The 225,196-nt window shown below is 72.2% G+C and carries 225 protein-coding genes, 4 tRNA genes, 1 other RNA gene, 2 pseudogenes and 1 riboswitch (2 of these 233 running past the window's edge); of the genes and pseudogenes, 92 read left to right on the top strand and 140 right to left on the bottom strand.

Going from position 1 to position 225,196, the window contains the following annotated elements:
- From KM427_RS08185 to KM427_RS08175, 3 genes are all read right to left on the bottom strand, one after another.
- Window positions 1-2,237 carry the 5' portion of a S8 family peptidase gene (locus KM427_RS08185; protein WP_215526887.1) on the bottom strand. 202 nt of this gene lie to the left of the window's left edge, so the window shows 2,237 of its 2,439 coding nt (coding positions 1-2,237); the start codon lies at window positions 2,235-2,237; the stop codon falls past the left edge of the window.
- A gap of 9 nt (window positions 2,238-2,246) precedes the next feature.
- Window positions 2,247-3,260, bottom strand: coding sequence for an AAA family ATPase (locus tag KM427_RS08180; protein ID WP_215526886.1), 1,014 nt, complete (start codon window positions 3,258-3,260; stop codon window positions 2,247-2,249).
- A gap of 408 nt (window positions 3,261-3,668) precedes the next feature.
- Entirely contained in the window at window positions 3,669-4,841 is a 1,173-nt protein-coding gene (locus tag KM427_RS08175) for an acyl-CoA dehydrogenase family protein (RefSeq protein ID WP_183590894.1), read from the bottom strand.
- Window positions 4,842-4,924: 83 nt separating this feature from the next.
- Here KM427_RS08175 and KM427_RS08170 point away from each other — a divergent pair, with 83 nt between their 5' ends.
- Window positions 4,925-5,593 carry a TetR/AcrR family transcriptional regulator gene (locus KM427_RS08170; protein WP_215526885.1) on the top strand — a complete coding sequence of 223 codons (669 nt, stop codon included), beginning with the start codon at window positions 4,925-4,927 and terminating at the stop codon, window positions 5,591-5,593.
- 85 nt (window positions 5,594-5,678) lie between these two features.
- Here the strand turns inward: KM427_RS08170 and KM427_RS08165 are convergent, their stop codons facing one another.
- Complete coding sequence (locus KM427_RS08165) at window positions 5,679-6,527, bottom strand: hypothetical protein (protein ID WP_215526884.1); 849 nt, start codon at window positions 6,525-6,527, stop codon at window positions 5,679-5,681.
- Between the two features lie 159 nt (window positions 6,528-6,686).
- On the opposite strand from KM427_RS08165, the gene KM427_RS08160 reads away from it, so the two are divergent.
- Genes KM427_RS08160 through arfB form a run of 3 tightly spaced genes read left to right on the top strand, consistent with a single transcriptional unit; the run spans window position 6,687 to window position 7,890 of the window.
- Window positions 6,687-7,094, top strand: coding sequence for a CoA-binding protein (locus KM427_RS08160; RefSeq protein WP_215526883.1), 408 nt, complete (start codon window positions 6,687-6,689; stop codon window positions 7,092-7,094).
- Window positions 7,094-7,462, top strand: coding sequence for a YrdB family protein (locus KM427_RS08155; RefSeq protein ID WP_183590897.1), 369 nt, complete (start codon window positions 7,094-7,096; stop codon window positions 7,460-7,462). The genes KM427_RS08160 and KM427_RS08155 overlap by 1 nt, the downstream gene beginning before the upstream one ends.
- The gene (gene arfB / locus KM427_RS08150) at window positions 7,462-7,890 is read left to right on the top strand and encodes an alternative ribosome rescue aminoacyl-tRNA hydrolase ArfB (RefSeq protein WP_215527557.1); all 429 of its coding nucleotides are present in this window, start codon (window positions 7,462-7,464) and stop codon (window positions 7,888-7,890) included. The genes KM427_RS08155 and arfB overlap by 1 nt, the downstream gene beginning before the upstream one ends.
- Before the next feature lie 124 nt (window positions 7,891-8,014).
- Here the strand turns inward: arfB and metG are convergent, their stop codons facing one another.
- Together metG and KM427_RS08140 are read right to left on the bottom strand one after the other, a co-directional pair.
- On the bottom strand, window positions 8,015-9,808 hold the full coding sequence (metG, locus tag KM427_RS08145) for a methionine--tRNA ligase (RefSeq protein ID WP_215526882.1): 1,794 nt from the start codon (window positions 9,806-9,808) through the stop codon (window positions 8,015-8,017).
- A gap of 127 nt (window positions 9,809-9,935) precedes the next feature.
- Complete coding sequence (locus KM427_RS08140) at window positions 9,936-10,478, bottom strand: TIGR03086 family metal-binding protein (protein ID WP_215526881.1); 543 nt, start codon at window positions 10,476-10,478, stop codon at window positions 9,936-9,938.
- Window positions 10,479-10,500: 22 nt separating this feature from the next.
- On the opposite strand from KM427_RS08140, the gene KM427_RS08135 reads away from it, so the two are divergent.
- A complete protein-coding gene (locus KM427_RS08135; protein WP_183590901.1) occupies window positions 10,501-11,175 on the top strand; it encodes a GOLPH3/VPS74 family protein in 675 nt (224 codons plus the stop codon).
- A gap of 3 nt (window positions 11,176-11,178) precedes the next feature.
- Here KM427_RS08135 and KM427_RS08130 read toward each other — a convergent pair whose 3' ends face one another.
- On the bottom strand, window positions 11,179-11,793 hold the full coding sequence (locus tag KM427_RS08130; RefSeq protein ID WP_215526880.1) for a mycothiol-dependent nitroreductase Rv2466c family protein: 615 nt from the start codon (window positions 11,791-11,793) through the stop codon (window positions 11,179-11,181).
- 2 nt (window positions 11,794-11,795) lie between these two features.
- Entirely contained in the window at window positions 11,796-12,899 is a 1,104-nt protein-coding gene (gene chrA / locus KM427_RS08125) for a chromate efflux transporter (RefSeq protein WP_252275174.1), read from the bottom strand.
- A 48-nt stretch (window positions 12,900-12,947) separates the two neighbouring features.
- Between chrA and pepN the strand changes: the two genes are divergently transcribed.
- Window positions 12,948-15,518 (top strand): aminopeptidase N, encoded by a 2,571-nt coding sequence (gene pepN / locus KM427_RS08120; protein WP_215526878.1) that lies wholly within the window; start codon window positions 12,948-12,950, stop codon window positions 15,516-15,518.
- Between the two features lie 63 nt (window positions 15,519-15,581).
- On the opposite strand, the gene KM427_RS08115 is transcribed toward pepN, so the two are convergent.
- Window positions 15,582-15,965: a DUF5130 family protein gene (locus KM427_RS08115; RefSeq protein WP_215526877.1), complete on the bottom strand. Its 384-nt coding sequence runs from the start codon at window positions 15,963-15,965 to the stop codon at window positions 15,582-15,584.
- On the bottom strand, window positions 15,952-16,305 hold the full coding sequence (locus KM427_RS08110) for a hypothetical protein (protein ID WP_215526876.1): 354 nt from the start codon (window positions 16,303-16,305) through the stop codon (window positions 15,952-15,954). The genes KM427_RS08115 and KM427_RS08110 overlap by 14 nt, the downstream gene beginning before the upstream one ends.
- A 120-nt stretch (window positions 16,306-16,425) precedes the next feature.
- Here KM427_RS08110 and KM427_RS08105 point away from each other — a divergent pair, with 120 nt between their 5' ends.
- A complete protein-coding gene (locus tag KM427_RS08105) occupies window positions 16,426-17,478 on the top strand; it encodes a mechanosensitive ion channel family protein (RefSeq protein ID WP_252275172.1) in 1,053 nt (350 codons plus the stop codon).
- Between the two features lie 14 nt (window positions 17,479-17,492).
- Here the strand turns inward: KM427_RS08105 and KM427_RS08100 are convergent, their stop codons facing one another.
- The gene (locus KM427_RS08100; RefSeq protein ID WP_183592177.1) at window positions 17,493-17,918 is read right to left on the bottom strand and encodes an OsmC family peroxiredoxin; all 426 of its coding nucleotides are present in this window, start codon (window positions 17,916-17,918) and stop codon (window positions 17,493-17,495) included.
- A gap of 99 nt (window positions 17,919-18,017) precedes the next feature.
- On the opposite strand from KM427_RS08100, the gene KM427_RS08095 reads away from it, so the two are divergent.
- Complete coding sequence (locus KM427_RS08095; RefSeq protein WP_215526874.1) at window positions 18,018-18,392, top strand: globin; 375 nt, start codon at window positions 18,018-18,020, stop codon at window positions 18,390-18,392.
- 104 nt (window positions 18,393-18,496) lie between these two features.
- Entirely contained in the window at window positions 18,497-18,694 is a 198-nt protein-coding gene (locus KM427_RS08090; protein ID WP_183590909.1) for a hypothetical protein, read from the top strand.
- Here the strand turns inward: KM427_RS08090 and KM427_RS08085 are convergent.
- Complete coding sequence (locus tag KM427_RS08085; RefSeq protein ID WP_215526873.1) at window positions 18,691-19,563, bottom strand: acyl-CoA thioesterase; 873 nt, start codon at window positions 19,561-19,563, stop codon at window positions 18,691-18,693. The two genes, KM427_RS08090 and KM427_RS08085, sit on opposite strands and share 4 nt — an antisense overlap.
- Before the next feature lie 55 nt (window positions 19,564-19,618).
- Window positions 19,619-19,798, bottom strand: coding sequence for a hypothetical protein (locus tag KM427_RS08080; RefSeq protein ID WP_183590910.1), 180 nt, complete (start codon window positions 19,796-19,798; stop codon window positions 19,619-19,621).
- 115 nt (window positions 19,799-19,913) lie between these two features.
- Between KM427_RS08080 and KM427_RS08075 the strand changes: the two genes are divergently transcribed.
- Window positions 19,914-20,531, top strand: coding sequence for a TetR/AcrR family transcriptional regulator (locus KM427_RS08075; RefSeq protein WP_215526872.1), 618 nt, complete (start codon window positions 19,914-19,916; stop codon window positions 20,529-20,531).
- An 85-nt stretch (window positions 20,532-20,616) separates the two neighbouring features.
- The gene (locus tag KM427_RS08070) at window positions 20,617-21,831 is read left to right on the top strand and encodes an acetyl-CoA C-acetyltransferase (protein ID WP_183590912.1); all 1,215 of its coding nucleotides are present in this window, start codon (window positions 20,617-20,619) and stop codon (window positions 21,829-21,831) included.
- Window positions 21,832-21,847: 16 nt separating this feature from the next.
- Here the strand turns inward: KM427_RS08070 and KM427_RS08065 are convergent, their stop codons facing one another.
- Window positions 21,848-22,939, bottom strand: a complete 1,092-nt coding sequence (locus tag KM427_RS08065; RefSeq protein ID WP_252275170.1) for a DNA glycosylase AlkZ-like family protein — start codon at window positions 22,937-22,939, stop codon at window positions 21,848-21,850.
- Between the two features lie 47 nt (window positions 22,940-22,986).
- On the opposite strand from KM427_RS08065, the gene KM427_RS08060 reads away from it, so the two are divergent.
- Window positions 22,987-23,487, top strand: coding sequence for a MarR family winged helix-turn-helix transcriptional regulator (locus KM427_RS08060; RefSeq protein WP_252275167.1), 501 nt, complete (start codon window positions 22,987-22,989; stop codon window positions 23,485-23,487).
- Window positions 23,488-23,657: 170 nt separating this feature from the next.
- On the opposite strand, the gene ettA is transcribed toward KM427_RS08060, so the two are convergent.
- Window positions 23,658-25,340: an energy-dependent translational throttle protein EttA gene (gene ettA, locus KM427_RS08055; RefSeq protein ID WP_215526871.1), complete on the bottom strand. Its 1,683-nt coding sequence runs from the start codon at window positions 25,338-25,340 to the stop codon at window positions 23,658-23,660.
- A 107-nt stretch (window positions 25,341-25,447) separates the two neighbouring features.
- Between ettA and KM427_RS08050 the strand changes: the two genes are divergently transcribed.
- Window positions 25,448-25,963, top strand: coding sequence for a SigE family RNA polymerase sigma factor (locus KM427_RS08050; protein ID WP_215526870.1), 516 nt, complete (start codon window positions 25,448-25,450; stop codon window positions 25,961-25,963).
- Window positions 25,960-26,793 carry a hypothetical protein gene (locus tag KM427_RS08045; protein WP_215526869.1) on the top strand — a complete coding sequence of 278 codons (834 nt, stop codon included), beginning with the start codon at window positions 25,960-25,962 and terminating at the stop codon, window positions 26,791-26,793. The genes KM427_RS08050 and KM427_RS08045 overlap by 4 nt, the downstream gene beginning before the upstream one ends.
- 10 nt (window positions 26,794-26,803) lie before the next feature.
- On the opposite strand, the gene ssb is transcribed toward KM427_RS08045, so the two are convergent.
- The 4 genes from ssb to KM427_RS08025 form a co-directional block, all read right to left on the bottom strand.
- Entirely contained in the window at window positions 26,804-27,244 is a 441-nt protein-coding gene (gene ssb, locus KM427_RS08040; protein WP_215526868.1) for a single-stranded DNA-binding protein, read from the bottom strand.
- Window positions 27,245-27,623: 379 nt separating this feature from the next.
- Window positions 27,624-29,279, bottom strand: a complete 1,656-nt coding sequence (locus KM427_RS08035) for a GTPase (RefSeq protein ID WP_215526867.1) — start codon at window positions 29,277-29,279, stop codon at window positions 27,624-27,626.
- A 108-nt stretch (window positions 29,280-29,387) separates the two neighbouring features.
- Window positions 29,388-31,103 carry a dynamin family protein gene (locus KM427_RS08030; protein ID WP_252275165.1) on the bottom strand — a complete coding sequence of 572 codons (1,716 nt, stop codon included), beginning with the start codon at window positions 31,101-31,103 and terminating at the stop codon, window positions 29,388-29,390.
- A complete protein-coding gene (locus tag KM427_RS08025; protein WP_183590919.1) occupies window positions 31,100-32,233 on the bottom strand; it encodes a PrsW family intramembrane metalloprotease in 1,134 nt (377 codons plus the stop codon). Before KM427_RS08025 ends, KM427_RS08030 begins: the two co-directional genes overlap by 4 nt.
- An 81-nt stretch (window positions 32,234-32,314) precedes the next feature.
- Here KM427_RS08025 and KM427_RS08020 point away from each other — a divergent pair, with 81 nt between their 5' ends.
- Window positions 32,315-33,739, top strand: a complete 1,425-nt coding sequence (locus KM427_RS08020) for an aminopeptidase P family protein (protein ID WP_252275163.1) — start codon at window positions 32,315-32,317, stop codon at window positions 33,737-33,739.
- A gap of 33 nt (window positions 33,740-33,772) precedes the next feature.
- Here the strand turns inward: KM427_RS08020 and KM427_RS08015 are convergent, their stop codons facing one another.
- Window positions 33,773-34,111, bottom strand: coding sequence for a transglycosylase family protein (locus tag KM427_RS08015; protein WP_215526866.1), 339 nt, complete (start codon window positions 34,109-34,111; stop codon window positions 33,773-33,775).
- Window positions 34,112-34,483: 372 nt separating this feature from the next.
- Between KM427_RS08015 and KM427_RS08010 the strand changes: the two genes are divergently transcribed.
- The 3 genes from KM427_RS08010 (at window position 34,484) to KM427_RS08000 (ending at window position 36,530) form a co-directional block, all read left to right on the top strand.
- On the top strand, window positions 34,484-34,882 hold the full coding sequence (locus KM427_RS08010; protein ID WP_215526865.1) for a PGPGW domain-containing protein: 399 nt from the start codon (window positions 34,484-34,486) through the stop codon (window positions 34,880-34,882).
- An 84-nt stretch (window positions 34,883-34,966) separates the two neighbouring features.
- Entirely contained in the window at window positions 34,967-35,899 is a 933-nt protein-coding gene (locus KM427_RS08005; RefSeq protein WP_215526864.1) for an HAD family hydrolase, read from the top strand.
- A gap of 554 nt (window positions 35,900-36,453) precedes the next feature.
- A tRNA-Arg gene (locus tag KM427_RS08000) sits at window positions 36,454-36,530 on the top strand.
- A 39-nt stretch (window positions 36,531-36,569) separates the two neighbouring features.
- On the opposite strand, the gene KM427_RS07995 is transcribed toward KM427_RS08000, so the two are convergent.
- Both KM427_RS07995 and KM427_RS07990 read right to left on the bottom strand, forming a co-directional pair.
- Window positions 36,570-37,262 (bottom strand): GntR family transcriptional regulator, encoded by a 693-nt coding sequence (locus KM427_RS07995; RefSeq protein WP_183590923.1) that lies wholly within the window; start codon window positions 37,260-37,262, stop codon window positions 36,570-36,572.
- A gap of 28 nt (window positions 37,263-37,290) precedes the next feature.
- Complete coding sequence (locus tag KM427_RS07990; RefSeq protein WP_215526863.1) at window positions 37,291-38,238, bottom strand: carbamate kinase; 948 nt, start codon at window positions 38,236-38,238, stop codon at window positions 37,291-37,293.
- A 130-nt stretch (window positions 38,239-38,368) separates the two neighbouring features.
- Between KM427_RS07990 and KM427_RS07985 the strand changes: the two genes are divergently transcribed.
- From KM427_RS07985 to KM427_RS07960, 6 genes are read left to right on the top strand one after another with little or no spacing between them, the layout of a single operon-like run.
- A complete protein-coding gene (locus KM427_RS07985; RefSeq protein ID WP_215526862.1) occupies window positions 38,369-39,373 on the top strand; it encodes an oxamate carbamoyltransferase subunit AllH family protein in 1,005 nt (334 codons plus the stop codon).
- Window positions 39,370-39,975, top strand: coding sequence for an ankyrin repeat domain-containing protein (locus KM427_RS07980; protein ID WP_215526861.1), 606 nt, complete (start codon window positions 39,370-39,372; stop codon window positions 39,973-39,975). Before KM427_RS07985 ends, KM427_RS07980 begins: the two co-directional genes overlap by 4 nt.
- A gap of 11 nt (window positions 39,976-39,986) precedes the next feature.
- Window positions 39,987-41,537 carry an acyl-CoA synthetase FdrA gene (gene fdrA, locus KM427_RS07975; protein ID WP_215526860.1) on the top strand — a complete coding sequence of 517 codons (1,551 nt, stop codon included), beginning with the start codon at window positions 39,987-39,989 and terminating at the stop codon, window positions 41,535-41,537.
- Window positions 41,534-42,961 (top strand): YlbE family protein, encoded by a 1,428-nt coding sequence (locus KM427_RS07970; RefSeq protein ID WP_215526859.1) that lies wholly within the window; start codon window positions 41,534-41,536, stop codon window positions 42,959-42,961. Before fdrA ends, KM427_RS07970 begins: the two co-directional genes overlap by 4 nt.
- Window positions 42,962-42,975: 14 nt before the next feature.
- Window positions 42,976-44,454, top strand: a complete 1,479-nt coding sequence (locus KM427_RS07965; protein ID WP_215526858.1) for a cytosine permease — start codon at window positions 42,976-42,978, stop codon at window positions 44,452-44,454.
- Entirely contained in the window at window positions 44,451-44,936 is a 486-nt protein-coding gene (locus tag KM427_RS07960) for a nucleoside deaminase (protein ID WP_215526857.1), read from the top strand. The genes KM427_RS07965 and KM427_RS07960 overlap by 4 nt, the downstream gene beginning before the upstream one ends.
- A gap of 24 nt (window positions 44,937-44,960) precedes the next feature.
- Here KM427_RS07960 and KM427_RS07955 read toward each other — a convergent pair whose 3' ends face one another.
- The 4 genes from KM427_RS07955 to KM427_RS07940 form a co-directional block, all read right to left on the bottom strand.
- Window positions 44,961-45,620, bottom strand: coding sequence for a response regulator transcription factor (locus KM427_RS07955; RefSeq protein WP_183590931.1), 660 nt, complete (start codon window positions 45,618-45,620; stop codon window positions 44,961-44,963).
- 146 nt (window positions 45,621-45,766) lie between these two features.
- Window positions 45,767-46,822 carry an adenosine deaminase gene (locus KM427_RS07950; RefSeq protein WP_215526856.1) on the bottom strand — a complete coding sequence of 352 codons (1,056 nt, stop codon included), beginning with the start codon at window positions 46,820-46,822 and terminating at the stop codon, window positions 45,767-45,769.
- 40 nt (window positions 46,823-46,862) lie between these two features.
- Window positions 46,863-47,594 (bottom strand): DsbA family protein, encoded by a 732-nt coding sequence (locus KM427_RS07945; RefSeq protein ID WP_215526855.1) that lies wholly within the window; start codon window positions 47,592-47,594, stop codon window positions 46,863-46,865.
- A complete protein-coding gene (locus KM427_RS07940) occupies window positions 47,594-48,067 on the bottom strand; it encodes a MauE/DoxX family redox-associated membrane protein (protein WP_252275161.1) in 474 nt (157 codons plus the stop codon). The genes KM427_RS07945 and KM427_RS07940 overlap by 1 nt, the downstream gene beginning before the upstream one ends.
- 123 nt (window positions 48,068-48,190) lie before the next feature.
- Here KM427_RS07940 and orn point away from each other — a divergent pair, with 123 nt between their 5' ends.
- The 3 genes from orn to KM427_RS07925 all read left to right on the top strand — a co-directional run bounded on the left by orn (window position 48,191) and on the right by KM427_RS07925 (window position 50,011).
- Entirely contained in the window at window positions 48,191-48,847 is a 657-nt protein-coding gene (gene orn, locus KM427_RS07935; protein WP_215526854.1) for an oligoribonuclease, read from the top strand.
- Between the two features lie 42 nt (window positions 48,848-48,889).
- Window positions 48,890-48,965: transfer RNA gene (locus KM427_RS07930), tRNA-His, on the top strand.
- Between the two features lie 167 nt (window positions 48,966-49,132).
- Window positions 49,133-50,011, top strand: a complete 879-nt coding sequence (locus tag KM427_RS07925; RefSeq protein WP_215526853.1) for a bifunctional helix-turn-helix transcriptional regulator/GNAT family N-acetyltransferase — start codon at window positions 49,133-49,135, stop codon at window positions 50,009-50,011.
- On the opposite strand, the gene KM427_RS07920 is transcribed toward KM427_RS07925, so the two are convergent.
- A complete protein-coding gene (locus tag KM427_RS07920; RefSeq protein WP_183590999.1) occupies window positions 49,998-52,025 on the bottom strand; it encodes an ATP-binding protein in 2,028 nt (675 codons plus the stop codon). The two genes, KM427_RS07925 and KM427_RS07920, sit on opposite strands and share 14 nt — an antisense overlap.
- A gap of 126 nt (window positions 52,026-52,151) precedes the next feature.
- Between KM427_RS07920 and KM427_RS07915 the strand changes: the two genes are divergently transcribed.
- Together KM427_RS07915 and KM427_RS07910 are read left to right on the top strand one after the other, a co-directional pair.
- Window positions 52,152-53,723, top strand: a complete 1,572-nt coding sequence (locus KM427_RS07915) for a phytoene desaturase family protein (RefSeq protein WP_215526852.1) — start codon at window positions 52,152-52,154, stop codon at window positions 53,721-53,723.
- A gap of 85 nt (window positions 53,724-53,808) precedes the next feature.
- Window positions 53,809-53,884 (top strand) — tRNA-Lys (locus tag KM427_RS07910).
- A 139-nt stretch (window positions 53,885-54,023) separates the two neighbouring features.
- Here the strand turns inward: KM427_RS07910 and KM427_RS07905 are convergent.
- From KM427_RS07905 to KM427_RS07890, 4 genes are all read right to left on the bottom strand, one after another.
- Complete coding sequence (locus tag KM427_RS07905; RefSeq protein ID WP_215526851.1) at window positions 54,024-56,627, bottom strand: AMP-binding protein; 2,604 nt, start codon at window positions 56,625-56,627, stop codon at window positions 54,024-54,026.
- Window positions 56,624-57,685, bottom strand: a complete 1,062-nt coding sequence (locus tag KM427_RS07900; protein WP_215526850.1) for an ABC transporter ATP-binding protein — start codon at window positions 57,683-57,685, stop codon at window positions 56,624-56,626. The genes KM427_RS07905 and KM427_RS07900 overlap by 4 nt, the downstream gene beginning before the upstream one ends.
- Window positions 57,682-59,193, bottom strand: a complete 1,512-nt coding sequence (locus tag KM427_RS07895; RefSeq protein ID WP_252275159.1) for an ABC transporter permease — start codon at window positions 59,191-59,193, stop codon at window positions 57,682-57,684. The genes KM427_RS07900 and KM427_RS07895 overlap by 4 nt, the downstream gene beginning before the upstream one ends.
- A 68-nt stretch (window positions 59,194-59,261) precedes the next feature.
- Complete coding sequence (locus KM427_RS07890; RefSeq protein ID WP_252275157.1) at window positions 59,262-60,269, bottom strand: iron ABC transporter substrate-binding protein; 1,008 nt, start codon at window positions 60,267-60,269, stop codon at window positions 59,262-59,264.
- Window positions 60,270-60,392: 123 nt separating this feature from the next.
- Between KM427_RS07890 and KM427_RS07885 the strand changes: the two genes are divergently transcribed.
- The 3 genes from KM427_RS07885 (at window position 60,393) to KM427_RS07875 (ending at window position 63,753) form a co-directional block, all read left to right on the top strand.
- A complete protein-coding gene (locus tag KM427_RS07885; protein ID WP_215526849.1) occupies window positions 60,393-60,746 on the top strand; it encodes a hypothetical protein in 354 nt (117 codons plus the stop codon).
- A 49-nt stretch (window positions 60,747-60,795) separates the two neighbouring features.
- Entirely contained in the window at window positions 60,796-62,286 is a 1,491-nt protein-coding gene (locus KM427_RS07880) for an FAD-dependent oxidoreductase (RefSeq protein ID WP_215526848.1), read from the top strand.
- Between the two features lie 171 nt (window positions 62,287-62,457).
- A complete protein-coding gene (locus KM427_RS07875) occupies window positions 62,458-63,753 on the top strand; it encodes a hypothetical protein (RefSeq protein ID WP_215526847.1) in 1,296 nt (431 codons plus the stop codon).
- A 40-nt stretch (window positions 63,754-63,793) separates the two neighbouring features.
- On the opposite strand, the gene KM427_RS07870 is transcribed toward KM427_RS07875, so the two are convergent.
- From KM427_RS07870 to KM427_RS07845, 6 genes are all read right to left on the bottom strand, one after another.
- On the bottom strand, window positions 63,794-64,093 hold the full coding sequence (locus KM427_RS07870) for a GroES family chaperonin (RefSeq protein ID WP_183592186.1): 300 nt from the start codon (window positions 64,091-64,093) through the stop codon (window positions 63,794-63,796).
- A 28-nt stretch (window positions 64,094-64,121) separates the two neighbouring features.
- Entirely contained in the window at window positions 64,122-64,376 is a 255-nt protein-coding gene (locus tag KM427_RS07865; protein ID WP_183591005.1) for a DUF3618 domain-containing protein, read from the bottom strand.
- Window positions 64,377-64,452: 76 nt separating this feature from the next.
- Window positions 64,453-65,202 carry an energy-coupling factor ABC transporter ATP-binding protein gene (locus KM427_RS07860; protein ID WP_183591006.1) on the bottom strand — a complete coding sequence of 250 codons (750 nt, stop codon included), beginning with the start codon at window positions 65,200-65,202 and terminating at the stop codon, window positions 64,453-64,455.
- Window positions 65,199-65,870 (bottom strand): cobalt ECF transporter T component CbiQ, encoded by a 672-nt coding sequence (gene cbiQ / locus KM427_RS07855; RefSeq protein WP_183591007.1) that lies wholly within the window; start codon window positions 65,868-65,870, stop codon window positions 65,199-65,201. Before cbiQ ends, KM427_RS07860 begins: the two co-directional genes overlap by 4 nt.
- Complete coding sequence (locus KM427_RS07850) at window positions 65,870-66,217, bottom strand: PDGLE domain-containing protein (RefSeq protein ID WP_183591008.1); 348 nt, start codon at window positions 66,215-66,217, stop codon at window positions 65,870-65,872. The genes cbiQ and KM427_RS07850 overlap by 1 nt, the downstream gene beginning before the upstream one ends.
- Entirely contained in the window at window positions 66,214-66,915 is a 702-nt protein-coding gene (locus KM427_RS07845) for an energy-coupling factor ABC transporter permease (RefSeq protein WP_215526846.1), read from the bottom strand. Before KM427_RS07845 ends, KM427_RS07850 begins: the two co-directional genes overlap by 4 nt.
- Window positions 66,916-67,020: 105 nt before the next feature.
- On the opposite strand from KM427_RS07845, the gene bcp reads away from it, so the two are divergent.
- The 4 genes and pseudogenes from bcp (at window position 67,021) to KM427_RS25455 (ending at window position 68,788) form a co-directional block, all read left to right on the top strand.
- On the top strand, window positions 67,021-67,512 hold the full coding sequence (bcp, locus tag KM427_RS07840; protein WP_183591010.1) for a thioredoxin-dependent thiol peroxidase: 492 nt from the start codon (window positions 67,021-67,023) through the stop codon (window positions 67,510-67,512).
- Window positions 67,513-67,626: 114 nt separating this feature from the next.
- Window positions 67,627-67,700, top strand: a tRNA-Leu gene (locus KM427_RS07835).
- A gap of 219 nt (window positions 67,701-67,919) precedes the next feature.
- Window positions 67,920-68,510 (top strand): annotated as a pseudogene (locus KM427_RS25460) (bile acid:sodium symporter family protein); the annotation flags it as partial.
- Window positions 68,511-68,626: 116 nt separating this feature from the next.
- On the top strand, window positions 68,627-68,788 hold the full coding sequence (locus KM427_RS25455; RefSeq protein WP_252275465.1) for a hypothetical protein: 162 nt from the start codon (window positions 68,627-68,629) through the stop codon (window positions 68,786-68,788).
- A 131-nt stretch (window positions 68,789-68,919) separates the two neighbouring features.
- On the opposite strand, the gene rdgB is transcribed toward KM427_RS25455, so the two are convergent.
- From rdgB to KM427_RS07805, 6 genes are read right to left on the bottom strand one after another with little or no spacing between them, the layout of a single operon-like run.
- Window positions 68,920-69,528: an RdgB/HAM1 family non-canonical purine NTP pyrophosphatase gene (rdgB, locus tag KM427_RS07825; RefSeq protein WP_215526845.1), complete on the bottom strand. Its 609-nt coding sequence runs from the start codon at window positions 69,526-69,528 to the stop codon at window positions 68,920-68,922.
- The gene (rph, locus tag KM427_RS07820; protein WP_183591013.1) at window positions 69,525-70,253 is read right to left on the bottom strand and encodes a ribonuclease PH; all 729 of its coding nucleotides are present in this window, start codon (window positions 70,251-70,253) and stop codon (window positions 69,525-69,527) included. The genes rdgB and rph overlap by 4 nt, the downstream gene beginning before the upstream one ends.
- Before the next feature lie 29 nt (window positions 70,254-70,282).
- Window positions 70,283-70,780 carry a hypothetical protein gene (locus KM427_RS25450; protein WP_252275155.1) on the bottom strand — a complete coding sequence of 166 codons (498 nt, stop codon included), beginning with the start codon at window positions 70,778-70,780 and terminating at the stop codon, window positions 70,283-70,285.
- A complete protein-coding gene (locus KM427_RS25445) occupies window positions 70,774-71,067 on the bottom strand; it encodes a hypothetical protein (RefSeq protein WP_252275152.1) in 294 nt (97 codons plus the stop codon). The genes KM427_RS25450 and KM427_RS25445 overlap by 7 nt, the downstream gene beginning before the upstream one ends.
- A gap of 1 nt (window position 71,068) precedes the next feature.
- On the bottom strand, window positions 71,069-71,878 hold the full coding sequence (locus KM427_RS07810) for an ABC transporter permease (RefSeq protein ID WP_215526844.1): 810 nt from the start codon (window positions 71,876-71,878) through the stop codon (window positions 71,069-71,071).
- A 2-nt stretch (window positions 71,879-71,880) separates the two neighbouring features.
- A complete protein-coding gene (locus KM427_RS07805) occupies window positions 71,881-72,786 on the bottom strand; it encodes an ABC transporter ATP-binding protein (protein ID WP_215526843.1) in 906 nt (301 codons plus the stop codon).
- Window positions 72,787-72,916: 130 nt separating this feature from the next.
- Here KM427_RS07805 and KM427_RS07800 point away from each other — a divergent pair, with 130 nt between their 5' ends.
- Together KM427_RS07800 and KM427_RS07795 are read left to right on the top strand one after the other, a co-directional pair.
- Window positions 72,917-74,077, top strand: a complete 1,161-nt coding sequence (locus KM427_RS07800) for a histidine kinase (RefSeq protein WP_215526842.1) — start codon at window positions 72,917-72,919, stop codon at window positions 74,075-74,077.
- Window positions 74,078-74,154: 77 nt separating this feature from the next.
- Window positions 74,155-74,766, top strand: a complete 612-nt coding sequence (locus KM427_RS07795) for a response regulator transcription factor (protein ID WP_246390210.1) — start codon at window positions 74,155-74,157, stop codon at window positions 74,764-74,766.
- Window positions 74,767-75,135: 369 nt separating this feature from the next.
- Here KM427_RS07795 and KM427_RS07790 read toward each other — a convergent pair whose 3' ends face one another.
- Entirely contained in the window at window positions 75,136-75,915 is a 780-nt protein-coding gene (locus tag KM427_RS07790; protein WP_252275150.1) for an MBL fold metallo-hydrolase, read from the bottom strand.
- Window positions 75,912-76,751: a glutamate racemase gene (gene murI / locus KM427_RS07785; RefSeq protein WP_252275148.1), complete on the bottom strand. Its 840-nt coding sequence runs from the start codon at window positions 76,749-76,751 to the stop codon at window positions 75,912-75,914. Before murI ends, KM427_RS07790 begins: the two co-directional genes overlap by 4 nt.
- Before the next feature lie 100 nt (window positions 76,752-76,851).
- On the opposite strand from murI, the gene KM427_RS07780 reads away from it, so the two are divergent.
- Window positions 76,852-77,901, top strand: coding sequence for an alkaline phosphatase family protein (locus tag KM427_RS07780; protein WP_215526841.1), 1,050 nt, complete (start codon window positions 76,852-76,854; stop codon window positions 77,899-77,901).
- A gap of 383 nt (window positions 77,902-78,284) precedes the next feature.
- Here the strand turns inward: KM427_RS07780 and KM427_RS07775 are convergent, their stop codons facing one another.
- The 6 genes from KM427_RS07775 to clpS are packed head-to-tail and all read right to left on the bottom strand — an operon-like array spanning window position 78,285 to window position 81,359.
- Entirely contained in the window at window positions 78,285-79,250 is a 966-nt protein-coding gene (locus KM427_RS07775) for a PLP-dependent cysteine synthase family protein (protein ID WP_183591019.1), read from the bottom strand.
- Window positions 79,251-79,253: 3 nt separating this feature from the next.
- Window positions 79,254-79,532: a MoaD family protein gene (locus tag KM427_RS07770; RefSeq protein ID WP_183591020.1), complete on the bottom strand. Its 279-nt coding sequence runs from the start codon at window positions 79,530-79,532 to the stop codon at window positions 79,254-79,256.
- Window positions 79,533-79,544: 12 nt separating this feature from the next.
- Complete coding sequence (locus KM427_RS07765; protein ID WP_183591021.1) at window positions 79,545-79,976, bottom strand: M67 family metallopeptidase; 432 nt, start codon at window positions 79,974-79,976, stop codon at window positions 79,545-79,547.
- A 10-nt stretch (window positions 79,977-79,986) separates the two neighbouring features.
- A complete protein-coding gene (locus tag KM427_RS07760) occupies window positions 79,987-80,463 on the bottom strand; it encodes an NUDIX hydrolase (protein ID WP_183591022.1) in 477 nt (158 codons plus the stop codon).
- The gene (locus KM427_RS07755) at window positions 80,463-81,047 is read right to left on the bottom strand and encodes a DUF2017 domain-containing protein (protein WP_215526840.1); all 585 of its coding nucleotides are present in this window, start codon (window positions 81,045-81,047) and stop codon (window positions 80,463-80,465) included. The genes KM427_RS07760 and KM427_RS07755 overlap by 1 nt, the downstream gene beginning before the upstream one ends.
- A 9-nt stretch (window positions 81,048-81,056) precedes the next feature.
- Entirely contained in the window at window positions 81,057-81,359 is a 303-nt protein-coding gene (gene clpS / locus KM427_RS07750; protein ID WP_252275146.1) for an ATP-dependent Clp protease adapter ClpS, read from the bottom strand.
- A 108-nt stretch (window positions 81,360-81,467) separates the two neighbouring features.
- On the opposite strand from clpS, the gene KM427_RS07745 reads away from it, so the two are divergent.
- Both KM427_RS07745 and KM427_RS07740 read left to right on the top strand, forming a co-directional pair.
- Window positions 81,468-82,706 (top strand): nicotinate phosphoribosyltransferase, encoded by a 1,239-nt coding sequence (locus KM427_RS07745; protein WP_252275375.1) that lies wholly within the window; start codon window positions 81,468-81,470, stop codon window positions 82,704-82,706.
- 18 nt (window positions 82,707-82,724) lie between these two features.
- Entirely contained in the window at window positions 82,725-83,300 is a 576-nt protein-coding gene (locus KM427_RS07740) for an isochorismatase family protein (RefSeq protein ID WP_183591025.1), read from the top strand.
- Window positions 83,301-83,398: 98 nt separating this feature from the next.
- Here KM427_RS07740 and KM427_RS07735 read toward each other — a convergent pair whose 3' ends face one another.
- Window positions 83,399-83,941: a DUF1697 domain-containing protein gene (locus KM427_RS07735; RefSeq protein WP_183591026.1), complete on the bottom strand. Its 543-nt coding sequence runs from the start codon at window positions 83,939-83,941 to the stop codon at window positions 83,399-83,401.
- A 13-nt stretch (window positions 83,942-83,954) separates the two neighbouring features.
- The gene (locus KM427_RS07730) at window positions 83,955-84,860 is read right to left on the bottom strand and encodes an AurF N-oxygenase family protein (RefSeq protein ID WP_252275144.1); all 906 of its coding nucleotides are present in this window, start codon (window positions 84,858-84,860) and stop codon (window positions 83,955-83,957) included.
- A gap of 57 nt (window positions 84,861-84,917) precedes the next feature.
- On the opposite strand from KM427_RS07730, the gene KM427_RS07725 reads away from it, so the two are divergent.
- From KM427_RS07725 to KM427_RS07710, 4 genes are all read left to right on the top strand, one after another.
- The gene (locus KM427_RS07725) at window positions 84,918-85,604 is read left to right on the top strand and encodes a TetR/AcrR family transcriptional regulator (protein WP_183591027.1); all 687 of its coding nucleotides are present in this window, start codon (window positions 84,918-84,920) and stop codon (window positions 85,602-85,604) included.
- On the top strand, window positions 85,601-85,894 hold the full coding sequence (locus KM427_RS07720) for a DUF4873 domain-containing protein (protein WP_183591028.1): 294 nt from the start codon (window positions 85,601-85,603) through the stop codon (window positions 85,892-85,894). Before KM427_RS07725 ends, KM427_RS07720 begins: the two co-directional genes overlap by 4 nt.
- A 65-nt stretch (window positions 85,895-85,959) precedes the next feature.
- A complete protein-coding gene (locus tag KM427_RS07715; protein ID WP_252275142.1) occupies window positions 85,960-86,376 on the top strand; it encodes a MarR family winged helix-turn-helix transcriptional regulator in 417 nt (138 codons plus the stop codon).
- Window positions 86,373-87,593 (top strand): MFS transporter, encoded by a 1,221-nt coding sequence (locus tag KM427_RS07710; protein WP_183591029.1) that lies wholly within the window; start codon window positions 86,373-86,375, stop codon window positions 87,591-87,593. The genes KM427_RS07715 and KM427_RS07710 overlap by 4 nt, the downstream gene beginning before the upstream one ends.
- 381 nt (window positions 87,594-87,974) lie before the next feature.
- Here the strand turns inward: KM427_RS07710 and hppD are convergent, their stop codons facing one another.
- Window positions 87,975-89,168 carry a 4-hydroxyphenylpyruvate dioxygenase gene (gene hppD, locus KM427_RS07705; RefSeq protein WP_215526838.1) on the bottom strand — a complete coding sequence of 398 codons (1,194 nt, stop codon included), beginning with the start codon at window positions 89,166-89,168 and terminating at the stop codon, window positions 87,975-87,977.
- 81 nt (window positions 89,169-89,249) lie between these two features.
- Here hppD and KM427_RS07700 point away from each other — a divergent pair, with 81 nt between their 5' ends.
- Together KM427_RS07700 and gad are read left to right on the top strand one after the other, a co-directional pair.
- Window positions 89,250-89,741 (top strand): Lrp/AsnC family transcriptional regulator, encoded by a 492-nt coding sequence (locus KM427_RS07700; protein WP_252275140.1) that lies wholly within the window; start codon window positions 89,250-89,252, stop codon window positions 89,739-89,741.
- A gap of 53 nt (window positions 89,742-89,794) precedes the next feature.
- Window positions 89,795-91,165 (top strand): glutamate decarboxylase, encoded by a 1,371-nt coding sequence (gene gad, locus KM427_RS07695; protein WP_215526837.1) that lies wholly within the window; start codon window positions 89,795-89,797, stop codon window positions 91,163-91,165.
- Window positions 91,166-91,211: 46 nt separating this feature from the next.
- On the opposite strand, the gene KM427_RS07690 is transcribed toward gad, so the two are convergent.
- Window positions 91,212-91,859 carry a hypothetical protein gene (locus KM427_RS07690; RefSeq protein WP_215526836.1) on the bottom strand — a complete coding sequence of 216 codons (648 nt, stop codon included), beginning with the start codon at window positions 91,857-91,859 and terminating at the stop codon, window positions 91,212-91,214.
- Window positions 91,843-92,667: a bestrophin-like domain gene (locus tag KM427_RS07685; protein WP_215526835.1), complete on the bottom strand. Its 825-nt coding sequence runs from the start codon at window positions 92,665-92,667 to the stop codon at window positions 91,843-91,845. Before KM427_RS07685 ends, KM427_RS07690 begins: the two co-directional genes overlap by 17 nt.
- A 116-nt stretch (window positions 92,668-92,783) precedes the next feature.
- Here KM427_RS07685 and KM427_RS07680 point away from each other — a divergent pair, with 116 nt between their 5' ends.
- The gene (locus KM427_RS07680; RefSeq protein WP_215526834.1) at window positions 92,784-95,108 is read left to right on the top strand and encodes an arylsulfatase; all 2,325 of its coding nucleotides are present in this window, start codon (window positions 92,784-92,786) and stop codon (window positions 95,106-95,108) included.
- A 127-nt stretch (window positions 95,109-95,235) separates the two neighbouring features.
- On the opposite strand, the gene KM427_RS07675 is transcribed toward KM427_RS07680, so the two are convergent.
- The 4 genes from KM427_RS07675 to KM427_RS07660 all read right to left on the bottom strand — a co-directional run bounded on the left by KM427_RS07675 (window position 95,236) and on the right by KM427_RS07660 (window position 98,699).
- Window positions 95,236-95,877: an IclR family transcriptional regulator gene (locus KM427_RS07675; RefSeq protein WP_215526833.1), complete on the bottom strand. Its 642-nt coding sequence runs from the start codon at window positions 95,875-95,877 to the stop codon at window positions 95,236-95,238.
- A gap of 127 nt (window positions 95,878-96,004) precedes the next feature.
- Window positions 96,005-97,687 (bottom strand): DEAD/DEAH box helicase, encoded by a 1,683-nt coding sequence (locus KM427_RS07670; protein ID WP_246389940.1) that lies wholly within the window; start codon window positions 97,685-97,687, stop codon window positions 96,005-96,007.
- Window positions 97,688-97,809: 122 nt separating this feature from the next.
- On the bottom strand, window positions 97,810-98,073 hold the full coding sequence (locus KM427_RS07665) for a DUF3039 domain-containing protein (RefSeq protein WP_215527546.1): 264 nt from the start codon (window positions 98,071-98,073) through the stop codon (window positions 97,810-97,812).
- 68 nt (window positions 98,074-98,141) lie between these two features.
- A complete protein-coding gene (locus KM427_RS07660; protein ID WP_183591037.1) occupies window positions 98,142-98,699 on the bottom strand; it encodes a YqgE/AlgH family protein in 558 nt (185 codons plus the stop codon).
- Window positions 98,700-98,798: 99 nt separating this feature from the next.
- Between KM427_RS07660 and KM427_RS07655 the strand changes: the two genes are divergently transcribed.
- Window positions 98,799-100,034, top strand: coding sequence for a PucR family transcriptional regulator (locus KM427_RS07655; protein ID WP_183591038.1), 1,236 nt, complete (start codon window positions 98,799-98,801; stop codon window positions 100,032-100,034).
- A gap of 21 nt (window positions 100,035-100,055) precedes the next feature.
- Here KM427_RS07655 and KM427_RS07650 read toward each other — a convergent pair whose 3' ends face one another.
- The 9 genes from KM427_RS07650 to KM427_RS07610 all read right to left on the bottom strand — a co-directional run bounded on the left by KM427_RS07650 (window position 100,056) and on the right by KM427_RS07610 (window position 109,671).
- Window positions 100,056-101,021, bottom strand: a complete 966-nt coding sequence (locus KM427_RS07650; RefSeq protein ID WP_215526832.1) for an LLM class flavin-dependent oxidoreductase — start codon at window positions 101,019-101,021, stop codon at window positions 100,056-100,058.
- Entirely contained in the window at window positions 101,018-102,250 is a 1,233-nt protein-coding gene (locus KM427_RS07645; protein WP_215526831.1) for a threonine synthase, read from the bottom strand. Before KM427_RS07645 ends, KM427_RS07650 begins: the two co-directional genes overlap by 4 nt.
- Window positions 102,247-103,437: a M24 family metallopeptidase gene (locus KM427_RS07640; protein ID WP_215526830.1), complete on the bottom strand. Its 1,191-nt coding sequence runs from the start codon at window positions 103,435-103,437 to the stop codon at window positions 102,247-102,249. The genes KM427_RS07645 and KM427_RS07640 overlap by 4 nt, the downstream gene beginning before the upstream one ends.
- Window positions 103,434-104,429 (bottom strand): TIGR03619 family F420-dependent LLM class oxidoreductase, encoded by a 996-nt coding sequence (locus tag KM427_RS07635; protein WP_252275138.1) that lies wholly within the window; start codon window positions 104,427-104,429, stop codon window positions 103,434-103,436. Before KM427_RS07635 ends, KM427_RS07640 begins: the two co-directional genes overlap by 4 nt.
- A gap of 41 nt (window positions 104,430-104,470) precedes the next feature.
- Complete coding sequence (locus KM427_RS07630) at window positions 104,471-105,343, bottom strand: ABC transporter ATP-binding protein (protein WP_252275373.1); 873 nt, start codon at window positions 105,341-105,343, stop codon at window positions 104,471-104,473.
- Window positions 105,344-105,345: 2 nt separating this feature from the next.
- Window positions 105,346-106,119, bottom strand: coding sequence for an ABC transporter ATP-binding protein (locus tag KM427_RS07625; protein ID WP_183591042.1), 774 nt, complete (start codon window positions 106,117-106,119; stop codon window positions 105,346-105,348).
- Entirely contained in the window at window positions 106,116-106,943 is an 828-nt protein-coding gene (locus KM427_RS07620; RefSeq protein WP_183591043.1) for an ABC transporter permease, read from the bottom strand. The genes KM427_RS07625 and KM427_RS07620 overlap by 4 nt, the downstream gene beginning before the upstream one ends.
- Window positions 106,940-107,962 (bottom strand): ABC transporter permease, encoded by a 1,023-nt coding sequence (locus KM427_RS07615; protein WP_183591044.1) that lies wholly within the window; start codon window positions 107,960-107,962, stop codon window positions 106,940-106,942. The genes KM427_RS07620 and KM427_RS07615 overlap by 4 nt, the downstream gene beginning before the upstream one ends.
- A 95-nt stretch (window positions 107,963-108,057) precedes the next feature.
- Window positions 108,058-109,671: an ABC transporter substrate-binding protein gene (locus tag KM427_RS07610; RefSeq protein ID WP_215526827.1), complete on the bottom strand. Its 1,614-nt coding sequence runs from the start codon at window positions 109,669-109,671 to the stop codon at window positions 108,058-108,060.
- A gap of 548 nt (window positions 109,672-110,219) precedes the next feature.
- Between KM427_RS07610 and KM427_RS07605 the strand changes: the two genes are divergently transcribed.
- Window positions 110,220-110,906 carry a TetR/AcrR family transcriptional regulator gene (locus tag KM427_RS07605; RefSeq protein ID WP_183591046.1) on the top strand — a complete coding sequence of 229 codons (687 nt, stop codon included), beginning with the start codon at window positions 110,220-110,222 and terminating at the stop codon, window positions 110,904-110,906.
- Between the two features lie 64 nt (window positions 110,907-110,970).
- Here the strand turns inward: KM427_RS07605 and KM427_RS07600 are convergent, their stop codons facing one another.
- From KM427_RS07600 to KM427_RS07580, 5 genes are all read right to left on the bottom strand, one after another.
- The gene (locus KM427_RS07600; RefSeq protein WP_183591047.1) at window positions 110,971-111,981 is read right to left on the bottom strand and encodes a DUF3048 domain-containing protein; all 1,011 of its coding nucleotides are present in this window, start codon (window positions 111,979-111,981) and stop codon (window positions 110,971-110,973) included.
- A gap of 129 nt (window positions 111,982-112,110) precedes the next feature.
- Window positions 112,111-112,878, bottom strand: coding sequence for an SDR family NAD(P)-dependent oxidoreductase (locus KM427_RS07595; protein WP_183591048.1), 768 nt, complete (start codon window positions 112,876-112,878; stop codon window positions 112,111-112,113).
- Between the two features lie 62 nt (window positions 112,879-112,940).
- Window positions 112,941-114,038, bottom strand: a complete 1,098-nt coding sequence (locus tag KM427_RS07590; protein WP_215526826.1) for an SMP-30/gluconolactonase/LRE family protein — start codon at window positions 114,036-114,038, stop codon at window positions 112,941-112,943.
- Between the two features lie 102 nt (window positions 114,039-114,140).
- A complete protein-coding gene (locus KM427_RS07585; protein WP_215526825.1) occupies window positions 114,141-116,339 on the bottom strand; it encodes a carboxypeptidase-like regulatory domain-containing protein in 2,199 nt (732 codons plus the stop codon).
- Window positions 116,340-116,433: 94 nt separating this feature from the next.
- Entirely contained in the window at window positions 116,434-116,853 is a 420-nt protein-coding gene (locus KM427_RS07580) for an HIT family protein (protein WP_215526824.1), read from the bottom strand.
- Window positions 116,854-116,907: 54 nt separating this feature from the next.
- Here KM427_RS07580 and KM427_RS07575 point away from each other — a divergent pair, with 54 nt between their 5' ends.
- From KM427_RS07575 to KM427_RS07565, 3 genes are all read left to right on the top strand, one after another.
- Window positions 116,908-118,635 carry a cation:proton antiporter gene (locus KM427_RS07575; protein ID WP_215526823.1) on the top strand — a complete coding sequence of 576 codons (1,728 nt, stop codon included), beginning with the start codon at window positions 116,908-116,910 and terminating at the stop codon, window positions 118,633-118,635.
- 89 nt (window positions 118,636-118,724) lie between these two features.
- Window positions 118,725-119,294 (top strand): TetR/AcrR family transcriptional regulator, encoded by a 570-nt coding sequence (locus KM427_RS07570; RefSeq protein WP_215526822.1) that lies wholly within the window; start codon window positions 118,725-118,727, stop codon window positions 119,292-119,294.
- Entirely contained in the window at window positions 119,291-120,847 is a 1,557-nt protein-coding gene (locus tag KM427_RS07565) for an MFS transporter (RefSeq protein ID WP_252275136.1), read from the top strand. Before KM427_RS07570 ends, KM427_RS07565 begins: the two co-directional genes overlap by 4 nt.
- A 215-nt stretch (window positions 120,848-121,062) precedes the next feature.
- On the opposite strand, the gene KM427_RS07560 is transcribed toward KM427_RS07565, so the two are convergent.
- From KM427_RS07560 to ssrA, 6 genes are all read right to left on the bottom strand, one after another.
- Window positions 121,063-122,097: a LuxR C-terminal-related transcriptional regulator gene (locus tag KM427_RS07560; RefSeq protein WP_183591054.1), complete on the bottom strand. Its 1,035-nt coding sequence runs from the start codon at window positions 122,095-122,097 to the stop codon at window positions 121,063-121,065.
- A 66-nt stretch (window positions 122,098-122,163) separates the two neighbouring features.
- Window positions 122,164-122,703, bottom strand: coding sequence for a flavin reductase family protein (locus KM427_RS07555; protein ID WP_183591055.1), 540 nt, complete (start codon window positions 122,701-122,703; stop codon window positions 122,164-122,166).
- Window positions 122,700-123,908, bottom strand: a complete 1,209-nt coding sequence (locus KM427_RS07550) for an acyl-CoA dehydrogenase family protein (protein WP_183591056.1) — start codon at window positions 123,906-123,908, stop codon at window positions 122,700-122,702. The genes KM427_RS07555 and KM427_RS07550 overlap by 4 nt, the downstream gene beginning before the upstream one ends.
- A 213-nt stretch (window positions 123,909-124,121) precedes the next feature.
- Entirely contained in the window at window positions 124,122-125,618 is a 1,497-nt protein-coding gene (locus tag KM427_RS07545) for an aldehyde dehydrogenase family protein (RefSeq protein WP_215526821.1), read from the bottom strand.
- Between the two features lies 1 nt (window position 125,619).
- Entirely contained in the window at window positions 125,620-126,012 is a 393-nt protein-coding gene (locus KM427_RS07540) for a YybH family protein (protein WP_183591058.1), read from the bottom strand.
- Between the two features lie 210 nt (window positions 126,013-126,222).
- Window positions 126,223-126,593: a transfer-messenger RNA gene (ssrA, locus tag KM427_RS07535) on the bottom strand.
- A gap of 197 nt (window positions 126,594-126,790) precedes the next feature.
- On the opposite strand from ssrA, the gene KM427_RS07530 reads away from it, so the two are divergent.
- The gene (locus KM427_RS07530; protein ID WP_215526820.1) at window positions 126,791-127,174 is read left to right on the top strand and encodes a type II toxin-antitoxin system PemK/MazF family toxin; all 384 of its coding nucleotides are present in this window, start codon (window positions 126,791-126,793) and stop codon (window positions 127,172-127,174) included.
- Window positions 127,175-127,182: 8 nt separating this feature from the next.
- On the opposite strand, the gene KM427_RS07525 is transcribed toward KM427_RS07530, so the two are convergent.
- From KM427_RS07525 to ftsE, 6 genes are all read right to left on the bottom strand, one after another.
- Window positions 127,183-127,758, bottom strand: coding sequence for a DNA polymerase ligase N-terminal domain-containing protein (locus KM427_RS07525; protein ID WP_215526819.1), 576 nt, complete (start codon window positions 127,756-127,758; stop codon window positions 127,183-127,185).
- 22 nt (window positions 127,759-127,780) lie between these two features.
- The gene (locus KM427_RS07520) at window positions 127,781-128,704 is read right to left on the bottom strand and encodes an amidohydrolase family protein (protein WP_215526818.1); all 924 of its coding nucleotides are present in this window, start codon (window positions 128,702-128,704) and stop codon (window positions 127,781-127,783) included.
- Window positions 128,697-129,176: an SsrA-binding protein SmpB gene (smpB, locus tag KM427_RS07515; protein ID WP_183591061.1), complete on the bottom strand. Its 480-nt coding sequence runs from the start codon at window positions 129,174-129,176 to the stop codon at window positions 128,697-128,699. Before smpB ends, KM427_RS07520 begins: the two co-directional genes overlap by 8 nt.
- A gap of 110 nt (window positions 129,177-129,286) precedes the next feature.
- On the bottom strand, window positions 129,287-130,549 hold the full coding sequence (locus KM427_RS07510; protein WP_215526817.1) for a peptidoglycan DD-metalloendopeptidase family protein: 1,263 nt from the start codon (window positions 130,547-130,549) through the stop codon (window positions 129,287-129,289).
- 55 nt (window positions 130,550-130,604) lie between these two features.
- Window positions 130,605-131,516: a permease-like cell division protein FtsX gene (gene ftsX / locus KM427_RS07505; protein WP_183591063.1), complete on the bottom strand. Its 912-nt coding sequence runs from the start codon at window positions 131,514-131,516 to the stop codon at window positions 130,605-130,607.
- 58 nt (window positions 131,517-131,574) lie between these two features.
- Window positions 131,575-132,264, bottom strand: a complete 690-nt coding sequence (gene ftsE, locus KM427_RS07500; RefSeq protein ID WP_183591064.1) for a cell division ATP-binding protein FtsE — start codon at window positions 132,262-132,264, stop codon at window positions 131,575-131,577.
- 85 nt (window positions 132,265-132,349) lie between these two features.
- Between ftsE and KM427_RS07495 the strand changes: the two genes are divergently transcribed.
- Together KM427_RS07495 and KM427_RS07490 are read left to right on the top strand one after the other, a co-directional pair.
- A complete protein-coding gene (locus KM427_RS07495) occupies window positions 132,350-132,955 on the top strand; it encodes a hypothetical protein (protein ID WP_215526816.1) in 606 nt (201 codons plus the stop codon).
- Window positions 132,956-132,965: 10 nt separating this feature from the next.
- Window positions 132,966-133,592 (top strand): hypothetical protein, encoded by a 627-nt coding sequence (locus KM427_RS07490; protein WP_215526815.1) that lies wholly within the window; start codon window positions 132,966-132,968, stop codon window positions 133,590-133,592.
- A gap of 24 nt (window positions 133,593-133,616) precedes the next feature.
- On the opposite strand, the gene KM427_RS07485 is transcribed toward KM427_RS07490, so the two are convergent.
- From KM427_RS07485 to KM427_RS07460, 6 genes are all read right to left on the bottom strand, one after another.
- Window positions 133,617-134,525, bottom strand: coding sequence for an oxygenase MpaB family protein (locus tag KM427_RS07485; protein WP_215526814.1), 909 nt, complete (start codon window positions 134,523-134,525; stop codon window positions 133,617-133,619).
- Window positions 134,526-134,652: 127 nt separating this feature from the next.
- Window positions 134,653-135,300 carry a DUF6518 family protein gene (locus tag KM427_RS07480; protein WP_215526813.1) on the bottom strand — a complete coding sequence of 216 codons (648 nt, stop codon included), beginning with the start codon at window positions 135,298-135,300 and terminating at the stop codon, window positions 134,653-134,655.
- Window positions 135,264-136,382: a peptide chain release factor 2 gene (gene prfB / locus KM427_RS07475; protein WP_183591069.1), complete on the bottom strand. Its 1,119-nt coding sequence runs from the start codon at window positions 136,380-136,382 to the stop codon at window positions 135,264-135,266. Before prfB ends, KM427_RS07480 begins: the two co-directional genes overlap by 37 nt.
- Window positions 136,383-136,430: 48 nt before the next feature.
- Window positions 136,431-137,183 (bottom strand): response regulator, encoded by a 753-nt coding sequence (locus KM427_RS07470; protein WP_183591070.1) that lies wholly within the window; start codon window positions 137,181-137,183, stop codon window positions 136,431-136,433.
- A 46-nt stretch (window positions 137,184-137,229) separates the two neighbouring features.
- The gene (locus tag KM427_RS07465; protein WP_215526812.1) at window positions 137,230-139,179 is read right to left on the bottom strand and encodes a PAS domain S-box protein; all 1,950 of its coding nucleotides are present in this window, start codon (window positions 139,177-139,179) and stop codon (window positions 137,230-137,232) included.
- Between the two features lie 26 nt (window positions 139,180-139,205).
- Complete coding sequence (locus KM427_RS07460; protein WP_215526811.1) at window positions 139,206-139,670, bottom strand: CAP domain-containing protein; 465 nt, start codon at window positions 139,668-139,670, stop codon at window positions 139,206-139,208.
- Window positions 139,671-139,870: 200 nt separating this feature from the next.
- On the opposite strand from KM427_RS07460, the gene KM427_RS07455 reads away from it, so the two are divergent.
- The 7 genes from KM427_RS07455 to KM427_RS07425 are packed head-to-tail and all read left to right on the top strand — an operon-like array spanning window position 139,871 to window position 144,418.
- The gene (locus KM427_RS07455) at window positions 139,871-141,142 is read left to right on the top strand and encodes a TadA family conjugal transfer-associated ATPase (protein WP_215526810.1); all 1,272 of its coding nucleotides are present in this window, start codon (window positions 139,871-139,873) and stop codon (window positions 141,140-141,142) included.
- The gene (locus KM427_RS07450; protein WP_215526809.1) at window positions 141,142-141,993 is read left to right on the top strand and encodes a type II secretion system F family protein; all 852 of its coding nucleotides are present in this window, start codon (window positions 141,142-141,144) and stop codon (window positions 141,991-141,993) included. Before KM427_RS07455 ends, KM427_RS07450 begins: the two co-directional genes overlap by 1 nt.
- On the top strand, window positions 141,990-142,937 hold the full coding sequence (locus KM427_RS07445; protein WP_215526808.1) for a type II secretion system F family protein: 948 nt from the start codon (window positions 141,990-141,992) through the stop codon (window positions 142,935-142,937). The genes KM427_RS07450 and KM427_RS07445 overlap by 4 nt, the downstream gene beginning before the upstream one ends.
- A 21-nt stretch (window positions 142,938-142,958) precedes the next feature.
- Complete coding sequence (locus KM427_RS07440) at window positions 142,959-143,141, top strand: hypothetical protein (RefSeq protein WP_215526807.1); 183 nt, start codon at window positions 142,959-142,961, stop codon at window positions 143,139-143,141.
- The gene (locus KM427_RS07435; protein ID WP_215526806.1) at window positions 143,141-143,530 is read left to right on the top strand and encodes a TadE family protein; all 390 of its coding nucleotides are present in this window, start codon (window positions 143,141-143,143) and stop codon (window positions 143,528-143,530) included. Before KM427_RS07440 ends, KM427_RS07435 begins: the two co-directional genes overlap by 1 nt.
- The gene (locus KM427_RS07430) at window positions 143,527-143,976 is read left to right on the top strand and encodes a hypothetical protein (RefSeq protein WP_183591171.1); all 450 of its coding nucleotides are present in this window, start codon (window positions 143,527-143,529) and stop codon (window positions 143,974-143,976) included. Before KM427_RS07435 ends, KM427_RS07430 begins: the two co-directional genes overlap by 4 nt.
- On the top strand, window positions 143,963-144,418 hold the full coding sequence (locus KM427_RS07425) for a pilus assembly protein TadG-related protein (RefSeq protein ID WP_215526805.1): 456 nt from the start codon (window positions 143,963-143,965) through the stop codon (window positions 144,416-144,418). The genes KM427_RS07430 and KM427_RS07425 overlap by 14 nt, the downstream gene beginning before the upstream one ends.
- Window positions 144,419-144,439: 21 nt before the next feature.
- On the opposite strand, the gene KM427_RS07420 is transcribed toward KM427_RS07425, so the two are convergent.
- The 9 genes from KM427_RS07420 to ligD (KM427_RS07380) form a co-directional block, all read right to left on the bottom strand.
- Window positions 144,440-145,015, bottom strand: a complete 576-nt coding sequence (locus tag KM427_RS07420) for a C40 family peptidase (RefSeq protein ID WP_183591173.1) — start codon at window positions 145,013-145,015, stop codon at window positions 144,440-144,442.
- Between the two features lie 3 nt (window positions 145,016-145,018).
- Window positions 145,019-145,165: riboswitch (cyclic di-AMP (ydaO/yuaA leader) on the bottom strand.
- Between the two features lie 192 nt (window positions 145,166-145,357).
- Window positions 145,358-146,146 (bottom strand): HAD-IIA family hydrolase, encoded by a 789-nt coding sequence (locus tag KM427_RS07415; protein ID WP_215526804.1) that lies wholly within the window; start codon window positions 146,144-146,146, stop codon window positions 145,358-145,360.
- A 50-nt stretch (window positions 146,147-146,196) separates the two neighbouring features.
- Window positions 146,197-147,420, bottom strand: a complete 1,224-nt coding sequence (locus KM427_RS07410) for a histidine kinase dimerization/phospho-acceptor domain-containing protein (RefSeq protein WP_183591175.1) — start codon at window positions 147,418-147,420, stop codon at window positions 146,197-146,199.
- Window positions 147,413-148,102, bottom strand: a complete 690-nt coding sequence (locus tag KM427_RS07405) for a response regulator transcription factor (protein WP_246389948.1) — start codon at window positions 148,100-148,102, stop codon at window positions 147,413-147,415. Before KM427_RS07405 ends, KM427_RS07410 begins: the two co-directional genes overlap by 8 nt.
- A 44-nt stretch (window positions 148,103-148,146) precedes the next feature.
- On the bottom strand, window positions 148,147-148,800 hold the full coding sequence (locus KM427_RS07400; RefSeq protein ID WP_215526803.1) for a S24/S26 family peptidase: 654 nt from the start codon (window positions 148,798-148,800) through the stop codon (window positions 148,147-148,149).
- Between the two features lie 285 nt (window positions 148,801-149,085).
- A complete protein-coding gene (locus KM427_RS07395) occupies window positions 149,086-149,613 on the bottom strand; it encodes a COG1361 family protein (protein WP_183591178.1) in 528 nt (175 codons plus the stop codon).
- Window positions 149,614-149,774: 161 nt separating this feature from the next.
- The gene (gene ligD, locus KM427_RS07390) at window positions 149,775-150,686 is read right to left on the bottom strand and encodes a non-homologous end-joining DNA ligase (RefSeq protein WP_215526802.1); all 912 of its coding nucleotides are present in this window, start codon (window positions 150,684-150,686) and stop codon (window positions 149,775-149,777) included.
- Entirely contained in the window at window positions 150,686-151,381 is a 696-nt protein-coding gene (locus tag KM427_RS07385) for a L,D-transpeptidase family protein (protein ID WP_215526801.1), read from the bottom strand. The genes ligD (KM427_RS07390) and KM427_RS07385 overlap by 1 nt, the downstream gene beginning before the upstream one ends.
- Window positions 151,378-152,307, bottom strand: coding sequence for a non-homologous end-joining DNA ligase (gene ligD, locus KM427_RS07380; RefSeq protein ID WP_215526800.1), 930 nt, complete (start codon window positions 152,305-152,307; stop codon window positions 151,378-151,380). Before ligD (KM427_RS07380) ends, KM427_RS07385 begins: the two co-directional genes overlap by 4 nt.
- A gap of 76 nt (window positions 152,308-152,383) precedes the next feature.
- On the opposite strand from ligD (KM427_RS07380), the gene ku reads away from it, so the two are divergent.
- From ku to KM427_RS07360, 4 genes are all read left to right on the top strand, one after another.
- Window positions 152,384-153,307, top strand: a complete 924-nt coding sequence (ku, locus tag KM427_RS07375) for a non-homologous end joining protein Ku (RefSeq protein ID WP_215526799.1) — start codon at window positions 152,384-152,386, stop codon at window positions 153,305-153,307.
- Window positions 153,308-153,762: 455 nt separating this feature from the next.
- Window positions 153,763-154,857, top strand: coding sequence for a DUF222 domain-containing protein (locus KM427_RS07370; protein WP_252275131.1), 1,095 nt, complete (start codon window positions 153,763-153,765; stop codon window positions 154,855-154,857).
- Between the two features lie 264 nt (window positions 154,858-155,121).
- On the top strand, window positions 155,122-155,496 hold the full coding sequence (locus KM427_RS07365) for a YciI family protein (RefSeq protein ID WP_183591184.1): 375 nt from the start codon (window positions 155,122-155,124) through the stop codon (window positions 155,494-155,496).
- Complete coding sequence (locus KM427_RS07360) at window positions 155,493-156,770, top strand: RNA polymerase sigma factor (RefSeq protein WP_215526798.1); 1,278 nt, start codon at window positions 155,493-155,495, stop codon at window positions 156,768-156,770. Before KM427_RS07365 ends, KM427_RS07360 begins: the two co-directional genes overlap by 4 nt.
- A 19-nt stretch (window positions 156,771-156,789) precedes the next feature.
- Here KM427_RS07360 and KM427_RS07355 read toward each other — a convergent pair whose 3' ends face one another.
- The 8 genes from KM427_RS07355 to KM427_RS07320 all read right to left on the bottom strand — a co-directional run bounded on the left by KM427_RS07355 (window position 156,790) and on the right by KM427_RS07320 (window position 169,603).
- Window positions 156,790-158,364, bottom strand: coding sequence for an alpha/beta hydrolase (locus KM427_RS07355; protein WP_215526797.1), 1,575 nt, complete (start codon window positions 158,362-158,364; stop codon window positions 156,790-156,792).
- 39 nt (window positions 158,365-158,403) lie between these two features.
- Window positions 158,404-158,970: an OsmC family protein gene (locus tag KM427_RS07350; protein WP_183591187.1), complete on the bottom strand. Its 567-nt coding sequence runs from the start codon at window positions 158,968-158,970 to the stop codon at window positions 158,404-158,406.
- Window positions 158,971-159,001: 31 nt separating this feature from the next.
- Window positions 159,002-160,198: an NAD(P)/FAD-dependent oxidoreductase gene (locus tag KM427_RS07345; protein WP_215526796.1), complete on the bottom strand. Its 1,197-nt coding sequence runs from the start codon at window positions 160,196-160,198 to the stop codon at window positions 159,002-159,004.
- Window positions 160,199-160,405: 207 nt separating this feature from the next.
- A complete protein-coding gene (locus tag KM427_RS07340; RefSeq protein WP_215526795.1) occupies window positions 160,406-161,491 on the bottom strand; it encodes an ABC transporter permease in 1,086 nt (361 codons plus the stop codon).
- Between the two features lie 58 nt (window positions 161,492-161,549).
- Entirely contained in the window at window positions 161,550-162,386 is an 837-nt protein-coding gene (locus KM427_RS07335) for an ABC transporter ATP-binding protein (RefSeq protein WP_183591190.1), read from the bottom strand.
- Between the two features lie 7 nt (window positions 162,387-162,393).
- Window positions 162,394-163,797 (bottom strand): amidase, encoded by a 1,404-nt coding sequence (locus KM427_RS07330; protein ID WP_215526794.1) that lies wholly within the window; start codon window positions 163,795-163,797, stop codon window positions 162,394-162,396.
- Between the two features lie 27 nt (window positions 163,798-163,824).
- Window positions 163,825-168,732 carry an NAD-glutamate dehydrogenase gene (locus KM427_RS07325; protein ID WP_215526793.1) on the bottom strand — a complete coding sequence of 1,636 codons (4,908 nt, stop codon included), beginning with the start codon at window positions 168,730-168,732 and terminating at the stop codon, window positions 163,825-163,827.
- A 46-nt stretch (window positions 168,733-168,778) separates the two neighbouring features.
- Window positions 168,779-169,603 carry a tryptophan 2,3-dioxygenase gene (locus tag KM427_RS07320; protein WP_183591193.1) on the bottom strand — a complete coding sequence of 275 codons (825 nt, stop codon included), beginning with the start codon at window positions 169,601-169,603 and terminating at the stop codon, window positions 168,779-168,781.
- Between the two features lie 244 nt (window positions 169,604-169,847).
- Between KM427_RS07320 and KM427_RS07315 the strand changes: the two genes are divergently transcribed.
- Window positions 169,848-170,324: a DUF2505 domain-containing protein gene (locus tag KM427_RS07315; protein WP_215526792.1), complete on the top strand. Its 477-nt coding sequence runs from the start codon at window positions 169,848-169,850 to the stop codon at window positions 170,322-170,324.
- Here KM427_RS07315 and KM427_RS07310 read toward each other — a convergent pair.
- The 5 genes from KM427_RS07310 to KM427_RS07290 all read right to left on the bottom strand — a co-directional run bounded on the left by KM427_RS07310 (window position 170,309) and on the right by KM427_RS07290 (window position 174,630).
- Window positions 170,309-170,455 carry a hypothetical protein gene (locus tag KM427_RS07310; RefSeq protein ID WP_183591195.1) on the bottom strand — a complete coding sequence of 49 codons (147 nt, stop codon included), beginning with the start codon at window positions 170,453-170,455 and terminating at the stop codon, window positions 170,309-170,311. The two genes, KM427_RS07315 and KM427_RS07310, sit on opposite strands and share 16 nt — an antisense overlap.
- 10 nt (window positions 170,456-170,465) lie before the next feature.
- On the bottom strand, window positions 170,466-172,118 hold the full coding sequence (gene pruA, locus KM427_RS07305) for an L-glutamate gamma-semialdehyde dehydrogenase (RefSeq protein ID WP_183591196.1): 1,653 nt from the start codon (window positions 172,116-172,118) through the stop codon (window positions 170,466-170,468).
- A 50-nt stretch (window positions 172,119-172,168) separates the two neighbouring features.
- Window positions 172,169-172,732: an apolipoprotein A1/A4/E family protein gene (locus KM427_RS07300; protein WP_215526791.1), complete on the bottom strand. Its 564-nt coding sequence runs from the start codon at window positions 172,730-172,732 to the stop codon at window positions 172,169-172,171.
- 105 nt (window positions 172,733-172,837) lie between these two features.
- Entirely contained in the window at window positions 172,838-173,185 is a 348-nt protein-coding gene (locus KM427_RS07295) for a DUF6912 family protein (RefSeq protein ID WP_183591198.1), read from the bottom strand.
- Window positions 173,182-174,630: a WS/DGAT/MGAT family O-acyltransferase gene (locus KM427_RS07290; protein ID WP_215526790.1), complete on the bottom strand. Its 1,449-nt coding sequence runs from the start codon at window positions 174,628-174,630 to the stop codon at window positions 173,182-173,184. Before KM427_RS07290 ends, KM427_RS07295 begins: the two co-directional genes overlap by 4 nt.
- A gap of 123 nt (window positions 174,631-174,753) precedes the next feature.
- On the opposite strand from KM427_RS07290, the gene KM427_RS07285 reads away from it, so the two are divergent.
- Together KM427_RS07285 and KM427_RS07280 are read left to right on the top strand one after the other, a co-directional pair.
- A complete protein-coding gene (locus KM427_RS07285; RefSeq protein WP_183591200.1) occupies window positions 174,754-175,116 on the top strand; it encodes a cupredoxin domain-containing protein in 363 nt (120 codons plus the stop codon).
- 9 nt (window positions 175,117-175,125) lie between these two features.
- Window positions 175,126-176,454: a hypothetical protein gene (locus tag KM427_RS07280; protein WP_183591201.1), complete on the top strand. Its 1,329-nt coding sequence runs from the start codon at window positions 175,126-175,128 to the stop codon at window positions 176,452-176,454.
- 13 nt (window positions 176,455-176,467) lie between these two features.
- Here the strand turns inward: KM427_RS07280 and KM427_RS07275 are convergent, their stop codons facing one another.
- The 3 genes from KM427_RS07275 to KM427_RS07265 form a co-directional block, all read right to left on the bottom strand.
- Window positions 176,468-177,244: a hypothetical protein gene (locus KM427_RS07275; protein WP_183591202.1), complete on the bottom strand. Its 777-nt coding sequence runs from the start codon at window positions 177,242-177,244 to the stop codon at window positions 176,468-176,470.
- Between the two features lie 77 nt (window positions 177,245-177,321).
- Window positions 177,322-178,542: a CpaE/TadZ family protein gene (locus tag KM427_RS07270; RefSeq protein ID WP_215526789.1), complete on the bottom strand. Its 1,221-nt coding sequence runs from the start codon at window positions 178,540-178,542 to the stop codon at window positions 177,322-177,324.
- A gap of 3 nt (window positions 178,543-178,545) precedes the next feature.
- A complete protein-coding gene (locus tag KM427_RS07265; RefSeq protein ID WP_215526788.1) occupies window positions 178,546-179,253 on the bottom strand; it encodes a hypothetical protein in 708 nt (235 codons plus the stop codon).
- A gap of 99 nt (window positions 179,254-179,352) precedes the next feature.
- Between KM427_RS07265 and KM427_RS07260 the strand changes: the two genes are divergently transcribed.
- The 3 genes from KM427_RS07260 (at window position 179,353) to KM427_RS07250 (ending at window position 180,479) form a co-directional block, all read left to right on the top strand.
- The gene (locus tag KM427_RS07260; protein ID WP_215526787.1) at window positions 179,353-179,598 is read left to right on the top strand and encodes a helix-turn-helix domain-containing protein; all 246 of its coding nucleotides are present in this window, start codon (window positions 179,353-179,355) and stop codon (window positions 179,596-179,598) included.
- A 105-nt stretch (window positions 179,599-179,703) separates the two neighbouring features.
- On the top strand, window positions 179,704-180,210 hold the full coding sequence (locus KM427_RS07255; protein ID WP_215526786.1) for a DUF2975 domain-containing protein: 507 nt from the start codon (window positions 179,704-179,706) through the stop codon (window positions 180,208-180,210).
- Entirely contained in the window at window positions 180,210-180,479 is a 270-nt protein-coding gene (locus tag KM427_RS07250) for a helix-turn-helix domain-containing protein (RefSeq protein ID WP_215526785.1), read from the top strand. Before KM427_RS07255 ends, KM427_RS07250 begins: the two co-directional genes overlap by 1 nt.
- Here the strand turns inward: KM427_RS07250 and KM427_RS07245 are convergent.
- From KM427_RS07245 to sigE, 3 genes are read right to left on the bottom strand one after another with little or no spacing between them, the layout of a single operon-like run.
- Window positions 180,454-181,728, bottom strand: a complete 1,275-nt coding sequence (locus tag KM427_RS07245) for a S1C family serine protease (RefSeq protein ID WP_215526784.1) — start codon at window positions 181,726-181,728, stop codon at window positions 180,454-180,456. The two genes, KM427_RS07250 and KM427_RS07245, sit on opposite strands and share 26 nt — an antisense overlap.
- A gap of 49 nt (window positions 181,729-181,777) precedes the next feature.
- The gene (locus tag KM427_RS07240) at window positions 181,778-182,266 is read right to left on the bottom strand and encodes an anti-sigma factor (protein WP_215526783.1); all 489 of its coding nucleotides are present in this window, start codon (window positions 182,264-182,266) and stop codon (window positions 181,778-181,780) included.
- Complete coding sequence (gene sigE / locus KM427_RS07235; RefSeq protein WP_343057731.1) at window positions 182,263-182,853, bottom strand: RNA polymerase sigma factor SigE; 591 nt, start codon at window positions 182,851-182,853, stop codon at window positions 182,263-182,265. Before sigE ends, KM427_RS07240 begins: the two co-directional genes overlap by 4 nt.
- Window positions 182,854-183,050: 197 nt before the next feature.
- Here sigE and KM427_RS07230 point away from each other — a divergent pair, with 197 nt between their 5' ends.
- Window positions 183,051-183,692, top strand: coding sequence for an O-methyltransferase (locus KM427_RS07230; RefSeq protein WP_183591211.1), 642 nt, complete (start codon window positions 183,051-183,053; stop codon window positions 183,690-183,692).
- Between the two features lie 284 nt (window positions 183,693-183,976).
- Here the strand turns inward: KM427_RS07230 and KM427_RS07225 are convergent, their stop codons facing one another.
- A complete protein-coding gene (locus tag KM427_RS07225) occupies window positions 183,977-185,521 on the bottom strand; it encodes a leucyl aminopeptidase family protein (RefSeq protein WP_252275127.1) in 1,545 nt (514 codons plus the stop codon).
- A 1-nt stretch (window position 185,522) separates the two neighbouring features.
- Window positions 185,523-185,690: a DUF3117 domain-containing protein gene (locus KM427_RS07220; protein WP_082574674.1), complete on the bottom strand. Its 168-nt coding sequence runs from the start codon at window positions 185,688-185,690 to the stop codon at window positions 185,523-185,525.
- A 161-nt stretch (window positions 185,691-185,851) separates the two neighbouring features.
- Between KM427_RS07220 and KM427_RS07215 the strand changes: the two genes are divergently transcribed.
- Together KM427_RS07215 and KM427_RS07210 are read left to right on the top strand one after the other, a co-directional pair.
- Complete coding sequence (locus tag KM427_RS07215; protein WP_183591213.1) at window positions 185,852-186,628, top strand: PaaX family transcriptional regulator; 777 nt, start codon at window positions 185,852-185,854, stop codon at window positions 186,626-186,628.
- A 64-nt stretch (window positions 186,629-186,692) separates the two neighbouring features.
- Entirely contained in the window at window positions 186,693-187,487 is a 795-nt protein-coding gene (locus KM427_RS07210; RefSeq protein WP_215526781.1) for an enoyl-CoA hydratase/isomerase family protein, read from the top strand.
- Between the two features lie 426 nt (window positions 187,488-187,913).
- On the opposite strand, the gene KM427_RS07205 is transcribed toward KM427_RS07210, so the two are convergent.
- The 5 genes from KM427_RS07205 to dapE are packed head-to-tail and all read right to left on the bottom strand — an operon-like array spanning window position 187,914 to window position 191,276.
- Window positions 187,914-188,714, bottom strand: coding sequence for a M14 family zinc carboxypeptidase (locus KM427_RS07205; RefSeq protein ID WP_215526780.1), 801 nt, complete (start codon window positions 188,712-188,714; stop codon window positions 187,914-187,916).
- Window positions 188,715-188,743: 29 nt separating this feature from the next.
- On the bottom strand, window positions 188,744-189,163 hold the full coding sequence (locus KM427_RS07200; RefSeq protein WP_215526779.1) for a hypothetical protein: 420 nt from the start codon (window positions 189,161-189,163) through the stop codon (window positions 188,744-188,746).
- 15 nt (window positions 189,164-189,178) lie between these two features.
- The gene (locus KM427_RS07195; protein WP_252275124.1) at window positions 189,179-189,484 is read right to left on the bottom strand and encodes a DivIVA domain-containing protein; all 306 of its coding nucleotides are present in this window, start codon (window positions 189,482-189,484) and stop codon (window positions 189,179-189,181) included.
- The gene (locus KM427_RS07190; protein WP_183591217.1) at window positions 189,481-190,212 is read right to left on the bottom strand and encodes an LOG family protein; all 732 of its coding nucleotides are present in this window, start codon (window positions 190,210-190,212) and stop codon (window positions 189,481-189,483) included. The genes KM427_RS07195 and KM427_RS07190 overlap by 4 nt, the downstream gene beginning before the upstream one ends.
- Window positions 190,209-191,276 (bottom strand): succinyl-diaminopimelate desuccinylase, encoded by a 1,068-nt coding sequence (gene dapE / locus KM427_RS07185; RefSeq protein WP_215526778.1) that lies wholly within the window; start codon window positions 191,274-191,276, stop codon window positions 190,209-190,211. The genes KM427_RS07190 and dapE overlap by 4 nt, the downstream gene beginning before the upstream one ends.
- A gap of 112 nt (window positions 191,277-191,388) precedes the next feature.
- Between dapE and KM427_RS07180 the strand changes: the two genes are divergently transcribed.
- Window positions 191,389-192,237, top strand: a complete 849-nt coding sequence (locus KM427_RS07180; protein WP_215526777.1) for an LLM class F420-dependent oxidoreductase — start codon at window positions 191,389-191,391, stop codon at window positions 192,235-192,237.
- A gap of 97 nt (window positions 192,238-192,334) precedes the next feature.
- On the opposite strand, the gene KM427_RS07175 is transcribed toward KM427_RS07180, so the two are convergent.
- Window positions 192,335-193,084 (bottom strand): TetR/AcrR family transcriptional regulator, encoded by a 750-nt coding sequence (locus tag KM427_RS07175; protein WP_215526776.1) that lies wholly within the window; start codon window positions 193,082-193,084, stop codon window positions 192,335-192,337.
- Window positions 193,085-193,176: 92 nt separating this feature from the next.
- On the opposite strand from KM427_RS07175, the gene KM427_RS07170 reads away from it, so the two are divergent.
- The 3 genes from KM427_RS07170 (at window position 193,177) to KM427_RS07160 (ending at window position 196,034) form a co-directional block, all read left to right on the top strand.
- Window positions 193,177-194,103, top strand: a complete 927-nt coding sequence (locus KM427_RS07170) for an ABC transporter ATP-binding protein (protein WP_215526775.1) — start codon at window positions 193,177-193,179, stop codon at window positions 194,101-194,103.
- Window positions 194,100-194,879 (top strand): ABC transporter permease, encoded by a 780-nt coding sequence (locus tag KM427_RS07165; protein ID WP_215526774.1) that lies wholly within the window; start codon window positions 194,100-194,102, stop codon window positions 194,877-194,879. The genes KM427_RS07170 and KM427_RS07165 overlap by 4 nt, the downstream gene beginning before the upstream one ends.
- A 117-nt stretch (window positions 194,880-194,996) precedes the next feature.
- Window positions 194,997-196,034 carry a CARDB domain-containing protein gene (locus tag KM427_RS07160; RefSeq protein ID WP_215526773.1) on the top strand — a complete coding sequence of 346 codons (1,038 nt, stop codon included), beginning with the start codon at window positions 194,997-194,999 and terminating at the stop codon, window positions 196,032-196,034.
- Between the two features lie 195 nt (window positions 196,035-196,229).
- Here KM427_RS07160 and ileS read toward each other — a convergent pair whose 3' ends face one another.
- Window positions 196,230-199,436 (bottom strand): isoleucine--tRNA ligase, encoded by a 3,207-nt coding sequence (gene ileS / locus KM427_RS07155; RefSeq protein WP_215526772.1) that lies wholly within the window; start codon window positions 199,434-199,436, stop codon window positions 196,230-196,232.
- A gap of 312 nt (window positions 199,437-199,748) precedes the next feature.
- Between ileS and KM427_RS07150 the strand changes: the two are divergent.
- Window positions 199,749-200,272 (top strand): annotated as a pseudogene (locus KM427_RS07150) (DinB family protein).
- A gap of 1 nt (window position 200,273) precedes the next feature.
- Here the strand turns inward: KM427_RS07150 and KM427_RS07145 are convergent.
- Window positions 200,274-201,254: an ABC transporter substrate-binding protein gene (locus KM427_RS07145; protein WP_215526771.1), complete on the bottom strand. Its 981-nt coding sequence runs from the start codon at window positions 201,252-201,254 to the stop codon at window positions 200,274-200,276.
- Window positions 201,255-201,340: 86 nt separating this feature from the next.
- Between KM427_RS07145 and dapD the strand changes: the two genes are divergently transcribed.
- From dapD to KM427_RS07130, 3 genes are all read left to right on the top strand, one after another.
- Window positions 201,341-202,324 carry a 2,3,4,5-tetrahydropyridine-2,6-dicarboxylate N-succinyltransferase gene (gene dapD / locus KM427_RS07140; RefSeq protein ID WP_215526770.1) on the top strand — a complete coding sequence of 328 codons (984 nt, stop codon included), beginning with the start codon at window positions 201,341-201,343 and terminating at the stop codon, window positions 202,322-202,324.
- 88 nt (window positions 202,325-202,412) lie between these two features.
- The gene (locus tag KM427_RS07135) at window positions 202,413-203,375 is read left to right on the top strand and encodes a VldE C-terminal domain-containing protein (RefSeq protein WP_215526769.1); all 963 of its coding nucleotides are present in this window, start codon (window positions 202,413-202,415) and stop codon (window positions 203,373-203,375) included.
- A 105-nt stretch (window positions 203,376-203,480) separates the two neighbouring features.
- Window positions 203,481-204,659 (top strand): glycoside hydrolase family 5 protein, encoded by a 1,179-nt coding sequence (locus KM427_RS07130; RefSeq protein WP_215526768.1) that lies wholly within the window; start codon window positions 203,481-203,483, stop codon window positions 204,657-204,659.
- Window positions 204,660-204,672: 13 nt separating this feature from the next.
- Here KM427_RS07130 and dapC read toward each other — a convergent pair whose 3' ends face one another.
- Together dapC and fdxA are read right to left on the bottom strand one after the other, a co-directional pair.
- Window positions 204,673-205,785 (bottom strand): succinyldiaminopimelate transaminase, encoded by a 1,113-nt coding sequence (gene dapC, locus KM427_RS07125; protein WP_215526767.1) that lies wholly within the window; start codon window positions 205,783-205,785, stop codon window positions 204,673-204,675.
- Between the two features lie 7 nt (window positions 205,786-205,792).
- A complete protein-coding gene (fdxA, locus tag KM427_RS07120; protein ID WP_181645430.1) occupies window positions 205,793-206,119 on the bottom strand; it encodes a ferredoxin in 327 nt (108 codons plus the stop codon).
- Window positions 206,120-206,176: 57 nt separating this feature from the next.
- On the opposite strand from fdxA, the gene KM427_RS07115 reads away from it, so the two are divergent.
- Window positions 206,177-207,151, top strand: a complete 975-nt coding sequence (locus KM427_RS07115) for a GNAT family N-acetyltransferase (protein WP_215526766.1) — start codon at window positions 206,177-206,179, stop codon at window positions 207,149-207,151.
- A 223-nt stretch (window positions 207,152-207,374) separates the two neighbouring features.
- Here KM427_RS07115 and KM427_RS07110 read toward each other — a convergent pair whose 3' ends face one another.
- The 5 genes from KM427_RS07110 to KM427_RS07090 are packed head-to-tail and all read right to left on the bottom strand — an operon-like array spanning window position 207,375 to window position 211,113.
- A complete protein-coding gene (locus KM427_RS07110) occupies window positions 207,375-209,114 on the bottom strand; it encodes a VanW family protein (RefSeq protein ID WP_215526765.1) in 1,740 nt (579 codons plus the stop codon).
- A 10-nt stretch (window positions 209,115-209,124) separates the two neighbouring features.
- Complete coding sequence (locus KM427_RS07105; RefSeq protein ID WP_183591234.1) at window positions 209,125-209,457, bottom strand: DUF6113 family protein; 333 nt, start codon at window positions 209,455-209,457, stop codon at window positions 209,125-209,127.
- 6 nt (window positions 209,458-209,463) lie between these two features.
- A complete protein-coding gene (mshB, locus tag KM427_RS07100) occupies window positions 209,464-210,396 on the bottom strand; it encodes an N-acetyl-1-D-myo-inositol-2-amino-2-deoxy-alpha-D-glucopyranoside deacetylase (RefSeq protein ID WP_215526764.1) in 933 nt (310 codons plus the stop codon).
- Between the two features lie 35 nt (window positions 210,397-210,431).
- The gene (locus tag KM427_RS07095) at window positions 210,432-210,710 is read right to left on the bottom strand and encodes a hypothetical protein (protein WP_183591236.1); all 279 of its coding nucleotides are present in this window, start codon (window positions 210,708-210,710) and stop codon (window positions 210,432-210,434) included.
- 4 nt (window positions 210,711-210,714) lie between these two features.
- On the bottom strand, window positions 210,715-211,113 hold the full coding sequence (locus tag KM427_RS07090) for a (deoxy)nucleoside triphosphate pyrophosphohydrolase (RefSeq protein ID WP_183591237.1): 399 nt from the start codon (window positions 211,111-211,113) through the stop codon (window positions 210,715-210,717).
- 23 nt (window positions 211,114-211,136) lie between these two features.
- Here KM427_RS07090 and KM427_RS07085 point away from each other — a divergent pair, with 23 nt between their 5' ends.
- Complete coding sequence (locus KM427_RS07085; RefSeq protein ID WP_215526763.1) at window positions 211,137-212,021, top strand: SMP-30/gluconolactonase/LRE family protein; 885 nt, start codon at window positions 211,137-211,139, stop codon at window positions 212,019-212,021.
- A 241-nt stretch (window positions 212,022-212,262) separates the two neighbouring features.
- On the opposite strand, the gene KM427_RS07080 is transcribed toward KM427_RS07085, so the two are convergent.
- The gene (locus KM427_RS07080; protein ID WP_252275121.1) at window positions 212,263-213,096 is read right to left on the bottom strand and encodes a thioesterase family protein; all 834 of its coding nucleotides are present in this window, start codon (window positions 213,094-213,096) and stop codon (window positions 212,263-212,265) included.
- Window positions 213,097-213,139: 43 nt separating this feature from the next.
- Between KM427_RS07080 and KM427_RS07075 the strand changes: the two genes are divergently transcribed.
- From KM427_RS07075 to KM427_RS07060, 4 genes are all read left to right on the top strand, one after another.
- A complete protein-coding gene (locus KM427_RS07075; RefSeq protein WP_246389951.1) occupies window positions 213,140-213,493 on the top strand; it encodes a YidH family protein in 354 nt (117 codons plus the stop codon).
- Window positions 213,490-214,908 carry a hypothetical protein gene (locus KM427_RS07070; protein WP_215526762.1) on the top strand — a complete coding sequence of 473 codons (1,419 nt, stop codon included), beginning with the start codon at window positions 213,490-213,492 and terminating at the stop codon, window positions 214,906-214,908. Before KM427_RS07075 ends, KM427_RS07070 begins: the two co-directional genes overlap by 4 nt.
- Window positions 214,905-215,780: a phosphatase PAP2 family protein gene (locus tag KM427_RS07065; RefSeq protein WP_215526761.1), complete on the top strand. Its 876-nt coding sequence runs from the start codon at window positions 214,905-214,907 to the stop codon at window positions 215,778-215,780. Before KM427_RS07070 ends, KM427_RS07065 begins: the two co-directional genes overlap by 4 nt.
- 255 nt (window positions 215,781-216,035) lie before the next feature.
- A complete protein-coding gene (locus KM427_RS07060) occupies window positions 216,036-218,198 on the top strand; it encodes an MMPL family transporter (RefSeq protein WP_183591243.1) in 2,163 nt (720 codons plus the stop codon).
- A 17-nt stretch (window positions 218,199-218,215) separates the two neighbouring features.
- Here KM427_RS07060 and KM427_RS07055 read toward each other — a convergent pair whose 3' ends face one another.
- A complete protein-coding gene (locus tag KM427_RS07055) occupies window positions 218,216-219,196 on the bottom strand; it encodes a hypothetical protein (protein WP_215526760.1) in 981 nt (326 codons plus the stop codon).
- A gap of 182 nt (window positions 219,197-219,378) precedes the next feature.
- Between KM427_RS07055 and KM427_RS07050 the strand changes: the two genes are divergently transcribed.
- Both KM427_RS07050 and KM427_RS07045 read left to right on the top strand, forming a co-directional pair.
- Window positions 219,379-221,463 carry a fibronectin type III domain-containing protein gene (locus KM427_RS07050; RefSeq protein ID WP_215526759.1) on the top strand — a complete coding sequence of 695 codons (2,085 nt, stop codon included), beginning with the start codon at window positions 219,379-219,381 and terminating at the stop codon, window positions 221,461-221,463.
- A 113-nt stretch (window positions 221,464-221,576) separates the two neighbouring features.
- The gene (locus KM427_RS07045; protein ID WP_215526758.1) at window positions 221,577-224,159 is read left to right on the top strand and encodes a bifunctional FO biosynthesis protein CofGH; all 2,583 of its coding nucleotides are present in this window, start codon (window positions 221,577-221,579) and stop codon (window positions 224,157-224,159) included.
- A 289-nt stretch (window positions 224,160-224,448) separates the two neighbouring features.
- Here the strand turns inward: KM427_RS07045 and KM427_RS07040 are convergent, their stop codons facing one another.
- A protein-coding gene (locus tag KM427_RS07040) for an acetate/propionate family kinase (RefSeq protein ID WP_215526757.1) crosses the window boundary here: on the bottom strand, window positions 224,449-225,196 show its 3' portion. Its footprint extends 281 nt past the window's final position; the window shows 748 of its 1,029 coding nt (coding positions 282-1,029); its start codon lies off the right edge, out of view — the gene reads right to left on this strand; the stop codon is at window positions 224,449-224,451.

Genomic DNA, 225,196 nt, shown 5'->3' with positions numbered 1-225,196 from the left:
TGATGGCGGACGTAGCGCCCGAGCTGGTTCGCTCCGCGGCTCCGCTCGGTATCCGCCGGCTGAAGGTCGAGCCGGCCGCGCAAGCCGGACGGGGTCAGGGCGACGTCGTCCTCCAGGTCTTCTTCGGTTGCTGCCTTGACGTACGCGAGCCGGACCTCCTCGAGAGAGGGACCGTGGAAGGCCTGGAAGCTCATCTTGCTCGCCAGATAGTCCAACCGGGTGACTCGAACAGGCGGGTCGAACGCCAATGCGACTGATAGGTCGATACGACCGCCGGCGACGCGGAAGCTGCTCGGTATGGCGACACGGTAGAAGTGCGCTTGGTTCACTCGGATTGTGTGTTGGCTCAGGAGCACAACTCGATGATCGTCGGACATCTCGGACCGTTCGGGCGACACCCGTCCGTACCCGGTGAGGCGTCGCTCATCTTGACGAGCGGGAGCGCCGGAGTCGAGGTAGGTCGGGATCTGGTCGGCGCCAACGAGCAGGAGCGCGCGGACGCTGTTGCCGTTCAGCTCCGGGTACTGGCCGAGCACACGCAGCGCGCCGTGACTGACAAGCGGCGCCGCGTAGCTCGTTCCTCGCCCGGCCGCGAGTAGCCGGTCGGGCGCGTTGCCTCCGGCCCCGACGACCTTGCCGAGCGTGCTGCCTCGGTCCTCCCGTCCCACTACGGTGTCCACAACGGCGCTCCCCGACGGTGCGCTCAGCTCGGGCTTGATCGCGCCCATCGGGCCCGGCCCAACCCGAGTATGCGGGCTCGGAAGGTTTGGTCCGCCGACCACGACCTTGTCGGCGGAGGCCCGCACGAACACGCCTTGATGATGGCCGCCGCCTAGGCCGCCAACGGTCAGGGACAGGGCGGCAGTGCCCGGATCGAGGATGCCGGGTTCGGGCAGCGTGAGAAGGTCGGCGACGTAGTCGTTCGACCGCAGGCGGCCCAAGTCGTGCTGCCCAGAGTCGTAGTTGCCGGCGCAGGTCACGACAACGACGTCTTGGTGGTAGCGGATGAACTGGTCGACCATCGCGGCGATGGGCGTCGGGCGCGGTCCGGCGTAGGGACGCCGGCTGTCTCCCAGGGACAGGTTGATCACTCGCGCCCCTGCCTCGGCTGCGACAGTCATCGCCTCCAGGAGGAGGTCCGGCCAGGCTTGGTCGTCGGGGAACCGATCGTTGCGATCAAGGACTCGCACACTCAGCAGCCGCCCGGCAGGGACGACGGGACTCCGGGTGGCAAGCGGCTCCTCCAGAGAGCCGTAGAGCCCGAGGCTCGCGACGAGCGTTCCGTGTCCGCTCTCGTCGCCGCCGTCGGCGATTCCCTCTCCCACAGCCTCGGCCGCGATCACGGCCGGAGCGAGAAGCGGATGCGCTGACCGGATTCCGCTGTCGATGACGGCCAGGATCGGAGCCGTTGAGCTCGGGGCTACGGCGAGCGGGAGCGACTCGGGCGTCGCGGAGAGAAACTCGGGCGCGTCCAGCATCGGGCTCGGCATGAGGTCGACCCAGCTGATCCGGTCGGTCGCCAGTACCTCCTCGAGCATGCCCACCGGCAGGTCGCAGCAGACCACGGACCAACCCGCAGTGGCGCGGACCGAGGTGGCATGAACCGTACCGCCGGCACGTCCGACGGCGGCAGCCACGTCGGCGTTGCGACGTTGCGCCTCTCCAGCGTCCTCGGAGCACCAGCAGTTGATCTCGAGGCGCACAACCTCACCCGGGTCCGGTCCTTCGTCCAGGTGGCGGGCCAGCTCGACACCGATCAGGTCGCGCGAGCCAATCGGGCGAAGAGCGTCGATCTTGTCGAACAGCGTCTCGTACTCGGCGGCCCGCTCGTATCCCTTGTCGGTGAATCCGCGAGTGCCCTGCATGTAGAGGTCATTGCGGCGCACGAACTCGGTGAGTTCCGGGTCCTGCGCGAAAGCCACCAGCGCGCGGTCCGAGCGCAGTTCCAGAACACGGAGCCCGGCCCGCTCGACGTCCGCCGGGTCGAGCGGCCCGTTGATCTCCAGAACCAGGATCAGCTCGGGATCGACGCCCAAGACCTCGGAGCGGCGGCGATGCTCATCGGCGATGGTGCTGACCTGACGGCCCAGGTCTTCAGCATGGCGTTCACGATCTGTGTAGGCGGGAGCGCCGCCACGACCGGGCGTGCGCGTTCGGCGCGGGCCAGGGTCGGTGGCTGCAGCGAGTCGAAGGTGGGTGTGCCGTTGGGGCTCGATGAGCGACAACTGCTCGGACACCCCGGCATGCTACGAACGATTTGCCTTCTTGGTCGGCGGATTCGGAATTTGCGCGGTCGGCGTGGCGCGCTGCCGCCGCTCGAACGCGGCCGAGAGGTGCTCGTCGGCGAGCAGCTTCGCGCCTGAGAGGACCCACCGCCGTTGCGCGTCGAGAGCGATCAGCTCGACCTCGGCTGGCGTGAACTCCTTCAACTTCGTGGCCCACTTGCGCAGTCCCAGCCGGTGCGGCGCACCTTGGAGGCGCAGCCGGAGGAGCGCTTCGATGCCCGTGATGTTGAGCGGCGAGAAGGAGATCACGTCGTCGAAGCGACGCCAGATGGCGCTGTCTAGCAAGCCGGGATGGTTGGAAGTCGCAACCACTACCGATTCGCCGCCGATCTCCTCGATCAACTGCAGAACCGTCGCCATGACCCGTCGCAGCTCGGCGTGGTCGTTCCCCACCCCGCGTTCCGCCGCTACGGACTCGAACTCGTCGAAGACAAGCACGCACGGCGTGAGTTCGGCGAACTGTACGACCGACTCGACGTTCTTGGCCGTCTCGCCGAGATAGGACGACACGAGCGCAGCCAGGGCCACACTCGCCACGGGGAGGCTGAGCTCAGCTGCGATCGCGTGAGCCGATGCGGTCTTGCCCGTTCCTGGGTCGCCGATGAAGAGGAGCCGCCGCCGTGGCAGAAGGCGGAAGCTCGCAAGAAGGGACCTGCTCCGGTTCTCCTCGACGATCTCACCGATCGCCGTCACGGTATCGGCGGCCAGCACCAGGTCGCCCAGTTCGTGCGCCGGCTTGGCCAGCGTCAGAAGCGGGCGGTCGTCGCGGTCCTTGGGCAACGGCCGCAGCGAGAGTGCACCCTCGGTCATCGATAGCGCATCGCGATTCAGGGCGTGCTCGAGGTCGCTCGCGAGGAGCCGATGGCCGCGACGGCGCTCGTCCGAAATGATCCGGCCAGCAACCTCCCGAAACGATCCGTCGTCGGCCCGCGAGTACGCCGCGAAGAGTTCCTTGAGCTGGTCGCTTCTCGCCATCTCCTCGCCTCCTCCACCTTCGACTGCCGGATCCGTCCGCGGAGCGGTGACGCGCCTGAGTGTAGTTGCCTCACCCGGCTCCGGCGCTACTTCCGATGACGACGGAGCGCCGCCTGACGACCGTCGTCGACGACATCGTCTCGCTGTCCACCGACAGCGTGCCGTGGGCGTCGGTCGAGCGCCCCGCACCTCGTCGCGGAGACGCGCCCGCTCTTCGCCGGCAGCGGCCCAACTGGCCCGCTCCATAGGCCCCTGCTGCGGCACACAAGCGTCACACAACCCCATTCTGGCGAGTGCCTAACCATGCCGACAGGTGCCCTCGACGGCGTGGCCTGCTAGGACTAGCGTTAGGAGAGCCACGGTGCCACCGTGTGCTCGGATCCCTTACAGGGTTGGTGATTCTCGTGCCTACAGCTGCGACTGCACCCCGGAGAGCAACTGGCGGGCCATCACGATCCGCTGCACCTGGTTGGTGCCCTCGTAGATCTGGGTGATCTTGGCGTCGCGCATCATCCGCTCGACCGGGTAGTCGCGGGTGAAGCCGTAGCCGCCGAGCACCTGGACGGCGTTGGTGGTGACCTCCATGGCGACATCGGAGGCGAAGCACTTCGCGGCCGCCCCGAAGAAGGTGAGGTCGGAGTCGCCGCGCTCGGACTTGCCGGCGGCGGCGTAGGTCATCTGCCGAGCGGTCTCGACCTTCATGCCCATGTCGGCGAGCAGGAACTGCAGGCCCTGGAAGTCGGCGATCGGCTTGCCGAACTGCTGGCGCTCCTGGGCGTAGCCCAGCGCATAGTCGAGCGCGCCCTGGGCGATGCCGACGGCCTGCGCGGCGATCGTGACGCGCGTGTGGTCCAGGGTGCGCATGGCGATCTCGAAGCCGGTGCCCTCCGCCCCGATCATCCGGTCGGCGGGGATCCGCACGTTGTCGAGGTAGACCTCCCGGGTCGGGCTGCCCTTGATGCCGAGCTTCCTCTCCGGCGCACCGAAGGAGACGCCGGCGTCGGACTTCTCGACGACGAACGCCGAGATCCCCCGCGACCGCCTCTCGGGGTCGGTCACGGCCATCACGGTGTAGTACTCCGAGACGCCGGCGTTGGTGATCCACCGCTTGACGCCGTTGAGCACGAAGTCGTCGCCGTCGCGGACCGCGCGGGTCTTCATGCCCGCGGCGTCCGAGCCGGCGTCCGGCTCGGAGAGGCAGTAGGAGAAGCCGCCCTCGCCCGCGGCGAGGCGGGTCAGGTAGCGCTGCTTGAGCCCCTCGGAGCCGGCCAGCTGCACCGGCAGTGAGCCGAGCTTGTTCACCGCGGGGATCAGGCTGCTGCTGGCGCAGGCCCGGGCGACCTCCTCGATGACGATCACGGTCGCGAGCGCGTCGGCCCCGGCGCCGCCGTACTGCTCCGGCACGTGCGGGGCGTGGAAGTCGGCCGCCAGCAGCGCGTCGGCCGCCTCCTGGGGGTAGCGAGCGTGCTCGTCGACGTCGGCGGCGTACGGCGCGACCTTGGCGTCACACAGGTCGCGGACCGCCGCGCGGACGGCCTGGTGCTCCTCGGAGAGGGCGAACATCGGGAACTCGGCGCTCATGGCCGTGACCTCCGGGTCGAGATGACGAACGGTACTCCGTACCATATATCCAGGACTTGATCCCGCCAACGTAAGGTCCCGCCATGGCCGCCTCCACCAACCGCCGACTCGTCGACGCCGCGATGACGCTCTTCGCCGAGCAGGGGTTCGAGAGCACCAGCGTCGAGGACATCGCGGCGCGCGCCGGCGTGGGCCGGACGACGTTCTTCCGGCGCTTCCCGACCAAGGAGGACGTGGTCTTCCCCGACCACGACGGCCTGCTGGAGAAGGTCGGCGCCCGGCTCGCCACCGGGACCGCCGCCACCGCACGTACCGCGCTCGAGGAGGCCTCCGGCATCGTGCTCGCGCACTACCTCGCCGAGGGCGAGACCGCGCGCCAGCGCTACCGGCTCACCCGGACCGTCGCCCCGCTGCGGCACCGCGAGCTTGCCAGCGTGCACCGCTACTTCCGGCTGTTCAGCCACCACCTCCGCGCCTGGCTGGGCGACGCTCCGGAGGCCGCGCTGCGGGCCGAGCTGACCGCCTCGTCGGTGATCACCGCCCACAACCACGTGCTCCGGTCCTGGCTGCGGGGCGAGACCGAGGATCCCGAGGCGGCGCTGAGCGCCGCGCTCGACCTGGCCCTGACCGGCCTGGAGCCCCGACGGGCGGACCTCCCCGGCCCGGTCACGGTCGTGGTCACCACCGGGACGACCGACGTGGACGCCGTCGTCGGCGAGGTACGACGGGCGCTGCTGACCCCGGGGGGCTGACCCGGCCGCGGCGTACCCGAGACGCGCGAACGCCCGGCCGGGTGATCCGGCCGGGCGTTCGACGTGGTGCGTCAGTGACGAGAGGTCACTTCTTCGCCTTCTTGATCTTCACCGAGGTCTTGCTCTTGGCGACGTAGTCGTCACCGCTGTAGGAGATCTTGACCTTCTTGCCGGCGGCGGCCTTCGGCAGCTTGATGGTCGCCTTGCCGTTGGCGACCTTCTTGGTGACCTTCTTCTTGCCGTACTTCGCGGTCACCTTGCCGGTCGCCGGGTCGCCCTGCTCGTCGAGACGGGTGACCTTGACGGTGACCTGGTACTTCTTGCCGGCCTTCTTGACCTTGGCCTTCAGCGCCGAGTCGGCCTTGGTGATCTCGACCGAGCCGAGGTCGCCCGGGGCCGCGCTGGTGCAGGCGACGGTGACCGGGAAGTCGCCGGCGGCGGTCGTCGGAGTGAACACGAACGACGACGGCAGCTGCACCTTGTAGGTACCGGACGCCGGCAGCGTGAAGGCCTCGTTGGCGCCGGTGCCCGTCATGGTGACGCTGCCGTCGGGGTTCGGGGCGGGTGCACCGAACTTGAGCGGCGCCTTGATGGTGGTGGTGCCGAGCGTCGCGGCGTAGTCGTCGACGCGGCCACCGTTGACACCCGCGCCGCCCAGCGTGGGCGCCAGGGTCGCGGGGATCGTCACGGCCGCGTCGAGGCTGAGCAGACCCGGCGGGAAGCTCTGCCCGGCGGTCGCGGTCGGCGGGACCACCGGGGTGGAGACCTTGAGCGCGAAGTCGCCGACCGGCGAGCCGGCAGCGGTGCAGGCGTAGGTCGTCGTGTTCTCGACGGCGTTCGCAGCGGTAGCGCTGATGCCGACGAGGGCGCCGGCGGCGACCGCGGTGGCGACGCCCGCGACGGCGGTGCGGGCGGTGAGGCGACGAAGGTTCATGAAGTGTGCTCCCTCCGAGCAACTCGTTTCGCTACCGGTTGGTAGCAGAGACGGGCGTCACACTAACCCGTGAATCCGCCCGGGGACATACACCCCTGGGTTTTCTTTCGACCGATGTCCGGAATCCCGACTCCTGGCGATGCGGCCTAGGCTCGGATCATGGCGGATTGGCGGGACCCGGAGTGGGTCAGGTTCATGCTCGACGACTGCCAGACCTGGGCCGTCGTCGGCCTCTCGGGCAACCCCGCGCGCACGGCGTACTCGATCGCCTCGCTGCTCCAGGACCGCGGCAAGCGGATAGTGCCGATCCATCCCTCGGCCGCGACCGTGCTCGGCGAGCAGGGCTACGCGTCGCTGGCCGACGTCCCCTTCCCGATCGACGTCGTCGACGTCTTCCGGCGCTCGGAGGCCGCGGGCGACGTCGCCGACCAGGCGGTCGCGATCGGCGCCCGCGGGGTCTGGTTCCAGCTGGGCGTCGTCGACGAGGAGGCCTTCGTGCGCACGGTCGCCGCCGGCGTGCCGATGGTGATGGACACCTGCCCCGCGATCGAGTGGGCCCGCCGCTGATGGTGGCGTTCGGCTGGTGCGTGCTGCTGCTCGTCTTCGTCGACGAGATCCTCGCCGTCGCCGCCTTCGGGGCGTGGGGATGGCAGCAGTCACCACAGTGGCTGCTCGTCTGGCTGCTGCCGCTGGTGGCGATGACCGTCTGGTTCGCCTTCGCCTCGCCGCGGGCGCGGTACGGCGGGTCGCTGCGCCGGCCGGTCGTCAAGATCGTGGTGTTCGGGCTCGCGTCGCTCGCGCTCTGGGACATCGGTCGGCACGAGCTGGCGATCGGTCTGCTCGTCTTCTCGGTCGTCGTCAACGCGCTGGCGCAGGTCCCGGCGATCGCCCGGCTCCCGGAGCAGGCGCGGTCAATGCGCGAGCCCGCGGCGTGATGGACCTGCGGGTGGCGCCGGGGCCGGGCATCCCCGACGGTCTGGTGATCCCGGCGGCAGAGCTCGTCGAGCGCTTCAGCCGCTCACCCGGCCCGGGCGGGCAGTCGGTCAACACCACCGACAGCCGCGTCGAGCTCGAGTGGGACGGCGGTGCCTCCGCGGTGCTCAGCGACCACCAGCGCAGCCGACTCCTGAGTCGGTTGCCGGCGCAGCCGCTGCGGATCGTCGCCGCTGAGCACCGTTCGCAGCACCGCAACCGGGTCGCGGCCCGCGAGCGCCTCGCCGAGCAGGTCCGCACCGCCCTCGCCCCGCCACCCCCGAAGCGACGACCGACCAAGCCCACCCGCGGCTCGCAACAGCGCCGCCTCGACGCCAAGCGCCAGCGCGGCGAGACCAAGTCGCTGCGCGGCCGGGTGCGCGACACCTGACCTGCCAGATCGGTCACACCGGTCACTCAACCTCCCACCTGGCAGGCGCAACCCGCACGACACGCCGCGCCGTGCCCGCGTGTCGTGCGGGTTGCGGCTGCCAGCAGCCGAAACCCGGCAGGGCTCAGCCGCCCAGCCGCGCGAGCTCCTCGTCCACGATCGTCGGGTCCAGCTTGGTGAAGATCGGCGTCGGCTTGGCGATCGGCGTGCCGGGCACGATCTGCCGCCGCCCCCAGGTGGGGAAGCCGGAGTACTCCCCGGTGATGATCGGGTACGGCGCACCGCCGTCGAGGTCGTCGACCTCCTCGATGCGCGGCATCGGCGCGACGTCGCCCGGGCCGCCGAGCGCCCGGTCGACCTCGTTGGCCGCGAACGGCAGGAACGGGCTGAGCACCAGGTTGAGGTCCGCGACGCACTGAGCGACGACGTGCAGGATCGTGCCGAGCCGCTCGCGCTCGTCGTCGCCCTTCAGCTTCCACGGCGTGGTGTCCGAGACGTACTTGTTGACCTCCGCCACGGCGCGCATCGCCTCGCCGATCGCCTGCTTCTGCCGGTGGCGCGCGATCAGCTCGCCGACGGTCCCGAACGCCGCCTCGGTCGCGTCGAGGAGGGCCTGATCCGCCGGCGTGAGCTCGCCGGCCTTCGGGATCTCGCCGAAGCTCTTCGCGATCATCGTCGCCGTGCGGTTGACCAGGTTGCCCCAGCCGGCCACCAGCTCGTCATTGGTGCGGCGCACGAACTCCGCCCAGGTGAAGTCGGAGTCCTGGCTCTCCGGGCCGGCGGCGGCCACGAAGTAGCGGAACGCGTCGGGCTGGTAGCGGCTGAGCAGGTCGCGCACGTAGATCACCACGCGCTTGGAGGAGGAGAACTTCCTGCCCTCCATCGTCAGGAACTCCGACGACACCACCTCGGTCGGCAGGTTGAGCTCGCCGTACTGCCGCGGCGTGCCGCCCTTCGCGCCCTTGCCGGAGTAGGCCAGCAGCTCGGCCGGCCAGATCTGGCTGTGGAAGGTGATGTTGTCCTTGCCCATGAAGTAGTACGACAGCGCGTCGGGGTCGTTCCACCACTCGCGCCAGCGCTGGTCGTCGCCGAGCCGGCGGGCCCACTCGATCGAGGCGGACAGGTAGCCGATGACGGCGTCGAACCAGACGTAGAGCTTCTTCGTCGGATTCTCGCGCCAGCCCTCGAGCGGCACGGCGATGCCCCAGTCGATGTCGCGGGTCATCGCCCGCGGCCTGATCTCCTGGAGGATGTTCTGGCTGAAGCGGATCACGTTCGGCCGCCACAGCCCGGTCGCCTCTCGACCGTCGAGCCACTCCCCCAGCGCCTCGGCCAGCGCGGGCAGGTCGAGGAAGAAGTGCTGGGTCTCGATGAACTCCGGCGTCTCGCCGTTGATCTTCGACCGCGGGTCGATCAGGTCGTGCGGGTCGAGCTGGTTGCCGCAGTTGTCGCACTGGTCGCCGCGCGCGCCGTCGTACCCGCAGATCGGGCAGGTGCCCTCGATGTAGCGGTCGGGCAGCGTGCGGCCCGTGGACGGCGAGATCGCGCCGTACGTCGTCTGCTCGACGAAGTAGCCGTTCTCGTAGACGCCGAGGAACAGCTCCTGCACCACCGCGTGGTGGTTGCGGGTCGTGGTGCGGGTGTAGAGGTCGTAGGTCAGGCCGAGGGACGCGAGGTCCTCGGCGATGATCCGGTGGTTCCGGTCGGCGAGCTGCTGCGGGGTCAGCCCGGCCTCGTCGGCGGCGATCAGGATCGGCGTGCCGTGCTCGTCGGAGCCGGAGACCATGAGCACGTCGTGGCCGGCCATCCGCATGTACCGACTGAAGACGTCGGAGGGCACGCCGAAACCGGCCACGTGGCCGATGTGGCGCGGGCCGTTCGCGTACGGCCAGGCGACTGCGGACAGGACTCTGCTCATGGGGCAATCCTAGGGATCGGGCGCCAGCCGATTCCGGCCGCGTCCGGCGGTGGGCGGCCGGGCCCGCCGCGGGACGTCATACGGACAGTGTGTCCGCTTGCTCGGAACGTATGACGTCCGCGCGCGCTCACCGGACCTGACGGCCGGCGAACGACGCGAGCTGCTGGTAGGGCCCGGCGTCGTCGGGCGTCGACTGCTCGGGGCCGAACGCCGGGGCGCGGTTGTCGGCGGTGAGGTGGGCGCGCAGGAACGCGAGCCCCCGCGCGGCGACCTCGGGCTCGAGCCGGTCGACCGGTACGCCGATCGCGGTCGCGAGGTCCCAGGTGTGGACGGCGATCTCGGCGGTCTGCCAGTCGGCGCTCACCGGAGCGGCGGCGACACCCTCGTGCCATGCGTGGATCAGGTCGTCCCCGGCCACCCGGAAGGCCGGGCCCCAGCCCTCTGCGACGTGGGCGGGCGGCGCCGCCCAGTCGGGCTGACCGCCCCGCATCATCGTCAGGAACCGACCCGGTGCCGCGATCAGGTGATCGGCGAGTGCGGCCACGTCCCAGTCGCCGCACGGCGTGGGCCGCGAGAGCGCGTCGGGGTGCACCTGGTCGAGGACGTCGCCGGCCTGGTCGAGTGCCTTCGCGAGCACCCGTACCTCGTCGCCCCAGTCGGCGTCGGCCATGGCCTTATCGTAGCGTCGGAGCATGACCACGCTGATCGCGGAGGACCTGCTGCTGCTCGTGCTCGACGACGACAAGGGCACGGTCACCACCGCCTATCCGCAGACCGCGCTCGGCGGCGCCGTGCTCGTCGAGCTCGCGCTCGACGGCGCGGTGGAGGTCGAGGAGAAGACCAGCGTCTGGCGCTCGGCGAAGGTGTCCCCGGTCGCGGCGCACCGGCCGGACGACGACATCCTCGGCGCGGCGTACGACGTCGTCGCGGAGAAGCCGCGCACCGCGCAGGACCTCGTCGACCGGCTCGGCAAGGGACTCAAGGAGCGGCTGGCGGACCGGCTCGTCGAGCGGGGCGTCCTCGAGCGGCAGGAGGGCCGGGTGCTGGGCCTCTTCCCGCGCACCCGCTGGCCGGCGGTCGACTCCGGCCACGAGGAGCAGGTACGCCGGGCGCTCACCGGTGCGCTCGTACAGGGGCTGACCCCGGACCAGCGCACCGGGGCGCTGGTCGCGCTGCTGAGCGCGATCGACAAGGCGCACAAGGTCGTCGACCATGACGGGCTGCCCACCAAGGAGGTCCGCAAGCGGGCCAAGGAGATCAGCGAGGGCGCCTGGGCGGCCAAGGCGGTCCGCGACGCGATCAGCGCGTCGACGGCCGCGATCGCGATGATCGCCGCCGGCGGCGCGGTCGCCGCCGGCTCCTCGTGATCGTCAGCTGAAGTCGAGGTCGCCGGTGCGGCTGCGCTTGAGCTCGTAGAAGTGGTCGTAGCGCGAGAGCGTCACGAACGCGTCCCACATCCGGCCGGCGTCCTCGCCGCGCGGCGCCTTGCTGAGCACCGGCCCGAAGAACGCGCGCCCGTCGAAGGCGATCGTCGGCGTGCCGACCTCGTTGCCGACCTGGTCCATCCCGCGCCGGTGGGAGGCCGCGATGGCCTCGTCGTACGACGCGTCGTCCATCGCGTCGGCGAGGGAGAGGTCGAGGCCGGCCTCCTCGAGGGCCGCCTCGATCATCGCGCGATCGCGGTCCTGCTTCTCGAGGTGGATGCGATTGCCCATCGCGGTGTAGAGGGGCAGCAGCACCTCCTTGCCGTACTTCTCCTCGGCGGCCATCAGCACCCGCACCGGCTCCCACGCGGTGGCGAGGAACTCGCGGTACTCGTCGGGGATGTCCTTGTCCTGGTTGAGGTACGCCAGGCTCATGATGTGCCAGGTGACCTCGATGTCGCGGACCTTCTCGACCTCGAGGATCCACCGCGAGGTGATCCAGGCGAAGGGGCAGGCGGGGTCGAACCAGAAGTCCGCTCCGCGGGTGGGCTGCGTGGTCATACTCAGTTCAATCCGGACAGTCCGAGACCTATTCCCACCAGCGCACCGCCGGCGACGTACCAGGCGCTGTTGAGCCGGGTCCGCCACAGCAGCACGAGGGCCACCGCGAAGATCGCCACCGCCCAGCCGTCGACGATCACCGCCCGGCCGAGCTGCCACGACACCCCGGCCATCAGCGCGAGCGACGCCGCGTTCACGCCGTCGAGGATCGCCGACGTCCACGGCGAGGACCGGAGCCGGTCGGTGATCCGGGTGAGCAGCCCGACGAAGAGGAACGACGGCAGGAAGATCCCGACCGTCGCGACCAGCGCCCCCGGCAGGCCCGCGACCACGTAGCCGAGGAACGTTGCCGTCGTGAAGACCGGCCCTGGGGTCACCTGTCCGATCGAGATCGCGTCGAGCAGCTGCTGCTGTGTCACCCAGCCGAGGCGGTCGACCAGGTCGCCCTCGAGGAAGGCCAGCAGCACGTAGCCGCTGCCGTAGAGCACCGACCCGATCTTGAGGAAGGTGAGGAAGAGCTGGGTCAGCTGACCCGCCGTCGGGTCGGGGAAGAGCACGGTCAACGGCGCCAGCAGCATGCCGTGGCCCGGCCGCCGCGTGGCGAGCAGCCGAGCGCCGGCGGCGATCGCACCGGCGGCAAGCAGCACGACCAGCTCGTTGACGCCGACGAGGTACGCCGCCAGCGCGGCGGCGGCCAGCAGGCCCAGCCACCGGCTCTTCACGGCGACCGGAAGCAGCCCCACGAGCGCCCACGCGACGATCGCCAGCACCGCCGGCACGACGCCGCGCAGCACCCACTCCGCGCCCGGGGTGTCGCCGTGCTCGACGTACAGCCAGGCCAGGAAGGTGACGATCACCGCCGCCGGCAGGATGAAGCAGACACCGGCCGCGACCAGGCCGCGCCAGCGGGCCCGGTCCCAGCCGAGGTGGATCGCGAGCTCGGTCGAGTTCGGGCCGGGGATCAGGTTGGTCGCGCTCATCAGGTCGACGAACCGCTCGTCGGTGACCCACCCGCGGCGGCGCACCAGCTCCTCGCGCATCATCGCGATGTGCGCCACCGGGCCGCCGAACGCGATCGTGCCGAGACGCAGGAAGACCAGAGCCACCTCACGGCCTTTTCCGGTCGGGGGAAGCACAGTGCAAGGATGACGCACATGCCTGGAACCAACCTCACCCGGGACGAAGCCGCCACCCGCGCCGCCCTCCTGGACGTCACGTCGTACTCCATCGACCTGGACCTCACGACGGCCACGAATGGGCAGAGCACGACCTTCGGCTCGACCACCACCATCCGGTTCACCTGCGCCGAGCCCGGTGCCGAGACGTTCGCCGACCTCGTCGACGCGACGGTCCACGAGATCACGCTGAACGGCGAGTCGCTCGACCCCGCCACGGCGTACGCCGACAGCCGGATCGCGCTTCCGGGCCTGCAGGCCGACAACGAGCTGGTGGTCCGGGCGGACTGCACCTACTCGCGCACGGGCGAGGGCCTGCACCGCTTCGTCGACCCCGCCGACGACCGCGTCTACCTCTACTCGCAGTTCGAGGTGCCGGACGCCCGCCGCGTCTACACGACGTTCGAGCAGCCCGACCTCAAGGCGCCGTTCACCTTCACCGTGACCGCGCCCGACCACTGGAAGGTCGTCTCCAACTCCCCCACGCCGGCGCCGGAGCCAGCGGCCGAGGGCACGGCGGTCTGGCGGTTCGCGCCGACCAAGCCGATCTCGACGTACATCACCGCGATCGTGGCCGGCGAGTACCACGAGGTCCAGCACGTCTACCGGGGCAAGCACGGCGACATCCCGCTCGGCCACTACTGCCGCCAGTCGCTGGTCGAGCACCTCGACGTCGACGAGCTCGTGAAGCTGACCGAGCAGGGCTTCGCGTTCTTCGAGGACGCCTTCGACTACCCGTACCCCTTCGGCAAGTACGACCAGCTCTACGTGCCGGAGTACAACATGGGCGCGATGGAGAACGCCGGCTGCGTGACGCTGCGCGACGAGTACCTCCCCCGCAGCCGCCAGCCGCGCTCGTTCTACGAGTTCCGCTGCTCGGTGATCCTGCACGAGATGGCGCACATGTGGTTCGGCGACCTGGTGACCATGAAGTGGTGGGACGACCTCTGGCTCAACGAGTCGTTCGCCGAGTGGGCCTGCTACCACGCCGAGGTCGAGGCCACCGAGTTCGTCGACTCCTGGACCGGCTTCGCCAACGCCCGCAAGCAGACCGGCTACCGCCAGGACCAGCTGCCGAGCACCCACCCGATCGCCGCGGACAACTACGACCTGCGCGCGGTCGAGGTCAACTTCGACATGATCACCTACGCCAAGGGCGCGTCGGTGCTCAAGCAGCTGGTCGCCTGGGTCGGCCTCGAGCCGTTCCTCCAGGGCCTGCGGCAGTACTTCAAGGACTTCGAGTACGCCAACTCCGAGTTCAGCGACCTGCTCGCCGCGCTCGAGAAGGCGTCGGGCCGCGAGCTCACCGGCTGGGCGGGCGAGTGGCTGCAGACCGCCGGCGTGAACACGCTGGCGCCGGAGTTCGAGCTGGCCGGCGACGGCAGCTACGCGACCTTCGCGGTGCGGCAGAGCGCGCACCCCGACTGGCCGACGCTGCGCCGACACCGGATCGGCATCGGCCTGTACGACGAGGTGGGAGGCCGCCTGGTGCGCCGCACGTCCGTCGAGATCGACGTCGAGGGCGCGCACACCGAGGTCGCCGAGCTGGTCGGCCAGCGGCAGCCCGACCTGCTGCTGCTCAACGACGGCGACCTGACCTACGCGAAGATCCGCCTCGACGAGCGCTCCCTCGCCACCGTCGTCGCCGGGCTGTCGAAGCTCGACGACTCGCTGGCCCGGGCGCTGGTCTGGGGCGCCACATGGGACATGACCCGCGACGCGGAGATGTCGGCCACCGACTACGTCGCGCTGGTGCTCGCGAACATCGGCGAGGAGACCGACGCCTGGGGCGTCAGCCGGATCCCGACGTACGCCCTGCAGGCGGTGAACCAGTTCGCCGCGCCGGACAACCGGGTCGCGCTGCGCGCCCGCTTCGAGAGCGGCCTGCGCGAGCTGCTGCTCGTGGCAGCGCCGGGCAGCGACCAGCAGCTCACCTTCGTCCGCACCTACGCCTCCGTCGCGCACAGCGACCAGGCGATCGCGGACCTGGAGGCGCTGCTCGACGGCGGCCTCGTCGTCGAGGGCCTCGCGGTCGACCAGGACCTGCGCTGGTCGCTGATCACCGGCCTCGCCGTCAACGGCCGCGAGGGCAACCGCATCGAGACCGAGGCGGCCGCCGACAACACGATCTCCGGCCAGGAGCACGCGGCCGCGGCCCGTGCCTCGCGTCCGACCGCCGAGGCCAAGGCCGAGGCGTGGGACCTCGCGATGGTGCGCGACGACGTCGCCAACGAGACCCAGCGCAGCGTCGTGCTCGCCTTCCAGCGGGTCGGCCAGGACGACGTGCTCGCGCCGTACGTCGAGAAGTACCTCGCGGCCGCCGACACCATGTGGGAGGAGAAGGGCACCCAGCGGGCGTCGACCGCGCTGGAGTTCATCTTCCCGCGCCAGCTCGCCAGCCAGGAGCTGCTCGACCGGGTCGACGCCTGGCTCGAGTCGTCCTCGGCCAACCCCGCAGCGAAGCGGTACGTCAACGAGGGCCGTGCCGACGTCGCCCGCGCACTGGCCGCCCAGGCCAAGGACGCCGAGTCGGCGCCAGTTTCCCGCTGACGCACGTCGAGTCGGCGCTAGTTTCCGGAAACTGGCGCCGACTCGGCCATCAGGACCGAGCGCTCAGGACTCGGTGTGGAGGGCCTCCGGGGCGCGGGCGTGGTCGGCCAGCATCTGGATGCCGCGGCGCAGGCCGCCGACCAGATCGCCGTCGGCGAACGACGTCCGCATCTGCAGCGCGGCGAGCTCGACCTCCTGGTCGGTCAGCGAGCGGCGGACGACGGCGCCGGTGACGATCTCGAGCACCCGGGCCGCCGGGTCGAGCATGATCATCACGCTGCGCTCGGGCGCGACGAGCGCGCCGTGCAGCTGGGTGGCGAAGCCACGGGAGTCCGGACCCGAGCGACCGACGAAGACGCTGAACTCGAAGCGCGAGACCTGCTCGGCCGCGCGGATCGCCTCGTCGATCTGGAAGCGCTCGGCGCCGTTGAACTCACCAACGCCCACTTGCGCCTCCGGCCTGCGACTCCGTGGCGTCGGGAGCGGGCAGCTCGGCGGTGCCGGAGCGCGGGCCGCCGAACCACTGGTCCTCGGTGGCCTGGCCGCCCGGCGTGAACCGCTCGCCCTTCACGACACCGGGGATCACCACGAGCGCCGTGATGACCAAGAACATCAGCAGCGGGATGCCTGCGAACACGAGGGCCGCCTCGACCGGGTCGACCGGCGCCGGGTCGCTCCAGCCGACGGGCACGTCGGCGCCCGCCGGAGCACCGGCGGCGAGGACGAGCGCCCCGGCGAGGAGCACGACGGAGGTACGACGGACGCGGCGGGCGAGCTTGGTGGTCACGATGAGAAGGGTATCCGGTGACGGCCGTCACCCGCCCCTCGGGCACAGCACCCCGACCCGGCGTCCGAGCGTCGCACCGGACCTGCCGCACCCTTGGTCGGTGCGGTAGACATGGTGGCCATGTTCGGCTTCGAGATGAGCGACCAGTGCGCCGCCGGTGAGCAGCTGTGCAACGTGGTGGAGGACTGGACCGGCAACCAGACCCTGGCCAACATCTCCGACGTCGTGATCGGCAAGCCCCTCGCGCTGCTGTGGCTGCTGATCCTCTTCCTCGTGGTGCGCTGGGTACTGCACCGTCTCGTCGACCGGCTCGTGTCCCGGGCCGAGGACGGGATGCTGCCGGACAAGATGAGCAGGTTCGGCCTGCGCGGCAAGGCCGCGCGGAGCGCGGAGGCCCGCGACCTGGCCACCCAGACCCGCCGGGTACAGCGCGCCAAGACGATGGGCGACCTGCTCAAGAGCGTGATCACCGGCCTGCTGATCGCGATCTTCGGCACGATGGCGCTCAGCGAGCTGGGCGTGAACATCGCCCCGATCATCGCCTCCGCGGGCATCCTGGGCCTCGCGCTGGGCTTCGGCGCGCAGTCGCTGGTCAAGGACTTCCTGTCCGGCATCTTCATGATCTTCGAGGACCAGTACGGCGTGGGCGACGTCGTCGACCTCGGCGAGGCCAGCGGCACCATCGAGGCGGTCAGCCTGCGGGTCACCCGGCTGCGCGATCTCAACGGCACGGTCTGGTACGTGCCGAACGGCGAGATCCTGCGGGTCGGGAACATGAGCCAGAACTGGTCCCGGGCCGTCGTCGACGTCAACGTCGGCTACCACGAGGACCTGGCCCGCGTGGAGCGCGTGCTCCGCGAGGTCGCGCACGACCTGTGGCAGGACGACGACTTCCGCGGCATCGTCATCGAGGAGCCGGAGGTCACGGGAGTCGAGATGTTCACCCCCGACGGCGTCACGCTGCGGGTGTTGCTGAAGACCGCGCCGATGGAGCAGTGGGGCGTCGCGCGGGCGCTGCGGCAGCGGATCAAGTCCCGGTTCGATCACGAGGGCATCGAGATCGCGCTCCCCCAGCGGGTGGTCTGGCAGCGCGAGGCGCCGACGCCCGACGAGCCCGAGACGACGACGGCGGGCTCCTCCCCCGCAGGGGAGCAGCCCGCCGTCGATGGCTGAGCAGGCGCGCAGCGCTACGCCAGCGACGCCTCCAGCGTGATGGTGGTGCCGGTCAGCGCCTTGCTCACCGGGCAGCCCTCCTTGGCGGCCTCGGCGGCGGCCACGAAGTCGTCGTTGCTCATGCCCTCGACCACAGCCTTGACCGTCAGCTTGATGCCGGTGATGCCGGTGCCGGGGGTGAACTCGACCGCCGCCTGGGTGTCCAGCGACGTGGCGGGGGTGCCGGCCTTCGCGAGGCCGTTGGACAGCGCCATCGAGAAGCACGACGAGTGCGCGGCCGCGATCAGCTCCTCGGGGCTGGTCTTGCCGTTCGCCTCCTCGGCTCGCGACGGCCAGGAGACGTCGTAGGTGCCGATGCCGGAGGACTCCAGCGTGACCTGGCCGGCGCCCTCGAACAGGGTGCCCTCCCAGTGCGTGGTGGCGATGCGGGTCGTGGGCATGGTGCTCATCACTCCTCGTGCGGTTGCTCGGACGACTGGCTGCCGCGAGTCTTGCACGCCGGTGTCGGCACCTCATCGGCTCCCTTGCAGAATGGACGCGTGACGACGTACTACGAGGAGATCGGCGGCTTCGAGACGTTCCGGCGCATCGTGGCGAAGTTCTACGAAGGCGTCGCCGACGACCCGGTGCTGCGGCCGATGTACCCCGAGGAGGACCTCGGCCCCGCCGAAGAGCGGTTCCTGCTCTTCCTGGTGCAGTACTGGGGTGGCCCCACGACCTACTCCGACACCCGCGGCCACCCGCGGCTGCGGATGCGGCACGCACCGTTCGCGGTCACGCCGGACGCGAAGGACCGCTGGCTCACGCACTTCCGCGCGGGCCTCGACGAGGTGGGCCTGACACCCGAGCAGGACCAGCAGTTCTGGGACTACGTCACCCACGCCGCGCAGTTCATGGTCAACACCTTCGAGTGAGGGCCGGGCGGCGACGCCGTCGAGTGCAAGATTCCCGCAAGAGACTGGACCCCACGCGGCCGGCGATGCTCAATGGAAGGTGCACGCACCATCCGGGGGACAGTATGGGCATCATCGATCTCGTCGACCAGTCGGCAGCGACCGCGCTCGAACACGCGGCGGAGCTCCAGGACCACCTCAAGACAGCGGGCAGCGGCGCCACGATGGCCGAGTGTCGCGCCGAGATGCACCGCCTCGTCGGAGACATCGTCTCGTTGCGCAACGCCGCCGAGCTGCTCAAGCGCGCGCAGCACGCGGCCTAGGCCGGCGCCGCCTCGGGGGCAGGCAGGAGCGCGCGCAGCCGCTCGAGGTAGACCTCGTCCGGCGCCACGGAGCGCTGGGTGTGCCGGTCGAAGAACACGATCGTCACCCGGGCCCGGGAGAGGATCGTGTCGCCGTCGCAGATGACCGACTCGAGCGTCGCGGAGCGCTGACCGACCCGGGTGGCCCAGGTCCACGCGTCGTACTCCTCAGCCCGGAACAGGATCGGCACCCGGTAGTCGACGTCGGTCTGCGCGACGACCAGGGTCACCGGGGCGAGACCCTCCCACATCCGGGCCATGCCGGAGATCCGGGCCTCCTGGAAGTACTCGAAGTACTTGACGTTGTTGACGTGGCCGTAGACGTCGACGTCGGAGAAGCGGACCTGGACCGGGTAGCGCAGCGCGTGGTCGGGTCGGACGACCGGGATCGGCGGCCGGGGCGCCGGCGCCTCGGGCTCGAGGAAGGTCCGCAGCGACTCGCGCTCCTCGTCACGGAGCCGTCGAGGCCGCTCGGTCGCGAAGACGTACGGCGTGAGCACGGTCGTGGCGCGCAGGTAGACCTGCCGATCGCCGGCGGCGTCCTCGTGGAAGATCTCGTAGGCGAGCGTGAAGGACGCCGCCCGGATCTGGGTCACCCACGACTCGATGCTGACCGGCCGGTCGCCGAAGTGCAGCGGGGAGACGTAGGTGACCTCGTGCCGGACGACCACGGTCCCCTCGGCGAGCTCGCCGGTGCTGGCGGCCGGCCCGTGGGTCCGGAGCATGTCCACGCGGGCCTCCTGGAGGTAGTCCACGTAGACGACGTTGTTGATGTGCCCGAGGGGATCCAGGTCGGCCCACCGCATCGGGCACTCGTAGCGATGCCGCACGTCCCCGATGCTGCCAGACGCCGACCGGATGCTCCCGCCGGTGTCCGGCTATGGGTCAGTGGCCGAGCGCGAGGTCGCGGTAGTAGGTGCCGATCGACTCCTGACGCATCAGGCGGGCCCGGCGGTTCGTGACGACGACGTGCGCGATGACGCCGACCGAGAGCAGCGCGGCGAGGGCTGCGATGACCACGAAGGCGACCGCGAGGGCGACGACGGCGGAGCTGACCAGGGTCATGGCGAGTACCTTCTCTACATCTGTATTTTCTACTGATGTAGAAGGTACGTCGCTGACACTGACCGGACAAGTTCGCGGGATAGTGTCACCAGTCACAGCCCCACCGAAGGTCCCCATGCCGAGCACCAGCCCCGACACCTCCACCGCTGCCGCCCCGCTCTCCCCGCGACGCCGCCAGTTGCTCGACGCGGCGCTGCGCGTGATCGCCGACGAGGGACTGAAGGGCCTCACCCACCGCGCCGTCGATCGGCGCGCCGGCCTGCCCGAGGGCAGCTGCTCGGCGTACTGGCGCACCCGCCACGCACTCCAGGCCGCGCTCACCGAGTACGTCGCGAGCGCGCTGCTCGGCGACGTCGACCGGCTCGCCGAGCAGATGCGCGACTGCGAGCCCGACGAGCAGGCCGGCATGGAGCGCGCGGTCGAGCTCTTCCTGCGCTGGCTGGACCAGCGCGAGCTGCTGGTCGCGCGCCTCGAGCTCACCATGGCCGCCAGCCGCGACCCCGCCCTCGCCCAGCTGCTCGCCGACCATCGCTCCCGACTGGTGGCGGTCGTCGAGGACATCATGACCGCGGCCGGCCTGGAGCAGAGCGCGGAGCGGGCCGAGGCTTTGGTGGCGTCGTACGACGGGATCCTGCTTGCCGCACTGCTCAAGCCGCCGCCCGCGCGCCGGTCGTTCCTGAGCCGCTCACTGGAGCTGCTGGGCGACTCGCTGACCGGCGACCGACCGATGTGATCCACGCGGCACCAACCAAGCAATTGCTTGGTCATGGTTGACGGTCTAGGGTGACAGCGCCAGCACCGATCCGAACGGAGTTCTCATGCCCGAGGCAGTCATCGTTTCCGCGGCCCGCACGCCCATCGGTCGCGCCAACAAGGGCTCGATGACCGAGTTCCGCCCCGACGACCTCACGGCGTTCATCGTGCAGGCGGCGCTGGACAAGATCCCCGCACTCGACCCGACCACGATCGACGACCACTACCTCGGCTGTGGCCTCCCGGGCGGCGAGTCGGGCAACAACATGGCGCGCGTGGTCAACGTGCTCAACGGCCTCGACGATGTGCCCGGCGCGACCATCACCCGCTACTGCTCGTCGTCGGTCCAGACCACCCGGATGGCCTTCCACGCGATCAAGGCCGGCGAGGGCGACGTCTTCATCTCCTCGGGCGTCGAGACCGTCTCGCGGTTCGCCAAGGGCACGTCCGACCACTGGCCCGACACCAAGAACCAGCTCTTCGGCGACGCCATGGCGCGCACCGAGAAGACGGCCGAGGGCGGACAGGACTGGCACGACCCCCGGCAGGACGGGCTGCTGCCGGACATCTACATCGCCATGGGTCAGACGGCTGAGAACGTCGCCCGCCTGCGCGGCCTGAGCCGCCAGGAGCTCGACGAGTTCGGCGTGCGCTCGCAGAACCTCGCGGAGAAGGCGATCAACGACGGCTTCTGGGAGCGGGAGATCACCCCGGTCACGACCCCGAGTGGCACCGTCGTCAGCAAGGACGACGGCCCCCGTGCCGGCGTGACCTACGACGGGATCAAGGACCTCAAGCCGGTCTTCCGCCCCGACGGTGTAGTGACCGCGGGCAACTGCTGCGCGCTCAACGACGGCGCCGCGGCGGTCATCGTCATGTCGGACACCAAGGCCGCCGAGCTCGGCCTGAAGCCGCTGGCCCGGATCGTCTCGACCGGCGTCTCCGGCCTCTCGCCCGAGATCATGGGTCTCGGCCCGGTCGAGGCGACCAAGCGGGCGCTGGCCAACGCCGGCATGAGCATCGGCGACATCGACCTCGTCGAGATCAACGAGGCCTTCGCGGCCCAGGTCGTGCCGTCGTACCAGGACCTCGGCATCGATCTCGACCGGCTCAACGTCAACGGCGGCGCGATCGCGGTCGGCCACCCCTTCGGCATGACCGGCGCGCGCCTGCAGAACACCATGCTCAACTCGCTCGACTGGCACGACAAGACCACCGGACTCATCACGATGTGCGTGGGCGGCGGCCAGGGCATGGCACTCATCCTCGAGCGGATGTAGCTCGAGCTGATGTAGATCAGTCCTCGACGAACCCTGCGAACGCCTGGCCGCGGAACGCGGCCAGGCGTTCTGCCTGCTCGGCCACGCCGTCCGGCATCGCTGCGCCGTCCCACATCGTCACGGCGACCCGGAGCCTCCTGCCCTTGCTGCGCGGTCGCCAGGAGCCGACGACCTCGCCGCCCGCGAGCACGCCTCCGGGGCGGCCCAGGGTGCGCCACAGGTCCTTGCGCGCCGCGTCGTCGGGCACCACCAGCTCGCGGTCGCGGCCCTGGAGGAACAGGTCGAACGGCCCCAGCAGGCGCACCGACTCGCTCGCCGGCGCGTCGTTCAGCGCGTCGAGGTCGTCGGCGAGCAGGTCGAGCCGGTGGCCGTCGACGACCACCGGCACCACGTCGTCGGGCCAGCGTTCCCGAACCTCGCGGACCGGGCTGTCGACGTACCCGGCCACCAGCGTGGGGTCAGCCGGACCGAGCAGGTGCAGCACCGCCCGCACCGGGTCGAGGTGGGCGGGGACGGCCTTCGCGGGGCCGCGCCAGCCCGGCAGCCGGCGCAGCACCGGCGGTGACGTGCCGGGCTCGAGCTCCAGGCCGGCCTGCAGCGCGGCCAGCCGGAAGGGTTGCTCGTAGGTGTGGGTCGCCTGGCAGGGGTTGCACCAGCGCAGGTAGGGCTCGTCGAGGCGGGCGGTGAGCTCGCGCGACATCTCGCCCTTCCCGACCGGTCGGCGGACGATCTCGCGCATCTGCGAGACGACGTGGTCGAGCGCCTCGCGCACGGGGATGCCGGCCCTCCTGAGCGGCCGGGCCGCATCGAAGACGCGCTTGGCGGCGTCGGCCTCGCTCCAGGGCGCGACCGCCGCCGCGACCTGGGCCGCCTCGGCCCGCCGGTAGGCGTGCGGCGCGCCGCGCAGGCTCCAGGCGAGGACGAGGTCGTCGTCGGGCACGCGTGCGCCGCGGATCGCCAGTGCCCACGGGGCACCGTCGGGCCCGGTGTCCTGCACGCCCAGGTCGAGGATCGCGGCGTCGTGGTGGGCGCCGTCGCGGTCCAGCTGCTGGATCGCCACCCGGAACCTCAGCACCTGCTCGCGCGACACGCGCAACGGCTCGCTCATGGCGCTATCCTCCGGCACAGCACCGACGCGCCGCCTATAGTGCCTGGGTGACCGACTCGGGGGACCACGAGACCAGGTGGTTGGACGAAGACGAGCAGCGGTCGTGGCGCGCCCTCGTGATGGGCATGACGCTGCTCCTCGACCGCCTCGACGACGACCTGCGTCGTACCTGCTCCCTCTCGCTCGTCGAGTACGAGATCCTGGTGCGTCTCTCCGAGCGCGAGGGTAGGCAGATGCGGATGGCCCAGCTCGCCGACGCGCTCGCGCACAGCCGCAGCCGGGTCACCCACACCGTCACCCGCATGGAACGGGCCGGCCTGGTGGCCCGCAGCAGCTCGCCCGAGGACGGCCGCGGCATCGTCGCGAGCATGACCGACAAGGGCTACGAGCTGCTGGTCCGGATCGCGCCGATGCACGTCACGGGCGTTCGCGAGCACCTGGTCGACCTGGCCAGCCGCGAGGACTTCGCGGCACTCGGCCGGGTCATGAACGCCGTCGCCGACAACCTCGTCGAGACGCACCCCGAGATGGAGCTGCGCCGGTCCTGAGCCGCGCCGGGCGCGTCGAAGGCCGGTGAGCCGACGCCAGGCAGCGACCACCCAGATCGCCGTACTCACGAGGGCTTCGGTGGTTTCGAGGCTCAGGCGCTAGCGCGCCTTCGCACCTCGACCACCGAGGCGGTGGTCGAGGTGCGAGCCAGGCTCGGACCCCGTCCCGGTCAGTCGCGGGTCAGGCGGCGGTGGGTGACCCGGTGCGGGCGGGCGGCCTCGATGCCGAGCCGCTCGACCTTGTTCTCCTCGTACGCCGCGAAGTTGCCCTCGAACCAGAACCACTTCGCCGGGTCCTCGTCGTCGCCCTCCCAGGCGAGGATGTGCGTGGCGATGCGGTCGAGGAACCAGCGGTCGTGCGAGGTGACCACGGCGCAGCCCGGGAAGTCGAGTAGCGCGTCCTCGAGCGAGGACAGGGTCTCGACGTCGAGGTCGTTGGTGGGCTCGTCGAGGAGCAGCAGGTTGCCGCCCATCTTCAGCGTGAGCGCGAGGTTGAGGCGGTTGCGCTCACCACCGGAGAGCACGCCGGCCTTCTTCTGCTGGTCCGGTCCCTTGAAGCCGAACGACGCGACGTAGGCACGCGAGTTCATCTCGAAGTTCGCGACCTTGATGAAGTCCAGCCCGTCGGAGACGACCTCCCAGACGTTCTTGTTGGGGTCGATGCCGCCGCGGCTCTGGTCGACGTAGGAGATCTTCACGGTCTGGCCGACGTTGAGCTCCCCAGCGTCCGGGGTCTCGTTGCCGGTGATCATCCGGAAGAGCGTGGTCTTGCCGACGCCGTTGGGCCCGATCACGCCGACGATGCCGGCGCGCGGGAGCGAGAAGGAGAGGTCGCGCATCAGCGTGCGGTCCTCGAAGCCCTTGGTGAGACCCTTCGCCTCGAGCACCACGTCACCGAGGCGCGGACCTGCCGGGATGTTGATCTCGGAGGTGTCGATCTTGCGCATCCGGTCGGCCTCGGCCGCCATCTCCTCGTAGCGCGCGAGACGCGAGCGGCTCTTGGTCTGCCTGGCCTTGGCGTTGGAGCGCACCCACTCCAGCTCCTTCTCCAGCATCTTGGCGCGCTTGGCGTCCTTCTGCCCCTCGATCTTGAGGCGCTCCTTCTTCGTCTCGAGGTAGGTCGAGTAGTTGCCCTCGTAGGGGTGCGTCTGCCCCCGGTCGAGCTCGAGGATCCACTCGGCGACGTTGTCGAGGAAGTAGCGGTCGTGGGTGATCGCGAGGACGGCGCCGGGGTAGTCCTTGAGGTGGCCCTCGAGCCACTGGACGGACTCCGCGTCGAGGTGGTTGGTGGGCTCGTCGAGCAGCAGCAGGTCGGGCTGCTGGAGCAGCAGCTTGCACAGCGCGACCCGGCGGCGCTCACCACCCGAGAGATTGTCGACGATCGCGTCCGGCGGCGGGCACCGCAACGCGTCCATCGCCTGGTCCAGGCGGCTGTCGAGGTCCCAGACGTTGGCGGCGTCGAGCTCGCTCTGGAGGTCGCCAGCCTCGGCGTTGACCTTGTCCAGGTCGGCGTCCGGGTCGCCCATCATCATGTAGAGCTCGTCGAGCCGGGCCATCTTGCCCTTGGTCTCGGAGACGGCCTCCTCGACGTTCTCGAGCACCGTCTTGCCCTCGGTCAGCGGCGGCTCCTGCTGGAGCATGCCGACCGTGGCGCCGGGGTCGAGGATGGCGTCGCCGTTGTTGGCGTGGTCGAGCCCTGCCATGATCCGCAGCAGCGAGGACTTGCCGGTGCCGTTCGGTCCGACGACGCCGATCTTGGCCCCGTGCAGGAACGACAGCGTCACGTTGTCGAGGACGACCTTGTCACCGTGGGCCTTGCGCACGTTGCGCAGCGTGAAGACATATTCCGCCATGCTCCCGACCCTAGTGCGCCCGGGGCGCTGAGACCTGATCGGGGGGCATCGCGTCTGTAGGGTGACGGCCTCCACGAGGGAGGACCGGTACGACCGACGGAGGTCCGGTGCGTCGACCAGCCAGCACGGACGAGGAGTTCGCGGAGCTCGTGGCCGCGTGCTCCCCGCAGCTCTATCGCAGCGCCTACCTGCTCACCACCTCGCCGCACGGCGCCGAGGACCTGGTGCAGACCGCGCTTGCCAAGGCATACGCCTCCTGGTGGCGGGTGCGCAGCGCCGACGACCCGGTCGCCTACGTGCACGGGGTGCTCACCAAGAGCTTCCTGTCCGAACGGCGCCGTCGCAGCTCACGGGAGCTGCCGATCGCGGCACCTCCCGATCGGCCGGTGACCGACGCCGACCCGACCGAGCGCGCCGCCCTGATGGCCGCGCTCGCCGAGCTCGCCCCCGTCGACCGGGCGGTGGTCGTGCTCCGCTTCTGGGAGGACCGCAGCGTCGCCCAGACCGCGGCCGACCTCGGTCTCACCGAGGCCGCCGTCAAGAACCGCACCCTCCGGGCGCTGCGCTCGCTGCGCGGGCTGCTCGCCGACACCTCCTCTCCTGCGAACGGGAGCGCACGATGAACGATCTCGACTACACCGACGACCTGCACGCCCTGATGGACCGCACCCTGGCCGACCTGCCGGTGCCCACGCACCGGCTGCACGAGGGGGCCCTGCGCCACGGCCGCCGGGTGCGCCGGCGCCGCCGGCTGAGGGTCGCCGCGGGTGGCACCGTCGCCGCCGCCGCGCTCGTCGCCGCCGCGCTGCCCGTGCTCGGTGGCGGGACCGGCACCGCCGACGGCGGCGTCGCCGTCGAACCCACGCCGACTCCCCTGGCCCGGCCCTTCGAGCCGCACCCCGGCTGGTGGGACATGCCGGTCGGCGAGATGCGCCACCGGCTCGAGGCGCTGCTACCCGACGACGTCGTCGTCGAGAGCTTCCAGAAGCGCAACACCGAGGCGGCTCCCGGCGAGTCACGGGTGTTCCACGGCCGCTTCGGCGGCGTCCTCCGCAGCGCCGACGACACCGGCCCCGGCAGCATCGAGATCATGCTGGTCGAGCTGCCGCAGGACGCCACCGCGCTCGCCGACCTCAGGTCGCAGCACCTCAGCTGCGCCGGCTTTCCCGAGTCGTGGACCTTCGAGGGACCGGTGAGCGGAGCGACCTGCGAGGAGGGCGACCTGCAGGACGGCCGGCCGGCCCAGCGCACGATCGCCTTCACCGACCAGGGCGTCGAGTACCGCGAGGTGCGGCGTTGGACCGACCGCGGCGAGATCTACGCCGCGGTCTCGAGCTCGACCGAGCGGAAGTGGGGTCCGCCCGCGTCCGCGCGCCACGCGCCGCTGACGCCCGACGAGCTCCTCGCGGTGGGCACCAGCGCCACCTGGACGGACTGGGAGCCGGCGGACTGAGCCTGCGCTCTCACGCGGCCGCCTCGGGCCTCGCCTCCCCCGTCGTCTCGGACCCGGCGCCCTCCGTCGCCTCGCCCGGCGCGGGTTCGGTGCGCTGGGTGCGGGTGAACTGGCTGGTGCCACGGCTGAGGTCGTGACCGACGTGGATGGCGTCGATCTCGAAGGTGAGCACCTCGACGCGCTCGCCGTTGACGTAGGTGCGGGTCTCGAGCCGGCCGTGCACGACGACCGGATCACCGCGGCGCAGCGACTCGGCGCAGTTCTCCGCGAGACCGCGCCACACGTTCACGGTGTACCACTGCGTCAGGCCCTCCGACCACGACTCGGTGCGACGGTTGAACTTGCGCGGCGTGCATGCCAGCCGGAAGTTGGCGACCGGCACGCCGGCGGCCTGGCGCAGGGTGACGTCGCCGCCGAGCCAGCCGCGGATGGTGATGGTGCTGTCGGACATCTGGATCTCCTTGTCTCGGTCCGGGTGGACGCCTCGAGACAACGGCTCGGCACCGACAACGAGCGGCCCCGCCGACCCTCGCCTGGGGAGAACGTGTTCGTGGGCCGGCCTGTGGACGGAAGGTGGGCTCGACTGCGGCGACGAGAGTTTCGTCGGCCGGCCGACAGATCTCCCCGCTGGGACGACGAAGCCTCGTCGTCCAGGGGCCTGGGAGCGCTCGACCGGCAATCCGGGAGCCGCGGGTTCATCAAGGGATGACGGTCAACCCGCGCCTACCCGGGTGAGCTCAGCCAGGGATGCGCGACTCCGACCTCATCCCTTGATGAAACGACGGCCTCGGCAACCCCGACGATCGAGAAGACGCGTGCTGCGGAGAGCCTCAGGCCCGGGCGCGGTCGACGCCGGCCCGCACGGCGGCGTACGCCGCGAGCTCCGCCTCGACCGGCTCGATGACCAGTTCGTGGGTGACTTCGTTGACCGCTTCTCGGAGATGCTCGTCGGCCCGGGCGGCGCGGCCGCGGGCGGCGCGGCCGACGGCGATCCGGGCGGCCAGTCCGAGGACGATGCCGAGCACGAGGCCGCCGACGAGCAGCACGAGTGCGACGGCGACCCCGAAGACCTGGGGGGTGTCGGCGTCCTGGAGCTTGCCCGTGGCGAGAAGCACGCCGGTCCAGCCCAGGCCGCCCAGAGCCGCGAGGAGCAGCAGCCACTGGAGGACGCGCAGGAGGTGCATCCAGCCCGGCAGCTTCGCGACCCCGAGGTCGGTGCGCGCGAGCGCCTGGTCGAGCCGGTCGCCGAGCTCGTCGAGGCGGGAGGCCGCGGCCCGGCGTACCGCCGCCACCCACGGCGGCGTCATCCCGACGGTCACCTCGTCGGCGAAGGTGCGCACCTCGTCGTCGACCCGGGCCCGCTGGACCTGGGTGGCCTCCGGGAGCGCGGTGCGGGAGCGGCCGCTGAGCTGGCTGCCCCGCGCGCCGAGGTCGAGGTCGAGGCGCTTGAGCGGGTCGGCCTTCAGGCCGGAGACCCAGCCGACGACGGGCCAGCCCGTGGCGCGGTGTCCGCGCTGACGCACCGAGCGCTCGACCGCGTCGACGACGACCGGCACGCCGGCCGCTTCGGCGAAGGCGGCGTCGAGGGTGGCGACCCGGGCCGGCTCGACCACCCGGGTCGGCGCGTCGCCGTTGGCCTCGGCGAGCCGGCCGGCGGCGGCGCGCACGTCGGCGTCGATCCCGGCGCGGGTGGACTGCTTCTGGGCGGCCCGGCGGGCGATCTCGGCGCGCAGCTCGGGGATGCCCGTGCCGAGCCGGGCGCTGACCGGCAGCACCGGGACCCGCTGCAGCCCGTCCTGGTCGAGCAGCCGGCGGATGTCGTCGAGCATCGACTGCCGGCGCTCCTCGGGCACGGTGTCGATGTGGTTGAGCACCACGAGCATGATGTCCTGCTGCTCCACCGCCGGCTTCAGGTAGCGGTCGTGGATCGCGGCGTCGGCGTACTTCTGCGGGTCGACCACCCACACGAGCAGGTCGGCGAGCGAGACCAGGCGGTCGACCTCCAAGTGGTGGCTGACCTCGGTGGAGTCGTGGTCGGGCAGGTCGAGCAGCACGACGCCGTCGAGCTCGGCCTGCTGGTCGCGCCGTCCGTTGTCGAGCATCGAGTCGCGGGTGGTCTGGTGGCGCGGCGGGATGCCGAGCCACTCGAGCAGCTCGTCGGCCCCGTCGCGGCCCCAGACACAGGCGGTCGCCCACGAGGTCGTCGGTCGGCGTACGCCGACGGCGGAGAGCTCGAGGCCGGTCAGCGCGTTGAACGTCGAGGACTTGCCCGAACCGGTCGCGCCGGCGATCCCCACGACCGTGTGGGTGGCGGAGAGGCGCAGCCGTCCCGCGGCCCGCTCGACCACGCCGACGGACTCGTCGACGATCGCGTCGTCGAGACGTCCGCGCGCGGCCCGGGTCGCGTCGTCGAGGCCGTCGATGCGGGCACCGATGTCGGTACCGCGGGTGACCATCCGGTCGGTCCCCTCCAGCAAGGACGTCATCTTCTCCCTCGACCTACCCGGAGCAGGGCGTCTCCGACATGGGCACGTGCAGGCCCCAGCCTAGGGCCTGAAGGGCACGAGGCCGGGATCAGGGCCTCGAACCGGCGGTCAGGCCAGCGACGCGTCGTCGCGACGGCTCTGCTCGAAGCGGCGGTCGTCGACCCGGCGGGCCGCGTCGCGCACGTGGCGATCGGCATCGGGGTCGAGCGCGAGCGCGTCGAGCCGTCCCAGGTGCCGCCGGCGCTCTGCCGCGAACAGCCCGGCGATCCGACGCTCCAGGTCGGCCCGGCCCTGCGCCACCAGCGTGGTCGTCGACTCGGTGCCGAAGACCGCGTCGAGCAGCATCCGGCCCACGTCGGCACCGCCCGGGTCGTCGGCCGCGCTGTCGGCGAGCACGGTGACGGCGAGCGTGACGGCCAGTCCGCGGGCACCGTAGGCCAGATAGCGGGCGGTACGCCGGTCGGCGCCGTCGGCCTTGACCAGCTCGGTCAGGTGCTGCTGCCAGGCCCGCACCTCGCCCTCCACGCCGCGCCGCAGGCCGCGCGAGGCCCGGCCGAGGTCGTCGTCGGTGCCGGTCAGCAGCGGTCCCGCGGTGCCCAGCTCCTGCCAGGCCGCGGTCGCGGTCGCCGACGCCTGCTCGGCGTGGTCGAGCACCATCAGCTCCACGGCCGACTCGATGGCGACCGCGACCCGATCGGCCTGCTGGCCGGTGCCCTTGACGGCGTTGACGAGGCGGTCGCGGATCAGTCCGACCCGGCCCTCGAGCGAGCGCAGCAGCTCACCGGTGCCCGCGAACTCGCGCCACCGCGCCGCCACCTCGCCCCGCAGCAGCGTGCCGTCGGTGGCCGCGGCGACCGCGCGCCGGGTCGCCTCGTCGTACGCCGTCTCCGCCGCCCGCCGCAGCTCGGCCGCCGCGGCGACCTGCTCGGAGACGGCGTCCGCGACGACGTGGGCCTCCCTCGCGTGGGCGCGAACGGTGCCGTCGAGCGTCTGCCGCACGACCGCGGACCGGGCGTCGGTGTCCTCGGCGAGCGACACCAGCCAGGCGCGCACCTCGGCCACCGCCGAGCCGTCGAGCAGGCCCTCGGGCGAGACCGTCGACTCCGGCACGGTGAAGAGCGGGGAGTCCTTGAGGCCGCGGCTGGCGAGCATCCGGGCCAGGTGCGCGGCGACGGTGCGCACGGCGTCCGGCGGCGTCCGGTCGAGGACGACCGCGACCGCGGTCGAACGCTCGGCGGCCTGCTTGAGGTGCTCCCACGGCACCTGGTCGGAGTAGCGCGCCGCGGAGGTCACGAACAGCCACAGGTCCGCGGCCGCCAGCAGCTGCGCCGCCAGCGTGCGGTTGGCCTTCTCGACCGAGTCCACGTCGGGTGCGTCGAGGATCGCCAGGCCCGGCGGCAGCGTCTCGGAGGCGACCAGCTGGAGCGCGTGCCGGTCGTCGGAGTGCTCCTGGACGCGCACCAGGTCGGGCAGCAGCCGGTCCTGGCCGAACCAGTGCGCGTCGTCGGGATGGTGCACCAGCACCGCCGAGCGAGTGGTCGGGCGCAGCAGCCCGGGGTTGGTGACGCGCCGACCCACGAGCGAGTTGACCAGCGTCGACTTGCCGGCGCCGGTCGAGCCGCCGACGACGGCGAGCAGCGGCGCCTCGACGGTCATCTGGCGCGGCAGCACGTAGTCCTCGAGCTGGTCGATCAGCTGCTGTCGGGTCACCCGCAGCTCCGCCGCGCCGGGTACGTCGAGCGGCAGCGGCGCAGCTTGCAGCGCATCGTGCAGGCGCACGAGCGCCGTCAGCATGCGGGAGTCGTGGTCGGCGGACGCCGTCATCGTGTGGGTACCACCTGTCCGGGGAAGGCGATCGACGGCCGGAGGGCGTCGATCCTCTGCAGGAACCGCTGGCCGCGGGCCGCGTAGTCGGGCGGCGGCGTGCCGCGCAGGTAACGGTAGTGGAGGAAGCCGAGCTCGATCGCGGCCTGCTGGTAGTCGCGCATCGCGCGCTCGGCCGCGGGGCCGCCACGCTCCCGGGCGTAGGCGCGGCTGCGCCGACGCGCGGTGAGGTCGACGACCCAGCCGATGTCGGTCGCCGGCACCAGCCCGCGGGTGGCGGCGTCGGTCAGCGCGGCGGCCAGCATCCGGCGCTCGGAGCGCCGCGACCAGACCGCCAGGCTGATCACCGAGATCAGCGCGGGCGCCATCAGCACGACGTACGCGAGCGCGAAGTGACCCAGGCCGTAGGCCGTCGAGGTGTTCCAGACGGCGTGGGCGACGACCGCGCAGACGTAGCCGGCGGCCGGCCACAGCACCCGGCCGCTCCCCCTGCGCGAGTTCACCGCGAGGCCGACGCCGATACCGATGAACGTCGTGAAGAGCGGGTGCGCGAACGGGCTGATCAGGCAGCGCAGCACGAACGTCGCGGTCACCGCTTCGGTGCCGCCCGGCCCCATGCCGTCGGTGCCGTTGTAGGCGGCGGCCAGGTAGAGGATGTTCTCGGTGAACGCGAAGCCGACGCCGACCATGCCGGCGTAGACGATGCCGTCGAGGATCCCGTCGAGCTCGGCGCGGCGCCACCAGAGCAGGAGGAGCAGGAAGAGGCCCTTGCACGCCTCCTCGGTGACGGGCGCCACGATCTCCAGTGTCTGGGTGTCGGTGAAGCCGCCCACGACGCCGCCGATGCCCTGGAGCAGGATCGCCGCCGCGGTGGCGACGAAGCAGCCCCACAGCAGGCCCGCGGCGAGCAGCGTGCGCGGCTCCGGCTCGTAGCGGTCCAGCCAGAGGTAGCAGGCGACGATCGGGCCGACCGGCACCGCGGCGAGCAGCGTCGCCAGCACCACGGACCCGGGAGCTCCCGACAGCGCCAGGATCGCCAGGATCACGAGCGCGCCCACGACCACCAGGACCGTCACCACCACCGTGAACGCGACCGACGACGCGGCGCTGACACGGCGGGCTCCGGGCATGGCGGCAGCCTATCGGTGGCGCTCCCCCGGCCCGCTCACGGCGACCGGTCCCGGGGTGGCTCGTCGGCGTACAGTGGACGGGTGAGCGAGAACGACACCACCCAGGCCACCACCGAGACCAACACCGAGTCCCACGACCCGGCCGTCCCGGCAGCGTACGCCGCGTTCATGCGCCAGGGCTGGGGCGACCGCGAGCTGGAGCTGCCGCGGGCCGAGGTCGCGGGCCCCGCGGCGCAGCGCCGGCAGCGGCTCGCCGAGGCGTTCCCGGGCGAGCGGCTGGTGCTGCCGGCCGGCACGTTCAAGGTGCGCGCCAACGACACCGACTACCGGTTCCGACCCGACACCGCCCACACCTACTTCTCCGGCAACCAGACCAGCGACGCGGTCCTGGTGCTCGCCGACGGCGAGGCGGTCCTCTACGCGCGGCCTCGCTCGTCGCGCGAGACCGACGAGTTCTTCCGCGACCGGCAGTACGGCGAGCTGTGGGTCGGCCGCCGTCCGTCGCTGCGGGAGATCTCCGACTCGCTCGGTCTCGAGGTCCGCCACATCGACGAGCTCGGCGCGATGCTCCAGGGCACCGGCAAGACCCGGGTGCTGCGCGGCATCGACAGCCACGTCGACCGGATGGTCGCCGCCGACGAGACCCGCGACGACGACTTCGCGCGGGTTGCCTCCGAGCTGCGGCTGATCAAGGACGACTGGGAGGTCGCGCAGCTGCAGCACGCGTGCGACGTCACCACGCTCGGCTTCGAGGACTCCGTGCGCGAGTGGGACCGGGTCCTGGAGTTCGGCGAGCGCTGGATCGAGGGCACGTTCTTCCGCCGCGCTCGCGCGATGGGCAACGACATCGGCTACGACTCGATCGTCGGCGGCGGCAAGCACGCCACCACCCTGCACTGGATCGACAACACCGGGCCGATCACGCCGGGTGAGCTGGTGCTGCTCGACATGGGCGTCGAGAACCGCTCGCTCTACACCGCCGACGTCACCCGCACGCTGCCCGTCGACGGCCGGTTCACCGACCTGCAGCGCGACCTCTACGACCTCGTGTACGCCGCCCAGGAGGCGGGCATCGACGCCCTGCGTCCCGGCGAGCCCTTCCGGGCCGGCCACCACGCGGCGATGGAGGTGCTGGCCCACGGGCTGGCCGACCTGAAGCTGCTGCCCGTCCCGGTCGAGGAGGCGCTCGACCCCGAGAGCCGCGTCTACGCGCGGTGGACGCTGCACGGCACCAGCCACATGCTCGGCATGGACGTGCACGACTGCGGCCGGGCCGCGCCCGAGGCGTACGCCGAGGGCACCCTCGCCGAGGGCATGGTGCTCACCGTCGAGCCGGGCCTGTACTTCCAGGAGGACGACCTGCTCGTGCCCGAGGAGCTGCGTGGCATCGGCATCCGGATCGAGGACGACATCCTCGTCACGGCCGACGGGACCACGAACCTGTCCGCCGCGCTTCCCCGCACGTCGGCGGACGTCGAGGAGTGGATGGGCCGGCTGCGCGGCTGACCCACCCACCCCGTCGTACGACGGCGGCCGCGGTCAGCGCAGGCCGAGACGCGAGGAGCAGGACGGCCAGGCGCCCCAGCCCTGCCCGCGCTTGATCCGCTCGGCGACCTTGATCTGCTCGCCCTTGCTCGCCCCGTGCGGGAGTCGGGCGAACCTGCCGCCGCCGTAGCCGCGCCAGGTGCCGGGGCTGATCTGCAGCCCGCCGTAGTAGCCGTTGCCGGTGTTGATGTGCCAGCGGCCGCCGGACTCGCAGTGGGCGAGCCGGTCCCAGGTGCGGGTGGTGGCGGCCTCGCTGGACGCCTGGAGGCCGACGACCGGGGTGAGCGTGGCCGCCGTCAGGGCAGCCGCGGACACGAGAGTGCGCATGCGCATGTGATCTCCTCGACGCCTGCGGAGTCTGGGCCCGTCTCCCGATCCGGGCGCCTGCTGCGCGCCGCCCAGGACGCACGCTCGCGACGGCGCCGCATCAGAGACGCGCCCGCTGTCGGGTTCGGGCGGAGTCGTGCCCGGCCGCTTCCGCGGCTGCACCCCTAGGGTCGTCGTGCGACCCGGAGACCTGGGTCCCCCGTACCTGTCCTGGTGGGTCGGTTCCGACCCGGCGCCGGACAGGTCTCGGCGTGGCGACGGGCCGCCCCGGAGTGCCCGGGACCCTCACGACGGTAGGTCGACGCGCGCGACAGTCCAAACCGGCGGCCCGGGGCGCGGCTCAGGCTGCTCTCAGACCCGCCTGTCACCCTGACGGACATGTCGCAGCTGCTGTCGCCCCGCGCGCACGCCCTCGTGACCCGCGTGGAGGGGTGGTCCAGCGCCGGTCCCGTCCGCGCCGTCGCGGTCAAGACCCTGGTGACGATCGGCGGTCCGCTGCTGATCGTGGCGGGCGTGCTGATGCTCGTGCTCCCCGGACCGGGCCTGCTGGTGATCGCGCTCGGCTTCGCACTCCTGGCCCTGGAGTACCCCTGGGCGCGGCACGTGCTCGCCCGGCTCGGTCACGGCCTGTCCTGGCTGCGCGAGGCGGTGTTCCCCCGCGAGGCCTCGCGGGCCCGGCGGGCGGTCGGCGTGGTCATGGCCGGCACGTTCCTCGTCGCGACCACCGCGCTGACCTCCGCGGTCACCGCGCTGGTCGGCACCCAGACGGTCCTCTGACCGCACCCTCCCGAGCGGGCCCCGGGAGGACAATCACCCGTCTCGGGCGATGCGGCCGCCAGGCCGTCCGGACAGCGTGCCGTCATGAGCGATGTCCTGCCCTCCTGGCGCGACGGCGCGACCCGCACGGCGATCCTCGACTTCGTCGGCGCGGTCACCGACGGCCCCGACGCCGTACCCGAGGACGCCCGGGTCGCGGTGTTCGACAACGACGGGACGCTGTGGACCGAGAAGCCGATGCCGACCCAGCTCCACTTCATCGTCCAGCAGTGGGTCGCCGCGGCGCGCGCGGACGCCCGCCTGGCCGAGCAGCAGCCCTACCGGGCCGCCCTGTCGGGCGACCTGTCCTGGCTCGGCGCCGCGGTCGACAAGCACTACGCCGGCGACGACCGTGACCTCAAGACGATGATCGCCGCCATCGTCGCCTCGACCGTGCACGAGCGCGTGGAGGACTACGAGGCCGCGGTCGCCGCCTTCTACCGCGACGCCCGGCACCTCACCCTCGACCGCTCCTACGCGGAGACGGTCTACCAGCCGATGGTCGAGCTGCTGCGCTTCCTCGAGGAGCACCGGTTCACCTGCTACATCGTCTCCGGCGGTGACCGCGACTTCATGCGGCCGATCACCCCGGACTACTACGGCATCCCGCCCGAGCGGGTCGTCGGCTCCGCGGTGGGGCTGGAGTACGACGCGGCCGCCAACGCGGTCCGCTACGGTGCCGCCTTCCAGTTCCTGGACGACGGACCCGAGAAGCCGGTCCGAATCTGGTCGCGGATCGGCCGGCGACCGATCCTGGCCTGCGGGAACTCCAACGGCGACATGGAGATGCTCCGGTTCGTGCAGGGGCAGCCCCGCAGCCTGAGCCTCCTCGTCCACCACGACGACGACACCGGCCGCGGCGACCCGCCGTACGACGCCGGCGCCGAGCGGATCCTCGACGCGGCGACCGCGGAGGCGTTCACCATCGTCAGCGTCAAGGACGACTGGACGACCGTCTTCCGGTCGCCCGCGCAGTGATCGCGGCGCGGTCGCCACAGCCTGCGCGAATCGAGAAGGACCTACGCATCCGGCCGCGAGCGGCACTCGCAGGCCGGGGCGCAGCCGTGCCGGAGAGGAAGGCCTCGCCCCAGGGCTGCGCAGAGCGTCGGGACACGAAGCCGCCCATGCACCGTCGTCGCCGCCCGTCCGTCCGCGCCTCCGGGCGTTCGAGGACCTCGCGGCACCGGCCGGCCCGCTCCTCGACGAGATCGACAAGGCGATGCGGCAACGGTGGAGCCGAACGGCCCCACCGTTCGCGGACGTCCTGGGTCAGTCCCTGGGCGACCCTGGTAGCCGCGGAGCGCAGAGCTCAGGGCCTGAACGGTCCTGACCGCCACCGCACCCTCGACGCAATCCGCGATGGGTTCGAACAGGGTCGTGAGACCACGACGGTTGAGATGCGACTGCTCCATGTGCTCAGACGCCTCAGGCGCGCCCGTCGGTCTGGTGCATACTGACCCGGGCGGTTTCCATTCGGTCGGAACTACACCAGGGTCATACCGAGGCTTGTTGCGACTGGATTCCGTTCCCCGGCCTCCGTAGCTCAGCTGGATAGAGCAGCGGCCTTCTAATCCGCGGGTCACAGGTTCGAATCCTGTCGGGGGCGCCACAGCTTCGCCGGAAGGGACACCCGGCGCGGCCGGGCGGGTCACCTCCCCCGGCCGCGCGCCTCCTCGCGCTCCTCGTGCTCGACGCGCTGGCGGTGGCTGCTCTCCATGTGGGCCAGGACCAGGCGCTCCATGCCCCGGACGTCGCCCTGGGCGATCGCCTCGAAGAGCACCCGGTGCTCCTCGGTGACGTGCATCAGGTCGTCGTGCTGCCCCATCGCCCAGCGCATCCGGCTGCGCATCGTCTCGGTGAGCTCGTCGAGCAGCCGGTTGCCGGCGAGCTCGGTGACCACCTCGTGGAAGTCGGCCGCGGCACGTCGGGCGGCGACCGGGTCCTCGGCGCGCGCCCCGGCCAGCTCGGCGTCGAGCACGGCGCGCAGCCGCGCCAGGCCCGCCTCGTCCCGTCGCTGTGCGGCGAGCCGGAAGGTGAGCACCTCGAGCGCGGAGCGCACCTCGTCGAGGTCGGAGAGATCGGACGCCGTGAACTCGCGCACGACCGCCCACGTGTTCGGGCGCAGCGTCACCAGCCCCTCGACGTCGAGGACCTTCAGCGCCTCGCGCACCGGGACCCGACTGACCCCGAACTCGCTGGCCAGATCGCGCTCGACCAGCTTGCTGCCCGGAGCGCGTACGCCGTCGAGGATCTCGTCACGCAGCCGATCGGCGACCCGGGTGGAGTCCGAGGCTCGCTGCGCCGACGGGCTCGCTTGGGTCGTCTGTTCCGTCTGGGTCAAGTCCGGGTCCCGTCTCCTGCTCGCGTGGTCAGGCCACCTGCTCCTGGTCCAAGTAAACAATGCCCTCGTCGAGCGACGGCACGATCTCGGTGCCGATCCGGCGGTTCAGCAGGTCGTCGAGCCGGTCGAGCGGACCGATCAGCGCGCGGCCGCCGGCGCGCGCGACCCGGATCGCGGCGTCGACCTTGGGCTTCATCGAGCCCTCGGCGAAGGCGAGCTGCGAGATCGCGTCGGCCGACGCGGTCACGATGTCGCGCTGCACGGGAGTGCCCCAATTCTCGCTGACGTAGTCGCCGTCGGTGAGCATGATCAGCACGTCGGCGCCGATCTCGGCGGCGAGCGCGGCGCTGGCCAGGTCCTTGTCGACCACGGCCTGCACGCCGACGTGGCGCCCCTTGGCGTCGGTGCGCACCGGCACCCCACCGCCGCCGACGCAGACCGCGAGCGTGCCGGCCTCCAGGAGGTTCCGGATGAGCGGCGCCTGGACGATCGAGATCGGGTCCGGCGAGGGCACCACCCGACGGAACAGGTCGCCGTCCTTCGCGATCGTCCAGCGGTACGCCGCCGCGGCCTCGGCGGCGTCGTGGGCGGAGTACTGGGGGCCGATCAGCTTCGTCGGGTGGGTGAAGGCAGGGTCGTCCTCGTCGACGACGGTGGTGGTGAGGATCGCGGCGACCTCACGCTCGCCCTGGAGCGCGTTGGCGAGCTCCTGCTGGACCACGTACCCGATCATGCCCTGTGTCTCGGCGCCCAGGATGTCGAGCGGGTAGGCGGCGACGTCCTGGTAGGCGAGGTTCTGCAGCGCGAGCAGGCCGACCTGCGGGCCGTTGCCGTGTGTGATCACCATCTCGCTGGTGCGCGCCAGACCGGCGAGCGCCTCACACGTCGAGTGGACGTTGGCGCGCAGGTACTCGGCGGTCATCGGCTCGCCGCGGCGGGCCAGCGCGTTACCCCCCAGCGCTACTACGACTCGCATGGACATCCTCCTGTGGATCGACGGTCGCCGCGCCGGACTTGGTTTGGCATACCATTTCTGCTAGGAATGGTATGCCATTTCCGGCATTGCTCAAGACACCGCTTCCGAGCCACCGCGCAGGAGCCCCCAGATGACCACCGTCGGACGCACCCCCTCCCCCGCCGAGGCGACCGTCGACACGGCGGCTCCACGGCCGGGCCGATCGGGCCGGCCGGGTGGGACCCGCGTCATCGCCGCCGTGTCGCTGGACGCGCGCACCGCCGACGGGCTGCCCGGCGACGGCCGCGCCGGTGTCGTCCACTCCGCCCACCAGCGCGTGATCAACGTCGTCTCCCCCGACGGCCACCTCTTCTGCCTGGCCACGTCGTCCCTGGACGACGCGCCCCGCACCGTCCGGCTCCCCGACGCCGCCTGGCCGCCGGTCGCGCTGCACCCCGGCGACCCGGTGCGGTTCCTCCCCGGCGAGCTCCGCCACCAGGGCTCGTGCGGCGCCTCCACCATCGCGTTCGGGGACGCGATCCGATGGCAGCCGACCCGCGCCGACCTCACGCACCTGACGGTCGCGGACCTGCACGGCCTCGTCGCCGCCCTCGACACCGCGCTCGCGAACCGGCCCGCCGCCTCGCCGTTCGACGCCGCGAGTCAGTCCCTGATCACCGCACGCCTGCACCACCTCGAGGTCGCGGTCCGCACCGGCAACACCACCACGGTCGCCACGGTGGCGCGGGGGCTGATCGGCCTCGGCACCGGCCTCACCCCGACCGGCGACGACATCCTGACCGGCCTGGCCGTCCTGGCGGCGACGCCGGGCACCCGGCTGGACCGGATCCGGCCGGCGCTGCGGGCCGCGTCGTACGACGTGCACGCGCGCACCACCGCGGTGAGCGCGGCGACGCTCCTCGAGGCCGTCGACGGTCGCGGGCGGCAGCGCCTGCACGACCTGCTGGCCGCGATGGGAGCCAGGGCGACGCCGGATCCGGCGTACCGCTCCCGGCTCGACGCCGCCATCGCCGCGGTGCGCGCGATCGGCCACACCTCCGGCACCGACATCCTCACCGGCGTCCGCCTCGGCCTGCATCTCGAGGCGGGTCTCCGCGAGCGGGCCACACCCACCAACACCAAGGAGAACAGATGAGCACCCCACCCTCGCTCGACGAGCGCTACCTCGCCGCGGCCGCCGCCGGCGACCTGGCGGGCGTCCGGGCCGCGCTCGACGAGGGCGTCGACAAGGACGTCCAGGACCGCGAGGAGGCCAGCGCCATCCTGGCGGCCGCCCGCGGTGGCCACCACGACGTGGTGCGGGCGCTGATCGCCGAGGGCGTCGACATCGACGCGCAGGACCAGACCTGCTTCAACCCGTTCATCCACGGCTGCATCCACGACGACCTCGAGTTGGTCACGATCATGGTCGAGGCCGGCACCGACCTCAAGCGGCTCACCCGCTTCGGCGGCAACGGACTCACCCCGGCCGCCGAGAAGGGCCACCTCGAGATCGTCCGCTACCTACTCGAGAACACCACCATCAACGTCAACCTCACCAACACGCTCGGCTGGACCGCGCTGATCGAGACGATCATCCTCGGCGACGGCGGCCCGGTCCGCCAGCAGACCGCGGAGCTGCTCCTCCAGCACGGCGCCAAGCCCGGCATGACCGACGAGTGGGGCGTCGCGCCCCTCGACCTCGCCCGCAAGCGCGGCTTCGACGACCTCGCCGCCGTCATCGAGCGCTACCTCTGAAGGGACCTGAGATGACCCGCTACATCGACATCCGCAAGAACACCTACCTCGACTCGGTCTCGCTCATGTCCATGAGCACCAAGGCGAACGCCGTCGAGGGCGTCACCCAGGCCCTGTTGGGCATGGCGACCCCGATGAACAAGGAGGTGCTGCTCAACGTCGGCGTGCAGGACCCCGCCATCGACGCGGCCAAGCCGAGCGACCTGATGATCGTGATCGACGCCGCCGACGACCTGATCGACGCAGCGATCCAGGCCGTCGACGACATCCTCGCCCGCAAGAACGCCTCGGCCGGCGACGCCGCCGAGATCCGCTACCGGACGCTCGACGGCGCCTTCGAGGAGGTTCCGGACAGCAACCTGGTGCTGATCTCGGTCAACGGCGCCTTCGCCGCCCGCGAGGCCCGCAAGGCGCTCGTCGCCGGCAAGCACGTGATGATCTTCTCCGACAACGTGTCGGTCGAGGACGAGATCGAGCTCAAGGCGCTCGCCCACGAGAAGGGCCTGCTGCTGATGGGGCCCGACTGCGGCACCGCGATCATCAACGGCACCGGTCTGGCGTTCGCCAACGCCGTACGCCGCGGCTCGATCGGCATCGTGGGCGCCTCCGGCACCGGCAGCCAGGAGATCTCGGTCCGGGTGCACGACTTCGGCGGCGGGATCTCGCAGCTGATCGGCACCGGCGGCCGCGACCTCTCCGCCGAAGTCGGCGGCGTGATGATGATCGACGGCATCAACGCGCTCGCGGCCGACCCCGGGACCGAGGTCATCGTCATCGTCTCGAAGCCGCCGGCCGAGGAGGTCGCCGGCCGGGTGCTCGCCGTCGCCGCCGAGAGCGGGAAGCCGGTCGTGGTCTGCTTCCTGGGCTCGCCGCGCACGGAGTCGGGCTACGACAACGTGCAGCTGGTCTCGGGCACCAAGCCCGCCGCGCTCGCGGCCGTCCTGGCCACCGGCGTGGACGAGTCCACCCTCGACCTGCACGCCCTCAACATCCCGCTGGTCGAGGAGGTCCGCGGCAAGCTGGCGCCCGAGCAGCAGTACGTGCGCGGCCTGTTCTGCGGCGGCACGCTCTGCGACGAGGCGATGTTCGCGGCGCTCGCGACGTTCGACAACGTCTACTCGAACATCCAGCAGGACCCGGCGTACCGACTCGGCGCGACCGACGTGTCGAAGGAGCACACCTACCTCGACCTGGGCGACGACGACTTCACCAACGGCCGGCCGCATCCCATGATCGACCCGACGCTGCGGCTGCAGCGCCTCGCCCACGAGGCCGACGACCCCGAGGTCGGCGTGATCGCGATGGACTTCATCGTCGGCTTCGGCTCGCACGAGGACCCCGTCGGCGTGACGATCCCCGCCATCGCCGAGGCCAAGGCGAAGGCCGCCGCACGCGGTCAGCACCTGGAGATCCTCGGCTACGTGCTCGGCACCGACCTCGACTCCCCCGCGGTCGCCGAGCAGGTCGCCCAGCTCGAGGCGGCCGGCGTGACCATCGCCTCCTCGTCCACCAACCTCGGCCTCCTGGCCCGCGAATTCGTAGCGAAGGGTGACCACCGATGAGCATCACCGACCTGTTCTCGACCGACCTGAAGCCGGTCAACCTCGGCCTGGACATGTTCGCCGAGGACCTCGCCGCCCAGGGCGCCGCCCCGGTGCGGATGGACTGGACCCCGCCCGGCGGCGCCGACCCCGACGTGATCGCCGCCCTCGGCCGGCTCGAGCGGCCCGAGGTCGCCGAGAAGATCAACGCGGCCAACGAGGAGGCGCTGAGCCGGATCCTCGCCGCTCAGCCGTTCCTGGAGGGCTTCGGCCGGGCCATCGACACCGTGCCGGGCATGACCGCGACGACGATCCTGCACGCCGGCCCGCCGATCGCCTACGAGCGGATGTCGGGCCCGATGAGGGGCGCCGTCACCGGCGCGCTGGTCTTCGAGGGCCTCGCGAAGGACCTCGACGCGGCCGACGAGCTCGCCCGCTCGGGCGACATCACCTTCTCCCCGTGCCACGAGCACCAGGCGGTCGGCTCGATGGCCGGCGTGACCAGCGCCAGCATGTGGGTGCACCAGGTGACCAACCGGACGCACGGCAACACGGCGTACACGAACCTCTCCGAGCAGCTCTCCAAGATCCTGCGGTTCGGCGCCAACGACCAGTCCGTCATCGACCGGCTGAACTGGATGCGCGACGTCTTCGGTCCGATGCTCGGCGCCGCGATGGAGCTCAACACCGACGGCATCGACCTACGGCTGATGCTCTCCCAAGCCCTGCACATGGGCGACGAGGCGCACAACCGCAACGTGGCCGGTACGACGCTGCTGATCCAGGCGCTCACGCCGTACCTCCTCGAGACCGACTTCTCCACCCGGGAGAAGCGCGAGGTCTTCGACTTCGTGGCGTCCTCGGACTACTTCTCCGGCCCCACCTGGATGGTCACCGCGAAGGCGTCGATGGACGCCGCGGCCGGCATCGCGAACTCGACCGTCGTCACGGCGATGTGCCGCAACGGCGTGGACTTCGGCATCCGCGTCTCGGGCACCGGCGACCGGTGGTTCACCGGCCCCGCGCAGCAGGTCGTCGGCCCGATGTTCGCCGGCTACACCCCCGAGGACTCCGGCCTCGACATGGGCGACTCGGCGATCACGGAGACCTACGGCATCGGCGGCTTCGCGATGGCCGCAGCCCCCGCGATCGTGGCGCTCGTCGGCGGCACCGTGCAGGAGGCGATGGGCTACTCGCGCACCATGAACGCGATCACCACGGGCAACAACCCCAACGTGACGATCCCCGCGCTCGACTTCATGGGCGTGCCGAGCGGCATCGACGCGCGCTTGGTGATGGAGACCGGCATCCTGCCGCTGATCAACACCGCGATCGCGCACAAGGACCCGGGCATCGGCATGATCGGCGCCGGCATCGTGCACCCGCCCGTCGAGGCGTTCCAGGACGCGCTACGGACCCTCGCCGACACCGTCGGCGAGGCCTGAGGGGATGGGTTGCCATGTCCACGACCTCTAGCTACCGCGACCTGGTGGACCCCGGTGCCGACGCGATCGCGACGTACGCCGCGCGCGGCTACGCCGAGGACGTGCTCCCGGTCCGGCCCCAGGACCGCTCCTGGTCGACGCCGCAGTTCGTCACCGTGTGGATGGCGCCGATCCACAACATCCTGTCCTACTTCACCGTCGTCGGCTTCTTCGCGCTCGGCCTCTCCGCCAAGCACGTGGTCGCCGCGATCCTGCTCAGCTCGGTGATCGTCTCGGTCGGCTATGTGCTCAACGGCCAGGCCTCGGCCCGCTACGGAGTACCGTTCGCGCTGCTGCTGCGCGACTCCTTCGGCACCAAGGGCGCGCTGATCCCGGCCGCGATCCGCGGCATCGTCGCCGGCGTCGTGTTCTTCGGCCTCTCCACGGTCTCCAGCGCGCAGGCGCTGGACGTGGTGATGGACAAGATCTTCCCGGGCTACGCCGACCTGGGCGGCCACATCCTCGGCCTGGCGGTGCCCACGGCGATCTCCTACCTGATCATGTGGGCGATCACCGTGGCGCTCTTCCTCGGCGGCCAGCGGTTCCTCGCCAGGTTCAGCACCTGGGCCAACCCGGCGGTGTTCGTCCTGATCAGCGTCGGCGTCGTGCTGGCGGTCAGGAACGTCGGCAGCTTCTCGCAGGTCTTCGAGCTGCACCCGGTGCAGACCGAGGTCACGCCGCTGATCTTCATCGGTTGCGTCGCGGCGCTGGTCTCCAACTGGGCCGGCCCGATCGTCAACACCGGCGACTACACCCGCAACGCCACCTCGACCAAGGCACCGCTGATCGGCTTCCCGATCGGCGTGATCGCCTCCTACCTGCTCTTCATCCTCGTCACCATCACCTTCATGGCCTCGCTCAGCGTGACGACGCAGGGCGACTTCGACGTGAACCGGCCGACGATCTTCGTGGACGCGATCAACTCGATCGGCAACTCCTTCGTCGTGGTCCTGCTCATCCTGTCGATGAACATCGGCATGACGGCGTTCTGCGTCTTCGGCAACATGCTGCCGGCCGGGCTCCAGCTCACCGCGCAGCTGCCGCAGCGGTTCACGGTCCGGAACGGCGCGATCCTGACGGCCGTCGCCGGCACGCTGATCCTGCCCTGGAAGTTCCTCGAGGCGACGGACGCGCTGTTCCTCTTCTACTCCTTCATCGGCTCGATGTTCGGCCCGATCGCGGGCATCATGCTGGCGTCGTTCTTCGTGGAGCGGAAGCGCACCGTCGACGTCGAGGGGATCTACGCCGACCCGAGCGCTCCCCAGCTCGCCTACAACTGGCGCGCCATCACGGTGCTGGCGATCAGCTTCGTGATCACCATGGCCGGCACGGTGCTCGACGACGTCACCGTCCTGGTCGACATCAAGAACCTCGCGTTCTTCTCGGGCCTGGCCATCGGGTTCGTCGGCTACTCACTCACCATCGCGGCGACGCGGCGAAAGGTTGCACCATGAGCACTCCCACTCCCACTCGCGAGGCGGTCGACGCCTACTTCGCCCAGGCGGCCGAGATCACCGTCGCCGGCATGCGCGCCGGCACCGGCGGCCCGTTCGGCGCCACCCTGGTGCGCGGCGACGAGGTCATCGTCAGCGTCGGCAACACGGTCCTGCGCGACACCGACCCCTCCGGCCACGCCGAGCTGGTCGCCGTACGCGAGGCGTGCGCGAAGCTCGGCACCCTCGACCTGTCCGGCATGGTCATGTACGCCACCTGCGAGCCCTGCCCGATGTGCGTCGGCGTGATGATGTGGGCCGGCATCCGCACCTGCTACTACGCGTCGACCCGGGACGACGCCGCCGAGCACGGCTTCTCCGATCTGCACCTGCGGCGCTTCCTCGACGGCAGCGACACCAGCACGATGGACCTGGTCCACCTCACCGAGGACCGCGACGAGAGCGCGCAGATCTGGACGGAGTTCCGCGCCCTGCAGGGCTGATCCTGGATCCAGCCTGCGTCCGGATCAGGCCTGAGCGTCCGGTGCGACACTGCGCATCCGGTCGGGCTCGAAGCCGTGCTTCATGCCCCAGATCACGGCCTGTGAGCGCCGGGAGACGTCGATCTTGCGATACGCCGTGCGGATGTAGGTCTTCACGGAGTTGATCGAGAGGTAGGTGCGGTCGGCGATCTCCTGGTTGCTCAGGCCCTGCGTGATCAGGGCGAGCACCTCCGCCTCGCGGGCGCTGAGGCCGACCTGACGGCCCGGCCACTCGCCGGCGACGCCCGTGTCGACCGCCGTGGTGGACGCCGGCGGGGTCACCGTCTCCCCGCGGTGCACGGCCTCGAGGCCGGCCACGATCTGCTCCGAGGCCAGGCCCTTGGAGAGGTAGCCCGCGGCGCCCCGCTCGATCGCCCTGCGGACGAGCTCGGGCTGGAGGTTCCAGCTGAAGATGACGACCCTGGCATCGTTCCCGTGCACCAGCAGGTCGAGATCGACGCCGTCGCCCTGGATCGCCGCGAAGGTGTCGTAAAGGATCACGTCGACGCTGTTGAGCACGGGCAGACCCGAGTCGAGCTCGACCACGTTGACCCGGTCGTGGTGCGGGGCGAGCATGGCCGCGATGCCGGCGACGACGAGCTCGTAGTCGTTCACCACGGCGACTCGGATGGGGGCGGCAGCCATGGCGCCACTGTAAGCCCGTGGCACTGTGATCGGTTCGACACGCGCCTCAATGCCGGTGATCGCGCACCGGCCGGGATACAAAGGACGTGGCCCCGCTTGGTATGAGCTCGCGGGGCCTTATTACGTCCCGGCCCGCCGTGCCCCGCCTATGCCGACGGGGAGGCGGACGCGACGTACTCGTCGATCTCGCCGAGGATCCGCGTCTTCACGGCGTCCTCCGCGAACGACGCGCGCACAGCGTCACGGGCCAGCTCGGCGACGCCCGCCTCGTCGAGCCCGAGCAGGTCGGCGGCGATCTCGTACTCGCGGTTCAGCGTGGTGTTGAACATCGGCGGGTCGTCGGAGTTGACGGTGATCGTCACGCCCGCGTCGTGGAAGGCCTTGATCGGGTGCTGCTCGAGGCGCTCGACGGCCCGGGTGGCGATGTTCGACGACGGGCAGACCTCCAGCGGGATGCCGGCCTCGGCCAGGTGGGCGAGCAGCGCGGCGTCCTGCGCCGACGACGTGCCGTGCCCGATCCGCTCGGCGCCGAGCAGCCGGACCGCGTCCCAGACGGTCTCGGGACCGGTCGTCTCGCCGGCGTGCGGCACGCTGTGCAGCCCCGCGGCCCGGGCGGCGTCGAAGTGCGGCTGGAACTGTGGCCGGGGCACGCCGATCTCGGGTCCCCCGAGTCCGAAGCCGACGAGCGCGTCGGTGCGGTGGTTGAGGGCGTAGTCGAGCGTGGCGTCGGCCGACGGCACCCCCGACTCGCCGGGGATGTCGTAGATCCAGCGCAGCACCAGCCCGAAGTCCCGCTCGACCGCGACCCGCGCGTCCTCGATCGCCTCGGTGTAGGCCTCGATCGGCATCCCGAGATCGGCGGCGTCCGGGCGCACCGACGTGTACGGCGTGCACGTGAGCTCGGCGTACCGCAGCCCCTGCTCGGTGGCCATCTCGCGCCCGATCTCGTGGGTCAGGAAGCGGATGTCCTCGGGCGTCCGGATCAGCCCCACCACCGCGAGGTAGACGTCGATGAAGTGCGCGAAGTCGCGGAACTCGAAGAACCGCCGCAGCTCGTCGGGGTCGCTCGGGACCGTCCCCGGGTGCCGCGCCGCCAGCTCGGAGACGATCCGCGGCGACGCCGATCCGACGTGGTGCACGTGGAGCTCGGCCTTGGGCAGCCGGGCGATGAACTCCGAGAGGGACGTGGGCGCGTTGATCATCCTCGGATCATGCAGGTGCACGACCCGAGGCGCCCAATCCTTAGCCGATCGCGTTGATCAGGTTCTCCGCGATCTGCCGCTGAGTGCGGCCGTCCTGGAAGACCTCGCCGTTGAGCAGCACGGTCGGGGTGCCGCTGACGCCGGCAGCGGCCGCCGACTGGGTTGCCCGGTCGACCCAGTCCTTGCCGTCGCCGTTCTCGATGGCGGTACGGATCTCGGCCTTGTCGGCGCCCGCCTCGCCCGCGAGGTCGACGAGGTCGTCGTTGGTCGGGAACGGGCCACGCTCCGAGGGCTGGTTCTCGAAGAGCAGGTCGTGGAACCTCATCGCGACGTCCGCACCCGCGGTGTCGAGCACCACCGCGAAGGCGGTGGCCGAGCGCTCGGAGTAGTCGCCGAGGCTGGAGAGGAAGTTGATCGGCCGGTACTCGACCTGCACCTTGCCGTCGGCGGCCAGCTGCCTCAGGCCGTCCCGGCTGGCCTCCTCGAAGTGTCCGCAGTAGGGACAGAGGAAGTCCTCGTAGACCACGACCTTGTCGGCCGCGTCGTCCGGACCGACGGTCAGCCCGAACTCGCTGCCCGCCGCCGGCGCGTCGACGTCCTTGGTCGAGTCGAGGCTGCGCGAGAGCAGCCAGCCGGCCAGCACGATCACCACGACACCGATGACGACGCCGCCGACCATGGTGTTGCGGCGCCGGCGCTCCTGCCGCTGCTGCTCCTCGAGCGCGGCCGCGGCGCGGCTGGCACGGTCGGTGGCACGGTTCTTCTTCGACATCACGATCCTTCGGAGAGCGGGGTACGGCGGAACAGCACGGAGTCCAGGGAGAGCTTGGTCGTCGGCAGCCAGGCGACGAAGAGAGACGCGGCGAGCAGCGCGACGTCGCGCGCGATCTCCCACGGGTACTTCGACGCGGCGTCCGGATCGGCGCCACCGCCACCGAAGCAGCCGCAGTCGATGTTGATGCCGCGCTGCCAGACCGAGACGATGCCGATGATGAAGGCGAGGAACAGGACGGCCGACACGACCGCGGCGCCGCGCGTCAGCAGGCCGACGACGAGCATCACGCCGACGACGATCTCGATCACGGGCAGCAGCTGACCGACCGGCGTCGCCAGGTCACCCGGCAACAGCTGGTAGGCGCGGACGGCGGCGACGCTCTGGGCCGGGTCGGGGAGCTTGAGCGCCCCGGCCACGATCCAGACCATGCCGACCACCACGCGCAGCAGCAGGCCCAGCCATTCCTTCACGGACCTGACCCTAGGCGCTCCTCCTGAGTCGGGACTGAGAGGCGAAAGTCCCGAATCCGGGCCCGACTCGACCAGGTGGCCGGGCGCCCTGCTCCCGGGACCCCGGGCGTAGGGTTTCCTCTCGTGAACGACCGACTCGTGTGGATCGACTGCGAGATGACCGGGCTCGATCTCGGCGCCGACGCGCTCATCGAGGTCGCGGCCCTCGTCACCGACTTCGACCTCAACGTGCTCGGCCAAGGCGTCGACATCATCATCAAGCCGCCGGCCGAGGCCCTCGACCAGATGGGCGACTTCGTGCGCGAGATGCACGAGAAGTCCGGCCTCTCCCGTGAGCTCGACTCCGGCGTCTCCCTCGAGGAGGCCGAGGAGCGGGTGCTCGCCTACGTCAAGGAGCACTGCCCCGACGGCAGTCGGCCGCCGCTGGCCGGCAACACCGTCGCCACCGACCGCGCCTTCCTGGCCCGGGACATGCCGACCCTGGAGACCTTCCTCCACTACCGGATCGTCGACGTCTCCTCGATCAAGGAGCTCTCGCGGCGCTGGTACCCCCGGGCGTACTTCCAGGCCCCCGCCAAGCGCGGCAACCACCGCGCGCTCGCCGACATCCAGGAGAGCATCGAGGAGCTGCGCTACTACCGGGAGGCGGTCTTCGTGCCCGCACCCGGTCCCGACAGCGACGTCGCCCGCGCGATCGCCCTGCGCCACGGCGGCGCCCTCACCGGCCTGCCCGGCGAGGGCGTCTCCGGAGCCGATACCGATTCCACGAACGGCGGCTGATTCCCCTACACTTTCGGTCGGCCCGGGAGCACCGGGCCCATGGTGGGTGTAGCTCAGCTGGTAGAGCACCTGGTTGTGGTCCAGGTGGTCGCGGGTTCAAGTCCCGTCACTCACCCCAGACTCCGCGAGCCCCGGTCGTTCCTCGGCCGGGGCTCGCGCCATCTCCAGCTCGGCCGGCCGCCCGCGGCGGTGGGTGGTCCACCGTCTCCGACCGGCGAGACGGTGGACGGTCCACCGCCGCTGGATCCGATCGACACCTACCCACTCTCTGACTAAAGTCAGAGAATGGACACGACCGCGACCCTGCGCGGCTTCAACCGCACCTACACCCAGCGCATCGGCGCACTGGAGGAGTCCTTCCTCGGCACCGGGCGGCCGCTGGGCGCCTCGCGACTGCTCTTCGAGATCGGTCCGGACGGAGCCGGGGTGCGCGAGCTGCGCGACCGGCTCGGCCTCGACTCCGGCTACCTGACCCGCCTGCTCCGCCGACTCGACGGGGACGGTCTGGTGCGGGTCGACGCGGACCCCGCCGACCGGCGCCGACGCGTGGCCACGCTGACGACCGCCGGGCTGCGGGCCTGGCAGGAGCTGGACGATCGGTCCGAGGAGCTGGCGCAGCGGCTGGTCGCACCGCTCACCGAGCGGCAGCGCGTCCGGCTGGCCGAGGCGCTCGCCACGGCCGACCTGCTCGTCCGGGCGGCGACCATCCAGCTGCGCGAGGTCGCGCCGGACGACCCGGCCGCCGCCGACGCCGCCGGCCGTTACTTCGCCGAGCTGGCGCGGCGGTTCCCCGGCGGCTTCGACCCGGGCGACCCCGACCACGCGGGCACCTTCCTCCTGGCGACCAGCGCCGGCCGGCCGGTGGCGTACGGCGGTGTCCGCGAGCTCGACGGCGACCTGCGCGGGGTCGGCGAGATCAAGCGGATGTGGGTCGACGAGGCGTGGCGCGGCGCCGGCCTCGGCGCGCGGATGCTGCGCGAGCTCGAGGCGCTGGCCCGCCGCCTCGGCCACGACCGGGTGGTCCTCGACACCAACGGCACGCTGACCGAGGCGATCGCGATGTACGAGCGCGCGGGCTACCGTGCGATCCCGCGCTACAACGACAACCCGTACGCCGAGGCGTGGTTCGAGAAGGACCTGTCCCCGGGTCCTAGGCTGGCGTGAGCGCCGGCAGGCGCACCCGGAAGGTGGTCCCCTCCCCCGGCTCGGACTCGACGCTGACCGACCCGCCGTGCTGCTCGACGATCGCGCGGGTGATGGACAGCCCGAGCCCGCTGCCCGGGATCGCCCGCTCCTGGGCGAGCGAGGAGCGGAAGAACCGGCTGAACAGCCGCTCGTGCTCCTCCGGCGGGATGCCGATGCCGGTGTCGGCCACCTCGATGTCGACGACCTCCGTGCCGACCCCCAGGCGCACGTCGACGCGGCCGTGTTCCGGGGTGAACTTCACGGCGTTGCCCACGAGGTTGATCACGACCCGCTCCAACATGTCGCGATCCCCGAGGAAGGGCACCGGCTCGTCGGGGAGGTCGACCTCGAAGCTGAGCTCCCGCCGCTCCAGCGACGGCGCCACGACGGCGCACCCGGCCGTCACGACCTTGCGCAGGTCGACGACGCGGTCGACCATGCCGATGCCGCCGTCCTGGACCCGGGAGAGCGTGAGCAGGTCGTCGATCAGCGACAGCAGCCGCGAGCTGTTCGCGGCGACGCGCTGCACGGCATCGAGCTGCGCGGCGCCGAGGTCGCCGTACTCGCCGTCCTTGAGCATCTCGACGTAGCCGAGGATGCTGGTGATCGGGGTGCGCAGCTCGTGGCTGACGCTGGACACGAAGGCGTCCTTGACCTGGTCCACGTCGCGGAGCCGCTCGACCGCCTGGCGCTCGGTCTCGAGCGCCTCGACCAGCCGGTTCTCGGCCTCGACGCGCTCGGTGATGTCCTCGGAGGTGCTGACGTAGCCGATGACGTCACCGCGATCATCGACGATCCGGTTCAGCGACATCGAGTGACTGCGCTTCTCGCCGTCCTTGCGGACGAACTTCATCACGGTGGGCCCGCGGCCGACGAGCGCGGCCGAGACGACCGCGAAGTCGTTGGCGACCCCGATCTGGTGGGCCAGCTCGGCCACGTCCTCGCGGGAGTGCAGGAGCACCGCGTGCCGCCCCTCCACCTCGCCGGCGGCGTATCCGAGCAGCCGCTCGGCGCCCGGGTTGAAGAGCGTGATCCGGCCGAGCTCGTCGGTGCCGATGATCGCGACGCCCACGGTGCCGTTGACGATGCTCTGCACCCGGTCGCGCTCCGCCGCGACCTGCCGGCCGTTCTCCAGCTGCTCCCCGACGCTGAGCACGAAGGGCACCACGACCAGCGCGCAGTCGACGATGAAGAACGCGAGCAGGAGTCCCTGGACGTCGGCGGGCAGGTCGTACCGGGCGTCGATGTGCGCGAACGGCCCGTGACCGCGGGTCGTCAGCGCGATCGCGACCCCGAGCGTGACGAAGAGCTGCGCGATCGCCTCGTACGCACCGCTGCGCAGCGCCCCCCAGGCGAGCACGGGGATCAGCGTGAACGCGAGGGCGGGGAAGTCGTCGAGCAGGAAGACCACCGGGGTGAGCGTCGCGACCAGCGTCCACTGGGCGACCCGCTCCACCACCGACGCGAGCCCGCGGTGCGGCCGCAGCCTGCAGAAGAACGGCGTCACGGCCAGCTGCGACGCGAGGCTCGACATGCCGACCGTCAGCCCCATCAGCCAGGGGGTGCCCCAGCCGGTGACCAGGCTGGTGACGACGGCCGACGTCGCGGCGACGAGATGTCCGGCGAATGCCGCCACGATGTAGCGACCGAGGTCGGCGTGGGAGTAGAGCTCCGGTCGCTGGCGTACGCCGCCGCTCAGGATCCGCCAGACCACCCAGGTCTCGACGGTGATGCCGATCGTCAGCCCCAGCGCGACACCGGACGGGCGGCAGGTCCAGATCGTCAGGAACGCGATCGCGCAGACGAGCACCAGCACGACCGGTATCGAGGGCCGCCTGGTCACGAGCAGGGTCGAGGAGGCCAGCCCGACCGGCCAGATGCCGATCGCGTAGCCACCCTCGGGCGCGCCGTACGCCGCGGTGAGCCCGAAGACCGCCGTCAGCACGAGCATGCCGAGGGCAGGCAGCAGTGACGCCCTGGGTGTCACTCCCACCTTCCGCCCTCCCTGTGGTCCCGACCAGTGCTCACGGCTGCCCAACGATCTTCTCGCGACTCGGGACCGTTGGTGCGCAAATCGCCGGTACCGGGCGAGGCGCCGGTGATGGCCTAGGTTGGACCGGTGACGTCCGAGCAGCAGGCCTACCACGTCGTGGTCGTCGGGGGCGGGCACAACGGCCTGGTCGCGGCCGCCTACCTGGCTCGGGCCGGCCTGTCGGTCCTGGTCCTGGAGCGCCTCGACCACACGGGCGGCGCGGCGATCTCCGCGCCGGCCTTCTCCGGCCACCCCGCGCGGCTCTCGCGCTACTCCTACCTCGTCTCGCTGCTGCCCGAGCAGCTGATCGCGGACCTCGACCTCGACCTGCGGCTGGAGTCGCGCTCGGTGGCGTCGTACACGCCCACGATCCGCGACGGACGGCCCGGTGGGCTGCTCGTCGAGCGCCCGGCCGGCGAGCGCACCGCCGAGTCGTTCCGGCAGCTGACCGGTGGCCCGGCCGAGTACGACGCGTGGAACCGCTTCTACGCCGACGTGGGCGACCTGGCGGCCGTCGTCGCACCCACGCTGCTGCGGCCGCTGCCGCTCGAGCGCGAGATCCGCGAACGGGTCTCCGCCGAGACCTGGCATGACTTCGTGACCACGCCGCTCGGCGAGACGATCGAGGCCCGGTTCGCCGACGACACGGTGCGCGGCGTCGCCGCCACCGACGGGCTGATCGGCACGTTCGCGTCGATGCGCGACCCCTCGCTGATCCAGAACCGCTGCTTCCTCTACCACCTGATCGGCAACGGCACCGGGGAGTGGCGGGTCCCGGTCGGCGGCATGGGCGCGGTCACCGACGCACTGGCGCGGGCGGCGACCGCCGCGGGCGCCGAGATCCGCACCTCGGCCGGGGTCAGCCGCATCCGCGCCGACGACGCGGGTGCCGAGGTCAGCTGGGACGACGCCCACGGATCCCACACCGTCGGCGCGCGCTACGTGCTCTCCAACGTCGCCCCCTGGGTGCTCCGCATCCTGCTCGGCGACCAGGAGGACCCCGCGACCAAGCCGGTCGGCGCCCAACTCAAGATCAACATGCTGCTCGACCGACTGCCGCGGCTGCGCTCGGGGATCGACCCGGAGGTCGCGTTCGCCGGCACCCTCCACCTCGCCGAGGACTACACCCAGCTCGAGGCGGCGTACGACGACGCCGCGGCCGGCAGCGTTCCGAGCGTGCTGCCGGGCGAGATCTACTGCCACTCCCTCACCGACCCCTCGATCCTGGGCGACGTCCCGGCCGGCACCCACACCCTGACCTACTTCGGGCTGCACACCCCCGCGTCGCTCTTCGACGCCGATCCCGAGGCGGCCCGCGACCTCGCCGTCCGCCGCGCCCTCGACTCCCTCGACCAGCATCTGGTCGAGCCGATCGAGTCCTGCCTGGCCACCGACGCCGACGGTCGGCCGTGCCTCGAGGCCAAGACCCCGCAGGACGTCGAGCGCGACCTCGCCATGCCGGGCGGGCACATCTTCCACGGCGACCTCGACTGGCCGTGGGCGGCCAACCGGGCCCGCCTCGACACGCCCGCGCAGCAGTGGGGCGTGCAGACCGACGTCGAATCGGTGCTGGTCTGCGGCTCGGGATCGCGACGCGGCGGAGCCGTCTCGGGGCTCGGCGGCCACTCCGCGGCGCAGGCCGTCCTCGCGTCGCTCTGACCCGGGTCGCTCCGGGGCCCCTCGATTTTTCCCGCGGGTCTCCCGCTGGTAGAGTTCACGTCGCTTCAGGGTGACGTGGAGCAGGGCGCCATTAGCTCAATTGGCAGAGCAGCTGACTCTTAATCAGCGGGTTCGGGGTTCGAGTCCCTGATGGCGTACCAGACCGAAGGCCAGGACGAGATCACCCGTCCTGGCCTTCGGCATTTCGGCCGCGCCGGTTCGCGTCGCCGGTTCATCAAGGGATGAACGGAAGATCGCGCCTACCCGGGTGAGCTCACCCGGGTAGGCGCGCGGCGACCTTCATCCCTTGATGAACCTGCGGCCCCTGATGCCGCCGGGGTCACCGGCCTCCACCGGAGCCCACCCCAGACCGGCGCGGCCGAGCCGTCGCTCTCGGGCCGCCGGGGCAGTCCCGAGACCACGACCGGACCCCGCCGGGCGCAGCCGGCGGCTCGCGGCCGACCAGGCGTACGACGCGGCGACACCGACCGCCAGCGAGGCGAGGATCGCCCAGACCTGATGGCCGCCGTCCTCGAGCGGCGGGTAGACCTGCCAGTGGGTGAGGTAGATCCACAGCGATGCCGCGGCGAGGACGCCGAGCGCCGAGGCCGCCCATCCGGGCAGCCGGACCGGCCGGCCGGCGAGGAGCAGCAGGACGCCGGCCACGATGAGCGTCTCGCGCCGCGGGTCGCCGAAGAAGCCGACCGTCGCCGCGACCGCGATCGCGGCCACGAGCAGCCGCTGCCACCGGCTGCGGGCGTACGCCGCACACGCGCCCAGCGCGATGCACCAGGCGACCATGCCGAGCGTGTACCGCTCGGTCGACGTCGCCTCGACGCCGGTCCACGCGTAGCGCACAGCGAGCGTGACGGCGAGGAGCAGGAGCGCGGATCGGAACGGCGCGGCCCGATGAGCGCGGGCGCGCAGTGGCAGCGCGAGCAGCGCGGCCAGGCCGAGGTAGCTCCACACCAGCGTCTCGAGGAACCAGAACTGCCACTGCTCGTCCCAGCGATCGCCCCCGAGCACCCCGTTGAGGAGCACCGCCGTCGGCCACCGGTACTCGTGGCCGACCGCGGCGAGCAGGCCCACGAACAGCACCGCCGGCAGCGCGACCGTGCGCGCGCTGCGCAGCAGTCCGAGCACCCGCTCACGCCGGTCGGTGACCGCGAGCTGGAACCGAGCGAGGTTGTAGCCGGCGACCGCCAGCAGCAGGTGTGCACCGCCCTGGAGCTGGAACAGGTCCGCGTGCGTGACCACGACGAGCGTGATCGCGACCGCGCGGAGCACCACCGAGACGTCCACCGGGACGCCGCGCCGGCGCCGGGCGGGGTCGGCCGGCGCCGGAACGGCGACGCGGGCCAGGTCGGTCGCCGACCTCGTGGGCCAGGACGACGGGAGCGTGCCGAGCCGCTCACCGAGCCGCGTCGAGACCTCGACGTAGGACAGCGAGTCGCCGCCGAGCCCGACGAACGAGTCGGCGACCGTCGCCTCCGGGCGACCGAGCACGACGGCGTAGAGGTCGCGGACCTCCTCGGCGGTGAGCGGCGTGGTGGCGACGGGGCCGCCGAGCGACTCCTCACGCTCGACGTGACCCCGGAGTGCGGCGTCGTCGGGCTTGCCCGACGCGGTGACCGGCAGGGTGTCGAGCACCACCACCCGCAGCGCCGAGCCGCGCAGCCCCGTCGCGGCGGCGATGCGGTCGCGCACCCGGGACCGGGCACGGACGCCGGGGACGAACGCCCACAGGCGCTCCGGGCGCGCGACCAGGCGCACGACGTCGCCGGCGTCGGCGAGCAGCGCCTCGACCCGGTCGAGGTCGACCCGGTGGCCGAGCACCTTGGCCTGTCGGTCGAGCCGGCCGAGCACCTCGACGAGCCCGGCATCGGTGACCCGGGCCAGGTCGCCGGTGCGCAGCTCGCTCAGCTCGGCACCGCGGGCCAGGTCGGCGAGCGACTCGGCGTAACCCATCATCACGTTGGGTCCGGCGTAGACGAGCTCGCCGGTCCCCGGTGGCGCGTCCGGCACCGGCACCACGCGCAGCGTGCCGCCCGGGACGGCGACGCCGATCGCGTCCGGGTGGTCCGGCGCGAGCTCGGGCGGCAGGTACGCGATTCGCGCGGTCGCCTCGGTCTGGCCGTACATCACGAACAGGTCGACGCCGCGCTCGTGGAGCAGCGCGGCGTACTCACGGACCCGGTCCGGCGCCATCCGGCCGCCGGCCTGCGTCAGGTAGCGCAGCGACGGGAGCCGGGGCAGCACCCGCCGACCGAAGCCCACGGCGTCGAGCAGCGCGAAGGTATGGGGCACTCCGGCCAGGCCGGTCACCGACGTGCGCTCGGCGAGGTCCCAGAAGCAGGCGTCGGCGACCGACAGGTCGGTCAGCACGACGGTGGCGCCGACCAGCAGGTGGCTGTGCAGCACCGAGAGCCCGTAGCAGTAGTGCAGGGGCAGCGCGGTGATCGCCACGTCCTTCGAGTGCAGGTCGAGGTAGTCGGCGATGCTGCGTGCGTTGGCCTCGACGTTGGCGCGCGAGAGCCGGACCAGCTTGGGCGAGCCGGTCGAGCCGGACGTCGAGAGCAGCAGCGCGAGGTCGGGGTGCAGGCCGGTGCTGGTGCCGGGCCGGTACTCCGCGACCAGATGGGCGTGCCGCTCGAGACCGCCCTCGCCGAGCAGCAGCACCGGGTGGCCATCGGCCAGTGCGGCCAGGTAGGCGACCACGAACTCGATCGTCGGCCGCGCCTCCAGCGTCACGAGGTGCCGCGGCCCCAAGCGGTCCCGCTCCGCCGTGACCAGGTCGAGGAGCTCGGCGTACGTCACCACCCGGTCGCCGTGGACCAGCGCCGGATCGCCCGGCGCCCCGCCGAGCAGCCAGTGGGCGGGACGCGCGACCGGGAGCGTGCTCATCGCGGGTTCTCGGGGAACGCCAGGACCTCGCCGACCACGCGCACGCCGACCTGCGTCCCGGGTTCGGGTACGTCGGTCGCGGGCACCCGCGCGGTCAGGTCGACCTGGTCGTCCGCGCCGACCCGCACGCGGACGGTCGCGTCGTGCCCGAAGAACGACACCTCGACCACCTCGGCGGTCAGGCACCCGGGCGCGTCCTTCGCGGTGACCGCGACCTGCTCGGGCCGCACGGCCAGGAGGACGCGGCCGTCGCGGGCACCGCGCACCGGGATCGGGCCGAGCGCGCCGGCGGCGGTTCCGGCGTGCGCCTCGGCCGACACCAGCACGGCGTGCCCGACGAACGACGCCACGGCCGGGCCCGCGGGGTCGAGGTAGATGTCGGTGGGTGCCGCCACCTGGAGGAAGCGTCCGTGCGCCATCACCGCGACGAGATCGGCGAGCGAGAGCGCCTCGCCCTGGTCGTGGGTGACCAGCACCGCCGTCGCCTCGCTGGCGCGCAGGGCCCTGACGACCGCGCGTCCGGTCTCCTCGCGCAGGGCGGCGTCGAGGGAGGAGAACGGCTCGTCGAGCAGTACGACGTCCGGTCGCGGCGCGAGCGCGCGGGCCAGCGCGACGCGCTGCTGCTGACCGCCGGACAGCTGGTGGGGGTGCCGGCTCGCCGCGGCGCGGGGCAGCTCGACCAGGTCGAGCATCTCCTCGACGCGCCGCCGCGCGGCCGCGGAGCGGCGGCCCGACGGGAGGCCGAACGCGACGTTCGCCGCGACGTCGAGGTGCGGGAACAGCGCGCCCTCCTGCGGGACGTACCCGATCCGCCGGCGCCGCGGCGGCACCGGCCGGCCCGCACCGGCGACCGTCCGGTCCCCGAGCCGGATGGTGCCGGCGTCGGGCTCGAGGAAGCCGGCGATCAGCCGCAGGAGCGTCGTCTTGCCGCAGCCGGAGGCGCCCAGCACGGCGGTGATCCCGCCGGGCACGTCGAGGTCGACGTCGTCGAGGACGCGAGTCGTGCCGAAGGACTTGGTCAGGCCGCTGACCCGCAGCCCCACCGTCGGTCGAGTCATGCCGGCCTCCTCGGGCTCCGGGACACGGCCGCCCTCCCGAGCAGCCACGTGGCGGGTATCGACAGCAGGATCAGCGCGAGCGCGAACGGGGCGGCGGCGCCGTACTCGACGGCGGAGGCACGTGACCAGAACTCGGTGGCCAGCGTCGAGGTGCCGGTGGGCGCCAGCAGCAGGGTCGCGGTGAGCTCGGTGCCGACGGCCAGCGAGACCAGCGCGACGCTGGCCGCCAGCCCGGGCAGCACCAGGGGCAGCGTGACCCGGCGGACGGCGCCCGCCCGGCTGCAGCCGAGCGAGGTCGCAACGTCCTCGAGGACCGGCGGCGCCAGCTCGATCGTGGGCCGGACGCCCACCGCGGCGCGCGGCAGGAACAGGATCACGTAGCCGACGACGAGCACCGGCAGCGTCTGGTAGAGCGAGGGCACCACCCGGATCGAGATCGTCACCAGCGCCAGCGCGACGACGATGCCCGGCAGCGCGTTCGCGGGGTACACCGCCCGCTCGATCAGGGTGACGACCACGCCGCGGTACCGCACCGCGAGCCAGGCGATCGGGAGGGCTGCCGCCGTGGCCAGCACGCCGGCGGCGACCGCCAGACCGAGGGTGGTGCCCAGCGCGGCGCCGAGGTCACCCGCGGGCAGCGACGACGAGTTGCCGCGCACCAGCCAGCGCACCAGGCTGACGAGTGGTACGCCGAGGCTCAGCACCGCGAGCGCGAGCAGGGCCGCGCACCAGGCCGGTGCGGCACGGCCGAGCCGGTGCCGGGTCGCCGGCCGGCCGACGCCGGAGCCCACGCGCGAGCGGCGTCGGCGGCCGCGGGCCAGCAGCTCGAGGCCGAGCAGGACCAGGCAGAAGGCGACGAGCACCAGCGCCAGCATGGTGGCGGCCGGGCCGTTGAAGGAGAGGCGGTACTGGTCGAGGATCCCGGTGGTCAGGGTCGGGAAGTTGAGCAGCTGCAGGGCGCCGTACTCCCCCAGCAGGTGGAGGCCGACGAGCAGCGCCCCGCCGAGCACGGCGGGGCTGATCGTCGGCAGCACCACCCGGAAGAACGACGACCAGGCGCCGGCGCCGAGGCTGGCGGCGACGTCCTCGACCGAGGAGTCCAGCCGGCTCAGCGCGGCCACGGTCGGCAGGTAGACGAGCGGGTAGTAGGAGAGGCTGACGACGAGCACCGCGCCCCAGTAGGACTGGACGGCGTGGGTGGTCGAGATCCAGCCGTAGCCGTTGACGAACGCGGGCACCGCGAGCGGTGCGCACAGTAGGCCGTGCCAGAGGCGGGCCAGCGGCAGGTCGGTGCGCACCACGAGCCACGCGCACCCGACCCCGAGGAGCAGGCTGAGCGCGACGCCGCCGACCAGCAGTCGGGCGGTGTTCCACACCAGGTCGTCGAAGCGCGGCCGGGTCACCAGGTCCCAGGCCTCGGCGGGGCCGAGCTCGGCGGTGGAGACGACGACGAAGCCGAGCGGCAGCAGGCTCGTCGCCGCGACCAGCAGCCCGAGCAGCACCAGCACCGCCGGCGGCCGAGCCGTCTCCCGGCCCGGGCGGCGGAGCCCGGGCGGTGCGACGGTGGCCTGGACGCTCAGAGCACGAACCCCGCGTCGGAGAGCAGCTCCACCACCTTGTCGCCGTCGAGGTCGCTGACGGCGACGGTGGGCGGCTGCAGCTCGGCGAGTGGCCGCACGGGCGGCTCCAGGCCGACCGCCGGGTTCAGGGGGTACTCCAGGGCGTAGCTGTCCGCCAGCGCCTGCTGTCCCTCCTCGCTGGTCAGGTACGCGACGAACTCCTGAGCCTCGTCCGGGTGCTCGGCGTTCTTCAGCACCCCGGCGCCCGAGACGCTGAGGAACGCGCCCGGGTCCTGGTCGCCGAAGTAGTGCAGCTCGCTGTCGTCGCTGTGGTCGCCGGACTCGGCCTGGTCGCGGTACCAGTAGTAGTGGTACTCGATGCCGGTCGCGATCTCACCCGAGTTGACCGCCTCGAGCACCACGTTGTTGCCGTCGTACACGGTGCCGTTGGCCTTCAGGCCCTCCAGCCACTGCCGGGTGGCGTCCTCGCCCTCCAGGTCGAGCACCGCGGCCACGATCGCCTGGAAGTCCGCGCCCGTGGGCGAGAAGGACACCTTGCCGGCCCACTCGGGCTTCGCGAGGTCCAGGAGCGACTCCGGCAGCTCGTCCTCCCCGACCAGGCTCGGGTTGTACACCAGCACCGTCGACCGCGCCACGAAGCCGGTCCACTCCCCGCTGGCCGGCCGGTAGGCGGCCGGGATCGGCTCGGTCGCCGCGGCCTCGAGCGGCGCGAACAGCCCGGCCCGCTCGACCGCCGACATCGCCGGCGTGTTCTCGGTCAGGAAGACGTCCGCCGAGGAGGCCTCGCCCTCCTGGATCAGCTGGGCCGCCAGCTCGGAGTCCGAGCCGTTGCGCAGCTCGACCTTGATGCCGGTCTGCTCCTCGAACTTCGGCGCGATCTCCTCGAGCAGCTGCTCGTGCTGAGCGTTGTAGACCACGATCTTCGGCCCGTCGTCCCCCGAGCAGGCAGCGCTGCCGAGGGCGATGACCAGGACACTGACGAGGGCCAGGGGCAGACGTTTCACGGGCGGGCTTCCTGTGGCTCAGGGTGACGATCTCCATTAGGGCAGGCTTACCTTAGGGCATCTTCATGAGGACCCGGAGCGCGGTCCGCCGAAGCCGAAGAGCCCCGGCCTACGATCGGGGTCGTGCCGAGCCTCTGGTCGTACCGGTCCCGCAACAGCGTCCTGTCGGTCTGCTCCGACGGGTCCGTGCTCAGCATCGGGTCCGTGGGCTCGGCGGCCTCCCTCGGCAGCGTCGGGTCGTTCGCGTCACTGGGCTCGGTCGGGTCGTCGATGAGCCGCTTCTCGCTGCTCTCCCACCAGAGCGACGGCTCGGTGCTCTCCCACCAGGCCAACCGCTCGATCCGCTCCGCGCAGAGCCACCTGGCCCGGGCCGGCTACCGCACCGACGGCGACCTGCCCCGCGGCCTCGCCCCCGGCATCGCCCTCGCCGCGCTGGCGGCCGCGGGGGCGGCGTACGCCGTGCTCCGTCGCCGCTGACCCGCGCCGCACGCCGCATGACGTGCCCCGGGTGGGGCACCGCCCATCCATGACGTTGAGATCGGTGTGGTGGGACCGCAACGACATGCCCAGCCCCGAAGCCGCGGTGCTGGGTGGTGAGTGGGACGTCGTGGTCATCGGCGGTGGTGTCACCGGGCTCACGACTGCGACGCTGCTCGCGCGCGCGGGTCACTCGGTGGCGGTCGTCGAGGCACGGCACATCGGGGCGGGCACGACCGGCGGCAGCACCGCCAAGGTCAGCGTCCTGCAGGGCACCCACCTCTCGCGGATCGCGCGCCGCCACTCGACCGCGGTGCTGCGGTCCTACGCGGAGGCCAACCGGGAAGGCTTGGCCTGGCTCGACCGCTTCTGCGGCGACCACGAGGTCGAGTGCGAGACGCGGCCGGCCTACACCTACGCGACGTCGGCCGGCGGGGAGAGCGCGGCACGCTCCGAGCTCGACGCACTCCTGCGCGCCGGTCTGGACGAGGCGACCTGGGTCGACCGTCCTCCGCTCCCCTTCCCGACGCGGGGCGCCGTGCTGCTGCCCGACCAGCGACAGGTCGACCCGGTGGGTCTCGTGGCCGCGCTGGCGACGGACGCCCGCCGGCACGGGGCCGTCGTCGTCGAGGGCGAGCGGGTGCGCCGGGTCCGTGGTCGGGACCCGGTGCGCGTGCTCACCGAGCGCGGCGAGGCGAGCGCCGGCCTGGTGGTCGTCGCGACCAACATGCCGATCCTCGACCGGGGCGGCTTCTTCGCCCGGGCGACCCCGCAGCGGTCGTACTCGCTGGCGTTCCGCACCGACTCCCCCGCGGTCGACGGCATGTATCTCTCGGCCGACGGCCCGACGCGGTCGCTGCGCGATGCCGACGGCGGGCGGCTGCTCCTCGTCGGTGGCTCCGGGCACCGCACGGGGGCGGCGACTTCCGAGCGGGAGCACCTCGACTCGCTGCGCCTCTGGACCCACGAGCACTTCCCGGGGGCACGGGAGACCCATGCCTGGTCGGCGCAGGACTACGCGACGACGTCCGCACTGCCCTACGTGGGGCCGGTGCTTCCGGGTGCCGAGCAGGTGCTGGTCGCGGGCGGCTACTCCAAATGGGGGCTGACGAACGGCGTCGCCGCGGCACTCGCGATCTCCGGTCGTGTGCTCGGCGGCCAGCAGCCATGGGCGAGCGCCCTCGAGCCGTGGAGCACCCGCGAGCTCTCCGGTCTTCCCGGGGTAGCGCTCGCCAATGCCGAGGTCGGCGTCGAGCTGGTCGGCGGCTGGCTGCGCCCACTCCGGCACGCCGGCGCCCGACCGGCACCCGACGACGGCGACGGCCGGGTGCGATACGAGCGGCCGGGACCGCCCACGGCGGCCACCCGCGTCGACGGCCGCGAGCAGGTGGTGTCGGCGGTGTGCACCCACCTGGGCGGGGTGCTGCGCTGGAACGACGCAGAACGCAGCTGGGACTGCCCGCTGCACGGCTCGCGCTTCGACACCGACGGCAGCGTGCTCGAGGGGCCGGCGACGTGCGGGCTGCGCCGACGTCGTTGACCGACGAACAAGCGCGGCGTGGCCCGCGCCACACCCGGGAAGGGCCTTCCTCAAGGGCTCTGCAAGGTTCGCCCACCGGTCGTCCAAGGCTCTGCCACAACCGCCGAAACCGCCCGACGCGCATGTGAGCCTGGTGCCCGCACCTCGTCCACGACCCCTGGAGCACCGTCCATGCGCAGCCGGCTCGCCACCCTCACCTCGGCCCTCCTCGTGCCCACCATCCTCGGGCTCGGGGCCGCCCCGGCGCTCGCGGGCAACGGGAACAACGGGACCGTCAAGATCGCGGAGGCCGACGAGGTCGGGACGCCGAGCAACGACCCGCACGTGTCGTGCTCGTTCGCGATCGAGTGGTACGGCTACGACGAGGGCTCCGAGTTCGTCTCCACCGTCAGCTTCGCGAGCCAGGCGCCGACCGCCGACGCGACCATCAGCGTCACCGGCAACACCAGCGTGTTCGTCGGCGGCGACGCCGCCGGCGGGGGCACCGACCTCGACGCCCGGGAGGTCTACACGCTCTCCTTCACCGGCACGCCGCACCCGCAGCAGGGCTTCCACGTGAAGGTCACCACGACCACTCCGGGGTCGCAGGGCTCGGACCACAAGTTCAAGACCTTCTGGGTGCAGCCGTGCCAGACCGGACCCACCGACCCGACGGACCCGACCGACCCCGGCGACCCGACCGACCCCGGCGAGCCGGGCGAGGGCGAGCTCCCGGTGACGACGGACCCGGAGCACCCGACGACCGAGGTCGTGCCGTGGACGTGGGACTGGCAGTACGCCCCGCCCACCTGCGACGAGCTCACCGTCGACTACCCGGCCAACATCCCGTCGGGGCAGGCCAACGACGTCAACATCCGGTTCGAGACGAACCTGGGCGAGCTGACCCTGAACTTCCACAACAACGACGGCACCTGGAGCGGGCGCACCGTCTTCACCTACGCCGCGCACCCCCAGTGGCCGGCCGGCGTGACGGCGTACCGCGTCGTGTGGGTCCAGGTCGGTGGCACCAACTACCACTGGCAGGGCAGCCTGGGCTGCGGCGACTGGGCGGCGCCGGACCCCGCACCCGCAGCACCGGCACCCGCAGCACCGGCACCACCCGCCGAGCCCGCGCCCGCCGCCCCGGCACCCGCCGAGCCCGCGCCCGCCGCGGCCGTGCCGTCGGCGGCCGGCCCGGAGGCGGCTCCGACCGCGGCCCGGCTCACCGGCTTCCGCTCGGGCGCCGTCGCGGTCCGCAAGGGCGCGGCTCCGCAGCCGGTCCAGGTCACGGTGGTCGACACCGACGCCGAGGTGCTCCGAGTGCAGCGCCAGGCCCGGGGCTCCTGGAAGACGGCGCGCACGGTCCGGATCGCGGCCGACGGGTCGGCGCGGGTCACCTTCCCGCGGTTGGCCAAGCGCGGGACCTACCAGTTCCGCGTGGTCGTCGACGGCGTGGCGAGCAAGACGCTGCGGATCAGGGTCCGCTGACCCCGACCGCGGCCGGCACCGACCCGGGCGGCGGTGCCAACTAGAGGTAGAGGCCGGTGGCCGCGTCGCCCACCCGATCGGCGGCGACGGCATGCACGTCGCGCTCGCGCATCACGACGTACAGCTCGCCGTTGACCTCGACCTCGGCCTTGTCGTCGGCGTCGAAGAGGACCCGGTCGCCGACCTGGACGGCACGGGCGTGCGGGCCGACCGCGACGACCCTCGACCAGGCGAGCCGGCGGGCGCCCATGGCGGCGGTGGCGGGGATGACGATGCCGCCGGAGGAGCGGCGCTCCCCGGACTCCTTGTCGAGTTCGACGAGGACCCGGTCGTGGAGCATCTTGATGGGCGTCTTGCTGCTCACGGGATCAGCTGACGACCTTCCGGATGATCACGAACACAGCGACCACGCCGACGACCGCGCCCGCGGCCTTCAGGATGTTGTCGGTGCGGGGCTGGCCGGTGCGGGTGTCCACGAAGCGGGCCTTGATGCTGCTGACCTCGCGACTCACGATGGTCCTCGGGTGCGCCCGGTACAAGAGCTGGTCGATCGTCGTCGCCAGGCGCTCCCTGGTCTCGGCGATCTCCTGCTCGAGCTCGGACAGCTGCTGGTCCTGGCCCACCCTCTTCTCCTCTGACTCGTGACGACGCGCGATGACGGCGTCGAGCGGAAACGCTACCAATCAGCGGGTACCCCGCCTACGGGCGGGGCATCGCGGTCCGGGGATCGAACCCGAACGGCAGCTCGAGGCGGTGCGCCTTCATCAGAGCCTCGTCGGTGAGCACGTCGTACGTCGTGCCGTCGGCGACGACCGTGCCGCCGCTGAGCACCACCGAGCGCGGGCACAGCTCGAGCGCGTACGGCAGGTCGTGGGTGACCATCAGGACGGTCACGTCGAGCGAGCGCAGGATGTCGGCGAGCTCGCGGCGGGAGGCGGGATCGAGGTTCGACGACGGCTCGTCGAGCACCAGGACCTCCGGCTCCATCGCGAGCACGGTCGCCACCGCGACCCGGCGCCGCTGGCCGAAGGAGAGGTGGTGCGGCGGCCGGTCGACGTACTCCTCCATGCCGACCTGCTCGAGCGCCCGCAGGACCCGGTGGTCCAGCTCGGCGCCGGTGATGCCGAGGTTGGCCGGCCCGAAGGCGACGTCGGCGCGCACGGTGCCCATGAAGAGCTGGTCGTCGGGGTCCTGGAAGACGACCCCGACGCGGCGCCGGATCTCGGTCAGGTTGGCCTTCTCCACGGCGAGGCCGCTGACCGCGACGGAGCCCGCGCCGGCGGTGAGGATGCCGTTGAGGTGGAGCACCAGCGTGGTCTTGCCGGCGCCGTTGGGACCGAGCAGCGCGACCCGCTCCCCGCGGTGGACGTGCAGGTCGACGCCGAAGAGCGCCTGGTGCCCGTCGGGGTAGGCGTAGGCCAGGCCGTGGACGTCGAGGACCGGTGTCATGAGCGCGGCATCCGGCCCGTGTAGCCCCGCGACAGCATCGCCAGGTGCACCCGCTCCCCGCGCTCGTAGGACCGGATGAACAGCGCGCCCGCCGAGCGGGCCAGCACCGGCCAGTGCCTGGGGTTGCGGGCGGAGAAGCCGCGGGACTCCCGCGCGACCTTCATCCGCCGCATCTCGCCGGTGACGACATCGAGGTAGCGGACCATGAAGGCCATGATCTGCACGAGCTGCTGCGGCAGTCGGAGCCGCTCGAGGCCGAGCAGCAGCTCCTGCGGCTCGGTGGTCGCCGCGAGCGTGAGGCTGGCCAGCACACCCAGCGTGCCCTTGATCAGCAGCGCAACACCGGCCTCGAGCCCGTGCTGGCTGACGGTGACGCCGAGCACCTCCGTGCGGGGGCCGGTGGCGACGAACGGCAGGAGCACCGCGAAGAGCACGAACGGGACCTCGACGACCGTGCGCTTGAGCAGGTACGTCGGCGGCACCCGGGACATCCCGATGACCGCGGCAAGCAGGAGGAGGTAGACGCCGAAGACCGGGTACCAGTCGCGCGGCGTTGCGACCACCACGATCATGAACCCCAGCAGCGCCAGGATCTTCAGGTGCGCCGGGACGCGGTGCACGGGCGAGTGCCCGTGGTAGTGCAGCTGGTGGCCGTGGCCCGCGCCCATCAGCTGACCGGCTCGCGGTCACGCTCGTCGTTGGCGGCGGGCTCCGCCGGCTTGCGGCGGCGTACGACGTAGACCAGGCCGGTGCCGAGGACGAGCACGACGACCACGCCGATCACGCCCGCGAGGCCACCGGAGAGCCGCTCGTTGTCGACGTCCTTGGTGGCGTAGCCCGCGAACGGGCTGTCCTTGGCGCCGTGGTCGGTCTCGGTGTGTGCGAAGCCCTTGTCCTGCGAGACCTTGGTGAGGCCGTCGGGGTCCGCCGAGGCGTAGAAGCTGATCACGCCGGCCAGCACCAGCGCGACCACGGCGACGCCGGCGACGACCCACCTGGTGGAGACGGTCTTCATGCGGAGGCTCCCGTCGTCGAGCTCGTGCGGATCTCGAGCTGACGACGCTCCAGGATCGGGCGGGCGCCGTAGACGAGGTCGGGGCGTACGGCGAGGATCGCGCCGACCGCGAGGAACGTGATCACACCTTCGCCGACGCCGATCAGCACGTGCACGCCGACCATCGCGGTCGTGAGGGTGTCCAGCGGGATGTCCGCCGTGCCGCCCATGGCGTACAACGCGACGAAGAGCAGCGCGGCCACGGGCACGGAGACGAACGCGCCGATGCCGGCCTGGAGCGCGGTGAGCGAGAGCCGCTTGGGCATCACCAGCTGGAGGCCCTTGAAGACCAGCCAGCCGACGACGACCGTGGCCAGGCCCATCAGCGTGATGTTGGTGCCGAGCGCCGTGATGCCGCCGTCGGCGAAGAGCAGGCACTGGACGAGGAGGACCACACTCAGGCAGAGGATGCCGGTCCAGGGCCCGACGAGCACGGCCGCGAGAGCGCCGCCCATCAGGTGTCCGCTGGTGCCGGACGCGACCGGGAAGTTGATCATCTGCACGGCGAAGATGAACGCCGCGACCAGGCCGGCCATCGGCGCGGTCTTGTCGTCGAGCTCGTTGCGGGCCTTGATCAGCGACACGCCCACGGCCGCGACGGCGACCACACCGGTCGTCACCGAGGTCGGCGCGTCGAGGAAGCCGTCCGGGACGTGCATGGGCTCTCCTGCTCGGCGTTCGTGCAACAGCGGATAGGTTGGTCGGACCTGGGTCCGTGCCCACTCTACGTTATTGCACATCTATTGCGACAAGGAGTTCGTCCCGTGACCGAGCGCCTCTCCCCCGGCGACACCGCCCCCGAGTTCACGCTGAGCGACGACGCCGGGAAGGACGTCGCGCTGGGCGACTTCCTCGGCCGCAAGGTGATCGTCTACTTCTACCCGGCGGCGATGACCCCGGGCTGCACCAAGCAGGCCTGTGACTTCACCGACTCCCTCGACTCGCTGCAGGCGCAGGGCTACGAGGTCGTGGGCATCTCCCCCGACAAGCCGGCGAAGCTCGCGAAGTTCCGCGAGCGCGACAATCTCACGATCACGCTGCTCTCCGACCCGGACAAGACCGTGATGAAGGAGTACGGCGCCTACGGCGAGAAGAAGCTCTACGGCAAGGTCGTCGAGGGCGTCATCCGGTCCACGGTCGTCGTCGACGAGGACGGCAAGGTCTTCCTCGCGCAGTACAACGTCAAGGCCACCGGCCACGTGGCGAAGCTGCGCAGGGACCTCAAGCTCAACCTCGCGGACGAAGAGCCTCGCTGATCTCGCGGCGATGCCGAGGCTCGCGGCACTCACGCCTCAGCCAGCGCGACGGGCGTTGCGGCGTGCGGGCCGTCGGGCCCGAGCCTCGAACCCACCATGGGAGACTTCCCCCGCGCGCCCGTAGCCCAATAGGCAGAGGCATCAGGTTTAGGTCCTGACCAGTGAGAGTTCGAGTCTCTCCGGGCGCACCGCAGCGCCGGCGATTCGCACCCACAGTGTGACGACGATCACTAGTGGCCATCACCGGAAGTTCTTCGGGTGGCCCGCACCCCGGGCACGCACCTCGCTGCGTTGCCGTCGCTTGCTGGACGAACAAGTAGAGCCGCGCTCCGGCGCCTTGCGATGCACGCACCCCGAGCACGGGCCACCCCCGAGGAACTTCCAGCGACGACCACTAGAGTCCGCGCATGGACTCCGCGCTCACCACCGTCGCGCTCCCGGTGGCGCTCGGCATCATCATGTTCGGCCTCGGCCTGTCGCTGACCCTCGACGACTTCCGCCGGGTGGCCCGGTCACCGAAGCCGGTGGTGGTGGCCCTGGGCTGCCAGCTCCTGCTGCTGCCGGCCATCTGCTTCGCGCTGGTCAAGGCGCTCGACCTGCCGCCACTGCTGGCGATCGGCATGATGCTGCTCGCGGCGTCTCCGGGCGGCACCAGCGCGAACCTCTTCAGCCACCTCTTCCGGGGCGACGTGGCGCTGAACGTGAGCCTCACGGCCGTCAACTCGGTCATCTGCATCTTCACGCTTCCGCTGATGACCAACCTGGCGATCGACCACTACGACCAGAACGACTCCGTCAGCCTGCAGTTCGCCAAGGTCGTCGAGGTGTTCGCGATCGTGCTCGTGCCGGTCGCGATCGGGATGCTCGTGCGCGCCAGGGCCGCGGCGTTCGCGCTCCGGATGGACCGACCGGTGCGGATCGGGTCCGCGGTGATCCTGGCGGTCCTGGTGCTCGGCATCCTCGTCGACCAGGCCGAGAACGTCGGCGACTACCTCGCCGACGTCGGCGTCGCGACCGCGCTCTTCTGCGCGATCTCGCTCGTGGTCGGGTACGTCGTGCCCAGGCGTTCGGCGTCCGGGAGGAGCAGGCGATCGCGTCGTCGATGGAGATCGGCGTGCACAACGCGACGCTGGCGATCTACGTCGCGGTCGAGGTGCTCGACAGCACCGAGGTGTCGGTGCCGGCCGCGGTCTACTCGATCTTCATGTTCGTGTTCGCCGCGCTCTGGGGCTACGCGATCAGCAAGCGGCTGGCGCGCGCCCCTCAGCCGGCCTGACCGTCCCTCGCGCCGTCGGAACAGTGGACGGCGCACCGCCGCACCGCCGACCCACCACCCAGCGGTGGACACCCCACGGACCGCGGGTCAGAAGACGGTGGACCACCCACCGCCGACCGGCGAGGGTCGGCTCACTGCAGGATCCGCGCGACGATCGGCGCCATCCGGCGCAGCGCCCAGCCGCGGTGCGAGATCGCGTCCTTCTCCTCGCGGGGCAGCTCGGCCGTGGTCAGGCCGGGGCGGTCGTCGGCCTCGAACAGCACGTCGTACCCGAAGCCGCCGCTCCCCCGGCACCCGCGGACCACCTTGCCGGGCATCACGCCGGAGGCGCACTCCTCGCCGCCGAGCCCGTCGGCGTGCACGAAGGCCACCGCGCACATGAAGTGGGCGCTGCGACGCTCGTCGGGTACGTCCTCCAGCTGCGCGAGCAGCAGCTCGTTGTTGCGGTCGTCGCTCTTGGGGGGACCGGACCAGCGGGCCGAGAGCACGCCCGGCATCCCGTTGAGCGCGTCGACGCACAGGCCGCTGTCGTCGGCGAGCGCCGGCAGGCCGGTCGCCGCGAAGCCGGCGCGCGCCTTGAGCAGCGCGTTGCCCTCGAACGTCGCCTGGTCCTCGACCGGCTCGTCATAGCCCTCGACGTCGTCGATGCCGAGCACCTCGACCTCGGGGAGGTGCTCGCGCAGGATGCGCTCCATCTCCTCGATCTTCTTGCGGTTGCGCGACGCGAGGAAGACCTTCATGACTCCAGTGCCTCGCGCTGGATGCGGGTCAGGTCGGCGCAGCCCTTCTCGGCCAGCGCGAGCAGCGCGTCGAGCTCGGCCCGGTCGAACGCCGCGCCCTCGGCCGTGCCCTGCACCTCGACGAACTTGCCGTCGCCGGTCATCACGACGTTCATGTCGGTCTCGGCGCGCACGTCCTCGACATAGGGCAGGTCGAGGCGCGGCACGCCGTCGATGATGCCCACGCTGACCGCGGCCACCGAGCCCGTGAGCGGCTCGCCGGTGAGCGCGCCGGTCGAGCGGAGGTGGGCCACGGCGTCGGCGAGCGCGACGTACGCCCCGGTGATCGCGGCGGTGCGGGTGCCGCCGTCGGCCTGGAGCACGTCGCAGTCGAGCTGGATGGTGTTCTCACCCAGCGCCCGGTAGTCGATGACCGCCCGGAGCGAGCGGCCGATCAGGCGGCTGATCTCGTGGGTGCGGCCGCCGATGCGGCCCTTGACCGACTCGCGCTCGGAGCGGGTGTTGGTGGAGGCCGGCAGCATGGCGTACTCCGCGGTCACCCAGCCCAGACCCGAGCCCTTGCGCCAGCGCGGGACGCCCTCGGAGGCCGAGGCGGCGCAGAGGACCCTGGTTCGGCCGAACTCGACCAGCACCGATCCGGCGGCGTGGTCGAGCCAGTTGCGGGTGATCGTGACCGGCCGCAGCTCGTCGTCGGCGCGGCCGTCCTCGCGGGGGGTGACAGTCATGGCACCGACCCTAGTGTCACCCCGCCCCGTCACTTCACCTCGGCCCGCAAGACCCGCCAGATGCCGATGGTGAGCGGTACGACGAGCCAGACGATCGCCGACACGACCAGCTGGGCCCACTCCTCACCCGACGTCGACCAGTCCCAGATCGCGGCTTGGGAGGACTGGAAGTCGATCCACGGGCGGAGCGTCTCGAACCACCCCATCAGCGCGCCGCCCAGCGCGAGCAGCCCGGGCAGCACCCACTTGTAGACGAAGAACACCACGATCGCGGCGGCGGTGTTGAGCAGCAGCGCCGCGAGCGCGAAGCCGCCCAGCATCGCGAGCACCTGGGTGATCAGGAACGCGAAGAAGTCCGGCCAGCCGAAGGTCCAGTCGGTGTCCCCCTGGAACAGCCCGTAGGCGAGGTTGGCGACGAAGCCGACCACGATCGAGAAGACGACGGTGGCCAGCGTCAGCAGCACGCCGACCAGCGCCTTCGCCGCGATCACCAGCGGGCGACGCGGCTCGAGCGAGAACGTCACCATCGCGCTGCGCTGGCTCCACTCCGCGTGACGAGCATGATGCCGAGCACGGGGAGCAGGAACGACGTCAGGAACGCCGCCGTGCCCACGAAGTCGCCGAAGCTCATCGGCTCGTCCTGCGCCGCCGTCACGGAGACGGCGATCACCTCCGCCGCCAGGACCAGCAGGCCGATCGTCGCGAGCAGCCAGAAGCCGGCCCGGGTGTCGTAGGACTTGCGGAGCTCGACGCGCACCAGTCGCTGGAACGGCGTCGCCGTGGTGCCCGAGACGTCGAGGGTCGCTGCGGTCACCTCACTTCACCTCGGCGCGCAGCACCCGCAGGACGCCGATCGCGAGCGGGATCACCAGCCAGATGACGCCACTGACCGCGAAGTGCGCCCAGTCCTCGCCGGTCATCGACGCGTCGATGAGCGGCGTCTGTGCGTCGCTGAAGTCGATCCACGGTTGGAGGTCCTCGAACCACCCGATCAGCGCGGCGCCGAGGCCGAAGATCCCCGGGAGGACGAAGGAGTAGACCATGTAGAGCACGATCGCGGCCGGGGAGTTCAGTAGCAGGGCGGCGAACGCGAAGCCGGTGAGCATCCCGATGATCTGCATCAGCACGAAGGCCAGGGTCTGCAGGACGCTGAGGTCCCACACGACCGGGAAGTCCGAGAGCAGGCCGTAGAGGGCGTTGCAGATGGTGGCCAGCACCAGGGCGATGGCGACCGCCGCGACGGCCAGCCCGATGCCCACGACCAGCTTGGCGAGGATCACCAGCGGCCGGCGCGGCTCGAGCGAGAACGTGACCATCGCCGTGCGCTGGCTCCACTCGCTGGTGAGCAGCAGGATGCCGATCACCGGCAGCAGCAGGGCGATCGAGAAGTTCGTCGAGGTCAGGAAGTCGTTGTACGAGACGGTCAGGTCCTGGGCGACCACCACGGCCAGCTGGATGACCATCACCACGCCGGTCAAGGCGGCGGTCGCGATCAACAGCCAGAGACCCGCACGGGTGTCCCAGGTCTTGCGGAGCTCGGTGCGGACCAGCCTCGAGAACGGCGTGGGCGAGGTGCCGGAGATGTCCAGGGCGTGTCCGAGGCCGGGGGCGACGGTGGAGTTCATGCTCATGATGCGACGGCCTCCCGCTGGGTCTGGGAGGTGAGCTCGAGGAAGAGGTCCTCGAGGCCGCCGTCGGCCGCACGCAGATCGGTGAGCACGATGCCGCTCTCGAGGGCGGTGCGGCCGATCTCGACCGTCTCGGTCTCGACGCGCAGGCCCTCGCCCGCGGCCGAGACGCCGATGCCCTTCGCCTCCAGCGCCTTGGTCAGCGCCTCGTTGTCGAGGGCCGTGACGAACGATGCGGCGCCACCCGCGGCACCGGCGAGCAGGGACTTCTTGTCGCCCTGGGCGACGATCCGGCCGTGGCCGATCAGGATCATCTCGTCGGCGATCTGCTCGACCTCGTGCAGCAGGTGGCTGGAGAGGAGGACGGTGCCGCCGCGCTCGGCGTACCCCTTGAGCAGGCCGCGCATCCAGCGGATGCCGGCCGGGTCGAGGCCGTTCGCCGGCTCGTCGAGGATCAGCACGGACGGGTCCCCGAGCAGCGCGTGCGCGATGCCGAGGCGCTGCTTCATGCCGAGGGAGTAGTTGCGGAGGCGACGCTTCGCCTCGGTCGGGGTGAGGGAGACGAGCTCGAGCATCTCGTCGACCCGCGATGCCGGGAGGCCCATCGTGCGGGCGCCGAGCTCGAGGATCTCGCGCCCGGTGCGGCCCGCGTGCTGGGCGGACGCGTCGAGCAGCACACCGACGTGCCGGCCGGGGTTGGGGATGTCGTGGTAGTGGTGCCCACCGATCGTGACCTGCCCCGACGTCGGCGGTGTGAGGCCGACCATCACCCGCATCGTGGTCGTCTTGCCGGCGCCGTTGGGACCGAGGAAGCCGGTCACCCGCCCGGGCTGGCAGACGAAGCTGATGTCGTCGACGGCGGTGAAGCTGCCGTACTTCCGTGTGAGTCGTTCGACGGTGATCATGCCTTCACCCTGCCGCATCGAAGGGCTCGGCACATCGTCCCGCGGGCGAGACACGCGGTGACCTAAGTAGGGGGCGGGGGCCGACCGACGGCCGGTCCGGCACGGTCGGGGCCGGGCCTACCCTTGCCGCGTGGACCGCCCGCGCCCCGAGGAGTACCAGCCGCCGCTGCGGTTGTGGAGCCACCTCTGGCGCCTCTTCCTGATGCTGCTGATCAGCGCCGCCGTGTGGCTGCCCTCCTCGGAGCAGGAAGCGAAGATCTCCGACTGGTGGTGGGTCCTCGACCTGGTGCTCGGCCTCGGGTGCTTCGTGCTCGTCTTCTTCCGACGACGCCACCCGCTCGCCATCGCGGTCGTGATCGGGGCGCTGGGTGCCGTGTCGGGTACGGCGGGCGGCCCGGCCGTCCTGGCGGCCGTCTCGCTCGCGACCCGGCGCCGGTGGCGCGAGATCGCGATCATCGGGTCGATCAACTTCACGGCCGCCCAGTTCTACAGCACGGTCACGGCGAGCACCTCCGACCCGGCGTGGCTGATCCTGGTGGCGAACGCCATCGCCACCGGCGCGATGCTCGGCTGGGGCATGTACATCGGCTCGCGTCGCGAGCTGATCTGGACGCTGCGCAACCGGGCCGAGCGCGCTGAGGAGGAGCAGGAGCTGCGCGTGGCGCAGTCGCGGAGCAACGAGCGGGCCCGGATCGCCCGGGAGATGCACGACGTGCTCGCCCACCGGATCTCGCAGATCTCCATGCACGCCGGGGCCCTGGCCTACCGGGAGGACCTCAGCGCCGAGCAGATGCGTGCCAGCGCCGGCCTGATCCGCGACCGGGCACACGAGGCGCTCACCGACCTGCGCGACGTCCTCGGCGTGCTCCGCGACGACACCGGCGAGCGGCGCAGCGCCCCCCAGCCGACGTACGCGGACCTGACCTGCCTGATCGAGGAGGCCCAGGAGTCCGGCATGCGCGTCGAGCTCGAGGACCTCGTCGACCCGTCGGGGCCGGCGGTGCCCGACGCGGCCGGGCGCACCGTCTACCGGATCGTCCAGGAGGGCATGACCAACGCGCGCAAGCACGCTCCCGGAGCGCTGCTGACGATCCGCATCACCGGGACGCCCGACGACGGCATCGACGTGCAGCTGCGCAACCCGCTCGGCTTCGGCCCGACCCACACGCCCGGTGCCGGCCTCGGCCTGGTCGGGTTGACCGAGCGCGCCGAGCTGCGCGGCGGCCTCCTGGAGTCCGGGCTGGACGGCTCGACGTTCGTGCTGCACGGCTGGATACCGTGGGGGACGTGAGCAGTCCGGCGACCAAGGCCACCACGCGCGTGCTCGTGGTCGACGACGACCCGCTGGTGCGCTCCGCGCTCGGCCTGATGCTCGGCGGCCAGGCCGACCTCGAGGTCGTGGGCGAGGCGGCCGACGGCCACGAGGGGGTGAGCCTGGCCCGGAACCTGCGGCCCGACGTCGTGCTCATGGACATCCGGATGCCCCGGCTCGACGGACTCGCCGCCACCCGCGAGCTGCACACCCGCCCGGACCCGCCGCGGGTGATCGTGCTCACGACGTTCGACGCCGACGAGTACGTCGTGGAGGCGCTGGCCGCCGGCGCCGACGGCTTCCTGCTCAAGGACACGCCGCCCCCGGAGATCGTCGCCGCGATCCGCAAGGTGGTCGACGACGAGCCGATGCTCTCGCCGTCGGTCACCCGCACCCTGATCCGGCGGCTGCGCGACGAGCCGGAGGAGACCGCCAACGCGGCCGCGACCCGCGCGGCCGAGGCCGAGGCCCGGCTGGCGCTGCTCACCGACCGCGAGCGCGACGTCGCGCTCGCCGTGGGCAAGGGGCTCAGCAACGCCGAGATCGCCCGGTCCCTGCACCTGTCCGTGCCCACCGTGAAGGCGCACGTCTCGCGCCTCTTCGACAAGCTCCAGGTGACCAACCGAGTCCAGATCGCGATCTGTGTCCACGACGCTGGTCTGAGCTGAGGGCCCCGGGACTGAGCCTGCGAAGTCCCGGACCAGGCCCGAAGATTGAGGAGCGCCGACGCGAGGGCCCCGGGACTGAGCCTGCGAAGTCCCGGACCAGGCCCGAAGATTGAGGAGCGCCGGCGCAGACCGGAGCGAAGCGACGGGCTGCGCGGCGCGTCTCGAAATCCAATCGAAGTCGCGGACCACTGAACGAGACGAGCGGCCGAGAACTCGGATCGTGGTGGTTTCGAGACGGTTGCTAGCGCAACCTCCTCAACCACCGGGACGGTGCTAGCGCAACCTCCTCAACCACCGCGGCCGGTGCGGACGCAACCTCCTCAACCACCGCGGCCGGTGCGGGCGCAACCTCTTCCGCCACCGTCGCCGTCAGATCTCGTACACAGCCCCCGGCCGCGCGAGCTCGAGGGGACCGTCGTACGCCGCGCGGGCCTCGGCGAGCGCGTCCCGCGGGTCGTGCCACGGCGGGATGTGGGTGAGCACGAGCCGCCGCACCCCGGCGCGGGTGGCGACCCCACCGCAGTCGGTGCCGGTCAGGTGCAGGTCGGGCGGCACCGGGTCGCCGGTGCGGAAGGACGCCTCCGCGAGCAGCAGGTCGGCGTCACGAGCGAGGTCGTCGAGCACCGGCGTCGGGCCGGTGTCGCCGGTGTAGACGAGCGTGCCGCCCCCGTTCGAGATCCGGAGTCCGTACGCCGCGACCGGGTGGGCGACGGGCACCGGCGTGATCGCGAACGGCCCGATCCGCACCGGCCCGTCCCACACGAGGAAGTCGAACTCCATGGTCATGCCCGGATCGGTCGGCAGGTCGTAGGCGCGCGCCATCCGGTCGGCGGTGCCCTCGGGGCCCCAGACCGGGATCCGCGGCTGCGGACCGGTCGGGTGGTACTTGCGCAGCACGTAGTAGCCGCACAGGTCGAGGCAATGGTCGGCGTGCAGGTGGCTGAGCAGCACCGCGTCGATCGCGAGCGGGTCGGCGTGGCGGTGCAGCGCGCCGAGTGCGCCGTTGCCGAGGTCGAGCAGGATCCGCCAGGTGCGGCCGTCGTGCTCCTGCTCGAGCAGGTAGCAGCTCGCGGGCGAGTACGGCCCCGGGTAGGAGCCGGAGCAGCCGACGACGGTGAGCCGCATCGGGGCCGTCGCCGGGGCGGTCATGCGAGTCCCCCGACGAACTGGGAGGCCGCGACCATCTCGGGGCCGAGGAAGCGCCGGCCGATCGCCTCGAACTCCGCGGGCGAGCCGGTGGTGAGGAAGGTGTACGTCGGGTCGCCCCCCGGCCGCATCAGGTCGGTGGCGACCAGCATCTTGTAGACGTCCTTGGCGCACTCCTCGGCGCTGCTCACCAGCGTGACGTTGTCGCCCATGACATAGGAGATCACGCCGGTCAGCAGCGGGTAGTGGGTGCAGCCGAGGATGACGGCGTCGACGCCGGCGGAGGTGAGCGGGTCGAGGTACTCGTGGGCGACCGCAAGCAGCTCGTCCCCCCCGGTGACGCCGGCCTCGACGAAGTCGACGAATCGCGGGCACGGTCGGGTGAACAGCTCGACGTGCGGGGCGGCCGCGAACGCATCGTCGTAGGCCATCGACTCCGCGGTCGCGCGGGTGCAGATCACGCCGATCCGGCCGGTGCGGCTGGCCGCGACGGCGCGGCGGGTGGCGGGGAGGATCACCTCGACGACGGGTACGTCGTAGCGCTCCCGCGCGTCGCGCAGCATCGCCGCACTGGCGGAGTTGCACGCGATGACCAGCGCCTTCACGCCGAGGGAGACCAGGTGGTCGAGGCACTCGAGTGCGTACTCGCGGACCTCGCCGATCGGCTTGGGGCCGTAGGGCTGGCGAGCGGTGTCGCCGACGTACACGATCGACTCGTGCGGCAGCTGGTCGATGACCGAGCGGGCGACCGTCAGGCCACCGAAGCCGGAGTCGAAGATGCCGATCGGGGCATCCCGGCGCGCGAGCGCCGCCACGTCGGCGCTGGTCAGGTCGGACACGCAGGCAAGGCTAGAGCGTCGGACCCCCGGCGCGGTGGGCACGCGACCCAGGTCACGGGAGATGCCGATCACGGCGCCCGGAGCAGGTAGCGTCGCGGCCATGGCCCGCCGCTCCGTCCTGCTGTCCTCGTGCGCGCTGGCGCTCGCGCTGCTGGCGCCCGCGGGCGCGACCCACGCCGCGTCCCAGGCCGCGTCCCCGGGAGCGTCCCCGGGAGCGTCCGCCGCCCTCCGGGACCCGCTGCCGTCCTCGGCCGCCCGGGTACTCGCGATCTCGGTCGACGGCCTCAACCCACGCGCGTTCAAGCGGCTCGGCGCGGCCCGGACTCCGACCTTCCACCGGCTGCTGAGCGAGGGCTCCGGCACCCTCAACGCCCGCACGGAGTACGAGCAGAACGTCACCCTGCCCAACCACACCAGCATGCTGACCAGCCGCCGCATCGACGCCCGCGCCGGCGGGCACGGGGTCACCTGGGACGACAACCGGCCGTGGATGACCGTGCAGAAGGCGGCCGGTCACCCGGTCGCGTCGGTCTTCAGCGTGGTCAGCGCCGCCGGCGGCGAGAGCGCCCTGTTCAGCACGAAGGAGAAGTTCCGCCTCTACGAGCGGTCCTGGCCGTCGGGCATCGACCGGACGGCGTACGACGTCAAGCAGCGTCGCCTGGTGCGCACCGCCGTCGCGGACCTGGTCGACAACGACCGGGCGTTCACGTTCCTGCACGTGTCGCTGCCGGACCGGTTCGGGCACCTGTACGGCGGGCTGTCGCCCCAGTACCTCGCCGCGGTGCGCAAGACCGACCGCCAGCTCGGCACGCTGCTGGACACCGTCGCGGCCAACCCGATGCTGGCCGAGCACCTGACCGTCGTGCTCACCGCCGACCACGGCTTCGTGCCGGGCCAGCGCACGCACTCCCCGCGCGTGCTCGCGGACTACCGGATCCCGTTCCTGGCCTGGGGCGCCGGCGTGCAGCCGGGCGACCTCTACGCGCTCAACCCCGACTACCGCAACCCGCGCAAGCGGCACCCGGGGTACGCCGCGGCCCGGCAGCCGGTACGCAACGGCGACCTCGGCAACCTCGCGCTCGATCTGCTCGGGCTCGGCCCGATCCCCGGCAGCGACCTGAACGCCGGCCAGGACCTCGACGTCGGCTGACCTCGCCGGTTGAGGTGCGAGCGGAGCGAGCCTCGAAACCCCGACGACATCGCCGGTTGAGGTGCGAGGCGCGCCAGCGCCGAGCCTCGAAACCCAGCAACCCGAAAGACGGCCCCGGGAGCAAACACGCCTCTCGACTCACCAGGTTTCGAGGCTCAGGCGCTAGCGCGCCTTCGCACCTCAACCACCGTGGTGATGGTTGAGGTGCGAGCGGAGCGAGCCTCGAAGCCACCGTGGCGATGGTTGAGGTGTGAGGCGCGCCAGCGCCGAGCCTCGAAACCCGGCGACCCGAAAGACCGCCTCGGGAGCGAGCATGCCTCTCGGCTCACCAGGTTTCGAGGCTCAGGCGCTAGCGCGCCTTCGCACCTCAACCACCGAGGCGCTCAGGCCCAGAGCTGGCCCTCGAGGCGGTCCTCCGCCTCGTCGATGGTGCCCTCGTAGGCGCCCGTGGAGAGGTACTTCCAGCCGCCGTCGGCGACCACGAAGGCGATGTCGGCGCTCTCGCCGGCCTTGGCGGCCTTGGCGGCCTGGCCGAGCGCGGCGTGCAGGATGGCGCCGGTGGAGATGCCGGCGAAGATGCCCTCGAGCTCGAGCAGCTCACGCACCCGGCGTACGGCGTCGCGCGGGCCGACCGAGAAGCGCGCGTCGATGAGCGAGGCGTCGTACAGCTCGGGCACGAAGCCCTCGTCGAGGTTGCGCAGGCCGTAGACGAGCTCGCCGTACCTCGGCTCGGCGGCGACGATCCGCACCTCCGGCTTCGCCGACCGGAAGAACCGGCTGACGCCCATCAGGGTGCCGGTGGTGCCGAGGCCGGCCACGAAGTGGGTGATCGACGGGAGGTCGGCGAGCAGCTCGGGGCCGGTGCCTTGCTCGTGGGCGAGGGCGTTGGCGATGTTGCCGTACTGGTAGAGCATCACCCAGTCGGGGTGCTCGGCGGCGACCTGCTTCGCGACCCGGACCGCCTCGTTGGACCCGCCGGCCGCCGGGGACGACACGATCTCGGCGCCCCACATGCGGAGCAGCTGGCGTCGCTCCTCGGAGGTGTTCTCCGGCATCACGCAGACGATCCGGTAGCCCTTGAGCTTGGCGGCCATCGCGAGCGAGATGCCGGTGTTGCCGGACGTCGGCTCGAGGATCGTGCAGCCGGGACGCAGCGTGCCGTCCTTCTCGGCCTCCTCGATCATCTTCAGGGCCGGGCGGTCCTTGATCGAGCCGGTCGGGTTGCGGTCCTCGAGCTTCGCCCAGAGCCGCACGCCGGCGCCGCCGTGGTCGAACTGGGCAGACAGCCTCGGCAGCCCCACCAGCGGCGTGCCGCCGACGGAGGCGAGGAGGTTGTCGTAGCGCGGCATGACCTAGCGAGCGCCGCCCGCGACCGCGGGCAGGACGACGACCTGGTCACCGTCGCTGAGCTCGGCCTCGAGGCCGCCGATGAACCGGACGTCCTCGTCGTTGACGTAGACGTTGACGAAGCGCCGCAGGTCGGCGCCCTCGATCAGCCGCTCCTTGATGCCGGGGTGGTTGGCATCGAGGTCGTCGATCAGCGCGCTCAGGCTGGCACCGTCAGCGGTGACCGCCTTCTCGCCGCCGGTGTAGGTGCGCAGGATGGTCGGGATTCGGACCTCGATGGCCATGCTTGTGACTCCTCAGTTGCGTAGCTCGTCGACCACGGTGACCTCTTCCTCGGTCACCTCGCCGTCGACGATCCTGTAAGACCTGAACTCCACGGGGCCGTCGTTATTCCCGTGGTCGCGCGTGCTCACCAGCACGTAGTGCGCACCCGGCTCGCTGGCCAGGCCGATGTCGGTGCGGCTGGGGTAGGCCTCGGTGGCCGTGTGCGAGTGGTAGATCACGACGGGCTCCTCGTCGCGGTCCCACATCTCCTTGTAGAGCTCCAGCAGCTCGGTGGAGTCGAACTCGTAGAACGTCGGCGACCCCGCCGCGTTGACCATCTCGATCAGCCGCTCCGGACGGTCGGACCCCTCCGGGCCCGCGACGACCCCGCACGCCTCGTCGGGGTGGTCGCGCTTGGCGTGCGCGATGATGGCGTCGTACGTCGCGCGGTCGATGGTCAACACGGGCCCAACCCTACGAGGGCGGACGCAGGTACCTGGCCGCGGTCTCACCTGCAAGGACGTCGCCGATCCGCCGCTCGATGGACTCGCTCATCGGCGGCAGGCTCGCGAGCCGCCACCACCGCACGTCGACGTTCTCGTCGTCGGCGACCCGGGCCTCGCCGGTGACCCAGGTGCAGGCGAAGGTCAGGTCCAGGTAGGCGGCCCGGTCGCCGTTCTCGTAGACGACGTCGGGGATCACGCCGACCGAGACGAGCCGGTCGACGCTCACCTCGACACCCGCCTCCTCCAGCGCCTCGCGGGCCGCGGCGACGGCGGGCTCCTCGCCCGGGTCCACGATGCCGGTGACCGGGGACCACGCGCCGTTGTCGGCGCGTCTGGTGAGCAGGAGCTCGTCGTCGCGGCGGATGACGGCGGTGACACCGGGCAGCCACAGCTCGTGGGTGCCGACCATGGCGCGCAGCTCGGCCACGAACGGAGGGATCGGCATCAGCTGGTCAGCGCTCCGACCAGGGTCTCCTGGAGGTAGCCGACCCACTCGTAGATGTCGTGGGCCTGGGCGCGCGGGTCCTCGTCGGACAGCGAGTGCCAGTAGGCCTCGTCGCCCTCCTCGACGCCGAGCCGGGTCGCGAGGGCGAGCCGCAGGTCGGTGAACGACCGCATCCAGGTCTCGGCGGTCGGCTGGTCGAGCTCGACGTCGATCATCAGGCCCTCCTCGGTGAGCTCCTTGGGGAGCCCGGCCTCCTCGAGCCCGTCGATGATCGCGATCGCGGCGGCGGCCTTGCCGTCGCGCAGCGTGCCCTCGGTGAACCGGCGGAACTCCGCGGCCGCCTCCTCGTCGTGGGGGTAGGCGGTCGGGAACAGCCGCGCCAGCACCGGGTCCTCCGGCTCCTGGGTCGGCCCCGAGAAGTCCATCATCGCCTCGAAGGGATCGACGTCGTCGCGGGGCTCCGCGGCCTCGTTGCGCAGCAGCTCGACCAGCTGGCCGGCGAGCGAGCGCAGCAGGTCGGCCTCGAAGCCGGTGAAGTTGGCGATGATCAGCTTGCTGCGTCGGTGTCGCTGGAATGCACTCAACCCCAGCCCTCAGTCCTGTCTGTCCATGGTCGCCCAGAGGCCGTACTCGTGCATCGCCTGCACGTCGCGCTCCATCTCCTCGCGGGTGCCGTGGCTGACCACGGACTTGCCCTCCTCGTGCACCTCCATCATCAGCTTCTCGGCGACCTTCTTGGAGTAGCCGAAGTACTTCTGGAAGACGTAGCTGACGTACGACATCAGGTTGACCGGGTCGTTCCAGACGATCGTCACCCAGGGCTTCGCCGTCTGGAGGACGTCGTCGACGAGTTCGTCGGGTGTGATGGTCGGATCGACCTCGACAGGCGCGGTCACAGCCCCATGTTGACACAGCGCCGAGACGGCCGAGTTGGCACACTGATCCCCGTGGCTGACTCCGGCTCCCGATCGACCGCGCTGCTTACCGACCACTACGAGCTGACCATGCTCCAGGCCGCCCTCCGGTCGGGCGCCGCGCACCGCCGCTCGGTCTTCGAGCTGTTCCCGCGCCGGCTGCCCGAGGGCCGCAGGTACGGCGTCGTGGCCGGCGTCGGCCGGGCCCTGGACGCCCTCGAGGCGTTCCGGTTCGACGAGCCGACGCTGGCCGCGCTCCGGGACGTCGTCGACGCGTCGACGCTGGAGTGGCTGGCGTCGTACCGCTTCTCGGGCGACGTGTGGGGCTACGCCGAGGGCGAGGCGTACTTCCCCTACTCGCCACTGCTGATCGTGGAGTCGTCGTTCGCCGAGGCGGTGCTGCTCGAGACCCTGCTGCTCTCCATCTACAACCACGACTCGGCGATCGCCTCGGCGGCGTCGCGGATGACCCTCGCCGCCGGCGACCGACCCTGCATCGAGATGGGCTCGCGCCGTACCCACGAGGAGGCGGCCGTGGCGGCGGCGCGGGCGGCGTACGTCGCGGGCTTCGCGGCCACCTCCAACCTCGCGGCGCGGCACCGCTACGGCGTGCCGTCGACCGGCACCAGCGCGCACAGCTTCACGCTGCTGCACGACACCGAGGCCGACGCGTTCCGGGCGCAGGTCACCGCCCTGGGCGAGGGGACGACCCTGCTCGTCGACACCTACGACGTCACCGAGGCGGTCCGGCTGGCGGTCGAGGTCACCGGCCCGGGCCTGGGCGCCGTCCGGCTGGACTCGGGCGACCTCGCCGTCCAGGCCGCGGAGGTGCGCACCCAGCTGGACTCCCTGGGCGCGACCGGCACCCGGATCATCGTGACCAGCGACCTCGACGAGCACGCGATCGCGGCGCTCGCGGCCGCACCCGTCGACGGCTACGGCGTGGGCACCGAGCTGGTGACCGGCAGCGGGCACCCGACCTGCGGCTTCGTGTACAAGCTCGTGGCACGCGAGTCGGACGCCGGCGAGCTGGAGTCGGTGGCCAAGCGCAGCGTCGACAAGCCGTCGGTCGGCGGCCGCAAGTACGCGCTGCGCCGGCGCTCGGTCACCGGCGTCGCGGAGGCCGAGGTGGTCGGCGTCGGCCACCGCCCGGTCGGCGACGGCGACGACCGACCGCTGCTGGTGCCGCTGGTGCGGGCGGGCGAGGTCGTGGGCCGGGAGCCGTTGCCGGCCGCCCGCGAACGGCACCTGTCGGCGCGGGCCGAGCTGCCGGTGGCCGTCCAGCAGATGTCGCGAGGAGAGCCGGTCATCCCGACGATCCAGGAGTGAGCGGTAGCGTGGCCTGGCATGAAGCGTGCGTTGATCGTCACCGACGTGCAGAACGACTTCTGTGAGGGCGGATCGCTCCCGGTGGACGGCGGCGCCCGGGTCGCCGCCGACGTCGGGGCGGTGCTGCGGGCCTGGGTCGCGCAGGGCCCCGACGCCCCGGCGTACGACCACGTGGTCGCGACCAAGGACCACCATGTCGACCCGGGTGGGCACTGGGCGGCCGAGCCCGACTACGCCGAGTCGTGGCCGGTGCACTGCAAGGTCGGCACCGACGGCGAGGCGTTCCACCCCAACCTGGATCCGCAGCCCTTCGACGCGATCTTCCTCAAGGGCGAGCACACGGCGGCGTACTCGGGCTTCGAGGGGCGCACCGTCGACGGGGTCGCGCTCGCCGACTGGCTGAGGTCGCACGACGTGACCGCGGTCGACGTCTGCGGCATCGCGACCGACTACTGCGTCCGCGCCACCGCCCTCGACGCCCTCGGCGCCGGCTTCGACACCCGGCTGCTGCTCGGGCTGTGCGCGGGCGTCGCCGCCGACACGACCGCCGCGGCGGTGGCCGAGATGGAGTCCGCCGGGGTGCGCCTCGGCTGAGGCGCTCGGTCGAGCGGCAGGGCCCGTCGTACCTGACCTCAGTGTCGTATCCGGCCGAAATCACGACACTGAGGTCAGGTACGTCGGACGCAGGCGGCTCAGCACCACCTCTCGGCGAGCGTCCGGATCACGGTGAGGTTGCGGTTGGTCGCGACACCGAGGTGCTTCTCGACGGCGGCGTTCGTCAGCCTCGCCTCGTGGTAGTTCGGGCCGAGCAGCAGGTGGACGGCGCGCCCGCCGACCCTGGCCACCTCGCCCGCCGTACCGGCCGCCTCCACGGCCTCGACCCCCGCCTGCGTCGGCGGGTCCTTGAGCAGCGAGACGTAGTGGCGGCCCTCGTGGCCGTCGGCGAACCGCTCGGCGTCGGCGGCGATCTCGCGCAGCTCGGCCTGGGTGAAGACGATCGTCGGCACCTCGAAGCCCGCCTCCGCCTCGAAGGCGCTCTCGAGCGCCGCCTCGATCCGGGCCCGCGACCGCAGGGAGGTGTCGAAGCGGACGTTGCCGGTGTTGATGTAGGTCTCGACGCCGGTGCAGCCGGCGGCCTCGACCGCGGCGGCGATCGACGCCTTCGGGAACTTCCGCTTCGCGCCGAGGTTGATCGCCCGCAGGAACGCGATGTAGGTCCGAGTGGAGGCCGCCATGCGGGTGATCATCTCAGCGAAGCAGCATCGACCTCGTCCACAGCGGCCGCTGGTGGGCGGGGATCAGGCCCAGCTCGTCGAGGTATCCCGTGACCCGCTCCCCCATCCAGGCCAGCGTGTCCCGGTAGTGCGGGTTGCCGAGCGCGACCCGCCGACCCTCGCGGGGATCGATCCCCACGGCCTGGTAGGCCTCCGGGTTGACCAGGGCCCGGGCCACCAGGAACGCGGTCTGCGCCAGCGCCGCCTGGTGCCACGTCAGGGTCAGCCGGCCGAGCCGGGGCAGCATCCGCTCCACCTCGTCGCGGGCGAACGTCATGTGCCGGGCCTCCTCCAGCACATGGATCCGGCAGACCATCCGCACCAGCGGCTGCACGCGCTCGTCCCTCATCAGCTCGCGCTGCCAGCGGTCGAGGATCTCCTCGGCCACCAGGATCGAGGCGTACGCCGAGACGCCGACGCCGACCGTCTTCATCAGCCGGCCGAGGCGATGGATGGTGGGCTGCGGGCCGTAGGACGGCACGCCGATCCGCTCGATCGCCTTGCCGAACATCAGCGAGTGCCGGCACTCGTCGCCGACCTCGGTCAGGGCGTAGTGCATCCGCCGGGAGCGCGGGTCCGCGTCGTACAGGTCGCGCACCATCATCTGCATCAGGATCAGCTCGAACCACAGCCCGACGCTGGAGATGCTGGCCACCTCGTGCCGGGACAGCTCGATCCGCTGCGCCTCGGACATCCGGTCCCACAGCGGCGTGCCGTAGAGCGACATCCGCTCGGGCTGCATGAACCAGAGCCCGTCGGCCAGCGGCGCGCCCCAGTCGAGGTCGACCTCCGGGTCGTAACTCTGCTTCGCGCTCGACCTCAGCAGCCGGTCGGGGACGGCGTCGGCCGTCGAGTCGGTCCGGGTGTCGGTCATCATCATGCGGCTCTCCCGAGTTGTCTGTTACCAGAAGTAACGGCTACCGCTAGGCTGACGCACATGCCACGCCAGGTCAAGGACGGCCGCTCTGCCCGCTGGGACGCCCACCGCGAGGAGCGCCGCACCGAGCTCGTGCTCGCCGCGGTCGCCGCGATCGACGACCTCGGCCCGTCCGCGGGCATCTCCGAGATCGCCCGGGCGGCCGGCGTCAGCAAGCCGGTCCTCTACCGCTACTTCGACGGGCTCGACGACCTGTACGCCGCGGTCGGGCGCTGGGGCGCCGACGAGGTGATGCGGCGACTGCTGCCGGCGATCCTCACCGAGGCGCCGATCCGCGAGCGGGTCGGCCGGGGGGTCGAGGCCTACCTCGCGACGATCGAGCTGCACCCGCACGTCTTCCTGCTGCTGGTGCGCCACCGCGCCGCCGGCACCGACCCCCTCGCCGACGGCAAGGCCGCGATCGCGGCGGCGTTCGCCCGGATCCTCGGCGACACGCTGCGCGAGCTCGGGGTCGACACCGGCGCCGCGGAGCCCTGGGCCCAGTCGCTGGTCGGCATGGGCCTGGCGACCGGCGAGTGGTGGCTGGAGCGGCAGACCATGAGCCGGGCCGCCGTCGGCGCGCACCTGACGTCCTTCATCTGGCACGCGTTCTCCGGGACGGCCGAGGAGCTCGGCGTACCCCTGCGATCGCTGGACGCCCCGGGCGCCGTGCCCGGATCGATCACCCCGCTCGAGGAGAGGCGATGACCCACCCCGACACCCGCCACGCGCCGCGGGAGCAGTACGCCGGCCCGGCGACGCTGATCGCCGGCGAGGTCCGGCTGGAGGTCGAGGCCGACCTGCGCGGCCGCTTCGAGCCGATCGACGGCCGCTTCCACTGGTACGGCCGCCTCGCGGCCGCGACCGGGCTCGACCGGATCGGCTCCGGCGCGACCGTCACCCTCGCGACCGAGCACGGCTCGGCCGACGGCCGGCTCAGCGACATCGACCCGTGGGGGCGGCCGCGCGTGAGCGGACTGGGCCGGCCCCCGTTCTGAGGGCCGGCCACCCCCGTGACCCGCATCACGTTCAAATACATAGGTTTCCGATGTAAAGTCGAACGGTGACCGAGACCGAGCTCGCCAGCGACCTGGTCGTGCACGCCGCGCGGCTGATCCGCGCCGTACGCCGGGAGCTGCACATGCCGGCCGGGATCCGGATCCTGTCGCTGATCGACGAGCTCGGCCCGCTGGGCATCACCCGGCTCGCCGACCTGGACCGCTCCTCGCAGCCGTCCATGTCGGGCGCCGTCGCCCAGCTCGCCGACCAGGGCTGGGTCACCAAGGCCCCGAACCCCGACGACGCACGCGCCTCGGTCGTGACGCTCACCGACGCCGGTGAGGCGGAGCTCGCCCGGGTGCGACAGGCGTTCGGCGAGCGCGTCGCCGGCATCGTCGCCGGCCACCCCACCCTCACCACCGACGATCTCGCCACGGCCGTCGCCGTGCTCCGAGCGATCCTGGAGAAAGGCCGTCCGTGACCTCGTTCCTCAAGCAACCCCGCGCCGTCTGGGCCGTCGCCTTCGCCTGCGTGATCGCGTTCATGGGCATCGGCCTCGTGGACCCGATCCTCAAGGAGATCGCCGCCGACCTCGGCGCGACCGGCAGCGAGGTCTCGCTGCTGTTCAGCAGCTACATGGCCGTGATGGGCGTCGCGATGCTGGTCACCGGCGTCGTCTCCAGCCGGATCGGCGCGAAGCGCACGCTGCTCGCCGGCCTGGTGCTGATCATCGTCTTCGCGGCCCTCGCCGGCTCGTCGGACTCCGTCGGCGCCGTGATCGGCTTCCGCGCCGGCTGGGGCCTGGGCAACGCGCTCTTCGTCGCGACCGCCCTGGCCACCATCGTCCAGTCGTCCCGGGGCTCGGTCGCGCAGGCGATCATCCTCTTCGAGGCGGCGCTCGGCCTCGGCATCGCGTCCGGACCGCTGCTCGGCGGCCTGCTCGGCGAGCAGTCGTGGCGCGCGCCGTTCTACGGCGTCTCGACGCTGATGGCCATCGCCCTGGTCGCGACCGCGTTCCTGCTGCCGGCGACGCCGCCGCAGGGTCGTCGTACGTCGCTGGCCGACCCGTTCCGCGCCCTGCGGCACCCCGCCCTGCTGCTGCTCGCGCTGGTCGCGATCTTCTACAACCTCGGCTTCTTCACGCTGATGGCCGCCGGCCCGTTCGCGCTGCCGAGCTTCGGGATCATGGAGATCGGCTGGACGTTCTTCGGCTGGGGCGTGCTGCTCGCGTTCACGTCCGTGCTGGTCGCCCCGTGGCTGCAGCGGATCTTCGGCACGCTGCCGACGCTGACCGCGGTGCTCTCGCTGTTCGCGGTCGTGATGGCGCTGATGGCGGTCTTCGCCGAGCACGAGGCCGCGATCGCCGTCGGCATCATCGTGGTCGGTGCCCTGCTCGGCATCAACAACACCCTGGTGACCGAGGCGGTCATGGGCGCCGCGCCGGTCGAGCGTCCCGTCGCGTCCGCGGCGTACTCCTTCGTCCGCTTCACCGGCGGCGCCATCGGCCCCTTCGTCGCCATGAAGCTCTTCGAGCACCAGGGCGTGCACGCACCGTTCTGGTTCGGCGCCGCCGCGATCGCCGTCGGCGTGGTCATCATCGCCGCCGGCACGCCGGTGATCCGGCGGGCGCTCCACGACGCCCCCGCCGCACACTCCCCCGGCGAGGCCGAGGCGGAGCTGATCGGCGACCTGGCCTGAGGATCAGCTCCCGGACTCTCCTCACTGGATTCGTCGATCGCGGCGCCTGGGCGGATGACGGTGGTGGAGGCTTGGGGGCCGCCGGGCCGGCGTGCGGGTTTCGGCTGCTGGCAGCCGAAACCCGCGCGACACGCCGGGCCAACGCGGCGTGTCGTGCGGGTTCCGGCTGTCAGGCGGGAGCCGGGGTGCTGGTGTGACCCCTGATGCGATGCCTGCGACCTGATGGGCCTCGGGACGGGGGCGGACACGTCAGCGGCGCGCGGGCGGAGTCCGCGTCGACAACCGCGCCCCGTGAGCCGACCGGGAGGGACCCGCGGCCGCGGACGGCCACCGGCCGCCGCACTGCGGTCTCGCGCAGCTCGCAGGCTCGCCGCGCGAGGCTCAGAGGTTCCCGCGGAGCTCCTGCTCCCGTTCGATCGCCTCGAAGAGCGCCTTGAAGTTGCCCTTGCCGAAGCCGAGCGAGCCGTGCCGCTCGATGAACTCGTAGAAGACCGTCGGCCGGTCGCCCATCGGCTTGGTGAAGATCTGCAGCAGGTAGCCGTCCTCGTCGCGGTCGACCAGAATCTTGCGCCGCTTCAGCTCGTCGATCGGCACCCGCACCTCGCCGATCCGGGCGCGCAGCTCGGGGTCGTCGTAGTAGGAGTCCGGGGTGTCGAGGAACTCGATGCCGTTGTCGCGCAGGATGTCGACGCTGCGCAGGATGTCGTTGGTGGCGAGCGCGATGTGCTGGCAGCCGGCGCCGTCGTAGAACTCGAGGTACTCGTCGATCTGCGACTTCTTCTTCGCGATCGCGGGCTCGTTGAGCGGGAACTTCACGCGGTGGTTGCCGCTCGCCACGACCTTCGACATCAGTGCGGAGTAGTCGGTGGCGATGTCGTCGCCGATGAACTCGGCCATGTTCGTGAAGCCCAGCACCTTGTTGTAGAACTCGACCCACTCGTCCATCCGACCGAGCTCGACGTTGCCGACGCAGTGGTCGACGGCCTGGAAGAGCCGCTTCGGATGGCCCTCGCGGCGCGCGACCTTGGTGGTCGCGGCGACGTAGCCAGGCAGGTACGGGCCGTCGTACTTCGAGCGGTCGACGAGGGTGTGGCGGGTCTCGCCGTACGTCGCGATCGCGGCGATCCGCACCGTGCCGTGCTCGTCGGACTCGTCGTGCGGCTCGACCAGGATCGTCGCGCCCAGCGCTCGGGCGTGGTCGATGCACTTGTCGACGTCCGGCACCTCCATCGCGAGGTCGACGACGCCGTCGCCGTGCTTGCGGTGGTGGTCGAGGACCGGGCTGTCCGGGGTCACGCCGCCGGTGAAGACGAAGCGGGCGCTGCCGGAGCGGAGCACGTAGGACTTCGAGTCGCGGCAGCCGTTCTCGGGGCCGCGATAGGCCTCGAGGTCCATGCCGAGCGCCAGCTGGTAGAAGGTCGCGGTCTGGGTGGCGTTGCCCACCACGAAGCACACGGCGTCCTGGGCGGTCACCGGGAAGGGGTCATGGGCGGCGTCGTACTCCACCAGCCCGACCAGCTCCTTGAGCTGCTCGAGAGTGAGGTCGGCCTTCAGCTCGTCCGGGGTCAGCGTCATGGCAGGAGCCTCGTCGCGCCAGACATTGTGTGCAACAGTACGTCGAAATACTGTGCAACCTGTCCAACATCGGGAGGCGACGTGGACGCTCTGGACGGCAGGTTGATCGACCTGTTCGCGACCGACCCGCGGATCGGGGTGCTCGAGGCGTCCCGGCGGCTCGGCGTCGCCCGGGGAACGGTTCAGGCGCGCCTGGACAAGCTCGCCACCAGCGGGGTGATCACCGGGTGGGGTCCCGAACTCTCCCCCGAGGCGCTCGGCTACCCGGTGACGGCGTTCCTCACCCTGGAGATCCGGCAGGAGCCGAGCCGGGGCGGCCACGACACCGTCGGCGCCCACCTCGCCGCGATCCCCGAGGTGCTCGAGGCGCACACGATCACCGGCGCCGGCGACATGCTCGCCCGCGTGGTGGCCCGGTCGAACACCGATCTGCAGCGGGTCATCGACCGGGTCCTGGAGACCTCCGCGATCGTGCGCTCCTCGACGGTCATCGCGCTCGCGACGCAGGTGCCCTACCGGGTCCGGCCGCTGGCTCGGACGGTCACCGATCCCCAACTCACCCAACACGGGTGAGGACCCGGGCGGGACCGCACTGTCACTGTGGCGTTCCGTCAGGCAGGAAGGTCATGGCCATGCCACCTATCGACCCGGGCGAGCTCTTCGGCAACCGTTTCCTGGACCAGGAGGTCCCGACCCATCGGTTCCCGGACGCCGGCATGACGGCGACCGACGCGATGCGCCTGGTCGCCCTCGACATGGCGCTCGAGGGCGACCCGAGCCGCAACCTCGCCACGTTCGTGACCACCTGGATGGAGCCCGAGGCCCAGCGGATCATCGCCGAGAACCTGCACCGCAACTTCATCGACCACGCGGAGTACCCCCGGACCGCCGAGATCGAGCAGCGCTGCATCCGGATCCTCGCGGACCTGTTCCACGCCCCGGGCGAGACGACCGGCGCGCGCACACAGGGCTCGTCCGAGGCGATCATGCTCGGCGCACTGTCGTTGAAGTGGAGGTGGCGCGAGCGCCGCTCGGCGGCGGGCCTGCCCACCGAGAGCCCGAACCTGGTCTTCGGCGGCGACGTGCACGTCGTGTGGGAGAAGTTCTGCCGCTACTTCGACGTCGAGCCGCGCATCGTGCCGCTCCAGGAGGGCAAGTACACGATCGGTCCCGACGACGTCGCGCCGCACATCGACGAGAACACCATCGGCGTGGCCGCGGTCCTGGGCACCACCTTCACCGGTCACCGCGACGACATCGTCGGCATCAACGACCTGCTGGTCCGGCTCAAGCGCGAGCAGGGCCACGACGTACCGCTGCACGTCGACGGCGCGAGCGGCGGCTTCGTGTGGCCGTTCCTCTACCCCGACTCCCCCTGGGACTTCCGGCTCGAGCAGGTCCGCTCGATCAACGTCTCGGGCCACAAGTTCGGCCTGGTCTACCCCGGCATCGGCTGGCTGATCTTCCGCGAGAAGGCCGACCTCGCACCCGATCTGGTCTTCGAGGAGAACTACCTCGGCAAGACCGATGCGACCTTCACCCTCAACTTCTCGACCGGCTCGGCAATGGTGCTCGCGCAGTACTACAACCTGGTCCGTCTCGGACGCGAGGGCTACACCTACATCATGCGGGGGATGCAGGACAACGCCCACGCGCTGGCGGAGCGACTCGAGCAGATCGGCGGGTTCGAGCTCATCGGCCGCGACGAGGAGCAGCTGCCGCTGGTCGCGTTCCGACTGCGCGACCACTCGAAGTACGACGAGTTCGACGTCGCCTGGCAGCTCTCCGCCGAGCGCGGCTGGATGGTGCCGGCGTACACGCTCCCGCCGAAGGCGGACAACATCACCATCATGCGGGCCCTGGTCAAGCAGAACTTCAGCCGCGAGCACGTCGACACGCTCGCCCGCGACATCGAGCAGGCCTGCCACACGCTGGAGCGCAAGGGCGGGGCCCACGAGTCCGAGCGCCAGCAGATGCTGCAGAGCCCGAGCCACTGACGCGGTCGGATCCGGGGCGGGCCCGCTCGCGGCCGGACCTGGACCCTCAGATCGCCAGGCTGACCGGCATCGTCGCGACCCAGCCGAGCGCGACCAGGAGGGTGGCGGTCCCGACGCCGCAGAGCACCCAGCGCAGCCGCCGGCTGCGGATCCGGGTGCCGATGCCGGCGAAGAAGAGGACGACGGCGTAGAGCACCACCGACAGCACGTAGTTGCCGGCGCGCTGGATGTCGCGCCGGACCTCGGCCGCGGAGCGCTCGGACTCGACGTCGAGCGCGGCCGCCTCCTCCTTCGCGGCGACGCGGTACTCGTCCATGGCGAACGGCGTGGGCGGCGCACCCTCTGCGGTGAGCGGGTCGGTGGCCAGCCAGGCCTCGAAGGCCGGCCGGAACTCGGGCCGGAACCGGTCCTCGTAGAAGGCCGCCATGTCGCGCTCGCCGCGCTGCTGGGCGTCGGCCCAGGCGATGAACGTCGCGACGTCCACCTGCGTCTCGGCCTGCGCGAGACCCTGGGCGCGCGCCGCCTCGATCCGGATGGCGCTGGTCCGGCTGGCGGCGGCGGCCTGCTCGCCGTTCCAGCGGGTGGCCTGGTAGCTGCTCCACGAGGTGCCGAGGGCGGCGACCACGAGCAGCACCGTGACGAGGACCTCCTGCCAGTCGCGGCCCGACCGGCCCGGGTCAGCCGGCTCGGCCATGCTCGTCACAGGGCGGGGAGACACTGACGTCGGCGGCCCGCATCTGCTGGTCCATCAGCTCCAGGGTGCGCTCCATCGCCGTCGGCTTGAGCCGACCGACCCCGTCGCCGTGCGGATGGTCGAAGAAGACGAGCAGCAGCATCATGAGCGTGATCACCAGCGTGACGCTGCCCATCAGCACGCCCTGGGTCACCGCGCCCTCCCCGCTGTCGGCGAAGAAGAGCAGGTAGACGAAGAGGATCCCGCAGACGATCCAGAGCACCAGCCACAGCGGGAGCGGGATCAGGCCCTCGGCACCGTGGATGCGGTCGACCCGGGCCTGCTCACGATCGGAGGTCTGGTCCATCCAGCGGTCATACGCCGACTGCTCCGCGTCGGTCGACGGCTCGACGGTCGAGATGGTGCGGAACATCGCCACACCCCACGGGTTCACCTGCTCGCCGAGGGTGCCGGAGTCGACCGCGTCCCACTCCGCGCCGACGACCGAGCGGGCGTAGCAGACGAGCTCGCCGGTCAGCGTGGCCGACTCGGGAGCCGGCAGGAACTGGGCGGTCTGGACCTGCTGGGCCACGATCGTGGCCTCCGACTCGGCACCGGCGCGGGCCTCGTCGTACGACGTGAACGCCAGGAAGATGATGAACCCGAGCAGGACCGAGAACCCGGTCGCCAGCACGCCGAACACGCCGGACGCGCGGTCGCCGTCGGTGAACCTGCTGCCCTCCGGGGCGTGGCGGCGCACGACCAGCATCGCGACGACCGCGACCGCGGTCGTCGCGATCGCGATGAGCAGGGCGACGACGAGGTTCACGCCGCTCATCCTGGCGACGCCGCCATCCGGGGACATCATCCGAATCGTGTGAAGACGTCCCTGCCGATCCGCTCCTACCGTGGCCGCACCCGTGATCCGTGGAAGCGAGGACGACCGTGAGCATCGAGCACCCGACCCTGCCCCGGCAGGAGGTCCTGCCGTTCCCACCGACCCCCTCGGCATCCCTGGCCAGCCGCACCATGCAGGAGTCGGTCTACCGGGCGCGCGAGCCGGAGCAGCACCTGCCGAAGGACGCCCCCAACATCCTGGTCGTCCTGATCGACGACGCCGGGCCCGGCCTGCCCGACACGTTCGGCGGCGAGGTGCGGACCGCGACGCTGACCCGGGTCCTCTCCGAGGGCATCGGCTACAACCGCTTCCACACCACCGCCATGTGCTCACCCACGCGCGCCTCGCTGCTGACCGGACGCAACCACCACCGGATCGGCAACGGCCAGATCGCCGAGCTGGCCAACGACTGGGACGGCTACTCGGGCCACATCCCGACCAGTACGTCGCTGGTCGCCGAGGTGCTGACCGACTACGGCTACTCCACAGCGGCCTTCGGCAAGTGGCACAACACGCCGGCCGAGGAGACGACGCCGTCGGGACCGTTCCACAACTGGCCGACCGGCCGCGGGTTCGAGTACTTCTACGGCTTCCTCGCAGGCGAGGCCTCGCAGTACGAGCCCAACCTGGTGCGCAACACCACCAGCGTGCTGCCGCCCAAGCGGGCCGAGGAGGGCTACCACCTCAGCGAGGACCTCGCCGACGACGCGATCGGCTGGCTGCGCCGGCACCAGGCCTTCGAGCCGGACAAGCCGTTCTTCATGTACTGGGCGAGCGGCTGCCTGCACGGCCCGCACCACATCATGAAGGAGTGGGCGGACAAGTACGCCGGCGCGTTCGACGACGGCTGGGACGCCTACCGCGAGCGGGTCCACGAGTCGGCCAAGACGGCCGGCTGGATCCCCCAGGACGCCGAGCTGACGCCGCGCGACCCCCGCCTGCCCGCCTGGGACGACATCCCCGAGGAGGAGAAGCCGTTCCAGCGCCGACTGATGGAGATCGCCGCCGGGTACGCCGAGCACGTCGACGTGCAGGTCGGCCGGCTCCTCGACGAGGTGGAGCGGCTCGGGCGGGCCGACAACACCCTGGTGTTCTACATCTGGGGCGACAACGGCTCCTCCGGCGAGGGCCAGAACGGCACGATCAGCGAGCTGCTCGCGCAGAACGGCATCCCCACCACCGTGGACATGCACATCAAGGCGCTCGAGGAGATCGGCGGCCTCGACGTGCTCGGCTCGCCCAAGACCGACAACCAGTACCACGCCGGCTGGGCGTGGGCGGGCAGCACGCCGTACAAGGGCATGAAGCTGCTGGCCTCCCACCTCGGCGGCACCCGCAACCCGATGGTGGTGCGCTGGCCGGAGAAGATCGCCGCGGACGCGCGCCCGCGCACGCAGTTCCACCACTGCAACGACCTGGTGCCGACGATCTACGAGGTGCTCGGCATCACCCCGCCCCGCGTCGTCCGCGGTGTCGAGCAGCAGCCGCTCGACGGCACCAGCTTCGCCTACACCTTCGACGACCCGGAGGCCGAGGGCCGGCTGCGCACGCAGTACTTCGAGATCATGGGCAGCCGCGCGATCTACCACGACGGCTGGATGGCCTCGGCCTTCGGGCCGCGGGCACCCTGGGTGCCGGGCCAGCCGCCGGGCATCCAGGAGTGGACGCCGGACCAGGACACGTGGGAGCTCTACCACCTCGACGAGGACTGGACCCAGGCCAACGACCTCGCCGAGACCCACCCCGACAAGCTCGCGCAGCTCAAGGAGGTCTTCGCGATCGAGGCGGCGCGCAACAGCGTGTACCCGGTCGGCGGGGGTCTGTGGGTGCCCGTGTTCCACCCCGAGCTGCGGATCTCCACGCCGTACCGCAGCTGGACCTTCAGCGGCGACATCGTGCGGATGCCCGAGTTCTGCGCGCCCGCGCTGGGCAACCGCGCCAACACGGTCACCATCGACGCCGAGCTGCCCGAGCGCGCCAGTGGCGTGCTCTACGCGCTCGGCGGCGCCGGCGGCGGACTGACCTGCTTCATGGACGACGGCCACCTCTGCTACGAGTACAACTGCTTCATCCTGATGCGCACCAAGATCCGGACCGAGCAGCCGCTGCCGGCGGGGCGGACCCGGATCGAGGTGCGCACCGAGTACGCCGAGGTCCGGCCCGGTGGCCCACTCGACGTCACCCTGTCGGTCGACGGCGCGCAGGTCGCGTCCGGGCTCGTGCCGGTCAGCGCGCCACTCCTCTTCACCGCCAACGACTGCCTCGACATCGGCACCTGCCTGGGCGGCTCGGTCTCGCTGGACTACTTCGACCGGGCGCCGTTCCCCTTCGAGGGCACGATCGACACCGTCGAGGTGAGCTACCTCAGCTGACCTCGAGGCTGAGCCTCGATCTCGCCGCGAGCCAGGCGCTCCGCTCGGCGGCGGCCCGGGGGCGGGCACAACCGTTCAATTGCACCCGTGACCGCGACCGATCAACGATCGGGCCGCCAGGAGGGCGTCACGGTGAGAGCTGGGCACTCAGCTCGGCGGCGGCACGCTCGACCTGCGGCGCGACCGCGGCCTCGTCGAGACCGGCGTCGAGGGTGACGATGCCGACGCTGGCGTCGAGTCCGGGTACGTCGCGCACCGGCGTGGCCAGTCCGCGCGCACCGACCTGCAGCTCGCCGACGGTCACGACGTACGGCGCGGGGTCGCCGGATCGGCCGAGCAGGATCGCCCGGCCGGCCGCGCCGGCGGCGAGCGGGTGCCGGGAGCCGACCCGGTAGGCGACGTGGTAGTCGGTCCACGACGGCTCGACCACCGCGAGCGCCAGCGCCTCCTCGCCGTCGGCGATCGTCAGGTGTGCCGTGCAGCCGACGGTCTCGGCCAGGTCGCGCAGCACCGGCAGCGCGGCCTCGCGGATCACCGGCTGCACGGCGGTCCCGAGCCGGAGCACTCCGAGGCCGACCCGGAGCCGGCCGCGCGGGTCGCGGCGTACCAGCGTGTGACGCTCGAGCGTCCCGACCAGCCGGTGCACGATGGTGCGGCTGACCTCGAGCTCGGCGGCGAGCTCGGTGATCGTCAGCCCGTCGGGCGCGGCCACGAGTACGTCGAGCACGCGCAGACCGCGATCGAGCGTCTGGGAGATCTCGGCGGCCACGGTGCGAGCGTAGCGAGCCGAGAGCCTGGGTGCTCCCGGCCCCGACGCACCTGACGTGTGTGCTGTGGAGACTCACGTTCCACAGCAGCGAGGTCAGGTGCGTCGCGCGGCCACGGCGAGGTCTGGGTCAGGAGGTCTTGCGCGTCGCCCAGTCGCGGATCCGGTCGATCCGGGCGTGCAGCTGCTCGGCGGTCGCGACCGCCGCGGCCGGGCCGCCGCACTCCTTGCGCAGCGCGGCGTGCGTGATGCCGTGCGCCTGCCCGGTGCGGTGGTACCAGGCGGCGACCAGGCCGTTGAGCTCGCGCCGGAGCACGGCGAGCTGCTCGTGGGCGGAGACCTGCGCGACGGTGTCGGGCTCGGGCTTCGCGGCGCTCGCGGCCTTCTGCTTCTTCGCGCGCTCGCTCTGGCGACTGTGCAGCAGCTCGCGCACCTGGTCGGGCTCGAGCAGGCCGGGGATGCCGAGGAAGTCCATCTCCTCCTCCGACCCGACGTGCACCTCGCCGGCGTGGCCGAACTCGCCGCCGTCGTACAGCACCCGGTCGAAGCGGGCCTCGGAGCCCATCGCCTCGAAGGACCCCAGCAGGTCGTCGGACGCCGCGTCCCCCGCGTTCGCCTCCGCCATCAGCTGGTCCTCGGCCGCGAAGATGTCGCCCTCGTCCTTGACCTTGCGGCCGAGCACGTGGTCGCGCTCGACCTCCATCTCCGAGGCGAAGCCGAGCAGGTTGGGCACCGACGGCAGGAAGACCGATGCCGTCTCCCCCCGGTTACGGGCCCGGACGAACCGGCCGACGGCCTGGGCGAAGAAGAGCGGGGTCGAGGTGGTGGTCGCGTAGACGCCGACCGCCAGGCGGGGCACGTCGACGCCCTCGGACACCATGCGCACCGCGACCATCCAGCGCCGGTCGTTGCCGCTGAACTCGCTGATCCGCTTCGACGCGGCCTTCTCGTCGGAGAGCACGACGGTCGCGGGCTCGCCGGAGATGCCCCGCAGGATCTTGGCGTAGGCGCGGGCGGAGTCCTGGTCGGTCGCGATCACCAGGCCGCCGGCGTCCGGGACGTGCCGGCGTACTTCCGAGAGCCGCTTGTCCGCGGCGGCCAGCACCGACGGGATCCACGCGCCGCCGGGGTCGAGCGCGGTGCGCAGGGCCTGGTTGGTGAGGTCCTTGGTCAGCGGCTCGCCGAGGCGCGCGGCGATCTCGTCGCCCGCGCGCGTGCGCCACTGCATCTCGCCGGAGTACGCCATGAACAGCACCGGCCGGACGACGTGGTCGGCCAGCGCGTGCGCGTAGCCGTAGGTGTAGTCGGCCACCGACCGCGGCACGCCGTCGTCGCCCGGGGCGTAGCTGACGAACGGGATCGGGTTGATGTCGGAGCGGAACGGCGTGCCCGTGAGCGCGAGCCGGCGTGACGCCGGCTCGAACGCCTCCCGGATGCCCTCGCCCCACGACAGCGCGTCACCGGCGTGGTGCACCTCGTCGAGGATCACCAGGGTCTTGAACCGCTCGGTGCGGATCCGCATCGCGAGCGGGTTCACCGCGACGCCGGCGTAGGTCACCGCGACGCCGACGAAGTCCCCCGACGTCTTGCCCTTGCCGGCGGAGTACGTCGGGTCGATCGGGATGCCGGCCCGCGCGGCCGCCTCGGCCCACTGCAGCTTGAGGTGCTCGGTCGGCGCGACCACCGTGATCCGGTCGACCAGCCGGCGGCCGAGCAGCTCGGCGGCGACCGAGAGCGCGAACGTCGTCTTGCCCGCCCCCGGCGTTGCGACCGCGAGGAAGTCGCGGGGGTGGTCGTCGAAGTACTGCTTCATGGCAGCGGACTGCCACGCACGCAGGGAGGTCGCCGTACCCCAGGCGGCGCGCTCTGGCCAGGCCGGGCCCAGCCTCGATCCGAGAGGCGCGTTGGGCTGGGGATCGGCCGCCGGCCGACCCGTCACTCGTCGGACCCGCTGCCGCCGCCGGCGTCGTCGCGGAGCGACTCCCAGACTTCCTTGCACTCGGGACAGACCGGGAACTTCTCCGGCGCGCGGCTGGGCACCCAGACCTTGCCGCAGAGCGCCACGACGGGGGTGCCCATCACCATCGCCTCGGTGAGCTTGTCCTTCTCCACGTAGTGGGAGAACCGCTCGTGGTCGCCCTCATCGGTCGGGACGGTACGGCGATCCTCACGGACGTCCGTGTCTGTCGAGAAGCCGATGGTGGTCACGGACGAACACCTTACGTCAGAGGTGCCCCGGAGAGGGACTGCCGTCGCGCCGGCACCGGTCAGTTCAGCTCGGGATCGAACGGGCGCGTCGAGTGCCAGGCCAGCTCGCCGGGCTGCCGGCGCAGCACCTCGCGCCACAGCTCGGCGGTGTCGATCCGGAACGCGTCGACGCTCTCGGCGGGGACGACGTACCAGCTGCCCTCGGCGATCTCGCCGTCGAGCTGGGCGGCGCCCCACCCGGCATACCCGGCGAAGATCCGCAGCTCGGCCAGGCTCCCCTCGATCAGCTCCACCGGCGTGTCGAGGTCGACGAGGCCCAGCCGACCCTCGAGGGCGCGGAAGCCCACCGGGGCGTCGTCGGCATCGCGCAGCAGGGCCACGGCGAGCGCGCCGTCGGTGCCGACCGGGCCTCCGTGGAAGAGCACGTCGGGTTCGCTGACCACGTCGGTCCAGGCATCGAGCACGTCGTCGACGCGGACGGCGGAGGGCCGGTTGAGCACCACCCCGAGCGCGCCGTCGTCGTCGACGTCGAGCAGCAGCACGACGCTGTCGGCGAAGTTCGGGTCGAGGAGCGCAGGCGTCGCCAGCAGCAGCATCCCCGCGCGTGCCTCGCTCATGGCCCCATCATCACGCACCCCTCCAGTCACGGCATCGCCCGGATCATGCGAGGCCGGCCCAGCAGCCGGCGCCCTCGGCCCACCACATAGGTTCGGGACATGGGCGAGCGGATCACCGAGGACGTCAAGCGCGTGGCTCGCGCGATGCTCAAGGAGTTCGACGACCTGATGACCAGGATCGTCACGGAGGTCTGGTCGTCGGTGCCGGCCTACGCCGAGCTGATGCTGCACCAGAGTGAGCTGCGCGAGCGGACTCGGGAGAACGTGCACAACGTCATCACCTGCCTGCTCGAGGACCGGGAGCCGACCGCGGAGGAGCTCGCCCGCGCGACGGCCACCGGGGAGCGGCGCGCGATCCAGGGGGTCTCCGCCTCCTCCGTGATCCAGTCGTTCCGCACCGCGGAGCGGGCCCTCAACGAGGAGTACGTCGACTGGTGCGCGCGCATGCAGGTGCAGCGGGCCAACATCGGCAGCGGCCGCGCCGCGATGATCCGCTGCCTGGACGCCCTGGAGCAGGCGATGCTCGAGGCGCACATGGAGATCCAGCGCCAGGTCGAGGAGGACCTGCGACTCAGCGAGCCCGGCCTCTTCCGGCGGCTGGCGACGGGATCCAGCGTCGAGCTGGCCGACCTGCAGCGCCTGGCCGTCACGATGGGCATCGACGACCCCGAGCGGGGCACGTTCGTGATCGTCGCGCTCGCCTCCCGGGTCCGGGCCGACCGCGCCGCCATGGAGCGGCACCGGCACCGCTTCGTGTCGAGGCTGCGGCAGCTCTTCGCCGTGCCGGTGCTGTCGGGCACCGTCGAGGCCGAGGGCCTCGAGTGGGTGACCCTCTTCGCGATGCCCTGGCGGGGCGACGACCTGCGGAGCCTGGCCACGCGGATCGCCGACTCGTTCCGGTACGACGCGGCGACCGACGTCGTCGCCGCGATCAGCAACACCTGCGTCGGCATGTCCGGCCTGGGCACCGCGTGCAAGCAGGCGATCACCACCCTGGAGTCGCGGTCGGCGACCGACGACGGCCCACCCGTACACCTCTTCCGCGATCGCCTGCTGGAGGTGATGGTGCACCGCGATCCGCCGATGGGGCGGCACCTGGTCCAGCGCTACCTCGAGCCGCTGGAGGGCGGTGGCGACCTCCTGGTCACGCTGCGCACGCACCTCGAGCAGGACCTCTCGGTGCGGGCCACGGCCGAGGCCCTGCACGTGCACAAGAACACCGTCGTCTACCGGCTGCGGCGCATCGAGGAGCGCACCGGCCTGCTCACCCGGCGACCACGCGACCTGGCGAAGCTGGTGCTGGCGGTGGAGGCGTGGGAGGCCTCCGGCGAGTAGTGCCCACCTGGGGGCACGGACTCAGCCGTCGACGAGCCCGGCCTCCCGCGCGACCCGCACCAGCGCGGAGACCAGCTCCTCCGGCGCGGCCGTGCCGTCGTCGATGACCACCAGCGAGTCGACCCCGGCGTCGCGCATCGCCAGCAGCCCCGCGACCGCGTCGTCGACCGTGCCGGAGATCGTGACCGCCCCGACGCAGTCGTCGTCCACGAGCTCGGCGGCCGACTCCCCGGCCCGCAGCCGGCGCTGCAGCTCGGCCGCGAGGTCCTGGTCGATGCCGGCGTGCTCGGTGATCGCGGAGGCGCCGTGCATGCCCAGGTAGCGCGCGGTGTGGGCACGCAGCCGCTCCCGCGCGCCGGTGGTCGTGGTGTCGAGGGTGAAGGAGGCGTACGCCGTCACCTCGGTCGGCCGGTAGGTCTCGCGGACCCAGCGCACGTAACCGGCGGACGAGAGCACCGAGAGCATCAGGCCGTCGGCCAGCTCCGCGCCCCGAGCGAGCGCCCGCGGCCCCTTGACGCCCCAGACGATGGGCACCTGCTGCGGCGGCGTGGCGTCCAGGGCGCAGCTCATCTGCGTGCCGAGCACCTCGCCCTCCAGCCGGCCACCGGCGAGCAGCACCCGCAGGGCGGCGGTGTAGTCGGCGAGCACCCCGATGGGCCGCTCGAAGGGGATGCCCAGCTGCTCCTGCATCCACCGTGCGTTCGAGGCGCCCAGGCCGAGCACGCTGCGGCCGGCGGAGACCTCGGCCAGCGCGTGGGCCTCCATCGCCATCAGGGCGACGTGCCGGGTCCACGGGTTCACCACGCCGAGGCCGATGCGGACCCGCTCGGTGACCGCGGCGATCGCGCCGGCCACGGCGAACGCGCCGCGCTCGAGGTAGTCCTCACTGACCCACACGTCGTGCAGTCCGGCCCGCTCGGCGAGCCGGGCGAGGTCGACCGCGTCGGCGGCGCTGCGACGTCCGGACGGCGCGACTCCCAGCCTCATCGGCCGGCCCCCTCCCCGATCGCGGCGTCGAGCGCCGCCAGGGTCGGCTCGATCACCGGCACCTCCGGCAGGGTGGCGGCCGTCGTCGGGATGTCCTTCAGGCCGGTCGACGTGGCGAGCAGCACGACCCGGTCCTCGGGCCGGGCGACGCCCCGCTCGATCAGCTCGGGAAGTGCGGCCACCGTGGTCGCCGACGAGGCCTCGACGAAGAGCCCGTCGCTCGCCGCCAGGCGGCGCTGCCCGGCCATGGTCTGTGCGTCGTCGAGCGAGACCGCTGCTCCCCCGGTCCGGACGAGCGCGTCCCATCCCTGCCAGGTCGCCATCGGAGTGGCGATCGAGAACGACACCGAGTCCGACACCGGCACGGTCGCCGCGGCGCGGAACCCCTCCTGCAGGGCGTGGCCGTACGGGCCGAACGGCTCGGTGGCCACCAGCCGCGGCACGCTGCTGCTCAGGCCCAGCTCGACCAGATCCTGGAAGCCGCGCGCCAGGCCGGCGAGCGCGTCGCCGTACGCGACCGGGGTGACGACCACATCGGGCACGTCGCCCAGCTGGGCGTGCAGCTCGTAGGCGATCGTCTTGTAGCCCTCGCAACCGAACGGGTTGGAGCCCGAGGGCGGCCCGACGAAGCCGGACATCGGCACCCAGCCGCGCTCCTCGACGGCCTGCCGCATGATCACCCACCGGTCGGTGGGCTTCTCCACGGCGACGGTCTGGGCGCCGTAGGCCTGCATCATCGTCTTCATGGCCAGCGGCACCGAGGCGAGGGTGAGCACCACGCAGCGTAGCCCGGCGCGGGCGGCGTACGCCGCGACCGCGGCGCCGTGGTTGCCGGTGCTGGAGACCACGACGGTGTCGCGGCCCTGCTGCACGGCCTTGGTGACGGCCACCGCGGCCAGCCGGTCCTTGTAGGACCAGGTCGGGTTGCGCGACTCGTCCTTGACGTAGAGGTGCGGCAGGCCGAGCTCGGCACCGAGGTTCTCGGTCGCGACCAGGGGCGTGTCCCCCTCGCCGAGGCTGACCACCGGTCCCGCCTCGATGGGCAGCAGCGGGCGGTAGCGGAAGAGCCCGGGGTCGTCGGTCGTCTCGAGCCCCCGCGCCCGGGCGAGGTCGTAGGCCGGCACGGCGTAGACGTGGCCGCCGTCGACCTCCGTCGGGAGGTAGGCGTCCTCCTCGGCCACCTTGTCGCCGGTGACCGGGTGCACGAGGTGGCCCAGGTAGGCGCTCACAGCGGCACCACCTGGAGCTCGCGGCGACGGTCGCTCAACAGCCGGATGCCGTCGTCGGTCACCACCAGCGCGTCCTCGACCATCATCCCGCCCCAGCCCAGCTCGTAGTAGGGGGTCTCGAAGCAGAAGGTCATCCCCGGCTCCAGCTCCCGGTCGTGCCCGGGCGCCACGATCGGCGCCTCGTAGACCTCGAGGCCGATGCCGTGACCGCAGTGCTGCCGCCGGTACGGCGCGGGGCCGCCGTGGGTCTCGACCGAGCGGACGGCCAGGTCGAACAGCTCGGAGGCCAGCACGCCGGGCCGGGCACGGGCGAACTGGTCCTCCTCGGCGGCCAGGATGGCGTCGTAGAACTGCTGCTGGCGTGCGGAGGGCTCGCCCAGGACCGCCGTACGCCCCAGGTCGGCCCAGTAGCCCTCGCGGGTGCCGCCCACGTCGAAGCGGAGCAGGTCCCCGGCCTCCAGCGCACGGTGGGTCGCGGAGGCGTCGGCCAGCGCGGAGCGCGGCCCCGAGGTCACCACCACGAACCGGGGCTCGAGGTCCTCGGCCACGAGGGTGCCGGAGACCACCCGGGCGATCTCGGCCTCGGTCACGCCGACCGCCGCGGCATCGATGCCGGCCAGGATGGCCTTCTCGACGACGCGAGCGGAGGCCTCGAGGAGGTCCACCTCGCCGGGCAGCTTGACGGCACGCACGCCGGCGAACCAGTCGCTGGCGTCCACGAACTCGACCTGCGGCAGCAGCTCGGCGAGCCGGCGGCGCAGCGGCTCGGGGCAGGCGCGCTCGTCGAGCCCGACCCGGGTCGGGTCGCCGGCCGCACGGAGCGCGGCGGCGATGGCGGCCGCGTAGTCGGCGTGCTGCTCGACCAGCTGGGTGGCCCGGGCCGCGCCGTCGGCGGACTCGAAGAAGAAGCGCCCGTAGGCGCAGTAGTCCTCCTCCGCCAGGCCGGCGTCGAAGCCCGGAGCGCTGTCGGAGACCGGACCGGCGATCGTCAGCCGGTCGCCGGACAGGACAGCCGCCAGCGGCGACGTGCCATGCACGACGGCGGCGACGCTGCGGTAGCCCGTCGCGTAGTCGACGTTCGCCGCGCTGAGCGCGAGCACCACGTCGACGCCGGCGGCCGGCAGCGCACCGCGGAGCTTGTCCCGCCGGGCCCGGATCAGGGCGGGGTCGATCCCGCGCGCACTCATCGGTCGTCCCCGGCCCCGCCCGCCTCACGACGGTAGGGCTGGATGACGTTCTCGGAGAACCACGCCATGTTGTCGAGCGTCTCCTCGACGGTGTTGCAGGCGAAGAGCAGCGCCGAGAGCGTGGTCACGCCGGCCTCGGCGTACGCGTGCACCTGCTCCAGCATCTGCTGGCCGTTGCCGATCAGGTTGCGGCTCACGAAGTCGGAGGTGTCCTGGTCCTTCAGGGTGCTCTTCGACAGCGACCGCATGTGGGCGTAGAGCTGGGACTCCTCGAACCGGGCGATGGCGTCCTGGGTGTCCTTGCCGATGGAGACCGAGAGCTGCGGCGCGACGTCGAAGTCCGCGGGCAGCTCGCGGCCGTTCGCCTCGGCGATGGCCCGGATCGCGTCGAGGCCCTCGGTGACCTCGGCCGGGGTGAGCACCGCCGGGATCCAGCCGTGGCAGAACTTGGCGGCGCGGATGCGCGAGCCCTCGGAGTTGCCGCCGGAGAGGATCGGGAGCACCTCCTGGCGCGGCCGCGGGAAGCTCTCCACGTCGCGGAAGTTCACGAACTCGCCCTCGTAGGTCGCGCTGCGGTCGCGGAAGATCACCTGCAGGGCCTCGAGGTACTCGTCGGCCTGGCGCCCGCGGTGCAGCTTGGCGCCGGGCCAGATCGCCTCGGCCTCCTCGCGGTAGGCACCGATGCCGACGCCCATCTTGAAGCGGCCGCCCGACAGCTGGTCGAGGGTGGCGGCCTGCTTGGCCAGCACGGCGGGGTTGCGGAAGGAGAGCACCGTGATCGCCGTGCACAGGTGCAGCGTGGTGGTCTCCGCGGCGACGTACGCCAGGTAGAGGTAGGGGTCGTAGTAGCGCGGCGGCTCGGGGAACTCCTCGCGCACGTAGTGCTGGGTGGTCACGTGATCGTTACCCCAGACTCCGTCGAAACCGAGGCGCTCGGCCTCGACGGCCAGCTGCACGGCCTGTTCGGGGCTCGCGTAGGGGACGGGGTACATCAGGCCTTCGGTTCCGGTGGGAACGCCGAGTCCGAAACGCATCACGGTGCTGTCTCCTCATCAAAGGGGTGGGCTGAAGGGGGATCGATGGCAGCGCCCACAGGTGTGTCGGGGACGGCTGCCGCGGGCAGGGCCTCGAGCCGCAGGTGGCGACGGCGGCGGGCCGGGTCCAGCGTCGGTACGGCGTCCAGGAGCCGCCGGGTGTAGGGGTCCGTGGGTGCCGTCAGCACCTCGCGACCGCCCTCCTCGACGATCCGGCCGTGCTGCATCACGATCACGTCGTGCGCGATCGCCTGGGCGACGTCGATGTCGTGCGTGATGAAGATGTAGCTGAGCTGCCGCTCGGCCTGGAGCTCGCGCAGCAGGTTCACGATGTGGCCGCGGATGGACTGGTCGAGGCCGCTGGTCGGCTCGTCGAGCACCACGAGGTCGGGATCGGGCGCCAGGGCCCGGGCGATGGCGACCCGCTGCTGCTGACCGCCGGAGAGCTCGGCCGGCCGCCGGTGCCGCAGCTCGCGGGGCAGGTGCACCGCGTCGAGGAGCTCGTCGACGCGGGTCGAGGCCTCGCTGCGGCTCATCCGCAGCAGCACCCGCAGCGGCTCGGCCAGCGTGGTCTCCACCCGGAACTTGGCGTTGAGCGACTGCAGCGGGCTCTGGAAGACGGTCTGCACCCGCCGCCGCAGGGGGCCGCGGAACGCTCGCCGGTCGACGGTGGTCCCGTCGATCGTCACGGTCCCGGAGGTCGCGGTCTCCAGCCCGGCCACGATCGAGCCCAGGGTCGACTTGCCCGACCCGGACTCGCCGACCACGGCGAGGGTCCGGCCGGCGACCAGGGAGGCGCTGACCCCGTCGAGCGCGTGCAGGGTGGCGCGGCCAGTGCGGTACTCCTTGCGCAGGTCGCAGATCTCGAGCATCGTCACGGGCCGACCTCCAGCTCGCGGGCCGAGTCGAGCAGGTAGCGCGTGTACTCGTGGGTCGGGTTGCTGAGCACGTCGTGCGTCTCCCCCGTCTCCACGAGCCGGCCCTGGTTGAGCACGTTGACCCGGTCGCAGGTCTCCGCCACGACGCCGAGGTCGTGGGTCACCAGGAGCACGCTGCACTGGATCTCCTCGGTCAGCGCGACGACGAGGTCGAGGATCTGGGCCTGCACGGTCACGTCGAGTGCGGTGGTGGGCTCGTCGGCCAGCAGTAGCTGCGGACGGCAGGCCAGGGCCATCGCGATCATCACCCGCTGGCACATGCCGCCCGAGAGCTGGTGCGGGTACTTGCGGGCGGCCTGGGCGGGCTCGACGATCCGGACCTGCTCGAGCAGGTCCACCGCCGCGGCGCGGGCGGCGCGCCGCTCCTTCCCCTGGTGCAGGGACACCATCCGGGCGACCTGGTCGCCGACGCGCATCAGGGGATTCAACGAGTCGCGGGGATTCTGGAAGATCATCGCGAACCGGTGCGCGACCGACCGCCGGGCGACCGACGTGACGTCGGTGCCGTCGACGAGGATGCGTCCGGCCGTCTGCACGACGCCGCGGGGCAGGATGCCCATCACCGCGAGCGACGTCATCGACTTGCCCGAGCCCGACTCGCCGACGAGGCCGACGATCTCGCCGGGTGCGATGTCGAAGCTGACGTCGTCGAGGATCGTGGCCCGGCCGGGCACCTCCACCCGAAGGTTCTCCACTGCGAGGCGGGTCACTGCCGGTCACCTCCCAGGTCGTCGCCGATGAAGTGCAGCGCCATGACCGTGACCGCGATCATCAGGCCCGGGAAGAAGGCGGTCCACCACTGGCCGGTGAGCATGTTCGCGGCTCCCTCGGCCACCATCACGCCCCACTCCGCCGTCGGCGGGTGGATGCCGACGCCGAGGTAGGCGAGGCCGGCGACGTTGAGGATCGAGTAGCCGCAGACCAGGGTGAGCTGCACCGCCGCCGGCCGGATCGAGTTCGGGAGCAGGTGCCGGAAGGCCACGCGGGGCCAGCGGGCGCCGGAGACGCGGGCCGCGGCGACGTAGTCGAGCTCGCGCTCGCTGAGCACCTTCGAGCGCACCAGGCGCACGAACGGCGCGACCTGGGCGATCGCCAGCGCGATCGCCAGCTTCGGCAGGGACTCCCCCAGCGAGACCAGGAGGATCATCGCGAGCACGAACCCGGGGAAGGCCATCAGGATGTCGACGGCGCGCATGATCACGTCGTCGACGATGCCGCCGAGGTAGCCGGCCACCACGCCGATCGCGGAGCCGATCACCATCGCCAGGACCGCCACGCTCACGCCGATCGCGAGGTCGAGCCAGATCGCGTTGACGCAGCGGGAGAAGACGTCGCGACCGTAGCTGTCGGTGCCGAACCAGTGGCTGGCGGACGGCGAGAGGAAGGGGTCGGCGACCCGCTCGCTCGGGTCGGCCAGCAGGAAGGGCCCGATCGCCCCGAGGACGACCAGCACGCCGATGATCACGACACCGACGACGAGGGACTTCCGGCGCCGGAGGGCCTCCACCCGAGCGGGGAACGTCGTACTGCTCATGAGCTGCTCCCTCCCAGACGCACGCGCGGGTCGATGAGTCCGTAGACGAGGTCGACCACGAGGTTGAGCAGGATGTAGAGCGTGCCGATGATCAACGCGTAGCCCTGCAGGAGGCCGAGGTCGTTGCTGCCGAGCGCGTCGTAGGCGACCCGGCCCATGCCCGGCCAGTTGAAGAGCCGCTCCACGATGATGTTGCCGCCGAGCAGGAAGCCGAAGACCAGTCCGATCGCGGTCAGGACCTGGAGCATCGCGTTGCGCAGCTGGTCGCGCAACAGCACCTCGCGCCCCGGGACGCCGTACGCCCGGGCGGTCCGGACGAAGCCGGAGTCCGCCGTCTGCAGCACCGCGGAGCGGACCATCTTGAGCACCGCCGCGGAGGCGCCCAGGCCGAGGGTGAGCGCGGGCAGGAACAGGAACTGCATCGACTGGCCCGCGAGGGCGAAGTCACCGGCCAGCAGGCTGTCTACGACGTAGAGCCCGGTCACCTCGGGTGGTGGTGGCGTGCCGATCGGGAGCCGGCCGACGGGCCCGGGGAACAGCTGCCAGGTCGAGTAGAGCCCGAAGATCAGCAGCAGGCCCAGCCAGATCGGCGCCATCGAGGAGCCGAGCACCGCGAACAACCGAGCCAGGGCATCGCTCGGCCGTCCGGGCCGGGCCGCGGCGAGGAGGCCTAGGGGGAAGCCGAGCAGCAGGGCGATCACCAGGCCCGCGACCGCGAGCTCGATGGTGGCGGGGAGCCGGTCGAGAAGCTCGTCGCTCACCGGCCGACCGGTGGAGACCGCCGGGCCCATGTCGCCATGGAGAAGCCCCGTCGAGTAGTCGAGGAGCTGCCGCGGCAGCGGGTCGTCCAGCCCGAGCTGGGTGCGCAGGGTCTCGATGTCGGCCTGGCTGGCCTCCGGGCCGAGCCGAGCGGCCGCGGAGTCTCCGGGCAGCACGCGCACGACGAGGAAGGTGACCAGGACCAGTCCGATCACGGTGACGGCCGAGATCAGCAGGCGGCGCAGGACATAGCGCAACACTGCGGGTACACCTCCTTGGCGCGACGGGCGGGGCGTGGGGTTGGGCGGGAGCGGGGGCGGGGCCGGGGTGGTGGGGACACCCCGGCCCCGCGCGGTCAGCTCTTGGACAGGTACTGCAGCCGCAGCTGCTCGGTGTTGTCCTTGGTCAGGCCGGTGACGCCGTCACGGACCACGTAGGTCCACTTCGGGTTCCACAGCGGGATGGTCGGCATCTCCTCGATCAGCAGGGCCTGGGCCTCGGCCGAGATCGCGTCGCGGTCGGCCTGCTCCATGCTGCGGAAGCCCTGCTGCAGCAGCTTGTCGAGCGCCGGGTTGGCGTAGTTGGTGAAGTTGGTTCCCGCGCCACTGCCCGCCAGGGAGGCCATCTGGTAGAAGGGGTCGGCACCCCACGCGAGGAAGTTGTTCAGGTACATCTCCAGGTCCCGCGCCATGGTGCGCTGGGTGAACTCGGCGTCCGGCAGGGGCTTGACCTGCACGTCGATGCCCAGGTCCTTCAGGGCGGACTGGATGTAGACCGCCGCGCGGGCCTCGACCGCCGAGGACTGCTTGTAGGACAGGGTGGTGCTGAAGCCCTGGACGCCGGCCTCCGCCAGCAGCTTCTCAGCCTCGGCCAGGTCGGTCTTGAAGGCCGCGGCCGAGTCGGCAGCGTGGGTCTCCATGCTCTGGGAGACCAGGCCCGAGGCCGGGTCGGCGTAGCCGTAGAGCACCTCGTCGACGAAGGTCTGGTAGGGCAGCGCCAGCGAGATCGCCCGGCGGACGCGCTTGTCGTCGAAGGGGGCCTTGCCCGTGTTCAGGCCGAGGTACTCGAGCCGGTTGGAGGCCTCGGAGACCACCGACAGGCCGTCCACCTTGCTGAGCTCGGCCACCTGGTCGAGCGGCAGGCCGCCGGCCAGGTCGATCTCGCCGTTGCGCAGCAGGAGCGCGCGCTGCGACGGGTCGGAGATGAACTGGATCGTGACGCCGCCGTTGGCAATCTTGTCCTGGTCGTAGTACTTGGCGTTCGGCGTGAGCTGCACGCTGGTGGTCTTGTCGAAGGCGCCGACGGTGTACGGGCCCGAGGAGTTGTTGTTCTCGCGGAACCACTCACCGGCCCACGGGTCGTCCGAGGTCGCGTGCTCCTCGCCGGCCTTCTTGGAGAAGATGCCGAATGGCTGCATGGCCAGCATCTTGTCCAGGAGCGGCGTACCGAACTCGGACGTCACCTCGACGGTGCCGGGGTCGACCGCGGTGAAGCTGTCCTTGGTGAGCCCGACCATCGGGTAGAGCACCTTGGTGTACGCCGTAGCCATCTCCAGGCCGCGCTGGTAGGACCAGACGACGTCGTCGGCGGTCAGCGGGCTGCCGTCGGCGAAGGTCAGGTCGTCGCGGAGCGTGATGGTCAGCGTCTTGCCGTCCTTGGAGTACTCCCACTTCTCGGCGAGCGCCTCGTTGAAGTCGGTGCCGCCGACCTGCACGCCGCCGGTCTTGCTGTAGCCCTGCTCGATGACCTGCTCCACGAGCGAGCCGGAGGTGACCATCGAGGCCGGCGTCCGCCACTGCTGGGGGTCCATCACGTCGACCGCGCTGTCGAGGCTGATCACCAGGGCCTTCTTCGTGCTCTGGCTGGACTCGTCGTCGCTGGCGCCACAGGCGCTGAGCGCGAGCACGCCGGCGACGGAGAGCGCCGTGGCCATGGCCATCAGGCGGGAACGACGGGACTGGGCTTTCATCTGGCCTCCTGCGGGACGGACAACGTGCCCGACGGGGGCCGCTGTAGGAGACGAATGCTTCCAACCGGCCCCTCGCCCGACCATGGCCGGGTGGCCAAGGTTCGGCGGCGACACCTTGTGACCGGTCACAAGGCGGCGCCGCCGAGAGTCGGCAGCCCGAGCCCGCCGCTGGTTGAGGTGCGAGGGCCGCCAGGCCCGAGCCCCGACACCACCACCCCGACGGCAGCAGCGCCACTCCCACCTCACCGGGTTTCGAGGCTCAGGCGCAGAGCGCCTTCACACCTCAACCAGCGTGGCCCGGTGGTTGAGGTGCGAGGGCCGCCAGGCCCGAGCCTCGAAACCCAGCGAGCTTCAGACCGCCGTGACCCGAGGCCGCCTCTCGCCTCACGGGGTTTCGAGGCTCCTACGCTCGTGCCTCGCTCCGGAGCACCTCAACCACCGCCGCCCTACCCTAGGCCGCCTCTCGCCGCACCGGGTTTCGAGGCTCCTCCGCTCGTACCTCGCTTCGGAGCACCTCAACCACCGTCGGTACTAGGCTCCGGAGCACCATGAGCGAGTCCCCGGTGTCCAAGGTCGTCCGTGGCGTGCCCGGCACGGGTCGCCGCCAGCAGTACTCCGCCTCGACGAAGCGGGCGCTCGTCGACGTCGCCGAGGAGCTGTTCACCGCGAACGGGTACGCCGCGACCTCGCTCGACACGATCGTGGCCGGCGCCCAGGTCACCAAGGGCGCGCTCTACCACCACTTCAGCGGCAAGCAGGCGCTCTTCGAGGCGGTCTTCGAGCGGGTCGAGTACGACGCCGCCCGGGCGATCCAGGACGCGCTCGGCGGACACCGCGACCCCTGGGAGAAGGCCACCGCCGGGCTCCGGGCGTTCCTCGACGTCGTCCAGGAGCCGCGCTACCGCCGGATCGTGATCCAGGAGGGCCCGTCGGTGCTCGGCTACGAGCGCTACCGGGAGCAGGAGGAGCGCTCGACGTTCGCCACCGTCCTGGAGATCGTGCGGTCAGTGCTCAGCGCCGGCGAGTGGGAGCTCGACGAGGACCTGCAGCAGACCTTCGCGCGGATCTTCTTCGGCGCGATGTCATCGGCCGGCGAGTCGGTCACCAGCGCCCCCGATCCGATCGTGGCCGCGGCCAACGTCGAGACCGCGATCGGCTTCATCCTCACCGGCTTCCGCGTGCTCGCCGAGGCCGGAGTGGAGCTGCCCAGCAGCGAGACGGTGGTCGAGGGCTGAGGCCGCGCGGGGAGAGTTTCGTCGGTCGGCCGACGAGACTCCCACCGCGGCCGCCCGACCCCACCTACTTCGAAAACGTCACGCTGCCGTTGGCGGCCGGCACCAGCTCGATCCAGGTGTGCCCGGCGGGGACGGTCAGGTCGCCCGCCTTCGTCGACAGCGAGATCGCGTCGTCGAGGCCGGCCTTGGACCAGGTGCCGCGCACCAGCTTGCCGCCGTGGAAGACCAGCGCCTGGCCCTTGCCCTCGAGCTTGGTCTCGGGCACCGGGTTGTCGGCGGGGTCGAGGTAGCCGGCATCGCCGACCTGCACCTTCAGCACGAGCACGGTGTCGGCCGGGAAGTGGTCGCCGTCGGCGGCGTAGGTGTTCTCGTTGACGTAGCCCGTGCCGTCGTAGGTCCAGTTCGTCGTGTGGCCGCCGCCGAAGCTCGCCGCGATCGTGGTGGCCTTCTGGCCGCCCGGGAAGTCCTCCTCCTCGCCCCACGGCAGGTAGTCGGCCGGCCGCGCGGCGTCCTGCTCGGCGCTCGTGGCCACCGTCGTCAGGTCGGCGAAGACGTTGTACGGCATGCTGCGGCCGGTGTCGCGGGACAGGCCCGCGGAGCCCTCGGGGAAGAACTGGATGCCGGCACCCTTGATCCGCGCGATCGTCTGGGCGGCCGCACCACTCGTGACGACCGACGCGTCGACCGGCGAGACGATGCCGATGTCGCTGGCGCGCATCGAGCGCACCGGACCGACCTTGGCCGGCAGCTCGGAGTAGTAGAACGCCGCGAGCCTGGTCAGGCCGCCCTCGACGAGCTCCTCGACCACCAGGTCCGCCTTGCCGAGGCCGAGCTGCGGTGCGCTGGAGCTGGTGTTGTCGATCTTGGTGACCAGCACCGGGTAGGGCTTCGCGACCTCCTCGTCACCGCTGACCGGCAGCCCGGTGAGCGGCCAGGTCGAGGCCACCTCCTCGCCACCCGCGACCTGCTGGGCGGCGGGCGCCTGGTCGTCGGAGGTCTCGTCCCCTCCCCCGCAGCCGACGAGCAGCAGGCTGGCGGCAGCGAGGAGGGCGGTGGTCAGCTGGGCACGGCGCACGGGACGCTCCGTTTCGTGAAACTCGCGTGTTCTGATCGACTTCAAGTGTGCAGGCGGGATCGTCGCACGCGGGGAGGCGCGCCCGGGAATCGTGAGCGGCGCCCGCCCGCGGGAGGTGGGCCGCCGCCCTCAACCGAGCTTGGCCCCGCCGTCGACGTACAGCGTCTGACCGGTGATGTACGACGCCTCGTCGCTGCACAGGAACGCCGCCGCGGCGGCGATGTCCTCGGGGAGGCCGACCCGCTTGACCGGGTTGGCCTCGGCGTTCATCTTGCGGAACTCGTCGACGTCGATGCCGAGGCGCGCGGCGGTCGCGTCGGTCATGTCGGTGGCGATGAAGCCGGGCGCGATGGCGTTGGCGTTGACGCCGAAGGGGCCGAGCTCGATGCCGAGGGTGCGGGTGAGGCCCTGGATGCCCATCTTCGCCGCCGAGTAGTTGGCCTGCCCGCGGTTGCCGAGCGCGGACACGCTCGAGAGGTTGAGGATCTTGCCGTACCGCTGGGCGACGAAGTGCTTCTGGGCGGCCCGGGTCATCAGGAACGCACCGCGCAGGTGCACGTTCATGACCAGGTCCCAGTCGTCGTCGGTCATCTTGAACAGCAGGTTGTCGCGGGTGATCCCGGCGTTGTTGACCAGGATGTGGATGCCGCCGAGCTCGGCGACGACCCGCTCCACGGCCGCCTCGGCGGACTCCGTGCTGCTGACGTCGGCACCGATGCCGACCGCCCGGGCGCCGTCGGCGACCGGCAGCCGCGCCGCGGCCTGCGCCGCCGACGCCTCGTCGAGGTCGAGGACCGCGACCGAGGCGCCCTCCTGTGCGAACCGGCTGGCGGTCCCGAACCCGATGCCGCGCGCGGCTCCGGTCACGACGGCGACCCGCCCGTCAAAACGACCCATCGGTGCTGCTCCTGCCTCTCGACGTCGCTGTCGTCGCACCACGATAGGGCGCCGCGGGCCGATCAGTACCCGGTGGGGCGCGGCTCGCCGTACGGGAGGACGGCGGCGAAGGCCTCGTCACGCGGCAGCACGACCAGCCTCCGCTCCGTGCGCGTGGCCGGGTCGAAGAGGGTCAGCGCCGATCGCGGGGTCGCGCCGTCGCAGCTGATCGCGTGCTGGAGCAGGAGCCGGCCGTCGCGGGCGCCGACGAGCAGCACGTTGCCGACGGCGTGGGGCACCCGCACGCGGGTGATCCGACCGTCCCGGTGTCGGCGGCCGAGGTAGACGTAGCCGCACGGCCCGGCGACCTGGACGTAGAGGCGTCCCCCGGCCCGGCGGGCGTCGAGGTGGCCGAGGTCCATCCGCTGCGGGTGGCGGCGCTCGGTGAGGCGGGTGTACGTCGCGGTCCGCAGGTCGACCAGGCCGAGCGTCGTGGCGCCGTGGTCCAGGCACGACACCAGCACCCGGTGGTCGTCCCACCAGCGCACGGGGTCGCAGCGCCGCGGCGTGGGGATCTCGGTCCGGACGCTGCCGTCAGCGGTCGACAGCAGCCGGACCACGCGCTGCCTCCAGTCCGAGCCGTGGGTCACCAGGACGCTGCCGTCGGGCGTCGGGAGCAGCGGGCCGTCGACGTCCGGGGTGAGCCGGGTGCGCGTGCCGTCCCAGTCGAGTCGGACCAGCGGCGCCCGGCCGGTCCTCCCCCGCTCGTACGTGACCGCCAGCAGGCCACCGCCGTCCGGCGCGAGCAGGACCTGGGAGATGTCGCGGGGCAGCGGGACCCGGCTCGCCGTACCGGACGCGACGTCGACCCGGAGCGCGCGCGGCCGAGGGTAGTCCGTGACCAGCAGCGCGGTGGCGGCGTCGGTCGACCAGTCGACGAGGCGGTAGCCACGCTGACGCACGTCGAGGACCTCGCTGCGGCCGCCGTCGGGGGCGACCAGCTCGAGCCGCAGCCGCTTCGCGCGGATCCCCTCGGCGGTCGGCCGGCCCTGCTCGACGGCGGCCAGCGACCATCCGGGCCCGGGCGTGGGCGTCCCACCGCGATCCGCCTGGACGGCGCCGGCTGGCGCGGTGGTGCCGAGGAGGGCGAGCAGCGAGACGGCGGCGAGCAGTGACTTCATCGGACGGTTCCTCCCGAGGTACGTCGCGGACGGTGTCGTCGGAGGAGACGCGCGGTGGAGCCGTTCGGTTGCCTCGGAGCCCGCGAAGGCCCGCCGGTCCGCCTACCGGCGGACCTTCTTCGTGGCCGGGCTCGTCAGCGCCACCTTCGCGTACGACGTCCGCCGTCCGGTCACGCGCACGCTGACCCGGTGACCGACGTCCGCCTTGCCGAGCCGGTAGGTCCGCGCCGTGCTCCCCTTGATCGGCTTGCCGTCGCGCAGCCACTGGTAGCGCAGCTGCACCGGCGCCGGGCGCCAGGCACCCGCGCGGGCGACCAGCTTGCGGCCCTGCCGCGCCTTGCCGGTCACCTTCGGCCGGGTCGTCGACAGCTTGCCGACGACCGGTGCGGTCGGGGCCGACTGCCGGGTCACGGGCGGGGCGCCGGCCAGCGTGCCGGTGACGCGCACGCTCAGCGCCTTGCCGGCGACCGCGTTGGTCGGCGAGTACGCGGTGTCGGTGGCGCCGGCGATCGGAGCGTCGGCGGCGAACCACTGGTAGGACAGCTGCACGCCGCCGGGGCCCCAGGCGCCGGGCTGCGCCGTCATCGTCGTGCCGACCCGGGCGGCGCCGCTGATCGCCGGCGCGCCGGGCGTGACCGCGGGCGCCGGGTCCACCGGACCCGGGTCGACGGGACCCGGCTCCTCAGGCGTCGGCTCCTCGGGTGCCTCCACCGCCACCGCCGTCGAGGTGCGCGACACCGACGTACGGCCCGGGAGGGAGCCGGTCACCCGCACACTGACCCGGGCACCGGCCGGCGCCGTCGCCGGCGTCAGCTCCAGCGTCGGATCGGTCGCCCGGTCGATCGGCGCGCCGTCGGCGAGCCACTGGTAGGTCAGCGTCACCCCGGCCGGACCCCACGCCCCCGGCTGCGCCGTCAGCGTGTTGCCGATCCGTGCGGTGCCCGAGATCGTCGGGACCGAGAACTCGACGGGCGGGTCGCCGGCGGTCACCGGACCCACGAAGTCGGCGGTGACGTCCACCGACGCCTGGCCGGGCGCCGAGCCGGTGACGCGGGCCCAGATCCACTGGCCCTCGAGGGCGGTGCCGATCGTCAGCTCCGGTCCGGTGCCGACCGGGTCGTCCCCCGCGAACCACTCGACGTCCAGGTCGGCGTCGCCGGGCGTCCAGGCCCCCGGCGACAGGGTGAGCGTCTGGCCGACCCGCGCCGTCCCGGTGATCGTCGGCGTGCCCGGCCGGATCGCGGTCGGGGCGCCGAGCTGCACGTCGTACGAGCGCGACATCGGCACGTCACCCGCGAAGGAGACCACGGTCGCGTCGCGGAAGGCGTAGGCGCCGTCCCAGTACTCGACAGCGTCGCCGCTGCCGGGGATCGGCGACATCTCGCAGTCGCGGTCGGCCGGCGAGAAGCGGAGCCGGAACTGCTCCGCCTGGTCGGTGACGCGGAAGCGGCCCTGCTGGTCGGTCGTGATCGGGCCGTACTGCGGCGAGCGCCACGGCCCGTCGCCGTCGCGCATCCAGAACATCACCGGGGCGCAGACCGCCGGCTGCCCATCGCTGCCGCGGACGGTGAACGTCGCCGTCGGGCGCTCCTCCAGCGTGAAGTCCAGGGTGGCGGTGCCGCCGGCGGTGACCGTGACCGTGCGCTCCCTCCAGTAGTAGACGGGCGCGTCGTTGCTGGTGTCGGCGGGGTAGAACGACGCGGTGTAGGTGCCGGGGAGCAGGTTGAGGACCGGCTCGTCGGAGGGGCCAGCGGTGTCGTACCTCCCTGCGGCGTCGACGGTCACGCCGCTGCCACCCTGGCCGCGCTGGAAGTAGACCTCCCCCGCCACCGGCTCGCCGTGCTCGTCGAGGACCCGGCCGGTCACCTGGCCGATCGGCTGCAGCTCGATCGACTTCGGCAGCGCGGTCACGGCGCCGTTGCTGACGGTGACCAGGGTGACGTCGGAGGGACCGGGCCGGTCGTCGTAGTACTCGTAGCCGTACTGACCGAGCTCGCCGTACTCGTCGGGGTAGGTGCGGATCTGGTACCGCCCGTCGGCGAGACCGGCGACGGAGAAGGTGCCGTCGGCCTCGGGCCGGACCCCGGCGACGTCGTAGTCGAAGAAGTCGCCGTTGGCCTGGAGCCGGTCCAGCACGACGTGCGCGTCGGCGTACGGCGCGGCGGCGCCACCGGCGGGTCGCGCGGTCACCGTCCCGGAGATCGCGCCGGTGTCGGCGGCATGGGACGGCGCGGCCAGGAGCAGCGAGCCGAGGACGGCGAGGAGCGTCGCCGGAGCGACGCGACGGACGGAGACGAGCACGGTTTTCCCTTTCGGCACGGGAAACGGCGCCCGTCCCCCAGGGCCGTCTTATCCGTCGCCGGGCGTCCCTAAACCTGCGATCCGTCGAGCCGGGTCACCCGAGCACGGCGCGCAGCCGCGCGGCGTAGTCGGCGGCCTCGCCGTCGGCGTACGTCGTGCGCGGCCAGAAGAACCCACGCAGCCCGTCGCCCTTGGTGCGGGGCACGACGTGCAGATGCAGGTGGGCCACCGACTGGCTCACGACGTTGTTCATCGCGACGAAGCTGCCCTGGGCGCCGAGGCCGTCGGTCACCGCCGTGGCGAGCCGCTGGGCCGCACCCAGGAACGGGTCGCGGAGCTCGGCGGGCAGGTCGGGCAGCGTCACCACGTGGACCCGCGGCACCAGCAGCACGTGCCCCTTGAAGACCGGCCGGCGATCGAGGAACGCGACCAGGTCGGGCTCGTCGAGCACAACGTCGGCGGGCACGTCTCCCGCCACGATCGCGCAGAACACGCACTCGACCCCGGCCACCATGGCAGGCAAGGCTAACGGTCGACCCGCCGCCGGCCCAGCGATCGGAGGAACCCCATGGACGTCGCACTTCTCGGCGTGGGAGCGGTGCTGTGCATCGCCGCGGTCACGGCCTTCGCGCCGCGGCTCGGCGTGGCCGCACCGCTGGTGCTCGTGCTCGTCGGCGTCGCGATCAGCCTGCTGCCGTTCGTGCCGGAGATCGAGATCGAGCCCGAGTGGATCCTGATGGGCGTGCTGCCGCCGCTGCTGTACTCGGCCGCGGTCTCGATGCCGGCGATGGACTTCCGCCGTGACCTGCGCGCCATCAGCGGACTCTCGGTGGTGCTCGTCGTGGTCAGCGCCGTGGCGATCGGGTTCTTCCTCGACCACGCCGTGCCGGGCATCGACCTGGCCACCGGGATCGCGGTCGGCGCGATCATCAGCCCCACCGACGCGGTGGCGACCACGATCGTCAGCCGGCTCGGGGTGTCGTCGCGGGTGGTCACCGTGCTCCAGGGCGAGAGCCTGCTCAACGACGCCACCGCGCTCGTGCTGCTGCGCTCGGCGATCGCCGCCACCGGCGCGAGCGTCTCGCTGCTCGGCGTCGCCGCCGAGTTCGTGGTCGCCGTCGCGATCGCGATCGCCGTCGGGCTGGCGGTCGGGCGCCTCAACCTCGTCGTGCGCCGCAACGTGACCGACTCGGCGGTGAACACGGCGATCTCGTTCGCGGTGCCCTTCGTCGCCTACCTGCCGGTGGAGCACCTGGGCGCCTCCGGCCTGGTCGCCGCGGTCGCGGCCGGGCTCTACACCGGCCAGGCCGCGCCCCGCTATCTCACGCCGCAGCACCGACTCGCCGAGGAGCAGAACTGGCGCACGATCGAGCTGCTGCTCGAGGGCGGGGTCTTCCTGCTCATGGGCCTGGAGATCGACGGACTCGTCCAGGACGTCCGCGAGGAGCACGGCATCACCGGCCACGCGATCTGGGTCGGCGCCGCTGCCGCGGCCATCGTGATCGCGGTGCGCGCCGTGTACGTCGTACCCCTGCTGTGGGCGCTGCACCGCAGGGCCGGGCGGTACGCCGCGTTCCGCGGCCATCTCGAGGACTGGCAGGTGCGGCTCGACGAGGGCGACCTGCCGGCCCAGTCGCAGCAGGGGCGCGCCGCGCACGTCGCCCGACGCAGCGAGCGGGTCCGGACCCGGGTGCGCCGGTCGATGGCCGACATCGACTACCTCACCGGCGCGCCGATGGGCTGGCGCGAGGGCACGGTGCTGGTCTGGGCGGGCATGCGCGGCGTCGTGACGCTGGCCGCGGCGCAGACCCTGCCGCACGACACGCCGCACCGCTCGCTGCTGGTGATGATCGCCTTCGTCGTCGCTGCCGGCACGCTCGTGGTGCAGGGCGGCACCCTGCCCTGGCTGGTGCGCCGGCTCGGCCTCGCCGGGCTCGAGAGCTCGCACGCCCACGAGCGGGTGCGGCTGCTGACCGAGCTCGCCGACGCGGGTCTCGCCACCCTCGACGATCCCGGGCTCGCGCGCCCGGACGGCGCGCCGTACGACCCGGCCGTGGTGGCGCGGGTGCGCGCCCAGGTCGCGGTGCCGGAGGACGCCGAGGGCTGGCTGGCCGCGCGCGATCACGACCAGGAGTACCGGACGCTGCGACTGCTGGTCATCGAGCAGATGCGCGAGACCCTGCTCGACGCCCGCAGCGACGGCGTCTACGACTCCGACGTGCTCGAGGGTGCGCTCGCCGTCCTCGACGCCGACCAGATCAGCACCGAGGTGCGCGGCGGGCCGATCACGCCCTGAGCGGCCGACCCGGCGACGATGAGGAGCTCCTCCCCAGATTCCTGTACGTTTGTACATGTACAGACGTACAGAAACGAGTGGAGCACCTGATGACCGAGCCGACCCGGCGCCGGCGGGACCCCGTCGCGCGCAAGCAGGCGATCGTCGACGCGGCGGCCGAGATCGTCGCCGAGCAGGGTCCGGCCGGGCTCTCCCACCGCAGCGTGGCCACGCGCGCGCAGGTGCCCCTGGGGTCGACGACGCAGTACTTCGACTCGCTCCAGGACATGCGCGCGGCCGCGCTCGAGCGGATGGCGCAGGACCTCGAGGCCGACCTGGCCTCGCTCGCCGTGGCGATCGCCGACACCGGCGACATCGCCGCCGCCATCGCGACCTGGCTGCACGCCTACCTGACCGACGAGGCCGCCCTGCGCTCCGACGTCGTCCTCAGCTCCGCGGTGGTCCTCGACCCGACGCTGCAGCACCTCGCCCGGCAGTGGACCGCCGACGTGACCGCCATGCTGTCGCCCCACATCGGCGCCGCGGCCGCCCTCGCCGTCTCGATGTACGCCGACGGCGCGACCTGGCACGCCGCCCTGCACGACACCCCGCTCGGCGTCGACGAGCTGACGGACGCGATCCGGGCGCTGCTCACCCTGAGCGGAGGGGAGCCGTCGTGACCGGGTCCACGTCGTACCGGACCGAGGCGAGCCCGCCGCCGGAGCTCTCGAAGCGGCACCGCTGGTCGGCCGCGGCCGTGCTGTCGGCGAGCCTCCTGGTCATCGTGATGGACCTGACGATCCTCAACATCGCCATCCCCGACATGGCCGAGGACCTGCAGCCGTCGGCCACCCAGCTGCTGTGGATCGTCGACAGCTACTCCCTCGTCCTCGCCGGCATGCTGGTCTCGGTGAGCGCCATCGGCGACCGATGGGGCCGCAAGCGGATGCTGCTCGCGGGGTACCTGCTCTTCGGCATCGCCTCCGCGCTGGTCCTCGTCGCCGACACCGCCGCCCACGTGATCGCGATCCGGGCGCTGCTCGGCCTCGGCGGCGCGATGATCATGCCGACCACGCTGTCGCTGCTGCGCTCGGTCTTCCGCGACCCCCGGGAGCGCGCGACCGCCCTCGCGATCTGGGCCTCGGTGGCCGGCATCGGCGCCGCCATCGGACCGCTCGTCGGCGGCGCGCTGCTCGAGCACTTCTCGTGGCGCTCGGCCTTCCTGGTCAACGTCCCCCTGATGGCGATCGCCCTGATGGCGGGTCTCCTCATCCTGCCGGAGTCCCGCAGCCCGAGGCCCGGGACCTGGGACCTCGCCGCGGCCGGCCAGTCGCTCGTCGGCATGGTCGCGCTCGTCTGGGCGCTCAAGCACTTCGCGAAGGAGCAGAGCCTGGCCGCACCGACGGGCTGGCTGGCGCTGGCCGTCGGCGTCGCCCTGCTCGCGGCGTTCGTGCGCCGCTGCCTGCGCTCCCCCGAGCCGTTCCTCGACCTGCGCCTGTTCCTCCGGCGACCGTTCACCGCCGGCGTCGTCGCCGCCCTCGGGTCCACGCTGGCGCTCGCGGCCGCGATGCTGCTGATCGCGCAGTGGCTGCAGCTGGTCGACGGGCTCAGCCCGATCCAGGCCGGGCTCCGGCTCGTCCCGTCCGCACTCGCCGGCGCCGTCGCCTCGCTGCTCGCGCCGTGGCTGGCCCGGCGCCTCGGCGTCCGCGCGGTCCTCGCCGGCTCGCTCGCCATGACCGGCGTCGGCATGGCCTGGCTGCAGCTCACCCCGGGCGAGCTCTCCCACACGGCCGTGTACGTCGCGCTGGTGCTGGTCGGCGCCGGGACCGGCGCGCTGGCCCTCGGCTCGGCGATGATCATGTCGAGCACGCCCGAGGACCGGGCCGGCAACGCGGCCGCGATCGAGGAGGTCTCCTACGACTTCGGCAACGTGCTCGGCGTCGCCCTCCTCGGCAGCCTCGCCGCCATCGTCTACCGCACCGGCCTCGACGGCCATCCGGTCCTCGGCCGGCTCCCGGCCGAGCTCGCCGAGACCGCCGGAGACTCGATCGGCAACGCCGTCGGCATCGCCGACCGGGCCGGCCTCCCCGACCTGGCGACGGCGGCCTCCGCCGAGTTCACCCACGCCCTCGAGGTGACCGGCCTGGTCGGCGGGGTGTTCCTGGTGGCCATCGCCGGCGTCGTCTTCTGGCTGACCCCGCGCGACCTGGACGTCACCGAGCAGCACGACTGACGGTCTCCTGCTGGATCCGTGGGGCCGTGGCGTCCGGCCGTCGCGGGTTTCGGCGGTCGGCAGGTGGGAGCAGCGGTACCGGTGTGACGCCTGATCCGGACCCTGATCCGATCCGGCGCGACCCGCCGAGACCGATGGGCGGCCCTCGCTCGGACCGGCCCACCCCAGACCCGGGCCCACACGCGTCAGGAGGGCCGACGGTCCGGCCCGACCTGCTACATCAGGCGCGCGAGCAGTTGGGCGCGGTTGTGCACGCCGAGCTTGGCGTGGATCGACTTGACGTGGTGCTTGACCGTGTGGGGGCTCAGGCAGAGCAGCTCCGCGATCTCGGCGTCGGACTTCCCCCGGAGCGCGTTCATCGCGATCTCGGCCTCGCGCTGGGTCAGCGCCGCCCGGACGGCCGGGTCCAGGGCGCGCCGGGCCGGGTCGTCGGTGCGCAGCACCGAGATCACCACGTCCGGACTCTCGGGAACCCGTTGCGACGTGACCGTGATGGTCGTGTCCCGGCCCTCGTCGTCCACGACGTCCCAGGAGCGCGCGGACGACGGGCCCTCGCACTGCAGCATGCCCTCCAGCTCGCGAGCGCCGACCCGGTGCTTGGCCATCAGCTCGGCGGCGGGTGCGTTGAAGTGGCGCCGCGCCGCCGTCATGTCGGTCAGCACCACGGCGGTGCGGGACCGGTCGAAGGCCGCCCGCAGCTGGCTGCGCTCGCGTTCGAGCGAGACCCGTCCGTTGATGGCCGAGACCGAGACGCCCAGGACGGCGGCGGCGGTCTTCGCGAGCTCACGGTCCGCCTCCTCGAACGGAGGCTGGTCCTCGTGCCGCGCCAGGTTCAGGGTGCCGACGACCGCGCCGTCGTGGACGAACGGCGCGCACAGCACCCGTGCCATGTCGTGCGGGCCGAAAACGTCGCGCACGATGGGGAGACGCTGCCACTCGGCCTGCGGCATCAGGGAGTCGCTGTCGCAGACCTGCAGCCGCTCGACCGCGGTCTGGACGACCGGATCGTGGTCGCGCCCGTACAGCTCGTAGCTCTGGGCGTAGTAGCTCCCGAGCCCCCGCACCTGCGCGATCGCCGGACGCCCGGTGACGCTGTCGTGGACGTAGATCCCGACCGCGAACGCGCCGAGCCACCGGTCCGCGCCGTCGAGGAAGTGCTGGAGCATCCCCTCGAGCGACGAGAAGCAGGCCAGCTGCGCCGCGAGGAGCGGGGACATGGCACGCGCGGGCGTCCACCCAGAGTCGCTCATCGCCGCTCCTCGTCGGGTCCGCCGGCGTCTGGACCAGGATCGTAGCCCGTCATGGCCGCGGTCGAGTCAGTTCTCGCGGGAGTCGTCGGGGCCGGCGATGCCCCGACCGATCCGGCCCCGGAAGAACGTCAGCGGCTCGCGGCCGGATCGGATCGAGAAGTCCAGCACCTCCCCGATCAGGATCGCGTGCGAGTAGCTCTCGACGCTCTCGACCAGCCGGCACTCGAACGTCGCGACGGCCCCCTCGATCAGCGGTACGTCGAGCCCGGCGCGCCGGTACCGGATGCGGGCGAACTTGTCGTCCTCCTTGGAGGCGAACAGCTTCGCGATGTCGGCCTGCCCGCCCGCCAGGAGATTCACCGCGAAGACGTTGGCCTGCTCGATCGCCGTCCGCGTCCGCGACGTGTTCGACAGGCACGCGAGCACCTGCGGCGGGTCGACGGTGAGTGAGGAGAACGCGTTGACGGTGCTGCCGTGGTCCTCGCCGTCCACCGTGGTGGTCAGCACGGTCACGCCGGTGGGGAACTCCGCGCAGGCACGCCGGAAGTCGCGCTCGACGCGGGTCGGATCGCGGTACGACGTACGCCGCTCCGCGAGGCCCATCATGGAGCGACCTGCAGCGACGGCGCCTGGCTCGGGTCGAGCCCCATCGAGATCAGCCCGGACATCTCGGCGCACGCGAACATGTTGGGCGGCATGATCGCTCCGGTCGTGGCATCGCGCAGCATCCGCTCGTACCCGCGCGAGCGCATCAGCGAGTTGAGCCCGCCGGCCGTCGTACCCAGGGTGGAGATGGTGTGGATCGCCGTCCCGACCATCAGCTTGGCGCGCAGGAACGCGTAGCAGGTGGCGATGCTCGGGCCGCTGCGCTCGTCGGCCTCCCAGGCCGCCTGGTACATCAGCAGCCGGGCCGCCTCGGTCTGCGCCGAGGCGTGCCCGATCGCGCTGCTGATGGTCGGGTGGTAGCCGGTCGGCTGGGCGAAGCCCTTCGCGGCCCGGCCGCTGAGCGAGGTCTGCAGCCACTTCACCATGCCCTCGGCGAGGCCGAGGTAGCAACCGGTGTAGCCGCCCCAGGCGATGTGCGCCTGCGCGACGATCCAGTTGCCGAGGAAGTCGTCGAACTCGCAGAGCACCAGCTCGTCGGGCACGAACGCCCGGTCGATCCTGACCTGGTTGCTCCGCGTCGAGCGCATGCCGAGCGTGTCCCAGTCGTCGATCACCGTGACCGCGTCCGGCTGGTCGGTCGGCATCAGGAAGCCGACCACCCGCGTCGGGTCCGGGTCGCCCTCGGGGTGGGCGAACATGAAGGCGTACTCGCTGGCCTCCCAGTACGACGCGAACATCTTGGTCCCCGTCACCTCGAGGCCACCGTCGACCCGGCGGGCCGACAGCGAGGGCAGGTACGTCGCGGGCAGCAGGCTCGAGGCCGCCGGCTCCGAGAGCGGCGCGCAGATCAGCGCGCCTCCGAGCACGAGCTTCGCGACCCGCTCCTTGGTCTCCTCCGGGACCGCGTCGAGCGTGGAGATGATGCGCGTCGCGACGTAGTGCATGTTGAAGCCGAGGGCCGTCGCCGCGTCGCCCTGGGCGAGCGCCTCGACGAACGCCAGCCACTGGGTGGTGCGCGCCCCGCGGCCGCCCAGGTGCCGCGGGAGGGCCACGCCGAAGAGGTCGGCGTCCCGGAGCCGGTCGAGGTGCTCGACGGCGGTCGTCGCCTCGAGGTCGTGCGTGGCGGCGTTGGCCGCGAAGTCGGCGGCCAGGGCGGCGCCGAGGTCGGCGAGCTCCTGGCTCTGGTGATCCAGCTGGAAGTCCACGATTCACTCCTAGTGTCGTGCGTTGGAAGTTGTTGAACGGTTAGCGTGCTCAGGGTGCGTGCGCTGCAAGGCGCCGGAGCGACGCCATACCCGCTTGTCTCGCGAGCGACGGCAACGCCGCAGAGTGCGTGCCATGTGTGCGCGAAGCGCACAAGAACTTCTGACGCATGGCACTAGGTTTGTAGTCGTACGGGCGGGGCCGGAACGGTGGGGTCAGGTCCACATCGGCGGTCGGGTGGGATCGAGGCTCGTGTGCACGACCTTGGTAGTCGTGTACTCGAGCACGGTCGCGGCAGCGCCCTCGCGGCCGAAACCGCTCGCCTTGACGCCGCCCTGGGGCTGTCCCAGCGGGGTGGCGAACCAGGTGTTGATCCAGACCATCCCCGACTCCAGGCGATCGGCGATCCGGAAGGCCCGGGCCAGGTCGGCGGAGCAGACCCCGTTGGCCAGGCCGTAGGCGACGCCGTTGACCCGGTCGACCACCTCGTCCTCGCCCGCCCAGCTCTCGACCGTGAGCACCGGCCCGAAGAACTCCTCGCACGACGCGCTGGTCGTGCCGGCCGGCGAGGCCAGCACCGTGGGGCGCAGGTAGGAGCCCTCGCGCAGGTGCTCGGGGAGGTCCGGCTCCACACCGCCGGCCCGCAGCGTCGCGCCCGCCTCCACGGCGGCGGCGATCCGGGCCGCGACGCGGTCACGGTGGGCGCGGCTGACGAGAGGGCCCACCTGGGTGCTCGGGTCGAGGGCGTCGCCGACCGCGATCCGGTCCGCACGTTCGCACACGCGCTCCAGCAGCGACTCGTACCTCGACTCGTGCACCAGGAGTCGCGACGAGGCGAAGCAGACCTCGCCGTTCGCCGCGAAGATGCCGGTCAGCACGTCCTCGGTCACCGTGTCCAGGTCGGCGTCGGCGCACACGATCATCGAGCCCTTGCCACCCAGCTCCATCAGCGTGGGCGCGAGTCGGCCGGCGACGTCGCGCAGGATGCTGCGACCGGTCTCGGTGCCACCGGTGAAGCTCACCTTCGCCACGACGGGGTGGGACACGAGCGCGCGGCCCACGTCGGGGCCGTCACCGGTCACGACGTTGACGACGCCGGGCGGGAACACGTCCTGCAGGATCCGGACGAACTCGACGGTGCTCACCGATGCCAGCTCACTCGGCTTGACCACGACGGTGTTGCCGGCGGCGAGGGCGGGAGCGAGCTTGTGCGCGACCGAGATCAGCGGCGAGTTCCAGGGCACCAGCGCCGCGACGACGCCGAGCGGTTGTGGCGACGTGACGACGTGGGCACCGGGCCCGCAGGACACGGTCTGCCCGTGCAGGTCCCGGACGACGCCCGAGAAGAAGCGGAAGATCTCCGCCGCCGTCGGCACGTCGATCAGTCCGGCCTCGCGGATCGGGCGCCCGTTCTCGGTGGCGAGCAGCACCGGCCACTCCTCGGCCCCGGAACCCAGCCGCTCGGCGACGGCCCACAGCAGCCGCTGACGCTCGTCGAGCGAGGTGGCCCGCCATGCCGGGAACGCCTTCGCCGCCGCGCTGACGGCTCGTTCGACGTCGGCCGGCGTACCCGCGGTGACCTCGGCCCAGACCCGCCCGGTGCTCGGATCGATCGCGGGGAAGGTCGCGGCGCCGATGGCTTCCTCGCCGCCGATGATCTGCGGCACCGGCGTCTCGAGGGCTGCCCTCTCGGGCGCTACGGAGAGGGTCATCTCACCCGCCGATGTGGGCCGAGTGGAAGGGGTTGTCGATCCGGATGCGCCAGGTCCCATCGGGCTGACGGCAGAAGACGTTGCTGTCGGTCGCGCCCATCTCGACGGGCTGACCGTCGGGTCCGGTGCCGGTCAGCTGCCACTTCAGGGCGACCAGCACGACGTCCCCCGCCTCGACCCGGTGCACCTCCTCGACGGTCAGGTGCGGCTTGGTGTCGATGAACGCCTGCAGCGCCTCCCGCAGGGCCGGTCGCCCGCTGACGGGTGCGTCGCCCGGGCCGGTCTGGAACACCGTGTCGTCGTCCCAGCAGGACAGTGCCAGCTCCAGGTCGCCGGCGTTCATCGCCTCGACGAACAACTCGTTGATCTCGGTGACGCTATTTCGCGAACCCACGTGGACTCCTCGTGTCGGTGCGGAGGATCGGCCCTCCGCATGGCGGTGCCTCAAGTTAGGTCCGCCATGACCTGGGTCACATCCCGCGCCGGCGTCATCCCGGCGAACCCCCTGGTTGGGGGATCTCGCGCACGCAAGAACGGCCCCACCCGCTGGCGCGGGTGGGGCCGTTCTTCGCGACGTGGGTGCCCGCGAACGCGGGCACGCCTGCGGTGGAGCTGCGGGGAATCGAACCCCGGTCCTCGAGCGTCGAACCAGGTCTTCTCCGGGTGCAGTCCGTGCTATCGCATTTCTCGGCCCCGGGGCTCGCACGGACACGTCCCCGACAGGCTCAGTCGGGATTGAGTCCCGATCAACCACCCCGACAGCAGTTGACCGGCAAGTCTCCTAGATGACGCCCACATCCGGGCCGGAGACGGATACCCGGGTGGACGCTTCGATCACCGCTCAGGCGGCGAGAGCGAAGGAACTGCGCTTAGCGTTGGCAGTTATTGGTTTCCAGCGATCGTTTACGAGATGACGCTGGCTCCTCGACCCGCTTCCCCTGGAACTAACGTCCCAAGTCGAAACCGATCAGCCCCTCTTGAGTTGTACGACCACAGTCTAGTGGCTCAACTCCGGGCGAGCACGCCGGTATTCCCCCCGCTCCGGCGTGCCCGCCCGGAAGCCTCCTCAACCGAGGAACCCCGCCAGCCAGCCCTGGACCCCGGCGATGTCGACCCGCTGGTAGCCGTCGAGGTAGCGACAGTTCTCCGTGTAGCCGTACGACGTCACGCCGATGACCTCACCGTTGTGGAAGCGCGGTCCCCCCGAGTCGCCGAAGCAGGTGTGGCTGGTCGATCTCGAGCCGGTCGTCGGCAGCGAGGCCAGCAAGTCCCGGCCCTGCGTCCTGGTCAGCAACGATCACGCCAACTCGCGTGCCGCCGCCCTGACCCGGGGCACGGTCACCGTCGTTCCGGCGACGACCACGCTGGACCCGGTTCTCGCGTTCCACGTCGTGCTCCCCGCCGAGGACACCGGCCTCCGGCAGGACTCCAAAGCACAGGCCGAGCAGGTGCGCTCGGTCGACGTACGTCGCTTGATCCAGCGCGTCGGCCGCCTTCCGGTGCCACTGACCCATGCCGTGGACGACGCGCTGCGGCTCCACCTCGACCTGGATTGACCCCATGGTCAGAGATCCTCGTTGGTCCTGCCGGTGAGCACGGACTCGTTCTGCGTCGAGGTCGGCCTGCGCCGCCGGTCCGCGCCGTCGTCGTCGACCTTGACCAGGATCCAGTTCCTCGGGTCGCCACCCATCTTGGTATGGGTGAGCGCGAAGGCACCGGTGAGCTTCTCGCCGTGCAGCACGACCTTGAGGTGCCCGGCCTCGATGGCGTCCGGCAGCGCGATCGGCTCGCCCTGGCGCTGGGTCACGTTGTCGAAGGTGCCGGTGTCCCAGACGATCACCGTGCCCTCGCCGTACCCCGCGCCGATCCGGCCCTCGAAGTCGGCGTAGTCGAGCGGGTGGTCCTCGACCTGGACGGCGAGCCGCTTGTCGCGCGGGTCGAGCGACGGACCCTTCGGCACCGCCCAGGAGGCCAGCACGCCGTCGACCTCGAGCCGGACGTCGAAGTGCAGGCTGGACGCGTCGTGTCGCTGCACCACGAAGATCGGGCTGGGATGGCCCCGCCGGCGGCAGCCGGTGGGCTCCCCGGAGGCCGCGGTCTCCCGCTTGTCTCGGTACGTCGACAGGCGGTCCTCGCTCATGCCTGTCGGGTACCCACGAGGGTCAGCGGTCGAACAGCGCGGACCCGTTGTGCCAGCACACCGCACGCAGCCAGTCGTCGCCGAGGTCGAGGCGGGCCAGCCCCTCGAGCTGGTGGGCGTAGGGGTAGGGGATCGTCGGGAAGTCGCTGCCGAGCAGCACCTTGCCGGCATCGCGGTGGCCCAGCTCGCGCAGCCGCGGCACCAGCTCGGTCGGGTACGGCGGGAAGAAGTCGGTGAACACCATCGTCGTGTCGAGACGCACGCCGTCGTACCTCTCGGCGAGCGCGAGGAACTCCGCACACTCCGGCGCACCCATGTGGGCGATCAGCAGCCGCAACCGGGGGAACCGGCGCAGCAGCCGCTCGGTCGAGCCCGGCCCGGTGAACTCGTTGCCGACCGGCCCGGAGCCCGCGTGCACGACGACCGGCGTGCCGGCGTCCTCGATCTGCCCCCAGGCCTCGTCGAGCAGCGGGTCGTCGAGGTGGAACTCCCCCACCTGGAGGTGCACCTTGAAGATCTCGACGCCGGCGGCGATCCGCTTGCCGACGTACGCGGCCGCGGACTCCTCGGGGAAGAACGTCGCCGAGCACAGCGACTCCGGCACCTCGCCCGCGAAGCCGGCCGCCCAGTCGTTGAGGTACTCCGCGACGCCCGGCTTGTGCGCGTAGGGCAGCGTCGGGAAGTGCCGCACGCCCATCGCGCGCAGGATCTCGACCCGCTCGGCATGGTCCTGCCGGTAGCGGATCGGCCAGTCCCGGCCGATCTTCGGCCCGGCGGAGTCGAACACGGCGTACACGGCCCGCTGGATGTTCGGTGGCAGGAAGTGGACGTGCACGTCGAAGAGTCCCGGCAGGTCGAGGGCCTGCCAGAAGCGGCGTACCTGCTCGACGTCGGGGTGTCGAGACGGTTGCTGCGCAACCGCCTCAACGACCGACTCGTCAGTCACGCATGCCCTTGAGCCGGCGCCCGACGGCCTGCTCGGTCTCCCGGTTGGCCTGCCGCTCGGCGAGCGCGGCGCGCTTGTCCCACGACTTCTTGCCCTTCGCGAGCGCGATCTCGACCTTGGCCCGGCCGTCCTTGAAGTAGAGGGACAGCGGGACGACGGTCAGGCCCTTCTCGTTGACCCGGCGCTCGATCTTGTCGATCTCGACCCGGTTGAGCAGCAGCTTGCGCTTGCGCCGCGCGGCGTGGTTGGTCCAGGTGCCCTGGGAGTACTCCGGGATGTGGACGCCGTGCAGCCAGGCCTCGTGGCCGTCGATGTCCACGAACCCGTCGACCAGCGAGGCACGCCCCATCCGCAGCGACTTCACCTCGGTGCCCTGGAGGACCAGGCCGGCCTCATAGGTGTCCTCGATGTGGTAGTCGTGTCGCGCCTTCTTGTTCTGCGCGATCAGCTTGCGCCCCTGCTCCCTGGCCATCCGCCCATTCTCTCAGGAGCGGGCAACCGAGATACGCCGAGTTGGCGCCAGATTGCCCCCGAGACGGCGCCAGATTGCACCAGCTCGCGCAATCTGGCGCCAACTCGGCGTCAGGGCAGCCAGTTCATCGGGTTGACCGCGTTGCCGTTCACCAGCAGCGTGAAGTGCAGGTGGCAGCCCGTGGACCAGCCCGTGGAGCCGACGTAGCCGACGACGTCGCCCTGCTCGACCCGGTCGCCGAGGTTGACCCGGTAGCCGGTGGCGTGGTTGTAGACGGCGGTGACGTTGGCGCCGTTGATGTTGCCGAGCGAGAGGTAGAGCCGGTTGCCGTAGACGTCGGACCAGTACTTGGCGATCACGGTGCCGCCGGCGATGGCACGCATGCCCTCGCCGCAGGAGACGCCGAAGTCGGTGCCGTCGTGCAGGCCCCAGTAGTGGTAGATGGGGTGCGAGCGATAGCCGTACGGCGAGGTCACCGATCCCGGCACCGGCCGGATGAACAGCCCGTTCGTGGGCCCCTGGTAGCCGGTGCGCGACCGGCGCGCGGCGGCGAGGATCCGCTGCCGGATCTTCGCCTCCCGCTGCTTCGCGGCACGCAGGGCGCGCAGGTCGTGGATGCGCGCCTTCTTCGCGGCCTGGCGACTCTCGGCCCGGGTGACCACCAGGGAGTGCACCTTGTCCCGCGCCGAGCGCTTCTCGGTGCGCAGGCCCTCCATCAGCACCAGGTGCTCGGCGGCGGCCTTGCGCTCGACCTCGACGTCGTCGCGGGCCTCCGCGACCTGACGCTCACGGACCTCCAGGAGCACCTCGGCGGCGTGGAGGTCGTCGTACGCCCGGGTCTCGCGGCCGACGATGACGTTGCGCGCCTCCATCTGGCGGGTCAGGTCCGCGGGCGTCTTGGCGTCGAGCAGCGCCGAGAAGGCCAGCAGCTGCGGGTCGCCCTGCTCGTAGATGTCGGTGATGGTCGAGGTCACGGCCTGGTGCTGGACCTCGAGGGCCGCCCTGCCGTCGGCGAGGTTCTGCTGGGCGGTGGCCAGGCGGGTCTCGGCGGCGTCGAGGCGCTGCTGCATCTCGTCGTCGCGCACCTGGGCCGTGGCGAGCTTGGCGTTCGCGACCTTCAGCTCGCTGCGGGCGCCGGCCAGCTCGGTCCGCGCCTTGGTCAGTGCCGCCTGGGCCTTGCGCAGCCGGCCGCTCGACTCGTTCAGGTCGTGCTGGGCGTCCTTGACCCGGGACTGCGCGTGCTTCTGCTGCTGCTTGAGGCCCTTGCCGTCGTCGGCGGTCGCGAGGGGGACGACGAGGGCGCCGATCGCCAGGCTGGCGACGGCGGTCGCCGCGGCCAGGCGTCGGCTGGCGGTACGGGGGAAGAGACGCACCGGGCTGCCTTCACGTGTTCGGGGAAGTGAACGCGATGACGGTAACCCGCCGGAATCACACTTTGAGGTATTTGCGTGTCAGCACGAGTGTCGGGAGCAGGGTGAGCACCGGACCGAGGATCGCGATCGACATCAGCGCCACGACGTACTCCGGCATCCCGATCCACGGCATGAACGCGAGGCCGGTCGCCGCACGCTGGTCGATGCCGAAGTACATGAACGCCGCGAGCGCCCCGCCGGCGAGCGCGACGCCGATGATCGCGGTCACCAGCGCCTCGAGCAGGAACGGCAGCGCGATGTAGAGCGTCGAGGCCCCGACCAGGCGCATGATGCCGATCTCCTTGCGGCGGGCGAACGCCGCGAGGCGGATGGTGTTCCCCACCAGCAGCAGGGCCGCGAAGACCAGGAACGCCGCGGTCGCCAGCGCGGCCCACTGCAGCGCGTTGATCGAGCCGTAGATCGGCTTGAGCACGTCGCGCATGTCACGGATGCCGGAGACCCCGTCGAGCCCCACAACCGCGCTGGTGATGCCTTGGTACTGCTCGGGGTCCTTGAGCGTGATCCACACCGACTGCGGCATGTCGTCGGCGGTCGCGGCCGGGTTGGGACCGTCGAACTTCTCCGGCCCGAGGAGCTCCTTGACCTTCTCGAAGGCCTCCTCCTTGGACTCGAAGCGGTAGTCGGCGACCTCGGGGTTCTTCTCGACCTCGGCGGCGATCGCGTCCTTCTGCGCGTCGGTGACCTCACCGGTGCAGGCGGGGTTGTCGTCCTTGTCCTTGCACAGCCAGACCGTGATCTGGAGCTGGCTCCCCCAGTGCTGGGCGGCCTTGTCGGCCTGCTGGTTGAGCAGCACCCCGAGGCCCACCAGGGTCAGCGACACGAAGAGGGTCAGGATGACCGCGATGTGCATCGACAGGTTCCGGCGCAGGCCCTGGCCGAGCTCGGAGAAGACGTAACGAAGCTGCATGGGGTGGAGGGCTTTCCTTCGGGTCGTCAGGCAGTCGAGGGGTGGGCCGGCGGCCCGTTCAGTGCTGGAATCCGTAGACGCCCTGCGCCTGGTCGCGGACCAGGCGGCCGCTGTCGAGCTCGATGACCCGCTTGCGCATCTGGTCGACGATCCCGGCGTCGTGCGTCGCCATCAGCACGGTGGTGCCGGTGCGGTTGATCCGGTCGAGCAGCTTCATGATGCCGACCGACGTGGTGGGGTCGAGGTTGCCGGTCGGCTCGTCGGCGATCAGGATCATCGGCCGGTTGACGAACGCGCGCGCGATCGCCACCCGCTGCTGCTCGCCACCCGAGAGCTCGTCGGGCATCCGGTCGCCCTTGCCCTCGAGGCCGACCAGCTCGAGCGTCTCGGGCACCACCCGGTTGATCTCCGACCGCGACCGGCCGATCACCTGGAGCGCGAACGCGACGTTCTCGGAGACGGTCTTGTTGTTGAGCAGCCGGAAGTCCTGGAAGACGGTGCCGATCTGCCGGCGCATCCGCGGGACCTTCCAGCTCGCGAGCCGGTTGATCTCCTTGCCGGCGACGTACACGCGCCCGGAGGTCGGGCGCACCTCGCGCAGCACCAGCCGGAGGAAGGTCGACTTGCCGGAGCCCGACGTGCCCACCAGGAAGACGAACTCCCCCTTCTCGACGTCGACCGTGACGTTGTCGAGCGCCGAGTGGGTCTGACCTGGGTAGGCCTTGACGACCTTCTCGAAGCGGATCACGGGAATCGAGCGTAGACGCTGCACCTGAGAGCGGCCGCCGCGACGCCCGGACGGGCGCGTCGGGCCGCCGGCTAGGTTGTCGGTCGTGTCCGTCGTACGCCGTGGGGTCGTGGCCGCCGCGCTGATCCCGTTGGTCGTGCTCGCCGGCTGCACGTCGGCCGGCGACGAGCCGACGGCCGAGCCCAGCGCGACCGTCACCGCCCTGGCCGACCTGGCGACCGACGACGTCGCGGTGGTCAGAGGCGACTTCTGCGCCCGGGTCAGCCCGCAGGAGGTCGAGGAGGCGCTGGGCGGCGCCGCGACCGACATGACCGACGCGACGACGTGGAGCAACGGCGACCGGGCCCGGGTGGCCGACGGCGTCCGCGACGTCGTGCACGAGTTCGGCTGTGCCTGGACCACCGACGTGAACACCGCCCGGGCCTGGGTGTTCGCGCCGCCGGTGACCGGCCGGCAGGCGCACCGGCTGGGCCGGGCCGCGGTGCGGGGCGACGGCTGCGAGCGGGTGCCCGACGCGGAGCGCTTCGGCGCCCACTCCCTCGCCGTCGTCTGCCGCGCGGCTGGCGAGGCGACCACGACCTACCACGGGCTCTTCGGCGACGCCTGGCTGTCGTGCTCGCTGACGGGCGCCGACCTGGCGCGCACCGACCGCTGGTGTGCGGCCGTCCTCCAGGCTGGACGGGCAGCGTAGGTTGGTCCGCATGCTCTCCCGTTCCCGTGCTCTTCCCGCAGCCGTGCTGATGGCGGCGCTGCTCGGCCTGTCCGGCTGCGGGGACGACACTGACGAGCCCACGACCACCGCCTCCGACTCGGCCGGGGCCACCGACTCGCCGACGGCGTCGACCAGCCCGTCCGAGACCGCCGCCCCGAGCAGTGCCCGCACCGACTTCTGCGCGCAGATCCCGAAGCCGGCGATCCGGACCGCGCTGTACGGCGCGGCCATCTACGACGAGGCCTGGGCGCCCGGCGAAGATGCCGACGTGCGGGGCGGGGTGCACGCCGCGGGCGCCGAGTTCGGCTGCGCCTGGACCGCGAAGGACGGCACCACGGTGACGGCCTGGCTGTTCGCCGCACCCGTCTCGGCCGACGAGGGCGCGACCCTGGTGAAGAAGGCCGGGGCCGGCTGCGAGCACAAGAAGGTGCGCGCGCCAGGCGCCGCCGCCGCCGTCACCGTGCAGTGCATCAGCGACGACGACACCGTCACCCGCACCCAGGCGCTGTACGGCGACGCGTGGCTGTCGTGCTCGCTCCAGACGCCGGGCATCCTGACCCGGCTCGACCGCGCGGCCGACTGGTGCGACGCGGTGCGCGAGGCCGCGCTGGTCTGACCCCCGGCCCTGGCTCGGCCTCGCTCAGCCGGCCTCGCCGGCGGCCGGTTCGGGTGCGGCGTGGTGCACCGGGCAACCGTTGCGACCCGGCACCGGGAAGGTCCCGAGCCGGTCGATCTCGTACCCGTCCGGGTAGCTGCGGATCCACGCGACGTCCTCGATCCGCTTCGGCTCACGGCGGGCGGGATAGGCCCGCAGCAGCAGCCCCCGCCCCCGGAGCGCGGCCCGGCTGAGCCGCTGGACGACCGCCGGCGGCGCGGCGTACCGGAACGCCTCGCGCAGCGGCTGGTCCATCAGCGCCCGCGCGAAGAGCCCGGCGGGGCGCCGCAGCGGCCGGGCGTAGAAGGTCCGCATCAGGTCGAGCGTCGCGTCGGCGACCCGGCGGCCCCCCTCGTCGTAGGCGAAGTGCTCCGCCTCGTAGGCGTCCATGAGCTCCTCGAAGCCGGCGTAGGTCGCAGGGAGGTCCTTGATGCCCATGTGCCGGCCGAGCGTCCGGTAGTAGCGGACGCTCGCCTCGACCTCGTGGGCGGTGAACCGGCGCTTGCCGTAGTCGTCCATCCAGCGCTTCGGGACCACCACGAACGTGCTCAGCACGTAGCGGAACTCGTGGTCGGGGATGTCGTAGGCGCGGTGCATCGCGTTGATCCGGCGGATCGCGGCCCGGGCCTCGGGGTGCTCGAACCCGAGGCGGGTGGGCGGTTCGAGCAGCAGCGCGGTGTCGTCGTACCGCTTCTGCACGCGGCCGGTGAACTCTCCGGTCTCGTCGAGGAGGCGGCCGATGCCCGGCACGGCGTAGGTGCGGAACAGCGCGAAGCTGAGCGCCTGGTTCATGTCCCAGGGGAACTCGTGGCTGACGACGTTCCGGTAGATCTCGACGAAGTCGGTCTCCGGGTCCAGCCGGTCGTTGCGCCGCTTCCAGTGGTCGCGCCTCATGCCGCCAAACTAGGACAGACGCTCGGAGGTTTCGAGGCTCGGCGCTGGCGCGCCTCGCGCCTCAACCACCGGGAGCAGCGGTGGTTGAGGTGCGAAGGCCGCCAGGCCTGACCCTCGAAACCACCCGTCAGCGGAAGGCGAGCAGCGCCTCGTGGACGCCGTACCCGAGCAGGCCGAGACCGGTCGCCACCGGCACCAGCACGCTCGGCGAGACCCGCCCGCGCGCCGTGGCCCAGGCGACGAGCACCAGCGAGGTCGCGACCAGGCCGGCGACGACGAGGTCGCGGTAGTCGACGCCGCTCGCGCGGGCGTGCGGGATCTCGGCGATCGGAACGCCGGCGAGCAGGCCCCAGGCCAGCACCCGCGTCGTCGAGGACTCGCTGTGCTCCCCCAGCCAGCCCGCGCCGCCGAGGATCCCGCCGAGCAGCGCCCCGCCGACGAGCCACACGGGCGCGCCGTAGTCGCTCAGCATCGAGCCGCCGGCGCCGAGCGTCGCCTGCCAGACGTAGTAGGTGACCAGGCCGGCCTCGACGGCGGCGATCGCGGTCAGCCCCGCATGGCGTACGTCGCGGGCGCCGCGACCGGCCACGAAGGCCAGCACCAGCCACGGTGTGCCGAGGTCGGGCAGCGCCCGCAGCGCTCCCGGCAGGTCCGCGCCCTGCGCGGAGAGGACGCCGAGCGCGACCCCGCAGCCGAGCAGGAGCGGGAGGCGCAGCCGCGCCCGGGCAGCCGGGGCGGTCAGTTGGCGTCGGCCTTCTCGGCCTCGCGGCGCCACCGGATGCCGGCCTCGATGAAGCCGTCGATGTCGCCGTCGAAGACCGACTGCGGGTTGCCGACCTCGTAGCCGGTGCGCAGGTCCTTGACCATCTGGTAGGGGTTCAGCACGTAGTTGCGCATCTGGTCGCCCCACGAGCTGGTGGCGTCGCCGCGCAGCGCGTCGAGCTGGGCCCGCTCCTCGGCCTTCTTCAGCGCGAGCAGCTTGGCCTTGAGGATGACCATCGCCGAGGCCTTGTTCTGCAGCTGCGACTTCTCGTTCTGGCAGCTGACCACGGTGCCGGTCGGGATGTGCGTCAGCCGGACCGCGGAGTCGGTGGTGTTGACCGACTGGCCGCCCGGTCCGGAGGACCGGTACACGTCGACGCGGACCTCCTCGTCGGGGATGTCGATGTCGTCGGTCTGCTCGAGCACCGGCACCACCTCGACGGCCGCGAACGACGTCTGCCGGCGGCCCTGGTTGTCGAAGGGGCTGATCCGCACCAGCCGGTGGGTGCCGCCCTCGACCGACAGGGTGCCGTAGGCGTACGGCGCGTGCACGGCGAAGGTCGCCGACTTCAGGCCGGCCTCCTCGGCGTACGACGTGTCGAAGACCTCGACCGGGTACTTGTGCTGCTCCGCCCAGCGCGTGTACATCCGCAGCAGCATCTCGGCGAAGTCCGCGGCGTCGACGCCGCCGGCGCCGGAGCGGATCGTGATCAGCGCCTCGCGCTCGTCGTACTCGCCCGAGAGCAGGGTGCGGACCTCGAGCGCCTCGACCGACTTCGTCAGCCGGCCCAGCTCGGTCTCGGCCTCGGCCAGCGAGTCGGCGTCGCCCTCCTCCTCGGCCAGCTCGACGAGTACGCCGAGGTCCTCGACGCGGCTGTGGAGTCCGGTGAACCGCTCGAGCTCACCCTGGAGCGCGGAGAGGCGTCCGGTGACCCGGGTGGCGTTGGCCTGGTCGTCCCACAGGTCCGGCGCGGCGACCTGCTCGCCGAGGGCGGCGATCTCCTCGCGCATGGCGTCGAGGTCGAGCACCTTCTCGATGGAGCTCAGGGTCGCCTGGAGCTGCTTGATCTCTGCGTCGAAGTCCGGTCCTGCCACAAGCAGCAAGGTTACGTGGCGCGCGGCCTCCGGGCCTACTCGCCCGCCTCACTCACCGGCGCCGACGGCGATCGGCAGCTCCGCCCAGACCCGCTTGCCGCCGGCGACACCCGCCTCCATGCCCCAGGAGACGGCGACCGCGCCGACCAGGTGCAGGCCGCGTCCGTGTTCCTCGGTCTCGGTGAGCGGCTTCGGCTCGGGCGTGCCAGCGCCGTCGTCCTCGACCTCGATCCGCAGCGCCGGGCCGGCCGTCGCCAGGCGGACCCGGTAGGACGACTCGGCGTGGGTGAGCGCGTTCGCGGCCAGCTCGCTGACCACGAGCATCGCGTCGTCGACCGAGGTCTCGATGCCCCACTCGTCGAGCTTCTCGCGGACGAACCGGCGCGCGATCGCCACGCTGCTCAGCTCGTCGGGGAGATCCAGCACGGCCTCTTCGCGGATCGACCGGCCGACCTCCTCGAGCAGCTGGAGCAGGTAGCCGAGGTCGACGTCCTTGAGCGCGAAGCCCGCGGCGTTCGCGTCGATCCAGGACCGGTCCACGCCTTCGAGGCCGGAGAAGACCACGACCTTGGTCGCCGGCGCGTCGGCGCGGATGCGGCTGAGCACCTCCTGCCCGGCGATGTCGGGCAGGCCCAGATCGAGAACGACGACGTCGGGACGCAACTGCGCGGCGAGGTCGACGGCTTCTGCACCGTCTCCCGCCTCACCCACGACCTCGAACCCGCCCCGGAAACGGAGCGAGGTGCGGACCAGTCGGCGTACCTCAACGACGTCGTCCACCAGGAGGACGCGGATCGGCACGGTTCGAAGCCTAGCGAATCCGCCGGATCCGGACCGCTGCCGAGCGTCACCGCGCGTCGTCGGGGGCCCGGGGCAGCCGGACCACGAAGGCGCCCGGCTCGCCGAGCTCGGGTGGCCGGTACGACGCCTCGCCCCCGTGCTCCCGGGCGAGCTGGCGCACGATGTAGAGGCCCAGGCCCGTGCCGCCGGCCGACCGACCGGTCGCGAACCGCTCGAACAGCCGCTCGCGCATCTCCGGCGGTACGCCGGTCCCCGCGTCCTGCACGGTCACCAGCACGTCGTCCCCGTCGAGACGGGCGGCGACCCGTACGGGCGGCACGCCGTGCACGAGCGCGTTGGTGATCAGGTTGTCGACGACCTGGGCCAACCGACCGGCGTCGCCCACGACCAGCAGCCCGGGCTCGGCCTCGACGTCGAGCGCCCGGTCGGGGCTGCCGCGCTGGGCGGTCGCCGCGGCGGCGACCACGATCGGCGCGACGTCGACCTCGCCCATGCGCAGCTCGAGCCGGCTCGACTGCAGCCGCGACGCCGTCAGCAGGTCGTCGAGCAGCCGCCGCAGCCGCGCCGAGCTGGCGCTCATGCCGGCGAGCAGCTCCGCCCGCTCCGCCGCGTCGAGCTCGTCCCAGTGCTCGGCCAGCAGGTCCGCGGTGCCGCCGAGGACACCGACGGGCGTGCGCAGCTCGTGGGCGGTCACCGCGAGGAAGTGCGCCTGGTCGTCGGCCGCCTGCTGGAGCCGCTCGTTGGCCGCGGCCAGCGCGGCCGCCGCCTCCTCCCGCTCCTGGAGCAGGCTGCGGCGCTCGGTGATGTCGCGCACGACCTTGGCGAAGCCCACATGCACGCCGTCCGAGTCGCGCACGGTGGTGATGACGACCGTGGCCCAGAAGCGGCTGCCGTCCTTGCGGATCCGCCAGCCCTCCTCCTCGTAGTGCCCGTCGCGCAGCGCCAGCTCCAGCTCGTGCTCGGGGTGCCGGGCCTGCTGGACCTCCGGCGGGTAGAAGGTCCGGAAGTGGCGGCCGACGATCTCGTGCGCGGCGTACCCGTTGATGCGCTGGGCTCCGGAGTTCCAGCTCTCGACCCGGCCCTCCGGGGAGAGCATGAAGATCGCGTAGTCCTCGACGTTGTCGACGAGCAGCCGGAACCGGATCTCGCTGCGCCGCAGCTCCTCCTCCGCGCCGCGCTGGCCGGTCACGTCCTGCACCTGGGCGAAGAGGTAGAGCGGCCGCCCGCCGCCGTCGAGCACCGGCGCCAGCGTCGCCACCACGCGCCGCGGCGGGGTCGCGCCCGCGACCTCGTGCTCGACCTGCCCCGACTCGACCGAGCCGTCGAGGATGCCGTCGAGCAGGCGCTGGAGGGTGTCGGCGGCCGGGCCCACGAACGCGGCGTACGACGAGCCGACCAGATCGTCCACGGGGCGCTCGAGGATCGCGCCCAGGGAGTGGTTGGCGCGGACGATGTGCCCGGCGAGGGTCACCGTCGCCATCCCGATGGCGGCGTCCTCGAACACCTCGCGGAAGCGCTCGAGGTGCTCGCTCAGCACCCGGTGCTCGGCCTCGTCGGCCCGGCCGAGCGGCGCGGCCCGGGGCGGGACGGCGGGCGTCGACCCGCCGGCATCGAGCACGTCGACCAGGTCGCCCGCGAGCGTGTCGAGCGAGGTGAGCTTCTCGAAGAACGCCGCCGCGCCCAGCTCGGCCGCGCGGTGCGCGAGCCCCTCCTCCTGGAAGCCGCTGTACATCACGACCGTGGTGCCCGGCGCCGCCTCCAGCACCCTCGGGAGCGCCTCGAGGCCGTCCACCACCGGCATCGACACGTCCAGCAGCACCAGCGCCGGCTGCAGGCGGCGTACCACCTCGACCGCCTCGGCGCCGTCGCCCGCCTCGGCGACCACGTCGAGGAGTCCCGACGACCGCAGCCGAGCGCGCACCAGCGCGCGCACCTCCGCCGCGTCGTCGACGACCACGATCGTCGGCCGCGGCTGCCCTGCCGCACCTGCGCCCACGCAGGGAACCTAACCCGCGCGGGTCGTCAGCCGCGTCCGAACACCTGCGAGACCCACCAGCGGCCGTCGTCGTCGCGGTACGCCCCGATGCCCATCAGCCGGAACTGCCGGCGCAGGATGTTCGCCCGGTGGCCGCTCGAGTGCATCCAGCCGCGGTTGACCACGGCCTTGCCGCTCGGGTAGCCGACCGCGATGTTCTCGCCGACCATCGTCAGGTCGCAGCGCCGCAGCATCGGCTTCAGCGACTGGTGCACGAGCTCGCCCTTGCGGGCCATGCTGCGCGCCCAGCGCTCGGCGAAGCCGGTCAGGCAGGCCTGCTTGCGCAGGCGGGTCAGGCTGCGGTCGGTGCGTTGCTGGTTGGTGGCCGAGAACGCCGTGTCGGCATACCTCGCCTCCGGCGCCTTCGCCTGCGCAGGCGTCAGCCACAGTGTGGTCGCCACGACCACGACGGCCAGCGCGGCGAGCACTGACTGTCGGATTCCCAAGAACATGGCACCCCTCGATCGTCGACGGACGGGCTGGGAGGACGCTACCGGTTCCGGGCGCTCCGTGGGCAACGACCGCGAGAGTCGCCGGCGAGTTGCGGGAGACCGGTGACGGTCGCGGTTGTCCACAGGCCGCGGGACCGGGCCTGTTTCGGAGACCCGCTCGGCGGAGAGACTGGCGGCAAGGATCCGACTCGGGGGACCTGATGTCACTGACCCAACCGGCCGCGCGCCGTACGCCGGGCGCCCACGGCGAGCTCGTCGAGCGGCTCGACCTGCAGGTGCGCGAGCTGGTCCGCCGCGAGGGAGTGGATCCGCAGCACGACCCGCTGCTGGTGCGCCGGATCGCCGAGGGCGTGGTCCGCGACCACGACGAGCGCAGCCTCACCGGCGTCGTCGCCGCGGTGCCCGACGTCGGCGCCATGGTCGGCGAGCTGGTCGCGCGGGTGTCGGGCTTCGGTCCGCTCCAGCCGTTCCTCGACGACCCGACGGTCGAGGAGGTGTGGATCAACGACCCGAGCCGGGTCTTCATCGCCCGCAACGGGCGCCACGAGCTGACCACGCTCGTGCTCACCCGGGCCCAGGTGGAGGAGCTGATCGAGCGGATGCTGAAGTCGAGCGGGCGCCGCATCGACCTCAGCAGCCCGTTCGTCGACGCCATGCTCCCGGAGGGGCACCGGCTGCACGTCGTGCTCGAGGGCATCAGCCGGGGCTTCTCGGCGGTCAACATCCGCAAGTTCGTGGTCCGCGCCGGCCGGCTCGGCGAGCTGGTCGAGCTGGGCAGCCTGACCCCCACCGCGGCGACGTTCCTCGAGGCGTCGGTGCGCGCCGGCCTCAACATCATCACCACCGGAGGAACGCAGGCCGGCAAGACGACCATGCTCAACTGCCTGGCGGCCGCGATCCCCGGCGGCGACCGGGTGGTGTCGGCCGAGGAGGTGTTCGAGCTGCGCTTCCCCCACCCCGACTGGGTCGCCCTGCAGACCCGGCAGTCCGGCCTGGAGGGCACCGGGGAGATCCGGCTGCGCGACCTGGTCAAGGAGAGCCTGCGGATGCGGCCGAGCCGGATCATCGTCGGCGAGGTCCGGGCCGAGGAGTGCCTCGACCTGCTGCTCGCGCTCAACGCCGGGCTGCCGGGCATGTGCACGATCCACGCCAACAGCGCCCGCGAGGCGCTGGTCAAGATGTGCACCTTGCCGCTGCTGGCCGGCGAGAACATCTCGGCCCGGTTCGTGGTGCCCACCGTCGCCGCGTCCGTCGACCTGGTCGTGCACCTGGGCGTCGACGAGCGCGGCGTACGCCGGGTCGACGAGATCGTCGGGGTGCCGGGCCGGGTGGAGCAGCACGTGATCGAGACCGAGACGGTCTTCGAGCGCCGCGGCGGCGAGCTGCGGCGTACCGGCGGGCTGCCTCCCCATCTGGAGCGGTACGAGCGGGCCGGCATCGACCTGCACCGGATCCTGGCCGGCGCGTCCTGATGGGCGCGCTCGTCGGCCTCGGGGTGGGCATCGGCCTGCTGCTGGCCTGGAGTGCGTTCTTCCTGCCGCGGCGCGGCCCCACCGCGCCCCGCGCCCGGCGGACCACCGACCTGCTGGCGCGCGCCGGGCTCGGCCAGGTGTCGGCGACCGGGTTCGTGCTGCTCTGCGCCGCGTGCGGGGTGGGCACGACCCTGGTGATGCAGGTCGTCTCCGGCACGCCGCCGGTGGCGCTCGCCTTCGGCGCGATGGGCGGCTGCCTGCCGGTCGCCGTGGTGTCCGGCCGCGCCCGGCGGCGCCAGCGCGAGCTCGCCGAGGTCTGGCCGGAGGCCGTCGACAACCTGACGTCGGCCGTGCGCGCGGGCATGTCGCTGCCCGACGCCCTGGCCGGGCTGGCGGTGCGCGGCCCGGTGCCGCTGCGGGCCGCCTTCGACCAGTTCGCGCTCGACTACCAGGTGACCGGCCGGTTCGGGGAGTCGCTCGACCGGCTCAAGGAGCGGCTCGCCGATCCCGTCGGCGACCGTGTCGTCGAGGGCCTCCGGGTCGCGCGCGAGGTCGGCGGCGGCGAGCTCGGCCGGCTGCTGCGCAACCTCTCGACGTACCTGCGCGAGGACCTGCGCACCCGCTCCGAGATGGAGTCGCGCCAGGCCTGGACGGTCAACGGCGCCCGGCTGGCCGTCGCGTCGCCGTGGCTGGTGCTGCTGCTGATGTCGCTCCAGCACGACGTGATCCGGCGCTACGCGTCGCCGGTCGGCGTGGTGGTCCTCGTGGTGGGCGCCGGCGTCTGCCTGGTGGCCTACCGGCTGATGATGCGGATCGGCCGGCTGCCCGTCGAGCGACGGATCCTGTCGTGACACCGGCCTGGTGGGGAGCCCTGCTCGGCGCGAGCGCCGCCGGCGGGCTGCTGCTCGTCGCGGTCCGGGTCCGCGCCATCCGGCGCCCGCAGCTCGCGCACCGGGTGCTGCCCTACCTCCGCGACCTGCCCTCGCTCGACGGCGCCGGCGACCGGGCCGGCGACCGGCCCGGACCCACGCCCGTGCCGGCCGCGGTCGGCGTCTTCGGCCCGCCCCTGCGCTCGGCGGCCGACGCGGTCGAGCGGGTGCTCGGCGGTGCCGCCTCCGTCGAGCGCCGGCTGGCCCGGGCCGGCATCGACCGGTCGGTGCACGAGTTCCGGGTCGAGCAGGTCGTGTGGGGGCTGGTCGCCTTCGCGGCGACGGCGGCCCTCGCGCTGCTGCGCACCCTCACCGACCCCGGCAACCTGCTGCTGTGGGTGGTCGCGTGCGCGATCGCGTTCGTGGCGGGGGTGCTCGCCCGCGACAGCCACCTGACCGGCCAGGTGCGCAGCCGCGAGCGGCGAATGCTCGCCGAGTTCCCGGCCCTCGCCGAGCTGTTGGCCCTCGCGGTCGCCGCCGGCGAGAGCCCGGTGATGGCGCTCGACCGCGTCGTACGCCGCAGCGGCGGCGAGCTGTCCCGCGAGCTGGGCCGGGTGCTGGCCGCCGTGCGCACCGGCGAGCCGGTCGCGGCGGCCTTCGACGGGCTCGCCGCGCGCAGCGGGCTGCCGGTCGTCTCGCGCTTCGCCCAGGGCGTCGCGGTCGCCGTCGAGCGCGGCACCCCACTCGCCGATGTGCTGCACGCCCAGGCCGCCGACGTCCGCGAGGCCGGCCGCCGCGAGCTGATCGAGTCGGCCGCCCGGCGCGAGGTGCTGATGATGGTGCCCGTCGTCTTCCTGGTGCTGCCGGTGACCGTGATCTTCGCGTTCTGGCCCGGGGTGGTCGGGCTGTCGCTGACCACCCCCTGACGTCCCACAAGGAGGAACCCGATGAACGACCTGCTCCTGGCCCTGGTGGCCCGGCTCTCCCCACGCGAGCGCGACGAGCGCGGCGACGTGCCGGGGTGGGTGATGATCACGGTGATGACCGCAGGGCTGGTCGTCGGCATCACGGCGATCGCCGGCCCGGCCCTGCAGGACATGGTCAGCTCGGCGCTCGCCAAGGTGCGGTAGTGCCGGTCCGGCGGCGCGGCGAGCGCGGGTCGGCCGTCGTCGACTTCGTGCTCGTCCTGGTGGTCCTGGTGCCGATGTTCCTCGGCATCCTCCAGGTCGCGCTGGTGCTGCTGGTGCGCAACACGCTCGCGTCGGCGGCATCCGAGGGCGCGCGGTACGCCGCGACGCTCGACCGCGGCCCGGCCGACGGCGCCGACCGGGCCCGCGACCGGATCGACGGGGCGATCTCGGGCCGGTTCGCCCGCGACGTGTCCGCGCGGCCGACGGCCGTCGACGGCGCGCCCGGCGTCGAGGTCACCATCCGGGCCGTGGTGCCCGCCCTCGGCATCGGCGGCCCCGGGGTCTCGCTGGAGGTGACCGGCCACGCGGTCGAGGAGCAGCCGCCGTGAGGCGCCGTGACGAACGCGGCAGCGCGCTGGTCGAGCTGAGCTGGCTCGGCCTCCTGCTGCTGGTCCCGATGCTCTGGATCGTGGTCTCGGTGTTCGAGGTGCAGCGCGGCGCCTTCGCCGTGTCCGGTGCGGCCCGGGCCGCCGGCCGCGCCTACGCCCTCGCGCCCGACGACGCCGTCGGCCGCGCCCGGGCCGAGGCCGCGGCCCGGCAGGCGCTGCGCGACCAGGGCATCGGCGGAGCGCCGCTCGAGGTGCACGTCTCCTGCACGCCGTACCCGCACGACTGCCACGCCGGCACGTCGGTCGTCACGGTCGTCGTCGAGTCGAGCGTCGACCTGCCGCTGCTGCCGGACCTGCTCGGCGGCGGCGCCCCGAGCTTCGCCCTCGACGCGACCCACGACCTGCCGATCGGGCAGTACCAGGAGGCCGCCGATGCCGCGCCGTGACCGGCGCCCGGACGAGACCGGCCAGACGACGCTGCTGATCGTCGGGTTCGCGCTGGTGCTGGCGATGGCCGTGGCGACCGTGGTCGACGTGTCCGCGGCGTACCTGCGGCGGCAGGGCCTGAGCACGGTCGCCGACGGCGCGGCGCTGCGGGCCGCGGACCTCGCCGCGACCGGCACCGAGGTCTACACCGGCGGCGTGCCGCAGGGCCGGCTCCGGCTGAGCGCGGAGCGGGTCCGGGGGTCGGTGCGCGACTTCCTGTCCCGGTCGGGGGCGTACGACGACTACCCGGGCCTGGCCTTCGAGGTCGACGTCGACCCGGCCTCGTCGCACGTCACCGTGCACGTCACCGCCCCGCTCGAGCTGCCGCTCACCGTCCCCGGCTCTCCGCAGGTCGCGACGATCGGCGCCACGGGATCCGCGGCCGTCGTGGCCGAGCGGTAGCGCCCGAGCGGTCCGGGTCCGTCAGGCCCGGAAGCGCAGCGTGCCCGCGAACCAGGAGTTGGTCCACACCGGGTCGGTGCGCACCCGCGTGCCGGAGTACGGCGCGTGCAGCACCATCCGGCGACCGTGGAACCAGCCCGCGAAGACGCCGACGTGGTAGACGCCACCGCCGCCGGTGAAGAAGATCAGGTCGCCGCGGCGCATCGCCGAGCGCGGGATGTGGCGGGCGAAGCCGGCCTGGGCGGACGAGGTGCGCGGGATGCCGCTGAAGCCGGCCCGGCGGAAGCTGTAGAAGGTCAGCCCCGAGCAGTCGAAGCGGTTGGGGCCGGCCGCGCCGTAGCCGTAGGGGTCGCCCTTCTGCGCCACGGCGGTGCGCATCGCGACCTCGATCCGGCTGGGCTTGGGCCGGTGCTTCTTCTTGCCGTGCTTGGTGCGCTGCTTCGGCTGGTCCTGCTGCACGCTCTTCTCGACCGTGGCCGAGTGTGCGTCGGAGACCGGCGCGGAGGTGAGCAGGCCGATGGCGAGGGCGCCGCTGGCGAGGACCCTGGCCCCGGTATGGGTGCAGGCGCGCAGGACGACGGACAGGGGTGTGGACATGTGCGTGGTTCCTTCCCACGCCTGTGAGGTGAGCTGTCGGGTTCGGGCGAGGAAGGTGCCCGGCCGCCCTCAGGCGGCTTCACCCCAAGCGGCCGGCAAGCCGCGTAGAAAGTGGGTCCCCCACTCCTGCCCGTACTGCGTCACTCGTCGGTCGGGACGTGCCCCACCTGGTGGACCGGTGCCACGGACGGGCAGGACTCGGCGTGCCCGGGACCGGCTGTGCTTGGTGCAATCCTCAACGACGCTACCCACCGATCGCCGCACTGCAACATCCCGTCGGCCACCGAACGCGTGGCGCTCGTCACACTCCCCGCGTGGAACCGCGGCTGAGTCGGACGCAGATCACAGTCGGGCCGCGACCTCGTCGACGAGGTCGGCGATGGAGTCGACGACCCGGGTCGGCCGGTAGGGAAAGGTCTCGACCTGCTCGGGCCGTGTGGATCCGGTCGTCACCAGCACGGTGCGCAGCCCGGCCTCGAGGCCGCTGATGATGTCGGTGTCCATCCGGTCGCCGATCATCACCGTGGTCTCGGAGTGGGCGGCCAGCCGGTTGAGCGCGCTGCGCATCATCAGCGGGTTCGGCTTCCCGATGAAGTACGGCGTACGACCGGTCGCCGTGCTGATCAGCGCGGCGACCGAGCCGGTCGCGGGCAGCAGCCCGTGCTGGCTCGGCCCGCTCGGGTCGGGGTTGGTCGCGATGAACCGGGCGCCACCCGCCACCAACCGGATCGCGCGGGTGATCGCCTCGAACGAGTAGGTCCGGGTCTCCCCCAGCACGACGTAGTCGGGGTCACGGTCGGTCATCACGTAGCCGATGTCGTGCAGCGCCGTGGTCAGGCCCGCCTCCCCGACGACGTACGCCGTGCCGTGGGGGCGCTGCTCGTCGAGGAACTGCGCGGTCGCGAGCGCGGAGGTCCAGATCGCCGCCTCCGGCACGTCGATGCCGCTGCCGAGCAGCCGGGCGCGCAGGTCGCGCGGGGTGAAGATCGAGTTGTTGGTCAGCACCAGGAACGCGCTCCCCGAGGCCTTCAGCGCCTCGATGAACTCCTGCGCCCCGGGGATCGGCACGTCCTCGTGGACGAGCACGCCGTCCATGTCGGTCAGCCAGGTCTCCACCGGACGGGTGCTCATGGCGCCATTCTTGCGTCTCCGTCGAGCCGGTCCCCCACCGCGGTCCCCACTCAACGACGAGGGAGCAGCACCTCGATGCCGTCGGCCGGGTGGTCGCCGGTGACCCGGCCGCCGAGCGCCTCCACGACGACCCGGACCTGGCTGACCCAGTCCACGGTCTCGCCGCCGAGGTCGACCTCGGGGGTCCTGCCGGCGCACAGCACGTGGATGCGCAGGTGTCCCCCGGGCTCGCCGTGGAACACGATCCGCACGGCGCCGGTGCCGCGGCGTACGACGTCGGCGAGCAGCAGGTCGGTGGCGTGCTCGACAGGCCCCGGCGTGTAGGTCAGGGCCAGGTCGCCCTCGACCGCGGCGGTCAGCGCCCGGCCGCGGGACGCGAGGCGGTCCGCCCAGCGCTGCGCGAGCTGCGTCGAGAGGTCGGACAGCGACACCTCGGCGCCCACCACGAGGCTGCCGCGGCGGGTGATCTCGACGAGCTCGCTCGCGACCGCCGAGACCTCCTCGACCCGGGCGAGGCAGCGGACCACGGAGTCGCGGGCGTCGTCGGGCAGGTCGCCGCGCAGCGAGAGGTCCTCGAGCTCGAGCCGGATGCCGGTGAGCGGGGTGCGCAGCACGTGCGAGGCGTGCTCGGCGAAGGCCCGCTCGCGGTGCACGCGGTCCTCCAGGGCCAGCGCGCTCGAGCGGAGCGCGTTGGCGATCGCCCGGGCCTCGGGGATCCGGGTCTTCGGCAGGTCGAGGTCGAAGCGGCCCCGGCCCAGCGCACCCGCCGCGACCGCCAGCTTCTGGAACGGCGCGGAGAGCACCCCGGCCACGATCAGGCCCGCCAGTCCGGCGGCGATCGCGATCAGCAGGAAGAGCGCCGCGACCGAGCCGACGTCGCGGCCGATGAGGTCGCGGGTCACCGACGGCGACTCGCTGACGGTGACCTGGGCGCCGTGACCGCCGTCGACCTCGGCGGTCGCCGCGATGTCGTCGGCCGAGTCACGGTCGCCGCGGTAGTCGTCGCCGGTGACCACGATCTCCGAGCCGTCGCCGGAGGTGAGCACCAGCCGCGCCTCGGGGCCGACGAGGGTCTGGAGGAACGTCGCGTCGACGGGGTCGCCGGACGCCTCCCGGCCGGAGACGACCGTGGCGACGAGCTCCGCCTCCCGGTCGAGCTGGCCGGCGGTCTCCTCGCGGATCAGGTCGCGCAGCACATAGGTGCGGACCAGACCGGCGCCGATGAGCAGCGCGATCGTCAGGATGATGAACGCAGCTGTGAGGCGTTCACGCATCGCCCGAGCCGCCCTCGAGGCGGAAACCCACGCCCCGGACGGCCACGACCCGATCCGTCACCCCCACGCTCTCGAGCTTCTGGCGCAGCCGACCGATCGTGACGTCGAGCGTCTTGGTCGAGCCGTACCAGTTCTCGTCCCACACGTCGGCCATCAGCTGACCGCGGGAGACGACCTTGTCCCGGTTCGCGGCGAGGATGCTCAGCACCTCGAACTCCTTGCCGGTGAGCGGGACCTCCTCGGTGCCGGCGTAGACCCGCCGGGCATCGATGTCGATGCGCAACCCGTCGGGGTCGCCGGCGTCGCTGCCGTTCGCGGAGGAGGTACGGCGCAGCAGGGCGCGGACCCGCGCCTGCAGCTCGGCGAGCCCGAAGGGCTTGGCCAGGTAGTCGTCGGCCCCGTAGTCGAGGCCGACCACCCGGTCGAGCTCGCCCGCCCGGGCGGTGACGATGATGATCGCCCCCTGGTAGTCGGCCTCCCGGGCCCGGCGGCACACCTCGAGGCCGTCGATGTCCGGGAGGCCCAGGTCGAGGATCACGAGCTCAGGGGTCGTCGAGAGCGCGTCGAGGGCCTTCTGGCCGCTCTCCACCCACTCGACGTCGTATCCCTCGCGTTCCAGGGTGCGGACGAGCGGGAACGCGATGTCCTCCTCATCCTCCACGACCAGGACCCGGTGCGCCATGGGAGCGAGCATAGGGCCACGGTGGTCCCAGCCGACCTCGCTACTCACCGTTGACCGCTTTCGGACACGGCCCCGGAACGAGCCACCGCCGTCTGGGCGGCCGCCTGGGCAGCGGTCTGGGCAGCGGTCTGGGCGGCGGTCTCCGCCGCGGCCCCGGAGGCCGGGGGCCGCAGCGTCGGTGTACGTCGCCGCAGCCGGTGCGCGGTGAGCGCGAGCAGGACCGCCGCGGAGGCGAGGGTCAGCACCCAGCCCTGCGGGTGGAGCACGAAGAGGTAGGCCCAGCCGATCCACGGGATCACGAACGCGACCCGGGACATGGTCGGCTGGCCGGGGCGCAGCGTCCACGGGTCGGCCGTCGGCATCGCGTCACCGCGGGTGACCACGCCGGCCGCGCCGATCGCCACGATCCGATGGGTCACCATGTCGTCCTCATCGGCAGCACCGGGCGGCTGATAAGTGATCACGTCGCCGACCCGCAGGTCGCTCACGGGGACGACCCGCTCGAAGGCCAGCGAGCCGCGGGAGATCCCGCCGTCGCGGTCGCCGTCCATAGAGCTGCCGGTCACCACGTAGCGATCCAGGCCCAATCCGATGGGGAGCAGCACCAGCAGCGTCACCGGCCCGAGGAGCACGACGAACAACGCCAACCGGCCCCACGGCGTCGGTGCCGGGGGGCGGGGAGCGGTGTCGATCTCCATCGTGGTGCTTTCCGAGAACTCGTGGGGGTGATGGGGACGACCTGCCGGCCCGGCGCTTCCCCCAAAGCAGCGGCCGAACCAGCAGGTCTGATCCCTTCAGAGCGACGGGCGGCGCTCCCCCCAGATGCGCCGCACGACCGCCCTTGGTTGGTCTGATGGCGGCCGGGTGCGCTCCCCCCGATGCGCGCTCGGCCACCCTCATCCCGGAGACCGATTGCGGCCCTCTGGCCTGATCGGTCCCAGCTCTTCAGTTGTTAGTCATCTGTCGGCCATCGCCGTCGGTCATCAGCCGGTCGAGGTGTCGGTGATCACCCACGTGTAGGCGGCGACCGCGGGGTCGCCCTGGTTCGCGAACGGCGCCGAGTCGGGCAGCGACACCGTGAACGTGAACTTGCTGGAACCACCCGGCGCCAGGTTGCCGACGTCCTGCGTGACGTCGTTCATCCCCCCGAACGGGCCGTCGTAGACGATCCGGCCGTCCTGCTCGATCTCCAGGCGGAGCTCGCCGCCCGCGAAGGCCGAGGGCTCGGCGTTCTCCTCGAAGGAGAGCCGCGAGTCGGAGGTGCCGGAGTTGCGGATGGTCACGACCTTGGTCACCGAGCTCCCCGGCTCGAGCTCGGTGATCGTGAGCGTGGCGCCCTGACCCGGGTCGGCCTGCAGCCGGATGCCGGTCGCGGCCTGGCTCTCTCCGGTCCACGGCACGCCGGTGATCGTCGCGAGCAGCCCGACCCCCACCACCACGACCACCGGAAGCACGAACCGTCGCAGCTGCCTGCCCGCGGTGCGAGTCGGCGCGGCGGTCGCGATGGTCATGAGCTCCCCCAGATGCGGCGTTCGGTGATGTCCTCACGCTAGGAGGGCGGGGTCCACGGCTCGGCAACACCGGCTCCACGCGGTACCCACTGTTTGGTAACAGAGGGCTTCCGGCGCTGGTGAACTCCTGATGCCAGTGGTAATGAAGTGACTGCTGTGACTCACCCGCTCGCGCCGAACAGGTCACCGTGCTCGGCGACCCGTTCGAGCACCTGCTCGGGCGTGAACTGCTCCAGGCCCAGCGGATCCTCCGCGCCCTCCTCGATCTCGTGCCAGCCGACCGGCGTGGCGACCGTGGGCCGCTCGCGGCCGCGCAGCGAGTACGGCGAGATCGTGGTCTTCGAGCCGGCGTTCTGGGACCAGTCGAGGAAGACCTTCCCGGTACGCCGGGCCTTCGTCATGGTGGCCGTGACCAGCGTCGGGTGTTCGCCCTGGAGCTCCTCGGCGACCTCCCTCGCGAGTGCCGTGGACTCGTCAGAGGGCAGCCGGCCGGGCAGGTCGGCGTACAGGTGCAGGCCCTTGCTGCCGCTGGTGACCGGCTTGGCGGTCAGGTCCCGCTCGGCGAGCTTGTCGCGCACCAGCAGCGCGACCCGGCAGCACTCGTGCAGGCCGGCGGGCTCGCCGGGGTCGAGGTCGATGACGAGGCGGTCGGCGTTGCGGGGGCGGCCGTTCCTCCCGACCGTCCACTGGTGCACGTGCAGCTCGAGCGCGGCGAGGTTGACCAGCCAGGTGAGCGTGGCGAGGTCGTCGACGATCGGGAAGACGAGCGTGTCACTCGAGGACCGGGCGCGGGACCCGGTCGTGGGAACCTTCGCCGTCCGCACCCACGAGGGCGTGCCGGCGGGGGTGTTCTTCTCGAAGAAGCTCGCCTCCTGGACGCCGTGCGGCCAACGGATCCGGGTGACGCACCGGTCGCGCAGGTGCGGCAGCAGCACCGGCGAGACCTGGGCGTAGTAGTTGAGCACCTCGCCCTTGGTGTAGCCGGTGCGCGGGTAGAGCACCTTGTGGAGGTTGCTGATCGTGAGGGTCCGGCCGTCGACCTGGACGCGGACCTCCTGCTTCTCGGCCGGCATCAGCGGCCGATCGCGATCACGGGGCGGTGGTCGGGGTCGAGCCGGCGCATCAGGCGGGCGACGAACGGGCGCGGCGCGCTGACGCATCCCGCCGTGGCACCGCGGCCGTTGACGTGCAGGAAGATCCCGGAGCCGCGGTGGCGCACCTGTCCGGCGTTGAAGCCGATCACGATCGACCACTCGTACTGACGGCGGTAGTCGGTGAGCCGCTCCGAGGCGTTCGGATCGCTGCCTGGCAGCCACCAGCGGAAGCCGCCCTGGCGCTGGTTGCGGAAGCGGTTGTAGTACGCCGACGCGTTGTCCTGCACCCAGAAGTCACCGCGCCGGACCTGGCGGTAGCGAAGCTTCCACGCGTCGTCGCGCTCGTGCATGCCGAAGGCCCACGGCAGGGCGTAGGTGCCCGTCGGCGTGGTGCCGGTGTTCTGGCGCCGGCGGTGGCCGACCACCAGCCCGCCGTACCCGATCCGGCCGTCGGTAGCCCGCATCCGGGCCGCCCAGCCGTCGCCCGTGAGCGCCCAGAAGGTGATCCGCGCGCGGTAGCCGGCGGTGTGGTTGACGGTGACGACCTGGCGGCTGCCCTCCGGGAGGCGGACGTCGACGCCGTCGAGGCGCACGTGCGTGGGCTCTGGGTGCGCCGGTGCCGGCACCAGGAGCGCCGAGACGGTGAGCGCCAGGGCGAGCAGGAGCCGGATCACGGGTCCCCTCCCAGATCCTCGGGGGTCAGGTCGGTGCGGACGCCCTGGAAGGAGGGCTGCCGCAACCGGTCGTACCCACGACCGTGGGTGTCGATGTCGACGACGAGGATTGGCTCCAGCCAGTGCGTGCCCTGCGCGTCGACCGGGGGCACCTCGTCGGCGAACGGGCTGTCGCCGCGGCCGATCCCGGCGACCAGCTCGGCGAGGACCCTGCTCTGTCTCGGCCCGATCCCGCTGCCCACGCGGCCACGGTAGACCAGCCCGTCGGGCGTCTGCTCCCCCACGAGCAGGGCGGCCAGCCGGTCGGTCGTGCCCTCCTGGGGACGCCAGCCGCCCACGACGTACGACAGCCGATGCCGGTGGGCGAGCTTGAGCCAGTGTGGGGTGCGCTCGCCGGGTCGGTACGTCGAGGTCCGGCGCTTGCTGACCACGCCCTCGAGGCCCTGCTGCCGAGTCGCCTCGACGAGCATCGCGCCGTCGTCGTACGCCGCCGGGACCTGCCAGGAGCCGTCGACGCCGAGCCCCTCGAGCAGGCCACGGCGCACCTCCTGCGGCTCCCCGGTCAGGTCGCGGCCGTCGAGGCGGAGCAGGTCGAAGACCATGTAGATCGCCGGCACCCTCTCGGCGAGGCGGGCCGCGGTCGTCGCCCGGCGCACGTGCATGCGCTCCTGGAGCGTGCGGAAGTCGGGCAGGCCCCGGTCGTTGAGCGCGATGATCTCGCCGTCGACCAGCAGGTCGCGCTCGCCGAGCGGACTGGTGGCGAGCTCGGGCCAGGCGATCGTGATCGCGTTCTCGTTGCGGCTGGTCATCCGCAGCCCGCCCGTCCCGACGTCGGTCAGCGCACGCACGCCGTCCCACTTGACCTCGTGCGTCCAGGCGTCGCCGGTCGGCACGTGGTCCGTGCGGGTGGCGAGCATCGGGCGCATGACGACATCATGCCGGTCGGAACCCGGACCGACGCGCTCGATGAATGGCGTCGCGTTCGCCGGTCATACTGATGTCATGCGTGCAATCTGGAAGGGCGCCGTCTCGTTCGGGCTCGTGAGCGTGCCCGTGAAGCTGTATGCCGCCACCGAGTCCCACGACGTCTCGTTCCGGCAGGTGCATGCCAAGGACGGCGGGCGGATCAGGTACCAGCGGGTCTGCTCGCTCGACGGCGAGGAGGTCGCGTACGCCGACATCGCGAAGGGCTACGAGACCGAGGACGGCGAGATGGTCATCCTCACCGACGACGACATGGCCGAGCTGCCGTCGACGTCGTCGCGGGAGATCTCGGTCGAGAAGTTCGTGCCCTCCGACCAGATCGACCCGATGCTCTTCGAGAAGTCCTACTACCTGGAGCCCGAGAAGACCGGCGCGAAGCCCTACGCGCTGCTGCGCCAGGCCCTGATCGAGGCGGACCGGATGGCGGTCGTCACCGTCGCCCTGCGGCAGCGCACCACCGTGGCCGTGCTGCGCGTGCGCTCCACCGACAACGGGGACGTCATCGTGCTGCAGACGATGATGTGGCCCGACGAGGTCCGCACGCCCGACTTCTCCGTCGAGTCCGGCGAGGTGAAGCCGGCCGAGGCCAAGATGGCCACCATGTTGGTCGAGACCCTGGCCGGCGACTTCGACCCGGCCGAGTTCGAGGACGACTACGCCGAGGCCGTCGAGGCCCTGGTCAAGACCAAGATCGAGGGCGGCGAGGTCAAGCGCACCGAGACCTCGACCAAGACCTCCGGCGAGGTCGTCGACCTGCTCGCCGCCCTGCAGCGCTCCGTCGACGCCGCCAAGACCGCCCGGGGCGAGTCTTCGTCGTCCTCCTCGTCCGGAGATGAGGCGCCGGCGAAGAAGAAGACCGCGGCCAAGAAGTCGACGTCGAAGAAGGCTCCAGCCAAGAAGACGACCGTCAAGAAGAAGGCCGCGGCCAAGAAGGCCAGCTGAGCCCCGTGCTCGGTGGTTTCGAGGCTCCTCGCTGGCGCTCGTCGCACCTCAACCACCGTCGCCGAGCACGGTGGTTGAGGAAGGCGCGCTAGCGCCTGTCTCGAAACCACCCGTCGGGACGCCGGGCTGCGGTCGGGACTGCCGAGTTGGTCGTGGTGGTTTCGAGACGGTTGCTAGCGCAACCTCCTCAACCACCGTCGCCCGGGGTCACGGTGGTTGAGGAAGGCGCGCCAGCGCCTGTCTCGAAACCACCACCCAGCACCCGACCCACCGCATCCGCCGACGCGGGGTTTCGAGACGGTTGCTAGCGCAACCTCCTCAACCACCGTGGTCCGGGGTCACGGTGGTTGAGGAAGGCGCGCTAGCGCCTGTCTCGAAACCACCCCGTTCGGGGCGCGTCCAGTGCGGCGAACTGGCTGGCCTACCAGGCGAAGACCACCCGGGCAGCGCGTACGGTGCGGCTCGGCCACGACCTCGAGGCCCACGCGTCGACCCGTGAGGCGCTGGCGGCCGGGGAGATCTGTGTCGAGCGGGCGCGGGTGGTGGTCCGGTGGGTCGACCGACTCCCCGCCGACCTCGGCCCCGAGACCCTCGCCAAGGCCGAGGCGCACCTGCTCGCGGAGGCGCGGCATCACGACGCGAAGGCGCTGGGTCGGCTGGGGCGGCGGCTGTGGGAGGTCATCGCGCCCGGCGAGGCCGACGCCCACGAAGCCGAGATCCTGCAACGGCAGGAGGCGGCCGCGCTGCGGGCCTGCTCGCTCACGATGGCCGACGACGGCGACGGCACCACCCGAGGCCGGTTCACCCTGCCGACCTACCACGCCGCCGCCCTCAAGAAGATGCTCATGGCCCTGGCCGCACCCAAGCACCTCGCGGCCACCCAGGGCCCCGGCATCGAACGCCGCCCCGGACCCGAAGCACTCGGGCGGGCGCTGTGCGAGCTGATCGAGCGCTACCCGGTCGACCGGCTGCCGGCCACCGGCGGCGTCAACGCCACCGTCGTGGTGGTCATCGACGAGGACACCCTCACCAGACGTTTGGAGAAGGCCGGGGTCCTGGACACCGGTGACCGGATCAGCCCCGGCATGGCGCGGCGGTTGGCGTGCGAGGCGGGGATCATCCCCGCCGTCCTCGGCAGCGCCTCGATCCCTCTCGATCTCGGCCGCAGAAGCCGCTACCACACCGAGCACCAGCGCATCGCGATGTTCCTGCGCGACCGCGGCTGCCGCGCCGAAGGCTGCGACCGCACCACCGGCCTCCACGCCCACCACCAACAGCACTGGGTCGATGGCGGCCACACCAACCCGACGGCGTCCCCCTGTGCGCCTGGCACCACACCCTCATCCACGACCCCACCTACCAGACCATCCACCTCCCCACCGGCAAGATCCGATTCCACCGACGAACGTGACGGCTCCGTCACCGACCGCCTGCACCAGGCGCCTGCACCGGTGACCGGCGCCTGGCCATCAGCATCCGGACGACCATCACGTTCACCACGGCGGCGAACGTCAGCGCAACGAGCCCGACGACGTCCGTCGCGTGCGTGAACCACGGTGCCGGGCCACCGACCGACCACCCGTGGCACGCTCCGGCGGACGTGCACGCCATCCAGCCCGCCTCGCTCGATGGACTCGCCCCCGGTACGTGCGCCAGCACCGTGGCGAGCAGAATCGCATCCACACGCACCGCGCACCAGGGACCCCGGCTCGCTCGAGCCGGGCCTGCCGGGAAGTTCCTCGACGCGTCGTGTCGAAAACGGCAGAGTTCGATCGACGCATGGGTGACAGCAACGTCGAACCGAGGAGAGACAGATGCGCTACATGGTGTTCGTGAAGATGGCGCCCGACCCGGGCGAGGTGCCACCCGCACTGATCGAGGCGATGGGCGCCGAGATGGGCCAGGCCTTCGCCGACGGCACGATGATCGCGGCCGGCGGGCTCGGAGGCGGCGAGCAGATCGTCGAGCTGCGGCTCACCGACGGCACCATCACCAACACCGACGGGCCGTACGCCGAGGCGAAGGAGCTCGTCGGCGGGTTCTCGATCATCGAGGCCCGGTCGCAGGCGGAGGCCGTCGAGGGTGCCCGCCGGGTGCTGGAGCTGCACCAGCAGTACTGGCCCGGCTGGGAGGGCGCCGTCGAGATCCGGCCGATCTGGTCACAGGACGGCACCGCGGCGGCCGGGTGACCGAGACCCCGACCGCAGCGGCGATCACCGCGGTCTGGCGTCGTGAGTCGGTCCGGCTCGTCGGCGCGCTGACCCGGATGACCCGCGACCTCGACCTCGCGGAGGACCTCGCCCAGGACGCCCTCGTCGCAGCGCTCGAGACGTGGCCCGACGAGGGTGTCCCGGCCAATCCCGGCGCCTGGCTGACCGCGGTCGCGAAGCGCCGGGCGATCGACCAGTTCCGACGCACCGACGCGCTGCGTCGTCGTACGACGGAGCTGGCCCGGAGCGGAATGGACGCGCACATGACCGACCTCGTCGACGCGGTCGACCACATCGAGGACGACGTGCTGCGGCTGGCGTTCATCGGCTGCCACCCGGCACTGCCACCGGACTCCCGGACGGCACTGACGCTGCGCCTGGTCGGCGGCCTCACCACCGCCGAGATCGCCCGCGCCTACCTGGTCAAGGACGCGACCATGGGCCAGCGCATCTCCCGCGCGAAGCGCATCCTCGCCGAGAGCGGCGCGTCGCTCGAGATGCCGACGGGCGCGGCGCGGCGCGAGCGGCTGGCGGACGTGCTCGCCGTGGTCTACCTGATCTTCACCGAGGGGCACGCGGCGAGCGGCGGCGCCGACTGGATCCGTCCCGAGCTGTGCCTCGAGGCGATGCGGCTCGCCCGGATCCTCAGCGGCCTGGTGCCCGACGATCCCGAGGTGCGCGGCCTGCAGGCGCTGTTGGAGCTCCAGGGCTCACGACTGCCCGCCCGCCGCGACGCCGCCGGCACGCCGGTGCTGCTCGACGACCAGGACCGGCGCCGCTGGGACCAGCTGCTGATCCGCCGCGGCTTCGCCGCGCTCGCCGAGGCCGAGCGGCTCGGACGCACCGGCCGGCCCGTCGGCACGTACGTCGTGCAGGCCTCGATCGCCGCCTGTCACGCCCGTGCTCGCCGGCCGGAGGACACCGACTGGGTCGAGATCGCCCGGCTGTACGACGTACTGGCCCGGACCGCGCCCGGCCCCGTCGTCGAGGTGAACCGCGCGGTCGCCCACGGTCGCGCCCACGGCCCGGACGCCGGACTGGCGGTCCTCGACGCCGTCGCCGACGACCCCGCGCTGACCCGCTCGCACCTGCCGCTCGCCGTCCGGGGCGACCTGCTCGAACGCGCCGGGCGCCCGGCCGAGGCCGCGGCGGCGTTCCGGGCAGCCGCCGCGCTGACCGGCAACGACGACGAGCGCGCGCTACTCACCCGGCGCGCCCGAGGGGTGGCAGACCTCCCAGTCCCGGAGTGCTGAACCGCCACGCGGCGCCGGCTCAGCCGGCCACCACCCGGCTCCCCTGCGCGTCCGGCCGCAGCGAGATCCCCGAACCCGAGAGCAGCACGGCGGCCGCGCTGCTGACCAGGATCGAGCCGGTCTCCGCGGCGGCCGCGAGCTCGACCGACTCGTCCACACCCGGTCCGCCGACCTCGTCGCCCGCGACGCTCACCTCCGCGATCGCCACCCCGGCGGCCGCCGATCCCTCCGCCGTCGGCGCTCGGCCCAACACGCGGCGCAGCGCCCGCACCGCCGTCGCGGGTCCGTCGAAGAGCACCACGGGCGTCCCGTCGGAGCGGCTCCGGGGCCGCGCGCCCGGACCGGTGCCGGACAGGGCCGTCCGGACGTCCTCCGCACCGGCGCCCGCAACAGCCACGACGGCGGCCAGCGCACGGTGACCGCCGAGCTCGGGAAGGGTCCGTACGAACGGGTCGATCACCTCGAGGACCTGGTCGGCGTCGCCCCAGGGGAGGTGGTCCCGACCGTCGAGCAGTCGCAGTTGCGCCCCGGGCACCCGTTCGGCGATGTACCGGCTCTCCTGGGGGTCGAACATCTCGTCACCGGTGCGGTGCAGCAGCAGCGCCGGGGCGGTGATGCTGGGCAGCAGGTCGCGCACGTCGACCAGCGCGTTCATGTCCATCAGCGCACGCACGGTGGTCGGGGTGGCGGCCGCGCTCATCCGACGCTCCCACCAGCGCTGCATGGCCAGATCGGCCGACGGGCAACGCAGCCGCGCGTCGGCGGCCCAGTCCCAGGCGGTCACCAGGTGCTCGACGTAGGCACGGCGCTCCTCGTCGGTCTTGGCCCAGGGGTAGTCGGGGGCGCGCGTACGCCGCGCGTAGCCGCCGTACAGGACCAGGCCGCGCACCCGCTCGGGATGCAGTGCCGCCATCAGCAATGCCATGGGGACGCCCTCGGAGTAGCCCACGAGCACGGCACTGTCGGAAGCGGCGGCAGCCATGACGGCGAGCACGTCGTGCATCCGGGTCTCGAGGTCGGGCACCCCCGCGGGCCGGTCGGACATGCCGGTGCCGCGCTTGTCGAAGCGGATCAGCCGGCCCATCGCCCCGAGGCCGTCGAGGAAGCGGACGTGGCGCGGATCGTCCCAGTCGATGTCGAGGTGCGAGACGAACCCGGAGATCAGCACCAGGTCGACCGGACCGCCGCCGGTGACCTGGTAGGCGACGTGCAGGCCGTCGGTGACCGTGTACCGGATCGGCGGCCGCGGGGCCGCGCCCCCGCCGGTCCCGGCCTCGGGCCCGGCCTCCTCCACGGTGCCGACGAAGCGGTAGCCGCGACCGTGCACGGTGCGCACCAACGCCTGCGCGCGCCCATCGTCCCCGAGCGCCCGCCGCACCTGCTTGATCCGGCTCGTGACGGCGGTCTCGCTGACGAACCGGCCGCCCCAGACGGCGTCCATCAGCTCTTCCTTGGTCACGACCCGATCGCGGTGCGCGACGAGGTGCACGAGCACGTCGAAGGCCTGCGGCTCCAGGGGTACGACGTGGCCGTCTCGCTGGAGCTCGAAGAGCGTCTCGTCGAGCTCCAGGCCGCCGGCCAGGATCAGGACCACGCAGATCATGGTCCCACGCCGGCGGCCCCACGCACCCGCTCAGCGGGTCGCGACGTCGACGGCCACGGGCACGCCGCGGGTGACCACGTCGTACACCGCGGAACGGCGCCGCGCCTGCTCGACCAGGGAGGCGAGCTCGCGCGCCTCGGCCTCGCCCTGCACGTGGAAGGTGACCCGGACCTGCTCGAACCCGTTGCGCACGCTCTCGTCGAGCCCCAGGATCCCCAGCAGGTCGATGTCGCCCTCGACGCGGGCGGTGACCTCCCCGAGCTCGATCCCCCGGGCGGCCGCGATGTTGGCCAGACCGCTCATCAGGCAGCTCCCGAGCGCCTGCAACAGGTGTTCGGCGGGCGTGGGGGCGCGGTCCTGGCCGACCAGCACGACCGGGTGGTCGGCCTCGACGACGAACGGCTCGGTGCGGGTCTGCTCTGCCCCGGCGCCGTGGAAGGTGTCGATGGTGGTGCGGTTGTAGGTGCCGTCGACCCAGCGGGTCTGCGCACGGAACTGGAAGCGCGCGATCTCAGGCGCCGCGCGGACGGCGTCGATCGTGCCGAAGAGCGCCGGAACGTCGACGCCGTTGGTGTGCTGGTGCTGCGTGGTGGTCATGGTGCTGTCCTCTCGGTAGGGCGGCGGCCTGTCAGGCGGCGGACGCCGCATCGAGCCCGGCGGGCTCGGGTCGCGAGGCGAGCTGGGTCGCCTCCCGGTCGAGTGCCTCGGCGAGCTCCAGCTGGAGCTCGACGAAGTGAGCGGGGTCCGGGAACGCCGTGAGCTCCCGGGTCAGTCGGAACACGTCGGCGAGGGCGACGTCGCGGGCGGACTCGTACGCCGCGAGGGCGGACGCCTCGGGCCGGGCGCCGCCCAACCCGTCGGTGAGCGCGTCGGCGAGCAGCTCGGCGTCCCGGAAGGCGTCGGTGATCCCGTGCCCGGTGATCGGGTCGCGGTGGTAGCCGGCGTCGCCCACCAGTGACCAGCCCGCTCCATGGGCCCGACGGACGTGGTTGGGCAGCGCCCGCACGCCGCGCACCTTGCTCACCGGGTGGCCGACGCGCGCCCGGGCCGCGAGCGGCACGGCCACGTCGTCGAGCTCGCTCAGCAGCGCGACGCCCCGGCGGGCGCCGGCAGCGCGGACGCCGTCGAGGAGGGCGGTCGGGCGCACGATCCAGACGCAGCCGGTGTCGTCGTGGGTGGGGAAGACGCCCGAGAACGCGCGGTCGGCCACGTGGAACTCGAAGCCGCGCCAGGGCGCACCGCGCACGTACAGGTAGTAGAGGGAGAGGTCGGCGACGAAGGAGCACGTGGTCTCGGCGTCGACGAGCCGCGCCACGGTCGAGCGGAGACCGTCGGCGCCGACGACGTGACGAGCGCGCAGCACGACGTGCCCGCCCGTGGATGTCCTCGCGGTCACCCCGGTGACCCGCCCGGCGCCGTCGCGCACCAGGCCGTCGACCGCCAGGTCGGCGCGGAGCTCGGCTCCCGCGTCGACGGCGGCGTCGGCGAGCAGGGCGTCGAGCACTCGGCGCCGCGGCGCCACGACGAGGTCGACACCGGCGCGCGCCTTCAGCGGCACGGTCCGCTCCCCGGCGGGAGCCCCGAAGGTCACCTCCCTGACGGGTGGCGCGCCGCTCTCGAGGACCCGGTCGAGCAGCCCCCACCGGGACAGCTGGACGACGCCACCGCGCGCGATCCCGTGGGTGGAGAGCGGATCGCGGCTGAGCGGCGCCCGGTCGACCAGCGCGACGCGCAGACCCCGCGTCGCGAGGAGTCGGGCGGTCGTGGCACCGGCGCAGCGCGCGCCGACCACGACCACGTCGTACGGGAGATCTCTCTGGCTCACCCCCTCACGATGGGTCGGGGTGCGCCGGCAACCTTGGAGACGGGGTGGAGGCGCGATGGAGAGCGGGTGACCCTCAGGCCGTGTTGATCAACTCCGCGCCTGCTACGCGACGCGCTGGACGCCCGCTGACTGCGTTGCCGTCGCTCGGAATACGAACGGATATGTCGCTCCGGCCTTGTCACCACACCGCCCCGCGAAACGTCGAGGCTAGGTGGTCTCCCAGCGGAAGAGCCGGGCGGCGATCAGCGTCACCACCGTCGCGAACACCGCGAGGAACAGCATCGGCAGCAGCGCCGCCGTCCACGGCTCGCCGCGGACCATCACGTCGAGCATGCCGTCGTTGAGGTGCTTGAGCGGCAGCACCTGGGAGAAGGTCTGCAGCCACTGCGGGGCCCCCTCGAGCGGGAAGAACGAACCGCTGAGGAAGGCCATCGGCAGCACCATGAAGTTCGCGGCGTTGACCGCGCCCTCCTGGGTCTTGGTGATCGCGCCCGCGAGCAGGCCGATCGACATGAAGCACAGCGTGCCGACGACCAGCAGCGGGATCGCCATCCACCACGCGCCGGTCAGCGTCAGACCGAAGAACAGCGCGCCGACCCCGATGAAGATCGCCATCTGCACGAGCGCGACCGAGACGGTCACCGAGACCCGCGCGCCGACGACGGTGCGGGTCGAGACCGGCGCGAGCTGAAGCCGGCGCAGCAGCTTGGTCTGCCGCCAGCCCTGGATCGTGGCGGCAGCGCCGAAGGCGGCGCTCATCGCGACGGCCCAGCCGAGCAGCCCGGGCGTGTAGTACTGGATGGTGTCGAGCGACTCGTCCTCGACCGACTCGACGTCGAGGGAGTACGTCGGGGGCTGGCCGGTCACCGCGAGGTTGGTGCCGTCGACGAGCGCCTGGAGCGCGCCGGCGGTGATGCCCGCCTTCGCCGGGTCGGTCTGCGTGTAGTGCGCGACGAGCGTCTGCCCCTGCTGCTCGACCGCCACGTCGGCGTCGCCCTTGCGCACCTGGGCGATCGCGTCGTCGAGGTCGTCGGAGTGGGTGACGTCGAAGGTGGCCCCGAACGACGCGTCGGCGTCGGCCGGCAGGTCGTCGATCAGCGACACGTCGCCGACGACGATCATGTCGACCTTGCCCACGGACTGGTCGGAGAAGAGCCCGCCGAAGAGCACGAGGAACATCAGCGGGAAGACGACCGCGAAGAAGACCGCGGTGCGGTCGCGCACGAAGCCGCGCAGGATCGCCCGCGAGAGCGCCCAGAACGGCGTGGCCCTGCTCGTCCGTGGGGTGCTCACCCGCGGCTCCCGAGGAAGGGTGCGGCTGCTCATACTGGGGTGTTCATGCGTGGGGTGCTCATGCTCGGTACTCCCGTCCGGTGAGGTCGAGGAACACGTCCTCGAGTGTGCCGGTCTGCACGCGGACGCCGTCGAGCCGGCTCTGCTCGGCGAGTCGGGCGATCTCGACGGCGGGTTCGCGCGTGGTGAGCACCTCGCCGTCGGTCAGGGTGATCCGGGTCGGGGCGTCGAGCCCGTGGATCAGCGCTGCCGGAGTGTCGAACACCAGCAGCTTGCCGTGGTCCATGATCGCGACCCGGTCGGCGAGCGCCTCCGCCTCGTCCATGTAGTGCGTCGTCAGCACGACGGTCCGCCCGGAGTCGTTGATGCCGGACAGCAGGTCCCACAGGTTGCGCCGTGCCTGCGGATCGAGGGCCGCGGTCGGCTCGTCGAGGAAGACCACCTCCGGGTCGTGCACGAGTGCGCAGGCGATCGACAGCCGCTGCGCCTGGCCACCGGAGAGCTGCTCGACGCGGCTGTCGGCCTTCTCGACCAGCCCGACCCGCTCCAGCCACTCGTCGGCGCGCGACGCGGCCACGCCGTACAGCGACGCGAAGGTGTGGATCTGCTCGCGAGCGGTCAGCCGCTCGAAGAACGACGATGCCTGGAGCTGTACCCCGATCCGCGGCAGCAGCGCGGCGTTGCGCGGCCAGGCCGGGAGCCCGAGCACGCTGGCCGATCCCGCGGTGGGCTCGCGCAGCCCCTCGACCATCTCGAGCAGGGTCGTCTTGCCGGCGCCGTTGGGGCCCAGGATGCCGACGAACTCGCCCTCCCCCACCGTCAGGTCCACGCCGTCGACGGCACGGAGGTCGCCGTAGGTCTTGGTCAGGCCGATGACCTCGATCGCGGCGGTCATCGGGTACTCATCGGGGGGCTCCCGGGGCGAGCAGCGGCCAGGGCCGTGCCGCCTCGATCTGCGCAGACAGCGAGAACAGCGTGACCTCGTCGTCGGTACGCCCGACCAGCTGGACGGCGAGCGGCAGGCCGTCGGGCGCGCGGCCGCACGGGACCGAGGCGGCGGGATTGCCCGCGACGTTCCAGATCGCGGCGTAGGCGATCGAGGGCATCGCCCGCAGCGCGGCTCGGACCGTGCCCACGCCATCGAGCCGGCCGACCGGTGGCGGCCGGTGCGCGATCGCGGGCGTGAGCAGCACGTCGACGTCCTGGAAGACCCGGTTGGCCTTGGTCGACACCTTCTCGGTCTGGCCGAGCGCCCACTCGACGACCTTCGGGGTGACCCACGAGCCGAGGCGGCAGGTCTCCCGGGTGCGTCGCTCGAGCCGGTCGTAGTGCTCCACCAGCTCGGCCTCGCTGCGGATGCCGGCGAAGAACTGCGGCACGAACGCCGCCGTCGGGTCGGGGTAGTGCGGATCCACCTGGCGCACGTCGTGGCCGAGGTCGGTCAGCAGCCGGGCGGTGTCCTCGACGGCGTGCACGTGGGCGAGGTCGGGACGGACGCCGAGCGTGACCGGTGTGGTCGACCAGCCGATCCGTAGTCGGCCCGGGGCCTGGTCGACGGCGTCCACGAACGACGCGTCGCCGGCGGCCCGGTAGAGGTCGCCGTCGAGGTTGCCGCGGACCACGTCGTAGATGACGGCGCTGTCGCGCACCGTGCGGGTCAGCGGTCCGGCCGTGCCGAGCGCCCACCACAGGTGCGGGTGCGGCGCGGTGGTGACCCGGCCGCGCTGCGGCTTGAGTCCGAAGAGACCGCAGCTGGCGCTGGGGATCCGGATCGAGCCACCGCCGTCGCCGCCCATGCCGGCGGGCACCATCCCGGCCGACACCGCGGCCGCCGTACCGCCGCTGGAGCCACCGGGCGTGCGGGCCGGGTCCCAGGGGTTGCGGGTGACGCCGCGGGATGCCGACTCGGTGAAGGGGTAGGCCCCGAACTCCGGCATCGTGGTCTTGCCGACGATCACCGCGCCGGCGGCCCGCAGCCGACGGACGATCTCGGCGTCCGCGGTCGCCGGCGTCGCGTTGCCGTCGCCCCCGAACGTCGTGACCGTGCCCGCGACGTCGATCTCCTCCTTGATCGCGAGGGGTACGCCGTGCAGCGGTCCGGGCGTCTCGCCCGCGGTCAGCGCCGCGTCGCGCGCCTCGGCCTCGGCGATCGCCTCGTCGACGAGCACCCGCGAGAACGCGTTGAGCTCGCGGTCGCGCTCCTCGATCCGGGCGAGCGCCGCCTCGACGACGCCCCTCGCGGAGACGTCGCCTGCGCTGATCAACCGTGCGGTCTCGGCCACTCCGGCCGTGGCGAGGTCGGTCATGTCACGACGTTATCGGGTCGGCCATGCTCAGCCCGAGGCGAGGAGCCCCCGCACCACCCGCAGACCGACCGAGAGCCGGGCCAGGTCGGCCTGCTCGTCGGCGCAGATCTCCTCGAGCGTCGCGGTGGCGCGGGCGACCACGACGGCGTCGGCGTCCTCCCAGGCCGCGACCCGGGCCGGCGCGGTGTCCTCGGCGTCGGTGCGGCCCAGCACCTGCGCGGTCAGCTGGGCGTGCACGGTGTGCAGGTCGTCGCGCAGCGACGCCCGCGCCATGGTCTGCCAGCGGTCGGCCCGGGGCAGGGCGAGGATCCGCTGCACCAGCGCCGGCAGCCCGAGACGCTCCCCGAGGGCGAAGTGCACGCGGGCCACCACGGTCGGGTCGAGGTCCTCGCGGCCGGCGATCTCGATCACCCCGAGCAGCATGTAGGCCGGCGGCAGCACCGCCACCCGCGACGCGAGGTCCTCGGGCACGCCCGCGTGCTCGAGCGACTCCTTGCGCTCGACGTACGCCGCCAGCTCGCGTCCGCTCATCAGCTCGGGCAGCTCCGCCATCGTGCGCCGTACCGGCTCTCCGAACAGCTCGACGGTCCCCTGGCTGTCCAGGGGCGGCCGCCGGTTGTTGACCAGCCACCGCGACGCGCGCTCGACCAGGGTCCGCATCTCCAGGCGCATCCGGGTCTGGAGGGCCGCGGCGAGGCGGTTGTCGTAGGTCTTCAGCTCCCGGCGCAGGTCGAGGGAGCCGAAGATCTCGCGGGCCACGAAGTTGGCGCGGGTGAGCTCGCCCGCGCTCGCGCCGGTCTCGCCCGCGAGCCGCGGCCAGTAGGTGATGCCCGCGCCGTTGACGAGGTCGTTGACGACCTGGGTCACGATGATCTCGCGGCGCAGCGGGTGTCGCCGGACCTGCTCCTCGAAGCCCTCCCGCACCTGGGTCGGGAAGTAGGCGCGCAGGTCGTAGTCGAGGTACGGGTCGTCGGGCAGGTCGGACTCCAGCAGCTCCTGCGCGAGCACGATCTTCGTCCACGCGAGCAGCACCGAGAGCTCCGGAGCGGTCAGGCCCTCGTTGCCGTCGGCGCGGCGCTTGACCTCGCGCACCGGCGGCAGCCCCTCGAGCTCGCGGTCGAGCACGCCGTCGCGCTCCAGGCGCCGGATCCACTCCTCGTGCACGTGCAGCATCGAGGGTGCGTGGTCGAGCGCGTTGGCGAGGGCGAGGTTCTGCTCGTAGTTGTCGCGCAGCACCAGCTCGGCGACCTCGTCGGTCATCTCGGCGAGCAGCTGGTTGCGCTGCTTCTCGGTCAGGTCGCCGGCCTTGACGACCCGGTCGAGCAGGATCTTCAGGTTCACCTCGTGGTCGGAGGTGTCCACACCCGCCGAGTTGTCGATGAAGTCGGTGTTGATCCGTCCCCCGGCTCCCGAGCCGCCCCCGTCGCGGGCGCCGGCCCCCGACTGGGCGTACTCGATCCGGCCCAGCTGGGTCAGGCCGAGGTTGCCGCCCTCGCCGACGGCGCGGGCCCGGACGTCGCAGCCGTCGACGCGGATCCCGTCGTTGGCCTTGTCACCGGCCGCCGCGTGGCTCTCGGAGGACGCCTTGACGTAGGTGCCGATGCCGCCGTTCCAGAGCAGGTCGACCGGCGCCTTGAGGATCGCCTTCATCAGCTCGGCCGGGGTCATCGCCTCCACGCCCGCGTCGATGCCGAGGGACTCGCGGACCGCGTCGTTGAGCGAGATCCGCTTGAGCTGGCGGGAGTAGACGCCGCCGCCCTCGGAGATCAGGCTGCTGTCGTAGTCCTGCCAGCTCGACCGCGGGAGCCCGAACAGCCGCTCCCGCTCGGCGTACGACGCCGCCGGATCGGGCATCGGGTCGAGGAAGATGTCGCGGTGGTCGAAGGCCGCGACCAGCCGGAGGTGCTTCGAGCGGAGCATGCCGTTGCCGAAGACGTCGCCGGACATGTCACCGATGCCGGCGACCGTGAACTCCTCGGTCTGCGTGTCGATGCCGCGCTCGCGGAAGTGCCGCTGCACCGAGACCCACGCACCGCGGGCCGTGATGCCCATCGCCTTGTGGTCGTAGCCCACCGAGCCGCCGCTGGCGAACGCGTCGCCGAGCCAGAAGCCGTAGTCCTTGGCCACCGCGTTGGCGATGTCGGAGAACGTCGCCGTCCCCTTGTCGGCCGCGACCACCAGGTAGGTGTCGTCGCCGTCGTGGCGGACCACGTCGCGGGGCGGGACGGTCTCGCCGTCGACCAGGTTGTCGGTGATGTCGAGCAGGCCCGAGATGAAGGTCCGATAGCAGGCCACGCCCTCGGTCAGCCACGCGTCGCGGTCGCGGCTCGGGTCCGGCAGCTGCTTGCAGAAGAACGCGCCCTTCGCGCCGACCGGCACGATCACGGTGTTCTTCACCATCTGCGCCTTGACCAGGCCGAGCACCTCGGTGCGGAAGTCGTCGCGGCGGTCCGACCAGCGCAGCCCGCCACGGGCGACCGCGCCGAAGCGCAGGTGCGAGCCCTCGACGCGCGGCGAATACACGAAGATCTCGTAGCGCGGCCGGGGCGCCGGCAAGTCGGGGATGGCGTCGGGCTCGAGCTTGAGGGCGATGTAGGGCTTGGGGCCGCCGTCGGTGCCCGGCTGGAAGTAGTTGGTGCGCAGCGTCGCCTTGATGTGGGTGAGGTAGGAGCGCAGGATCCGGTCGTGGTCGAGGCTGACGACGTCGTCGAGCGCTCGACCGATCCTCTCCTCCAGGTCCGCCTCGGCGTGGTCCTCGCCGCCGTGCTCGCGCTTCGGGTCGAAGCGGGCCTCGAAGAGCCGCACCAGCAGGCGGGTGATGTCGACGTTGCCGCGCAGCGCGCCCTCGATGTAGTCGAGCGCGAACGGCGAGTTCCCCTGCCGCATGTACTTCGCGTACGCCCGCAGCAGGGTGGCCTGCCGCCAGCTCAGCCCCGCGGCGAGCACCAGCGCGTTGAAGCCGTCGATCTCGTTGAATCCCTCCCACACCGCCCGGATCGCGTCCTGGAAGGGCTCGCGGGCGTGGTCGGGCAGGCTCGCGCCGTACCGGAGCCCGAACTCGTAGATGTAGGTCGGCCGCTCCAGGTCGAGCTGGTAGGGCCGCTCGTCGATCACCTCGACGCCCATCGACGAGAGCATCGGCAGCACGTTCGACAGCGACAGCGGCGGCCCGACGCGATAGACCTTGAGCCGCGCCTCTCCTCGGCCGGCGTCCAGGTCCTCGTAGAGCGACAGGTCGAGCCCGGAGTCGTGCTCGTCCAGGCGCATGCCCTCGAGCCGACCCAGGTCGACCGCCGCGACGCGCGGGGTGAAGTCCTCCTTGTACCCCTCGGGGAACGAGTCGAGGTAGCGGCGCAGCAGCGCGGTGCCGCTCTCCTCGCCGTACGACGCCAGCACCGCGGTGGTGAAGTCGTCGCGCCACGAGCGGGAGGCCTCGACCATCCGGCGCTCGAGGTCCGCGGTGTCGACCTCGCGGATGTCGGCGCCCTTGGGCGGGTGCACCACGAAGTGCACCCGCGCGGTCGTGGACTCGGTCAGCCGCACCGTGAACTCGACGGACTCGCCGCCGAGCCGGTCGCGCAGGATCTCTGAGAACCGCTCGCGGACGGCGGTGTTGTAGCGGTCGCGCGGCAGGTAGACGAGCACGGAGACGTAGCGCCCGTAGGTGTCGCGGCGGATGAAGAGCCGCAGCTGGCGCCGCTCGCGCGCATGCATGGCCTGCTCGGCCATCGGCGCGAGCTCGTCGACGGTCGTGTGGAAGAGCTCGTCACGCGGGTAGGTCTCCAGCGTGTCCATGAGCGCCTTGCCGTCGTGGCTCATCGGGGAGAAGCCGATGCGCTGGAGGACGGCCGCGGCACGCTCGCGCAGCAGCGGGATCCGGGTCAGCGACTCGGTGTACGCCGCGCTGGAGTAGAGCCCGAGGAAGCGGCGCTCGCCGACGACCTCGCCGTTCTCGAACTTCTTGACGCCGACGTAGTCGAGGTACGCCGGGCGGTGCACGGTCGAGCGCGAGTTGGCCTTGGTGAGCACCAGCACGGTCTTCTCGCGGGCCTTGCGGGCCGCCGCGGCCGGCAGCCGGCCGCTGGTCGCGGCCATGTCCTGGTCGGCCCGCAGGATGCCGAGGCCGCTGCCGGCGACCCCGCGGAGGTGCTCGTGGTCGCCGTGACGCTCCAGGCCGTACTCCCGGTAGCCGAGGAACGTGAAGTGGTCGTCGGCCAGCCACTGCAGCAGGTTGCGGGCCTGGACGACCTCGGCGGGGTCGACGCCCTCCGGCGGGGACGTGGTCAGCTCGTCGACGATGGTCGCGACCTGGGCGTGCATCTTGTCCCAGTCCTCGACGGACTCACGCACGTCACGGAGCACGCGCTGGACGGCGTCCTCGATGCCCGCGACGTCGGCGCCCTCGGGGAGCCGGTCGATCTCGACGTGCATCCACGACTCGCGGACCGCCCGGTCGTCGCGCTCGCCGGCGGACTCCGCTCCCTCGCCCACCGGGCGCACGCTCTGCAGCGAGCCGGTGATGTCGCGCACCACGTCGAAGACCGGGTGGATCACCAGGTGCACGTCGTGCAGCTGGCGCGAGAGCTCCATCGTCAGCGAGTCGACGAGGAAGGGCATGTCGTCGACGACGACCTCGACGACCGAGTGTCCGTCGACCGACCAGCCCTGCTCGCTCGGACCCGGCGTCAGGATCCGCACCCGGGCGGTGCCCTGCGGCCGGTTGCCGGCCAGCTTGTAGTGCGAGGCGAAGGCGCCGTAGACGTCGACGTCCGAGCGATCGCCGATGTCCTCGACGGCGACGTGGCGGTAGTAGGCCCGGATCAGCGCCTCGAGCTCGTCCCGCGGTGGCCCGCCGCTCCCCCTCCCCGACCGGGCCAGCTCGATGGCACTCGAGAGGAGGGCAGACTTGTCCGCTTCATGCGTCGCCGTTGACACAACTCCGAGATTAGTGGATGCCCGGCGGCTCGCGCGGGGTCGGTGGTCAGAGCTTGCTGCGCAGCTCCCACAGCAGCGGGTAGTACTGCAGCGGCAGCCGGGAGCGGAGGTAGGTCGCGCCGGTCGATCCGCCCGTGCCCGACTTGGCGCCGATCATCCGCTCGACCATCACCACGTGGCGGGCGCGCCAGTTCGCGGCCAGCTCGTCATGCTGGAGCAGGGCCTCGGCGAGGGCCCACACCACGGCGTACCGGTCCCGGTCGTGGGCGACGGTGCGCATCGACGCGGAGACGTCGGCGTCGGTCTCGGCGGCCAGGCCGAAGGAGCGCAGGACGGCGAGGAACGCGTCCCACAGGCTCGGCTCCTCGAGGCGCTCCGCGAGCCGCGCCTCCTCCGCGTCGGTGAGGCCGCGGAAGCGACGCAGGTACGCCGGGTCCTTCGCGCCGGAGAGGAACTCCAGCTCGCGGAACTGCACCGACTGGAAGCCGCTGGCCGGGGCGAGTCGCTGCCGGAACTCCAGGAAGTCCTGCGGGGTCATCGTCTCCAGCACGTCGACCTGCTGGACGAGCACCCGCTCGATCACGTGCACCCGCGTGAGCAGGTGCTGGGCCCACCAGAGGCGGCCGCCTCCCTCGGACTGTGGGGAGTCGCCGCCGAGCATCGCCTCCCGGGCCGCGGTGACCTCGTGCAGGAGCTGCTTGAACCACAGCTCGTAGACCTGGTGGATGGTGATGAACAGCAGCTCGTCGTGGGCCGGTGGCTCCGACTCGAGATGCTGAGCGTCGAGCAGCTGGCCGAGCCGGAGGTAGCTGCCGTAGGTGAGTTGCGCCCCCTGCTCGCCGAAGGACACGAAGCTCTCGGTCTCGCTCATGGACCGAGAGTACGGCTCGCACCGCACTGCCGGTCGAGGTGCCGTTTCCATGCCATTGCGCGGTTCTGACACGTCAGGCGCCGTCCGGGACGCCACAACCGCGCGATTGCACCGCGAGGGCGTCCCCACCGCGCCCGGCCACCGACGCACGGGGCCGGCCGCGCCGACTCGGCGTGATCAGCCCGTCCGAGCGCCGGCTCCACGCACCGAAGGGTGACCGGAGAGGCCCGGCATGATGGGGCTCATGAGGCTCACGCACACGATGACCTACAACGCCCCGCTGGCCGCGGTGGGCGCGATGCTCGACGACCAGGCCTACCGCGACGAGGTCCTCGCGGCCCAGGGGTCGCTGCGGGGCACGGCGAGCTTCGAGCAGGACGGCGACACTCTCGTGGTGGTCGTCGACCAGGTGCAGCGGGCCGACGGGATCCCGGCGTTCGCGAGGAAGATCGTGGGCGACGAGATCAACATCGTCCAGCGCGAGGAGTGGACGTCGGCCGACCACGCCGACCTGCACGTGACGATCCCCGGCAAGCCGGGCCGGATGGTCGGCAGCATCGGGCTCGCCGGGGACGGCGAGACGACCACCGAGACCGTCGACGTCGAGATCTCCGTCGACCTCCCGCTGGTCGGCGGCAAGCTCGAGAAGCTGATCGGCGACCTGCTCGGCAAGTCGCTGCGCGCCGAGGAGCGAGTGGCGCGCGACTACCTGTCCCGCTGATCCTCGTGGACGTCCTGCCGGCGGCGCAGCACGATCACCGCCGCCAGCAGCAGGAACGGGCCGAACGCCAGGACCAGCGTCAGCACCTGCTCGAACGGGTGCAGCGCACCCATGTGCATCGGGAGGATCATCGCCGGACCGTCAGCCCTGGTACGGGTAGCGGTAGTCGGTCGGCGGGACGAACGTCTCCTTGATCGAGCGCGGGCTGGTCCACCGCAGCAGGTTGACCGCGGCGCCGGCCTTGTCGTTGGTGCCCGAGGCCCGGCCGCCGCCGAACGGCTGCTGGCCGACGACCGCGCCGGTCGGCTTGTCGTTGATGTAGAAGTTGCCGGCTGCGAACCGGAGCGCCTCCTGGGCCCACGCGATCGCGCGGCGGTCCTGGGCGATGATCGAGCCGGTCAGGGCGTACGGCGCGATCGACTCCATGCCGTGCACGACCTTCTCGAAGGCCTGGTCATCACGGTCCTCGTAGACGTGCACGGCCAGGATCGGACCGAAGTACTCGGTCGTGAACATCTCGTCGGTCGGGTCGCCGCCCTCGACGACGGTCGGGTTCACGAACCAGCCGACCGAGTCGTCGAGCCGGCCGCCGACCAGCACGTCGAGCTTGCGCGACCGCTTCGCGCGGGCGATGGCGGCCTTGTGCTTGGCGAACGCCCGGTCGTCGATGACCGCGCCCATGAAGACCCCGCCGCTCTCCGCGGAGAAGTCGGACGGGTCGCCGACCGTGATCGACTCGATCTCGGCGAGGAAGGAGTCCTTCATCCGCTTCCACACCGACCGCGCGACGTACGCCCGGGACGCGGCCGAGCACTTCTGGCCCTGAAACTCGAACGCGCCGCGGATCATCGCCGTGCGCACCACGTCGGGGTCGGCCGAGGGGTGGGCGACGATGAAGTCCTTGCCGCCCGTCTCGCCGACGATCCGCGGGTAGGACCGGTAGCCCGAGATGTTGTTGCCGACCTCGCGCCACAGGTGCTGGAACGTCGGAGTCGAGCCGGTGAAGTGGATGCCGGCCAGGTCGGGGTGCGCCAGCGTCACCTTCGAGACCTCGATGCCGTCGCCGGGCAGCATGTTGATCACGCCCGGCGGCAAGCCGGCCTCCTCGAGCAGCTCCATCGTCAGCGACGCGGCGAGCTGCTGGGTCGGCGACGGCTTCCAGATGACCGTGTTGCCCATCAGCGCCGGCGCGGTGGGCAGGTTGCCCGCGATCGCGGTGAAGTTGAACGGCGTGATCGCGTAGACGAAACCCTCCAGCGGACGGTGGTCGGTGCGGTTCCACACGCCCGGGCTGTTCGCGATCGGCTGGTCGGCGAGGATCTGCCGCGCGTAGTGCACGTTGTAGCGCCAGAAGTCGATCAGCTCGCACGCGGCGTCGATCTCGGCCTGGAACGGCGTCTTCGACTGGCCGAGCACGGTCGCGGCGTTCAGCCGCTGACGCCAGGGACCGGCCAGCAGGTCCGCCGCCTTGAGGATGACGGCGGCGCGGTCGTCGAAGGACATGTCCCGCCACCCCGGCGCCGCCTCGCCCGCGGCCTTCACCGCGGCCCGGGCGTCGGCCTGCGTGGAGCCCTTGAAGGTGCCGAGCACGTGCTGGTGGTCGTGCGGCTGGACCACCCGCGTCTCCGCACCACCGCCGGCCCTCCAGCGACCACCGATGTAGCCGCGCAGGTTCTGCTGTCGCTTCTCGAGCTTCGCGATCTCCACGAGCAGGGCCTCCCGTTCGGAGGTGCCCGGCGCGTAGGTCAGGTTCGGCTCGTTGATCGGAGCCGGAGGAGAGGTCACAGCGTCCATGCCAGCGATGCTCTCACTGCAGGCCCGCGCCCCCAAACCGGAGCCGGGTGCTACTCCCCTGACACCGCCGCCGAGTGCGACTCCTCGAGTCGGGGCCGCAGCCCTGCGGCGAGGGCGTAGACGCGGTCATCGAGCCGCCCGATATCGGCCTTGAGCTCGGACTTCAGTCCGGCGATATCGGCCTTCAACTCGTCACGCACCCCGACGAGATCGGCCTTCAACTCGTCACGCACCCCGACGAGATCGCCCTTCAACTCGTCACGCACCCCGACGAGATCGCCCTTCAACTCGTCACGCACCCCGACGAGATCGGCCTTGAACTCGTGACGCAGCCCGACGAGATCGCCCTTCAACTCGTCACGCACCCCGACAAGGTCGGCCTTCAACTCGTCACGCACCCCGACGAGATCGGCCTTGAACTCGTGACGCAATCCGACGAGATCGGCCTTCGCCTCGCGACGGTTCGCGTCGACCTTGGCATCCAGACGTGCGATGTCGCCCTTCAGGTCGAGGCGCAACGACCGCGTCTGTCCCAGCACCAGACCGCCGAGGCTGACCACGACGCCGAGCAGGGCCGCCAGGGAGACCCAGGTGTCGATGGTCATCGTGCTCACCTTCCCAGTGTGCGCGCACCGGCGTGCGATCGCCACCACGGTAGGGACACACCCGACGCTCCACCAGTCCGGCCCGAATCCCTGTGGACAATGGGGGCCGGCCGCTCACAGCAGCTGCGCGATCTCCTGAACGCCGAACCACCCGAGGTCGTCGTCGGGGTCGGCGTCGGGGCCGCGGTCGGTAGCGTCGGCGTGCACGGCGACCCAGCGCTTGCGCGGGATCCGGTCCCCCGGCTCGGGCACCCGGCCGAGCTCGGCGACCAGCACGACCCGGCGACCCGACCCGCCGCCGGCGTGCGCGGAGAGATCGGCCGCCGTCATCAGCGCGGCGTACTCCTCGTCCTCGCTGTCGTCGGCCGCGACCACGACGTCGTCGGTCGCGACCACCTCGCCGTCGGCGTCCGCGGCCGCGAGACCGCCGAGGGTGAGCGGGACATAGACACGATGGGTCACGGGCCCTCCGGAGCCTTGCGCTTGCGCCGACCGCGCGGCGCGCGGTTGCGGGCGGCCGAGGTCGAGTCGACGAGCTCGTCGAGCGCCTCGACCAGGCACGGCCCGAGCAGCTCGGCGTCGGGCAGCAGGTCGCGGTCGGCGTTGAGCCCGTAGAACACCGATCCGTCGTACGACGTCACGCCGATCGCCAGCGGGTGGCCCTCGAAGAGCGGGGGCACGGGGTACGACGCGACCATCCGCGCGCCCGCGGCGTAGAGCGAGGTCTGCGGTCCGGGCACGTTGGTGACGCAGAGCTGGTAGCCGCGCCGCCGCTCGACGCCCGCGACCCGAGCACCCAGCGCGTGGAACGTCGCGGGCGCGAAGCCGGACATGCCGGCCAGCCGCGCGGCCGGGATGCCGCGCCCGGTCTCCTGGTGGGCGAGGAAGGAGTACGACACCTGGTGCAGCCGGACGACGGGGCTGGGCTCGCCCACTGGAAGGTCGACGAAGTGGGCCGCGATCTGGCTGCCGAGCGAGGTCGGCTCGAGCTCGTCGTCGATCACCGAGACCGGCGCCAGGGCTCGGATCTGCCGGATGCCGCGCATCGACTCGCCGCGGGTCATCAGCCAGGCGCGCAGCGCCCCGGTGATGGTCGCGAGCACGACGTCGTTGACCGAGCCGCCGTGCACCTCACGGACCTTGCGGTGGTCGGCCAGGTCGGTGCGGACCATCACCAGGCGCCGCTGCTGCGAGAGCGGGCCGATGATCGGCGACTCCGCGCGCGGGCTGCGGTTGGTCAGCGCGTCGAGCACCCGGCCGGTCGTCCGGGCTCCGTCGGCGACGCCCCGCAGCACCGCACCCGTGGTGGCGGCCACCGTGTCGGTGACGGTCTCGACCTCGGTGACCGAGTCCCGCACCGCCCCGGCCATCAGGGAGAACGGGGAGGGCCGGCCGCGGGGGTGCCACTCGTCGTGGCCGAGCTCCCGGAGCTCGGGGTTGGCGTCGAGGAGCACCTGCCCGATGTCGACGGTCTGCACACCGTCGACCAACACGTGGTGCGACTTGGACAGCATCGCGACCCGGCCGTCGGCGAGACCCTCGACGAGGTACAGCTCCCACAGCGGCCGGTTGCGATCGAGCGGCCGCGAGATGATCCGCGACGCCAGGTCGCGCAGCTGGTCGACGCTGCCGGGCCGCGGCAGCGCCGAACGGCGCACGTGGTAGCCGATCTCGAAGCGGTCGTCGTCGACCCACACCGGGTTCGCGAGCCGGCCCGGCACGGTCTGGATCCGCTGCCGGTAGCGCGGGACGAACGAGATCCGGTCCTCCACCAGCCGCACCAGCCGCGCGTAGTCGAACCCGGAGTCGCCGGGGTCGAAGATCTCGACCGTCGCGTTGTGCATGGGTGTCGACGCGGACTCCTCGGCCAGCACGGCCACGTCCCGCGGCCGGAGCCGTTCGCTCATCCGACACCCCCTCCGTGCCTGCGCCGTCCCTGCGCCGCCACTGTGCGCCGGCGGACCCGACGTACCGACGGTTGGTACGACATGGGATTCTGACAGACGTCACCCCGACGAGAAGGATGTCCGATGCGCCGTTCCCTCGCTGCCGTGGCCGCGACCCTCGCCACCCTGTCGTTCGCGACCGCCTGTGGGGACGAGGAGAAGCCCCCCGCCGACTCCACCGACGCCAAGGTCATCGAGCTGACCTTCGCGGACGGCACCGTGACGCCCAACGGCGACCGGGTCGAGGTAGCGGTTGGCCAGGACATCGAGCTCGACGTGACCGCGGACGAGCCCGGCGAGATCCATGTGCACTCCACTCCCGAGCAGGAGCTGGAGTACGCCGCCGGCGAGAGCACCGTCACGATCAAGGGCATCGACCAGCCCGGCGTCGTCGAGGTCGAGTCGCACGAGCTGGACCAGGTGATCGTCCAGCTCGAGGTCCGCTAGGCCGCCGAGTTGTCCCCGGACGGATACAACCTCGCCCATGGGATCGGCGGGGCGAAGGACCTGCCGATCTCACCCGAGCTCGCGATCGCGGGCGCGACCGCCGCGCTGGTCATCTCGTTCACCGTGCTGGCGCTGGCGTGGCGCACGCCCCGCTACGACGCGACCACCAGCGGCCGGCCCGCACCCGCCTGGCTCGCCTCGATCGTCGACTCGACCTGGTGGCGCGTGCTGTGGCGCGCCGCGGGCTTCGCGCTGTTCCTCTACGTCGGTGCCGCGGCGGTCTTCGGCAAGGACCTCGTCATCAACCCGTTCTTCGGGGTCTTCTACGTCTGGTGGTGGGTCGGGCTGGTGCCCCTCTCGCTGTTCCTCGGGCCGGTCTGGAAGGCGATCAGCCCGGTCCGCACCATCAACCTCGCGTTCGCGAAGGTCTCGGGCAGCGACCCCGAGCGCGGCATCTTCGCCTATCCCGAGCGGCTGGGTCACTGGCCGGCCGCGATCGGCCTGTTCGCGTTCGTCTGGCTCGAGCTGGTCTACCCCTACTCCACCGAGCTCGGCCCGGTCCGGCTGTGGGTGGCCGGCTACGTCGCGGTGATGCTGGTCGGCGGCGCCCTGTTCGGCAACGTCTTCTACGAGCGCGCCGACCCGTTCGAGGTCTACTCCACGCTCGTCAGCCGGATGTCGCCGTGGGGCCGGCGCGACGGCGTGCTGCTGATCCGCAGCCCGCTGGCCAACCTCGACGCGACCCCGGTCCACCCCGGGCTGTTCGGGGTGGTCGCGGTGCTCTTCGGCAGCACGGCGTTCGACTCGTTCAAGGACTCCACCCGCTGGGTGAAGTTCGTCCAGGGCAGCACGACCTCGTCGTACCTGCTCAACAACATCGCCCTGGTGGCGTTCTGCGTCGGCGTGGGGCTGATCTTCGCCGCCGGCACCATGCTCACCGGGCTCGGCGACGACCTGCGCCGCCGCGAGCTGCCCGACCTGTTCGCGCACTCCGTGGTGCCGATCGTGGTCGGGTACGTCGTCGCGCACTACCTCAGCTACCTGGTCGAGGTCGGACAGCTGACCCTGATCCAGCTCAGCGACCCCTTCAGCGACGGCAGCAACTACCTCGGCACCGCCAACCTCGACGTCAACTACTGGCTCAGCTACCACCCCACCCTGCTGGCCAACGTCAAGGTGCTGGCGGTGATCGCCGGCCACGTCCTCGGCGTGATCGCGGCCCACGACCGCGCGATCCGGATCCTGCCGCCACGGCACCAGCTCACCGGCCAGCTGCCGCTGCTGGTCGCGATGATCGCGTTCACCGTCGGCGGCCTCTACCTGCTGTTCGCAGGCTAGGCGAACACCCGCCTCAGGCCGCGGCGGGGCCGGCAGCGATGCCGGCCAGCCACGGCTCGCTGGCGGCGACCACGAGCTGGGCGTCGACGACGTCGGCGAGGATCACCGCGGCGGCACGCAGCCGGGTGGCCCGGAAGACCGGGCTGCGCCGTACGGGCAGGCTGGAGACCGAGGTCACCCGGGCGACCATCCGCAGCGAGACCTGCCGGCCGGTGAGCGAGGCCGTGGAGAGGAAGCTCTCGGCGATGCCGTCCCAGTAGTACTCGGAGCGATCGGTCCACACGTCGGTCACCGCCCGCACCCGGTGCGAGCTGCCCGTGAAGTCGGCGATGCCGTGTAGCACGTCGAGCACCTCGTCGTACCCGGGGCCGAAGCCGAGCTGCTCCTCGGGTCCGACCAGCTGGCGCAGCGGCCGCATCGTCTCCTCGGCGACAGAGGGGGCGATCCAGCGTCCGAGGTGGAGCACCGTCGCGACGTCGCAGAGCGCGTCGACGCCGTTGCGGTGGGCCCGGTCCAGACCGGGTAGCTGGTCGAGGTAGAAGTGCACCAGGTTGGCCCGCACCCGCACCTGGCTGACGAGCAGGTCGGGCGGCGCGCCGGCGGGCAGCACCGTGGGGCTGACCGGACCACGCATCGTGCCGAGCATCCCGAGCTCGATCCGCGACATCCGCGGGATCAGCGCGGGGACGACCGAGCCCAGCAGCGGCGCCGGGGACCGCCGGCCGTTGGGGCTGAGCAGGCGCGCCTCCATCGCGGCGGCCGCCGGCTCCAGGTCATCGAGTTCCCACACGGTGGATGTTCGGCATCCGGAGCCGTCGCCTGAGGGTTCCGGGCGCCGATCCCCTCCGCGATCCCTGGGCCCGATGCTCACCCGACCGGCGGCAGCACCCCGTCGACGATCCGGGCCACCGCCCGGCCGAGCTCGGAGTCGCCGCCCTCGACGAGGGTCCGGCCGGCGACCAACGCCCGGTCGACCGCCGCCTGGTCGTCGGGCAGGAAGTGGAGGGCGCTCGGCCGGGCGAACCCGGACACCATCGCGGCGATCTCGCGCTCGCTCCAGCCGAGCGTGGGACGCATCCGGTTGACGACGACCTGGACCGGCCGCCCCGGCCACCGGTCACGGACCTCGACCAGGCCACGGGCCAGCCGGGTCAGCCCGACCGGGTCGGCCGCGCCGACGACGAGCAGGTCGTCGGCGGCCTCGACCGCCGCGAGGGTGAGGTGGTTGCGGCCGGGACGCCCGCCGAGGTCGGGCACCGCGTCGTCCTCGAGGCTGAAGCCGGTGTCGACGACCACCTCCCCACGCTCACGCGCCAGCGTCACCAGCGACTCCAGGGTGCCCGCGCGTACCTCGGACCACCGGTCGGCGCGCGGCAGCCCGGTGACGACGCTCAGGTGCTGGTCGAGACCACGCTGGATCGACCCGAGCCGTTCCGCGAGCTGACCGGCGGCCTCGAGGCGCACCGCGGCGAGCAGCCCGGAGACCTCGTCGAGGATCCCGAGCTGCTGGGCGACCGCTCCGCCGTACGGGTCCGCGTCGACCAGCACCGTGGGTCGACGTCGCCGGGCGATCTCGGCCGCGAGCGCCGAGGCGAGCGTGGTCCGGCCGGAGCCCGCGGGACCCCAGACCGCCACCACGCGACCGGCGACCGCGGGGCTCGCCGCGCCAGGCGCACCGGGCGGGGCCGCGGGCGCGGGTGCCTCCGGTTGGCGCACCTGCGTGGGCAGCTCGTCGGCGCAGAGCGCGTCCGCGAGCGTGTCGAGCCGGTCGTGGGTGACCACGGTCCGGATGCCAATGCGGCCGGCCCGCAGCCGGCCACCGTCGAGGGTGGCATCGCCCCGCGCGATCGCGACCGGCCGGACGCCGTGGGCGCGCAGGTGGTCGACGGCCGCGCGGTCGAGGCCCGGGTCGTCGATGCCGACCACGGCGACGCCGGCCTGGCCGGCGGTGGCGGCCGCGAGCAGGTCGTCGACGTCGACGCAGCGCTTGAGCACCACGACCCGCGGATGGTCGCCGAGCAGCCGCAGCGCCTCGGGCTCCCAGGCCGCGCCGGAGGCGACGATCAGCGCGACGACCCGGTCGGCCATGCCTCAACCCCGGCGGACCACGGTCAGCACCGGCGTCTCCCGCGCCGCGACGGCGGCGAAGTACGCCGCGGCTGCGTCCTCGGGTACCGCGAGCACCAGCTGCCGGCGCCCGCTCACCCCGCCGAAGCCGGCATCGGGCCCGGGAGCGTCGACGACGGTCGCCTCCCGCAGCACCGGCGTGCCCGGCTCGGTCGCGGCGGCCCGGTCGCGGGCCGGCGAGCCGACCAGGTAGACGTCCACGACGGAGCCGGCACCGACCGCCGGGGGCACCTGGTCCGCCTCGACGGCGACCGGGAGCTCGACGGTGTCGGCCGGCTGGTCGTCCGCCCCGACGGCGCCGCGCGGCAGCAGCTCGCCGGCTCCCACGCCGCGGACCAGCCGCAGACCGCCCGGCAGGGCCTCCTCGACCCGGTAGTAGGCGGTCAGGTCGTCGCCGTCGGCGAACCGGACCCGGCGGGCCACCAGGTCGTCCTCGGTGAGCTGCGCGCCCGGACCGGCGTCGGCCGCGACCGCCCAGACGCGCACCGTGTCATCGGCGGCGGCCAAGAGCCGGGACCCGGCGACCACGGACCCGGCCACGATCAGCAGGCCGACCCACAGCCGCGGGTCGCGCCAGCCCGGGCTCGTCGTCCGGGTCGCGGGCGGCACCGTTGCCCGGGCCCGCCCGCGCCCGTCGGCCTCCCGCTCCTCGTGCCTGGCCCCGAGACTCACGACGACATGATCACCCCGGCGCCCGACCGCGAAACCCGGCCCTCCACAGGGCGGCCGCGCCGGGCCCGGCCGGCGCGACCGGGATGCGACGATGGATCCATGGCCGCGAGTCCCCGCTTCCTCACCCTCGCCGACGTCGCCGAGGTGCTCAACACCTCCAGCGCGCAGGTCTACGCGCTGGTGCGCCGCGGCGAGCTGCCGGCGATCAAGATCGGCGGCCGCGGCCAGTGGCGGGTCGAGGCCGACCAGCTCGAGGAGTTCATCCAGCGCATGTACGCCGACACCCGCGCCTTCGTCGACGAGCACCCGTTCGTGGAGTCCCCGGCCGAGGAGCACACCGACTGACCCACAGCGCCTATCTATTGACATTCGATAGATACCGACCGACACTCGTGACATCTGTCGTCGAGAGCCGGCCGCCGTCGCGCGGGCCGGCGTCGGGAGGTCGGGATGAGCAACTGGGCAGTGCGCGCGCTGCGCGTGGTCATCGCCGTCGCCCTGGTCGGGTCGCTCGTGGTGCAGCTGGTGCTGGTGCCCCTGCTGTGGCTGGACCTCGACGACGCGCCCGAGGCCGTCCGCGTGCCGCTGGTCGTGATCGGCGTGCTGGGCGTCGGGACCCTGCAGGTCACCGGCGTGTGCATCTGGCGCCTGCTGACGATGGTCGGCCATGGGACGGTGTTCTCCCCCGCGGCGTTCCGCTACGTCGACATCGTGATCGGGGCGATCGCCACGGGGGCCGTGTTGCTCTTCGGCGTCGCCGTGGTGGCCCGCTTCAGCAACCGGTCCACCCCCGGTGACGAGGTCCCTCCCGGAGTGGTGGCGTTGATCTGCGGGCTGGCCCTGGTGATCGCGGGAGTCGCCCTCGTCGTCTACGTGCTGAGGATGCTGCTGGTCCAGGCGGTCGCGCTCGACTCCGAGGCGAAGCACCTCCAGTCCGAGCTCGACGAGGTCATCTGATGGCGATCGTGGTGCGCATCGACGTGGAGCTGGCCCGCCGGAAGATGAGCGTCGGCGAGTTCGCGGAGCGGGTCGGCCTCACCCCGGCCAACGTCGCGGTGCTCAAGAACGGCCGCGCGAAGGCGGTCCGGTTCAGCACCCTGGAGGCGATGTGCCAGGTGCTGGAGTGCCAGCCCGGCGACCTCCTCGAGTGGGTCCCCGACGGCGAGCCCGACCGCGGCGACCGGGAGGCCGGTGCCGAGCTCAGCCCACCTCACCGTCGAGGGTGAGCTCGACCGTCCGCTCCTTGCCGTCGCGGACCACCGTGAACTCGACCTTCTCGCCGGGCTGATGGGTGCGGATCGCGACGATCAGCGCGATCCCGTCGGTGACCCGGGAGCCGTCGACGGCCGTGATGACGTCGCCCTTCCTCAGCCCGCCGTCCTCCGCCGGGGTGTCCGGCATGACCGAGTCGATCTCGGCGCCGGTGCCGCCGGTCGCGCCGGTGCGCACCTGGGCCCCGATCACGGGGTAGCGCGCCTCACCGGTGCGCAGGATCTGGTCGGCGGTGACCTTGACCTGCTCGATCGGGATCGCGAAGCCGACGCCGATGTTGCCGGACTCGCCGCCGATCATGCCGCCCGTGGTGGCGATCGCGGAGTTCACCCCCACGACCTGGCCGCGCAGGTTGACCAGCGGGCCACCGGAGTTGCCGGGGTTGATCGCCGCGTCGGTCTGGACGGCGTTGATGTACGACGACTCGTTGCCCGAGTCGCCGGTCGTCACCGGCCGGTGCAGTGCGCTCACGATGCCGGCCGTCACCGTCGAGCTGAGCCCGAGGGGCGAGCCGATCGCGACCACGCCCTCGCCGACGACGAGCCCCTCGGCGGTGCCGAGGGCCGCCGGCGTCATCCGGCGCGCGTCCTGCACGTAGAGCACGGCCAGGTCGTAGACGGGGCTGCGCCCCACGATCGTGGCCTCGTAGCGGTTGCCGTCCTGCGCGACGACCTCGATCGGGCCGTCGTCGTCGGCCGCGTCGGCGACGACGTGGTTGTTGGTGACGATGTGGCCCTGGCGGTCCAGCACGAAGCCGGAGCCGGTGGCGCCGCCGGCCTCGCCCTTGAACTCGGCGATGACCTGCACGGTGCTCGGGAGCAGCTTCTGGGCCACCGCCGCGATCGAGCCGTTGTCGAGGGGCAGCGGCGGCTCGGAGACCGTGTCCACCGCGGAGAGCCCGCCGGAGACCGTGCCCTGGTCGTCCTGGATCCGCTCGTAGGCGACCCCACCGACGAGCCCGCCGAAGGTGCCGACCACGAGCGCGAGCAGGCAGACGACCGGCCAGACCCAGCCGGGGACGCGGCCGCGCACCTGCGCGTGCCGCGGCGGGTGGGCGGGAGCCGGGGCCGGGAGGTGCCAGGCAGGCGGATACGGCGGCGCCTGCGTCGTCGGCGGCACCCAGGTGGGTGCGGGGCCGGCCGGCGGCGGGAACGGCAGCGGCCGGGTCGGCTCGGGGCCGGCCGGGGCGTCGTCGTGGCTCACGGCCCCATCATCTCCCGGGCCGACAAGGATCCGCGCCCGATCGGGCGGGTCACTGCTGCCGGCGATGCAGCGCGGGGCCGGAGCGAAGCAGCTCCGGGCTCTGCGTGGTCGGTGCCTGCGGGGACCGGGTCTGGGTGATGGTGGCCGGCGCGCGACGGTCGATCGTCGGGGCGTCGGCGGGCGCCACGCCGAGGGCCAGGATGCCCATGAAGGCGGCGCCGACCGCGCCACCGCCCAGCGCGACGAGGCCGAGCTGGCGACGCCGGCTGTCCCGGTCCTCGACGAGGTAGGCGTCCCCCGGCAGGGCGGGCAGGGCGGGCAGGGCGCCGAGCAGCGAGCCCTTGAGCCCGAGGGGCGCCGCGGTGGTGCCGTACGCGAGCCCGGCGAGGCGGGTCTTGACCCAGCCCTCGCGCTCGACCTGGTCGCGGCAGGTGTGGCACTGGTGCACGTGCGTCCAGGCCCGCTCGGTGTCCTCGGCGGAGAGCTGGCCGTCGAGCAGCGCGCTCACCCGCGGGCCGAGGTGTCCCGGGCCGATCATGCGGGACCCCAGCCGGAGAGCAGCGGGTCGGACGCGGGACCGGCGTAGCGGGCCCGCCCGGCGGTGGGCGCGCGGTGCGCGAGCGCGGAGCGCAGCATGCTGCGGCCGCGGTGGATGCGGGACCGGACGGTGCCGAGCTTGGCGTCGAGGATCGCCGCGATCTCCTCGTAGCTGAGGCCCTCCACGTCGCACAGCACCACGGCGGCGCGGAAGTCCGGCGGCAGCGTCGCGAGGGCGCTCTCGATGTCGTCGTCGAAGGTGCGGTCGACGTACGCCGCGTCGGGGGTGGGCGCCGTCGAGGTGAGCCGCTCGGCACGCTCGTCGGACAGGGCGTCGAAGCGGATCCGCTGCTTGCGGCGCGCCTGGTCGAGGAAGAGGTTGGTGGTGATCCGGTGCAGCCAGCCCTCGAAGGTGCCCGGCGTGTAGGTCGACAGCGACCGGAACACCCGGACGAAGACCTCCTGGGTCAGGTCCTCCGCGTCGTGCCGGTTGCCGGTGAGGCGGTAGGCGAGCCGGTAGACACGGTCGGAGTGCTGCTCGACGATCTCCTCCCACGAGGGCACCTGCTGGTCCGGGGTCGTCTCCACCGGGACCTCCTGGTTGTGCACTGGGTCGCGCCTTCGCGCGGATCCGCCGAACAGGGTCTTGTCCTTCCTCACCGTAGGGACACGTGCTGAGAGAATCCTGTGAGGCGGTGTCCCACCGGGCCGCCTCGGTCAGGACAACGAGCGAGCCGCGGCCGGTGTTCCCGCCCACCTCGGCGCGGGCGCGATACGTTGAGCCCGTGAAGCAAGCGAGTTGGAGCTACGCGGAGGAGTTCGTCACCGAGGACGAGGTGCTCGCCGCCGCCCGCGGCCGGGCGGCCGAGGTCGGCGTGGTGCCGATCGGCTCCGGCGGGGGGTCCGCGCTGCGCTTCCTCGCGTCGGTGCTCGAGGCGCGGGCGGTCGTCGAGATCGGCACCGGCACCGGCGTCTCGGGGCTGTGGCTGCTGCGGGGGATGCGCGGCGACGGCGTGCTCACGACCGTCGACATCGAGACCGAGCACCAGCGCCTGGCCCGGCAGTCGTTCACCGAGGCCGGCGTCGCGAGCCAGCGGGTGCGCACGATCTCCGGCGCCGCACTCGACGTGCTGCCGCGGCTCACCGACGGCCACTACGACCTGGTCTTCTGCGACGGCGACAAGCGCGAGTACTCCGCGTACCTCGCCGAGGCGCTGCGGCTGCTGCGCCCCGGCGGCGTCGTCGCCTTCGACAACGCGCTGTGGCACGACCGGGTCGCCGACCCGGCGCAGCGCGACGAGGAGACCGTCGCCATCCGCGAGCTCGGGCGCACCGTGGCCGAGCACGACGACCTCGTGTCACTGCTGCTGCCGGTGGGCGACGGGCTGCTGGTCGCGAAGAAGGTCTGGACGCCGGACGCCGACTGAACCGGGCTCCACCCCGCGCGGCGTCACGGGCGTGGGCGGGCGGCGGTCGCGCGGGTTTCGGCTGCTGGCAGCCGAAACCCGCATGACACGCCGAGGCGGCGCGGCGTGTCGTGCGGCTTCCGGCTGCCGGGTGGGATCAGGGGTGCTGGTGTGACCCCTGACGCGGACCCGGCGCGACTCCCGTGCGGCCCCGAGGCGACCGACGGCGTCGGCGATGCGGGCCGAGCCATGCGACCCTTCACGGGGCGATCGGTCCGGACGAACCGGGTCCGGGCGCGAGCCGGTCAGCCCACGCCGGCGAGCGGGTCGGGCGAGCCGAGCCACTCCAGCAGCGCGCGGGCGCCGAAGCCGGTGGGGCCGGGCGTCCACTCGTACGCGTCGTCTGCGGCGTCGCCCACCGAGGCGATGTCGAGGTGCGCCCACGGAACCTCGCCGACGAAGTGCTGGAGGAAGAGGGCCGCGGTGATCGCACCCGGACCACCGGGAGCGTTGTCGGCGTCGGCCACCTTCGAGCTGAGCTTGGACTCGTAGGACTCCGACAGCGGGAAGCGCCACAGCGGCTCACCCGCGACCTGTGCCGCGTCGACAAGCAGCGACGCGAGCGCGTCGTCGTTGGCGAACAGCCCGCCGACCTGCTGACCGAGCGCGACCTTCATCGCACCGGTCAGCGTCGCGACGTCGACCACGGCGGCCGGCGCGATCGAGCGCACGGCGTACGCCATCGCGTCGGCGAGCACCAGCCGGCCCTCGGCGTCGGTGTTGGTCACCTCGCTGGTGCGGCCGCCGTGGTGCCGCACCACGTCGCCCGGACGCAACGAGTTGCCGCCGACGCTGTTCTCCGCCGCGGCGACCAGCCCGACCACCCGGACCGGGCAGCCGACGGCGCGCAGCGCGGAGAGCGTGGCGATGACGACCGCCCCGCCGGTCATGTCGCGCTTCATCGTGGCCATCGACTCACCCGGCTTGATCGACAGGCCGCCGGTGTCGAAGGTGATGCCCTTGCCGACCAGGACCACGGTGGGCGTACGCCGGTTGGCCTTGCGCGGCGTGTAGTCGATCCGGATCAGCCGCGGCGGCGTGGGCGAGGCCTGGCCGACGCCGAGCACGCCGCCGAACCCCTCGGCCGCCAGCCGCTGCTCGTCCCAGACCGTGCAGTCGAGGTCGTGCGACGCCGCGATCGCCTCGGCCTGGGCGGCCAGCCACGGCGGGTTCTTCAGGTTGGCGGGCACGGTCGCGAGCAGCCGCGAGAGCCACGCCGCGCCCCCGATCGCGACCGCCCGGTCGAGCGTGGGGGCGAGGTCGTCGGGGAGGTCGGCGAGCACGATCCGGGCGGGTGGGACGTGCTCGGGCGCCGTCGAGCGCCAGTGGAAGAGGAACGAGCCGAGCATCGCGCCGACCACGAACGGGGTCAGCGCGTCCGGCGCGACGGCCGGGATCGAGGTCGCGACGGCCGCGCGGTCGCGGGTCGCCCGTGCGAGCGCGGCACCGGCGCGCCGGAAGTCCTGCAGCCGCTGCTCGCCCACCCCGACGAGCAGCACGGACGCCAATTCGGGGCTGGCGGCGGTGCCGAGCGGCGCCGGGACCGCGGTGACCTCCCCCGCCTTGCCGGTGGCCGCCGCAGCCTCGAGCACGCGCAGCAGGTCGATCCCGAGCAGGTCCGCGACGTCCGCGGACCCGGGCCCGAGCACGGGCCCGCCGTCGCCCTCCCCCGGCAGGACCGGCAGCGCGATCACGTCGACCCTCGCCACGCCGTGCGGCGGCGCCGCACTCAGGGCGAACTCGGGCGGCGAGACTTGACTCGGAAGCGTCGGGCCCTGGCTCGACGGCACGTCAGCCGACGACATCCTTGAGGGCATCCCCCAGGGCGCCGGCCTCTTCGGCGTTGAGCTCGACTACTAGGCGGCCACCGCCTTCGAGCGGGACGCGCATCACGATGCCGCGTCCCTCCTTGGTGACCTCCAGCGGACCGTCGCCTGTCCGCGGCTTCATCGCCGCCATCCGCGCACCTTCCTTCACCTGTCAGGGCACCGCGAGCCTCCGAGCGAGCCCACGGCGCCGTACGCGTGGACCATTATCCCCTATCCGGCGGTGACATGGAGCACAGGGCGGGAACCCGGTGGACGCGAGCCGCTGTCCCCGCCGGCTGGCAGACTCGGTGCATGCAGGCTCGCTCGGCGCTCTTCGACGTCTACGGCGACCACCTGCGCAGCCGGGGCAGCCAGGCGCCGGTGGCGGCCGTCGTCCGGATGCTCGACCCGGTCGGCATCGCGGCGCCGGCGGTCCGCACCGCGATCTCCCGGATGGTCACCCAGGGCTGGCTCGAGCCGGTCCAGCTCCGCGGCGGCCGCGGCTACCGCACCACCGAGCGCGCCAACCGGCGCCTCGACGAGGCCGGCGACCGCGTCTACCGCCGCCACGTACCGTCCTGGGACGGCCACTGGCACCTCGCGTTCGTGACCCCGCCCGCCGCCCGCGCGGCCCGCACCCGACTGCGGGCCGACCTGACCTTCCTGGGGTACGCCGAGCTCGCCGACAACGTCTGGGTGAGCCCGTTCCCCCGCGGCGAGCTCACCACCGTGCTCGAGCGCGCGGGCGCGAGAGCGCGGTCGGCCCGGGCCGATCACTTCGACACCGAGCCGACCGGGGCGTGGGATCTCGACGCGCTGCGCTCGGCCTACGAGGGCTGGCTGGCCTCCGCCGACCGCCTGGTCGGCGCGCAGCTCGCCGCCCACGACGACGCGGACGAGGCGGCCTTCGCCGCCCGTTTCCACCTCGTCCACGAGTGGCGGAAGTTCCTCTTCGCCGACCCTGGCCTCCCCGACGCGCTGCTGCCCGACGACTGGCCGGGCCGCGCGGCGGCCGACCTGTTCGCGACGGAGGCGCACCGGCTCAAGCCGGGCACCGACCGGTTCGTCGCACGCTGCCTCGACGCCTGACCCGCCCACCACGGCCCACCACGGCCCAGCCGCTCTCTCCGACCGGTCTGCAAGACTGCGCGACATGAGCGACTCCTCCGTCCTGCTCGACGTCACCGACGGCGTCGGCACCATCACCCTGAACCGTCCCGAGGCCTACAACAGCCTCAACATCGCGACCAAGGAGCTGCTGCTCGAGACGGTGCAGCGGGTGGCGGAGGACCCCGCGGTCCGGTGCGTCGTGCTGACCGGCACCGGCAAGGCGTTCTGCAGCGGCCAGGACCTCAAGGAGCACATCGAGCTGCTCGACAACGGCGGCAGCGACGCGCTCTTCACCACCGTCGACAAGCACTACAACCCGACGGTGACCGCACTGGCCGAGATGGCCAAGCCGGTGATCGCGGCGGTCAACGGGGTCGCGGCCGGCGCCGGGGCGAGCCTGGCGTTCGCGTGCGACCTGCGCATCGTCGCGGACACCGCCGGCTTCAACCTCGCCTTCGCCAACGTCGCGCTCTCCTGCGACACCGGCGCCAGCTACCACCTGCAGCGGCTGGTGGGCCGGGCCAAGGCGATCGAGCTCCTGTACTTCCCGACCACGGTCAGCGCCGCGGACGCCCTCGAGCTCGGCCTCGCGACCACGGTGGTACCCGCCGCCGAGCTGGCGACCGAGGTCGGCGCCCTGGCGGCTCGGCTCGCATCCGGCCCCACGGTCGCCCTCGGCGCGATCCGCCAGTCGGTGGCCTACGCCGCCGGCCACTCGCTCCAGGAGTCCCTGGAGCTCGAGAGCGCGATGATGACCAAGACCGGAGCGACCGCCGACCACCGCGCCGCCGTCGCGGCGTTCGTGGCGAAGCAGAAGCCGGTCTTCGAGGGGCGGTGACCGGCCTGGTCGCTAGCCGACGGTCGGCCCGAATCAGCCTCGTAGCGGGAGGGCGCCGAACCGCGATGGGGCTGGAATCCCCTTGCTCCACAGGGGCCTGGGCCACGAACAGGTCACGACCCGGCGTGCTCGTCCACACCCGGATCGGAGGTCTGTGGAAGGTGGTTTCGAGACAGGCGCTCGCGCGCCTTCCTCGACCACCGTGGCCCCGAGGACGGTGGTTGAGGAGGTTGCGCTAGCAACCGTCTCGAAACCACCACGAACGCATCCCGCCCCCGACCACAGGTCGGCGTCCTCCCAGAGGCGCCAACGGGGTGCGCGTCGCCGGGAGGACGCCACCACTCCCCCGGTACGGGCGGTGGTTTCGTGGCCCACGCGCCAGGGCGCCTCCACACCTCAACCACCGCGACGCGCTCGGGCACGACGCTACCGTCGCGGCCGCTTGACGCGGTGGGCGTCGAAGAGGTGCAGCACCTGCCGGGGCGCGGCCTCGGCCATCCGCTTGCGGGGCGGGTGGCTGCCGTACTCGACCGTGAGCGCCGCCCCGTCGGAGCGGTGGTTGAACCAGCCGGTCATCGTGCCGTGGCACACGCCGCCGCAGGTGAGCGACCGGCGCGGCAGGCGCAGGTGGCTCGCGACCTTGCGGGAGAAGGCCGGGCTCTTCGTCGCCGTGTCGACGCCGTGGAGAGGCTGGTGGAAGCTGAGGATGCGCGACGGCTCGATCTTCTTCAGGAACCGCATCATCGCGCGGGTCTCGGGCTCCGAGGCCGGGCGCGGCCCGGACTCGTAGGAGCCGTCGAGGTCGGCCCAGGCGTAGGGGAAGTTGCGGTTGAGGTCCACGCCGTGGGCGTTCTTGCGGGTGCCGCGCGCCAGGCCGTCGGGGTTGTAGACCGGGACCACCCACAGGTCGACCCCGCGGATCGGGCGCCCGTCGCGCAGGCTCTCGAGGATCTGCCGGGTCCGGCCCTCGTCGCCGTGCATCGTCGAGATCAGCAGCACCCGGCGCTTCCCCGGCTCCCCCAGCCGCCAGGCCCGGATCGGTCGGCCGCGCACGGAGTGGCCGATCACTCGCTTCTCGACAACGGCACCGTGGTGCTCGCCGTGCTGGTTGCCGGGGTGGTCGCCGGCCGGGGCGGCGTACGCCGGCGCGATGGCCGGCCCGGCGGCCGGCATCAGCATGGTCGCGGCGACGAGTGCGGCCGCGGCGGTCAGGGTCCCGAGACGCATGCCCCGCACCCTGTCACACCGGCCGGGTCTCACACGGCCGACGTCAGGTAGGCCCAGGTGAAGACGCACACGCCGACGAGCATGCCGACGTGGGCGAGGATCGAGAGGCCCGGACCGTCCGACCACGAGTCCGCGCTGCCCTCGGAGGCGTGCCTGCCACGCGAGGGCAGCCAGCGCGGCAGGATCAGCAGCCCGGCGATCACCGTGACCCACCAGCAGGCGAGCGAGACGATGCCGAAGGTCGACGTGCCGAGCGGGTTGTCCTCGGGGGCGACCAGGAACGCCACCCAGGTGACCAGGGCGACACCGCCCGCGATCGTGTGCACGGCGACCAGCCTCGAGCCCACGCTCGCCCGCCCGGCACCACCCCGACCGAGCCGGAGTCGGGTCAGCACCACGACGACCGCGGCCAGCGCGGTGAGGACGTAGACGGTCACCTCGGTCGACACGGAGGGCAGTGTGCCCTACGCCGTGTGGTCGTCGCCACGCACGGGGTCGTGCGCGGCCTCGTCGGCCGGCTCGTCGGCCGGCGACTCGCGCTCCCGGGCGAGCCGGTCGAGCAGCGCGTCGACCTCCGACATCCGGTAGCCGCGGAACGCCAGCGAGAAGCGCACCCGGCGCAGGTCGTCGGCCGTGAGCGGCCCGCTGGCGGGCACGCGGGCGTCGGGCCGGTCGTCGTACACCTCCACCATCGGCGTGCCGCGGCCGGCGGCGAGCAGCGCGACACCGCCGAGCGCGAGCACGACCAGGATCGCGAAGAACCACATCATCCGCGATGCGCCTCCCGGGCGGCGACCATCCGGGCCACGGCCTCCTCGACGTCGTCGGTGAGCACCAGACGCTCGAGGTCGATCTCACTGATCGTGCGGTGCGCGAGCTGGGTGTCGCGCATCCAGTCGAGCAGCCCCTCCCAGTACGACGAGCCGACGAGCACGATCGGGAAGTCGGTGATCTTGCCGGTCTGCACCAGCGTGAGCGCCTCGAAGAGCTCGTCGAGGGTGCCGACGCCGCCGGGGAGGACGATGAAGCCCTGGGAGTACTTCACGAAGATCGTCTTGCGCGCGAAGAAGTAGCGGAAGTTGACGCCGACGTCGACCCACTCGTTGAGGCCGGACTCCCACGGCAGCTCGATGCCGAGGCCGACGCTGACCCCGCCCGCCTCGCTGGCGCCCTTGTTGGCGGACTCCATCGCACCGGGCCCGCCGCCGGTGATCACCGCGAAGCCCTCCTCGACGAGCCGCCGGCCGGCCTTCTCGGCCGCGGCCCGCCACGGGCTCTCGGCGGGCAGCCGGGCCGATCCGAAGACCGAGACCGCGGGGCCGAGCTCCGCGAGCGCCCCGAAGCCCTCGACGAGCTCGGCCTGCATGCGCAGCACCCGCCACGGGTCGGTGTGCACCCAGTCGCCCGGCCCGCGGGAGTCGAGCAGCCGCTGGTCGGTGGTGCCCGGGTCGACCTGGTCGCGGCGTTGGATGATCGGGCCCTTGTACTTCGCCTTCATGCGGTCAGCCACTTCGTGAGGACCTGCTCGCAACGCTCGATGTGCTCCACCGGCACGTGCTCCTCCTGCTTGTGGGCCAGCATCGGATCCCCCGGGCCGAAGTTCACGGCCGGGATCCCGAGGGCGGAGAACCGTGCGACGTCGGTCCAGCCGAACTTCGGGTTGACCTCGCCGCCGACCAGGTCGGCGAAGGCCTTCGCGGCCGGCAGGTCCAGGCCGGGCAGCGCGCCGGGCGCCGAGTCGGTGACGGTCACGTCGTACCCCTCGAAGAACTCGCGCAGGAAGTCCGCAGCCGCGGCCTCGGAGCGGTCCGGGGCGAAGCGGAAGTTGACCTCGACCACGCACTCGTCGGGGAGCACGTTGCCGGCGATGCCGCCCCGGATGGCGACGGCGTTGAGGCCCTCGTGGTACTCCAGGCCGTCGATGACCGGGCGGCGCGGCACGTAGTCCTCGAGCCGGCGGAGCACCGGGCCCGCCTTGTGGATCGCGTTCACCCCGCGCCAGGCGCGGGCGGTGTGGGCACGCTCGCCGGTGGTGCGCACCTCGACGCGCATCGTGCCCTGGCAGCCCGCCTCGATGCTGGCGTTGGACGGCTCCATCAGGATCGCGAAGTCGGCCGCGAGCAGCTCGGGATGGCTCTCGGCCAAGCGGCGCAGGCCGTTGTGCTCGGCGGCGATCTCCTCGGCCTCGTAGAGGATGAACGTCAGGTCGCGGTTGGGCTCGGCGAGCGTGGCGGCGATCCGCAGCAGGACCGCGTCGCCGCCCTTCATGTCGCAGCTGCCGAGGCCGTGCAGGACGCCGTCGGCCAGCCGGGACGGCAGGTTGTCGTTGACCGGCACGGTGTCGAGGTGGCCCGCGATCACGACGCGCTCCGCGCGGCCGAGGTGGGTGCGGGCGACGACGTTGTTGCCGTGCCGGGCGACCTCGAGGTGGCCGAGGCCGCGCAGCGCGTGCTCGACCGCGTCGGCGATCTCCTGCTCCTGGAGGCTGACCGACTCGATGTCGACCAGCTGCCGGGTGAGTGACACGGCGTCGGCGGTCAGGTCCAGCTGGTGCGTGCTCACGGCTCCTATCCAACCAGCCGGGTGCGTGACGCGGGCACGGCGGCGCCGTCGGGGGAGTTTCACCGGCTGCGACACCTGTCCACGAAACTGCAACACGTTCTAGTATCGGCGCATGCGCAACGGACTCGTACTCTTCACTTCCGACCGCGGCATCCGCCCGGCCACCCTGGCCGCAGCCGCGGAGGAGCGGGGCTTCGACACCTTCTACGTCCCCGAGCACACCCACATCCCGGTGCGGCGCGAGGCCGCGCACCCCGGCACCGGCGACGAGACGCTGCCCGACGACCGCTACCTGCGCACACTCGACCCGTGGATCACGCTCGCGACGGTCGCCCAGGCCACGTCGCGGATCCGGCTGTCGACCGCGGTGGCGCTGCCGGTCGAGTCCGACCCGATCACCCTGGCCAAGCAGATCGCGACCCTCGACCACCTTTCCGGCGGCCGCGTCGAGATCGGCGCCGGCTTCGGCTGGAACACCGACGAGCTCGCCGACCACCACGTCCCGGCCGGCCGGCGGCGGACCGTGCTGCGCGAGTACGTCGAGGCGATGCGCGCGCTGTGGACGCAGGAGGAGGCGTCCTACGACGGGGAGTTCGTGTCGTTCGGTCCGTCGTGGGCCTACCCGAAGCCGGTCGCGCACGTCCCGCTGATCATCGGCGCCGGCGGCGGGCCGAAGACCTTCGCCTGGATCGCCGCGCATGCCGACGGCTGGATGACCACCCCGACCCAGCAGGACATCTCCGGCCAGATCGACGCGCTCACGAAGGCGTGGGCCGACGCCGGCCGCGAGGGCCGCCCCGAGATCCGGATCCTGATCGCGTTCAAGCCGGACCCCGCGGACCTGGCGGCCTGGGCCGACCAGGGAGCCACCGAGCTGATCTGGGGCGTCCCGGACCGGTCCGAGGACGAGGTGCTCGCCTCGCTCGACCGACTGGCGGGCCGACTGGGACTGGCCGACTGACCGTATCGGCCGGCGGGGTTTCGAGATGGTTCCTGAGAAGGTTGCGCAGCAACCGTCTCGAAGGCAGGCGCGAGCGCGTCCTCCCCAACCACCGTCGTCAGCGGCCGAGGTGCGCCTCCAGGCCGTCGAGGATCCGCGCCAGGCCGAACTCCAGCTCGCGCCGGGGGTCGCGCCCGGCCTGGTAGGCCTCACCGGCGGCGGAGCCGACCCGGCCGGCGATCGGGTACTCGCGGTGTGACATCACCTCGACGAGCGCCTCGTAGTTGGCCTCCCACCACTCGGCGTCGGTCATCCCGGACTCGCGCTCGGTGCGGCGTACGGCGTGCTCGGCGCGCGCGACGTTGGCGGCGAACCCCGTCACCAGCGTGATGGTCTGGTCCATCTCGAGATCGTCGAGGCCGACGCCCTCCACTGCCGAGAGCTGCCACTCGTAGCGGTCCGCGACGTTCGGGCCGAGCCAGGCGCGGACTCCCCCGACGTCGAGCAGCCACGGATGCGCCCGGTGGTCGGCGAGCTGCACCTCGGCGACCAGGGTCAACCGGGCCCGCAGGTCGCCGGTCATCGGTGGCAGGTCGGCGCGCCCGACCACCTGGTCGACCATCAGCACGACGAGGTCGTCGCGGCCCGCGACGTAGGTGTAGAGCGACATCGCGCCGACACCGACCCGCTCGGCGAGCCCGCGCATGGACAGCGCGTCGAGGCCGTCGCGGTCGGCGAGCTCGATCGCCGCGTCCACGACGTCGTCGACCGAGACCTTCGGGCGGCGGCCCCGCTTCGGCGCCGTGCCGTCGGAGGGCAACACGTGGCGCCAGAGCAGGCGCAGCGTCGGGTCGGGGTCGGCGGACACGAATGGATCCTACTTTCTCGTACGTCGTACGGAACAAATGTTAGGCTCCGCCCGTTCTGACCCGTACAACGTACGAAAATTGAAGGAGAAGCATGGAGTCACCCCTGGTCGCCCGCGGCGTCCGGAAGCGCTACGGCGACACCCGGGCGCTCGACGGCCTCGACCTCGAGATCGCCCCGGGCACCGTGCACGCGCTGCTCGGGCCCAACGGCGCCGGCAAGAGCACCGCCGTGCGGACGTTCGCGACCCTGACCCGGTACGACGAGGGCGAGGTGCGGGTCGCCGGGCACGACGTGCGGCGCGACGGGGCGGCGGTACGCCGCGCGATCGGCCTGGTCGGCCAGTCCCCCGCGCTCGACGACGTGCTCCACGGCCGCGAGAACCTCGTACTCCTCGGCCGACTGCACGGCCTGCCGGCCCGGGCGGCCCGGGGCCGGGCCGACGAACTGCTCGCGGCGTACGGGCTGGCCGAGGCGGGCGGCCGCCCGGTCTCGACGTACTCGGGAGGCATGCGGCGGCGCCTCGACATCGCGGCCAGCCTGATCCGCCGGCCCAGCCTGCTCTTCCTCGACGAGCCCACCACCGGGCTCGACCCGCGGGGGCGCAGCGAGGTCTGGGCGACGGTGCGGCAGGTGGTCGCGCAGGGCACCACGGTGCTGCTCACGACGCAGTACCTCGACGAGGCCGACCAGCTCGCCGACCGGATCACCGTGATGGGTTCCGGGCGGGTGATCGCGGAGGGCACCTCGGCCGAGCTCAAGGACCGGCTCGGCGGCGACCGTGTCATCGTCACAGTCGCGGGCGACGACCTCGACGTGGTCGCGCGGGTGCTCGACGCGCCGGCGGACCGCGAGACCCGCCAGGTCACCGTCGAGGCGGGCGCGCAGGGCGGCACGGCCGCGCTGCTGGCCGCCGTACGCGCCCTCGACGCCGCCGGCCTGGCCGTCGACGACGTGCTGCTGCGCCGACCCACCCTCGACGAGGTCTTCCTGCACCTCACGGAAGGAGCCGCCCGATGAACGCTCTGCACCAGGGCTGGGTGATCACCCAGCGCGACCTCCGGCACTGGCAGCGCGAGCCGTGGACGCCGGTCTTCGGCATCCTCTTCTCGCTGATGCTGCTGCTGGTCTTCGGCTTCCTCTTCGGCGGGGCGATCGACGTGCCGGGCGGTGGTGACTACCTCGACTACCTGCTGCCCGGGATGTTCGCGCTGTCGATGCTCTTCGGCGTCGAGACCACGATGTCGGCGGTGACCCAGGACACGAAGCGCGGCATCACCGACCGGTTCCGGTCGATGCCCATCCACAGCGTCGCCGTCCCGCTGGGCCGCTCGGCCGCCGACCTGCTCAACTCCGCCCTCCAGCTCCTCGTGCTGATGGTCGGCGGCCTGCTGGTCGGCTGGCACCTGGACGCCGGAGTCGCCGACACCGCGCTCGCGGTGGCGCTGCTGCTCTGGCTGCGCTTCGCCGTGCTGTGGATCGGGATCTACCTGGGCCTCGCGCTGCGGGGCGAAGGGGCGCTGGCCGCCGTCCAGGTGCTGGTCTGGCCGCTCGGCTTCCTGTCGAACCTGTTCGTCGCGCCGGAGACGATGCCGGGCTGGCTGGGCGCGCTGGCCCAGTGGAACCCGGTCTCGGCGACCGCGGCCGCCGCCCGCGAGCTCTTCGGCAACCCGACCGGGGTCACCGACGGCGTGCTCGCCGAGCACGCCGTCCTGCTCGCCCTCGCGTGGCCGGCGGTGCTCACGGCGGTCTTCCTCCCGCTGGCCGCGCGGGCCTACCGCAGCCTGTCGCGCTGAGCGTGGGCCCGGGCCCGGGCTCGTCGTCCCGGCACACCGGGACGACGAGCCCTGCCGCCCGGGTCGGCCGGTGCGGCATCGTCGGCCCGCCCAGGCTCAACGGCAGGAGAGGACGAGATGATGCAGGCTCGACGTACGGCGGCGCTGGCCGCGGCCACGGTGCTCGGCGCGTCACTGATGACGGTCGGAACCGGCCCGGGCGCGGCTGCGGCCGGCAAGCGTGCGGACCTGGTCGTCGCCTCGGTGGGCAAGCCCCCGACGACGGTGAAGCACGGCAGCTCGTTCAACCTCGGCGCCACCGTGGCCAACAAGGGCCGAGGGGCCGCGAAGCCGAGCTCGCTGCGCTTCTACCTCTCCCGGGACCGCACCCGGAGCGCCGACGACATCACCGGCGGCACCGTCGCCGTGAAGAAGGTCAAGCCCCGCAAGAAGAAGACCGTGAGTGGCAAGGTGAACGTGCCCTGGGAGGCCAGCGGGAAGTACTGGGTGATCGCCTGCGCCGACGCGACCAGGAAGGTCAAGGAGACCAAGGAGGGCAACAACTGCCGGGTCTCGAAGACCCAGGTGGACGTCGACGCCGACCTGCACGCGGACCTGACCGGCCAGCTCACCTTCCTCGATGAGGGGCAGCGGTCCGACCCGACCACCGGCCGGGTCGAGACCTGGCGGCGCACGGCGTCCGCCTCGATCTCGATCGCCATCGACGGTGCCCCGGGCGACCCGACGTTCGCCAGCACCGGCAGCACCTACGAGCGCGCTGGCTCGCTGACCGCCCACGAGGAGTCGGACAGCTGCGTCCAGGACCGGGAGCGCAAGGAGACCGGCGGCGGGACGCTGAAGTACGCCGGCGACCGCTTCAACGACGACATCAACGGTCGCTTCACGCGCACCGACCTGAGCGGCCTGCGGATCGGCCTGTTCATGCGCGCCGGCTGGACCGACACCACGACCCAGACCGGCCAGGGCGAGTACCCGTGCGACTCGTTCACCAAGACCACGCAGGGCATCGGGCTCGACGTCAGCGACATCGAGCTCACCGAGGTCTCGGTGACCGCCCAGGCGATCACCTACCGCGTCGTCGGCTGGGTGGCCGAGCAGAACACCACGTCCGACTGGGACAAGGTCGAGGGCACCCTGACGCTGACGCTGCGCTGAGGTGGTTTCGAAGCGTCTCAGGCGCTGGCGCGCCTTCGCACCTCAACCGCCGTGCGCACCCTCGACACCGTGGAAGCGCAGGCGCTTGCGCTGAGGTGGTTTCGAGGCTCAGGCGCTGGCGCGCCTTCACACCTCAACCACCGTGCGCACACCTCGACCACCGTGAAGCCTTCGCGGTGGTCGAGGTGCGCACGGCTACTGCTTGACCACCCCGACGGTGGCCTTCTCGCCGTCGCCGACGGTGACCTCGGCGCCGTCGGCCGCGGCGACCACGGCGTACGACGTCGCGAGGGTCTCCGCGGCGATCAGCTGCTCGTGGGCGCGGGCGGCGGCCTGCACGGCCGCGCCGCCGCCGATGGTGAGCGCGATCCGGTCGGAGACCTCCAGGCCCGCGTCGCGACGGGCCTGCTGGATGGCGCGCACCAGGTCGCGGGCCAGGCCCTCCTCGGCGAGCTCCGGGGTGACCTCGGTGTCGAGCACGACGAACCCGCCGCTGCGCAGCACGCCCGTCGCCGAGCCCTCGTCGGTGGCACCGGCGACGGTCTCCAGGGTGTACTCGCCCTCCTGGAGCACCAGCCCGCCGGCGGTGACGGTGCCGTCGTCGGCGACCGACCAGTCGCCGGACTTCGAGCCCTTGATCGCCGCCTGCACGTCCTTGCCGAGCCTCGGGCCGGCCGCGCGGGCGTTGACGGTGAGCTTCTGCTCGACGCCGTACGACGCCGCCTCGTCGGACTCCACGGCGAGCAGCCGCACGGCCTTGACGTTGACCTCGTCGCGGACGATCGCCTCGAAGCCCTCCAGTGCGGCCGGGTCGGTGACGACCACGGTCAGCGAGCCGAGTGGCAGGCGGTTGCGCAGGTTGCGGGCCTTGCGGAGCGCGGAGGCCGCCGAGCAGACCTCGCGGACCGTGTCCATCGCGGCGACCAGCGCCCTGTCCTCGGGACCGGCCGGCAGCTCGTCGGCCAGCGGCCAGTCGGCCAGGTGCACCGAGCGGCCACCGGTCAGGCCGCGCCAGACCTCCTCGGTCGTCAGCGGCAGCAGCGGAGCGGTCGCCCGGCAGACGGTCTCGAGCACCGTGTAGAGGGTGTCGAACGCCGCCGGGTTGTCGCCCCAGAAGCGGTCGCGGGAGCGCCGGATGTACCAGTTCGTCAGCACGTCGAGGAACGACCGGGTGGCGTCACAGGCGTCCGCCACGGCGTACGCGTCGAGCGCCGCGGTCATCTCGGCCGTGAAGTCGCGGCACTTCGCGAGCAGGTAACGGTCCAACGGATCGGTCGACTCCGTGGATCGCTTCGCCTCGTAGGAGGAGGCGTTGGCGTAGAGCTGGAAGAAGTACCAGCTGTTCCAGAGCGGGATCAGCACCTGGCGCACCGAGTCGCGGATGCCCTGCTCGGTGACGATCAGGTTGCCGCCGCGCAGGATCGGCGACGACATCAGGAACCAGCGCATCGCGTCGGCGCCGTCGCGGTCGAAGACCTCGCGCACGTCGGGGTAGTTGCGCAGCGACTTCGACATCTTGTTGCCGTCGGAGCCGAGCACGATGCCGTGGCTGATGCAGTTCTCGAACGCCGGCTTGTCGAAGATCCCGCTGGCCAGGATGTGCAGCGTGTAGAACCAGCCGCGGGTCTGGCCGATGTACTCGACGATGAAGTCGGCCGGGAAGTGGTGGGTGAACCACTCCTCGTTCTCGAACGGCACGTGCACCTGGGCGAACGACATCGACCCGGAGTCGAACCACACGTCCAGGACGTCGGGGACGCGGCGCATCATCGACTGCCCCGTGGGGTCGTCGGGGTTCGGGCGCACCAGGTCGTCGACGTACGGGCGGTGCAGGTCGGGCTGACCGTCGCGGTCGCGCGGCAGCCGGCCGAAGTCGCGCTCGATCTCCTCGAAGGAGCCGTAGACGTCGAGGCGGGGGTACGCCGGGTCGTCGCTCTTCCACACCGGCACCGGGGAGCCCCAGAAGCGGTTGCGGGTGATCGACCAGTCGCGGGCGTTCTCGAGCCACTTGCCGAACTGGCCGTCCCTGATGTGCTCGGGCACCCAGTTGATCTGCTGGTTGAGCTCGAGCATCCGCTGCTTGAACGCGGTCACCTCGACGAACCACGACGAGACGCCCTTGTAGATCAGGGGTTCGCGGCAGCGCCAGCAGTGCGGGTAGCTGTGGTCGTAGGTCTCGCGACGCAGCAGCACCGTGCCCTCGGTGACCGAGCCGCCACCGTTCTTGAGGTGGTCGATGATCTGGAGGTTGGCGTCGAAGACCTGCAGGCCCTCGTAGTCGACGACAGGGAACGTGAAGCGGCCGTCCTTGCCGACCGGCATCACCGCCTCGATGCCCTCGCGGTCGGTGACGACCTTGTCGTCCTCACCGAAGGCGCCGGCGGTGTGCACGAGACCCGTACCGTCGGTGGTCGTCACGAACTCGGCCGGTACCACCCGGAAGGCACGCTCATGGCCGCGGTAGTAGGAGAACGGCGGGTCGTAGGTCAGCCCGACCAGCTCCGAGCCCCGGCCACGCCAGGTGACGGTCGGCTCGTCGCCCAGCTCGCGGGCGTACGACGCGAGGCGCGCCTCGGCGAGGAGGTAGCGGGTGCCCTCGACATCGATGACGACGTAGTCGATGTCGTCGCCGACCATCACCGCGAGGTTGCTCGGCAGCGTCCACGGAGTGGTCGTCCAGACGAGCAGCTTCACGCCCTGGAACGGGCCCTCCGTGGTGACGTCGTACCCGACCGTGACCGCGGGGTCCTGCCGCATCTGGTAGACGTCGTCGTCCATCCGCAGCTCGTGGTTGGACAGCGGCGTCTCGTCGTTCCAGCAGTAGGGCAGCACGCGGAAGCCCTCGTAGACCCAGCCCTTGTCGTGGAGCTGCTTGAAGGCCCAGATCACCGACTCCATGTAGTCGGCGTTCATGGTGCGGTAGTCGTTGTCGAAGTCGACCCAGCGCGCCTGGCGGGTGACGTACTCGCGCCACTCCCCGGTGTACTTCATCACCGAGGCCCGGCAGGCCTCGTTGAACTTCTCGATGCCCAGCTCGAGGATCTCGTCGGTGGTCTTGATGCCGTTGAGGCGCATCGCCTCGAGCTCGGCGGGCAGGCCGTGGGTGTCCCAGCCGAACCGCCGCTCGACCCGCTTGCCGCGCATCGTCTGGTAGCGCGGGATCAGGTCCTTGACGTAGCCGGTGAGGAGGTGGCCGTAGTGCGGAAGCCCGTTGGCGAACGGCGGCCCGTCGTAGAAGACGAACTCGTTGCCGCCGTTCTCGCCCGCGTCGCGCTGGTCGACGCTCGCCTGGAAGGTGCCGTCGGCCTCCCAGTAGGCAAGGATCCGCTCCTCGATCTCGGGGAACCTCGGGCTCGACGGGACGGCGCTCCACTCGTCCGATGAGACCTTCGGGTAGGTCATAGGCGGCTTCTCCTGCGGTGTCGGTCAACTCGGGGCTGTGCCACGAGGACGATCTGACGACCGCGGTACCACCTCGCTTGCCGCCTCCCCGCGTGCTGCGGGGTGACGGCCGCTTCGTTCACGGCTGTGACGGGCCTACCCGTCCGGTTCTAGTGGGTCGAACCCCTCATCCGCGGATGAGGAGTCTGGCCGTTCTTCCGGAGGCTCGCCGCTGATGACGGCTCGGACGCCTGTCCGGCAAGCGTACGGCGTGGGCTCGGCGCCCCGCCAATCGGATTGCCGGATGACGGCGGGGGTGATCGAGTGGGGATCATGACCGACCACCAGCGCATCGACCGTCGCGACTACCGATCGACCCATGGCGAGCGGGACACCGTGCTCACCTACCTGCGCAACTACCGCATCACGTTCGAGATGAAGTGCGAGGGACTGGACGCCGAGCAGCTCGCCCGGCGCGCCGTACCCCCGTCGACGCTGTCGCTGCTCGGGCTGATCCGGCACCTCGCGAAGGTGGAGCACAGCTGGAACCGGCGGGTGCTGCAGGAGAACATGGGCCTGCCGCGGCTCTACTGGTCCGACGACCGGCCCGACGTCGACTTCGACGAGGCCGTGGCGGACGACGCCGTCGTCACCGAGGCGTGGGAGTCGTGGCGCCGCGAGGTGGCCGACGCGGACGCCTGGCTGGCCGCGGAGGAGGACTGGGCCGCGAGGTGCCGGTGCACGGCGAGCTCACCGAGGTGCGCGACATCGCGGTGCACCTGGTCGAGGAGTACGCCCGGCACTGCGGGCACGCGGACCTGCTCCGCGAGTGCATCGACGGGCGCACCGGCCAGTGACTCAGGACGCGGCCGCCTTCTCCAGGTAGGGGCGCAGCCGGTCGAGCGAGTGGGAGATCGAGAGCGGCGTCGGCGTGTTGAGGCCCACGATCGTCGGGTAGTCGAGCACGGCGACGGTGCCCGGGAGCCGGTCGAAGCCCGCGATGTCGGCGAGGTCGCTCTCGTCGCCGCCGTTGACCAGGAACGCGAGCAGGTCGGCTCGCAACAGGTCGGACCGCTCGGTGCTCACCTGGATCCGGGCGTCCCCGGTCTTCTCGCCCTGCGCGCGGACACCCGGCTCCATGGTCATGCCGAGCTGCTGGAAGAGCACGCTGGAGCCGTCGTTCTCGTCCGCGACGATGTAGAGCGAGTCGCCGACGACGTACTGCGCCAGGGCGAACGTCCGGCCGGCGAGCCCCGGCAGGTCCGCGGCCGTCCGGGCGACCTCGCCGTCGACGCCGCTGATCACCGAGACGGCGTCGTCCGGGCGGTGCAGGACCTCCCCCGCCAGCGTCACCAGGTCCTGCCACGGCTGGACCTGCGCCTCGTCGAGGTTCGGGATCGTCGGCGCGATCGCCGAGAGCAGCTCGAAGGTGCGCTTGTCGGCGATGGAGAACGAGCCGACGATCAGGTCCGGCTCCAGCGCGGCGATCGTCTCGATCGGCACGCCGTCGGTCACCTCGAACGCCTCGGCGCCCTCGGGGAGCTCCTGCCAGGGCGCCGTGGAGTCGGGCATGTAGCTGTCGAGGCTGTAGCCGACCGGCTCGACCCCCATCGCGAGCATGGTGTCGGTCCACTGCACGTCGATCGTCACGATCCGCTCCGGTACGCCGTCCACCGCGGTCGAGCCGTAGACGTGCTCGACCACGACCGGCTCGCGCGGCGTACCGGCGGGGCCGCCGGCGGCCCCGCCCGCTCCCCCCTGCTCGGCGTCGGAGCCGCAGGCGACGAGCGCGAACGGAAGGATCAGCAGCGAGGCGAGGTGCGCGAGACGTCGGTTCATGGAAGGTTAGGCTAACCTAACTCATTCTGGCTCGCGCCTCGGCCCGGGGAACCGGGCGTCCAGCGGCGACCCTAGGGTTGGCTCCCGTGACCGCGACTCCGACGACTGCCTCGCCCACCGCCTCGACCGCTCCCTCGACCGCGTGGGGCTTCGGCCTCGCCACCATCGACGCCGCCGGGACCGTTCTCGACGTCTGGTTCCCCGCGCCCGTGCTGGGCGCGAAGCCGGCCGACGCGGTGCCGCCCGCGGAGCTGAGCGCGCTCCAGGGCACCGACACCGACCGCGGCGTCACCCGCGACGTGCTGCTCGTCGAGGTGGCCGACCTCCAGTCCGGGCCGACCAGCACCGAGGACGTCTGGCTCCGGCTGCACCTGCTCTCCGCGCGGCTGGTCACGCCCCACTCGGTCAACCTCGACGGCATCTTCGGCCTGCTCACCAACGTGGTCTGGACCAGCGCCGGGCCGTGCCCGGTCGAGGGCTTCGAGCTCACCCGGGCCCGACTCCGGGCCAACGGCCGACACCTGACCGTGCACGGGGTGGACAAGTTCCCGCGCATGGTCGACTACGTGCTGCCGTCCGGGGTGCGGATCGCCGACGCCGACCGGGTCCGCCTCGGTGCCCACCTCGCCGAGGGCACCACGGTGATGCACGAGGGCTTCGTCAACTACAACGCCGGCACCCTCGGCGCCTCGATGGTGGAGGGCCGGATCTCGGCCGGTGTCGTCGTCGGCGACGGCTCCGACGTCGGCGGCGGCGCGTCGATCATGGGCACGCTGTCGGGGGGCGGGACGCAGGTCATCTCGATCGGCCAGCGGTGCCTGCTCGGCGCCAACGCGGGCCTCGGCATCTCGCTCGGCGACGACTGCGTGGTCGAGGCGGGCTGCTACGTCACGGCCGGCACCAAGGTCACGATCAAGGACATGGACGGCAAGCCGCGGGTGGTCAAGGCCCTCGAGCTCTCGGGCGCCGACAACGTCCTCTTCCGCCGCAACTCCGTGACGGGCGCCGTCGAGGCGGTGCCGTGGAAGAGCGGCGGGATCGCGCTCAACGCCGCGCTGCACGCCAACTGACTCCCCGGATCGCCCGGACGCCCGGCACCGCGGCGTCCGGGCCCGTGTCCCGGCCGGGATCCTTGGCCCGCGACCGCACACTGGCTCCATGAGAATGCGCACGGGCTTGGCCCTGCTCGGCCTCGCCGCTGTCGGCGTCGCCGCGGCGGTCGGCTATGCCGTCGTGCAGCAGGTGACGCCGCTGTTCCAGCCCGATCAGTGCACGGCCACCGTCGGCGGCCGCACGGTCACGATCGACCCGGAGCAGGCCGAGAACGCCGCCCTGATCACCGCAGTCTCGATCGACCGCGGGATGCCCGCCCGCGCCGCCACGATCGCCCTGGCGACGGCGTACCAGGAGTCCAAGCTCTACAACCTGGAGTCCGGGGACCGCGACTCGCTCGGCCTCTTCCAGCAGCGTCCGTCGCAGGGCTGGGGCAGTCCCACCCAGATCCTCGACCCCTACTACTCCGCCAACGCCTTCTACGACGGGCTGGTGAAGGTCGACGGCTACGAGTCGATGCGGGTGACCGAGGCCGCCCAGCTCGTGCAGCGCTCGGCGTTCCCGGAGGCGTACGCCGACCACGAGGCCGACGCCCGGGTGCTCGCGTCGGCGCTGACCGGTAACTCCCCGCACGCGTTCAGCTGCCGGATCGGCGACGAGCCGACGGCGGGATCGGCGAAGCTGCGGCCCTCCGGGCTGACCCGGCGCGCCGACCTCGTCCGCCGCGAGGTCGCGGCCGTGTTCGCCGACCCGCCGGTCGGCGGCTTCGCCCCCGGCGGCGTCTCGACCGGGCACATGGAGGGATCCGCCCACTACGACGGCCGTGCGGTCGACGTCTTCGTGCGGCCGATCAGCGCGCAGAACCGGATCCGCGGGTGGGCGATCGCGCACTACCTGGTCGCCCAGGCCGAGCGGCTGCAGATCAAGACGGTGATCTTCGACGGCCGGATCTGGTCCGCCGGCAGCCGGTCCGGCGACGGCTGGCGCGCCTACGACCCGCCCGCCCGGTCCGGCGATCGGGCGATCCTGGAGCATCGCGACCACGTGCACGTCGACGTCTTCGGCTGATCCGGCCGGACCGACCCGCGGCAACGGGAGTCGAAAGACCCTTCTCCAGACATCACCTGTCCGTATTTCCTTGGTCCGACCGTCACCGAAGGAAGAGGAGACCAGGTGCGCCGTCGTAGGACGATGACGCTCATCGGCGTGGCCGTGGTGCTGAGCATCGCACTGGCGGCCGCCATCGAGGGAGCGCCGACGGCGACCCGAGGCCCGCTCTCGGCGCTGCGGGCCACGCTCGCCCGACCGGGAGCGCCCGACGTCGTGGTGGAGGGCAACCGGCTCGTCGACACCCGGACCGGCGAGGAGTTCGTCCCTCGTGGCGTGAACGTGCCCGGCTTCGAGTACGCCTGCGCCCAGGGCTGGGGCAGCTCGGAGCACGCCGGCTGGCTGTCGGCGATCGAGGTCGGCCGCGAGCTGCGCGCCTGGAACGTGAACACGGTGCGGATCCCGCTCAACCTCGACTGCTGGCTCGGCAGCCGGGACGCACCGGTCAACGGCGGCCTGCTGACCCGCAACCGCTGGGCCTACCGCGCCGCGGTGCGCACCTTCGTCGACAGCCTCCGCGGCGCCGGTCTGGTGACGATCCTGGACCTGCACAGCCGCAAGCGGCGGACGGCCTCCGACTTCGGCATGCAGGCGGCACTCGACGCGGACGGGCTGACCTTCTGGCGCTCGGTCGCCAGCGAGTACAAGGACGTGCGCGGCGTGATGTTCGACGTCCTCAACGAACCGCACTCCCGCTACGACGAGGCGAGGGGTGCGTGGGCGTTCGACCTGACCTGGGAGTGCTGGCGGGCCGGCGGTTGCGCGGCCCCGATGGAGACCGACCGCAACCCCTCCCTGAGCGGCGAGACCTACCCGGTGGTGGGGATGGCGCGCGCCGTCCAGGTCATCCGAAGCACCGGTGCCAGGCAGCCGATCGTGCTCGGCGGACTCGACTGGGCCAACGACCTGAGGGGCTGGCTGAGCCACCGGCCCGACGACGACCAGTTGGTCGCGTCCGCCCACCTCTACGACTTCAAGCGCTGCAGCACCGCGGCGTGCTTCGACGACGAACTCGCTCCGGTGGCCGCCGCCGTGCCGCTCCTGATCGGCGAGGTCGGCGAGGCGGACGGCGACACGGCCTTCCTCACCTCGGTGATCGACTGGGCCGACGCCCACGAGGTCGGCTACCTCGCCTGGGCCTGGCTGGACAACCCCGAGGACCAGTGGTCGCTGCTGACCGCGGACGGGCGGCCCGCGCAGCCCGTCGGGCAACTGCTCAAGGACCGGCTGGCGGCCTATGACTAGATGAGCTCGAGGGTCAGGTCAGGCGGGCGACGGCGGCGTCGACCCGCTCGTCGGTGGCGGTGAAGGCCACTCGCACGTGCCGGCCGCCGGCGCGGCCGTAGAAGTCGCCGGGGGCGACCAGGATGCCGCGCCCGGCGAGCCAGGAGACGGTCGACCAGCAGTCCTCGTCGCCGCCGTCGAGCGCGCGGCTCGCCCACAGGTAGAGCGACGCCTCGGAGTGGTCGATCCGGAAGCCGGCCGACTCCAGCGCCTCGCGCAGCTTGGCGCGGCGGGCGGCGTAGCGGGCGTGCTGCTCCACGACGTGGGCGTCGTCGTCCAGCGCCGCGGCCATCGCGACCTGCTGGGGGCCCGGCATGATCAGCCCGAGGTTCCGGCGCACCTCGAGCAGCTCGGCGACCAGCGCCGGGTCGCCGGCGACGAACGCGCAGCGGTAGCCGGCCAGGTTGGAGCGCTTCGAGAGCGAGTGCACCGCCAGGATGCCGTCGTGAGATCCCCCGCAGACGTCGGGATGGAGCACCGACGTCGGGGTCGCCTCCCAGGCGCACTCGATGTAGCACTCGTCGGAGACCAGGATCGTGCCGCGCTCACGGCACCAGTCGACGACCTTCCGGAGGTGCTCCGGCGGCAGCACCCGTCCGGTCGGGTTGGACGGCGAGTTGAGCCACAGCAGGGCGGGCGCCTGCGGACCCAGCGAGACCAGCGAGTCGGTGGCGACACCGCGGGCGCCGGCGAGCGCCGCGCCCACCTCGTACGTCGGGTAGGCCAGCTCGGGCCACACGACGAGGTCGCCCGAGCCGACACCGAGTTGGGAGGGCAGCGTCGCGACCAGCTCCTTGGAGCCGATCGTCGGCAGCACGCCGTCGAGGCCGAGGCCGGTCACGCCGTGCCGGCGCGCCAGCCAGTCGGCGGCCGCCTGCCGGACGGCGGGGATGCCGATCGTCAGCGGGTAGCCCGGGGAGTCGGCGGCGGCGCGCAGCGCGTCCTGGACCACGGCCGGCGTCGGATCGACCGGCGTGCCGATCGAGAGGTCGACCAGCCCGTCGGGGTGCCCGGCCGCGCGCTCGCGGTGCTCGACCAGGCGGTCCCAGGGGAAGTCCGGCAGCCGCGCGGAGACCGTACCGGTCACCGGGAGATCAGTGGTCCTGGTTCTGCGGCGGCAGCTCGGCGATCATCGGGTGGTCGTGGTCGATCTCACCCATCTTGGCCGCGCCGCCCGGGGAGCCGAGGTCGTCGAAGAAGTGGACGTTGGCGTCGTAGTAGCCCTTCCACTCCTCCGGCGTGTCGTCCTCGTAGAAGATCGCCTCGACCGGGCAGACCGGCTCACAGGCACCGCAGTCGACGCACTCGTCGGGGTGGATGTAGAGCATCCGCTTGCCCTCGTAGATGCAGTCGACGGGGCACTCGTCGACACATGCCCGGTCCTTGACGTCGACGCACGGCTGGGAGATGACGTAGGTCACCGATTCCTCCTGATACTCACGAGAGCAGGTGCTCTGTCACAGCCTAATATCCCGGGGGTGTCCGAGTCGGCAGACCCCCAGCATGTGAGCCATCACCTTCGCCAGCACGGCCTCGGCCCCCAGGTCGTGGGCCAGCGGGTGGTGGTCCGCAGGCTGGTGCGCGGCGAGACCGGCCCGAGCGGAGGCCCGGCGTTCACCGACGTGCTGGGCATCTGCCTCGCCTGGGGTGACGGCCGCTGCGTGGTGCAGCCGGCCGAAGGCCCGGCCGTGACGATCGCGCTGGCCGACATCGTGTCCGGCAAGCCGGTGCCGCCGCGGCCCCCGGTCCGGCACCGGATCGCCCCGGCCCAGGCCCAGCGGCGCGGCTTCGCGCTCTTCCCCGGCATGCACGCCGAGCCGCTCGGCGACTGGGTGCTGCGGCACACGCCCGGGTCCGGTGCCCGGCGGGCCAACTCGGTGCTCGCCTTCGGTCCGGCCAACGTCCAGGACGCCCACGACCGGGTGAGCGCGTTCTACGCCCAGCATGGGGCTCGCCCCGTCGCCGCGGTGCTGCCGGACTCCGCCGAGGAGGAGTCGTTCCGCGCGCGCGGCTGGGTGGCCGAGAGCGGCGACGCCGACACGCTCTTCCAGATGGCGGGCGTCGCCACGGTCCGGCGGGCGTTGGGCTCGCGGCGGGCGCCGGCGAGCCCGCCGGCCGAGTACGACGAGGACGGGGACCTGGTCATCGCCCGGATCGGCGACCACGCCCGAGGCGTCGCGGCGTACGCCGACGACTGGGTGGGCTTCCGCGGCATCGAGGTCGACCCCGCGCACCGGCGTCGGGGCCTCGCGCTCGCCGTGATGGCGGCGCTGCTCGGGTGGGGTGCCGAGCGCGGCGCGACCACGGCGTACCTCCAGGTGCTCGGCAACAACGCGGCGGCGGTCGGGCTCTACGAGGGCCTCGGCTTCGTCACCCATCACGCCTACCGCTACCTCGCGCCGGCGCCGGCGCCGGCGCCCGTCGTAGCATCGGATCGGCGCCCCGAGGCCTGACGAACCTCCCGCGAGCCGGCGGAGATCCGGGTGCCCGCGCGTGCGGCGTACCGACGAGAGGTCGACGATCCGTCGGCGAAGGTGTGGTGGCACCGCGACGTAGCCCCCGCCCACACCTCCAGGGCTTCCGCCACCTGGAGCCGTAGGCCGACCCCGGGACGTCATACGGACAGTGCGTCCCCTTGCTCGGAACGTATGACGTCCCGGGGTGGCCCGGAGCGGCTCAGGCGCCGTCCGGCTTCGGCTTCTTGCAGACCACCGTGTCGGACGGGGTGTAGCTGGTGTGGAACTTCTCGGTCTTCGCGACCTCGTCGCTGCCGGGCTCGTGGAAGTAGCGCCACACGTCGACGTCGAAGCCGGAGTAGCCGGTGTTGGCATAGCAGTCCGGCGTGGTGAGGGTGCGGGTCGCGGGGGCCCGGTAGTTGTACCGGTCGGAGGTCTTGGTCGTGATGTCCCAGGTCTTCGTCGAGTACATCGACACGGTCACGACGCCCTGCGAGGACGACGTGGCCGGCTGCACCGTCGCGTGCACGAGCACGCCGTACGGCGTGTCATTCTCGAAGCGCAGGTCGACCGCGCCCCAGGCGACGGTCGCCTCGCGTCCGACCGGGTAGCGGTCGATGTAGAAGGAGTGCGGCTTGTGCTCGATGTCCTTGAGGCCCGCGAAGAACATCGCGTTGAAGGTCGTGGTGGCCATCTGCGAGACGCCGCCGCCGAGGTCCTCCTTGAAGATCCCGTCGCTGATGATGAAGCCCTCCGTGAAGCCGTTCTCGCGGGTGCGCTCGCCGACGATGTCGTTGAGGGAGAACACCTCGCCCGGCTTGAGCACGGTGCCGTCGACGATCGCGGCGGCGCGGCCGATGTTCACGTTGCGGTACTCCGCGTAGGGGTAGTACGTCGTGAACGACGAGACCCGCTCCTTGATCCGCAGCGCCTTCGCGTCCGCGGTCGTGAACTCGGGCTCGACGACCGTGGCCTCGACCTCCATCTGCCGCTCGTCGCCTTCGCGGGTGACCAGCTGCAGGAAGGCGCTGCCCACGTCGTCGGGGTCGTAGGCGACCCCCGGCTTCGCCGGCACCACCCTCGGCTTGCCGTTGACCAGCTCGACGGTGGCGTCGACCGGCTCGTCGGCGCTGACGCCATCGTCGACCAGCGCGGTCAGCTTCTTCGTCTTCAGGTCGGGCACCAGCGCGCCGCCCTCGGCCCTCATCCGCAGCGCGGCGGAGAACTGCTGCGGCCGCAGCTGGACGGGCGAGTCCCCGAAGACCAGCGTGACCGGCGCCGACATCGCCGGGTTGGCGAACGTGTCCAGCGCCTCCTGGACCGCGGCCTCGTCGATCTCTGGCTGCACCACCGTCGCGTCGAGCTCGACGACCTCGTCGTCCTCGGAGAGGTACGACGCGAGCACCCCGGCGCGCGCCTCGTCCGCGTCGAAGCCGGTGCCTGGGGCCGGGTCGGTGACCTTGATCTCGCCGCCCCGGAACCGGACCGCGCCGTCGGTCGGCGCGGTGCCCACCTCGTCGGCCAGTCCGTCGAGCGCAGCCTCGAAGGCCGCGTCGTCGACCGTGACCTCGACGCCCTGCTCGCCGCCCCCGGTCCAGTAGTTCCACAGCCGCCCCGGGGCCCAGCTCTTGCCGCCGCCGGACTCCGCGACGGTGGCGGCGTAGTCGACCTCGAGCCCGGCCTCGGTCGGGCTCAGCGTCGCCGTGCGGCCGTCGACGCTGACCGGGACCGGGCGCTCGACCCGGTCGGCGAGGCCGTCGCGCAGCGCCTGCTCGGCGTCGTCGGGGGTCATCCCCCCGATCTCGACGCCCTCGACGGTGGTGCCGCGCGGCACCTTGTCGCCGGCCGCGAGGTACGCCGCGGCGTACGCGCCACCCGCGAGCAGCAACAGACCCCCCAGCACCAGCAGCACGACCTTGCCGCCGGCGGAGTCGCGGGCGTTGGTCTTCGGCTTGCTCACGCGCGTGATCCTACGGAAGGGTCGCCGCTCGGCGCGGACGCGGGAGTGTGGCGAGGCCCACCACGAGCAGCAGCATGCCGAGGCCGAGCACGAGATAGCCCTGCCAGTCCTGGCTGATCAGGTAGTCGCCCTCGGGCCGGGGCACCGCCAGCCAGCCCACCATCGCGACCCAGCCGACGGCGAAGGCCAGCCGGCTCCACCAGCCCGCCGGCAGGGCGTACGCCGTCACCGCGGTGGCCGCCACCGCGAGCGCGAGTCCCCAGGTGAGGTCGTGGACCGCGATCGTCGCGACACCCGTGCCGGCACCGAGGAACAGCAGCCCCACGGCCGCAAGGAGCTTCACGGACCGTCAGTCGGTGGGGCGGGCGCTCAGGCCGGCGAAGAGGTCGGTCTCGAACCCGTGGGGGCCGAGCTCGCCGCGCTCCCCCTTGGCGATCCGGAAGAACTCGACGCCCATCGCCTCGGCGCCCACGTTGTTGGACAGCGCGAAGAACGGGCCGTCGGTGGTGATCTGGGTGGCGTGGGCGCGCAGCGCGGCCATCTTCTGGTCGAGGTACGCCGTGGCGTCGATCGCGGCCGCCAGGTTGTCGTCGGAGGTCGCGAAGCGCGGCAGCGGCCCGTCGGGGTCCATGCCCTCGAAGGTCGTGGTGTCCCCGGCCTCGCGCAGCGCCCGCAGGCCGGCCCGCAGGCGGCTCTCGGACATCGCGCCCCAGTAGATCCTGGGGATGTCCCAGGACTCCCCGAGGTCCTTGCGGTACGACGGCACCGCGGCCAGCTGCGCGGCGTACATCGCGACCCGGTGGGCCTGGATGTGGTCGGGGTGACCGTAGCCGCCGAACTCGTCGTAGGTGACCAGGACCTGGGGGCGCACCTCGCGGATGATCGTGACGAGGTGGTCGGCCGCCTCGGTGAGGTCGGCGTTCCAGAAGGCATTGGGGTGCTTCGCGATCACCTCGGGGTCGCCGATCGCGTGGCCGTCGGGGTGCCAGGCCATGCCGGAGTCGCGGTAGGTGCCGAAGCCCCCGAGGAAGCGGTGGTCGGTGACCCCCAGCGCGGCCATCGCGTCGGCCAGCTCACCGCGGCGGTGCTCGCCGAGCGTGTCGTCGCGGTCGGCGGCGAGGTGCTCGAGCTCGGGCACCAGGATCTCGCCCATCTCGCCGGCGGTGCAGGTCACCAGGGTGACCTGGCGACCCTCGGCGACGTACTTCGCCATCGTCGCGCCCTGGCCGATCGACTCGTCGTCGGGGTGGGCGTGCACGAGGAGGAGGCGCTGGTCATTCATGGCATCGATCCTAGGGAGGGGTGAGGACACCACCCCTAACCACCGGAGGGGCGCTTGATCTTCCGCGGCTCGGTCGGCAGCTCGAGCGGCGCACGGGGCGCCCCGGTCTCGTCGGCGTCCAGCCAGCCGTCGAACTGGTCGACCAGCAGGTCGAGCTCGGGCTCCGGCGCGTCGGTCAGCACCGCCCAGGGGTGGTCCTCGTCGTCGTCCTCGCCGGCGAGCCGCTCCCGCTCGGCGGTCGCGGTGTACCCCGCCGCGACGAGCCGGGCGACCACGGCCCGGGCGTCGTCCTCCTCGAAGAAGATCCCGCGCACGCGGTCATCCTCTCCCGTCGGCGGCCAGGAGCGCACGCAGGTGCGGCAGGAACGGCCGGTCGGGCTCGAGCCAGTCGACCGTCTCCAGCTCGCCGGCCGCCAGCCAGCGGATCTCGTCGTGCTCGACCGGGTCGGGGTCGACGTCGGCGGCGGTCGAGACCAGTGCCACCCGCAGCACGTGCCGCTCGCCGATCGCGACCTCGCCGGGCAGCCAGCCGGTGACGGCGACCGCGCAGCCGAGCTCCTCGCGGATCTCGCGGACCACCGCGGCCTCGGGGCTCTCCCCCGCTTCGACCTTGCCGCCCGGGAACTCCCAGCGCCCGGCCGTCTCGGGCGGCGTCGTACGCCGCGCGGCCAGCACCCGTCGGCCTCGGACGATCGCTGCTCCCACGACTGCGGTCATGCTCGGACGCTACCGTTCGCGACGTGCACGTGACCCGCACCGACGACCTCGACGGCGAGATCGGGTCGCTCGCCGCGCGGCACGGCGGACGGGTCGGACTGACGCCGGTGCTGACCGGCCTCGACCGCCGGCTCCACCGGTCCTGGGCACCCGGCCTCGACGTACGCCGCGCGTGGGCATGGGACCGGCACGACCAGGCGGACCGGCGCTGGTGGCCGCAGGGCGTCTCGGTCGCGACCGGTGGCCGCTACCTGGCGGTGACGTGGTACGCGAAGGACGGCGGCTCGCGGGTGTCCTTCGTCGACCTGCGCCGGCGTCGCTACGGCCACGTGCCGCTCGTGCTGCCGACGCCGGAGGGTCACGAGCCGCTGCGCATCCACGCCGGCGGGCTCGCGTGGTCCGACCGCCGCCTGTACGTCGCGGCCACCCGGACGGGCCTGTGGGCCTGCGACCTCGACGACATCGTGGGCACCCGCGAGGGCTACCTGCTGCCGGCGCGGCACCGGTTGGCGCCGTCGGCGGACTTCCGGTTCTCGTTCGTCGCGCCGGACGGCGGGTCGCGGCTGCTCGCCGGCGAGTACGGCGGCGCGGGGCAGCCCCACCGGCTGCTGTCGCTGCCGACGGACAGCGGGCCGGCGGAGGTCACCCAGCACGGTGTCGTCCGCGCCCAGGGCGTCGTGCGCACCGGCGATCGGCTGCACCTGACGGCCTCGCACGGCACCCGCGGCCTGGGCTCGCTGTGGACCGGCGCGGCGGGATCGCTCCGGGAGCGGCGGCTCGCCCTGCCGATGGGGGTCGAGGACCTCGCCTACGACGCGGCCCGGGACCGACTGTGGACGGTCACCGAGCACCCGTGGCGGCGCTGGATCGTGATGGTCCGGGTGCCGGGTGGGGCGGCCGCACGGTAGCCGACTCCTCGATGGCGGAGAGGTGGTTTCGAGGCTCGGGCCTGGCGGCCCTCACACCTCAACCACCGTGGTACGACGACGGTGGTTGAGGTGCGAAGGCGCGCCAACGCCTGAGCCTCGAAACCCGCAAGCCGACAAGCTGCCGTCACCACCGACGTGGCGGTACGACGACGGTGGTTGAGGAGGTTGCGCTAGCAACCGTCTCGAAACCACCCGGCGCCACGCACGACGCGACGACAGATCAGCCGACGGGGCGGGGCTGCCGGGCGAGCTGGCGACTCTGCGCGACCAGCCGGCCGGCGGAGTCCCAGACCTCGCAGTCCTCCTCGAACATCCCGCCGGCGAGGTTGCGGGTCGCATGGCGCACCTTGAGCCAGCCGGGGGCCGGCTTGGCGCGCACGTGGGCGGTCAGCTCGAGCGTCGGCGCCCAGCCCATCATCCCGAGGTCGAAGGTCACCGGCGGCAGCGCGTCGACGACCATCAGCAGCGAGATCGGGTCGGGCTCGCGGCCGTCGGCAAGCCGGAACCACGCCGCGATCTCGCCCCGTCCGCTCGGCTGACCGACCGCCCAGCCGACGTGGTCGGGGTGGAAGCGCATGTCGAAGCGGCCCATCATCGGCGCCAGGTCGAGGATCTCCTGGGGTGCGAACGTGTTCGCGACGCACGCATCGGGCGGGGGCAGCACCGGCTCCTCGGCCGTCGTGCGCACGTCGTCGCCGAGCCGGTCGAGGTCGCCGTACGTCGCCAGCGCGGCGATCCGGGTCTCCTCGCCCTGCGCTCCCGCCTGGCGCAGTTCGGCCGACGCGGTCGCGACCGTGCCGCCCTCCCGCCGCACGTCGACGGCCACGGTCGCCGGTCCGGGGGTCGCGGCCGAGAGGTAGTACGCCGAGACCGCGAGCGGGTCCGGCTTCTTCGGGAAGGTCTCGCGCAGCGCGGTGCCGATCAGCGCGAGCAGGTAGCCCCCGTTGACGCCGCCGCCGACGACCCAGCCGCGGTCGAGATCGGCGGCGTACCTCCCGTCCGCATCGTCACCGGCGGACCGGACGGCCGTATGGGCATCGAACTCGAACGTCACGCTCGCGAGCCTAGACAACGCGTCGTACGGAAGGATGGGGCCCATGACGCGACGTCGGCCACACTGGGTCTACGACGCCGGGGAGGAGCCCGACCCGCGGTTCACCCTGGCCAACGAACGCACCTTCCTCGCCTGGGTGCGCACCGCGTTGGCGATGCTGGCGGGCGGCGTCGCCCTGCACGCGCTGGGCCTGCCCGACAACGACGGGGTCCGCGGCCTGCTCGCCGTGGCGCTGGTGCTGCTGGGTGCGCTGGTCACCGTGCTCGCGATGGTCCGGTGGGCGCGGGTCGAGCGGTCGATGCGCACCCGCACCCCCCTGCCCGCGTTCAATCTCGGCATCCTGATCACCGGGACCGTCCTCGTCGGCGCCGTCCTCCTGGCGTTCGCGCTCGCGTGACCCCCCGCCTGCAGGTCGCCGCCCTGGCGGTCGGCGCCGGCCTCTGCGTCGTGCCGTACGTCGGACGCACCCTCTCCCCGGACGAGGGTGGCCTGCTGCTGCTCGCCTCCCAGTGGTCGCCGGGGACCTCGCTCTACGGCGACTACTTCGTCGACCGGCCACCCGGGCTGGTCGCCCTCGCCGCGCTCGCCGACGCCGCGGGCGGCGGCTGGGCGCTGCGCGGCCTCGGCGTCCTCGCGGTCGTGGCCACCGTGCTGCTCAGTGGTGTCGTCGGCCGGCTCGCAGCGCCCACCCGCCGCTCGGCTCCGGTGCTCGCGGCCGCCACCGCGGCGCTGCTCACCACGACACCCCTCTTCGGGGGGACCGTCGTCAACGGCGAGCTACTCGGCCTGCCGTTCCTGCTGGGCGGGATCGCCGCGGCGCTCCGTTCCGTCGGGGTGTCGTCGGGGCGCGCCGCGCTGTGGTGGGGCGTCGCCGCCGGCGCCGCCGGCGCCGGCGGGGCGCTGGTCAAGCAGAGCCTGTTGGACGTCTTCGTGTTCGCCGCCGTGCTCGTCCTGGTCGCGCGCCGGGGGCGCCCGGCGCTCGGCGTCGCGGCGGGCGCGGTCGCCGCCGTCGCCGTGGCCCTGTGGGCGGCGTGGGCCCGCGGCACCGATCCCGGCGAGCTCTGGGAGGCCGTGGTGGTCTTCCGCCAGGAGGCCGCCGCCGTCATCGCGGCGTCGGCCACCGACTCGACCACCCGGCGGCTGGGCGGGCTGTTCCTGGCGCTGCTCGCAACGGGGGTGCCGGTGCTCGGCGTCGTGCTGGGTCGGCGCCTGCGCCGACCGGTCGAGACGGCGGGGATGCCGGACCTGCGCTGGCCGGCGCTCGCGACCCTCGCCTGGGAGCTCGCCGTCGTGCTGCTCGGCGGCAGCTACTGGCTGCACTACCTGATGGGCCTGGTGCCCGGCCTGGTGCTGCTGACGGCCGCCGCGTGCCAGCGACCGCTCCCGGGCCGGCGTGCCCTCGCCGCGGCGTACGCCGTGATGGCGGTGTCGACCGCGGCCGCGCTCGTCTGGGTGCTCTGCTGGCCGATCGAGCGTCCGGAGCGACCGGCGGTCGACTGGCTCGCCGATCACGTGACCAGCGGCGACACGGCGGTGGTGGCGTTCGGCGCGCCCAACATCCTCGAGGAGGTCGGACTGCGCAGCCCGTACTCCGACCTGTGGAGCCTCCCGGTGCGCGTGCACGACCCCGAGCTGGCCGACCTGACCGCGCTGCTCCGCAGCGACGACCGCCCGACCTGGGTCATCGTGGCCGGCCGGTCACTCGGATCATGGGGCATCGACGCCACCGTCGCCGACCGGGTGCTGGCCGACCACTACGCTCTGCAGGCCACCACCGGCGACTGGACGATCTACCGCGAGGACGACGAGTGACCCGAAGGACCGCGATGGCGGCGTACGCCGTCGTCCTCCTCGCCTGGTGCTGGCTCGTCGGGGTCCCCAACGACCCCGCGGGCGTGATCATCTGGATCTGGCTCGGCACGCTCGCCTGGCAGATCGAGGACGCCGACCGCGACCCGTGGCGCTTCTGGCGGGACTGGTGGAAGCCGCTGCTCCTGCTGGTCGTCTACTGGCTGGTGCGGGGCCTGGCCGACGAGATCGGCATCCCACCCCACTACTCCATGCCGGTGCGCTTCGACGAGTGGCTCTTCGGCGGCGCCGTGCCGACCGTGTGGCTGCAGGACGCCTGGTGCGGCGACCCGTGCCTGAAGTCGCTCCCACCACGCTGGTGGGACGTCGCCTTCACGAGCGTCTACGCCTCGCACTTCCTGGTCGCGCTGACGCTGGCCGGCGTGCTGTGGGTGCGCAACCGCGACGAGTGGGTGCGCTGGCTGCGGCGCTACATCACGCTGCTGCTCGCCGGACTCACGATCTACATCGCCTACCCGATGGCGCCACCGTGGATGGCCGCACGGGACGGCTACCTCGACGAGGTGCATCGGATCACCAGCCGCGGCTGGTCGGAGATCGACCTGCACCGCCAGACGATGGTCATGTGGGGCATGGGCAACAAGGTCGCCGCGATGCCCTCGCTGCATGCCGGGATCGCCTTCCTGGTCGCGTTCTGGTTCGTCTCCCGGCTCCGGAGCCCCTGGCGGTGGCTGGTGCTGCTCTACCCGCTGGCGATGTCGCTGGCGCTCGTCTACTTCGCGGAGCACTACGTCGTCGACACCATCGCCGGTGCGGCCCTGGCGGTGCTGGTGATGGTCGCCGTCGGTCGCTGGGAGCTACGCCGCGCGGCGTAGCCGGCGCCGACCGGGGTTTCGGCTGCTGACAGCCACGACCCGCGCGACGCGCCGTGGTGCCTCGGCGTGTCGTGCGGGTTTCGGCTGCTGACAGCCGAAACCCGCACGGTCGTCGAGCCCAGACCCGCTCAACCACGGGGAAATAGCGACAGTCATCGTCGCCAACGGACGGTCCGATGAGTTCTCGCGCGGCCGGCGGTCGAACTAGGGGAAATCCCCGATGCCACTGTCCCCACCCACTGGAAGAGTCGTCCCATGCACCGTCAGATCGCCGGCCGACTGACCGGCCCCGTGACCAAGTGGCTCGTGCTGCTGTTCTGGCTCGTCGCCCTGGGCGTCTTCGGCTCCCTGTCCGCCAAGCTGGTCGACGTCCAGAACAACGAGGCGTCCTCCTGGCTGCCGGCGAGCGCCGAGTCGACCGAGGTGTCCGAGGAGCTGTCGAGCACGGTCGACCCCAACAACATCCCGACGCTCGTCGTCTACTACAAGCCCTCCGGCCTCACCGATGCCGACCGGACCGAGATCACCCGGCAGGCCCAGGAACTCGGCAACATCGACGGCGTCGTCGAGGGCACGGTCCTCACCCCCGAGCAGGCCGCGGAGCAGGGGTTCGGCGGCTACTCGGAGGACGGCCAGGTGGCGGTGACGTCGCTGACCTTCAACTTCGGCGCCAACGGCTGGAACGACATCCCCGACGCCGCGGCCTCGATCCGCGACATCGCCCAGCTCGACGGGGCCGAGGTGCACCTGGCGGGGTACGGCGGCCAGGCGGCCGACGCCGCGGAGGTCTTCGAGGGCGTCGACACGACCCTGATCCTCGGCGCGCTCACGGTGGTCGTGATCATCCTGCTGTTCACCTACCGCAGCCCGCTGCTGTGGATCCTCCCGATCTTCAGCGTCGTGGTCGCCTACAGCGTGTCGGGCGGCGTCGTCTACCTGCTCGCCAAGTACGCCGACCTCACCGTCAACGGGCAGAGTCAGGCGATCCTCGGCATCCTGGTGATCGGCGCCGGCACCGACTACGCGCTGCTCCTCGTCGCCCGATATCGCGAGGAGCTGCGCCGCCACGACAACCGCCACGAGGCGATGGCGTTCGCCCTGCACCGCGCGGCGCCGGCGATCCTCGCCAGCGCGGCCACGGTGGCCGCCGGCATGCTCTGCCTGCTGCTCGCCGACCTCAACTCCACCGCCGGTCTGGGCCCGGTCAACGCCATCGGCATCGGCGTGACCTTCCTCGTCATGGTCACCCTGCTGCCGGCGCTGCTGGTCATCTTCGGGCGCTGGATCTTCTGGCCGAAGCGCCCGGCGTTCGGGTCCCCCGAGCCCAACACGACCGGCTTCTGGGCCAAGGTCGGCCGGGCCATCGCGCCGCGGCCGCGCCGGGTCTGGGTGATCACCACCGGTGTACTCCTCATCGCCTGCCTCGGCGTCCTCAAGATCGACGCGGGCGGCATGTCGACCGAGGACGCCTACACCAAGGAGTTCGACGCCATCAAGGGTCAGCAGGTGCTCGCCGCACACGGCCTGGTCGACAACTCGAACACCATCCAGGTGATCGCCAACTCCGACCGGATCGATGCGGTCGCCGCGTCGCTCGACGGCGTCGACGGGCTCGGCGAGCCCACGCCCGCCCAGCCGATCTCCGACACCCGCAGCTACTTCGAGGCACCGATCGACGCGGACATCTCCTCGCCGACGGCGTACGGCATCGTCGAGTCCAGCCGCGCCAGTGCGCACGGCGTGGCGGGCGCCGACGCACTGGTCGGCGGCGGCTCGGCGTTCTACCTCGACACCAAGGTGGCGTCGAACCGCGACAACAAGGTGATCATCCCGACGGTGCTCCTCGTGGTGCTGCTGATCCTGATCTTCCTGCTCCGGGCGCTCGCGGCGCCGTTGATCCTGATCGGCACCGTGATCCTGTCCTTCGGCGCCGCGATGGGCCTGTCGGCCCTGGTCTTCGACTACGCCATGCCGTTGGTCACCGACCATTGGCCCGACGGCGTGCAGGTCGATCCGGGGTTCCCGCTGTTCGCGTTCGTGTTCCTCGTCGCCCTGGGCATCGACTACAACATCTTCCTGATGACCCGGGTGCGCGAGGAGACCGCGCAGCACGGCACCCGCAAGGGCTCGCTGGTCGCGCTCAGCTCCACCGGCGGGGTGATCACCTCGGCCGGCATCGTGCTCGCCGCGACGTTCCTGGTGCTCGGCTCGATCCCGTTCGTCTTCCTCGCCGAGCTCGGCGTGGCGGTTGCGCTGGGCGTGCTGCTCGACACCCTGATCGTGCGGTCGGTGCTGGTCACCGCGATCAACCTCGATCTCGGCGGCAAGATCTGGTGGCCGAGCGCGCTGGACCGCAAGCCGCCGGTCGTGCCGCCCGACGCGGCCCAGCAGGAGGAGCCGGAGGCGGTCCGGGCCTGAGGAGGCGCAGGGTCCGGTCAGGACCGACGCGCGGCGCCCCAGGCGACGCCGAGCTCGAACAGCGACCCGACGCGGAAGTGGTCCATGGCCTCGGAGATGCGGCGGCGGCCGGTGCGCTCGGAGATGCCGAGCGCCCGCGAGGCCGCCTCGAGGGTGGCGCCGCTGTCCATCAGCGTCAGCAGCTGGTCCCACCCCGACTCCTGGGAGCGGGCCGCGACCGCACGCTCCCAGAGCCGCTCGAAGATCCAGCCGGCCATCCCCGCGACGGCCCGACTGCGGACGGCGATGACGGAGGTCGGCCAGGCCTCACCCCACACGAGCGGTAGCGCGACCGTCTCCTCGTCGGTGATCCAGAACCAGCCGGGTGGACGGTCCAGGAGCCGCAACTGCAACCCGCCGTCCAGCTCCTCGGTCACCCGCTGCTGGGCGTCCGGGTGGATGACGTCGCTGATCGACGCGATCACCCGGATCCGGCTGTCCGTCCCACGCCCGGCCTGGTGCCAGACAGCCTGCATGACGGGGTCGGCGACGTAGAGCCGCGACGCGTCGGGCAGCACCACATCGGTACGCCGTGCCGGCCGCCGCCCCTGGCGGACGTGCCAGAGGTCGACGACGGCCTCGGGACCGTGGAAGACCTCGACGTCGAGGTGCTGGCTCCCGCCACCGCCGGTGTCCCAGTCCCGGGCCAGCGCGGGCAGCTGGCCGACCACCTCCGCCAGGTCGGCCAGGTGCCGGAGCATCTCGGCGCCCAGGTCGCCGGCGCGCCGGCGTACGACGTCGGCGATGACCTCCTCGGGGGCCGTGTAGCCGACCCGGTCGCCGCGGACCTCCACGAAGCGCTCGGCCTCGAGCCAGGCCAGGTCGCGCCGGACCTCGTCCTCGTCACGCACGGCGAGGCCCGCCAGCTCGGCCACGGTCTCCGCCCGCGAGCGCAGACCCACCCCGAGGAGCTCGAGGGCGGTCGACTCGGGCGAGCGGGGCGCGGGCTCGGGACGCACCGGGTGATCGTCGCACGCCTCAGCCAAGCAATCCGATGCGGACCCGGTGTGTCCGCTACCGGTCATGTCCGGGATCGGCCAGTCCGATAACTGCCATGGCCGATTCCGGACACACCTGCGGCACCGATCTGGCGACAAGATCCGTGGGCGCCTCGACCCCGGGGCCTGACGGAGGGAACACGATGGACACACCCCGGCCTCGGACGCTCCGAGCCGCACGACTCACCGCCGGCCTGGCCGCGGCGGCGCTCGGCGCCGGCAGCCTCGCCGGCCTGGCCGTCCCGGCGCACGCCGCGGACACCACCGGCTTCCCGCGCACGCTGACGTTCGAGCCGTCGAAGCTGATCGCGACCGCCGACGCGGTCTACGCGGTCGGCTTCGAGGAGGCCGACGACGCCACCGAGAGTCACGGGTACGTCCAGAAGGTCGGCTCGGGGGACCCCGTCGACCTCGGCGAGGGCACCACGGTCGCCGACGCGGCCCTCACCGATGACGGCAGCCTGCTCGTCGTGGGCACGGTCAGCGACGGCGACGGCACCGACTCGGCGACCTGGTCGATCGACACCGCAGACCTGGGCCAGCCCGGTCCCGCACCGGAACCGACGCTGGCACCGTCGGGCGACCGCGTCTCGCTCGTCGACGTCGACTCCGCCGGGCCGTACACGGTCGGCAACGACGGCGCCGGCCAGCTGCGGATCTGGCAGGAGGACGACGCGGTCGCGGTGGTCGCCGACGCCGCCGAGGCGACGGCCACGGCGTCCACGGGCGCGGTCGGGCAGCGGACCTGGTACCTGGCCGGAAGCGCGTGGGATCCCGTCACCACCGCCACCCTGTGGGCCGTCACCGAAGAGGGCGAGGACCCCGATCCGGTGCTCCTCGGTGCCGCGGGCGACGACCCCGACCAGTACGTGCAGTCGATGGCGGTGGACCCGGCCACCGACATCGCCTACGTGCTGACGCTGCGTGACAACGAGGACGGGCCGCAGACCTACGGCCTCAACGTCGTCACCGCCGGCGAGGACACCTACGTCCCGCTCGACTACGCCACCGCACTGGCCCTGTCGCCGGACGGCGACACCGTCTACCTCAGCACGGGCTACGACATCGTCGCGCTCGACGCCGACGACGTCGCGTCGTACGCCGAGGGCTCCGACGTCCCCTCGGTCTACCTCGACTCCGACGACACCCTGACCGAGCTCGCGACCGACCCGGCGGGGAACGTCTTCGCCGCCGGCGGCAACGACGTCTTCGCGGTGGCCGTCCCGGAGGCACCGACCGCCCTCGCGGCCGCGCCGGACCCGATGTCCACGGAGGGCGTCACCGCCTCGTGGGACGAGGGCAAGTACGCCTGGCAGCTGGAGGACGCCGGCGGGGCGCCGGCTCGGTACCGGTACGAGATCCGGAGCGCCGACGACGAGGTCGTCGACTCCGGCACGACCAACGACCAGATCGTCTCGGTCAGTGGCCTGCAGCCGGGCACGACCTACGACGTCCGGGTCGCGAGCACCAACGGCCTCCTCGACAGCCCCTGGGTCGAGCAGCAGGTCACGACGCACGACCGCTACCTGAGCGCCCCGTCGGCCCTCGCCGTCCAGGGCAGCCTGACCGTGGGCAGCACGCTCAGTTTCGCCGCCACCGGCGCGTGGGAGGCCGGCACCGACGTCACCTACGAGTGGTACGGCGCCACCGAGAGCATGGGCGGTCAGATCGCCACCGGCCCCACACTCACCCTGACCGCCGAGCACCTCGGCCTGACCATCACCGGCGTCGCGACCGGCACCAAGGCGGGTGCGGCCGGCGTCGCGCTCGTCGCTCGCGCGAGCGGCACGGTCGCGAACCCGGCCCAGCCGCCGATCACGGCCCCGGTGACTCCGCCCGCTCCGAAGGTCCTCGCCGCGGCGACTCCGAAGATCTCTGGCACGGCCCGGGTCGGCGAGACCCTGGTCGCCAAGCCCGGAAAGTGGACCGCTGGCGCGAAGCTGAGCTACCAGTGGGAGGCCGCCGGCAAGCCGATCAAGGGCGCCGACGGCCGCAAGCTCACGCTGACCAAGGCGCTCAAGGGTAAGCGGATCGGCGTCACCGTGACCGGCAGCCTGACGGGCTACGCGACGGAGTCGCGGACCAGCAAGGAGACCGCGAAGGTCGGCGGCGCCGCCAAGGCCGGGGCCAAGCCCGGCAAGGGCAAGGGCGGCAAGGGCGGCAAGGGCGGCAAGCCCGGCAAGGGCAAGGGCGGCAAGCCCGGGAAGGGCGGCAAGGGCCACCGCTGACCGCGAGACACACCTCCGTGCGCCGGCCCGATCGAGGGGGCGGGCCGGCGCACGGAGGTGACCGACAGGCGGCCGCCGTCCGCAGGAGAGGGGCGGCTGGTTAGCCTGTCAGAGTGAGCGAGCGGCCCACCCCCCAGCAGGTACGTCGTGCGTTGGCCCGTGCGGAGCGCGGTGCGGCCTTGGATGTCGCGGAGGCCACCGCGCTGTTGGCCGTGTCCGGTGTGGAGCTCGACCGGTTGAGTGCGGCGGCCGCGAAGGTCCGCGACGCGGGCCTGGTCGCGGCCGGCCGTCCCCGCGTGGTGACGTATTCGCCGAAGGTGTTCATCCCGGTCACGAAGTTGTGTCGGGACCGATGTCACTACTGCACGTTCGTGGAGACGCCTGGTCAGGCCGCGCGCGAGGGTCGTGCGCCGTACCTGTCGCCCGACGAGATCATGGAGATCGCGACCCAGGGCGCTGCGATGGGGTGTCTCGAGGCGCTGTTCACCCTGGGCGACCGGCCCGAGGAGCGGTGGCCCGAGGCGCGGGCGTGGCTCGACGAGCAGGGCTACGACTCCACGCTCGCCTACGTGCGGGCAATGGCGGTGCGGGTGCTGGAGGAGACCGGGCTGCTGCCGCACCTGAATCCCGGGGTGATGTCGTGGGAGGAGCTGAACCGGCTCAAGCCGGTGTCCCCGTCGATGGGGATGATGCTGGAGACCACGTCACGGCGCCTGTTCGAGACCAAGGGAGAGGCCCACTATGGCTCTCCCGACAAGGATCCCGAGGTCCGGCTGCGGGTGCTCGAGGACGCGGGCCGGCTGTCGATCCCGTTCACCACCGGGCTGCTGGTCGGCATCGGGGAGACGCTCGAGGAACGGGCCGAGACGATCTTCGCCCTGCGTCAGGTCTCACGGGCGTACGGGTCGGTGCAGGAGGTCATCGTCCAGAACTTCCGGGCCAAGCCCGACACCGCGATGCGGCACGCCGACGACCTCGGTCTCGACGAGTACCGTGCCGCGATCGCGGTCACCCGGATCGTGCTCGGCCCCAAGGCCCGGATCCAGGCGCCGCCCAACCTGGTGGATCTGGCCGAGTGCCGGGCCCTGCTGGACGCGGGCGTCGACGACTGGGGCGGCGTCAGCCCGCTGACGCCCGACCACGTGAACCCGGAGCGGCCCTGGCCCTCGCTGGAGCGGCTGCGGTCGATCACCGCTGAGTGCGGCTTCGAGCTCGCGGCTCGGCTGACCGTGCACCCCGAGTACGTCCGCGCCGGCGAGCCGTGGCTCGACCCCCGGATCTCCGGCCACGTCGCCGCGCTCGCCGCCGACGACGGCCTCGCGCGGCCCGGCGTACGGCCCGTCGGGATGTCCTGGCAGGAGCCCGACGGCGGGTTCGCCTCGGTGGGCCGCACCGACCTCTTCGAGGCCGTGGACCGTGAAGGACCCGGTGGGGGCAGGTCCGAGGACCGGCGCTCGGACTTCGCGAACGTGTACGGCGACTGGGACTCGGTCAAGGAGGCCGCTGACGGGGTTTCGAGGCTCGCTTCGCTCGCACCTCAACCGCCGTCACCGGTGGTTGAGGTGCGAGGAGCGCCAGCGACGAGCCTCGAAACCACCGGGGCGGCCGCCCTCAGGGCCGCCGAGCGGGACCCGGGCAACCTGTCGGACGAGCACGCGCTGACGCTGATGACCGCGGAGGGCGACCTGCTCCGCGAGGTCTGCCGACTGGCCGACGACCTGCGCCGCGAGACGGTCGGCGACGACGTGACCTACGTGGTGAACCGCAACATCAACTTCACCAACGTCTGCTACGTCGGCTGCCGGTTCTGCGCGTTCGCGCAGCGGCGCACCGATGCCGATGCCTACTCCCTCTCCCTCGACGAGGTCGCCGACCGGGCCCAGGAGGCCTGGGACCTCGGCGCGACCGAGGTCTGCATGCAGGGCGGGATCGACCCCGAGCTGCCCGCCACGGCGTACTTCGACCTGGTCACCGCGGTCAAGCAGCGGGTGCCGCAGATGCACGTGCACGCGTTCTCCCCGATGGAGATCGTCAACGGCACCGCCCGCACCGGCCTGTCGATCGAGGACTTCCTGATCAAGGCCCGCGAGGCCGGCCTCGGCTCGCTGCCGGGCACCGCCGCGGAGATCCTCGACGACGAGGTCCGCTGGGTGCTCACCAAGGGCAAGCTGCCCACCCGCACCTGGATCGAGATCGTCTCCACCGCCCACCGCGTCGGCATCCCGACCACCTCGACGATGATGTACGGCCACGTCGACCACCCCCGCCACTGGGTCGGCCACCTCCGCGTCCTGGCCCGCATCCAGGACGCCGCGCTGGAAGCCGGGGGCACCGGCTTCACCGAGTTCGTGCCGCTCCCCTTCGTGCACACCAGCGCACCGATCTACCTCGCCGGCGTCGCCCGCCCCGGCCCCACCATGCGCGACAACCTCGCGGTCCACGCCATGGCCCGGATCATGCTCCACGGCCGGATCCACAACATCCAGACCTCCTGGGTCAAGCTCGGCATCGACGGCACCCAAGCCATGCTCCAAGCCGGCGCCAACGACCTCGGCGGCACCCTCATGGAAGAGACCATCTCCCGGATGGCCGGCTCCGAACACGGCTCCGCCAAGACCGTGGCCGAACTCGTCGAGATCGGCGCCGGCATCAACCGACCCGTCCGCGAACGCACCACGACCTACGACCTCCGCTGAGCGCGTTCCGGCCAGCACACCCGCAGCCCCGGGCAGGGTTGGTCCGGTCGGAGCCACCGTTTCCCCGGCTGCCCGGGGAAACGGTGGCGACACGCCGCAGGCTGCGGTGGTGGTCAGGGAGAGCGAGCGGGACACGCCGGTGCGGATCGGCGTGTCGCGCTCGCCTTCCCTGACCGCCTCATCGGGCCTCGATGGGTGAGCCGGCTGCGTCGGTGTCCGGGTCGGTGGGGGGCCGGCGGGACCGACCCCCCGAGACCTCGGGCCCAGCCTCGGGCTCGGCTCCTGGCTCTCAGGCCAGCACCGCTCGGACCTCCCGCTCGATCTCCAGGTCCTCGCGGGCGGTGACCACCAGGGTGGAGGCGGTGGCGCCGGCGGCGGAGACGTCGGCATCGCCGGAGACCTCCGGGTTCAGCAGCTCGTCGATGCCGAGGCCGAGGAAGCCCAGCCGGTCGACGGCCGCGCGGCGTACGTCGGGGCTGTGCTCCCCCACGCCGCCGGTGAACACCAGCGCGTCGACCCCGCCGGTCGCCGCGGCCATCGCGCCGATCTCGCGCACCAGCCGGTGCACGTAGACCGCCAGGCCCGCCGCCGCCTCCGTGGAGCCCGACCCGATCGCGGCGGTCACCTCGCGGAGGTCACCCGAGGTGCCGGTGAGCCCGAGCAGGCCCGACTCGCGGTCGAGGACCCGCTCCAGCTCGTCGGGCGTGACCCCGCGCGACTGGAGCAGGTGCAGCATCAGGCCGGGGTCGACGGAGCCCGACCGGGTCTGCATCACCAGGCCCTCCATCGGGGTCATGCCCATCGTGGTGTCCACCGACCGGCCGCCGCGCACCGCGCAGAGCGAGGCGCCGCCCCCGAGGTGGCAGGTCACGATCCGCAGCCCCTCCAGCGGCCGCCGCAGGAGCTCGGCGGCCCGCCGCGCGGCGTACGAGTGCGAGAGCCCGTGGAAGCCGTAACGGCGCAGGCCCCAGCGCTCGCGCCACTCCCGCGGCAGCGCGTACGTCGTGGCCGCCGCGGGCATCGTGGCGTGGAAGGCA

Origin of the sequence: Nocardioides sp. LMS-CY (assembly GCF_018732145.1) — a bacterium.
Lineage (GTDB): Bacteria > Actinomycetota > Actinomycetes > Propionibacteriales > Nocardioidaceae > Nocardioides > Nocardioides soli.
The sequence above is the reverse complement of the archived record's forward strand: the minus strand, read 5'-3'. Positions and strand labels throughout refer to the sequence as shown.

Coding starts and splice junctions, on each gene's coding strand:
- KM427_RS08180 (WP_215526886.1), bottom strand. CDS start 3,260: ATGGCGAGAAGCGACCAGCTCAAGGAACTCTTCGCGGCGTACTCGCGG.
- KM427_RS08175 (WP_183590894.1), bottom strand. CDS start 4,841: ATGAGCGCCGAGTTCCCGATGTTCGCCCTCTCCGAGGAGCACCAGGCC.
- KM427_RS08170 (WP_215526885.1), top strand. CDS start 4,925: ATGGCCGCCTCCACCAACCGCCGACTCGTCGACGCCGCGATGACGCTC.
- KM427_RS08165 (WP_215526884.1), bottom strand. CDS start 6,527: ATGAACCTTCGTCGCCTCACCGCCCGCACCGCCGTCGCGGGCGTCGCC.
- KM427_RS08160 (WP_215526883.1), top strand. CDS start 6,687: ATGGCGGATTGGCGGGACCCGGAGTGGGTCAGGTTCATGCTCGACGAC.
- KM427_RS08155 (WP_183590897.1), top strand. CDS start 7,094: ATGGTGGCGTTCGGCTGGTGCGTGCTGCTGCTCGTCTTCGTCGACGAG.
- arfB (WP_215527557.1), top strand. CDS start 7,462: ATGGACCTGCGGGTGGCGCCGGGGCCGGGCATCCCCGACGGTCTGGTG.
- metG (WP_215526882.1), bottom strand. CDS start 9,808: ATGAGCAGAGTCCTGTCCGCAGTCGCCTGGCCGTACGCGAACGGCCCG.
- KM427_RS08140 (WP_215526881.1), bottom strand. CDS start 10,478: ATGGCCGACGCCGACTGGGGCGACGAGGTACGGGTGCTCGCGAAGGCA.
- KM427_RS08135 (WP_183590901.1), top strand. CDS start 10,501: ATGACCACGCTGATCGCGGAGGACCTGCTGCTGCTCGTGCTCGACGAC.
- KM427_RS08130 (WP_215526880.1), bottom strand. CDS start 11,793: ATGACCACGCAGCCCACCCGCGGAGCGGACTTCTGGTTCGACCCCGCC.
- pepN (WP_215526878.1), top strand. CDS start 12,948: ATGCCTGGAACCAACCTCACCCGGGACGAAGCCGCCACCCGCGCCGCC.
- KM427_RS08105 (WP_252275172.1), top strand. CDS start 16,426: ATGTTCGGCTTCGAGATGAGCGACCAGTGCGCCGCCGGTGAGCAGCTG.
- KM427_RS08100 (WP_183592177.1), bottom strand. CDS start 17,918: ATGCCCACGACCCGCATCGCCACCACGCACTGGGAGGGCACCCTGTTC.
- KM427_RS08090 (WP_183590909.1), top strand. CDS start 18,497: ATGGGCATCATCGATCTCGTCGACCAGTCGGCAGCGACCGCGCTCGAA.
- KM427_RS08080 (WP_183590910.1), bottom strand. CDS start 19,798: ATGACCCTGGTCAGCTCCGCCGTCGTCGCCCTCGCGGTCGCCTTCGTG.
- KM427_RS08075 (WP_215526872.1), top strand. CDS start 19,914: ATGCCGAGCACCAGCCCCGACACCTCCACCGCTGCCGCCCCGCTCTCC.
- KM427_RS08070 (WP_183590912.1), top strand. CDS start 20,617: ATGCCCGAGGCAGTCATCGTTTCCGCGGCCCGCACGCCCATCGGTCGC.
- KM427_RS08065 (WP_252275170.1), bottom strand. CDS start 22,939: ATGAGCGAGCCGTTGCGCGTGTCGCGCGAGCAGGTGCTGAGGTTCCGG.
- ettA (WP_215526871.1), bottom strand. CDS start 25,340: ATGGCGGAATATGTCTTCACGCTGCGCAACGTGCGCAAGGCCCACGGT.
- KM427_RS08045 (WP_215526869.1), top strand. CDS start 25,960: ATGAACGATCTCGACTACACCGACGACCTGCACGCCCTGATGGACCGC.
- ssb (WP_215526868.1), bottom strand. CDS start 27,244: ATGTCCGACAGCACCATCACCATCCGCGGCTGGCTCGGCGGCGACGTC.
- KM427_RS08035 (WP_215526867.1), bottom strand. CDS start 29,279: ATGACGTCCTTGCTGGAGGGGACCGACCGGATGGTCACCCGCGGTACC.
- KM427_RS08030 (WP_252275165.1), bottom strand. CDS start 31,103: ATGACGGCGTCCGCCGACCACGACTCCCGCATGCTGACGGCGCTCGTG.
- KM427_RS08025 (WP_183590919.1), bottom strand. CDS start 32,233: ATGCCCGGAGCCCGCCGTGTCAGCGCCGCGTCGTCGGTCGCGTTCACG.
- KM427_RS08015 (WP_215526866.1), bottom strand. CDS start 34,111: ATGCGCATGCGCACTCTCGTGTCCGCGGCTGCCCTGACGGCGGCCACG.
- KM427_RS08010 (WP_215526865.1), top strand. CDS start 34,484: ATGTCGCAGCTGCTGTCGCCCCGCGCGCACGCCCTCGTGACCCGCGTG.
- KM427_RS08005 (WP_215526864.1), top strand. CDS start 34,967: ATGAGCGATGTCCTGCCCTCCTGGCGCGACGGCGCGACCCGCACGGCG.
- KM427_RS07990 (WP_215526863.1), bottom strand. CDS start 38,238: ATGCGAGTCGTAGTAGCGCTGGGGGGTAACGCGCTGGCCCGCCGCGGC.
- KM427_RS07985 (WP_215526862.1), top strand. CDS start 38,369: ATGACCACCGTCGGACGCACCCCCTCCCCCGCCGAGGCGACCGTCGAC.
- KM427_RS07980 (WP_215526861.1), top strand. CDS start 39,370: ATGAGCACCCCACCCTCGCTCGACGAGCGCTACCTCGCCGCGGCCGCC.
- fdrA (WP_215526860.1), top strand. CDS start 39,987: ATGACCCGCTACATCGACATCCGCAAGAACACCTACCTCGACTCGGTC.
- KM427_RS07970 (WP_215526859.1), top strand. CDS start 41,534: ATGAGCATCACCGACCTGTTCTCGACCGACCTGAAGCCGGTCAACCTC.
- KM427_RS07965 (WP_215526858.1), top strand. CDS start 42,976: ATGTCCACGACCTCTAGCTACCGCGACCTGGTGGACCCCGGTGCCGAC.
- KM427_RS07960 (WP_215526857.1), top strand. CDS start 44,451: ATGAGCACTCCCACTCCCACTCGCGAGGCGGTCGACGCCTACTTCGCC.
- KM427_RS07955 (WP_183590931.1), bottom strand. CDS start 45,620: ATGGCTGCCGCCCCCATCCGAGTCGCCGTGGTGAACGACTACGAGCTC.
- KM427_RS07950 (WP_215526856.1), bottom strand. CDS start 46,822: ATGATCAACGCGCCCACGTCCCTCTCGGAGTTCATCGCCCGGCTGCCC.
- KM427_RS07945 (WP_215526855.1), bottom strand. CDS start 47,594: ATGTCGAAGAAGAACCGTGCCACCGACCGTGCCAGCCGCGCCGCGGCC.
- KM427_RS07925 (WP_215526853.1), top strand. CDS start 49,133: ATGGACACGACCGCGACCCTGCGCGGCTTCAACCGCACCTACACCCAG.
- KM427_RS07905 (WP_215526851.1), bottom strand. CDS start 56,627: ATGAGCACGCTCCCGGTCGCGCGTCCCGCCCACTGGCTGCTCGGCGGG.
- KM427_RS07900 (WP_215526850.1), bottom strand. CDS start 57,685: ATGACTCGACCGACGGTGGGGCTGCGGGTCAGCGGCCTGACCAAGTCC.
- KM427_RS07880 (WP_215526848.1), top strand. CDS start 60,796: ATGACGTTGAGATCGGTGTGGTGGGACCGCAACGACATGCCCAGCCCC.
- KM427_RS07875 (WP_215526847.1), top strand. CDS start 62,458: ATGCGCAGCCGGCTCGCCACCCTCACCTCGGCCCTCCTCGTGCCCACC.
- KM427_RS07870 (WP_183592186.1), bottom strand. CDS start 64,093: ATGCTCCACGACCGGGTCCTCGTCGAACTCGACAAGGAGTCCGGGGAG.
- KM427_RS07860 (WP_183591006.1), bottom strand. CDS start 65,202: ATGACACCGGTCCTCGACGTCCACGGCCTGGCCTACGCCTACCCCGAC.
- cbiQ (WP_183591007.1), bottom strand. CDS start 65,870: ATGGGCGCGGGCCACGGCCACCAGCTGCACTACCACGGGCACTCGCCC.
- KM427_RS07850 (WP_183591008.1), bottom strand. CDS start 66,217: ATGAAGACCGTCTCCACCAGGTGGGTCGTCGCCGGCGTCGCCGTGGTC.
- KM427_RS07845 (WP_215526846.1), bottom strand. CDS start 66,915: ATGCACGTCCCGGACGGCTTCCTCGACGCGCCGACCTCGGTGACGACC.
- rdgB (WP_215526845.1), bottom strand. CDS start 69,528: ATGAAGGTCTTCCTCGCGTCGCGCAACCGCAAGAAGATCGAGGAGATG.
- rph (WP_183591013.1), bottom strand. CDS start 70,253: ATGACTGTCACCCCCCGCGAGGACGGCCGCGCCGACGACGAGCTGCGG.
- KM427_RS25450 (WP_252275155.1), bottom strand. CDS start 70,780: ATGGTGACGTTCTCGCTCGAGCCGCGTCGCCCGCTGGTGATCGCGGCG.
- KM427_RS07810 (WP_215526844.1), bottom strand. CDS start 71,878: ATGAACTCCACCGTCGCCCCCGGCCTCGGACACGCCCTGGACATCTCC.
- KM427_RS07805 (WP_215526843.1), bottom strand. CDS start 72,786: ATGATCACCGTCGAACGACTCACACGGAAGTACGGCAGCTTCACCGCC.
- KM427_RS07795 (WP_246390210.1), top strand. CDS start 74,155: ATGCTCGGCGGCCAGGCCGACCTCGAGGTCGTGGGCGAGGCGGCCGAC.
- KM427_RS07790 (WP_252275150.1), bottom strand. CDS start 75,915: ATGACCGCCCCGGCGACGGCCCCGATGCGGCTCACCGTCGTCGGCTGC.
- KM427_RS07780 (WP_215526841.1), top strand. CDS start 76,852: ATGGCCCGCCGCTCCGTCCTGCTGTCCTCGTGCGCGCTGGCGCTCGCG.
- KM427_RS07775 (WP_183591019.1), bottom strand. CDS start 79,250: ATGCCGCGCTACGACAACCTCCTCGCCTCCGTCGGCGGCACGCCGCTG.
- KM427_RS07770 (WP_183591020.1), bottom strand. CDS start 79,532: ATGGCCATCGAGGTCCGAATCCCGACCATCCTGCGCACCTACACCGGC.
- KM427_RS07760 (WP_183591022.1), bottom strand. CDS start 80,463: ATGCCGATCCCTCCGTTCGTGGCCGAGCTGCGCGCCATGGTCGGCACC.
- KM427_RS07745 (WP_252275375.1), top strand. CDS start 81,468: ATGCTCCAGGCCGCCCTCCGGTCGGGCGCCGCGCACCGCCGCTCGGTC.
- KM427_RS07740 (WP_183591025.1), top strand. CDS start 82,725: ATGAAGCGTGCGTTGATCGTCACCGACGTGCAGAACGACTTCTGTGAG.
- KM427_RS07735 (WP_183591026.1), bottom strand. CDS start 83,941: ATGGCGGCCTCCACTCGGACCTACATCGCGTTCCTGCGGGCGATCAAC.
- KM427_RS07730 (WP_252275144.1), bottom strand. CDS start 84,860: ATGATGATGACCGACACCCGGACCGACTCGACGGCCGACGCCGTCCCC.
- KM427_RS07725 (WP_183591027.1), top strand. CDS start 84,918: ATGCCACGCCAGGTCAAGGACGGCCGCTCTGCCCGCTGGGACGCCCAC.
- KM427_RS07720 (WP_183591028.1), top strand. CDS start 85,601: ATGACCCACCCCGACACCCGCCACGCGCCGCGGGAGCAGTACGCCGGC.
- hppD (WP_215526838.1), bottom strand. CDS start 89,168: ATGACGCTGACCCCGGACGAGCTGAAGGCCGACCTCACTCTCGAGCAG.
- gad (WP_215526837.1), top strand. CDS start 89,795: ATGGCCATGCCACCTATCGACCCGGGCGAGCTCTTCGGCAACCGTTTC.
- KM427_RS07690 (WP_215526836.1), bottom strand. CDS start 91,859: ATGGCCGAGCCGGCTGACCCGGGCCGGTCGGGCCGCGACTGGCAGGAG.
- KM427_RS07670 (WP_246389940.1), bottom strand. CDS start 97,687: ATGAAGCAGTACTTCGACGACCACCCCCGCGACTTCCTCGCGGTCGCA.
- KM427_RS07660 (WP_183591037.1), bottom strand. CDS start 98,699: ATGAGCGAGGCACGCGCGGGGATGCTGCTGCTGGCGACGCCTGCGCTC.
- KM427_RS07655 (WP_183591038.1), top strand. CDS start 98,799: ATGGGCGAGCGGATCACCGAGGACGTCAAGCGCGTGGCTCGCGCGATG.
- KM427_RS07650 (WP_215526832.1), bottom strand. CDS start 101,021: ATGAGGCTGGGAGTCGCGCCGTCCGGACGTCGCAGCGCCGCCGACGCG.
- KM427_RS07640 (WP_215526830.1), bottom strand. CDS start 103,437: ATGAGTGCGCGCGGGATCGACCCCGCCCTGATCCGGGCCCGGCGGGAC.
- KM427_RS07635 (WP_252275138.1), bottom strand. CDS start 104,429: ATGTACCCCGTCCCCTACGCGAGCCCCGAACAGGCCGTGCAGCTGGCC.
- KM427_RS07630 (WP_252275373.1), bottom strand. CDS start 105,343: ATGCTCGAGATCTGCGACCTGCGCAAGGAGTACCGCACTGGCCGCGCC.
- KM427_RS07620 (WP_183591043.1), bottom strand. CDS start 106,943: ATGAGCAGTACGACGTTCCCCGCTCGGGTGGAGGCCCTCCGGCGCCGG.
- KM427_RS07610 (WP_215526827.1), bottom strand. CDS start 109,671: ATGAAAGCCCAGTCCCGTCGTTCCCGCCTGATGGCCATGGCCACGGCG.
- KM427_RS07605 (WP_183591046.1), top strand. CDS start 110,220: ATGAGCGAGTCCCCGGTGTCCAAGGTCGTCCGTGGCGTGCCCGGCACG.
- KM427_RS07595 (WP_183591048.1), bottom strand. CDS start 112,878: ATGGGTCGTTTTGACGGGCGGGTCGCCGTCGTGACCGGAGCCGCGCGC.
- KM427_RS07590 (WP_215526826.1), bottom strand. CDS start 114,038: ATGAAGTCACTGCTCGCCGCCGTCTCGCTGCTCGCCCTCCTCGGCACC.
- KM427_RS07580 (WP_215526824.1), bottom strand. CDS start 116,853: ATGGTGGCCGGGGTCGAGTGCGTGTTCTGCGCGATCGTGGCGGGAGAC.
- KM427_RS07575 (WP_215526823.1), top strand. CDS start 116,908: ATGGACGTCGCACTTCTCGGCGTGGGAGCGGTGCTGTGCATCGCCGCG.
- KM427_RS07570 (WP_215526822.1), top strand. CDS start 118,725: ATGACCGAGCCGACCCGGCGCCGGCGGGACCCCGTCGCGCGCAAGCAG.
- KM427_RS07560 (WP_183591054.1), bottom strand. CDS start 122,097: ATGAGCGACTCTGGGTGGACGCCCGCGCGTGCCATGTCCCCGCTCCTC.
- KM427_RS07555 (WP_183591055.1), bottom strand. CDS start 122,703: ATGATGGGCCTCGCGGAGCGGCGTACGTCGTACCGCGATCCGACCCGC.
- KM427_RS07545 (WP_215526821.1), bottom strand. CDS start 125,618: ATGACCCTCTCCGTAGCGCCCGAGAGGGCAGCCCTCGAGACGCCGGTG.
- KM427_RS07530 (WP_215526820.1), top strand. CDS start 126,791: ATGACCTCACCGTTGTGGAAGCGCGGTCCCCCCGAGTCGCCGAAGCAG.
- KM427_RS07525 (WP_215526819.1), bottom strand. CDS start 127,758: ATGAGCGAGGACCGCCTGTCGACGTACCGAGACAAGCGGGAGACCGCG.
- smpB (WP_183591061.1), bottom strand. CDS start 129,176: ATGGCCAGGGAGCAGGGGCGCAAGCTGATCGCGCAGAACAAGAAGGCG.
- ftsX (WP_183591063.1), bottom strand. CDS start 131,516: ATGCAGCTTCGTTACGTCTTCTCCGAGCTCGGCCAGGGCCTGCGCCGG.
- KM427_RS07490 (WP_215526815.1), top strand. CDS start 132,966: ATGCTCTCCCGTTCCCGTGCTCTTCCCGCAGCCGTGCTGATGGCGGCG.
- KM427_RS07485 (WP_215526814.1), bottom strand. CDS start 134,525: ATGAGGCGCGACCACTGGAAGCGGCGCAACGACCGGCTGGACCCGGAG.
- KM427_RS07460 (WP_215526811.1), bottom strand. CDS start 139,670: ATGTTCTTGGGAATCCGACAGTCAGTGCTCGCCGCGCTGGCCGTCGTG.
- KM427_RS07455 (WP_215526810.1), top strand. CDS start 139,871: ATGTCACTGACCCAACCGGCCGCGCGCCGTACGCCGGGCGCCCACGGC.
- KM427_RS07450 (WP_215526809.1), top strand. CDS start 141,142: ATGGGCGCGCTCGTCGGCCTCGGGGTGGGCATCGGCCTGCTGCTGGCC.
- KM427_RS07440 (WP_215526807.1), top strand. CDS start 142,959: ATGAACGACCTGCTCCTGGCCCTGGTGGCCCGGCTCTCCCCACGCGAG.
- KM427_RS07425 (WP_215526805.1), top strand. CDS start 143,963: ATGCCGCGCCGTGACCGGCGCCCGGACGAGACCGGCCAGACGACGCTG.
- KM427_RS07420 (WP_183591173.1), bottom strand. CDS start 145,015: ATGTCCACACCCCTGTCCGTCGTCCTGCGCGCCTGCACCCATACCGGG.
- KM427_RS07415 (WP_215526804.1), bottom strand. CDS start 146,146: ATGAGCACCCGTCCGGTGGAGACCTGGCTGACCGACATGGACGGCGTG.
- KM427_RS07410 (WP_183591175.1), bottom strand. CDS start 147,420: ATGCGTGAACGCCTCACAGCTGCGTTCATCATCCTGACGATCGCGCTG.
- KM427_RS07405 (WP_246389948.1), bottom strand. CDS start 148,102: ATGGCGCACCGGGTCCTGGTCGTGGAGGATGAGGAGGACATCGCGTTC.
- KM427_RS07400 (WP_215526803.1), bottom strand. CDS start 148,800: ATGGAGATCGACACCGCTCCCCGCCCCCCGGCACCGACGCCGTGGGGC.
- KM427_RS07395 (WP_183591178.1), bottom strand. CDS start 149,613: ATGACCATCGCGACCGCCGCGCCGACTCGCACCGCGGGCAGGCAGCTG.
- ligD (WP_215526802.1), bottom strand. CDS start 150,686: ATGCCGGCCGAGAAGCAGGAGGTCCGCGTCCAGGTCGACGGCCGGACC.
- ligD (WP_215526800.1), bottom strand. CDS start 152,307: ATGCGCCCGATGCTCGCCACCCGCACGGACCACGTGCCGACCGGCGAC.
- ku (WP_215526799.1), top strand. CDS start 152,384: ATGCGTGCAATCTGGAAGGGCGCCGTCTCGTTCGGGCTCGTGAGCGTG.
- KM427_RS07365 (WP_183591184.1), top strand. CDS start 155,122: ATGCGCTACATGGTGTTCGTGAAGATGGCGCCCGACCCGGGCGAGGTG.
- KM427_RS07350 (WP_183591187.1), bottom strand. CDS start 158,970: ATGACCACCACGCAGCACCAGCACACCAACGGCGTCGACGTTCCGGCG.
- KM427_RS07335 (WP_183591190.1), bottom strand. CDS start 162,386: ATGACCGCCGCGATCGAGGTCATCGGCCTGACCAAGACCTACGGCGAC.
- KM427_RS07330 (WP_215526794.1), bottom strand. CDS start 163,797: ATGACCGACCTCGCCACGGCCGGAGTGGCCGAGACCGCACGGTTGATC.
- KM427_RS07320 (WP_183591193.1), bottom strand. CDS start 169,603: ATGAGCGAGACCGAGAGCTTCGTGTCCTTCGGCGAGCAGGGGGCGCAA.
- KM427_RS07315 (WP_215526792.1), top strand. CDS start 169,848: ATGAGGCTCACGCACACGATGACCTACAACGCCCCGCTGGCCGCGGTG.
- KM427_RS07310 (WP_183591195.1), bottom strand. CDS start 170,455: ATGATCCTCCCGATGCACATGGGTGCGCTGCACCCGTTCGAGCAGGTG.
- pruA (WP_183591196.1), bottom strand. CDS start 172,118: ATGGACGCTGTGACCTCTCCTCCGGCTCCGATCAACGAGCCGAACCTG.
- KM427_RS07290 (WP_215526790.1), bottom strand. CDS start 174,630: ATGAGCGAACGGCTCCGGCCGCGGGACGTGGCCGTGCTGGCCGAGGAG.
- KM427_RS07285 (WP_183591200.1), top strand. CDS start 174,754: ATGCGCCGTTCCCTCGCTGCCGTGGCCGCGACCCTCGCCACCCTGTCG.
- KM427_RS07270 (WP_215526789.1), bottom strand. CDS start 178,542: ATGGCCGACCGGGTCGTCGCGCTGATCGTCGCCTCCGGCGCGGCCTGG.
- KM427_RS07260 (WP_215526787.1), top strand. CDS start 179,353: ATGGCCGCGAGTCCCCGCTTCCTCACCCTCGCCGACGTCGCCGAGGTG.
- KM427_RS07255 (WP_215526786.1), top strand. CDS start 179,704: ATGAGCAACTGGGCAGTGCGCGCGCTGCGCGTGGTCATCGCCGTCGCC.
- KM427_RS07250 (WP_215526785.1), top strand. CDS start 180,210: ATGGCGATCGTGGTGCGCATCGACGTGGAGCTGGCCCGCCGGAAGATG.
- KM427_RS07240 (WP_215526783.1), bottom strand. CDS start 182,266: ATGATCGGCCCGGGACACCTCGGCCCGCGGGTGAGCGCGCTGCTCGAC.
- KM427_RS07220 (WP_082574674.1), bottom strand. CDS start 185,690: ATGGCGGCGATGAAGCCGCGGACAGGCGACGGTCCGCTGGAGGTCACC.
- KM427_RS07215 (WP_183591213.1), top strand. CDS start 185,852: ATGCAGGCTCGCTCGGCGCTCTTCGACGTCTACGGCGACCACCTGCGC.
- KM427_RS07210 (WP_215526781.1), top strand. CDS start 186,693: ATGAGCGACTCCTCCGTCCTGCTCGACGTCACCGACGGCGTCGGCACC.
- KM427_RS07205 (WP_215526780.1), bottom strand. CDS start 188,714: ATGCGTCTCGGGACCCTGACCGCCGCGGCCGCACTCGTCGCCGCGACC.
- KM427_RS07195 (WP_252275124.1), bottom strand. CDS start 189,484: ATGATGTGGTTCTTCGCGATCCTGGTCGTGCTCGCGCTCGGCGGTGTC.
- KM427_RS07190 (WP_183591217.1), bottom strand. CDS start 190,212: ATGAAGGCGAAGTACAAGGGCCCGATCATCCAACGCCGCGACCAGGTC.
- KM427_RS07180 (WP_215526777.1), top strand. CDS start 191,389: ATGCGCAACGGACTCGTACTCTTCACTTCCGACCGCGGCATCCGCCCG.
- KM427_RS07170 (WP_215526775.1), top strand. CDS start 193,177: ATGGAGTCACCCCTGGTCGCCCGCGGCGTCCGGAAGCGCTACGGCGAC.
- KM427_RS07165 (WP_215526774.1), top strand. CDS start 194,100: ATGAACGCTCTGCACCAGGGCTGGGTGATCACCCAGCGCGACCTCCGG.
- KM427_RS07160 (WP_215526773.1), top strand. CDS start 194,997: ATGATGCAGGCTCGACGTACGGCGGCGCTGGCCGCGGCCACGGTGCTC.
- ileS (WP_215526772.1), bottom strand. CDS start 199,436: ATGACCTACCCGAAGGTCTCATCGGACGAGTGGAGCGCCGTCCCGTCG.
- KM427_RS07145 (WP_215526771.1), bottom strand. CDS start 201,254: ATGAACCGACGTCTCGCGCACCTCGCCTCGCTGCTGATCCTTCCGTTC.
- KM427_RS07135 (WP_215526769.1), top strand. CDS start 202,413: ATGAGAATGCGCACGGGCTTGGCCCTGCTCGGCCTCGCCGCTGTCGGC.
- mshB (WP_215526764.1), bottom strand. CDS start 210,396: ATGAATGACCAGCGCCTCCTCCTCGTGCACGCCCACCCCGACGACGAG.
- KM427_RS07090 (WP_183591237.1), bottom strand. CDS start 211,113: ATGACCGCAGTCGTGGGAGCAGCGATCGTCCGAGGCCGACGGGTGCTG.
- KM427_RS07075 (WP_246389951.1), top strand. CDS start 213,140: ATGACGCGACGTCGGCCACACTGGGTCTACGACGCCGGGGAGGAGCCC.
- KM427_RS07060 (WP_183591243.1), top strand. CDS start 216,036: ATGCACCGTCAGATCGCCGGCCGACTGACCGGCCCCGTGACCAAGTGG.
- KM427_RS07050 (WP_215526759.1), top strand. CDS start 219,379: ATGGACACACCCCGGCCTCGGACGCTCCGAGCCGCACGACTCACCGCC.